205 protein-coding genes and 2 pseudogenes (1 of these 207 running past the window's edge) are annotated in these 224729 nt (G+C 67.3%); 113 read left to right on the top strand and 94 right to left on the bottom strand.

Annotated features, from left to right (window positions below):
- A protein-coding gene (locus ACF8ME_RS15810; protein WP_392417320.1) for a TIGR03118 family protein crosses the window boundary here: on the top strand, positions 1-208 show its 3' end. Its footprint begins 1064 nt before the window's first position; 208 of the gene's 1272 nt are visible here — the last part of the coding sequence; its start codon lies beyond the left edge, outside the window; the stop codon is at positions 206-208.
- Between the two features lie 39 nt (positions 209-247).
- Here the strand turns inward: ACF8ME_RS15810 and ACF8ME_RS15805 are convergent, their stop codons facing one another.
- The 4 genes from ACF8ME_RS15805 to ACF8ME_RS15790 form a co-directional block, all read right to left on the bottom strand.
- On the bottom strand, positions 248-1066 hold the full coding sequence (locus ACF8ME_RS15805; protein WP_016449842.1) for a hypothetical protein: 819 nt from the start codon (positions 1064-1066) through the stop codon (positions 248-250).
- Complete coding sequence (locus tag ACF8ME_RS15800) at positions 1059-2441, bottom strand: aminopeptidase P N-terminal domain-containing protein (RefSeq protein WP_392408129.1); 1383 nt, start codon at positions 2439-2441, stop codon at positions 1059-1061. Before ACF8ME_RS15800 ends, ACF8ME_RS15805 begins: the two co-directional genes overlap by 8 nt.
- Before the next feature lie 101 nt (positions 2442-2542).
- Complete coding sequence (locus ACF8ME_RS15795; RefSeq protein WP_017404647.1) at positions 2543-3073, bottom strand: rhodanese family protein; 531 nt, start codon at positions 3071-3073, stop codon at positions 2543-2545.
- 25 nt (positions 3074-3098) lie between these two features.
- The gene (locus tag ACF8ME_RS15790; RefSeq protein WP_017404646.1) at positions 3099-3416 is read right to left on the bottom strand and encodes a helix-turn-helix transcriptional regulator; all 318 of its coding nucleotides are present in this window, start codon (positions 3414-3416) and stop codon (positions 3099-3101) included.
- Positions 3417-3497: 81 nt separating this feature from the next.
- Here ACF8ME_RS15790 and ACF8ME_RS15785 point away from each other — a divergent pair, with 81 nt between their 5' ends.
- Both ACF8ME_RS15785 and ACF8ME_RS15780 read left to right on the top strand, forming a co-directional pair.
- Entirely contained in the window at positions 3498-4394 is an 897-nt protein-coding gene (locus tag ACF8ME_RS15785) for an MBL fold metallo-hydrolase (RefSeq protein WP_016449846.1), read from the top strand.
- A gap of 57 nt (positions 4395-4451) precedes the next feature.
- Positions 4452-4862, top strand: coding sequence for an OsmC family protein (locus tag ACF8ME_RS15780; protein ID WP_047473446.1), 411 nt, complete (start codon positions 4452-4454; stop codon positions 4860-4862).
- Between the two features lie 81 nt (positions 4863-4943).
- Here the strand turns inward: ACF8ME_RS15780 and ACF8ME_RS15775 are convergent, their stop codons facing one another.
- On the bottom strand, positions 4944-5240 hold the full coding sequence (locus ACF8ME_RS15775; protein WP_016449848.1) for a hypothetical protein: 297 nt from the start codon (positions 5238-5240) through the stop codon (positions 4944-4946).
- A 191-nt stretch (positions 5241-5431) separates the two neighbouring features.
- Here ACF8ME_RS15775 and ACF8ME_RS15770 point away from each other — a divergent pair, with 191 nt between their 5' ends.
- Positions 5432-6370 carry a pirin family protein gene (locus tag ACF8ME_RS15770; protein ID WP_392417319.1) on the top strand — a complete coding sequence of 313 codons (939 nt, stop codon included), beginning with the start codon at positions 5432-5434 and terminating at the stop codon, positions 6368-6370.
- 97 nt (positions 6371-6467) lie between these two features.
- On the opposite strand, the gene ACF8ME_RS15765 is transcribed toward ACF8ME_RS15770, so the two are convergent.
- Positions 6468-6848, bottom strand: a complete 381-nt coding sequence (locus ACF8ME_RS15765) for an HPF/RaiA family ribosome-associated protein (RefSeq protein WP_016449850.1) — start codon at positions 6846-6848, stop codon at positions 6468-6470.
- Between the two features lie 371 nt (positions 6849-7219).
- Between ACF8ME_RS15765 and ACF8ME_RS15760 the strand changes: the two genes are divergently transcribed.
- Positions 7220-8101, top strand: coding sequence for a gamma-glutamyl-gamma-aminobutyrate hydrolase family protein (locus tag ACF8ME_RS15760; RefSeq protein ID WP_012202849.1), 882 nt, complete (start codon positions 7220-7222; stop codon positions 8099-8101).
- On the opposite strand, the gene ACF8ME_RS15755 is transcribed toward ACF8ME_RS15760, so the two are convergent.
- Positions 8003-9022: a LysR family transcriptional regulator gene (locus tag ACF8ME_RS15755; RefSeq protein ID WP_392417316.1), complete on the bottom strand. Its 1020-nt coding sequence runs from the start codon at positions 9020-9022 to the stop codon at positions 8003-8005. The two genes, ACF8ME_RS15760 and ACF8ME_RS15755, sit on opposite strands and share 99 nt — an antisense overlap.
- Positions 9023-9098: 76 nt before the next feature.
- On the opposite strand from ACF8ME_RS15755, the gene ACF8ME_RS15750 reads away from it, so the two are divergent.
- Positions 9099-9440, top strand: a complete 342-nt coding sequence (locus ACF8ME_RS15750; protein ID WP_392417314.1) for a protocatechuate 4,5-dioxygenase subunit alpha — start codon at positions 9099-9101, stop codon at positions 9438-9440.
- Between the two features lie 47 nt (positions 9441-9487).
- Complete coding sequence (locus ACF8ME_RS15745) at positions 9488-10333, top strand: class III extradiol dioxygenase family protein (RefSeq protein ID WP_392417313.1); 846 nt, start codon at positions 9488-9490, stop codon at positions 10331-10333.
- Positions 10334-10418: 85 nt separating this feature from the next.
- On the opposite strand, the gene ACF8ME_RS15740 is transcribed toward ACF8ME_RS15745, so the two are convergent.
- Together ACF8ME_RS15740 and ACF8ME_RS15735 are read right to left on the bottom strand one after the other, a co-directional pair.
- Entirely contained in the window at positions 10419-10889 is a 471-nt protein-coding gene (locus ACF8ME_RS15740) for a peptidylprolyl isomerase (protein ID WP_026062580.1), read from the bottom strand.
- A gap of 111 nt (positions 10890-11000) precedes the next feature.
- Positions 11001-11894: a LysR family transcriptional regulator gene (locus ACF8ME_RS15735; RefSeq protein WP_212645185.1), complete on the bottom strand. Its 894-nt coding sequence runs from the start codon at positions 11892-11894 to the stop codon at positions 11001-11003.
- A 100-nt stretch (positions 11895-11994) separates the two neighbouring features.
- Between ACF8ME_RS15735 and ACF8ME_RS15730 the strand changes: the two genes are divergently transcribed.
- Genes ACF8ME_RS15730 through ACF8ME_RS15720 form a run of 3 tightly spaced genes read left to right on the top strand, consistent with a single transcriptional unit; the run spans position 11995 to position 14873 of the window.
- Positions 11995-13011 (top strand): Bug family tripartite tricarboxylate transporter substrate binding protein, encoded by a 1017-nt coding sequence (locus ACF8ME_RS15730; RefSeq protein ID WP_392417312.1) that lies wholly within the window; start codon positions 11995-11997, stop codon positions 13009-13011.
- Between the two features lie 16 nt (positions 13012-13027).
- Positions 13028-14404, top strand: a complete 1377-nt coding sequence (locus tag ACF8ME_RS15725; RefSeq protein ID WP_392417310.1) for a lyase family protein — start codon at positions 13028-13030, stop codon at positions 14402-14404.
- A gap of 16 nt (positions 14405-14420) precedes the next feature.
- The gene (locus tag ACF8ME_RS15720; RefSeq protein WP_016452075.1) at positions 14421-14873 is read left to right on the top strand and encodes a carboxymuconolactone decarboxylase family protein; all 453 of its coding nucleotides are present in this window, start codon (positions 14421-14423) and stop codon (positions 14871-14873) included.
- 6 nt (positions 14874-14879) lie between these two features.
- Here the strand turns inward: ACF8ME_RS15720 and ACF8ME_RS15715 are convergent, their stop codons facing one another.
- From ACF8ME_RS15715 to ACF8ME_RS15705, 3 genes are all read right to left on the bottom strand, one after another.
- Entirely contained in the window at positions 14880-15926 is a 1047-nt protein-coding gene (locus tag ACF8ME_RS15715; RefSeq protein ID WP_392417308.1) for a pirin family protein, read from the bottom strand.
- Between the two features lie 132 nt (positions 15927-16058).
- Positions 16059-16781, bottom strand: a complete 723-nt coding sequence (locus tag ACF8ME_RS15710) for a glutathione S-transferase C-terminal domain-containing protein (RefSeq protein WP_016449860.1) — start codon at positions 16779-16781, stop codon at positions 16059-16061.
- Between the two features lie 237 nt (positions 16782-17018).
- A complete protein-coding gene (locus ACF8ME_RS15705) occupies positions 17019-17468 on the bottom strand; it encodes a DUF1439 domain-containing protein (protein WP_223275342.1) in 450 nt (149 codons plus the stop codon).
- A gap of 495 nt (positions 17469-17963) precedes the next feature.
- Here ACF8ME_RS15705 and yjjJ point away from each other — a divergent pair, with 495 nt between their 5' ends.
- Together yjjJ and ACF8ME_RS15695 are read left to right on the top strand one after the other, a co-directional pair.
- Positions 17964-19316: a type II toxin-antitoxin system HipA family toxin YjjJ gene (gene yjjJ, locus ACF8ME_RS15700; RefSeq protein WP_126311126.1), complete on the top strand. Its 1353-nt coding sequence runs from the start codon at positions 17964-17966 to the stop codon at positions 19314-19316.
- 200 nt (positions 19317-19516) lie between these two features.
- Complete coding sequence (locus ACF8ME_RS15695; RefSeq protein ID WP_392417306.1) at positions 19517-20164, top strand: DUF924 family protein; 648 nt, start codon at positions 19517-19519, stop codon at positions 20162-20164.
- Between the two features lie 80 nt (positions 20165-20244).
- Here ACF8ME_RS15695 and ACF8ME_RS15690 read toward each other — a convergent pair whose 3' ends face one another.
- The 3 genes from ACF8ME_RS15690 to ACF8ME_RS15680 form a co-directional block, all read right to left on the bottom strand.
- Positions 20245-21393 (bottom strand): acyltransferase, encoded by a 1149-nt coding sequence (locus tag ACF8ME_RS15690; protein ID WP_016449864.1) that lies wholly within the window; start codon positions 21391-21393, stop codon positions 20245-20247.
- Positions 21394-21878: 485 nt separating this feature from the next.
- Entirely contained in the window at positions 21879-22736 is an 858-nt protein-coding gene (locus ACF8ME_RS15685; RefSeq protein ID WP_267178277.1) for a tRNA-uridine aminocarboxypropyltransferase, read from the bottom strand.
- The gene (locus tag ACF8ME_RS15680) at positions 22733-23344 is read right to left on the bottom strand and encodes a class I SAM-dependent methyltransferase (protein WP_016449866.1); all 612 of its coding nucleotides are present in this window, start codon (positions 23342-23344) and stop codon (positions 22733-22735) included. Before ACF8ME_RS15680 ends, ACF8ME_RS15685 begins: the two co-directional genes overlap by 4 nt.
- A 368-nt stretch (positions 23345-23712) precedes the next feature.
- On the opposite strand from ACF8ME_RS15680, the gene ACF8ME_RS15675 reads away from it, so the two are divergent.
- Together ACF8ME_RS15675 and ACF8ME_RS15670 are read left to right on the top strand one after the other, a co-directional pair.
- Positions 23713-24354: an N-acetylmuramoyl-L-alanine amidase gene (locus ACF8ME_RS15675; RefSeq protein WP_392417305.1), complete on the top strand. Its 642-nt coding sequence runs from the start codon at positions 23713-23715 to the stop codon at positions 24352-24354.
- Between the two features lie 32 nt (positions 24355-24386).
- A complete protein-coding gene (locus ACF8ME_RS15670; protein WP_016449868.1) occupies positions 24387-24788 on the top strand; it encodes a hypothetical protein in 402 nt (133 codons plus the stop codon).
- A 139-nt stretch (positions 24789-24927) separates the two neighbouring features.
- Here ACF8ME_RS15670 and ACF8ME_RS15665 read toward each other — a convergent pair whose 3' ends face one another.
- The gene (locus ACF8ME_RS15665; RefSeq protein ID WP_012202828.1) at positions 24928-25314 is read right to left on the bottom strand and encodes a VOC family protein; all 387 of its coding nucleotides are present in this window, start codon (positions 25312-25314) and stop codon (positions 24928-24930) included.
- A 139-nt stretch (positions 25315-25453) separates the two neighbouring features.
- Between ACF8ME_RS15665 and sbcD the strand changes: the two genes are divergently transcribed.
- From sbcD to ACF8ME_RS15645, 4 genes are all read left to right on the top strand, one after another.
- Positions 25454-26731: an exonuclease subunit SbcD gene (gene sbcD, locus ACF8ME_RS15660; protein ID WP_392417304.1), complete on the top strand. Its 1278-nt coding sequence runs from the start codon at positions 25454-25456 to the stop codon at positions 26729-26731.
- Positions 26728-30213, top strand: coding sequence for an AAA family ATPase (locus tag ACF8ME_RS15655; protein WP_392417302.1), 3486 nt, complete (start codon positions 26728-26730; stop codon positions 30211-30213). The genes sbcD and ACF8ME_RS15655 overlap by 4 nt, the downstream gene beginning before the upstream one ends.
- Positions 30214-30295: 82 nt before the next feature.
- The gene (locus ACF8ME_RS15650; protein WP_034366888.1) at positions 30296-31234 is read left to right on the top strand and encodes a GSU2403 family nucleotidyltransferase fold protein; all 939 of its coding nucleotides are present in this window, start codon (positions 30296-30298) and stop codon (positions 31232-31234) included.
- Between the two features lie 207 nt (positions 31235-31441).
- Positions 31442-32050 carry a hypothetical protein gene (locus ACF8ME_RS15645; RefSeq protein WP_392417300.1) on the top strand — a complete coding sequence of 203 codons (609 nt, stop codon included), beginning with the start codon at positions 31442-31444 and terminating at the stop codon, positions 32048-32050.
- A 102-nt stretch (positions 32051-32152) separates the two neighbouring features.
- Here ACF8ME_RS15645 and ACF8ME_RS15640 read toward each other — a convergent pair whose 3' ends face one another.
- The 3 genes from ACF8ME_RS15640 to ACF8ME_RS15630 form a co-directional block, all read right to left on the bottom strand.
- Positions 32153-32611, bottom strand: coding sequence for an RDD family protein (locus ACF8ME_RS15640; protein ID WP_392417298.1), 459 nt, complete (start codon positions 32609-32611; stop codon positions 32153-32155).
- A 113-nt stretch (positions 32612-32724) separates the two neighbouring features.
- Entirely contained in the window at positions 32725-33789 is a 1065-nt protein-coding gene (locus ACF8ME_RS15635; RefSeq protein ID WP_016452086.1) for an asparaginase, read from the bottom strand.
- 129 nt (positions 33790-33918) lie between these two features.
- A complete protein-coding gene (locus ACF8ME_RS15630) occupies positions 33919-34425 on the bottom strand; it encodes a glutathione peroxidase (RefSeq protein WP_013804566.1) in 507 nt (168 codons plus the stop codon).
- A gap of 232 nt (positions 34426-34657) precedes the next feature.
- Here ACF8ME_RS15630 and ACF8ME_RS15625 point away from each other — a divergent pair, with 232 nt between their 5' ends.
- Both ACF8ME_RS15625 and ACF8ME_RS15620 read left to right on the top strand, forming a co-directional pair.
- On the top strand, positions 34658-35227 hold the full coding sequence (locus ACF8ME_RS15625; RefSeq protein WP_016449875.1) for a bacterioferritin: 570 nt from the start codon (positions 34658-34660) through the stop codon (positions 35225-35227).
- Between the two features lie 163 nt (positions 35228-35390).
- Positions 35391-37916, top strand: coding sequence for a penicillin-binding protein 1A (locus ACF8ME_RS15620; RefSeq protein ID WP_392417296.1), 2526 nt, complete (start codon positions 35391-35393; stop codon positions 37914-37916).
- Positions 37917-38527: 611 nt separating this feature from the next.
- On the opposite strand, the gene ACF8ME_RS15615 is transcribed toward ACF8ME_RS15620, so the two are convergent.
- Together ACF8ME_RS15615 and ACF8ME_RS15610 are read right to left on the bottom strand one after the other, a co-directional pair.
- Positions 38528-39307, bottom strand: coding sequence for a tyrosine-protein phosphatase (locus tag ACF8ME_RS15615; RefSeq protein ID WP_392417294.1), 780 nt, complete (start codon positions 39305-39307; stop codon positions 38528-38530).
- Positions 39308-39525: 218 nt separating this feature from the next.
- A complete protein-coding gene (locus tag ACF8ME_RS15610; protein WP_016449409.1) occupies positions 39526-42441 on the bottom strand; it encodes a DNA topoisomerase III in 2916 nt (971 codons plus the stop codon).
- 128 nt (positions 42442-42569) lie between these two features.
- On the opposite strand from ACF8ME_RS15610, the gene ACF8ME_RS15605 reads away from it, so the two are divergent.
- From ACF8ME_RS15605 to ACF8ME_RS15595, 3 genes are read left to right on the top strand one after another with little or no spacing between them, the layout of a single operon-like run.
- Positions 42570-43220: an SET domain-containing protein-lysine N-methyltransferase gene (locus tag ACF8ME_RS15605; protein WP_313283186.1), complete on the top strand. Its 651-nt coding sequence runs from the start codon at positions 42570-42572 to the stop codon at positions 43218-43220.
- Positions 43217-44047, top strand: coding sequence for a biotin--[acetyl-CoA-carboxylase] ligase (locus ACF8ME_RS15600; RefSeq protein WP_016449407.1), 831 nt, complete (start codon positions 43217-43219; stop codon positions 44045-44047). The genes ACF8ME_RS15605 and ACF8ME_RS15600 overlap by 4 nt, the downstream gene beginning before the upstream one ends.
- A 34-nt stretch (positions 44048-44081) precedes the next feature.
- Complete coding sequence (locus tag ACF8ME_RS15595; protein ID WP_047218929.1) at positions 44082-44813, top strand: hypothetical protein; 732 nt, start codon at positions 44082-44084, stop codon at positions 44811-44813.
- Between the two features lie 74 nt (positions 44814-44887).
- Here the strand turns inward: ACF8ME_RS15595 and ACF8ME_RS15590 are convergent, their stop codons facing one another.
- Together ACF8ME_RS15590 and ACF8ME_RS15585 are read right to left on the bottom strand one after the other, a co-directional pair.
- Complete coding sequence (locus ACF8ME_RS15590; protein WP_016454231.1) at positions 44888-45820, bottom strand: N-formylglutamate amidohydrolase; 933 nt, start codon at positions 45818-45820, stop codon at positions 44888-44890.
- Between the two features lie 175 nt (positions 45821-45995).
- A complete protein-coding gene (locus ACF8ME_RS15585) occupies positions 45996-46964 on the bottom strand; it encodes a tripartite tricarboxylate transporter substrate binding protein (protein ID WP_026062916.1) in 969 nt (322 codons plus the stop codon).
- A 109-nt stretch (positions 46965-47073) separates the two neighbouring features.
- On the opposite strand from ACF8ME_RS15585, the gene ACF8ME_RS15580 reads away from it, so the two are divergent.
- Positions 47074-48054, top strand: coding sequence for a LysR substrate-binding domain-containing protein (locus tag ACF8ME_RS15580; RefSeq protein ID WP_016454232.1), 981 nt, complete (start codon positions 47074-47076; stop codon positions 48052-48054).
- On the opposite strand, the gene ACF8ME_RS15575 is transcribed toward ACF8ME_RS15580, so the two are convergent.
- From ACF8ME_RS15575 to ACF8ME_RS15565, 3 genes are all read right to left on the bottom strand, one after another.
- Positions 48038-49537, bottom strand: a complete 1500-nt coding sequence (locus ACF8ME_RS15575; RefSeq protein ID WP_016449402.1) for a sensor histidine kinase — start codon at positions 49535-49537, stop codon at positions 48038-48040. The two genes, ACF8ME_RS15580 and ACF8ME_RS15575, sit on opposite strands and share 17 nt — an antisense overlap.
- A 95-nt stretch (positions 49538-49632) precedes the next feature.
- Positions 49633-50307, bottom strand: coding sequence for a response regulator transcription factor (locus tag ACF8ME_RS15570; protein ID WP_012202808.1), 675 nt, complete (start codon positions 50305-50307; stop codon positions 49633-49635).
- A gap of 100 nt (positions 50308-50407) precedes the next feature.
- Complete coding sequence (locus ACF8ME_RS15565; protein WP_017407164.1) at positions 50408-50908, bottom strand: MarR family winged helix-turn-helix transcriptional regulator; 501 nt, start codon at positions 50906-50908, stop codon at positions 50408-50410.
- 147 nt (positions 50909-51055) lie between these two features.
- Here ACF8ME_RS15565 and recA point away from each other — a divergent pair, with 147 nt between their 5' ends.
- A complete protein-coding gene (recA, locus tag ACF8ME_RS15560; RefSeq protein ID WP_151019362.1) occupies positions 51056-52159 on the top strand; it encodes a recombinase RecA in 1104 nt (367 codons plus the stop codon).
- 202 nt (positions 52160-52361) lie between these two features.
- Positions 52362-52841 carry a recombination regulator RecX gene (recX, locus tag ACF8ME_RS15555; protein WP_074920881.1) on the top strand — a complete coding sequence of 160 codons (480 nt, stop codon included), beginning with the start codon at positions 52362-52364 and terminating at the stop codon, positions 52839-52841.
- Here the strand turns inward: recX and yddG are convergent.
- The 3 genes from yddG to argC are packed head-to-tail and all read right to left on the bottom strand — an operon-like array spanning position 52838 to position 56593.
- On the bottom strand, positions 52838-53758 hold the full coding sequence (yddG, locus tag ACF8ME_RS15550; RefSeq protein ID WP_392417291.1) for an aromatic amino acid DMT transporter YddG: 921 nt from the start codon (positions 53756-53758) through the stop codon (positions 52838-52840). The two genes, recX and yddG, sit on opposite strands and share 4 nt — an antisense overlap.
- A gap of 22 nt (positions 53759-53780) precedes the next feature.
- On the bottom strand, positions 53781-55664 hold the full coding sequence (locus ACF8ME_RS15545) for a hypothetical protein (protein WP_392417289.1): 1884 nt from the start codon (positions 55662-55664) through the stop codon (positions 53781-53783).
- Positions 55661-56593, bottom strand: a complete 933-nt coding sequence (gene argC, locus ACF8ME_RS15540; RefSeq protein WP_017405114.1) for an N-acetyl-gamma-glutamyl-phosphate reductase — start codon at positions 56591-56593, stop codon at positions 55661-55663. The genes ACF8ME_RS15545 and argC overlap by 4 nt, the downstream gene beginning before the upstream one ends.
- A gap of 436 nt (positions 56594-57029) precedes the next feature.
- Here argC and sucC point away from each other — a divergent pair, with 436 nt between their 5' ends.
- The 7 genes from sucC (at position 57030) to ACF8ME_RS15505 (ending at position 64696) form a co-directional block, all read left to right on the top strand.
- Positions 57030-58190 (top strand): ADP-forming succinate--CoA ligase subunit beta, encoded by a 1161-nt coding sequence (gene sucC / locus ACF8ME_RS15535; RefSeq protein ID WP_016449395.1) that lies wholly within the window; start codon positions 57030-57032, stop codon positions 58188-58190.
- A 20-nt stretch (positions 58191-58210) separates the two neighbouring features.
- Positions 58211-59104 (top strand): succinate--CoA ligase subunit alpha, encoded by an 894-nt coding sequence (gene sucD, locus ACF8ME_RS15530; protein ID WP_016449394.1) that lies wholly within the window; start codon positions 58211-58213, stop codon positions 59102-59104.
- Positions 59105-59269: 165 nt separating this feature from the next.
- A complete protein-coding gene (locus tag ACF8ME_RS15525; protein WP_016449393.1) occupies positions 59270-59962 on the top strand; it encodes a TerC family protein in 693 nt (230 codons plus the stop codon).
- Between the two features lie 294 nt (positions 59963-60256).
- Complete coding sequence (locus tag ACF8ME_RS15520; protein ID WP_017405117.1) at positions 60257-61039, top strand: PP2C family serine/threonine-protein phosphatase; 783 nt, start codon at positions 60257-60259, stop codon at positions 61037-61039.
- Positions 61040-61287: 248 nt separating this feature from the next.
- Positions 61288-61998, top strand: a complete 711-nt coding sequence (locus ACF8ME_RS15515; protein WP_017405118.1) for an FHA domain-containing protein — start codon at positions 61288-61290, stop codon at positions 61996-61998.
- Positions 61999-62220: 222 nt separating this feature from the next.
- Positions 62221-62748, top strand: coding sequence for a pilin (locus ACF8ME_RS15510; protein WP_392417288.1), 528 nt, complete (start codon positions 62221-62223; stop codon positions 62746-62748).
- 55 nt (positions 62749-62803) lie between these two features.
- A complete protein-coding gene (locus ACF8ME_RS15505) occupies positions 62804-64696 on the top strand; it encodes a hypothetical protein (protein WP_392408102.1) in 1893 nt (630 codons plus the stop codon).
- A gap of 679 nt (positions 64697-65375) precedes the next feature.
- Here the strand turns inward: ACF8ME_RS15505 and ACF8ME_RS15500 are convergent.
- The 3 genes from ACF8ME_RS15500 to ACF8ME_RS15490 are packed head-to-tail and all read right to left on the bottom strand — an operon-like array spanning position 65376 to position 67847.
- The gene (locus ACF8ME_RS15500; RefSeq protein ID WP_043790887.1) at positions 65376-66128 is read right to left on the bottom strand and encodes an SDR family NAD(P)-dependent oxidoreductase; all 753 of its coding nucleotides are present in this window, start codon (positions 66126-66128) and stop codon (positions 65376-65378) included.
- Position 66129: 1 nt separating this feature from the next.
- The gene (locus ACF8ME_RS15495) at positions 66130-67437 is read right to left on the bottom strand and encodes an FAD-dependent oxidoreductase (protein WP_392417286.1); all 1308 of its coding nucleotides are present in this window, start codon (positions 67435-67437) and stop codon (positions 66130-66132) included.
- A complete protein-coding gene (locus tag ACF8ME_RS15490) occupies positions 67434-67847 on the bottom strand; it encodes a GtrA family protein (protein ID WP_043790892.1) in 414 nt (137 codons plus the stop codon). The genes ACF8ME_RS15495 and ACF8ME_RS15490 overlap by 4 nt, the downstream gene beginning before the upstream one ends.
- A gap of 23 nt (positions 67848-67870) precedes the next feature.
- Between ACF8ME_RS15490 and ACF8ME_RS15485 the strand changes: the two genes are divergently transcribed.
- Both ACF8ME_RS15485 and ACF8ME_RS15480 read left to right on the top strand, forming a co-directional pair.
- Complete coding sequence (locus ACF8ME_RS15485; RefSeq protein ID WP_392417284.1) at positions 67871-68764, top strand: decaprenyl-phosphate phosphoribosyltransferase; 894 nt, start codon at positions 67871-67873, stop codon at positions 68762-68764.
- Complete coding sequence (locus ACF8ME_RS15480) at positions 68761-69177, top strand: divergent PAP2 family protein (RefSeq protein ID WP_392417282.1); 417 nt, start codon at positions 68761-68763, stop codon at positions 69175-69177. The genes ACF8ME_RS15485 and ACF8ME_RS15480 overlap by 4 nt, the downstream gene beginning before the upstream one ends.
- A 14-nt stretch (positions 69178-69191) precedes the next feature.
- Here the strand turns inward: ACF8ME_RS15480 and moaC are convergent, their stop codons facing one another.
- On the bottom strand, positions 69192-69680 hold the full coding sequence (gene moaC, locus ACF8ME_RS15475; RefSeq protein WP_374006318.1) for a cyclic pyranopterin monophosphate synthase MoaC: 489 nt from the start codon (positions 69678-69680) through the stop codon (positions 69192-69194).
- 152 nt (positions 69681-69832) lie between these two features.
- Between moaC and ACF8ME_RS15470 the strand changes: the two genes are divergently transcribed.
- Entirely contained in the window at positions 69833-71458 is a 1626-nt protein-coding gene (locus tag ACF8ME_RS15470; RefSeq protein ID WP_392417281.1) for a M48 family metalloprotease, read from the top strand.
- On the opposite strand, the gene ACF8ME_RS15465 is transcribed toward ACF8ME_RS15470, so the two are convergent.
- The 3 genes from ACF8ME_RS15465 to ACF8ME_RS15455 all read right to left on the bottom strand — a co-directional run bounded on the left by ACF8ME_RS15465 (position 71432) and on the right by ACF8ME_RS15455 (position 73265).
- Complete coding sequence (locus ACF8ME_RS15465; RefSeq protein ID WP_012202791.1) at positions 71432-71779, bottom strand: phage holin family protein; 348 nt, start codon at positions 71777-71779, stop codon at positions 71432-71434. The two genes, ACF8ME_RS15470 and ACF8ME_RS15465, sit on opposite strands and share 27 nt — an antisense overlap.
- 152 nt (positions 71780-71931) lie before the next feature.
- A complete protein-coding gene (locus ACF8ME_RS15460; protein WP_016449386.1) occupies positions 71932-72390 on the bottom strand; it encodes a hypothetical protein in 459 nt (152 codons plus the stop codon).
- A gap of 134 nt (positions 72391-72524) precedes the next feature.
- Positions 72525-73265 carry a TerC family protein gene (locus ACF8ME_RS15455; RefSeq protein ID WP_016449385.1) on the bottom strand — a complete coding sequence of 247 codons (741 nt, stop codon included), beginning with the start codon at positions 73263-73265 and terminating at the stop codon, positions 72525-72527.
- 508 nt (positions 73266-73773) lie between these two features.
- On the opposite strand from ACF8ME_RS15455, the gene ACF8ME_RS15450 reads away from it, so the two are divergent.
- The 3 genes from ACF8ME_RS15450 (at position 73774) to ACF8ME_RS15440 (ending at position 75272) form a co-directional block, all read left to right on the top strand.
- Positions 73774-74205: a DUF3717 domain-containing protein gene (locus ACF8ME_RS15450; RefSeq protein ID WP_017404072.1), complete on the top strand. Its 432-nt coding sequence runs from the start codon at positions 73774-73776 to the stop codon at positions 74203-74205.
- Positions 74206-74262: 57 nt separating this feature from the next.
- Complete coding sequence (locus ACF8ME_RS15445) at positions 74263-74442, top strand: hypothetical protein (protein ID WP_392417280.1); 180 nt, start codon at positions 74263-74265, stop codon at positions 74440-74442.
- Between the two features lie 140 nt (positions 74443-74582).
- Positions 74583-75272: an N-acetyltransferase gene (locus tag ACF8ME_RS15440; protein ID WP_312840841.1), complete on the top strand. Its 690-nt coding sequence runs from the start codon at positions 74583-74585 to the stop codon at positions 75270-75272.
- A 29-nt stretch (positions 75273-75301) separates the two neighbouring features.
- On the opposite strand, the gene ACF8ME_RS15435 is transcribed toward ACF8ME_RS15440, so the two are convergent.
- Positions 75302-75862 (bottom strand): YaeQ family protein, encoded by a 561-nt coding sequence (locus ACF8ME_RS15435; protein ID WP_017404069.1) that lies wholly within the window; start codon positions 75860-75862, stop codon positions 75302-75304.
- Positions 75863-75966: 104 nt separating this feature from the next.
- Positions 75967-77346: an adenylosuccinate lyase gene (gene purB / locus ACF8ME_RS15430; protein WP_017404067.1), complete on the bottom strand. Its 1380-nt coding sequence runs from the start codon at positions 77344-77346 to the stop codon at positions 75967-75969.
- Positions 77347-77460: 114 nt separating this feature from the next.
- Here purB and ACF8ME_RS15425 point away from each other — a divergent pair, with 114 nt between their 5' ends.
- Positions 77461-78081, top strand: coding sequence for a glutathione S-transferase family protein (locus tag ACF8ME_RS15425; RefSeq protein ID WP_016449378.1), 621 nt, complete (start codon positions 77461-77463; stop codon positions 78079-78081).
- A gap of 352 nt (positions 78082-78433) precedes the next feature.
- Here ACF8ME_RS15425 and glnE read toward each other — a convergent pair whose 3' ends face one another.
- A complete protein-coding gene (gene glnE, locus ACF8ME_RS15420) occupies positions 78434-81175 on the bottom strand; it encodes a bifunctional [glutamate--ammonia ligase]-adenylyl-L-tyrosine phosphorylase/[glutamate--ammonia-ligase] adenylyltransferase (protein ID WP_338500897.1) in 2742 nt (913 codons plus the stop codon).
- A 133-nt stretch (positions 81176-81308) separates the two neighbouring features.
- On the opposite strand from glnE, the gene ACF8ME_RS15415 reads away from it, so the two are divergent.
- From ACF8ME_RS15415 to ACF8ME_RS15400, 4 genes are read left to right on the top strand one after another with little or no spacing between them, the layout of a single operon-like run.
- Positions 81309-85445: a YhdP family protein gene (locus tag ACF8ME_RS15415; protein WP_392417277.1), complete on the top strand. Its 4137-nt coding sequence runs from the start codon at positions 81309-81311 to the stop codon at positions 85443-85445.
- The gene (locus ACF8ME_RS15410) at positions 85442-86257 is read left to right on the top strand and encodes a carbon-nitrogen hydrolase family protein (RefSeq protein WP_392417274.1); all 816 of its coding nucleotides are present in this window, start codon (positions 85442-85444) and stop codon (positions 86255-86257) included. Before ACF8ME_RS15415 ends, ACF8ME_RS15410 begins: the two co-directional genes overlap by 4 nt.
- Positions 86254-88395 (top strand): nitrogen regulation protein NR(II), encoded by a 2142-nt coding sequence (locus ACF8ME_RS15405; RefSeq protein ID WP_392417271.1) that lies wholly within the window; start codon positions 86254-86256, stop codon positions 88393-88395. Before ACF8ME_RS15410 ends, ACF8ME_RS15405 begins: the two co-directional genes overlap by 4 nt.
- Before the next feature lie 34 nt (positions 88396-88429).
- Positions 88430-89059: a response regulator transcription factor gene (locus ACF8ME_RS15400; RefSeq protein ID WP_012202778.1), complete on the top strand. Its 630-nt coding sequence runs from the start codon at positions 88430-88432 to the stop codon at positions 89057-89059.
- A gap of 5 nt (positions 89060-89064) precedes the next feature.
- On the opposite strand, the gene ACF8ME_RS15395 is transcribed toward ACF8ME_RS15400, so the two are convergent.
- The 3 genes from ACF8ME_RS15395 to ACF8ME_RS15385 all read right to left on the bottom strand — a co-directional run bounded on the left by ACF8ME_RS15395 (position 89065) and on the right by ACF8ME_RS15385 (position 91459).
- Positions 89065-90339, bottom strand: a complete 1275-nt coding sequence (locus ACF8ME_RS15395; RefSeq protein ID WP_047474560.1) for an amino acid deaminase — start codon at positions 90337-90339, stop codon at positions 89065-89067.
- Between the two features lie 105 nt (positions 90340-90444).
- The gene (locus ACF8ME_RS15390) at positions 90445-91143 is read right to left on the bottom strand and encodes an OmpA family protein (protein WP_016454249.1); all 699 of its coding nucleotides are present in this window, start codon (positions 91141-91143) and stop codon (positions 90445-90447) included.
- A gap of 145 nt (positions 91144-91288) precedes the next feature.
- A complete protein-coding gene (locus ACF8ME_RS15385; RefSeq protein ID WP_016449371.1) occupies positions 91289-91459 on the bottom strand; it encodes a hypothetical protein in 171 nt (56 codons plus the stop codon).
- On the opposite strand from ACF8ME_RS15385, the gene ACF8ME_RS15380 reads away from it, so the two are divergent.
- The gene (locus ACF8ME_RS15380) at positions 91458-92642 is read left to right on the top strand and encodes a murein transglycosylase A (RefSeq protein ID WP_017404060.1); all 1185 of its coding nucleotides are present in this window, start codon (positions 91458-91460) and stop codon (positions 92640-92642) included. The genes ACF8ME_RS15385 and ACF8ME_RS15380 overlap by 2 nt on opposite strands.
- 209 nt (positions 92643-92851) lie before the next feature.
- On the opposite strand, the gene ACF8ME_RS15375 is transcribed toward ACF8ME_RS15380, so the two are convergent.
- The gene (locus tag ACF8ME_RS15375) at positions 92852-94612 is read right to left on the bottom strand and encodes an MFS transporter (protein ID WP_374006324.1); all 1761 of its coding nucleotides are present in this window, start codon (positions 94610-94612) and stop codon (positions 92852-92854) included.
- Positions 94613-94771: 159 nt separating this feature from the next.
- On the bottom strand, positions 94772-95275 hold the full coding sequence (locus tag ACF8ME_RS15370) for an Lrp/AsnC family transcriptional regulator (protein WP_016449368.1): 504 nt from the start codon (positions 95273-95275) through the stop codon (positions 94772-94774).
- A 188-nt stretch (positions 95276-95463) separates the two neighbouring features.
- Between ACF8ME_RS15370 and ACF8ME_RS15365 the strand changes: the two genes are divergently transcribed.
- The 5 genes from ACF8ME_RS15365 (at position 95464) to ACF8ME_RS15345 (ending at position 105154) form a co-directional block, all read left to right on the top strand.
- Positions 95464-99045, top strand: a complete 3582-nt coding sequence (locus tag ACF8ME_RS15365; RefSeq protein WP_392417268.1) for an indolepyruvate ferredoxin oxidoreductase family protein — start codon at positions 95464-95466, stop codon at positions 99043-99045.
- Between the two features lie 332 nt (positions 99046-99377).
- Entirely contained in the window at positions 99378-99713 is a 336-nt protein-coding gene (yajC, locus tag ACF8ME_RS15360; RefSeq protein ID WP_016449366.1) for a preprotein translocase subunit YajC, read from the top strand.
- A gap of 91 nt (positions 99714-99804) precedes the next feature.
- Complete coding sequence (gene secD, locus ACF8ME_RS15355) at positions 99805-101727, top strand: protein translocase subunit SecD (RefSeq protein ID WP_392417267.1); 1923 nt, start codon at positions 99805-99807, stop codon at positions 101725-101727.
- A gap of 13 nt (positions 101728-101740) precedes the next feature.
- Complete coding sequence (secF, locus tag ACF8ME_RS15350) at positions 101741-102691, top strand: protein translocase subunit SecF (protein WP_016449364.1); 951 nt, start codon at positions 101741-101743, stop codon at positions 102689-102691.
- 39 nt (positions 102692-102730) lie between these two features.
- On the top strand, positions 102731-105154 hold the full coding sequence (locus ACF8ME_RS15345) for a DUF1631 family protein (protein ID WP_392417265.1): 2424 nt from the start codon (positions 102731-102733) through the stop codon (positions 105152-105154).
- A 142-nt stretch (positions 105155-105296) separates the two neighbouring features.
- On the opposite strand, the gene dprA is transcribed toward ACF8ME_RS15345, so the two are convergent.
- Both dprA and ACF8ME_RS15335 read right to left on the bottom strand, forming a co-directional pair.
- On the bottom strand, positions 105297-106502 hold the full coding sequence (gene dprA, locus ACF8ME_RS15340; RefSeq protein WP_392417264.1) for a DNA-processing protein DprA: 1206 nt from the start codon (positions 106500-106502) through the stop codon (positions 105297-105299).
- Positions 106503-106527: 25 nt separating this feature from the next.
- Complete coding sequence (locus tag ACF8ME_RS15335; protein ID WP_047218912.1) at positions 106528-107733, bottom strand: LysM peptidoglycan-binding domain-containing protein; 1206 nt, start codon at positions 107731-107733, stop codon at positions 106528-106530.
- Positions 107734-107932: 199 nt separating this feature from the next.
- Between ACF8ME_RS15335 and def the strand changes: the two genes are divergently transcribed.
- The 8 genes from def (at position 107933) to ACF8ME_RS15295 (ending at position 113832) form a co-directional block, all read left to right on the top strand.
- Entirely contained in the window at positions 107933-108445 is a 513-nt protein-coding gene (gene def, locus ACF8ME_RS15330; RefSeq protein WP_016449360.1) for a peptide deformylase, read from the top strand.
- On the top strand, positions 108442-108975 hold the full coding sequence (locus ACF8ME_RS15325) for a hypothetical protein (RefSeq protein WP_016449359.1): 534 nt from the start codon (positions 108442-108444) through the stop codon (positions 108973-108975). Before def ends, ACF8ME_RS15325 begins: the two co-directional genes overlap by 4 nt.
- A gap of 36 nt (positions 108976-109011) precedes the next feature.
- Positions 109012-109995, top strand: coding sequence for a methionyl-tRNA formyltransferase (gene fmt / locus ACF8ME_RS15320; RefSeq protein ID WP_392417262.1), 984 nt, complete (start codon positions 109012-109014; stop codon positions 109993-109995).
- Positions 109992-110855 (top strand): AzlC family ABC transporter permease, encoded by an 864-nt coding sequence (locus ACF8ME_RS15315; RefSeq protein ID WP_017407703.1) that lies wholly within the window; start codon positions 109992-109994, stop codon positions 110853-110855. The genes fmt and ACF8ME_RS15315 overlap by 4 nt, the downstream gene beginning before the upstream one ends.
- Complete coding sequence (locus tag ACF8ME_RS15310; RefSeq protein ID WP_012202761.1) at positions 110855-111190, top strand: AzlD domain-containing protein; 336 nt, start codon at positions 110855-110857, stop codon at positions 111188-111190. Before ACF8ME_RS15315 ends, ACF8ME_RS15310 begins: the two co-directional genes overlap by 1 nt.
- 192 nt (positions 111191-111382) lie before the next feature.
- Positions 111383-112576, top strand: a complete 1194-nt coding sequence (locus tag ACF8ME_RS15305) for a phosphoglycerate kinase (protein ID WP_034348266.1) — start codon at positions 111383-111385, stop codon at positions 112574-112576.
- A gap of 120 nt (positions 112577-112696) precedes the next feature.
- Positions 112697-113236, top strand: a complete 540-nt coding sequence (locus ACF8ME_RS15300) for a hypothetical protein (protein WP_016449355.1) — start codon at positions 112697-112699, stop codon at positions 113234-113236.
- Positions 113233-113832, top strand: coding sequence for a FlgO family outer membrane protein (locus ACF8ME_RS15295; RefSeq protein WP_017407706.1), 600 nt, complete (start codon positions 113233-113235; stop codon positions 113830-113832). Before ACF8ME_RS15300 ends, ACF8ME_RS15295 begins: the two co-directional genes overlap by 4 nt.
- A gap of 74 nt (positions 113833-113906) precedes the next feature.
- Here the strand turns inward: ACF8ME_RS15295 and ACF8ME_RS15290 are convergent, their stop codons facing one another.
- Complete coding sequence (locus tag ACF8ME_RS15290) at positions 113907-114788, bottom strand: DMT family transporter (RefSeq protein WP_034389732.1); 882 nt, start codon at positions 114786-114788, stop codon at positions 113907-113909.
- Positions 114789-114877: 89 nt separating this feature from the next.
- Here ACF8ME_RS15290 and pyrF point away from each other — a divergent pair, with 89 nt between their 5' ends.
- From pyrF to ACF8ME_RS15270, 4 genes are all read left to right on the top strand, one after another.
- Positions 114878-115705 (top strand): orotidine-5'-phosphate decarboxylase, encoded by an 828-nt coding sequence (gene pyrF / locus ACF8ME_RS15285; RefSeq protein WP_016449352.1) that lies wholly within the window; start codon positions 114878-114880, stop codon positions 115703-115705.
- A 20-nt stretch (positions 115706-115725) separates the two neighbouring features.
- Positions 115726-116631, top strand: coding sequence for a LysR family transcriptional regulator (locus ACF8ME_RS15280; protein ID WP_017407708.1), 906 nt, complete (start codon positions 115726-115728; stop codon positions 116629-116631).
- Positions 116632-116786: 155 nt separating this feature from the next.
- The gene (locus ACF8ME_RS15275) at positions 116787-117770 is read left to right on the top strand and encodes a tripartite tricarboxylate transporter substrate binding protein (RefSeq protein WP_034389728.1); all 984 of its coding nucleotides are present in this window, start codon (positions 116787-116789) and stop codon (positions 117768-117770) included.
- 150 nt (positions 117771-117920) lie between these two features.
- Positions 117921-118898 (top strand): succinylglutamate desuccinylase/aspartoacylase family protein, encoded by a 978-nt coding sequence (locus tag ACF8ME_RS15270; protein ID WP_392417258.1) that lies wholly within the window; start codon positions 117921-117923, stop codon positions 118896-118898.
- A 21-nt stretch (positions 118899-118919) separates the two neighbouring features.
- On the opposite strand, the gene ACF8ME_RS15265 is transcribed toward ACF8ME_RS15270, so the two are convergent.
- Both ACF8ME_RS15265 and uvrA read right to left on the bottom strand, forming a co-directional pair.
- Positions 118920-120074 carry an NAD(P)/FAD-dependent oxidoreductase gene (locus tag ACF8ME_RS15265; protein ID WP_392417256.1) on the bottom strand — a complete coding sequence of 385 codons (1155 nt, stop codon included), beginning with the start codon at positions 120072-120074 and terminating at the stop codon, positions 118920-118922.
- A gap of 8 nt (positions 120075-120082) precedes the next feature.
- Positions 120083-123184: an excinuclease ABC subunit UvrA gene (gene uvrA / locus ACF8ME_RS15260; RefSeq protein WP_392417254.1), complete on the bottom strand. Its 3102-nt coding sequence runs from the start codon at positions 123182-123184 to the stop codon at positions 120083-120085.
- 273 nt (positions 123185-123457) lie between these two features.
- Between uvrA and ACF8ME_RS15255 the strand changes: the two genes are divergently transcribed.
- From ACF8ME_RS15255 to ACF8ME_RS15230, 6 genes are all read left to right on the top strand, one after another.
- Positions 123458-124633, top strand: coding sequence for an MFS transporter (locus tag ACF8ME_RS15255; RefSeq protein ID WP_070080733.1), 1176 nt, complete (start codon positions 123458-123460; stop codon positions 124631-124633).
- Between the two features lie 159 nt (positions 124634-124792).
- Positions 124793-125359 (top strand): single-stranded DNA-binding protein, encoded by a 567-nt coding sequence (gene ssb / locus ACF8ME_RS15250; protein ID WP_209672419.1) that lies wholly within the window; start codon positions 124793-124795, stop codon positions 125357-125359.
- An 86-nt stretch (positions 125360-125445) separates the two neighbouring features.
- Positions 125446-125943, top strand: a complete 498-nt coding sequence (locus tag ACF8ME_RS15245) for a hypothetical protein (RefSeq protein ID WP_392417252.1) — start codon at positions 125446-125448, stop codon at positions 125941-125943.
- Between the two features lie 326 nt (positions 125944-126269).
- A complete protein-coding gene (locus ACF8ME_RS15240; RefSeq protein ID WP_227472475.1) occupies positions 126270-127724 on the top strand; it encodes a SulP family inorganic anion transporter in 1455 nt (484 codons plus the stop codon).
- A gap of 395 nt (positions 127725-128119) precedes the next feature.
- Positions 128120-128428 (top strand): hypothetical protein, encoded by a 309-nt coding sequence (locus tag ACF8ME_RS15235; protein WP_392417249.1) that lies wholly within the window; start codon positions 128120-128122, stop codon positions 128426-128428.
- A 2-nt stretch (positions 128429-128430) separates the two neighbouring features.
- On the top strand, positions 128431-129123 hold the full coding sequence (locus tag ACF8ME_RS15230; RefSeq protein ID WP_016449342.1) for a hypothetical protein: 693 nt from the start codon (positions 128431-128433) through the stop codon (positions 129121-129123).
- A gap of 33 nt (positions 129124-129156) precedes the next feature.
- On the opposite strand, the gene paaE is transcribed toward ACF8ME_RS15230, so the two are convergent.
- From paaE to paaK, 6 genes are read right to left on the bottom strand one after another with little or no spacing between them, the layout of a single operon-like run.
- Positions 129157-130254: a 1,2-phenylacetyl-CoA epoxidase subunit PaaE gene (paaE, locus tag ACF8ME_RS15225; RefSeq protein ID WP_047218904.1), complete on the bottom strand. Its 1098-nt coding sequence runs from the start codon at positions 130252-130254 to the stop codon at positions 129157-129159.
- Positions 130251-130820, bottom strand: a complete 570-nt coding sequence (paaD, locus tag ACF8ME_RS15220) for a 1,2-phenylacetyl-CoA epoxidase subunit PaaD (protein WP_133074235.1) — start codon at positions 130818-130820, stop codon at positions 130251-130253. Before paaD ends, paaE begins: the two co-directional genes overlap by 4 nt.
- The gene (gene paaC / locus ACF8ME_RS15215) at positions 130820-131602 is read right to left on the bottom strand and encodes a 1,2-phenylacetyl-CoA epoxidase subunit PaaC (protein WP_043825951.1); all 783 of its coding nucleotides are present in this window, start codon (positions 131600-131602) and stop codon (positions 130820-130822) included. The genes paaD and paaC overlap by 1 nt, the downstream gene beginning before the upstream one ends.
- 13 nt (positions 131603-131615) lie before the next feature.
- Positions 131616-131921 carry a 1,2-phenylacetyl-CoA epoxidase subunit PaaB gene (gene paaB / locus ACF8ME_RS15210; RefSeq protein WP_013804631.1) on the bottom strand — a complete coding sequence of 102 codons (306 nt, stop codon included), beginning with the start codon at positions 131919-131921 and terminating at the stop codon, positions 131616-131618.
- Positions 131918-132940 carry a 1,2-phenylacetyl-CoA epoxidase subunit PaaA gene (gene paaA, locus ACF8ME_RS15205; protein ID WP_012202742.1) on the bottom strand — a complete coding sequence of 341 codons (1023 nt, stop codon included), beginning with the start codon at positions 132938-132940 and terminating at the stop codon, positions 131918-131920. The genes paaB and paaA overlap by 4 nt, the downstream gene beginning before the upstream one ends.
- Positions 132941-132985: 45 nt before the next feature.
- Positions 132986-134305, bottom strand: coding sequence for a phenylacetate--CoA ligase PaaK (gene paaK / locus ACF8ME_RS15200; protein ID WP_392417246.1), 1320 nt, complete (start codon positions 134303-134305; stop codon positions 132986-132988).
- A 148-nt stretch (positions 134306-134453) separates the two neighbouring features.
- Between paaK and paaN the strand changes: the two genes are divergently transcribed.
- Positions 134454-136112 (top strand): phenylacetic acid degradation protein PaaN, encoded by a 1659-nt coding sequence (gene paaN / locus ACF8ME_RS15195; protein WP_392417244.1) that lies wholly within the window; start codon positions 134454-134456, stop codon positions 136110-136112.
- 15 nt (positions 136113-136127) lie between these two features.
- On the opposite strand, the gene ACF8ME_RS15190 is transcribed toward paaN, so the two are convergent.
- The gene (locus ACF8ME_RS15190) at positions 136128-136763 is read right to left on the bottom strand and encodes a TetR/AcrR family transcriptional regulator (RefSeq protein ID WP_392417242.1); all 636 of its coding nucleotides are present in this window, start codon (positions 136761-136763) and stop codon (positions 136128-136130) included.
- A 191-nt stretch (positions 136764-136954) separates the two neighbouring features.
- Here ACF8ME_RS15190 and ACF8ME_RS15185 point away from each other — a divergent pair, with 191 nt between their 5' ends.
- Entirely contained in the window at positions 136955-137638 is a 684-nt protein-coding gene (locus ACF8ME_RS15185) for a response regulator transcription factor (RefSeq protein ID WP_013804635.1), read from the top strand.
- 5 nt (positions 137639-137643) lie between these two features.
- Positions 137644-139626: an ATP-binding protein gene (locus ACF8ME_RS15180; RefSeq protein ID WP_392417240.1), complete on the top strand. Its 1983-nt coding sequence runs from the start codon at positions 137644-137646 to the stop codon at positions 139624-139626.
- Here ACF8ME_RS15180 and ACF8ME_RS15175 read toward each other — a convergent pair.
- A complete protein-coding gene (locus ACF8ME_RS15175) occupies positions 139595-141154 on the bottom strand; it encodes a serine hydrolase (protein ID WP_016449576.1) in 1560 nt (519 codons plus the stop codon). The two genes, ACF8ME_RS15180 and ACF8ME_RS15175, sit on opposite strands and share 32 nt — an antisense overlap.
- Positions 141155-141296: 142 nt before the next feature.
- The gene (gene mnmA / locus ACF8ME_RS15170) at positions 141297-142415 is read right to left on the bottom strand and encodes a tRNA 2-thiouridine(34) synthase MnmA (RefSeq protein ID WP_392417238.1); all 1119 of its coding nucleotides are present in this window, start codon (positions 142413-142415) and stop codon (positions 141297-141299) included.
- A gap of 102 nt (positions 142416-142517) precedes the next feature.
- On the opposite strand from mnmA, the gene ACF8ME_RS15165 reads away from it, so the two are divergent.
- Entirely contained in the window at positions 142518-143444 is a 927-nt protein-coding gene (locus tag ACF8ME_RS15165) for a LysR substrate-binding domain-containing protein (protein ID WP_392417237.1), read from the top strand.
- 17 nt (positions 143445-143461) lie between these two features.
- Here the strand turns inward: ACF8ME_RS15165 and ACF8ME_RS15160 are convergent, their stop codons facing one another.
- The 6 genes from ACF8ME_RS15160 to ACF8ME_RS15135 are packed head-to-tail and all read right to left on the bottom strand — an operon-like array spanning position 143462 to position 149916.
- Entirely contained in the window at positions 143462-144238 is a 777-nt protein-coding gene (locus tag ACF8ME_RS15160; RefSeq protein WP_034366441.1) for an enoyl-CoA hydratase, read from the bottom strand.
- Positions 144239-144249: 11 nt separating this feature from the next.
- A complete protein-coding gene (locus tag ACF8ME_RS15155) occupies positions 144250-145263 on the bottom strand; it encodes a Bug family tripartite tricarboxylate transporter substrate binding protein (protein ID WP_392417235.1) in 1014 nt (337 codons plus the stop codon).
- Between the two features lie 36 nt (positions 145264-145299).
- Complete coding sequence (locus ACF8ME_RS15150) at positions 145300-146466, bottom strand: CaiB/BaiF CoA transferase family protein (RefSeq protein WP_392417233.1); 1167 nt, start codon at positions 146464-146466, stop codon at positions 145300-145302.
- A gap of 48 nt (positions 146467-146514) precedes the next feature.
- The gene (locus ACF8ME_RS15145; RefSeq protein ID WP_392417232.1) at positions 146515-147300 is read right to left on the bottom strand and encodes a citryl-CoA lyase; all 786 of its coding nucleotides are present in this window, start codon (positions 147298-147300) and stop codon (positions 146515-146517) included.
- A 31-nt stretch (positions 147301-147331) separates the two neighbouring features.
- On the bottom strand, positions 147332-148831 hold the full coding sequence (locus ACF8ME_RS15140; RefSeq protein ID WP_392417230.1) for a class I adenylate-forming enzyme family protein: 1500 nt from the start codon (positions 148829-148831) through the stop codon (positions 147332-147334).
- Between the two features lie 56 nt (positions 148832-148887).
- Entirely contained in the window at positions 148888-149916 is a 1029-nt protein-coding gene (locus tag ACF8ME_RS15135) for a tripartite tricarboxylate transporter substrate binding protein (protein WP_313284227.1), read from the bottom strand.
- Positions 149917-150069: 153 nt separating this feature from the next.
- On the opposite strand from ACF8ME_RS15135, the gene ACF8ME_RS15130 reads away from it, so the two are divergent.
- The 5 genes from ACF8ME_RS15130 (at position 150070) to ACF8ME_RS15110 (ending at position 155638) form a co-directional block, all read left to right on the top strand.
- Entirely contained in the window at positions 150070-150876 is an 807-nt protein-coding gene (locus ACF8ME_RS15130; protein ID WP_013804645.1) for an IclR family transcriptional regulator, read from the top strand.
- A gap of 56 nt (positions 150877-150932) precedes the next feature.
- Positions 150933-151895: a LysR substrate-binding domain-containing protein gene (locus tag ACF8ME_RS15125; RefSeq protein ID WP_012202727.1), complete on the top strand. Its 963-nt coding sequence runs from the start codon at positions 150933-150935 to the stop codon at positions 151893-151895.
- An 87-nt stretch (positions 151896-151982) separates the two neighbouring features.
- Positions 151983-153407, top strand: coding sequence for an FAD-dependent tricarballylate dehydrogenase TcuA (gene tcuA, locus ACF8ME_RS15120; RefSeq protein ID WP_392417227.1), 1425 nt, complete (start codon positions 151983-151985; stop codon positions 153405-153407).
- Between the two features lie 5 nt (positions 153408-153412).
- Positions 153413-154615 (top strand): tricarballylate utilization 4Fe-4S protein TcuB, encoded by a 1203-nt coding sequence (gene tcuB, locus ACF8ME_RS15115; protein WP_392417225.1) that lies wholly within the window; start codon positions 153413-153415, stop codon positions 154613-154615.
- 42 nt (positions 154616-154657) lie between these two features.
- A complete protein-coding gene (locus ACF8ME_RS15110; protein ID WP_174538924.1) occupies positions 154658-155638 on the top strand; it encodes a tripartite tricarboxylate transporter substrate binding protein in 981 nt (326 codons plus the stop codon).
- Positions 155639-155653: 15 nt separating this feature from the next.
- Here the strand turns inward: ACF8ME_RS15110 and ACF8ME_RS15105 are convergent, their stop codons facing one another.
- The 3 genes from ACF8ME_RS15105 to ACF8ME_RS15095 form a co-directional block, all read right to left on the bottom strand.
- Entirely contained in the window at positions 155654-156157 is a 504-nt protein-coding gene (locus ACF8ME_RS15105) for a carboxymuconolactone decarboxylase family protein (protein WP_338499030.1), read from the bottom strand.
- Positions 156158-156303: 146 nt separating this feature from the next.
- On the bottom strand, positions 156304-157290 hold the full coding sequence (locus ACF8ME_RS15100) for a tripartite tricarboxylate transporter substrate binding protein BugE (RefSeq protein WP_392417223.1): 987 nt from the start codon (positions 157288-157290) through the stop codon (positions 156304-156306).
- A 52-nt stretch (positions 157291-157342) separates the two neighbouring features.
- Entirely contained in the window at positions 157343-158578 is a 1236-nt protein-coding gene (locus ACF8ME_RS15095) for an alpha-hydroxy acid oxidase (RefSeq protein WP_016454005.1), read from the bottom strand.
- Positions 158579-158689: 111 nt separating this feature from the next.
- On the opposite strand from ACF8ME_RS15095, the gene ACF8ME_RS15090 reads away from it, so the two are divergent.
- From ACF8ME_RS15090 to ACF8ME_RS15080, 3 genes are read left to right on the top strand one after another with little or no spacing between them, the layout of a single operon-like run.
- Entirely contained in the window at positions 158690-159727 is a 1038-nt protein-coding gene (locus tag ACF8ME_RS15090; RefSeq protein ID WP_392417221.1) for a LysR family transcriptional regulator, read from the top strand.
- Positions 159708-160436, top strand: a complete 729-nt coding sequence (locus ACF8ME_RS15085) for a HipA family kinase (protein ID WP_392417219.1) — start codon at positions 159708-159710, stop codon at positions 160434-160436. The genes ACF8ME_RS15090 and ACF8ME_RS15085 overlap by 20 nt, the downstream gene beginning before the upstream one ends.
- On the top strand, positions 160433-161266 hold the full coding sequence (locus ACF8ME_RS15080; protein WP_016449560.1) for a DUF3037 domain-containing protein: 834 nt from the start codon (positions 160433-160435) through the stop codon (positions 161264-161266). Before ACF8ME_RS15085 ends, ACF8ME_RS15080 begins: the two co-directional genes overlap by 4 nt.
- A gap of 33 nt (positions 161267-161299) precedes the next feature.
- On the opposite strand, the gene ACF8ME_RS15075 is transcribed toward ACF8ME_RS15080, so the two are convergent.
- Positions 161300-162319, bottom strand: a complete 1020-nt coding sequence (locus ACF8ME_RS15075) for a LacI family DNA-binding transcriptional regulator (protein ID WP_392417217.1) — start codon at positions 162317-162319, stop codon at positions 161300-161302.
- 177 nt (positions 162320-162496) lie between these two features.
- On the opposite strand from ACF8ME_RS15075, the gene ACF8ME_RS15070 reads away from it, so the two are divergent.
- From ACF8ME_RS15070 to ACF8ME_RS15045, 6 genes are read left to right on the top strand one after another with little or no spacing between them, the layout of a single operon-like run.
- Positions 162497-163486 carry a substrate-binding domain-containing protein gene (locus ACF8ME_RS15070; RefSeq protein ID WP_392417215.1) on the top strand — a complete coding sequence of 330 codons (990 nt, stop codon included), beginning with the start codon at positions 162497-162499 and terminating at the stop codon, positions 163484-163486.
- A 13-nt stretch (positions 163487-163499) separates the two neighbouring features.
- On the top strand, positions 163500-164999 hold the full coding sequence (locus ACF8ME_RS15065) for a sugar ABC transporter ATP-binding protein (protein ID WP_392417213.1): 1500 nt from the start codon (positions 163500-163502) through the stop codon (positions 164997-164999).
- On the top strand, positions 164992-166026 hold the full coding sequence (locus ACF8ME_RS15060; RefSeq protein WP_392417210.1) for an ABC transporter permease: 1035 nt from the start codon (positions 164992-164994) through the stop codon (positions 166024-166026). The genes ACF8ME_RS15065 and ACF8ME_RS15060 overlap by 8 nt, the downstream gene beginning before the upstream one ends.
- Positions 166023-167060 carry an ABC transporter permease gene (locus ACF8ME_RS15055; RefSeq protein WP_392417208.1) on the top strand — a complete coding sequence of 346 codons (1038 nt, stop codon included), beginning with the start codon at positions 166023-166025 and terminating at the stop codon, positions 167058-167060. Before ACF8ME_RS15060 ends, ACF8ME_RS15055 begins: the two co-directional genes overlap by 4 nt.
- Positions 167057-167926 carry a sugar phosphate isomerase/epimerase family protein gene (locus tag ACF8ME_RS15050; RefSeq protein ID WP_392417206.1) on the top strand — a complete coding sequence of 290 codons (870 nt, stop codon included), beginning with the start codon at positions 167057-167059 and terminating at the stop codon, positions 167924-167926. The genes ACF8ME_RS15055 and ACF8ME_RS15050 overlap by 4 nt, the downstream gene beginning before the upstream one ends.
- Positions 167923-168564: a nucleoside/nucleotide kinase family protein gene (locus tag ACF8ME_RS15045; protein ID WP_392417204.1), complete on the top strand. Its 642-nt coding sequence runs from the start codon at positions 167923-167925 to the stop codon at positions 168562-168564. The genes ACF8ME_RS15050 and ACF8ME_RS15045 overlap by 4 nt, the downstream gene beginning before the upstream one ends.
- A gap of 36 nt (positions 168565-168600) precedes the next feature.
- Here the strand turns inward: ACF8ME_RS15045 and ACF8ME_RS15040 are convergent, their stop codons facing one another.
- The 4 genes from ACF8ME_RS15040 to ACF8ME_RS15025 all read right to left on the bottom strand — a co-directional run bounded on the left by ACF8ME_RS15040 (position 168601) and on the right by ACF8ME_RS15025 (position 172362).
- Positions 168601-169182 (bottom strand): DUF6036 family nucleotidyltransferase, encoded by a 582-nt coding sequence (locus ACF8ME_RS15040; RefSeq protein WP_233174748.1) that lies wholly within the window; start codon positions 169180-169182, stop codon positions 168601-168603.
- 10 nt (positions 169183-169192) lie between these two features.
- Entirely contained in the window at positions 169193-169483 is a 291-nt protein-coding gene (locus ACF8ME_RS15035) for a hypothetical protein (RefSeq protein WP_034366457.1), read from the bottom strand.
- Positions 169484-169580: 97 nt separating this feature from the next.
- Positions 169581-171182: a gamma-glutamyltransferase family protein gene (locus ACF8ME_RS15030; protein ID WP_061289004.1), complete on the bottom strand. Its 1602-nt coding sequence runs from the start codon at positions 171180-171182 to the stop codon at positions 169581-169583.
- Positions 171183-171354: 172 nt separating this feature from the next.
- Positions 171355-172362, bottom strand: a complete 1008-nt coding sequence (locus ACF8ME_RS15025; RefSeq protein ID WP_244387647.1) for a tripartite tricarboxylate transporter substrate binding protein — start codon at positions 172360-172362, stop codon at positions 171355-171357.
- Positions 172363-172515: 153 nt separating this feature from the next.
- Between ACF8ME_RS15025 and ACF8ME_RS15020 the strand changes: the two genes are divergently transcribed.
- The 5 genes from ACF8ME_RS15020 to ACF8ME_RS15000 all read left to right on the top strand — a co-directional run bounded on the left by ACF8ME_RS15020 (position 172516) and on the right by ACF8ME_RS15000 (position 175923).
- Positions 172516-173436 (top strand): LysR family transcriptional regulator, encoded by a 921-nt coding sequence (locus ACF8ME_RS15020; protein WP_016449550.1) that lies wholly within the window; start codon positions 172516-172518, stop codon positions 173434-173436.
- A 445-nt stretch (positions 173437-173881) separates the two neighbouring features.
- Positions 173882-174550 carry a hypothetical protein gene (locus ACF8ME_RS15015; RefSeq protein WP_016449549.1) on the top strand — a complete coding sequence of 223 codons (669 nt, stop codon included), beginning with the start codon at positions 173882-173884 and terminating at the stop codon, positions 174548-174550.
- Positions 174547-175095: an ATP/GTP-binding protein gene (locus tag ACF8ME_RS15010; protein WP_392407626.1), complete on the top strand. Its 549-nt coding sequence runs from the start codon at positions 174547-174549 to the stop codon at positions 175093-175095. Before ACF8ME_RS15015 ends, ACF8ME_RS15010 begins: the two co-directional genes overlap by 4 nt.
- On the top strand, positions 175085-175468 hold the full coding sequence (locus ACF8ME_RS15005; protein WP_016449547.1) for a roadblock/LC7 domain-containing protein: 384 nt from the start codon (positions 175085-175087) through the stop codon (positions 175466-175468). Before ACF8ME_RS15010 ends, ACF8ME_RS15005 begins: the two co-directional genes overlap by 11 nt.
- A gap of 95 nt (positions 175469-175563) precedes the next feature.
- Complete coding sequence (locus ACF8ME_RS15000; RefSeq protein WP_047328008.1) at positions 175564-175923, top strand: hypothetical protein; 360 nt, start codon at positions 175564-175566, stop codon at positions 175921-175923.
- A gap of 27 nt (positions 175924-175950) precedes the next feature.
- Here ACF8ME_RS15000 and ACF8ME_RS14995 read toward each other — a convergent pair whose 3' ends face one another.
- Positions 175951-176664: a Crp/Fnr family transcriptional regulator gene (locus ACF8ME_RS14995; protein ID WP_209672824.1), complete on the bottom strand. Its 714-nt coding sequence runs from the start codon at positions 176662-176664 to the stop codon at positions 175951-175953.
- 89 nt (positions 176665-176753) lie between these two features.
- Here ACF8ME_RS14995 and ACF8ME_RS14990 point away from each other — a divergent pair, with 89 nt between their 5' ends.
- Positions 176754-178787, top strand: coding sequence for an alkyl/aryl-sulfatase (locus ACF8ME_RS14990; protein ID WP_392417200.1), 2034 nt, complete (start codon positions 176754-176756; stop codon positions 178785-178787).
- Here the strand turns inward: ACF8ME_RS14990 and ACF8ME_RS14985 are convergent.
- Positions 178781-179512, bottom strand: a complete 732-nt coding sequence (locus ACF8ME_RS14985; protein WP_017405881.1) for a uracil-DNA glycosylase — start codon at positions 179510-179512, stop codon at positions 178781-178783. The two genes, ACF8ME_RS14990 and ACF8ME_RS14985, sit on opposite strands and share 7 nt — an antisense overlap.
- A gap of 233 nt (positions 179513-179745) precedes the next feature.
- On the opposite strand from ACF8ME_RS14985, the gene ACF8ME_RS14980 reads away from it, so the two are divergent.
- Both ACF8ME_RS14980 and ACF8ME_RS14975 read left to right on the top strand, forming a co-directional pair.
- On the top strand, positions 179746-181074 hold the full coding sequence (locus tag ACF8ME_RS14980) for a type II toxin-antitoxin system HipA family toxin (protein WP_392417198.1): 1329 nt from the start codon (positions 179746-179748) through the stop codon (positions 181072-181074).
- Positions 181075-181079: 5 nt separating this feature from the next.
- Positions 181080-181403: a helix-turn-helix transcriptional regulator gene (locus tag ACF8ME_RS14975; protein ID WP_016449541.1), complete on the top strand. Its 324-nt coding sequence runs from the start codon at positions 181080-181082 to the stop codon at positions 181401-181403.
- On the opposite strand, the gene trpC is transcribed toward ACF8ME_RS14975, so the two are convergent.
- From trpC to ACF8ME_RS14935, 8 genes are all read right to left on the bottom strand, one after another.
- Positions 181400-182203 carry an indole-3-glycerol phosphate synthase TrpC gene (gene trpC / locus ACF8ME_RS14970; protein WP_016449540.1) on the bottom strand — a complete coding sequence of 268 codons (804 nt, stop codon included), beginning with the start codon at positions 182201-182203 and terminating at the stop codon, positions 181400-181402. The two genes, ACF8ME_RS14975 and trpC, sit on opposite strands and share 4 nt — an antisense overlap.
- Positions 182204-182253: 50 nt before the next feature.
- Entirely contained in the window at positions 182254-183288 is a 1035-nt protein-coding gene (trpD, locus tag ACF8ME_RS14965; protein ID WP_013804671.1) for an anthranilate phosphoribosyltransferase, read from the bottom strand.
- 29 nt (positions 183289-183317) lie between these two features.
- Positions 183318-183905, bottom strand: a complete 588-nt coding sequence (locus ACF8ME_RS14960; protein ID WP_012202700.1) for an aminodeoxychorismate/anthranilate synthase component II — start codon at positions 183903-183905, stop codon at positions 183318-183320.
- 398 nt (positions 183906-184303) lie between these two features.
- Positions 184304-184927: a hypothetical protein gene (locus ACF8ME_RS14955; protein WP_343740628.1), complete on the bottom strand. Its 624-nt coding sequence runs from the start codon at positions 184925-184927 to the stop codon at positions 184304-184306.
- A 28-nt stretch (positions 184928-184955) separates the two neighbouring features.
- Positions 184956-186566, bottom strand: a complete 1611-nt coding sequence (locus ACF8ME_RS14950; protein WP_392417196.1) for a substrate-binding domain-containing protein — start codon at positions 186564-186566, stop codon at positions 184956-184958.
- Between the two features lie 2 nt (positions 186567-186568).
- On the bottom strand, positions 186569-187813 hold the full coding sequence (locus ACF8ME_RS14945; protein WP_392417194.1) for a toxic anion resistance protein: 1245 nt from the start codon (positions 187811-187813) through the stop codon (positions 186569-186571).
- 22 nt (positions 187814-187835) lie between these two features.
- Positions 187836-188948 (bottom strand): hypothetical protein, encoded by a 1113-nt coding sequence (locus ACF8ME_RS14940; protein WP_392417192.1) that lies wholly within the window; start codon positions 188946-188948, stop codon positions 187836-187838.
- Between the two features lie 167 nt (positions 188949-189115).
- Positions 189116-190612 (bottom strand): hypothetical protein, encoded by a 1497-nt coding sequence (locus ACF8ME_RS14935; RefSeq protein WP_392417190.1) that lies wholly within the window; start codon positions 190610-190612, stop codon positions 189116-189118.
- 561 nt (positions 190613-191173) lie between these two features.
- Here ACF8ME_RS14935 and fabI point away from each other — a divergent pair.
- The 9 genes from fabI to ACF8ME_RS14890 all read left to right on the top strand — a co-directional run bounded on the left by fabI (position 191174) and on the right by ACF8ME_RS14890 (position 204257).
- On the top strand, positions 191174-191941 hold the full coding sequence (gene fabI / locus ACF8ME_RS14930) for an enoyl-ACP reductase FabI (protein WP_392417188.1): 768 nt from the start codon (positions 191174-191176) through the stop codon (positions 191939-191941).
- A gap of 33 nt (positions 191942-191974) precedes the next feature.
- On the top strand, positions 191975-193450 hold the full coding sequence (locus ACF8ME_RS14925) for an efflux transporter outer membrane subunit (RefSeq protein ID WP_392417185.1): 1476 nt from the start codon (positions 191975-191977) through the stop codon (positions 193448-193450).
- A 17-nt stretch (positions 193451-193467) separates the two neighbouring features.
- Positions 193468-194559 carry an HlyD family secretion protein gene (locus tag ACF8ME_RS14920; RefSeq protein ID WP_012202692.1) on the top strand — a complete coding sequence of 364 codons (1092 nt, stop codon included), beginning with the start codon at positions 193468-193470 and terminating at the stop codon, positions 194557-194559.
- Positions 194556-197312: a ribosome-associated ATPase/putative transporter RbbA gene (rbbA, locus tag ACF8ME_RS14915; protein WP_392417182.1), complete on the top strand. Its 2757-nt coding sequence runs from the start codon at positions 194556-194558 to the stop codon at positions 197310-197312. The genes ACF8ME_RS14920 and rbbA overlap by 4 nt, the downstream gene beginning before the upstream one ends.
- A 1-nt stretch (position 197313) precedes the next feature.
- Complete coding sequence (locus ACF8ME_RS14910) at positions 197314-198444, top strand: ABC transporter permease (protein ID WP_017405871.1); 1131 nt, start codon at positions 197314-197316, stop codon at positions 198442-198444.
- A gap of 53 nt (positions 198445-198497) precedes the next feature.
- Positions 198498-199007 carry a hypothetical protein gene (locus ACF8ME_RS14905; protein WP_392417180.1) on the top strand — a complete coding sequence of 170 codons (510 nt, stop codon included), beginning with the start codon at positions 198498-198500 and terminating at the stop codon, positions 199005-199007.
- Between the two features lie 137 nt (positions 199008-199144).
- The gene (locus tag ACF8ME_RS14900; protein WP_392417179.1) at positions 199145-201562 is read left to right on the top strand and encodes a DUF3141 domain-containing protein; all 2418 of its coding nucleotides are present in this window, start codon (positions 199145-199147) and stop codon (positions 201560-201562) included.
- Positions 201559-203013 (top strand): bifunctional enoyl-CoA hydratase/phosphate acetyltransferase, encoded by a 1455-nt coding sequence (locus tag ACF8ME_RS14895; protein WP_392417176.1) that lies wholly within the window; start codon positions 201559-201561, stop codon positions 203011-203013. The genes ACF8ME_RS14900 and ACF8ME_RS14895 overlap by 4 nt, the downstream gene beginning before the upstream one ends.
- Entirely contained in the window at positions 203010-204257 is a 1248-nt protein-coding gene (locus tag ACF8ME_RS14890) for an acetate/propionate family kinase (RefSeq protein WP_209799454.1), read from the top strand. Before ACF8ME_RS14895 ends, ACF8ME_RS14890 begins: the two co-directional genes overlap by 4 nt.
- A 13-nt stretch (positions 204258-204270) precedes the next feature.
- Here ACF8ME_RS14890 and ACF8ME_RS14885 read toward each other — a convergent pair whose 3' ends face one another.
- On the bottom strand, positions 204271-204621 hold the full coding sequence (locus tag ACF8ME_RS14885; protein ID WP_016449526.1) for a chorismate mutase: 351 nt from the start codon (positions 204619-204621) through the stop codon (positions 204271-204273).
- Positions 204618-206117 carry an anthranilate synthase component I gene (gene trpE / locus ACF8ME_RS14880; protein WP_016449525.1) on the bottom strand — a complete coding sequence of 500 codons (1500 nt, stop codon included), beginning with the start codon at positions 206115-206117 and terminating at the stop codon, positions 204618-204620. The genes ACF8ME_RS14885 and trpE overlap by 4 nt, the downstream gene beginning before the upstream one ends.
- A gap of 357 nt (positions 206118-206474) precedes the next feature.
- Between trpE and ACF8ME_RS14875 the strand changes: the two genes are divergently transcribed.
- From ACF8ME_RS14875 to ACF8ME_RS14865, 3 genes are read left to right on the top strand one after another with little or no spacing between them, the layout of a single operon-like run.
- Positions 206475-206870, top strand: coding sequence for a hypothetical protein (locus ACF8ME_RS14875; protein ID WP_013804688.1), 396 nt, complete (start codon positions 206475-206477; stop codon positions 206868-206870).
- Complete coding sequence (locus tag ACF8ME_RS14870) at positions 206867-207316, top strand: hypothetical protein (protein ID WP_313284260.1); 450 nt, start codon at positions 206867-206869, stop codon at positions 207314-207316. Before ACF8ME_RS14875 ends, ACF8ME_RS14870 begins: the two co-directional genes overlap by 4 nt.
- Entirely contained in the window at positions 207316-208296 is a 981-nt protein-coding gene (locus tag ACF8ME_RS14865) for a CBASS cGAMP-activated phospholipase (RefSeq protein ID WP_392417173.1), read from the top strand. The genes ACF8ME_RS14870 and ACF8ME_RS14865 overlap by 1 nt, the downstream gene beginning before the upstream one ends.
- Before the next feature lie 48 nt (positions 208297-208344).
- Here ACF8ME_RS14865 and ACF8ME_RS14860 read toward each other — a convergent pair whose 3' ends face one another.
- The gene (locus ACF8ME_RS14860) at positions 208345-208659 is read right to left on the bottom strand and encodes a hypothetical protein (RefSeq protein ID WP_016449522.1); all 315 of its coding nucleotides are present in this window, start codon (positions 208657-208659) and stop codon (positions 208345-208347) included.
- 982 nt (positions 208660-209641) lie between these two features.
- On the opposite strand from ACF8ME_RS14860, the gene ACF8ME_RS14855 reads away from it, so the two are divergent.
- Positions 209642-210238, top strand: coding sequence for a chalcone isomerase family protein (locus ACF8ME_RS14855; RefSeq protein WP_013804690.1), 597 nt, complete (start codon positions 209642-209644; stop codon positions 210236-210238).
- Here the strand turns inward: ACF8ME_RS14855 and ACF8ME_RS14850 are convergent.
- From ACF8ME_RS14850 to ACF8ME_RS14810, 9 genes and pseudogenes are all read right to left on the bottom strand, one after another.
- On the bottom strand, positions 210213-211628 hold the full coding sequence (locus ACF8ME_RS14850) for a HAMP domain-containing sensor histidine kinase (protein WP_043820127.1): 1416 nt from the start codon (positions 211626-211628) through the stop codon (positions 210213-210215). The two genes, ACF8ME_RS14855 and ACF8ME_RS14850, sit on opposite strands and share 26 nt — an antisense overlap.
- Positions 211597-212283 carry a response regulator transcription factor gene (locus ACF8ME_RS14845; RefSeq protein ID WP_017407765.1) on the bottom strand — a complete coding sequence of 229 codons (687 nt, stop codon included), beginning with the start codon at positions 212281-212283 and terminating at the stop codon, positions 211597-211599. Before ACF8ME_RS14845 ends, ACF8ME_RS14850 begins: the two co-directional genes overlap by 32 nt.
- Complete coding sequence (locus tag ACF8ME_RS14840; RefSeq protein WP_199138370.1) at positions 212261-212761, bottom strand: hypothetical protein; 501 nt, start codon at positions 212759-212761, stop codon at positions 212261-212263. Before ACF8ME_RS14840 ends, ACF8ME_RS14845 begins: the two co-directional genes overlap by 23 nt.
- Positions 212762-212931: 170 nt before the next feature.
- Complete coding sequence (locus tag ACF8ME_RS14835; RefSeq protein ID WP_016450790.1) at positions 212932-213624, bottom strand: hypothetical protein; 693 nt, start codon at positions 213622-213624, stop codon at positions 212932-212934.
- A 217-nt stretch (positions 213625-213841) separates the two neighbouring features.
- Positions 213842-214780, bottom strand: a complete 939-nt coding sequence (gene speE, locus ACF8ME_RS14830) for a polyamine aminopropyltransferase (protein WP_392417912.1) — start codon at positions 214778-214780, stop codon at positions 213842-213844.
- Between the two features lie 6 nt (positions 214781-214786).
- A pseudogene (gene speD / locus ACF8ME_RS14825) lies at positions 214787-215137 on the bottom strand (adenosylmethionine decarboxylase); the annotation flags it as partial.
- Positions 215138-215284: 147 nt separating this feature from the next.
- A complete protein-coding gene (locus ACF8ME_RS14820) occupies positions 215285-215962 on the bottom strand; it encodes a phosphoglycolate phosphatase (protein WP_026062241.1) in 678 nt (225 codons plus the stop codon).
- Between the two features lie 152 nt (positions 215963-216114).
- The gene (locus ACF8ME_RS14815; RefSeq protein WP_392417168.1) at positions 216115-217869 is read right to left on the bottom strand and encodes a methyl-accepting chemotaxis protein; all 1755 of its coding nucleotides are present in this window, start codon (positions 217867-217869) and stop codon (positions 216115-216117) included.
- Between the two features lie 70 nt (positions 217870-217939).
- Complete coding sequence (locus ACF8ME_RS14810) at positions 217940-218416, bottom strand: chemotaxis protein CheW (protein WP_016450786.1); 477 nt, start codon at positions 218414-218416, stop codon at positions 217940-217942.
- Positions 218417-218932: 516 nt separating this feature from the next.
- Here ACF8ME_RS14810 and ACF8ME_RS14805 point away from each other — a divergent pair.
- From ACF8ME_RS14805 to ACF8ME_RS14780, 6 genes and pseudogenes are all read left to right on the top strand, one after another.
- A pseudogene (locus ACF8ME_RS14805) lies at positions 218933-219286 on the top strand (methyl-accepting chemotaxis protein); the annotation flags it as partial.
- Between the two features lie 74 nt (positions 219287-219360).
- Complete coding sequence (locus ACF8ME_RS14800; protein WP_016450585.1) at positions 219361-220611, top strand: HD-GYP domain-containing protein; 1251 nt, start codon at positions 219361-219363, stop codon at positions 220609-220611.
- Positions 220612-220762: 151 nt separating this feature from the next.
- The gene (locus ACF8ME_RS14795) at positions 220763-221134 is read left to right on the top strand and encodes a response regulator transcription factor (protein WP_034348076.1); all 372 of its coding nucleotides are present in this window, start codon (positions 220763-220765) and stop codon (positions 221132-221134) included.
- Positions 221134-221898 carry an HD-GYP domain-containing protein gene (locus ACF8ME_RS14790; RefSeq protein WP_392417164.1) on the top strand — a complete coding sequence of 255 codons (765 nt, stop codon included), beginning with the start codon at positions 221134-221136 and terminating at the stop codon, positions 221896-221898. The genes ACF8ME_RS14795 and ACF8ME_RS14790 overlap by 1 nt, the downstream gene beginning before the upstream one ends.
- A 9-nt stretch (positions 221899-221907) precedes the next feature.
- Complete coding sequence (locus ACF8ME_RS14785) at positions 221908-222747, top strand: ABC transporter substrate-binding protein (protein WP_016453965.1); 840 nt, start codon at positions 221908-221910, stop codon at positions 222745-222747.
- Between the two features lie 24 nt (positions 222748-222771).
- On the top strand, positions 222772-224729 hold a 1958-nt coding region (locus tag ACF8ME_RS14780; RefSeq protein WP_392417162.1), incomplete at its 3' end, for a PAS domain S-box protein.

Genomic DNA, 224729 nt, shown 5'->3' with positions numbered 1-224729 from the left:
AGCAGGCCGCATCTGTGCATTCGACCTGACCACGGGCCGCTATGTGGACGATCTGCGCGACGCGCAGCACCGCCCCGTGGCCATCCCCGGCCTGTGGGCCCTGCAGTTCGGCAACGGCGTGGCCCTGGGCGACAGCGACGCGCTCTACTTCGCCGCCGGCCCCGAGGACGAGACCGAGGGCCTGTTCGGCTCGCTGAGGCTTCTGTGACGCTTCATCCTGGCGGTGTCATTGCGCAGACGCCAGGCCTCACACCAGCCCGTGCGAGAGCAGGTAGGTGATGGCATGGGCCACCATGGCCGCCTCCAGGCCATAGCGCCAGAACAGGAAGCCGCCCACGGCGCCGTGGACGACCTCGAACAGCAGCAACTGCAGCACCAGCGCGTCCGACAGGCCGCCCCAGGTGCTCCAGGCCAGGGCCAGCTGCAGCATGCCCCACAGCAGGGCCGACAGCATGACGGACCACCAGCCCAGCGTCCATCCCGGGCGGCGGTCTGTGCGCCCGCTCAGCCGCCACAGCAGCCACATCACCAGCGTCATGCCGCCCAGCCGCATCACCAGCTCGGCCGTGATGCCCGCGTACAGCATCTTGGCGCCCAGCGGCATGGCGTAGACGGGGTCGATCAGGGTCAGGTCGTCGGGCCAGGCCAGGGCCAGGGTCACCAGCCAGGCCGCGCCGACCACGCCCCCGGCCAGCCCCGGCAGCGTGAGGTAGCGCACGGCGCGCTGGGGCGAACGCCCGGCCACCCAGGTGGTCAGCAGCGGTGCGGACAGGCCCAGCCGCGGCCCCAGCCACACGCCCACGCCCACGGGCAGGGCCAGCAGCGCGGCCATCACGCCGATGCCGGTGAGCGGCGTGACCAGCGGCTCCACGGGCAGGCCCAGCATGCGCATCCAGTCGGGCAGCACGAACCAGGCCATGGCCGCCACGCCGGGCAGCCCCAGCAGCCAGAGCACCGTGAAGATGCGCCAGCTCAGCCGGGGCAGTGCGGGTGCGGCATAGGCCGATGGGGCGGGCATGAGAGTGGACACGGGGCCGGTGGTGGGCAGGCTGGCGTTGTCAGTCACGCATCAAGGCTTCTATCTCGTCGGGCTCCACGGGCACGCCGCGCGTGATCAGCTCGCAGCCGGTCTCGGTGACGATGGCATCGTCCTCGATGCGGATGCCGATGTTGTGGAACTGCTCGGGCACGCCGGCCGCAGGGCGCACGTAGATGCCCGGCTCGATGGTGGTGCACATTCCCGGACGCAGGATGCGGCTGGGGCGGTTGGTGATGGACTCGCCCGACAGCGGGTCCTTGCGCTCGTGCGACTGGCCCAGCTCCGAAGGCTCCACATAGCTGCCGCAGTCATGCACGTCCATGCCCAGCCAGTGGCCGGTGCGGTGCATGTAGAACTGGAAGAAGGCGCGCTGCTCGATCACGTCCTGGGCATTGCCATAGACCTTTTTGTCCAGCAGGCCCAGATCCAGCATGCCCTGCGCCAGCACGGCCACGGTGGCGTCGTGCGGATCGTTGAAGCGCGCGCCGGCCCGCGTGGCCGCCACGGCAGCCTTCTGGCTTTCCAGCACCAGCTCGTAGAGCGCGCGCTGCGGGCCGGTGAAGCGGCCATCGGCGGGGAAGGTGCGCGTGATGTCGCTGGCGTAGCCGTCGAGCTCGCAGCCGGCGTCGATCAGCACCAGTTCGCCCGCGCGCACGGGGGCCTTGTCGGCCTGGTAGTGCAGCACGCAGGCATTGGCGCCGGCGGCCACGATGGAGCCGTAGGCCACGTACTGCGAGCCCTGCTGGCGGAATTCATGCAGCAGCTCGGCATCCAGGTGGTATTCACGCACTTCCTGGCCTGCGCGCAGCATGCGCGCCGAGCGCTGCATGGCGCGGATATGGGCCTGGGCGCTGATGGCGGCGGCGCGGCGCATGATGTCCTGCTCGTGGGCGTCCTTGACCAGGCGCATCTCGTCCAGCAGCGTGCACAGGTCGCCCTGCTCGGACGGGCACAGCGCGCCAAAGCGCACCCGTGCGCGCACCTGGCCCAGCCAGCCTTCCACGCGCACGGCCAGCCCTTCATGCGTGGCGAACGGATACCAGAGGCGGCCCCGGTTCTCCAGCAGGCGGGGCAGGCGCGTATCGATCTCGGCGCTGGAGAACGCCTGGCTCACGCCCAGCGTGGCCACGGCAGCCTCGGGGCCCAGGCGGATGCCGTCCCAGATTTCGCGCTCCAGGTCCTTGGGCTGGCAAAACAGCACGCTGGTGCCATCGGCGGCCAGTACCAGGCAGGCATTGGGCTCGGCAAAGCCGGTCAGGTAATAGAAATAGCTGTCGTGGCGGTACAGATAGCCGGTGTCCCGGTTGCGCTGGCGCTCGGGAGCGGTAGGAATGATGGCGATGCCGCCGGCGCCCAACTGGGCGGCCAAGCGTGCGCGGCGTTGGGCATAAACAGATGTCATGCAGCTATCGTACTGCCGTCCGGGGTTCTCCACAGTCCCCGGAACAGGGGAAGGAGGGGGGGCAGCCGGCCGGCGTCAGGTGGACTTCAGCGCAGACACCGTCACTGCCCCAGGGCGCGCCGATTCCAGGGCGCCTTCATCAGCATGCGCGCCAGCCCGCAAAAGCCGGTGGCACCCGCCACGATCAGACCGCAGCCCACGAAGGCCGAAAGCAGGTGCCACCACGGTGAAACCGTGGCACCGAGCACGGCGCCCAGCAGAGCCAGCCCGCCCGCACCCAGTTGCACCTGGCGCTGCAGCTCCAGCGGCTGGCGGCTGTCGTGCAGCACGGGCAGGCCTTCGGCCTTCCAGGCGTCCAGGCCGCCGTCGAGCACATGGCCGGCACAGCCGGGCGGCAAGGCAGCCGCCAGGGCCTGGGCGTTGAGCCGCGTGCGGTTGCCGGAGCGGCAGTGAAAGACCACGGCGGCAGGCGCATCGCCCCAGGCCTGGGCGCCCAGGCGCTCCATGGGCATGCTGCGGGCGCCTGCCATGCGTTCGCGCGCATGTTCATCGGGCGCGCGGATGTCGATGAGCCAGGCGCCTTGCGCCTGCAACTGGCGGGCGGCCTGGGCCGAGATGAGGGGAAGGGACATGGGACGACTCCTGGGGTGGGGGTTTTCAGGGACAGAAGATGCTCTTGAGTGCCGCCACCAGCTTTTGCGCATCGGGATCGGCGATGCGGTAGTACAGGGTCTGCGACTCGCGGCGGTAGGCGACCAGGCCCTCCTCGCGCATGCGCGCCAGATGCTGGGACAGGGCCGACTGGCTCAGCGGGATACGCTCCAGCAGCCCGCCCACCGACAGCTCGCCATGCTCGATCAGCAGGCACAGCACCAGCAGGCGCCTCTCGTTGCCCACGGCGCGCAGCAGGGCGGCGGCGCGCGCCGCACCCTGCTGCAGGAAAGCCTGTTCGGAGGAGAGGATGGGTTGGTTCATGATTAAGAAAAATCTAATTTAGCAAATTCTAATATACTTGCCGGCAGGCTGCACTGGAGCCATCGACAAAGGAGTGCTTTCATGACCTCGCCGCTGCGCATCGCGCCATTCTTCGACGAAGCCACCCATACCGTGACCTACCTGGTCTGGGATGCGAACACGGGCGAGGCCGCCGCCATCGACCCCGTGCTCGACTACGACCATGCCAGCGGCCAGGCCCACACCGGCTCGGCCGATGCCGTGCTGGCCGCCGCGCAGGCCCAGGGCCTGCGCCTGCGCTGGATCCTGGAAACCCATGCGCATGCCGACCACCTCAGCGCGGCCCCGTACCTGCGCGAGCGCACGGGCGCCCCGATCGCCGTGGGCGAGCACATCCGCGAGGTGCAGCGCATCTTCCGCCCCGTCTTCAACCTGCCCGCGTCCGGCGGCGATCAGCCCTTCGACCGGCTGCTGACCGACGGCGACAGCCTGCCGCTGGGCGGGCTGCGCATCGAGGTGATGCACACGCCCGGCCATACGCCCGCCTGCGTGTCCTACCGCATCGAGGATGCGGTCTTCGTGGGCGATACGCTGTTCATGCCCGACTACGGCACGGCGCGCGCCGACTTTCCGGGCGGCGATGCGCGCACGCTGTTCCGCTCCATCCAGCGCCTGCTGGCCCTGCCGCCCGCAACACGCCTGTTCATGTGCCATGACTACAAGGCGCCGGGCCGCGACCGCCACGCCTGGGAAACCACCGTGGCCGACCAACGTGCCGGCAACGTGCATGTGCACGCGGGCGTGGACGAGGCCAGCTTCGTGGCCATGCGCAACCGGCGCGACGCCACGCTGTCGGCGCCCGCCCTGCTGCTGCCCGCCATCCAGGTCAACATGCACGCAGGCCATTGGCCCGAGGCCGAGGCCAACGGCGTGCACTACCTCAAAATTCCGCTGCGCATGAAGCATCGGCCCCAGGCAGCGGACGCGAAGCAGGCGTAGAGTCGTCCGTTGGCTCCCCCACCCCTCTTGCGACACCCCCAGGACAAAGGACCTTCCATGATCCACAGCGCCCATGCCACCAGCACGGACACCCCCTATCGCGTCACGCTTGGCGACCCCCAAGGCCACAGCTGGCATGTGGACGAGCCCGCGGACAAGGGCGGCGGCGACACGGCGCCCAACCCGCTGCAGCTGCTGCTGTCGGCCCTGGGCGCCTGCACCACGGTCACGCTGCAGATGTATGCGGCGCGCAAGCAGTGGAAGCTGGAGCAGGTGGATGTGCAATTGCGCCTGAACCCCGAAGGCACGCCGGCCAGCGGCAACCTGATCGAACGCCAGATCACCCTGCAAGGCGACCTGGACGACGAACAGCGCCAGCGCCTGCTGCAGGTGGCCGAGGCCTGCCCCGTGCACAAGCTGCTGGCCGGCGAAGTGCGCATCCAGACCGCGCTGCAGCTGCCCGCCTGAGCGAAGGACTGGCCACCATGCAAAAGGCCCTGCGGCAGGTATGCCGCAGGGCCTTCGGAGTGGACGGGGACATGGCCGGCGTCAGGCTTCGCTGACCTCGATCTCCCCCGTATCGACATAGAGTTCGAACTCCCGCTTGGCCAGCGACACGGTGATCGGCTGATCCTCCTGGGTCCAGGACAGCACATAGCTTCCGATGGCCGTGGCCACCTGCACACGGGTGCCACGCGGAATGTCTTCCAATTGGCCATCGCCTACCCGGTGCTGCACATTGCCGGTGACCGTGGCTTCGAATTTCTCGGGGAATCGCTGGACTTCCACGGCGCTCTGGACCGCCTCTTCAGCGGCTTCGGCGTGCGTCTGTACGGATGTATTCATGGCGTTTTCTCCTGTAAGAGTGAGGCCGGCGCCCGCCAAAAGGACGGGCGCCGGGCCGTTCCTCGAATGTAAACAATGTTCCTGAGAATGCGCTGTCAGCGAACAGGCCCAATATCTGCGATCCTGGTTTGCCTGCTGCGCCGAGCTGCACGACACTGGTGGCCTCCCCCACGAACCAGGCCGATCCGCCCATGTCCGACACGTCCCCACCCAACTCCCAGCCCCAGCACCTTCCCACCCGCACCGCCGACGTGGGCGGCATTCCCATCCAGCGCGCCATTCCGCAGCGCGCCCTGCGCAAGGTCGGTGCCTGGTGCTTTCTCGACCACGCCGGCCCCGCCGATCCCGCGCCGCCCGGCATGCAGGTCGGCCCGCATCCCCATATCGGCCTGCAGACCTTCACCTGGATGATCCGCGGCGAAGTGCTGCACCGCGACAGCCTGGGCAACACCCAGATCATCCGGCCCGGACAGGTCAATCTGATGACGGCAGGCCACGGCATCGCCCATTCCGAGGAAAGCCAGACGCCCTCGCACATCCACGCCGCCCAGCTGTGGATTGCGCTGCCCGAATCGCACCGCAACGGTCCGCCCCGCTTCCAGCACTACCCCGAGCTGCCCAGGACCACGGTGGGCGACTTCACGGCCACGGTGCTGGCCGGCGAGGCGCTGGGCCTGACGTCGCCGGCCGAGGTGCACACGCCCCTGATGAGCGTGGACCTGCATGCGGACAGCGCACGCAGCGCCAATGCCGTCGCCACGCTGCCGCTGCGTGCCGATTTCGAGCATGCCGTGCTCAGCCTGGAAGGCAGCGTGAGCGTGAACGGCCAGCCCCTGCCGGTGGAGGAACTGCTCTACCTGCCCCTGGGCACGCCCTCGGTCGCCATCGAAGCGGCGCCCGGCAGCCGCCTGCTGGTCATTGGCGGCGAGCCCATGGATGAAGCCATCTTGCTGTGGTGGAACTTCGTGGCGCGCACGGGAGAGGAAATCGCCGAGGCCCGCGCGCAGTGGGAGGCCGAGACCCGGCAGCCCGCCACTGCGGCGCGCCGCTTCGGACCGCCGCTGGCTTCGCCCCTGGCGCCGCTGCATGCGCCTTCGCTGGACGGCGTGGTGCTGCGCGCCTCGCGCTGAAACGCGCCGTACCGCAGTCTTCGCGGCGATCGCTGCCCCAGCAAAAAGGCGCCCCGAAAGGGGCGCCTTGCCGTTGATGTTGCGGGAGTTTCGAGGGTCAGGCCGGGCTGGCCGCATCCACCTCGGTGCCATCTTCCACGCCGCGCACGCTCTCGCGGCCATGCTTGTCCTTGAGCTTGCCCAGATCGGTTTCCACCGCCCGCTTCAGCTTATCGATGGCGGCGTTGAAGGCGTCCTTGACCTTCTCGGCCTCGGCGTTCACGGCGATCGGCGGGCGTCCATTGGCCCGGGTCTCCAGAACGCAGCGCTTGCCGGGAGCCCCCGAGGTCTTGAGCGCATCGACACCCGTGAGGAACACCTCCACGCGCACCACATAGTCCTTCAATCTCGCCAGCTTGGCGTTGATTTCTTCCTGCGCCCATTGCGCCAAGGACTCGCCACCCTGGATCGAATCGTCGGCATGAACCTGAACTTGCATGCATATCCTCCTAGTCGCCAAAAGCCGCACCACCGGCGCGGCGGGGTTGTCGGGGCCATTGATGAACTGGCGAAACCATCGTAACGCCATGCGGGCTGCCTGCACAGCAAGTCGCACCCTGCGTCGTCAGGTTTTTCGCACTGCAGCATCCGCAGTCCCCACCCTGCCTACAGGCTACACCCAGAGGGGCGACGCCGGGTTCAGCGCGCTGAAGAAGCTTGAGATGCCTCAAGACAACTCTTGCATTCACCTACACCTATTTGCGGTGATGGCCCTGCGCCGGTCGCGGGCGTTCAACCCCTTCCTACAGGTCGCAGGCACGATTGGGCTTACAACGTGACCATCAGGACTTTCCCCTTGCCCACCACCCCATGAGCCCACTTGCCTCACGCCGCCTCAAGATCGGCCTTTCGGCCTGTTTCTCCCATGCGGACCCGCAGCGTCCGCTTTTCACGGGCAAGACGCTGCAGTACGTGGAGCAATCGATAGCGCACTGGATCATGTCGGCCGGCGCCATGGTGGTGATGGTGCCCTGCCCCACAGGCGAGACCGCGCGCGGCGATGTGACGCTGGAGCACTATGCCGAGTGGCTGGATGGCGTGGTCATGCATGGCGGCGCCGACGTCTGGCCCGGCAGCTATGGCGAGGAACCCATGCGCCCCGAATGGCTGGGCGACCGCGTGCGCGATCTCTACGACCTGGCCGTGGTCGAGGCGTTTTCCCAGGCCGGCAAGCCCATCTTCGGCGTCTGCCGCGGTCTGCAGCTGATCAACGTGGCCTTCGGCGGAACGCTGTACCAGGACATCGAGACCCAGGTGCCCGGCTCGCAGCTGCACCGCAATCCCACCGAGTACGACCGCCACTACCACGACATCGCCATCGTGCCCGGCAGCCGGCTGGAGGCGCTGTATCCCACGCTGGACCGCGCACGCGTCAACAGCATCCACCACCAGGGCATCAAGGACGTGGCGCCCGAGTTCGATGTGGAGGCCTGGAGCCTGCCCGACCGCATTCCCGAGGCCATCTTCCGCAAGCCCGGCACGCTCAAGAGCTATATCGCGGCCACGCAGTGGCACCCCGAATTCCAGTTCCGCAACCCGGACACCAGCACGCTGGATGACAGCGTGCTGCTGCGCGACTTCCTGGCCGCCTGCTCACGCGCCCGCGTGAGCCCGGCCGTGAGCCACAGCCCCTTCCAGATCCGCAACCGCGCCGCGCGCCTGCTGCGGCGCGCCTTGCTTCGCAGGCATTGACGGCTCGGCGCCGCCAAGCGCCTGCGCCACCACCTGCTGCAACTGCCCGCGCAGCCACGCATGGGCGGGATCGGCTTGGTGGCGCGCGTGCCAGATCATGAACATGGGCAGCGGCGGGCAGTCCACGGGCACCGCAACGCTGGCCAGCGATGACAGGGCCGTGCGGCCCAGCAGCGACGGCGCCGTCGCCAGCAGCGGCGTGCCGCGCACGAAGGCGGCCAGCGCCGCAAAGCCCGGCACGCGCACGGCAAAGCGGCGCTCCAGCCCGCGCGCCTGCAGTTGCAGGTCCAGGTCCAGCGCCTGGCGGTCGGCATAGGCCACGGTGGCGTGGTCGGCATGCAGATAGTCGGCCAGGCTGGCCGGCGGCTGTCGCACGGCGCTGTCATAGAAGACGGCGTACTCATCGCTGAACAGGCGCTTTTGCACGATGTCCGTGGCATCGGGCGGGCGCGGGCTGATGGCCAGCAGGCAGGCGTCCGAGCGCAGCAGTTCGGCATCCGGCGCGCCGCTGTCGATCACGCGCAGCACCGTCCCGGGCGCGGCTGAGCGCAGGCGCCGGGCCAGCGCGGGCAGCAGCAGTTCGCGCTGCAGGTCGTTGGCGGCAATGATGATCTCGGCACGCCAGTGCGCGGGGTCAAAGCTGGGCCCCTGGCCGAACTGCTGCATCTGCCGCAGCAGCTCGCGCGCCGGGTCCTGCAGCGCCAGCGCATGGGCCGTGGGCGCAATGCCCCGCCCCTGCCGCACGAACAATCGGTCGCCCGTGATGGCGCGCAGCTTGTCCAGCAGATGGCTGACGGCCGATTGCGTCACGCCCAGGCGCTGCGCCGCCGCCGTGACGCTGCCGGTCTCCAGCACGGCCAGCAGCAGTTGCAGCAGCCTGCCATCGAGCTGCGATCCATCGATTTGTCTCATGCATTCCATGATTGGCCGCCGCTTTATCTTTGGCAACGCGGGCCGGACACTGCCGCTGATCCAACGCAAATACCGGAGACAAAACATGGCCGATCAGCCGCAGATTCCCGGCACCACCCTGTTCGACGGCAGGCAGGCCCGCAAGGGCTATGCGCTCAACAGCATGTGCTTTTCCTTCAACGAGCTGGCCAACCGCCAGGCCTTCCTGGCCGACGAAGAGGCCTATATGCGCAGCTACGGGCTGAACCAGGAGCAGGCCGAGGCCGTGCGCGCGCGCAACGTGCTGCAGATGATCGCGGCCGGCGGCAACGCCTACTACCTGGCCAAGCTGGCCGGCAGCTTCCACCTGGACATGCAGGACATAGGCGCCCAGCAGACCGGCATGACCAAGGCCGAGTTCCAGGCCCTGCTGCGCTCGCACGCCTGAGCCCCGCCGCAGACCACACGCAAGACACAGTACAGGAGACACCCACCATGGCACATCTCATCGGCGGCCTCGGCACCTCGCACATTCCCGCCATCGGCAACGCCATCCACAAGGGCCTGCAGAACGAGCCGTACTGGAAGCCCTTCTTCGACGGCTTTCCGCCCATCCGCGAATGGCTGGCCGCCCAGCGCCCCGACGTGGTGGTGGTGTTCTACAACGACCACGGCCTGAACTTCTTCCTCGACAAGATGCCCACCTTCGCCGTGGGCGCGGCCGAGCGCTACTGCAACGCCGACGAAGGCTGGGGCATTCCCACGCTGGCACCGCTGCGCGGCCACACGGAGCTGTCATGGCACCTGATCGAGTCCCTGGTGGGCGAGGACTTCGATGTGGTCAGCTGCCAGGAGATGCTGGTGGACCACGCCTGCACGCTGCCGCTCAAGCTGTTCTGGCCCGAGGGCGACTGCCCGGTGGCCGTCGTGCCGGTGTGCATCAATACCGTGCAGTTCCCGCTGCCCTCGGCGCGCCGCTGCTATGCGCTGGGCCAGGCCGTGGGCCGGGCGATTGCGCGCTGGAACAGCGACCAGCACGTGGCCGTCATTGCCTCAGGGGGCCTGTCGCACCAGCTCGATGGCGAGCGCGCGGGCTTCATCAACAAGGCCTTCGACCTGCAGTTCCTTGAAAGCATGGCCACCAATCCCGAATGGGCCACGCAGTTCAGCGTGCATGAACTCGTGGAAAAGACCGGCACCCAGGGCGTGGAACTGCTGATGTGGCTGGCCATGCGCGGCGCCCTGTCCGCGGCTGCGCCCGGCGTGCGCCGCGTGCACGGCAACTACCACATACCGATCTCCAACACCGCCACGGCGCTGCTGGCGCTGGAGGCGGTCTAGTCGGAAACACAAAGGCCGCCGGGCATGCCAGGCGGCCTTTGTGCTCTGCGTAGCCGTGCGGACCGGGTGTACCCGGCCCTGCCTCTCAATGGTGGTGGCCGTGGCCGCCGTGCACGTGGCGGTGCTCGATTTCCTCGGGCTTGGCCGCGCGCACTTCGGTGACCTTGCAGGCAAAGTGCAGCGCCATGCCGGCCAGCGGGTGGTTGCCGTCCAGCAGCACCACGGGGCCCTTGATCTTGACCACGTGGTAGATCTGGGGCTGGCCCTGGTCATCCGTGCCGCGCAGCTGGCCGCCCACCTTCACGCCGGGCGGGAACTCGCCCTTGGGGATGGTGCGGGTCAGGCTCTCGTCGCGCGCGCCGAAGGCGTCTTCCACGGCCAGGTCCACGGTCAGCGTGTCGCCCACGGTCTTGCCGTCCAGGGCGGCTTCCACCTTGGCGAAGATGTTGTCGTAGCCGCCATGCAGATAGGCCACATCGCCCTTGTCGAGCAGCTTGCCCAGCTTGTCGGTGATCTTGTAGTTGATGGTGACGGCGGTGTCTTTGGTGATGTTCATGGCAAAGGCCTTGGAAAACCGCAGCGCAAAAGGCGCGCCGCGCAAAGCCGCCATTGTCGGCGACCTGGGGCATTCCAGCGTCGGGACCGGGGGTTCACCGGCTGCCCAGCCTCAGCCCAGGCACTCGCGCGCGCATTCGAGCAGGCTGCGCGCCCAGCGCGCGCGGGCCGAGGTGTTCAGCCACAGCAGGCCGACCTTGCGCGCATCGGCAGGCCGGGGGCCCTCGCCGCCGGCCTGATCGGGCAGCGCCAGCACGCGCACGTCGCGGCCCTGGGAGAGCACGGGGCCGATGTCGGGCACCAGGCCCACGCCCAGCCCCTGGTCCACCATCATGGCCACCGCCAGCACCGAGTTCAGCTCCATGCGCTCCAGCGGCGCAATGCCCTGGGAGCGCAGATAGCGGTCGGCCAGCCGGCCACCGGCCAGGGAGCGGTCGTAGCGCACCAGGGGCCGGGTGCGCAGCAGGGCCAGCGGGTCCTGCTGCGCATCCCGGGCGCGGCACAGCACGACCAATGGCTCCTGGCGCAGCTCGGCCCAGCACACGGTCTTGGGCAGGTCGAACGAGGGTTGCAGGCAGATCAGCACGTCCAGCTCGGACTGGACCAGGGCCGTGTACAGCTCGGGCGTAAGGCCGGCGCGCACGCTGATGCGCACCTCGGCGTGGCGCGCCACGAAGGCCCGCATCACGGCGGGCACAAAGCCGTGCAGCGCCGTGTTCACGGTGCCCAGCCGCAGCTCGCCGCCGTCCGCGTCCGAGGCCACCCATTCGCGCAGGCCCTCGAAGTCCTGCAGCAGTTGGCGGCCGCGCTCGAACAGCCGCTCGCCCGCCTCGGTGGCGCGCACGCTGCGGCCATGGCGCACCAGCAGCGGCGCACCCAGCTCGCCTTCCAGCACGCGCATCTGCTGGGCAATGGCCGAGGGGCTCAGGTCCAGCTGGCGAGCAGCTTCGGACATGGAGCCGGTGTCCACCACTCTCAAGAAATTGTGTATGTATCTCACGTCCATTTCACACATTTTCTTGAATCACAACGCAGATGCAACTGCTGTTTTCCCAGGCTGCGCTGCACCACACTGCGTGACAACGACTATTTCAGGAGACAGACGCATGGATTCCCGGCCCACCGCTCAAACCGCTCAAGCCTCTCAGACCTCTTTGCCGCGCCGGATGTGGCTGTCCACCGCCGCCGCCGCGCTGGCCGCCTATGCGCTGCCGGCCTGGGCCCAAAAGCGCGGCAGCCGCCTGGTGGTGCCGTTTGCGCCGGGCGGCGGCAACGATGTGTTCGCGCGGCAGATGGCGCATGGCCTCAACGAGTCCTTCGGCTACGGGATGATCGTGGAGAACAAGGCCGGCGCGGGCGGCAATCTGGGCACGGAAGCCGTGGTGCGTGCGGCCGGCGACGGCAGCACCTGGCTGCTGGGCCATACGGGCACGGTGTCCATCAATCCCTCGCTGTATCCGGGCCTCAAGTTCAATGCGGCCACCGATCTGCAGCCGGTGGCCATGTTCGCCTCGTCGGCCCTGCTGCTGGTCGTGCCGGCTTCCTCGCCCGTGCGCAGCGTGGCCGATCTGGCCGAGCAGATGCGCAAGCGCAGCGGCGAGATGAACTACGCCTCCAGCGGCTCGGGCACGGGCGGCCACCTGACGGGCGAGATGTTCGCCCACGCGCTGGGCGCCAAGGCCATCCATGTGCCGTACAAAGGCACGGCCCCGTCGCTGACCGACCTGGTGGGCGGCAATGTGGACTTCAGCTTTGGCGTGATTCCCGCGGCCATGGCCCTGGTGAAGGCCGGCAAGCTGCGCGCCCTGGCCGTGACTGGCGCCAAACGCCAGCCCCAGCTGCCCGACGTGCCCACGGTGGCCGAGTCCGGCGTGCGTGCGCTGGCCGACTTCGAGAGCTCGCTGACCTACGGCATCCTCGCGCCCAAGGGCACGCCTGCCGAGACGGTGCGCGCGCTGGGGCGCGACGTCCTCAAGGTGGCGTCTGCCGAATCCTTCCAGTCGCGCCTGGGCATCGAGGGCGCCGTGCCGCTGCTGGGCGATGGCGCGCAGTACGCGGCCCGCATCCAGGTGGAGAGCGCCAAGTGGGCCGCCGTGATCAAGGCCTCGGGCGCCACGGCCTGAGACCGGCAAGGACAGCATGTCATTGGTGAAGGACTATCTGGGCCCGGCCGACAGCGGCCACTGGTTTGCAGACGCGCGCTGGCTGGACGCGCTGCTGCGCTTCGAGAGCGCGCTGGCCCAGGCCCAGGCCGACTGCGGCCTGGTTCCGCGCCCGGCCGCCGAGGCCATTGCGCGCGCCTGCGTGCAGGCGCCGCTCACGTGCGAAGACGTGGTGGAGCAGGCGCGTGCCAGCGGCGCGCTGGGCCTGGCCGTGGTGCGGCCGCTGCAGCAGTGGCTGCAGGCCCACGCCCCGGAAGGCCTGCCCTGGCTGCACTGGGGCGCGACCACGCAGGACGCCGTGGACACGGCGCAGGCCCTGCTCACGCAGCAGGCCCTGCAGGCGCTGCTGGCCGAGCTGGGCGCGCTGCAGTCCGCACTGCAGGCCCTGGCCCGCACGCACGCGGCCACGCCCATGCTGGCGCGCAGCCTGCTGCAGCCCGCGCAGATCACCAGCTTCGGATTCAAGTGCGCGCAGTCGGCTGCCGCCGTGGGGCGCAGCATCGAACAGTTTGAAAGGCTTGCCGCCGCTGCGCTGTGCGTGCAATTGGGCGGTGCCGTGGGCAATGGCGCCGTGCTGGGAAGCCACCGTGCCGAGGTGGAGCAGGCACTGGCCAGGCGCCTGGGCCTGTCGGCCTGCGGCCGCAGCTGGCATACGCAGCGCGACGACTGGATGCGCCTGGCCATGGAAGCGGCTGTGTGCGGCGGCAGCCTGGCCAAGCTGGCCCGGGACTGGTCGCTGATGGCGCAGTACGAGGTGGGCGAGATCGCCGAGGCGCCGCGGGGCAGCACCTCCAGCGCCATGCCGCACAAGCGCAATCCCGTGCACCTGATGCAGGCGGTGGCACAGGCCCAGGCCATCCCCCAACTCGCGGCCCTGCTGCTGGGCTGCATGGCCCAGGCCCATGAACGCGCGCTGGGCGAGTGGCAGGCCGAGGTCGCCCACTGGCCCGATCTGTGGCGCCATGTGCATGGCGCCGCCGCCGCATTGCGCCAGGCCGCCCAGTCGCTGCAGGTGCATCCGCAGCGCATGCTGGGCCATGTGCGGGGCCTGCACGGACTGGTGTTTTCAGAGGCCTGCGTGCACGCCATGGCGCCCTGGACAGGCAAGCCCGAGGCCCTGGCCGCCGTGGAGCTGCTGGCCCCGCAGGCGCTGGAGCAGGGGCGCGAGCTGCGCCTGCTGCTGGCCGAATGGGCCGCGCCCCGGCTGGACGCAGCAGCCCTGCAAGCGCTGCAAGATGCGCTGGCCCGGGCCTGCGACCCGGCACGCGCCGTGCAGGCATCGCATGATGCGTGCCTGGCGCTGCTGGCAGCGCCGCAGACCCACGCCCACGCCAATGCCCATTCCCATGCCTGACACAGGAACCCCCGCCATGACCGAACCTTCCGCCGACGCCCTGCAGCGCGGCCTTGCCAACCGCCGCCGCGTGCTGGGTGATGAATGGGTGGACCAATCCGTGGCGCGCGCCAACGAACTGAATGTGGAGTTCCAGCGCATGATCACGGCCTATGCCTGGGACGGCATCTGGAGCCGCCCCGGCCTGGAGCGCCGCACGCGCCGCATCATGGTGCTGGCCATCACGGCCTCCATGGGCCGCTGGGAAGAGTTCGAGCTGCACATCCGCACAGGGCTGCTGGCCGACCCGGCCGATGCCGAGGCCGCGCCGCTGGACCTGGACACCATCCGCGAAGTGCTGCTGCAGACCGCCGTCTATGCCGGCGTGCCCGCAGGCAACACCGGCATGGCCATCACGCTGAAGATCCTCAAGGAGCTGGGGCGCACGCCCGCGCCGGCCAGCTTTCATCCACCCTCAGACACGGCCTGACCGGACTCAGGCGGCCGGCGGCTGTTCCTCGGCCGCAGCGCCCGGGTAGCGCGCAAAGCGCCGGTTCTCTGCGCCATGCACCGGGTCCTGCTCGGCCCAGGGCCATCCGCCGAACTGGGTGCGCCGGTAGTCCTGCATGGCCTGCATGATTTCCTGCTGCGTGTTCATCACGAAGGGGCCGTACTGCGCCACGCTCTCGCCAATGGGGCGGCCCTGCAGCACCAGGCATTCCACGGGGTCGGCGCCGCTGTTGTGCAGCTCCCAGTCCTGCGTGGCATCCACATGCAGGGCCGCATGCTGGGCCAGGGCCGTGGGCCCGACCTGCAGTGCCTGGCCTGCAAAGAAATACAGCATGCGTTGCGTGTCCACGCCGGCTGCGCGCGGCAGCGTCCAGCGTGCGCCGGGCTCCAGGCGCAGCGTCCAGATGGCCACGTCGCCCTCGGGTTGCGAGGCCCAGGATTCGGGCGGCGGAGGCAGGGCGGCCGCCGTGCCGGGCAGGCTGCCTGCGACCACGGTGACCACGGTCCTGCGGCCTGCGGCGTCTGCGTGCTCCAGGCGCGGGATGCGCTCATTCCAGAACATGGTGAAGTGCGGCTCCACCATCTTGGAGCGCGCAGGCAGGTTCAGCCAGATCTGGAACAGCTCCAGCGGATTGGGCGCGTCGCTGTTGAGCAGCGGGAACATCTCCGAATGCTGGATTCCCTTGCCGGCCGTCAGCCACTGCACGTCGCCGCCGCCAAAGCGCGCGGCCGCGCCCAGCGAATCGGAATGGTCGATCAGGCCCTTGCGCACCAGGGTCACGGTCTCGAAGCCGCGGTGCGGATGGCCGGGAAAGCCCGGCACGCCATCGCCGTGGTACATGGAAAAGCCGTCCTTACGGCTGAAGTCGCTGCCCATCTGGCGGCCTTCCAGGTCCACGGCCTGCACGCCCAGTCGGCCATCGCTGGGCGGATAGGCATCGTCATGGTGGGCACAGAACAGGAAGGGGTCCATGGTGGGCCACAGCGGGCCCAGCGGCTGGCTCTGGAGGACGGGGGTGGTGGCTGCGGTCATCGTGGCTCCTGTGAGGCTGCGCCCGCAAGAAAAAAGGGGGCGCTGCATTCTCGGACAGATGCGGCCCCCGCGCCCGTTTTGAAAGCCACCATGGCTGGGACAGTGCGGCCCAGGAATGCAACGCCCGCCGGCTCAGTTGCGCGGCGGCGTCACCAGGCCCTTTTGCACGGCCGGGCGCGCCACGAAGGCGGCCAGCACGCGCTGCAGCTCGGGAAAGCGCTCCCAGCCCAGCAGTTCGGCCGCGTTGTAGCCCTGCTCCACCACCATGTTGCGCACCCAGGGCCACAGGGCGATGTCGGCAATGGTGAACTGCTCGCCCATCACCCAGGCGCGGCCTGCGAGGCGGCGCTCCAGCACACCCAGCAGGCGCACGGACTCGTTCACGTAGCGGTCGCGCGGGCGCTTGTCCTCGAAGTCCTTGCCCGCGAATTTGTGGAAGAACCCCAGCTGGCCGAACATGGGGCCGACGCCACCCATCTGGAACATCAGCCACTGCAGCGTTTCATAGCGCGCGGCCGGGTCGGCGGGCAGCAGCGGGCTGCCGGACTTCTCGGCCAGGTAGACCAGGATGGCGCCCGACTCGAACAGCGCCAGCGGCTTTCCGCCCGGACCCTGCGGGTCCAGGATGGCCGGGATCTTGTTGTTGGGAAAGGTGTCCACGAACTCGGGCGAGAGCTGGTCATTGCTCTCGAAGCCCACGCGGTGCGCCTCATACGGCAGGCCCATCTCCTCCAGAGCGATCGACACCTTGACGCCGTTGGGCGTGGGCAGGGAATACAGCTGGATGCGGTCCGGCTGCATGGCCGGCCACTTGCGCGTGACGGAAAAGGCGGAAAGCGGATTCTGTGGAGTCATGGGGCACCTTGAAGGCTGGACGGGTTCGCCAAGAAATCGATGGCCGCTGCATCGTAGCGTTCGGCGCCCAGCCATGCTTGGCACGCCAAATAACGGCGGACCCGGCCCTGCCGCCGGGTCATGACAACCCACGCAGATTGCATGGCCAGTCTCCCCGCTCGCCGCCATGCACCGGCTACCGAGGCGCTCGGATGGAGGCGCACGGCTGAACCGTGCATCGCCCGCCCGGCACAGCTCTCAGCGCGGCGCGACGGGCTTCTGGACCAGGGCCACGCTCAGGCCGTCCGGCGTCACCGTGATGGCGCCGGGCTCCATGTTCAGAGAGTCCATCAGGGCCAGGTCCTTGTCCTGCAGCTGGTAGAGCACGAGCTGGCCCAGCGCCTGCTCGGCCAGGGCGCTGGCGTAGGTGGTGATCATGTCGCTCATGGCGGGGGCCAGGTCGTTGATGACCAGGCTGTTGACCTTGATCTGGTGGGCGCGCAGCGTGCGGTCCGTGGGCTCGTAGCGCAGCGCGAAGTCCAGGTTCAGATGGCCGCCATAGGCTTGCTTGAGCACGGGTCCCGACAGATCGGCCTGCAACACCGCATTGAGCGCGTTGCGCTCGGGCAGCAATCCCAGCACCGGCGAATGCAGCTTGAGCTGCAGCATGCCGGCCACGGGGAATTGCCGTGGAAAGCGCTGGGCCACCACCTCCTGCAGCCTTTGCCGCGAAATCGAGACATTTCCAGGCCCGGACTTTCCCGAACATCCGGTCGCAGCCAGGCTGCAGCCCGTGGCCAGGACCATCAACAAAAAGCGGCGATTCATCACGACAGCACAAGCCCCAGAAAGCCCGACACGAAACCCTGAAGCGCCATGCATGCCATACGCATGGCGCTATGTTTTTTGAGATCGGCATTGTCCCGCCAGGGGCTATTCCCTGTCCCTGCAGTGGGTGTTGCCCGGCACGCGCGAAGGCGCTTCACAGCGAGTGCCCATCGGACATAGGCAGTACCGCCCTCCGTACGGAAACATCACCCAATCCTTCTGGCCGGCCCTCCCGCCCGCCCAGCTTTGCCGCGGCCTTGGGCACGGCCCTCCACCGGCGCATGAATCTATTCATATATTCATTCATTGATTTGCATAAATCATTGATTTTTAATAAATTACCCCTTATTTTTATTCATTCATCAATTGATTCCCATGGCCTTGGAAGACCTCTCCACCCAGGTACTGGCGGCACTGCGCCGCCAGGGCGGTGCGCTGGCGGCGCGCGAGCTGCAGCAGATGCTGGGCGTGAGCCAGCCCACCGTGTCGCGCGCGCTGGCGCCGCTGATCCGGTCGGGCCAGGTGCGCAAGGTGGGTGCGGCGCGCACGCAGCGCTATGTGCTGCCGCGCCAGGTGACGGGCGTGGGCGCCGAGGTGGCCATCATGCGCGTGGATACCGAAGGCCACGCATCGCCCTTCGGCCGCATGATCGCGCTGCACGGCGGCGGCTTCTGGGTGGACGAGGCCGATGGCCTCAGCGAGCAGCACGACGGCCTGCCCTGGTTCCTGGACGACATGCGGCCCCAGGGCTTCATCGGCCGCACCTTTGCGCACAGCCATCCCGAACTGCAGTTGGGCGGCGACCCGCGCCAATGGGGCGAGGACGACGTGCTGCGCGCCCTGGCCCGCTTCGGCGAGGACCTGCCGGGCAACCTCATCGTGGGCGAAGCCGCGTTCGAGCGCTTCCACACCCTGCCCGCCCGCGCGCTGCGCGCCGAGTCGCCGGCCGAGTATCCGCGCCTAGCCATGCAGGCCATGCAGGGCACGCATCCGGGCTCGTCGGCGGGCGGCGAGCAGCCCAAGTTCTGCTGCACCACGGCCGGGCGCAGCGTCATCGTCAAGTTCTCCCCGGCAGGCGACGCGCCGGCCGAGCAGCGCATACGCGACCTGCTGGTCTGCGAGCATCTGGCGCTGCAGACCCTGGCCGAAGACGGCCTGCCCGCCGCGCGCACGCGGCTGTTCATTGATGGCGGCCGGGCCTTTCTCGAATCGGAGCGCTTCGATCGCAGCCAGCCCGAGCCGGGCTGCGCACCGCCGCCGGACCGCAACCCCGGACGCATAGGCATGGTCTCCCTGCAGGTGCTCAATGCCCAGTACGTGGGCGAGGTGGACAACTGGGCCGCCACGGCCAGCCGCCTGGCGGCGCGTGGCCTCATCACCGAGACCGATGCGCGCAGCCTGCGCCTGCTCGAGGCCTACGGCCAACTCATCGCCAACACCGACCGGCACTACGGCAACATCTCCTTCGTGCTGCCGCAGCCGCAGGGCGACTGGGCGCTGTCGCCCACCTACGACATGCTGCCCATGCTCTACATGCCCATCAATGGCGAGATCGTGGAGCGCGACTTCAGCGCCCAGCCCCCGCGCCCCACGGCCGCCACGCTGGCCGAATGGCCGCGCGCCCAGGCACTGGCGCGGCGCTTCTGGCGGGCCGTGGCGCAGGATGCGCGCATCTCCGGGGAATTCCGCAGTATTGCCGAAAGCAATCTTGATGCCCTTGCCGCTTGATTTTCAAGCACCTCCAATGGAATCAATGGCGCAACCTGTTGATAACCAATAGAAATTCTCTTGAAAAATCTGTGCATATTGGTTGGAAAAACCTCTGCGCAACCTGTTATCCATCTGCGGAGAACCGGCCATCCACAGCCTCGGCCCGCCACCGCCTGCACAATCGAAGCTTTCCTCATCCGACCAGACACGGGCCCCCGATGACCAGCATTGCACCCTCCTCCGCCGCAGACCCCCGCATTGCCGACGTGCTCGGCTACTGGCTGGGCTCCACCCGCCCCGACAATGCAAGCGCCCTGGCCTGCAAGAACCTGTGGTTCATCAAGTCCGATGCCACCGACAACCAGATCCGCGAGCGCTTCGGTGCCCTGGTCGAAGACGCGCTGGCCGGCCGACTCGACGCCTGGGCCGGCACGGCGCTGGGCAGGCTGGCGCTGATCGTGCTGCTGGACCAGTTCACGCGCAACCTGTTCCGGGGCACGGCGCGCAGCTTTGCAGGCGACCCGCAGGCGCTGCAACTGGCGCTGGACGGCATCGCCCTGGGCCATGACCGCCATGCCGACCTGCCTGCCGTGGCGCGCATCTTCTGCTACCTGCCGCTGGAGCATGCCGAGGACCTGGCCCTGCAGGACCGCAGCGTGGCCGCCTTCCAGGCACTGGCCGACCAGGCCGGTGACACTGGCGGCGAGGGCGTACGCGAGTTCCTGGCCGGCACGCTGGACTACGCCCACCGGCACCGCGACGTCATCGTGCGCTACGGCCGCTTTCCGCACCGCAATGCCGTCCTGGGCCGCACCAGCACGCCCGAGGAACTGCAGTACCTGTCCCAGCCCGGCGCAGGGTTCTGAGAGCGCAGCAGATCTCCTTCACCCACAAAAAAGGGAACGTGCCAACGTTCCCTTTTTTGCTTTCGGCGCCCTGCCGGCATTCAGGCCGGCTGCGCCTGCGGCTGGCGCTCGCCGCCCTTGCGCTCGCCATCACGCATGCGCAGCGCCCAGCGCTCGATGGTGTAGAAGGACAGCGCCGACAGCACCACCGAGATCGCCAGGCCCAGCACCACGACCACGGGCCACGAGAAGTCGGCGCGCAGATAGCGCACCACCGGGTAGTGCCAGAGATAGACGCCATAGGACAGGCGTCCCAGCTTCACCAGCATGGGCGACGACAGCATGTCGTAGACCAGGCCCGAGCCCTGGCTCACCGCCACCAGCAGCACAACGGCCGCGCACTCCACCACGGTGATGCCCCAGACCATGGCGTCCTGGTTGTCCCATTGCAGCGCCATCAACAGCGGCACGGCCAGCGGCACCCACATGGCGTGGTGCATGCGCGCCTTCAGCGCAGCGATGAAGTCCGGGCGCTCGATCATCAGCGCCGCCAGCAGCGCACCGGCGAACAGGCCCGAGGCGCGGGTATCGAAGCGGAAGAAGATCTCATAGAAGTGCTGACCCTGGTCCACCCAGTACACGCGCCACAGCCAGCTCAGCGCCCACAGCAGGGCAATCGGGCGCCACAGGCGGCCCGGCTTGGAAAAGCGCAGCAGAAGCACCAGCAGCGGCGGCCAGATCAGGTAGAAGTGCTCCTCCACCGACAGCGACCACATGTGCAGCAGCGTGTCCGGGCTGTCGAAGAAGGCGATGCCGTAGTCGGCCAGATAGAGGATGGAGACCAGCGCATCGGAGTAGATGTCGTTCAGGTCCGGCCACAGCATGGGCGCGAAGATGCAGTACGCGGCCAGAAACAGGGCCAGCGCCGGCATCAGGCGGAAGAAGCGGCGGCGGTAAAAGCGCCAGAAGCCGATGCGGCCCTCGGAATCGTTTTCCATCAGCAGCAGCGAAGTGATCAGATAGCCGCTGAGCACGAAAAACAGGTCGACCCCGAAGAACGCGCCATCAAACAGAGGCGCATGGGAGTGCGACAAGATCACCAACAGGATCGCCACGCCCCGCAGCCCGTCAAGGGCGGGGTTGTAGCGCAGTTTGAAATCCTTGACCACCAAAACCGGACACCTTTCCAACGCCGGAGCAATGGGCCCCGAGCCATGAACAAACCCCAAGAAAATGGAGCACGCGGCCATGGCGCAGCCGGCCCCGAAGGGTGCAACGCATGGTCCAGCGCGATAAGAGAGACGGCACGTCCCAAGGTTCCCGGCGGATGCGGTGAACAGCAATCCGCGTGCCGCGGTGCGGCGCGCCCTGAGGATGCGGGCCACCTCGACGGACAGCCCTGCGTGCACGAACAAGCCCCGCTTGAGCGGGGCCAGGCCGATGAATTTCAGCGAAATCCAATTCTAGCCATCACCGCCCGGGGACGAGGTTCGATGGACATTCAGCCCGGGATCCTATGCCCCCGCCCTGCCGTCCACCCGCCTTTCTTCGCACGCCGCGAGTATGGGAGGCGCCCTGCAGCCAGAACGTAACAGGAGGTTTGTGCTGGCGCCGCTGCACCCTGGCCCATTCCACCCCGTGAAGCCACCGGCGCACACCGGGCCGGTGCGATGGATGTGCCGTCAACAATTTGGAACAAAACGACGCCAATCCCAATGAACACAAGCGTTTACCGCTATCGTTTTTTTTCTTCAGGCGTACAGCGGGATGAGACGGCGTCCTGCAGACCCCGGTGCGCGGCACTGTCTGCCTGCACCGGCTGCTGGTTCTTGGCGCGCAGATAGTGCTCGGTGAACAGCGCCAGGTAGCTCTCCAGCGCGCGGCCCGCGCGCCGGTCGCCCGCATCGCCCGTCAGCTCCAGACACAGGGCGGCCACCTCGCTGGTGCAGAAGTGGTCTTCGCGCTGGGAGCGGCGCAGGCGGTACTGCGAGACCTGATCCGGGTGCAGGCTCAGCACCGGAAAGCGGTCCAGGTAAGGGCTCTTGCGGAACATCTTGCGCGCCTCGGGCCAGGTCGCGTCCAGCAGGATGAACAGCGGGCGCCGCTCCTGGCCCGGCATGACCGCGGCCTGGGGCACCGGCAGCGTGTGCACCACGCGATGCGGCGGCTGTACAAACTCGCCCGGAAACACCACATAGGGCTGCCACTGCGGATCGGCCAGCAGCGCCAGCAGGCCCGCATCGGCCTCGGTGCGCGCCCAGCCGAAGGCGTGCGTCTGCTCCACCACATCGGCGATCAGCCAGCCCGTGTTGCTGGGCTTGAGCGGCTCTGCATCGTGCATCAGCAGGCAAAAGCCTGCCCGCGTCGGCAGCATGGGCCGCAGCGCGCAGATGCAGTGCGAAGGCCGCAGCCGGCAACCCTCGCAGCGCTCACCGCGCGGCCCGCCGCGCGACAGGAACGGCCGCGTGCTGCGCGCCAGCCGCTGCGTGCGCAGGCGCGACACCGCATGCGGCGCCACGCCCGAATCCACGCCACGCAAATAGGACAGGGGCACCGGAGACACCGGCGCCTGGGCAGGCAGCTCCATGCTCATCCCACGCTTTCCAGCTCGAACAGCGGCAGCTCGGCGCGGCGGCTCAGCCACACGCCGCCGCCCAGTTCCTTGAAATGCTCGGCCAGCCCGCGCCGGTACAGATCGGCCCGGTGGCGGAACAGGCGCGGATCGGTCAGATCCTCATCGATCACGCCGCGTTCGTAATCCTCGCGCGCCACTGCCTCCACATACAGGCCGCCTCGGCTCAACCGCCCCAGATTGGCCAGCGCGCGCTTGAGATCCGGCGGGCTCAGATAGGGCAGCACGCCCTGGCAGATCACCAGATCGAAGGGCTCTGCAGGATCATGCGCCGCATAGTCCACCACCGAGCCGCGCTCCCAGCCGAAGCGTCCGCACAGGTACTCGCTGAACTCCACGCCGTGGTAGCTGGCACCGGGGAAGTGGCGCTGCACCGCCTCGCGCCACAGACCGATGCCGCAGCCCACATCCAGCACGCGGCGCACCGGCACCCGCACATAGTTCAGATAGGAACACACGAAAGCGCCCAGCCGGTTCACATGCTCGGTGTCGACCACGCTGGTCTTCTTGTCGAAGTAGTAGCGCTGGTAGTACGCCTCGTCGAACCACTGGTCACTTGCTGATTGCACGCATTCTCCTTGGGGGTGAGCGCCCGGTGGGCGCGTTCGGGCGGGAGTATGGCGCAGAGGGCAGTGGGTATGGGAACGCGTGTTTTTTGCCCCTGCCGGGTGATGCTTTTTTCCGAGGCCGGGCCTGTCCGGTTGTCGACCAATTTCTTGATCGCCCGCATAAGCCAAGACAGTTGCTACTCCGCAAGACAGACTGATTTGCATATCAGATCACAACAACAGCCGCCCAAACATCTAAAAAACTGCGAGATATGACAAAAAGATCAGGATTGCATAATTTTACAAATTCAATCCAACCACTCAATAACCATCATGGCTAACATATCAACGGCAATTACGATATCCAGCAAAATACCAAATTAACACCCATGGGCCATCGGAAGGCCTACATCATTGGTACTAAAATGCTAATAATTGATAGAAATGGAATAGCAATCCACTCCCTTATAAAGCGAGCCATCGCACCCACCATTGAACGTGGTGAAATGAAGGAAATTCATGGCATCATTGTTCATCAAACTGGAGGATCGACAGCACAGTCTTCAATTGATAGTTACAAAAACCCATCAGCAAATGGAGCACATTTCCTGATAGAGAAAGATGGAACAATATATCAAACCGCTTCCCTTTACAAACAAACATGGCACATTGGCAAAATAAAAGCGCGTTGTTTACTGGAAAAGCGATGCACGCCAGTTGAATTAAAATCGTTACAACGCTTCAATCCAACCCAAGAGAACAAGCGCGAGATGCTGAAAAAGGTTCCAGCACGATTTCCGGCCAACCAAGACAGCATTGGCATTGAATTGGTAGGTGAAGCACTTCCTCGTGGCGGGAACATACCAGACGAAAAGAAAACTTATCAGGCCGTTACAAGCGAGCAGAACAATGCACTACAGTGGCTTATCGCGGAATTAACGCTGACACTAAGAATATCTATGAGCGAAGTTTTCAGGCACCCAGAAGTCTCTAGAAAAAATCCTACGGAAGCGATTTCAGCAAAATGGTGAGATCACTATTAACCTTACCCCTGCTAGTTGTTATGGCTAGCACCGCCTCCGCCGCCAATCAATGCACAAAAGGCTCAGAGTTCGAGCCGCCACTGTGCCCACTGATACTTCCCAAGATCAGCCAGATCACCATCCAGGAAAACGCGGCCAAATCGCCCGTCGAAAAAGACCCAGCGGTGAGTTGCGCCAACTTTGTCCTGACCATCTCCCAGGTGCGCCGTTATTTTCAACAGGCAAAAACCACCAACGAAAACGACGCACACTACACGCTAGACTGGTCGCCCTGCTATGCAAGCGGCGAAATCGCATTCAGCGATGGCAGCCGTGGAAGTTGGAGCATCAACCAGTTCCGGGGCGGTGCGCTGTTCCTGGAGGGCAGGGACAAGACGGTATTGCACTGCCCAAAATGCAAGTTCAAGCCATTTCAATGGTGATTGTTCTGGCGCGGCACCACGTTGGCCAATCGCAATAAAAACAGCCGAGTGCAGCTATGGCACATCGGCTATTTGCATTTTGGCGTTTCGACGTCAGGGCTCCAGCCCCGAAAAAACACCGTCCGGCACGGTCAGAAACTTAGGCCTTCGGCGGCCGATGCAACAGACACAGCTTGTTGCCATCCAGATCCCGCACATAGGCCAAGTACAGCCGGCCACCGGGCGAAGCCTCGCGCCAGCCGGGCGGATCCTCGCAGGTCACGCCCCCGGCTGCCACGGCGGCGGCATGGGCCGCGTCGGCCTGCTCGGGCGACTGCGTCGCAAAGCCGATGGTCGCGCCATTGCCGTGGCAGGCAGCCTCGCCGTTGATCGGTGTGGAAATGGCAAACGTGCCGCCCGCGCTGCGGTAGAAATAGCGGTTCTTGTTGGCCATGCCCGGCGCAATGCCGAGCGCGCCCAGGAATGCGTCGTAGAACTGCTTGGATTTTTCGAGGTCGTTGACCCCGACCATGACGTGGCTGAACATGCCTGTGTCTCCTTGGTTGATGCGAACCGGGATGTTAGCTGCGGCAAGCCGTCCTGCTGTCACCCATGCGCGCCAGCGACCATACTGTCGCCCCCGCCAGAGCCGGCGGACATTGGACCGATACCGCGATACCGAAACCATGCGCCTTCTTCACACTTCCGACTGGCATCTGGGCCAGCACTTCATGGGCAAGAGCCGCCAGGCAGAGCACGCTGCGCTCATCGACTGGCTGCTGGAGCAGGTCGATGCCCAGGCGGTGGATGCCGTGCTCATCGCGGGCGATATCTTCGACACCGGCGCGCCGCCCAGCTATGCGCGCGAGCTGTACAGCCAGCTCGTGGTGCGCCTGCACGCGGCGGGCGTGGCCCTGCTGCTGCTGGGCGGCAACCATGACTCCGTGGCCACGCTGGCCGAAAGCCGCGAGCTGCTGGCCTGCCTGGACACCACCGTGGTGGCCGCCGTGGGCGAGACGGCCAGCCACGTGGTGGAGTTGCCGCTGCGGCGCCGGCCGGGCCAGCCTGCCATGCCTGGCTGCATCGTCTGCGCCCTGCCCTTCATGCGCCCGCGCGACGTGATGCTGAGCCAGGCGGGCCAAAGCGCCGAGCAAAAACAGCAGGCGCTGCAGGCCGCCATCGAGGCCTGCTACCGCAACGTGCACGACGCCGCCATCGCTCGCCGTGATGCGCTGGCTGCCACACGCGGCGAGCGCCTGCCCATCGTCGCCACGGGCCACCTCACCACCGTGGGCGCCAGCAGCAGCGAGTCCGTGCGCGAAATCTATGTGGGCTCGCTGGACGCCTTCCCCACCTCGGCCTTTCCGCCCGCCGACTACGTGGCCCTGGGCCACATCCACCAGCCGCAGAAAGTGGGCGGCCTGGAGCACATCCGCTACAGCGGCTCGCCCATTGCGCTGAGCTTTGACGAGGCCCGCCAGTCCAAGCAGATGCTGCTGGTGGACCTGGGCCCCGAAGGGCTGCAGGCCGTCACGCCGCTGCCCGTGCCCTGCTTTCAGCCCATGGCCTCGGTCGCGGGCCGCCTGAGCGCCTTGCCGGATCTGATGCGCGCCGCCGCCCAGGCCGGCAGCCCTGCACGGCCCGTGTGGTTGGAGGTGGTGGTGGAGCAGGACGACTACCTGCCCCAGCTCACCGACCGCGTGCAGGCCCTGGCCGACGAGCTGCCGGTGGAGCTGCTGCGCGTTCGGCGCCAGCGCGGCCGGGCGGTGGCCGGCATGGCCGCCGCCGCTGGCGAGTCGCTGCACGAGATCAGCCCCGCCGACGTCTTCGAGCGCCGCCTGGCGCTGGAAACACTGGAGCCTGGCTTGGCCCAGGCCCTCACCCGGCGCTACCAGGAGGTGGTGGCCGGGCTTGATGCGCCCCACCCAGGCGCCGGCGAACACGGCGAGGAGGCCCGCGCATGAAGATCCTCACGCTGCGGCTCAAGAATCTCAACTCGCTCAAGGGCGAATGGCGCATCGACTTCACGCAGGCACCGTTCGCGGGCAACGGCCTGTTCGCCATCACCGGGGCCACGGGCGCGGGCAAGTCCACCCTGCTCGATGCCATCTGCCTGGCGCTGTACCACGAGACACCGCGCCTGAAGACCATCTCGGCATCCGCCAACGACCTCATGACGCGCCACACGGCCGACTGCCTGGCCGAGGTCGAATTCGAGGTCAAGGGACAGGTCTACCGCGCCTTCTGGAGCCAGCGCCGCGCACGCGACAGGGTGGATGGCGCACTGCAGGCGCCCAAGGTGGAACTGGCCCGGGGCGACGGCAGCATCCTCAGCAGCCAGACGCGCGACAAGCTCGAGCAGACCGCCGCCATCACCGGGCTGGACTTTCAGCGTTTCACCAAATCCATGCTGCTGGCCCAGGGCGGCTTTGCGGCCTTTCTCGAAGCCAATGCCAACGACCGCGCAGCCCTGCTCGAGGAGCTGACCGGCACGGAAATCTACGGCCTGATCTCGCAGAAAGTCTTCGAACGCGCCCGCGACGCCCGCCAGCGCCTGGACCAGCTCAAGGCCCAGGCCGATGGCGTGGAGTTGCTGACGCCCGAGGCGCGCGATGCCCTGCAGGCCCAGGCCGACAGCCTGGTGACGGAGCAGGCCACGCTGCAGGCCGACTACCTGCGCGCCCAGGCCCAGCACCAATGGCAGCAGCAACTGGCCCAGGCCACCCAGACACTGCAGTCCGCCCGCACCGGCTGCGCAGACGCCGCCCAGGCACTGGAGCAGGCCACGCCCGAACTGGAAAGACTGGCCAACGACGAGCCTGCTCAAGCGCTGCAGCCGCTGCACCAGGCTTGGCAGCGCAGCACCGCCGCCTGCGATGACAGCCGCCAGCAACTGCAGCAACTGCGCGAGCACGAACAGCAGACCCAGACCCGCCTGCTGCTGCAGCACCGCCATGCCCAGGCCCTGTCCGCCCGCCTGGCCCAGGCTGCGCAAGACACCCTGGCTCGCCAGCAGGCCGAGCACCAAACGCTGGAACAGTTCTGCACCCACCATGCAGCCCATGCCCTGCTGGGCGAGCGCCTGGGCAGCTGGCGCCAGCAGTTCAAGCTGCGCGCCAGCCAGCAACAGCAGGCGGCCCACCAGCAGCAGGCCCTGCGCAAGCTGGATGCCGAACAGGCCCGCATGGCGCAAAGCGTCGAAGCCGGCGCGGCCCAGGTCCAAGCCGCCACCGATGCCCAGGCCCGCGCCAGCGCCGCACTCCAGCACGCGCAGGACGAACAGGCGCAGCGCCTTCAAGGCAGCGGCGGCATGGCCGAGCTGCGCGCGCGCGAGCAGGCAGAGCAGGACCGCCTGCACCTGTGGCGCCAGGCAGAAACCCAGGCCGCGCAGCGCCGCGAACTTGCGCGCCAGCAACAGACACTGGCCCGGGAATTGCGCGAAGGAACAGCACTGGCGCAGCAGCAGACGGACACCTGGCAAGCCCTGCGCACGCGCTACATAGACGTGCGAGAACAGGTCCGTGACAAGCAAAAACTGCTGGCCCAGGAGCAGCGCATCCAAAGCCTGTCCGAGCACCGCCACGCCCTGCAGCCCGGCCAGCCCTGCCCGCTGTGCGGCGCGCAAGAGCACCCGGCCGTGGCCGCCTACGAAGCGCTGGACGCCTCGGCCACCGAAGCCGCGCTGCGCCGCAAGCAGGAGGAACTCGACGCCCTGCAAACCCAGGGCGAAACCGCCCGCGCCACGCTGGCCGCCACCACGGCCGCGCAGGCGGCGCGCCAGCGCCAGGCCGACGAACTGGAACAGGACATCGCACGCTGGCACGACACATGGCAGGGCCTCACGCAACCCCTGCAACTCGCGCCAGACAGTTGGCAACAGGCCGACACCCTCGCCGCATCGGCCCAGGCCTGCGCCCGGCAGCTGGACACGCTCAAGCGCGCCGTGCAGGCCGCCGAGCAAGGCGAGCAGGCCGTGCAACAGGCCAAGGACGCCGCCCAGCACAGCCGCCAGACACTGCAGACCGCGCAAGGCCAGCTTGCGCTGCAGCAGCAGGCCCTGGCCGACCACAGCGCACGCCGCGAAGAACTGCAGCAATCCATCGCCGGCCTGCAGGCCGAAGCCCAGGCGCTGAACGCGCAGTTGCAGGCTTCGCTCGGCGAGGCCGGCCACACCCTGCCCGACGACGCCCAGCCCTGGCTTGAAGCGCGCGAAGCCGAATGGCAGCACTGGCAGCAGGCCCGGCACGACCTGCAGCAACTGGCCCAATCGATGGCCTTGCAGCGCAAGGAATGCGAGGCGGCCGAGGCCGATGCGCAGCGCTGGAAAAAGCAGTCGGAAACACAGTGGGAGGCACAGTGCGAGGTGCAGAGAACGGCGCAGCACCATCCCGTCGATACGGCTGTGGCAGAGCCGCCTTCACTCCCCATACCGCCCCTGGAACAGCTGCCGCAGGCCCTGGCCGAATGCGCCAGCGACATCGCCGCTCTCACGCGGCAGCAGGATGCCCTGCAAGGCCAGCAGCAACAGGCCCAGGCCACGCTGGCCCGCCAGCGCGAGGAAGCGGCCCAGGCCGAATCCGCATGGCAGGCCGCCCTGAGCACCAGTCCCTTTGCTGACGAGCCCGCCTACCTGCAGGCCCTGCTCCCCGCACCCGAACGCCAGCGCCTGGTCGCGCTGCGCCAGCAACTGCAGGCGGCACAACAGCGCGCTGCCACCCTGCTCGAAGCCGCACAGCGCGAGCACGCGCAACTGCAGGCCCAGGCCCTGACCGAGGCGGCGCCCGAAGAAATCCAGGCCCGCCTGCAAACGCTGGAGGAACGCCGCAACGCACTCAGCGAACAACTGGGCGGCGCCCGCACCCAGCTGGCCGACGACCAGCGCCGCCGCCAGGGCCAGCAGGCCCTGTTCGAGCGCATTGCGGCCCAGGCCAGCGACAGCGAGCTGTGGCAGCACCTGGACGGCCTCATCGGCTCGGCCAAGGGGGACAAATACCGGCGCTTTGCCCAAGGCCTCACGCTGGACCACCTGCTGCACCTGGCCAACCTCCACCTGTCGCGCCTGCACGGCCGCTACCTGCTGCGCCGCAAGCCCGAGGGCGAGCTGGAACTGGACATCGTCGACAGCTGGCAGGGCGACACCCCGCGCGACACGCGCACGCTATCGGGCGGCGAGGCCTTCCTCGTCAGCCTGGCCCTGGCCCTGGCGCTGTCCGACCTGGTCAGCCACAAGACCTCCATCGACTCCCTGTTCCTCGACGAAGGCTTCGGCACGCTCGATGCCGACACGCTGGAGATCGCACTCACCGCGCTGGACCGGCTCAACGACAGCGGCAAGATGATCGGCATCATCAGCCACGTGGAGGCGCTCAAGGAACGCATCGCCGTGCAGGTGCGGGTGGAGAAAGGCGGTGGCGTGGGGCATTCGAGGCTGGTGGTTTCGTCGTGATCCGAAGCGTTTCAAAATCTCTTAGGCTGTTGTTTTTAAAAGAATTTCGGTATAAAAGAGAAATTCTCAAAAAAATACCGAAATGCAAGACCTCCAGCCATCAGCGGCCCGCCAGTACATAGACGCCGTATCCACCTTCGAAGCCCTGGAAGAAGCCCGGGATGAAGGGGCTCAAGTACGCGGTGGCATGTATTGGCATGCGGGTCCGGCGTCGTCTCCTCAATCCAGCTACCTGATCCGCACCACGCCTGCGGGCGCCGAAACCAGCCTCGGTCTTCGCACGCCGGAAACCGAAGCCATCTATGAACGCTTCATGCAGCGCAAGCAGGAAAGCGCCGAGCGTTTGGCCGGGCTCAAGGCCGCATTGGCCCAGCACCAGCGACTGAATCGCGCGCTGCGCGTAGGCAGGGTGGACCCGCTGGTGGTGGAGCTGCTCAACCGTCTGTCGATCACCGGGCTGAGTCCGCACTTTCGCGTGGTAGGAACGCATGCGCTTTACGCCTACGAGGCGGCAGCCGGCTTGCGGCTACAGGCAGATGCCCTGGCCACGCGCGACATGGACCTGTTGTGGGATACCCGCAAGCGGCTGCAATTTGCCACGCAACTCGCCCGCGTAGACAGCTCCATGCTCGGCGTACTGAAGAAGGTGGACAGCACGTTCCGCCTGCGCAAAAGCCAGCTCTACACGGCCGTCAACAAAGACGGTTTTGAAGTGGACATCATCCGTCGCGAACGTGTGGCAGACGATCCCCACCCCATCAAACTCAGCGACGCCGAGGAAGACTTCTGGGTGGCCCAGGCCAGGCGTGCCAACGTGCTGCTGGATGCGCCACCGTTTTCAGCCGTCATCGTCGCCAGCAATGGAGCCATGGCGCGCATGCATACCGTCCACCCGGCAACCTTCGTCGCGTTCAAGCGATGGATGGCCGGCCTGCGCGAGCGAGAGGCCATCAAGCGCAGGCGGGATGTACTGCAAGCGGACGTGGTGCAGGCGCTGGTGGACGGGTACTTGCCTCCATGAGTGCTTTCGGATACGTCTGAGACCTGTGCAATCTGTGAGCAGGCAGGTCTGGGCTCAACGCGCATACGGGAAGTCATTGCGCGCCACTGCTCTGCTTGCAGGCTGCAGCTCAATACGGAACTGTCACCAAACTGCCTCCCAACGCCTGCACCATCCTGCGGGCACGGCCTGCGTGGCCGCCGTTCACTCCTTTTCAAGGACCGTCCCATGCAAGTGCGCTTTCCCAATCCCTTCGGCCTGGCCCTGCCCGACGCCCAGGCGGTGCGCGACTACCAGGCCGCGCAAGGCTTCTCCGACGCCTACGCGCAGTTCCTGATCACGCAGAACGGCCTGGACTTCGACCGGCTCGAAGCGGCGCCCGACCGCGAGGACTACCTGCAGGCCGACGACGAGACCGGCGACAACCACGCCTGGCTGCGCACCCTGCACCACTTCCGCGCAGGCTCGGAGCACTGCGACGTGGAAGACCACCAGCGCGAGAACCTGTTTGCCGCGCACTTCATGGTCATTGGCCATGACCCCGGCGGCAACCCCTTCGTGGAAGTGCTGCACGGCGCCTTCAAGGGCCGCATCGGCAGCCTGGACCATGAGCTGTTTGCGGGCTGCGAGGACCTGGAGCAGTTCCTCGAAGAAATGGAACTGAACGGCTTTGCCGCCGCCAGCGTGGACGAGCAGACCGACATGCTTTGCGACGAAGACCAGGGCCTGATCTGGTTCCATGCCAGCAGCATGGACAGCTTCGTGCAGCAATGCGTGTTCTGCGACGAGGACGGCTCGGGCTTCGTGGTGGACGAGCCGGGGTTGGAAGAGGATTGAGCCACGGGGCGGGCCTTGCCCGCAGCCTGGCAGACAGCCAGAAGGCGTTGAAGCAGGCCGAGGCACAAACGGCCAGCGCGCTGGAGCCGTGCGATATGGATATCAGCGGAACTTCACCGGCTGCACGCCCCGGTGCTTGGGCCTGACCACCACGGTGCCCGCAATCTTGTCGTGCCAGCCTTGCTTGCGCGGGTCAAAGGCCACCCAGATCAGCCCCAGGCACAGCGGAATGATGGACACGAAATAGGCCAGGTAGCGAATGACGGCCTGCCGTGTGCTCATGTCCGCGCCGGTCTGCGCGTCCACGATCCTGGCGGCGATGAGCATCTTGCCCGGCGTCGCCTGTTTCTTGATCCAGAAGATGACGACGGCAATGGCAGGCAGCACCCAGGAGATGACGAAATCGGCCGGGCCGTGCAACAGTTTTTCGGACTCCAGGTATTCCCATCCGTAGATGGAGATCAGGGCCGGCAGCATGAGCACGAGCAGGATCACGGTGTCGATCAGCGCGGCGCCGGTGCGGGCCCAGAAGCCTACGTATTCGAGATCGTCATCCTGCATGGTGCGCCCTGGTTGGCATATGGGGCTGCCAGTGTGCCACCTCGGTGCCCCGCCAGAAATGCCGCGCAAGGCCAGGGCCTGCGCGGCAGGGTTGCGGCGGCCTGTCGGTCGAACTAGCGATCGAATACTGCCTGCAGGTCCTTCTGCCCCGTCACGCCGGACTGCAGCGCCAGCATCAGCAGGATCCGCGCCTTGGGCGCGCGCAGATCGTCGGCCATGACGGCGCCGGCCTCGAACGAGGTCTTGCCGCCGCCCTCGAAGCCGTAGCTGGGCATGACGCGGCCGTTGTGCACGCGCGTGCTGACGACCACGGGCACGTTCTTGCCGATGGCGTACTTGGCGGCATCGAGCATGGCGACGTTCATGTTGCCCATGCCCAGGGCGTCGATGACGATGCCCTTGACGCCACGGTCCACCGCCTGGCGCACGGCCTGGCCGTTGGCGCCGCCGTACATGGGGAAGATCTCCACCTCGGGCATGGTCTGCGCCTGGATGGGCAGGTGCTGGCGGCGCGCGGGGGCGGAGGCGAAGCTGACGCGGTCCGGGTAGACCTCGCCCAGAAAGCCGAATTCACCCGAGCGGAAGGTCTCCACGTTGGCCGTGTGTGTCTTGGTAACGTAGCGCGCGGCGTTGATCTGATTGTTCATGGCCAGCATGGCGCCCTTGTCGCGCGCCTTGGGGTCCACGGCGATGCGCACGGCGTTGAGCAGGTTGCGCGGGCCGTCGAAGTCGGACACCGAGGCATTGCGCTGCGCGCCGATGAGCACGACGGGCTTGGACGACTGCACGGTCAGGTCCAGCCAGAAGGCGGTTTCCTCCAGCGTGTCCGTGCCGTGCGAGACGATGGCGCCGGCCACCTCAGGGCGGGCCAGGGCGGCCTGTACGGCCTGGGTGAGCTGCACCCAGCGGGCCGGGTCCATGTAGTCGGAGGGCACGTTGGACAGGTTGTTGACCTGGATACGCGCGTACTTGCCCACGTCGGGCACGGTGGCCAGCAGGTCGTCGCCCGAGATCGCGGGCACGGGCGCGTTCTTGACCGGGTCGATCTTCATGGCGATGGTGCCGCCCGTGGCGATGAACTGGACCACGGGCTTGTCCTGGGCGGCGGCGCTGGTAGCAATCATGGGCAGGGTGCAGGCAGTGAGCAGGGCGAGGGCGGTGCGGCGGAAGGCTTTCACGGGTGTTGTCTCCTTGTTGTGATGTCAAGGAGCATGCTAACCATGGCGTGCGGCCGGCCCGCGCTGCCGGCCCTGCGTGAAACCCCGATGGACAGGCGCGATCAGCGCGCATCAACGCGCATCAACGCATCAAAGCGCCAGCGCGGCCTCGATGTCCGTGGACAGCTTGGCCGGCGCATCCTGCGGCGCATAGCGGCGGATGACCTGGCCGTCGCGGCCGACGAGGAATTTGGTGAAGTTCCACTTGATGGCCTTGGTGCCGAGCACGCCCGGCGCCTCGGCCGTGAGCCAGCGGTACAGCGGGTGGGCATTGGCGCCGTTGACGTCGATCTTGCCCATGAGCGGGAAGCGCACGCCAAAGTTCAGGTCGCAGAAACTGGCGATTTCCGATTCGCTGCCCTTTTCCTGGGAACCGAACTGGTTGCACGGAAAGCCCAGCACCACCAGGCCGCGCTCGCCGTACTGCTCATGCAGCGCCTGCAGTCCCGCGTACTGCGGCGTGAAGCCGCAGGCGCTGGCGGTGTTGACGATGAGCAGCACCTTGCCACGGTAGTCCGACAGGGGAACGGCCTGGCCCGTGATGGAGGTGGCCTCGAAGTCGTAGGCCGAGCGGGGCGCGGCGGCGGTGTCATTCATGCGGTGCTCCTGAAGTGGAGCATCCATGGTAGCGCCGGGACACCCGGGGGCGCGCTGGCCGGGCATGGGGATGCGGACTTGTCTCACAGACAGCAGGCGGCCAAAAACTTACCTTGGAAGGCAACAGGCGGGCACAGCGGCCCGCCTGGTCCCGTTTCGCTGGCAGGTGTTTACAAGCCGCATAGGCGCATGCCTGCCGTAGTTTCCGTCCCACGATGAAGAGACCACCTGTATGAACACCAACAGCACCCCCACGAAGCAAGCCAAATCCAACCCCGGCAACGGCCACCTGGCGCTGGACCCCAAGGCCCTGGAGGCTGCCAAGCGCAGCCTGGACGATGGCGCCGTGACCCCGCATTTCGGGCCCTGGCGCGAGGACATCATCAAGCTGCTCAATGACTCGCTGGCCACCGAGCTGGTGTGCGTGATGCGCTACAAGCGCCATCACTTCACCGCCGTGGGTCTGGCCTCGCCGGCCATCGCCGACGAGTTCCTGGTCCATGCCAACGAGGAAATGGCCCACGCCGACAAGCTGGCCCAGCGCATCGTGCAGCTGGGCGGCGAGCCCGACTTCAACCCCCAGACGCTGACCCAGCGCAGCCATGCCGACTACAACGGCGAGACGGACCTGAAGGCCATGATCCGCACCAACCTGATCGCCGAGCGCGTGGCCATCGAGGCCTACAGCCAGATGATCGACCTGATCGGCGACAAGGACCCGACCACGCGCCGGCTGATCGAGTCCATCCTGGAGCAGGAGCAGGAACACGCGGACGAGCTGTCCGACTGGCTGGAGAAATAAGCACTTCCCGCCAGTACACGCCAGCCCGACAATACCGGGGCTTGGCCCATAGGCAAGGCACCCCGCGCGAGCGGGGTGCCGCTTTTTTGGGCATTCTCTAGCCTTCGCGGAATGGTCCCGCCCTATCGGCCCTGATGTCCTGTCATCAGGGCCGTCTTGCAATATGCGCTTTTCTTTCAATGACTTGAAGCTGCCCGACGCTGTACTCGCAGCCTGGCAAAGGCTGCTGGCCAGCCGCATCGGCCAGCGCGTGGCGGCCCTGCCCTGGTGGCACCGCTGGCCCACCCGGCGCGAATGGCTGCTGTTCGCCGCTGCGCTGCCGCTGCTGTTCGCGCTGTATGTGCTGGCCCTGATCCCGTTCACGCCCGGCATCCGCGACATACGCAAGGCCAAGCTGGAGCAGCCAGCCCAGATCATGAGCGCGGATGGCAAGCAGCTCGCGCAGTTCAAGCGCAGCAACCGGCAGTGGGTGAAGCTCGACGAGATGTCGCCCTCGGTGATCAAGGCGCTGATCGCCACGGAGGACCACCGCTTCTACGAGCACCACGGCATGGACTGGCGGCGCACGCTGGGCTCGGTGGTGCACACGCTGCGCGGCGATCCGCAGGGCGGCTCCACCCTCACCCAGCAGCTCGCACGCAACCTGTACCCGACCGAAATCGGCCGCGCGCCCACGCTCAACCGCAAGCTCAAGGAGGCGATCACGGCCTTCAAGATCGAGGCGCTCTACACCAAGGACGAGATCCTCGAGACATATCTGAACACCGTGCCCTTCCTCTACAACGCCTTCGGCATAGAGATGGCGGCGCGCACCTATTTCGACAAGCCGGCCGCGCGGCTGACGGTGCTGGAAAGCGCCACGCTGGTGGGCATGCTCAAGGGCACGAGCTACTACAACCCCGTGCTCAACCCCGACCGCGCGCTGTACCGCCGCAACACGGTGCTGTCGCAAATGGTCAAGCGCGGCGTGTTGCAGGAGGCCGAGTTTGCCCAGCTCAAGAAGCGCCCCATGCGCATCAACTTCGAGCGCCAGGAAGAGCCCCTGGGCATGGCGCCCCACTTCGCGCAGCAGCTGCGCAAGTGGCTGATCGACTGGGCCGACCGCAACGACTACAACATCTACACCGATGGCCTGGTGGTGCACACCACCATCGACTCGCGCCTGCAGAACTGGGCCAACCAGGCCGTGGCGCGCCAGACGCGCACGCTGCAGGGCGTGGCCAATGGCGCCTGGAGCCAGCGCGACGGCTGGAATGCCGCCAATCCGCTGGTGCAACAGCTGGTGCGAGAGACCCCCGCCTGGCGCGCGGCGCGCAAACGCGCGGACGGCCAAGGCAAGGACAAGGCAACGGACAAGGACAGCGAGGAAGACACCCTCAAGGCCCTGCTGGCCGACAAGGCCTTCATGAAGCAGCTGCGCGAGGACAAGACGCGCGTGCAGGCAGGCTTTGTGGCGCTGAACCCGGCCACCTCCGAAGTGCTGGCATGGGTAGGCAGCCGCGACTTCACGCAGGACGCCTACGACCACGTGCAGCAGGCACGGCGCCAGCCCGGCTCCACCTTCAAGCCCTTTGTCTATGGCGCCGCGCTGCAGCAGGGCGCCACCCCCGACGACAAGCGCGTGGACAGCCCCGTGGAAATCCAGCTGGCCGGCGGCGAAGTCTGGCGCCCCACCGACGCCACGCCCCCCACGGGCCGCGAGATGACGCTGCGCGACGCCCTGGCCTACTCCAAGAACACCATCACCGCCGAAGTCATGCAGTCCGTGGGCCCCGCCCGCGTGGCACGCCTGGCGCGCGCCCTGGGCGTGCGCCAGAGCCCGCTGGACGAGGTTCCCGCCCTGGCCCTGGGCAGCAGCCCGGTGTCACTGCTGGAGATGGTCAACGCCTATGCCAGCCTGGCCCACGGTGGCCGCTGGCTGCCGCCCATGATGGTCACGCGCATCGAGGACGCCGACGGCAAGGTCATCGCCGAATTCAGCCCGCCCAAGCCCGAGCGCGCGCTGGACGAAGACCACGCCTACGCCCTGGTGGACATGCTGCGCGCCGTGGTGGACAAAGGCACGGCCGTGGCCGTGCGCCAGCGCTACGGCATCCACGCCGACGTGGCCGGCAAGACCGGCACCACCCAGGGCAATGCCGATGGCTGGTTCATCCTTATGCACCCGGAAATCGTCACCGGCGCCTGGGCCGGCTTCAACGACGCGCGCATCACCCTGCGCAGCGACCGCTGGGGCCAGGGCTCGCGCAGCGCCCTGCCCATGGTGGGAGACTTCATGTCCCGCGCCCTGCGCAGCCCCGTCATCGACGCCAAGGCCCGCTTCGAGCCACCCGAACAAAGCCACTGGTGGTCCGACATGGTCGGCCGCCTGCGCGAACGCATGCAGGGCTGGTGGCCCGACCAGCAGCCGCCCGCACAGCCCGGCCAACCCGCCACCCCGGAGCCGGCGCCGACCCCTGAACCCGCACCCGAGCCCACGGAGCCACCCGGCCCGGGCCTGTCGCCCGGCGAGGAAATCATAGAAAGCACCCCCGCCCTGCCCGCCCCCAGCATCCCCCTCACCCAGGGCACGCTGGGCCCCACGGACCAGCGCGCAGTGCAGGAAGCCACCCCCGCCACACCCGCCCTGCCCGGCGGCGAAGACGCCCCCGCAGGCACCGGCGTGGTGATCACGCCGATCCAGCCCTGACCCGGCTGGCTGTTGGCTGTTCCCCAGCCTCCCCCTTCTGCCCACGCCTGCGTTGGGCGGGATGCGGGGTGGCAAGCCTGCCGAAGGACAGGCTTGCTTCGTTGTCTAGCTCGCCGTGATGTTTGAGTGAAGCGCGCAGCGCGCAACGAGTTTCACGGCGCACCCCGCATCCCGCACAACGCAGGTCGCCCGCAGCGAAGCGAAGGGTCGTGGGCAGTGGGGCGCGCTTCTTTGCCTACTTTCTTATCGCGCGATAAGAAAGTAGGTCGGCCGCCGGGCCGAAACCCGGCCTCGAAAAACAACCACCCGGCAGGGACAAATCCAGCGAAAGAACCAAAGCACAAAGAGTCACCGCGAAGTCCGCGTATGACTCACATTGGCATCCACAGTCCCAAACACCGTCACCCCACTGGCACTGGACGCCTGGCTCCCCGCAACATCCCCAGGCACCCCACCCGCACAGCCAGCCAGCCCCACACTCAGGGCCACCAGCACCATCGCGGCCAGCTCACGCATGCCGTATTTCATCGCAATCTCCTTGAACTCCGGCGCAACCGACCGGCACAGCCCATGTTAGCCGCGCCACCCTGCCGCCCCGTGAGCGAAGGTAATCACCCTTCGAGGTAAAGCGCGGCCAGCCGCTCGCGTGCCGCACTGTCGATGCCCAGCGCATCCCGCAGATACCCTGCCATCCCCCCGAAGTCGGCCCGCACCATGTCGGTGGCGGCCGCAAGGTAGGAGGCCTGCACGCGCCACAGCACATCCATCACTTCGGCTGGCATGGGGGCGAAGGTGGTGGCGGGCCGCTGGTAGAGCTGGTTGGTCAGCAGGTAGTCCTGCATCACGGTGTCCTCGTCCACGCCCAGCGCGGTGAGCAGCAAGGCGGCAGCCCAGCCCGTGCGGTCCTTGCCGGCCGTGCAGTGGAAGACCAGCGGATCCTGGCTTTCCAGCAGCAGCTGGAACAACTGTGCAAAGCGCGGTGCGTAGGCGTGCACGAAGCTGCGGTAGGTGTCCTGCATCAGCTCCTCGGCATGGGCGGCCGTGAGGTCGTTGCCTGCGGCAATTAGGGCGCTGGCGCGCTGCACCACGGTGGGCTCGACGATGAGCGCATGGCGGGCAATGCCCGGCCATTCGTAGGCCAGGTGGGCGCTTTCCATCTTGCCCCGGAAGTCCGCGCTGCGCGCGAGCTTCAGGCCCTGCAGCACGTCCAGGTCCGCTGCGCTGAGGCCGGCCAGGTGGTCGGCACGGAACAGCGTGCGCCAGCGCACGCGCCGGCCATCCAGGCCCGCGTAGCCACCGAGGTCTCGGAAGTTAGAGGCGCCGTCCAGGCGGATGGAGCGCGAGGGCGCCGGGGAGGAAGCAGCGGCGGCAGCCGCTGCCGGGGTGAGCATTTCGGTATCCATGCCCGCTAGATTAGCCCAAGCATGTGTTGCCCCCATGTCAGGCCGGCGACCCGCTGGTGTAGAGCTCAAACACTGCCCTCAAAACTGGCGCGCCCCAAAGCCAGGGACACCGAAGAAGGGCCTAAGCCGGCCGCGCCGCCCCGCACCGAGGGTGTCGTCCCCCTCCCTCGCGGAGCGAGTAGAGAGGGGGAAGGCGCGTAAGCGCCTCAGGGGGTGAGATGTTTCCCCACGATGCCGGCCAGCTCGAACATGTTCACGCTGTCCTTGCCGAAGACGGGCCGCAGCTTGTCATCGGCGCGGATGACGCGCTTGTCCTTGGGGTCCTGCAGGTTCTGGGCCTTGACGTATTCCCACAGCTTCTTGACCACTTCGGTACGCGCCACCGTGCCTTCGCCGATGACGGCGGCCAGGGCCGCGCTGGGCTGCAGCGTGCCGGCCGCCGGCTTGCGCGCGGTCTTGGTGGCCGTCTTTGCCGTGGTCTTGGCCGCGGCTTTCTTGGCAGGCGCCTTCTTGGCCGGCGCGCTCTTGGCGGCCGCCGTCTTGCGCGGCGGGTATTTGCTGTCGCGCTGCTCGAACTCGAAGTTGACCTTGCCGGCCGCGCCATCCCAGACCAGGAAGGCCTTGAAGCTGCGGCGCGTGCGGTTGGAGACGAACTTGTCCAGCAGGTCGGTCTTGCCGGTCTGCAGCAGCTTTTGCATCTGCTCGCGCTCTATGGGCTGCTGCAGGATGATCTGCCCGCTCTTGAAGTCGCAGCTGGGCGTGGCCTGGGCCAGCGTGGGCACGGCCTTGGCGCAGACGTAGTTGCTGCCGTGCTCGAAGACGGGCGCGCCGCACTTGGGGCAGGGGCCCAGCGATTGCTGGCTGGCAAAGTCCACCAGCTCGCCCGTGTCTTCGGAGGCGGCGTCGTCGCCAAAGTCGAACTCGAGCTTGTAGTTGCCGCCTTCCTCATCGCGCACGATGGTGACTTCGGCCACGAAGGGCCAGCCTGCCTTGGAGCGAAAGCCGTCCAGAGGGCCCAGGCGGCGGTCGCGCAGCAGTTGCTCGGCCTCGGCCGTCTCGAAGGTGCGGCCTGCAGGCGACTTGGTGAACGAGAAGCCGCAGCCCGCGCCCTGGCCGTCGCTGCCCGTGCAGCCGTAGCGGCGGTAGTTCTCCTTGACCACGCCGCCGCAGTTGGGGCAAGGCGTGGACAGGGTGGCGTAGTCGCCGGGCACGGTGTCTCGGTCGTATTCCTTGGCCTTCTTGACCAGCTTTTCCGTCATGGACTGGATCTGCTGCATGAAGGCATCGCGCGAGAGCTGGCCCTTTTCCATCTGGGCCAGCTTGTATTCCCATTCACCGGTGAGGTCGGCGCGCGAGAGCTCTTCCACGCCCAGGCCGCGCAGCAGCGTCATGAGCTGGAAGGCCTTGGCCGTGGGAATCAGCTCGCGGCCTTCGCGCAGCATGTACTTTTCGGTCAGCAGGCCTTCGATGATGGCCGCGCGCGTGGCAGGCGTGCCCAGGCCCTTTTCCTGCATGGCCTCGCGCAGCTCGTCGTCCTCCACCTGCTTGCCCGCGCTTTCCATGGCGCCCAGCAGCGTGGCTTCGGAGTAGCGCGCGGGCGGCTTGGTCTTGAGGCCCTTGGGATCGACCTGGCCGGCGCGCGGCTGCTCGCCGGGCTGCACCGCGACCAGGGGCTGGCCCTTGTCGCCGTCCTTGCCGCCTTCGACCTCGTTGGCGGCCTCCTTGCCGTAGATGGCCAGCCAACCGGGCTTGACCAGGATCTTGCCTTCGGTCTTGAAGCTGTGCTGCTCGACCTTGCTGATGCGCGTGGTCACCTGGTGCTCGGCACTCGGGAAGAACACGGCCATGAAGCGGCGCACGACGAGGTCATAGAGCTTTTGCTCGGCCTCGGACAGGCCGCTGGGCGCCTGCGTGGTCGGGATGATGGCAAAGTGATCCGACACCTTGCTGTTGTCGAAGATGCGCTTGGTCGGGCGCACATAGTTCTCGTCCAGCGCCTGCTGGGCAAAGGGTGCCAGGTGGCGCATGCCGCTGCCGGCCAGCATGGCGAAGGTCTGGTGCGCCACGGGCACGTAGTCCTCGGGCAGGGCGCGCGAGTCGGTACGCGGGTAGGTCAGGGCCTTGTGGCGCTCGTACAGGCTTTGCGCCAGCGCCAGCGTGGTCTTGGCCGAGAAGCCGAACTTGCCGTTGGCCTCGCGCTGCAGGCTGGTCAGGTCGAACAGCAGCGGGCTGGCCTGGGACGTGGGCTTGGACTCCTCGGTGACCTGGGCTGGCTTGCCGCGCACGGCGTCGGCGATGGCCTGGGCGTCGCGCTGGTTCCAGATGCGGTCGGCGCGGGCTTCCGCATCCTCGCTCTTTTTCCATTGGGGATCGAACCACTTGCCCAGGTACTGGCCGGCCTGCGCGTCGAAGGCGGCATGCACTTCCCAGTAGTCGCGGCTGACGAACTTGCGGATCTTTTCCTCGCGCTCCACCACCAGGGACAGCGTGGGCGTCTGCACGCGGCCCACGGTGGTCAGGAAGAAGCCGCCGTCGCGCGAATTGAAGGCCGTCATGGCGCGCGTGCCGTTGATGCCCACCAGCCAGTCGGCCTCGGAGCGGCTGCGCGCCGCGCTGGCAAGGCCCTGCATCTGGCTGTCGCTGCGCAGGTTCTGGAAGCCGTCGCGGATGGCCTGCGGCGTCATGGACTGCAGCCACAGGCGCTTGACCGGCTTGCCCAGGCCCTTGCCGTCCGGCTTGGCACCTGCAGCGTACTGCTCGATCAGGCGGAAGATCAGCTCACCCTCGCGGCCCGCGTCGCAGGCGTTGATGAGTTCGGTGACGTCCTTGCGCTTGGCCAGCTTGACCACGGCATTGAGCCGGCTCTTGGTCTTGTCCACGGGCTTGAGGTCGAAATACGGCGGAATCACCGGCAGGTTGGCAAAACTCCATTTGCCGCGCTTGACGTCGAATTCCTCGGGCGCCTGGATTTCCACCAGGTGGCCCACGGCGCTGGTCACGACGTAGTGCTCGCTCTCGAAGTATTCATCGTGCTTGTCGAATTTGCCCGCCACCGGAGTCAACGCGCGGACGATGTCCTGCGCGACCGAAGGCTTCTCAGCAATCACCAGGGTCTTTGTCATTGTGTGTACTCGTCATTCCCCGCAGGAGCTGCATGTCGCATGCCTGCGCTTCTACAATCCATGGCTCACGCGTGTACGTACGTGTACGCGCACGCGCATGTGTGCCTATTCAAGTTATCAGAGAAAACATGCCCCGCACAGCTTTGGCCCCTTCCGGCGGCCGCCGTATCCAGACCCGCCGCTCGGGTGTCCATGGCAAGGGCGTCTTCGCCGTGCAGGATCTTGCCGAAGGCGAGGTCCTTGTCGAGTACGTAGGGGAAATCGTCAGCTGGCAGGAAGCCCAGGACAGGCACCCGCACGACCCCAGCCAGCCCAACCATACCTTCTACTTCCACATCGACGAAGACCGCGTGATCGATGCCAACTACGGCGGCAATTCCTCGCGCTGGATCAACCACAGCTGCGCGCCCAACTGCTACACCGACGAGCGCGATGGCCGCATCTTCATCGTCGCACTGCGCAACATCGCCGCCGGCGAGGAGCTGAGCTACGACTACGGCCTGATCATCGACGAACCCTACACCAGGAAGCTGAAGGCCGAGTATCCCTGCTGGTGCGGTGCGGCCACCTGCCGCGGCACGCTGCTGGCGCCCAAGCGCGGCTGGCGCCCGCCCATGCCCGGCGATGCGTTGCCGGCCGGCGCAAAGCCGAAATCGGAAAAGTCTGAAAAGGCAAAGCGGCCCCAAAAACAGCAGGCCGAAGCGCCAAAGCCTTTGGGCAAACCCACCCAAAAGCCGAAGAAGAAATCCGGCACATCCTCGACAAAGGCGGGCGCATGATGGCTTCGTCCCCCATCCACTGGCCTGCGGAGTCGCTGTGGCAGGCCATCGAGCCGCAACTGCCGGGCTTTTCCGTGGAGATCGTGCCCAGCATCGGCTCGACCAACACCGAGCTGATGGCACGCGCCCGCGATGGCCGCAACGAACCCGTGCTGCTGGTGACCGAAGTGCAGACCGCCGGCCGGGGCCGGCTGGGCCGCCAGTGGACCAGCGGCGTGGGCGATTCGCTGACCTTCTCGCTGGGCATGCCGCTGGCGCCTGCCGACTGGTCCGGCCTGTCGCTGGCCGTGGGCCTGAGCGTGGCGCAAAGCCTGCAGCCGCAATTGCCCGCCCCGGGCTCGCAGCGCCCGCGCATCGGCCTCAAATGGCCCAACGACCTGTGGATCGACGGCGACCGCAAGCTCGGCGGCATCCTGATCGAGACCGCCAGCTTTGTCGGCAGCGCCGCGCATGAGCCCGGCACGCCGCGCTACGTGGTCGTGGGCATCGGCCTGAATGTGCGCCCCCGCCCCGGCGACGGCATGCGCACGCCGCCGGCCAGCCTGCTGGAGCTGGACGAGCGCCTGGACGCGCCCACCGCCCTGGCCTGCGTGCTGCCGGGACTGGTGTCCGACATCCAGGCCTTTGCCGCCCAGGGCTTTGCGCCGCTGGTGGACCGCTTTGCCCAGCGCGACCTGCTGCGCGGGCGCGCCGTCAATCTCAGCGACGGCGAAAGCGGCATGGCCGAAGGCGTGGGCCGCGATGGCGCGCTGCTGGTGCGCACGGCGCGCGGCCTGCAGGCCATCACCAGCTCGGAAATCAGCGTGCGGCCGGCTGCTGTAGGCTAGAGCGATTGATGCACTAGGCCCGCCGAGAAACGACATGCTGCGAATTGCCTTTCTGCTGCTGGTGCTGGCCAATGCCGGCTACTACCTCTGGAGCCACGGCCAGCTCCAGGCCCTGGGCCTGGCCCCCCCGTCCACGACCGAGCCCGAGCGCCTGGCCCAGCAGGTGCGCCCCGAGGCGCTGAGCCTGCTGAGCGTGGACAACGCATCCACCACGCCCTCGCCGGCCGCCGCCCCGTCCACGCCAGCGCCGGCCCCCACCCCGGCAGGCGGCGAGGAGCCCGCCCCTGCACCCAGGCCCGCCCAGGCTGCAGGCCAGCCCACCAGTTGCCTGGTGGCCACGGGCATCGAAGACCGCCATGCCGAGGCGCTGCGCCGCGGCCTCATCGCCCAGGTCGCCAGCGACCAATGGGACCTGAGCAGCACGCACCAGCCGGGCCGCTGGATGGTCTACATGGGCAAGTTCCCCGACGCCGAATTCCTGGAACGCAAGCGCGCCGAACTGCGCGCCCGCAAGATCGATTTCGACCGTGCGGGCGGTGCGCTGGAGCCGGGCCTGTCGCTGGGCCGCTTTTCCACCGAGGAAGCGGCCACGCGCGAGCTGACCAACTTCGCGCGCCAGGGCGTGCGCACGGCCCGCGTGGTGCAGGAGCGCCCCGACATCACGCTCTACACCCTGCGCCTGCCCCAGGCCACGGCCGCACTGCGCAGCCAGGTCGAGGCCATGGGCGGCAAGGCCTTCGAGGGCAAGCCGTTCAAACCCTGCTGAACCCGTTGGGCACGCCATGCGAAAAGGCCCGCGATCACAGGATCGCGGGCCTTTTTCATTTCAGCCGCCGCGGGTCAGAGCACGCGCGGGTCGGTGGCCATGAGCTGCTCGACCAATACCTTCAGATCGGTGGTCAGGCGCAGGTAGCCGGCCTGGTCCAGTTCCAGGGTCTGCTCGTTCATGTAGAGCTTGCGGTTGATCTCGATCTGGATGCTGTGGCGGTGCTCGGCAGGCTTGCCGTAGCGGCGCACCAGCTCCACGCCCTTGTAGGGATGGTTGTAGTCCACGCTGTAGCCGCGCTCGCGCAGGAAGGCGCAGATGCGCTCGGACAGCGCGGGGCTGGCCGTGCTGCCGTCGCGGTCGCCGATGACGAAGTCGGCATGCACCAGGCCCGGGTGCAGCGTGGCATGGCTGGCGGCGACGGAAGGCATGGAATGGCAGTTGATGTGGATGCTGTAGCCATGGCGCGCATGGGCGGCGTCAATGGCGCGCTCCACGGCGGCGTGGTAGGGCTTCCAGCAGCGCTCGATGCGCTGCAGCAGCTCGGAGGCCGGCAACTGGCGGTCGTAGATGGGCACGCCCTCGTCGGTGAACTTCCAGATCAGGCCCTTACCCAGGCGAACCTTCTGCAGCACGACCTGGTCGGTGGTGACGGGCAGCGGCCAGTCGCCTTCGATCATGGTGGTGTCGATCTCGGTGGTGTCGCGGTTGGCATCCAGGTAGATGCGCGGGAAATGCGCCTCCACCCAGCCCACGCCCATGCCTGGCGCAAAGGCATAGATCTTCTCCACATGCGTGTCCTCGGCCTGGCGCAGCGTGGCCAGCGGCAGGCAGGAGCCGAAGTCCTGCGGGTAGACCGTGCCGCTGTGCGGCGAGTCCAGCACCACGGCGCTGGTGCCGGCCACGCTGGTCACCATGGGCTGCGCGGCATCGGCCGCGCCGGAGCCTGCCGCGCCGGGCAGGGATTGCAGGAAGTTCTGACTGATCAGTCGCAGGACGGGATGCATGAGGAAGTGGTCTATCTCGGTTACGCATTGCACCGCTGCGCTGCGGCCAGCCCGCCATGAAACTGGCGCGTCCCAGGCCAGGGACGCCGAGCAAGGGCCGCCCCGCAGCGAGGGCGTCGTCCCCCTCCCGCGAAGCGAGAGAGGGGGAAGGCGCGAAGCGCCTCAGGGGGAGCCTTTAATCCAGCTGGATCTGGGCCGTGGCGGCAATCTTCTTCATCTTGGCCACTTCGCTGGCGATCTGCTTGGTGAAAGCATCGCTGCTGGTGCCGGAGATGTACAGGCCCTGGGCAGCCATGCGCTTTTGCACGGCCGGGTCCTTGAGCGCGGCCGCGATGGCCTTTTGCACGCGGGCGATCTGCTCGGGCGGCGTGCTCTTGGGGGCCACGAGGCCGAACCAGGAAGGATCGTTCAGGTCGGCGTGGCCGGCTTCGGCGTAGGTCTGCACATCGGGCAGCACGTCCAGGCGCTCATGCCAGGACACGGCCAGGGCCTTGACCTTGCCGCCCTTGATGTGGGGCAGCGAGGACGCGACCTGGTCGAAGTACACGGGCACCTGGCCGCCGAGCACGTCGTTGATGGCCGGGCCTGCACCACGGTAGGGAATGTGCTGCATCTCTGTGCCCGTGCTCTTCATGAACTGGGCGCCCCACATGTGGCCGATGGTGCCGTTGCCGGGCGTGGCGAAGCTGACCTTGCCGGGGTTGGCCTTCAGGTACTTCACGAACTCGGCAAAGTTGTTGGCAGGCACCAGCTTGGGGTTGATCACGATCACGCCGGGCGCCTTGACGATCTCGGTCACGCCGACGAAGTCGTTGATGGCGTCGTAGGGCAGCTTCTTGAACACGGCAGGGTTCACGCCGTGCGTGGACAGCGTGGCGATGCCGAAGGTCACGCCGTCGGTGGCACGTGCCACTTCGGCCATGCCGATGGAGCCGCCGGCGCCGGCCTTGTTCTCGATCACCACCGCCTGGCCGCCCAGCAACTTGGGCAGCACGTCCTGCATGTTGCGCGGGACCATGTCGGTGGAGCCACCAGCAGGGAACGGAACGACGATGCGCAGGGGACGGGTGGTTTCCTGGGCGAAGGACATTCCAGGAACGACAGAAGAAGCGGCGATGGAAGCAAGGAAATGGCGTCGTTGCATAGGATCTTTCTTACAAACAAGGTCAGATTAAAAGAAATCTGCTCACAAAAAAAGCAAATACTGTGCCTGTTAATATTCCGAACAGGAATAGTTTCATCATATCCCTGTCATGAGTTTGCGCCGCCTCAACCCGCCCATACATCTGCTGCGCGCCTTCTCCACCGTGGTGCGCTTCGGAGGTGTATCGCGCGCGGCCGAAGCCTTGCACTTGACGCAAAGCGCAGTCAGCAAGCAGATCCAGGAGCTGGAGAAGTGGGTGGGCGTGCCGCTGTTCGAACGCGAGCGCAAGCGCTTGAGCCTGACGCCTGCGGGCGAACGCTACGAGCGCGCCGTGCGCGCCCTGCTGGGCCAGCTGGAGGCGGCCACCCTCGAACTCATCACCAGCGATGACAGCCGAGGCGCGCTGCACCTGTCATCGCTGCCGACTTTCGCGGCCAAGTGGCTGATCCCCAGGCTGCCCCAGTTTCAGCAGCGCTATCCACAGATCACGCTGCACTTTGTACCCTACGTACACAGCTACCAATTTGACAGTCCGGGTCTGGACTGCGCGATTTTGTTCGGGGACGGGCATTGGAGCGGCGCGCACGCCCACTATCTGGTGGGCCGCCAGGTGGCGCTGATCGCACCGCCACATGGCACGGGCCCCGAGGCGCGCATCACCACGCCCCAGGACGTGGCGCGCTGCACGCGGCTGCGCCACGTGACCATTGCCGACGCCTGGGCACGCTGGAGCGAGGCCCACGGCATCCACGGCATCAGCCCGCTGGCGGGCCCGCAGTTCGACCAGTTCCAGACCATCATTCGCGCCGTGATGGCGGGCATGGGCATTGCACTGGTGCCACGCTGCCTGGTGCTCGACGAGCTTGCCGCCGGCCTGGTGAACGAGCCCCTGCCCCAGCACGGCTACCAGAGCGCCCTGGGCTACTGGCTGTGCTATCCGGCCGACCGTGCCAACCATGGCACGCTGGGCATCTTCCGCAACTGGTTGGTGGACCATGCGGCGCAGACACCGGGACGGGTGGCGATGGCCCCTGTAGCCCCCGATGCCCCTGCGGCAGCCGGTCAGGCGCCACCTATGCCGCAGGCTTAGGCGGCGGCGGCGAGCGCAGTGCCGTGAAGCGCACGCTGAAGCGTGCGCCCGGTGGCTGCTGGCCCGGATGCGCATCCTCCAGCACCACCTGCCCGCCATGCTGGCGCGCAATCTCCAGCACGATGGGCAGGCCCAGGCCCGAGCCATCGGCCTCCGAGCCCAGCACGCGGTAGAACGGCTGGAACACCAGCTCGCGCTCGGCCTCGGGCACGCCCGGCCCCGAATCCTCCACCTGCAGCAGCAGGACCTGACCAAAAGGATCGGCCAGCACACGCACGGTGACCATGCCCGGCCGGCTGCTGGTGGAAGGCGTGTAGTTGATGGCGTTGTCCACGAGGTTGCGCACCAGCTCGGTCAGCAGCGTGGCATTGCCCTGCAGCCAGACGCCGGCGGCCGAGGACTCGGCGCCGTCGTATCCCAGGTCCACATGCTTGTCCATGGCGCGCGGCAGGCAGTCGCGCACCACGTCGGTGACGATGCGCACCAGGTTGCACGGCTGCATGGCCAGGCCCCGCCCCAGGCCCGCGCTCTCGGCACGCGCCAGCGCCAGCAACTGGTTGACGGTGTGCGTGGCACGGATGCTGGAGCGCGCGATCTGGGCCAGGGACTGCCGCAGCTCGCCCGTACTCACGCCTTCGCGCTGGGCCAGTTCGGCCTGCATGCGCAGCCCGGCCAGCGGCGTCTTGAGCTGGTGGGCCGCGTCGGCCAGGAAGCGCTTTTGCGTGGCCAGCGAGTCGCCCAGCCGGCCCAGCAGGTCATTGACCGAATCCACCAGCGGCACGACTTCCAGCGGCACGTCCTTGTGGTTGATGGGCGAAAGGTCCTCGGGCCGGCGCGCGCGGATGCGCTCCTCCAGCCGGTGCAGCGGCTTGATGCCGCGCGCCAGCGCCAGCCACACCAGCAGCGCGGCCAGCGGCAGGATGACGAACTGCGGCAGCATCACGCCCTTGATGATTTCCGTGGCCAGCACGCTGCGCTTTTCGCGCGTCTCGGCCACCTGGACCAGGGCCTGCGGTTCGCCCGGCAGGGGCATGCGCACCCAGACATGGGCCACGCGCAGATCGATGCCGCGAAATTCCGCATCGCGCAGCTGCACGGTGCCGCCGGACGGCAAGCCTGGAGGCGCCGCGCCAGTCAGAGCCTCGTCGGGCTCGGGCGGCGGCGGCAGGTCGCGCTCGCCGGCCAGGTATTCGCCCTTCACGCCCAGCACCTGGAAATACACGGTGTCCGATTCGTCGGCACGCAGGATCTCGCTGGCCGACTGCGGCAGGTTGAACAGCACCTTGCCGTGCTGCACCATCACCAGTTGGGCCAGCGCCTGGGCGTTGTATTCCAGCGCACGGTCGAAGGGTTTGTTGGCCAGGCCCTGGGCCACCAGCCAGGTCAGCGCCAGGCTCACGGGCCACAGCAGCAGCAGCGGCGTGAGCATCCAGTCAAGGATCTCGCCGAACAGGGAGCGCTGTTCACGCTGGAAGATTTTCATCGGCGGGCAGCCCCTTACGACGGGTTCACGGCCCCGCGGCAACCACCACTATGCGCAGGCAAGCCAACCCGGGCCTGACAGCCACGGCAGCGGCCTCAGGACGCGATCTTCTCAAGGCAGTAGCCCAGGCCGCGCACGGTGGCGATGCGGATGGGGCCGCGCTCTATCTTCTTGCGCAGCCGGTGGATGTAGACCTCGATGGCGTTGTTGCTGACTTCGTCGCCCCACTCGCACAGGCGCTCGACCAACTGGTCCTTGCTGACCAGCCGGCCGGCCCGCTGCAGCAGCACTTCCAGCAGGCCCAGCTCGCGCGCCGACAGCTCGACCATCTTGCCGTCGATGGTGGCCACGCGGCCGGCCTGGTCGTAGACCAGCGGGCCGTGCTTGATGGTGCTGCTGGCGCCGCCCATGCCGCGCCGCGTGAGGGCGCGCACGCGCGCCTCCAGCTCGGACAGCGCAAACGGCTTGGCCATGTAGTCGTCGGCACCGTAGTCCAGCCCCTGCACGCGCTCTTCCACGCTGTCGGCCGCCGTGAGGATGAGCACCGGCAGCGCATCGCCGCGGCCGCGCAGCTTCTTGAGCACTTCGAGACCGTGCATCTTGGGCAGGCCCAGGTCCAGGATCAGCAAATCGAATTCGCTGCTGGTCATCAGCGCGGTGTCGGCCTCGCTGCCATTGGCCACATGGCTGACCACGGCGCCCGAGCCGCGCAGGCTGCGCAGCAGGCCATCGGCCAGGACCTGGTCGTCTTCGGCAATCAGAATGCGCATGGGGGATGTCTCCTGTAATGCAGGCGCGCTCTGGGAGTTGGAAATGCGCGCCTTTAATTCCCAGGATTCTAGGATGCGCCCCGCAGCGCGGGCAGGGACCTTACCCGAGTGAGCCGCCGCCCGCGTAGGCCTCCAGCCCCAGCGCCACCACGGTGGCGATGTCGTCGCCGACTTCCTCGCGGAATTCGGCCTCGGCCTGGGAGACGGCGTCATGGAAAGCCTGCAGCCAGGCCAGGCCCGCTGGCGTGAAGCGGATGCGGCGCGCGCGCGCATCGCGCTCGTCGCTCTCGCGCGTGACCAGGCCCCAGGCCTCGCACTGGGTCACCAGGTCGCCCATGGACTGCTTGGTCATGCCTGCGCGCTCTGCCAGGTCCGTCAGCCGGTCGCCAGCCAGCGACAGATGCCGCGTGATGTGGATATGGGCCGCCCCCACCTTGTCGCGCGCAGCGAGGTTGGACAGTGCCAGCGGCACCTCCACATCGCGCGCCATGAGCTGCAGTACACGCGCGTCGAACCGCCGCATGGCATGGCCGAGCAGGCGGCCCAGGTGGGTCTGGCGCCAGGCGTCGGCGGGCGGCGTGACAGGGGAAAGCTCACTCATGGATGCATTGTGGAGGCAAATCCAACAAGTCAGGAAAACTGACCAAAAACACCAACAAATCAAGGCAGCAAGCCCATAAACTACTGTTCAAGCATCCAGCCTGAATGCAAATACAGAGCTGAATCCATACCCAACCCAGGAGTCCGCATGAACACCGCCGTCACCACCGCCAACAGTGAAAAAGCCAAGGCCCTGCAGGCCGCACTCGCCCAGATCGAAAAGCAGTTCGGCAAGGGCACGATCATGCGCCTGGGTGAAGGCGAAGCCATCCAGGACATCCAGGTCGTCTCCACCGGCTCGCTGGGCCTGGACATCGCCCTGGGTGTGGGCGGCCTGCCCCGTGGCCGCGTGATCGAGATCTACGGCCCTGAATCCTCGGGCAAGACCACGCTGACGCTGCAGGTCATCGCCGAAATGCAAAAGCAGGGCGGCACCTGCGCCTTCATCGACGCAGAACACGCGCTGGACACCAGCTATGCCCAGAAGCTGGGCGTGAACCTCAACGAAGTGCTGATCAGCCAGCCCGACACCGGCGAGCAGGCCCTGGAAATCGTGGACAGCCTGGTGCGCTCGGGCGCCGTGGACATGATCGTCGTGGACTCGGTGGCCGCACTGACACCGCGCGCCGAAATCGAAGGCGAGATGGGCGACCAGCTGCCCGGCCTGCAGGCCCGCCTGATGAGCCAGGCGCTGCGCAAGCTGACCTCCACCATCAAGAAGACCAATTGCATGGTCATCTTCATCAACCAGATCCGCATGAAGATCGGCGTGATGTTCGGCAGCCCCGAAACCACCACGGGCGGCAATGCGCTGAAGTTCTACGCCTCGGTCCGCCTGGACATCCGCCGCACCGGCACCATCAAGAAGGGCGACGAAGCTATCGGCAACGAAACCAAGGTCAAGGTCGTCAAGAACAAGGTCTCGCCCCCGTTCAAGACCGCCGAGTTCGACATCCTCTTCGGCGAAGGCATCTCGCGCGAAGGTGAAATCCTGGACATGGGCGTCAACGCCAAGATCCTCGACAAGTCGGGGGCCTGGTACGCCTACAACGGCGAAAAGATCGGCCAGGGTCGCGACAACGCCCGCGAATTCCTGCGCGAGAACAGCGGCCTGGCCGTGGAGATCGAGAACAAGGTGCGCGACAGCCTGGGCATCGCCCTGCTGCCCACGGCCGGTGGCGATGCCTCCGAAGCCAAGGCCGCCAAGGCGGGCAAGGCCAAGGCCGACAAGGACGGCGTGATCGAGGCCTGAGCGCCCAGACCCCTCACTGCAGGCGCCGCCGCGCCTGCACACACTGTGTTTGCCATCTTGGCGCAGGCTCACGTCTGCGCCTTTTTTATCGCCGGGACGCCCCAAGGCAAAAAAGCGGCCCCCTTGGGGGGCAGCGGACCTTGCGCAGCAAGGGGAGCGTGGGGGCCCTTTTTATTCGGGACGATTCAGGAGACATTGCCGCATGGGATTCGCCAAGCTGTCGCTCAAGGGCCGGGCGCTCAAGCTGCTGGGCCAGCGCGAACATTCACGGCTGGAGCTGGAACGCAAGCTCGCCCCCCATGTGGAGGAAGGCGAGGACCTGGGCGCCATGCTCGACGCGCTGGAGAAGCGCGGCTTCATCAGCGCCGAGCGCGTGGCCGAGTCCGTGCTGCATCGCAAGGCCGCGCGCTTTGGCACATCACGCGTGGTGCAGGAGCTGCGCAGCAAGGGGCTGGACGATGGCCTGGTGCGCGCCGCCGCAGAACAATTGCGCGCCACCGAACTGCAGCGCGCCCATGCCGTATGGCGCCAGCGCTTCGGCACACCGCCGGCCACCCCGCAGGAACGCCTCAAGCAGATGCGCTTTCTGGCCGCGCGCGGCTTTGGCGGAGAAATAGCGAGCAAGGTGCTGCGCGGGCGCAGCGAAGACTGGGATGACGGAGCTGCAGACGAAGGCAACTAATCCACGCGCCGGGTTGCGCCCCAGCACACCAGCGACCCCACGGTCACCAGCGCCACGCCCTGCCAGAAGCCCCAGCCCGGCTGCACCTGCAGCCAGGCACTGGCCAGCAAGGCAGAGAACACGGGCGTGAAGTACGAGGCCGCCGCCATCACGGCCAGATGCCCGTGCTGTATGCCGTGCTCCCAGCAGCTGTAGCCCATGGCCGTGAGCCCGCCCACGGCCAGCAGCTGCAGCACCACGGTGCCTGACCAGTGCATGCCGCCTTCGCCACCCAGCCACAACCACTTGATCCACAGCGCCAGCGCAGTCCAGATCAGGAACAACCCCACGGCATTGTGCCCCCCACCCCAGCGCCGAGCAGCCAGCGAATAGCAGGGCCACAGCAGGGCCGCGCCAAAGGCGAGTCCATAGGCCAGCGGATTGGCCAGCATGTGGTCCGCTATGCCCCGCAGTTGCAGCGAGTCGCCACCCAGCACGCGCGTCAGCCCCCACAGGCACAGCAGCACGCCGGGCCACAGCCACCAGCGCGCATGCTGCTGGCGCAGCAGCACGGCCAAGACGATGGTCAGGCTGGGCCACAGGTAATTGATCAGCCCCAGCTCCAGCGCCTGGGCGCGGTCCTGCGCCAGACCGATCGCCAGCGACAGACAGATTTCATAGACCGCAAACAGCAGGCCGCAGCCCCAGAAGTAGGCCGGATGCATGGCCCGCCACTGCGACGGCCTGGGCAGGCCACGCACGGCGGCCACGCACAGGGCGCTGACCGTATAGAGCATGGCAGCGCCGCCCACGGCGCCCAGCGGCTCGGCCACCGAGCGCATCAGGCCCACGGTGCAGCTCCAGCACACCACGGCCAGCAGGCCGATGGCGGTGGCCCGGCCTGCGGCTGCAGGGGAACTGCTGTGCGCTGAAGACATGGAAAAGGCTGCGCGCGGCAGGTCAGTGCGGCTGCAGCACCTGGCGCAGCGAGCGGTAAAGCGCGTCCGAGCCGTGCGCGCGGTTGTCCGCATCGAAGGAGAACTCGTTGCTGGACTGCGTGCCGGTCGCATCCTCGAGCCGGGCTTCCATGAAGAAGGACAGGAAGCGCGCGCCCTGGCGGCGGTGCATGGTCAGCACTTTCTCCAGCCGCTGCGGCGACAGGGCCACCAGCGGATGGAACTCCGTCACGCCATAGGCCGTGTGGCCATAGCGGCGCAGCATCTGGCCGACCAGCGGGCCGTAGGTGTCTTCGCCATACAGGCTCACACCCAGGGACAGCCCCGGCATGCGCTGCAGGCTGCGCTCCACGGCGTAGCGGCTGGCGTCCCAGCTCGGATTCGCATGGGGGTTGAGCTGGTGGGCAAAGCGAGGCACCCGGCCCAGGCAGCCGTGCCCGATGTGCTCGGAAAAGCCCTGGATGTAATCGGCCACCTGCTGCTCGCGAAAATCGTTCCAGTCCGTCGCCAGCGGGTTGTAGAACAGCGCCAGCCGGTCCTGCGGGCTGTCCACCCAGAATTCCACGCCGTCCGGCAGCTTGCCGAAGTCAGGCAAGGCCTCGGCGGCATGGGGCCTGGGCTCGCCCTGGTGGCGGTCCATCACGGCGATCTGGCGCGTGGCCAGCAGGCCCAGGCTGCGCCCGCCGGCCTGCAGCACCACGTCGATGCGGTGCAGGCCCTCGCCCAGCGCCGGATAGCGGATGTCGGCACGCCAGCCCACATCGGGCGTGAGGAAATCAGGCTTGGCCTGGGCCACATCCTGGCGGTGCATGTGCACGGGGGCGTGCGAGTAAGGGCGCCCGTCCACGAAGACGGCCACGGCCAGTTGCTTTTGCAGCTTCGCGTCGGGCGAGTGGACCCAGCCGGACACCGGGACCGTGCCAGCCGCATAGCTGTCGATGTGCTGGAAGAAGTTCTGCAGCGGCTCGCTGCGGATGTTGCGCGACGGAGGCTCCACCGCATCGAAGCTGGCGAACTCCGACTTCAGATGGGCATTGAGCCGCGCAATGTCGCCATAGCGCTGGCGCAGGAATGCATGGAAGCCCGCCACGGATGCAGGGCTGTAGTCGGTGACCGCATAGCCTTCGGCCGCGAACCCCATGCCGGCCTCGAAACCCGGGAACAGCTGGTGCGTCTCGCCCAGCACGGTGAGCGCACGCAGCGGATGCATGGCGGCATCGCCCGCAGCGCACATGCGCTCGGCCAGGGCATCGACCACCAGCTTGCGCACGCGCGTGATTTCATTGTCCTGCCGCGCAACCGACCACGGGAAGATGCGCGCGCCCAGATAGGTGTCCAGCGGCAGCGGCCCCTTGGGCGTCCAGGCCAGATTGGCGGGATCGGCAGCCAGGCGCTCCTCGGCCTGGGAGTGGACCTCGAAATGCGTGGCGAACAGGTAGAGCACCACGGGCCGCTGCGCCTGCGCCACCGTGCGCACCACGCGGTCCAGCGCCTCGCCCCGGACTTCCCAGGCCCGGCCGTTCCACTGCACATAGCGCAGCAGAGGCACGCTGAGCGTATAGCCCAGCTCCAGCCCCTCGCCCTGCGGACGGCCCAAGCGCTGCAGCGTGGCTTTCACCATTTCCGCGGCCGAGCCCTGAGGGCCCAGGCAACTGGCAGGCACCTGCTGGAATTCCTTGGGAAAATCCTCGCGCAGCCCGTCCTGCACCAGGCAGGCTTCCATATTGCCCAGCAGCGGACTCAGCAGCAGGCGCGATGAGGAAGGCAATGCCGGCCGCAGCTTCCAGGCGAACACAACGATCAGCAGACACAGCACGGCCAGGGCCAGTACATGGCCCCAGACCGGACCGCGCCGGCCCGGCAAGGACGGGGGCGCGGGGGGCCTCACAGGCCCAGCATGATCTGCAGGTTCTGCACGGCGGCGCCGCTGGCGCCCTTGCCCAGGTTGTCCAGACGGGCGATCAGCACGGCCTGGCGGTACTGCTCATTGGCGAACACACGCAGCTCCAGCTTGTTCGTGTCGGTCAGCGTATCGGCAGCCAGCTTCATGTCTTCGGTGGGCGGCAGCACCGACACCCATTGCTCGGGCGTGTTGGTCGCCGCGTAGTGGGCGGCCAGCGCATCGTGCAGATCGGCGGCCTTGGGCGCGCCCGGCAGCAGGTCCAGATGCAGGGGCAGTTGCACCAGCATGCCCTGGCGGAAATTGCCCACGGCAGGAATGAAGACCGGGCGGCGCGTCATGCCCGTGTAGTGCAGGATTTCGGGAATGTGCTTGTGCGACAGGCCCAGCGCATAGGCCTCGTAAGGCGCGGCCGTGCCGGCCTCGTAGGCTTCGATCATGCTGCGGCCGCCGCCCGAGTAGCCGGACACCGAGGGCAGGCTCAGCGCGTAGTCGGCTGGAATGAGGCCTGCCGCCACCAGCGGGTGCAGCAGTGCGATGGCGCCCGTGGCATAGCAGCCGGGGTTGGCCACGCGCGTGGCAGCCTTGACGGCGTCCAACTGGCCCTTGCGCAGCTCGGGAAAGCCGTAGACCCAGCCCGGCGCCACGCGGTGGGCGGTGGAGGCATCGATGATCTTGATGGCGCGGCCGGTCTCGGCCTCGATGGCGTCGACCATGGCCACGGTTTCGCGCGCAGCGTCGTCATGCAGGCACAGGATGACCAGGTCCACGCCGGCGATCAGCGCACGCTTGGCAGCAGGATCCTTTCGCAGCTCGGGCGCAATGCTGACCAGCTCCACGCCGGACAGATCGACCAGACGCTCACGGATCTGCAGCCCTGTCGTGCCTGCTTCGCCATCGATAAAGACTTTTGCCATCGCTGTATTTCTCCTGCTGCGCGGCCCTCCTGGAGCCGCTGCGGCACCATTGCCGCGTTCCAGCTGCGGATTCTCACCGAAACCGGGTCCCCCTGCGCCCGTTGTCGCAAAACGGTTGGCAGTGGCGATCAAGGGCGTGCTGACATGCGCCTGTTACAAACGGCGGGCAGGGCCGCCTGCAGATCCTCTATAAGACAAAAGAGCTGTGGCGCCTGAAAGAAATGTCGGGAAACCGGCTTTTCCCTGACATATCAATGCATTGCACAGTTCCTGGCATGCTGCTTGGCCCGCAGGAAATTGTGGATTCTGCGCATGGGGGCGTGTCGGATGGCGCAGTGCAGCATGGTACATTCGGCGATTGCCAGGTCACTCCGCCTTGAGGCAGCACCCCAGGGCTACCGGGTCAATCCCCCCCTATTTGTTTGAGAGAGACATCATGAAGATTCATGAATACCAAGGCAAGGACATCTTGCGTCAGTTTGGTGTGCCTGTACCTCGCGGTATCCCTGCGTTCACAGTGCAAGAGGCCGTCGAGGCCGCCCAGAAGCTCGGCGGCCCCGTGTGGGTCGTGAAGGCCCAGATCCACGCTGGTGGTCGCGGCAAGGGCGGCGGCGTGAAGGTTGCCAAGAGCATCGACGACGTCAAGGCACTGGCTGGCCAGATTCTGGGCATGCAGCTGGTCACGCACCAGACCGGCCCCGAAGGCCAGAAGGTCCGCCGCCTGTACATCGAAGACGGCGCCGACATCCAGAAGGAATACTACCTGTCGTGCGTGACCGACCGCGCCACGCAGAAGGTGGCCTTCATCGCTTCCAGCGAAGGCGGCATGGACATCGAGGAAGTGGCCCACTCCACGCCCGAGAAGATCATCACCATCTTCGTCGATCCCCTGGTCGGTCTGACCCAGGCCCAGGGCGAAGAGCTGGCCAAGGGCATCGGCATGCCTGCCGACTCCACTGCCCAGTTCATCGACATCTGCCAGAAGCTCTACAAGTGCTACATGGACACGGATGCCTCGCTGGTCGAAATCAACCCCCTGAACCGTGACAGCAAGGGCAATGTCATTGCCCTGGACGCCAAGTTCAACTTCGACGCCAACGCCCTGTTCCGCCTGCCCGAAATCGTGGCACTGCGCGACCTGGACGAAGAAGATCCCGCCGAAGTCGAAGCCTCCAAGTTCGATCTGGCCTACATCTCGCTGGACGGCAACATCGGCTGCCTGGTCAACGGTGCCGGCCTGGCCATGGCCACCATGGACACCATCAAGCTGTTCGGCGGCGAGCCGGCCAACTTCCTGGACGTGGGCGGCGGCGCCACCCCCGAGAAGGTCACCGAAGCCTTCAAGATCATGCTGAAGAACCCCAAGGTCGAAGGCATTCTGGTCAACATCTTCGGCGGCATCATGAAGTGCGACACCATCGCCACCGGCGTGATCACTGCCTGCAAGGCCGTGAACCTGCAAGTGCCCTTGGTCGTGCGCATGAAGGGCACGAACGAAGAACTGGGCAAGAAGATGCTGGCCGAGTCCGGCCTGCCCATCATCAGCGCCGACACCATGGCCGAAGCGGCCACGAAGATCGTCGAAGCCGTCAAGTAAGCAGGCCCGGAGAACACACCATGTCTATCTACATCAATAAAGACACCAAGGTCATCACCCAAGGCATCACGGGCAAGACGGGCCAGTTCCACACGGAAAAATGCATCGAGTACGCGAACGGCAAGAACTGCTTCGTGGCCGGTGTGAACCCCAAGAAGGCCGGCGAAAAGATCTTCGACGTGCCAATCTACGCCTCCGTCAAGGAAGCCGCACAAGGCACGGGCGCCACGGTCTCGGTGATCTACGTTCCCCCCGCAGGCGCTGCCGCCGCGATCTGGGAAGCCGTGGAAGCCGACCTGGACCTGGCCATCTGCATCACCGAAGGCATTCCCGTCCGTGACATGCTGGAAGTGCGCAACAAGATGCGCGCCAAGGAAGCTGCAGGCGGCAAGCGCACCCTGCTGCTGGGCCCCAACTGCCCCGGCCTGATCACGCCCGACGAGATCAAGATCGGCATCATGCCCGGCCACATCCACAAGAAGGGCCGCGTCGGCGTGGTCAGCCGCTCCGGCACGCTGACCTACGAAGCCGTGGCTCAGCTGACCGAACTGGGCATTGGCCAGTCGTCGGCCGTGGGCATCGGCGGTGACCCGATCAACGGCCTCAAGCACATCGACGTGATGAAGGCCTTCAACGACGATCCCGACACCGACGCCGTCATCATGATCGGCGAAATCGGCGGTCCCGACGAAGCCGAAGCTGCCCGCTGGTGCAAGGACAACATGAAAAAGCCCATCGTCGGCTTCATCGCTGGTGTCACCGCCCCTCCCGGCAAGCGCATGGGCCACGCCGGCGCGCTGATCTCCGGCGGCGCCGACACGGCCGACGCCAAGCTGGCCATCATGGAAGAGTGCGGTTTCGTCATCACCCGCAATCCCTCCGAAATGGGCCGCCTGCTCAAGGGCCTGATCTAAGCGGCACCGGTTCTGCGTGACATCCAGGGTTCGCCCCAGGAAGAAATTACGCAGAATTACGAATCGGTAAGGCGGCAAGTCCGCCCTACACTGACGACTCCAAAAAAGAAAAAGCGCCAGAGGCTACCGCCCTGGCGCTTTTCAACTCATAACAGCGGAGAAACCATGGAATACCTGCAAAGCGCCGATTTCTGGATCGGCCTGTTGAAGATCGTCTGGATCAACATCATCCTGTCTGGCGACAACGCCGTCGTCATCGCCCTCGCAGCACGCTCGCTGCCCCCCGCACAGCAAAAGAAAGCCGTCATGTTCGGCTCCGGCGCCGCCGTGGTGCTGCGGATCATCCTGACCGTGGTCGCGGCAAAGCTGCTGGAGCTGTCCTTCCTGCAGATCGTGGGCGGCTGCCTGCTGCTGTGGATCGGCCTGCAGCTGCTGACCGGCGAAGAAGATGATGAAGGCGAATCCAAGGGCCATGGCAGCATGATGGTTGCCATCCGCACCATCCTGATCGCCGATCTGGTGATGAGCCTGGACAACGTGATCGCCGTGGCCGCCACTGCGCAGGGCAACATGGTCCTGCTGATCCTGGGCCTGGCCATCAGCATCCCGCTGGTGATCTTCGGCTCCACGCTGATGATCAAGCTCATGGAGCGCTTCCCCGTCATCATCACGCTGGGCGCCGCCCTGATCGGCTGGGTCGGCGGAGAAACCATCGTCAACGACCGCCTGCTGCACGGCTACGCCATCAGCCACCCCTGGCTGCACTATGTGGCGGCCGCAGCCGGCGCCGTGCTGGTCGTGGGCATTGGCAAGTTCCTGCAGGCGCGCTCAGGCGCAAAGCACGCAGCCCAGGCCTGACGCTGCCGCAGGCAGCACCTTCGCCGCATCACGAACGCACTGCCCCGGCAGTGCGTTTTTGCTTTGCGAGGACCCATCTTGATGTGGCGTCAAGCTGACGAGCCGTTGCGCCCGCGCATTCCGGGCACTTGCGCGCACTGTTTTCATTTACGCTGTGCACCGGTCTTCACCATTGCATCTGCACACCAGGGACTGATGGCACCACCGCCGAATCCGTCCTTTGCCACCATGCCCAGCGCCCCCAAAATCCCGGACCAACCCACCCGGCAGGAAGCTCCTGCCCAGTACTGCGCCATGGTTGCACGCACCGATGTGGGCCGGCGCCGTGACAACAACGAGGACGCCGTCACCATCCACCCCAGCGCCCAGCCCTGGCCCATTGCCGTGCTGGCCGATGGCATGGGCGGCTACAACGCCGGCGAAGTCGCCAGCGCCATGGCCATTAGTCTGGTATCCGTGGCGCTGCAAAGCACCACCACCGAGGCGCCCGTGGCCAACACGCCGCAGGCCCGCCAGGAATTGCAGCAGTCACTTGCCAATGCCCTGAACCTGGCCAACGCCGCCATCCTCACCGCCGCCCAGGAAACACCCGGCTGCCGCGGCATGGGCACCACCGTCATCGCAGCCGCTTTGCTGCCCGGCCTGCTGATGCTGGCCCACCTCGGCGACTCGCGGGCCTATGGATGGCGCGATGGCCAACTGCTGCGCCTGACCCGGGACCACACTTGGCTCCAGGAAGAAATCGATGCAGGCCGCATCCAGGACCACGAAGCCCGGCAGTCCGGCCTGGGCCACCTGCTCACCCAGGCCCTGGGCGTGACCCAGGACGTCACACCCGACTTCAATGAATGGCCGCTGCAGCCTGGCGACCGCATCCTGCTGTGCTCCGACGGCCTAACCGACATGCTCGATGACGACGCCATTGCCGCACTGTTCAAGCAGTCCAGCCCGCTGCCCGTGCTGCTGACCTCGCTGCTCACGGCCGCCAATGAAGCAGGCGGAAACGACAACATCAGCGCAGCGCTCATCGAACTCCAGGCCAATCCGCCCTCTACCGCCTGCGCTGCCATCGATTGAGCCCAGACAGAGCGCAGGGATCGACGGCAGAACCCATCCGATGGACGCGCTTGCGTGCGCAGAAACCCCAGGTTCCAATTGTCAAAAATGATTGCGCACCCAACAATCGGTCAAAGACAAGCCATAGCCTGTATCAAATACGATGACGGACTCCGGCGTGCCCGGGCCGCAGACATAATAGTTGGATAGACCCCAGCTCCGGATCACCCAGTGCAGTGCAAGCCGGGCATAACAAAGGAATTTTGAGCATGCCGACCCTGGTCATCTCCATCGACGGCGCCGTCATCAAGGAAGTGCAGCTGACCAAGGAGCGCACCACGCTGGGACGCCGCCCCTACAACGACATCGTCATCGACAACCTCGCGGTCAGCGGGGAGCATGCCGTGCTCAGCATCGTCGACGGTGCCGTCATCATCGAAGACCTGCGCAGCACCAATGGCACCTATGTCAACGGCCAGCCCATACTGCGCCAGACCCTGAACCACGGCGACCTGCTGGACATCGGCAAGTACAAGATCCGCTTCGTGCAGCAGCAGGTCAGCGCCTCCTCGCGCTCGGCACTGGCGGCCATTGCCGCAGCAGTGGAGGCAACCCGCCCAGCCCCCTTGGCGGAAGACCTGCCATCGCAGTTCAGCACCCAGACCCCCTCAGGCTTCGACCACACCCTGCCGCCTTCGATGGCCGGCCTGGCCACACGCCAGGCTGCCATCCGCATGCTCAACGGCAACGCCGCCGGCCGCGAAGTCCCGCTGGTCAAAGTCGTCACTACCCTGGGCAAGCCCGGCGTGGCCGTCGCCTCCATCACCCAGAAGCACCACGGCTTCGTGCTCGCCCAGCTGGAAGGTGACGCCCTCAGCCTCAAGCTCAACGGCCAGGAAATCGGCCGCCGCCCCATGCCACTGCAGCACGGAGACACGGTGGAGCTGGCAGGCACGCAGATGCAGTTCCTGGTGGCGTAAGGAACCAGCTCGACCCCGCCGACAAGCTTGGCGTGACGTCTGTAGCAAGCGCACGATCTCTGACAAAAACGTCACAACAAGTGGATCAATTTGTCAGAGAATGGCGTCCAACCGTGTCAGTTGCAACCAAACCATACATAGACGTGGACCTTGGCCCCCTGGAGCGACTGGCACGGCTCTTGCTCAGTAGAGCATGCAATCAACCCCTATGAGGAGAAGTTCATGAAGCGTTCCATCCAGCAAGGTTTTACCTTGATCGAATTGATGATCGTTGTGGCGATCATCGGCATTTTGGCAGCCGTGGCGCTGCCGGCTTATCAGGATTACACAGTCCGCGCCAAGATTTCTGAAGCGGTAATTGCCGGCTCTTCGGTGAAATCCATGATGAGCGAAGCCTTTCAGACCGATAGTACTGGCGGCCTGACAGCCGCCGCTGTGGCATTCAATAACAAGCCGCAGAATGAAAAAACTTCCAAGTATGTCAAAAATATCACCGTAACAACCACCGAGCCTTGGGACATCAAGGTGTACGTAGCAGCTAACGCCGGCAACGGCATTCCAACTGGAGTGGATGGAAAGTTCATCACCTTTACTCCCAATGTCCAAAGCTCTGCCCCGACGGCATCCTCCATGGGCGCAATTGACTGGGCGTGTGCTTCTGCTACCAAGGTGAGCGCAGGAAATCGCGGTCTGAAGTCTGCAGTTGCTGGCGATTTGCCGGAGAAGTATGCTCCGTCTGAGTGCCGCTAATAATCTCTAGAAAAATACCCGCCTTTACGGCGGGTATTTTTATTATTGGATCCATATGCAGACAAATCTCAGAAAAAAAATCCTTGTCTCTTATCCCATTATTTTGTGCACTCTATTAATATATGCATATTATCCCAGCATTACCAAACTTGATTACGTTTGGGATGATTTGCAGTTATTCATATTTAATCCGTATTTAAGAGATCCCGAGCTCATTTGGCAAGGAATATTTCGCCCAATACTCGAAGGAACAACCTATTTCAGACCTCTCCCTCTTCTTACTTTCTGCATAGAATTCTTGACTCAGAATAATGCAAATCCAACAGTATCACATATAGTAAATCTATTAATCCATTTGACTAACACAGCTTTGCTGTGTGCAATTTTGTTCGTTTATTCAAGAAAATCGAATAATAAGTCAATAATTATCATTACAGGAAGCATTGTATATAGCTTGCACCCTGCATTAGTAGAGCCAGTAGCATGGGCCGCAGGCCGCTTTGATCTTCTTGTCACAACATTTAGCTTGGCAGCAGTATACAGCTTCCTCAGGTATACAGGTTGGACTCAGGCTTTTCTTACTTCTTTATTCTTCTTCTTTGCTCTACTTTGCAAGGAAATGGCCATTACATTACCCATAGCCATTTTCCTGCTAAAATTTTCCCAGGATAGAGATTCTTTTTATTACTCAGTTAAAAAGGCTTTCAAGTCTGATGGCCTACCATTATGGGGCAGCCTGACTCTATCTTTGGCCGCATATATAGCGATTCGTATGCACTACATGCCCGAGATATTGCATACCGATGAAAATCTGGCCAGAAAATTTTACGATATACCACACCACATTTCTTATGTGGGGTGGGCTTTTATTTTCTATTTCAAAATGGTGTTCTGGCCATTTTCCAGCTTAAACCCTCAACATCCACTGGATCCATTGGATATGACAAAGCTGGACGTCATCCTAGGATGTTTGGCGTGCGTAGGGTTAATATTGCTGACAATCATCAGCCTTCGATTCAAAGCAAGAAGCCTGATACTTCTCTCATGCTTTGCCATCTCTTTACTCCCAGTCTCTCACATTTTACCATTAACTATTGGCGGCAATATTGGCCATGAAAGGTTTTTAGCATACCCACTGGTTTGGTTTTCCATATTTCTTGCTCAATTAATCTATTCAATATTCCTTTGGGGAGATAAAAAATCAAAAAAAGTGACAACGTTTACTTTTGCTACATTTATTTTCTCTTGGACAATATACTCATCTGCCGTCATTAAAATAACCACACCACTATGGCAGAGCGACCTAAGCTTGTGGTCATGGGTTCTGAAAGTTAACCCGGGATTGCCATATGCAGCGCTAAACTACAGCATTGCTGCAATCCGAGAGGGCGACTATGAATCGGCGGAAAAAATGCTGGAAAAGAACGAGAGCATTCAATACAGCCCCAAAGATGCCATATTTGTACTCTTAACCAAGGCAGATCTCCAAATAAGGAAAGGCAATGCAAAAATCGGAACCAAATTACTGGAGGAGTATCTACTGCAGCAAGGAATAAAATCCGCATCAGATTACTCAATAGATGAAAAAAGCAAGGATTCTTCAAAAATGAAGGGGCTCTATGCAATATTGGCAAGAGGATACATTTATCAAGAAGAATTCTCTAAAGCAGAAATGGTGAGTGACATGTTGATCCTATCTGATCCGCACAATGCCTCTGCACTACTATTTTCCTCATATGCCAAGTATGGGATGGACAAATGGTCGGAAGGCGAGCACCTTTACAAAGAATCAACAAGATACTTTGTACCAGCGGGAGTAGAGGAGGCGGCACAATCTAGATCTATATTTTTATCCAACCTCTGCAAGAATCCTGAAAATTCTACGCCACAGGTCTGTAGTCAATTTAGAGTCGACAACTCCGTCGATCTGAAAAGCGCGTACAGGTGATGACTGTCACATGCGGAATGATTGGATAGCCTCCAAGCGCTATCCATATTTGGCTCGAGCCATTCTGCAAAAGTTGATGAGTCCCTGCGACAAAACCCGGTGCCAAGCCATGTTGGTTGCCCTGCAGAAGAACGCCTGCCGGGCGGCCGTGCGCGCTAAGACGCCGGACAGTCAGCGCACAGGTACCGCGACGGTCACAAATGGGAGAATGCGTGAGAGGTCTTCAAGGATACCCGCTCCCATAGGCTGTAGAGAGTACTCTAGCCAGCACAAGAGGCCATCGTGGGCCCCCTGCTTCTTCCTGTGGATGGCCTGCACCACCAGCTGCTGCAAGTGTTTACTTTTGGAACCTGGTCATCACGAAGGAAGTACGCCTGAACACCTCAAGCCCCACGAACCTGCTAAAAAGGCTGTCAGAGTTGCAAGCCTAGCTTTGTACTTGGATGTGATTTACAAGCACATGCTGATCGACTCATTTAGTCACGGAAGACACAACTTGGTCATTTTCGATTGGCAGCGCTTCGACCCAATTGAACTACTCCAAGAAATTAGCAAGAAAGGAAGTCCTAGCAAAATCATATATTGCAAATGCTCCCCCTGAAGGAACGCGAAATATATCAATAGATTGCAAGTTGTTGACGGCAGACCAAACAGGAAATCAACCATCAAAAGCGGAGCATCATATACTCATCTTATTAAAAATAAAATCAGGCATCCTTTCAATCACCCACATGATCAGCCTCCACTTGCGAGGCGTATAGATCACAGCGCGCCCATGGTGTATGCCATCTACAATATCCTTGGCCACATCCCCGACAGGTGCCAGCCGAGGGCCCTTACCTTTCATGCTTTCCGTCATGGGGGTATCTGTAGGGCCTGGCTTGACAAGTACGATTTTCAGCGCCTTCCCGGCAAATCGGTGACGTAGCCCTTGGGCATATCGATCAACCAGACCCTTTGCTGCGCCATACACATAGTTTGATCTGCGCCCTCTATCTCCTGCAACAGAGCCGATCAGGGCAATGGTGCCATGAGCTTGCCTCTCCATGTACTTTGCAAAAGCCTCCGCAAAAAGCACAGGAGATATTGCATTGATTTCCAGCATCCTCTCGCAAAGCATCAGATCCTCTTGACAATCACGCTGCAATGGCAATGCACCATGCGCAATCAACAAGATATCGACGTCACCATGATCCATTACTTTTCTTGCAACCTCAGCAATGCTCGCAACATCGGTGAAACTCGCCTGCTCAATCACAATGTGGACGCCGGTGTTCCTTACTTTGAAATCGGCCGCAATACTCTCAAGACGCTGCTGCTCCCGACCAATCAGTACGAGATCAACTTCAGAACCCTGAAGCCATAATCTGGCACAGTGCTGTGCAATAGCTGAGGTAGCACCGACAATTACAATTCTCTTTTTATTAGACAATTCAACCTCCCATCAGTCTGCGCGAGAGAACGGAACTTATGCCTGGATCTCGATATTTCAAAAATTCCTGGAGACGCGGGTATCCAACCTCGAAAAGTTCACGTGGCATACGCGCATCCTTTGCCATATAGATACGGCCACCAGCCTCTCTAACAATGTGATCAAGCCGTGTGAAAAGATCGGCAGTACGCTTTCCTTGATCTGGGAAATCCAATGCCAGAGTCGCTCCCTCACGCGGAAAACTCATCATACCCACAGCCTCTCTTTTGGTGAATGTTTTCAGCACCGCCAGAAATGATCCTCCACCAAAGGCCGTGATCTCCCTGAGCATGGCCTTGACCGAATCAAGCGCGACACTTCTGGGCACCACGCTTTGGTACTGAAAAAACCCACTCCGTCCATATATTCTGTTCCATTCCAGCAGGTTATCCAGCGGATAGAGGAATGGCTCATAGTGAACTACGTTACGACCAGCACGGATTTTCTTCAAATGGTAGTAAAGGTTGTTGAATAGCCTTAAAGAGCATTGATTGACCAGGGAAATTGGCGGCGTAACAGGCATTTTTATGCTGCGGGCCGCGTACTGTGCCTGATGAGATAACTGGGAATTCTGGAAGTTACCTCTCATGAACAAGCCCCTTCCTTGTACGCCAGACAAGCAATCAATCCATGAAACCGTATGCTCCCAATGGTCCTCAGAATCATCTGCAATACAGAAAAATTCATCCAGATGAGAATATGGAATTGTTTCAGCATCCACCCAGGGACCAGGTATGCGATGCAGCTGCATTTCCACTTGAGTGATCAATCCTGTAAGACCCATGCCACCAACCGTTGCAGCAAACCATTCCTTTCGTTCGAATGGTCCACAGTGGATGATTTCGCCATCGGTGCGCAGCAGCGTCATGGATAGTACATGATCACCAAAACTCCCATGTACATGATGATTCTTGCCATGGACATCATTGGCTACCGCACCGCCTACGGTCACCATCTGCGTTCCCGGTGTGACTGCCAGCATCCATCCGCGTGGAACCATCAGCCTTTGAATATCACGCAAGAGAACACCGGACTCACAGATCAAACGACCGCTCTCCTGATCAAAAGCGATAAAATGGTCCATTTTTCCCGTATTCCAAAGTGTTCCCCCAGAATTCAGACAAACATCGCCATAACTGCGCCCCATACCATAAGCCAGGCCGGGAAGCGGGCTATTCAGCACTGCGCCCCTCGCATGTTCCGCATTGTGTAGCTCCACTACATGGTGTGGAGATGCACTCAAACGCCCCCAGGAAGATACGGATTTCATAAAGCGTCCGAACGAAAAACAAATCTCTTGTCCAAATGGTATTTTACGAGATAGCCGATTGCTAATCCAACACACCCACCTAGATAGCGCATTTCCTTTGTCTCGAAAACTGCGTGAAATCCCAGTTCGGATGCCCAAAACAGAATGGTGGTAATCAATCCCATCCCGATGTAGAGCAGAAATACCTGGGCATCATGGACCACATCCTTCGGTCGAAATCGGAAAATGTAGTGCTTGTCAAGAAAATATTTGACCAAAAGCCCAACGCCTGTTCCGCCGATAATGGAAACCCACACATGGAATACACCATCATAGATTTGAACAATAATATCTTGGGCGCCAATGTTCGCCACAGTGGCTACTAGTGCGAAAATGCCGTAGCTAAGCGCCAGCTTGGTTGAGGAACGCATTGAACATATTACCGGCATTTGAAATGATCCATGATACCGTAGCATCCCGCTCGCCTCAGGCCCAACTGCTCGGACTGTTGAGACTGATGAGGCCCAAGCAGTGGATCAAGAACAGTTTTGTACTGGCCCCGCTGGTTTTCGTCGGAAAATTTCTGGAACCATACGCCATCCTCAGCGCGCTGCTTGCGGCAGCACTGTTCTGTCTGGCGTCTTCTGCCACCTACATCATCAACGACATCCATGACATCGAGCGTGATCGCCTTCACCCCTCGAAGTCGAAAACGCGCCCCTTGGCGGCTGGCATCGTGTCCGTACGCATGGCCCTGATGTTGCTTGCCACCCTTTATGCAGCGCTGCTCTATGGCCTGATCGTTGTACCGAAAGTTGGCTTGGTCATCGCTTCGTACTTGATTCTCAATCTGGCCTACACCTTCGCTCTCAAGCATCAGCCGGTAGTAGACATCTTCACCATTGCCATTGGTTTCGTGCTAAGGGTGTATGCAGGAGCCATGGCACTCGAAGTACCTGTATCTTCCTGGATGTTCATCACGACCCTGTGCTTGGCCCTCTACCTGGCTGCCGTCAAACGGCGGCAGGAATTGAGCCACAGCGGCAGCAAGGGCCGGCAGGTTCTGGAGAAATACTCTGTTGCCCTGGTCGACCGCTACGCAGAGATGTCAGCCACTGGGGCACTACTGTTTTACAGTATGTTTGTCATGTCAGAGAGACCTGAGCTCGTGATCACCATCCCGCTCGTGCTGTTTGGACTGTTCCGTTACTGGTTTGTGGTGGAGGCGCTGAACGGGGGCGAGTCTCCCACCGATGCACTGCTGGTTGACTGGCAACTGCTGCTGACTGTCTTGGTGTGGGTCTTTACGTGTGGATGGGCCCTTTGGCCTACGGCCGGCCTGTCATGAACTACGCCTACGTGCTAACCCCATTTCTCGCCTGGCTGGTGGCCGGTTCCATGAAGTTCATGATCAACAGCATCAAGGCTCGGCGACTCGCGTTCAGTCTCATCGGTTACGGCGGGCTTCCTAGCAACCATAGCGCCATCGTGAGCAGCATGGCGACCCTGATCGCCCTGAAGGAAGGCCTTGACCACCCAGCTTTCGGCGTAGCATTCACGCTTGCTTGCATTGTCGTTCTGGATGCCAACAGTTTGCGCCGCCAGGTTGGCAATCATGCGCAGACTATCAACAGACTTGCTGCAAAAGATGCCTCCCACAGGCCCCTGCGGGAGCGTATGGGTCACACGCGGCTAGAGATTTCAGCGGGCATCCTGGTCGGGATAGTCATTGCAATTGCCGTAAAGAAAATGCTGGGTTGAGGTTTCAAAGCTGTTCACTGATCAGGGGCGTATGCAATAAAGCTCCCCGTCTTGCCTCCGTGCTTCTCCAGCACCCTGGTTCCCTCCATCACCATGCCCTTGTCCACCGCCTTGCACATGTCATAGACCGTGAGCAGGGCCACCTGCACGGCCGTGAGCGCCTCCATCTCCACCCCGGTCGGACCAACGGTCTCCACGGTGGCAAGACAGCGGACGGACGACGTTTCGGGCAGCAACTCAAACTCCACAGCCACCCGCGTCAGCGCAAGCGGATGGCACAGAGGAATCAGGTCACTGGTCTTCTTGGCAGCCATGATGCCGGCGATGCGCGCGATGCCCAGCACGTCGCCCTTCTTGGCCGTGCCGCTCTGGATGATGGCCAGGGTTTCGGGCTGCATGGTGATGCGGCCCTCGGCGACCGCGATGCGGTGGGTTGCGGGCTTGGCGCCGACATCCACCATGTGGGCCTGGCCCTGGGCATCGAAATGGGTGAGGGAAGACATGGAAACTCCTGAAAATGCACGGGCCGGTCTACGCCAGTCCTGACACGCTGGTCAGTCCTGCCATGAACGTTCGGCGAACCGAGGCATCATAGTGGGGTGTTCCACCGCCCCGTGACTATGCACGGGCCCGGCCCCTTGGTTCTTACCTGCCCATGCGCCCATCACGCCTGAAGACACGTATCGCCGTCGGCCTGCAGCTGCTGGCGGCCTCTCTCACCATCGCAACGCATGCACCCGCACAGGCCCAGTTGCGCCTGCCCACGCTGGGCGATGGCGCAGCCACGACTACCAGTGACGAGCGGCGCCTGGGTGACCGCATCATCCGCTCGCTGTACCGCGATCCGGACTACATAGACGACGCCGTTCTGCAGGAATATGTGGAAGGCATCTGGCAGCACCTGGTCGATGCGGCGCGCACGCGTGGCGAGCTGTCGGACGAGCTGGAAGAGCGCTTTGCCTGGGAGATCCTGCTGGGGCGGGACCGCTCGGTCAACGCCTTTGCGCTGCCCGGCGGCTATCTGGGAGTGCACCTGGGACTGATCGGAGTGGTCAGCACGCGCGACGAGCTGGCGTCGGTGCTGGCGCATGAGCTGAGCCACGTCACGCAGCGCCACATTGCGCGGCTCATTGCCCAGCAGGGCAAGCAGACGCCGCTGATGATCGGATCGATGATCCTGGGCGCCCTGGCCGCCAGCCGCAGCCCGGATGCCGCCATGGCGATGATGATGGGCGGCCAGGCGCTGGCCGTGCAGAACCAGCTGAACTTCTCTCGCGACATGGAGCGCGAGGCCGACCGCATGGGTTATGGCTTGATGGCGCCTGCGGGCTTTGCGCCGCAGGGCTTTGTCACCATGTTCGACAAGCTGCAGCAGGCCAATCGGCTCAATGACAACGGCAGCTGGCCCTATCTGCGCAGCCATCCGCTGACCACGGAGCGCATGGCCGACATGCATTCACGCCTGCCGCGCGGCGTTGCGCCCGCGCCCGCCCCTTCCCTGGAACACGTGATGATGGCCGCACGGGCCCGCGTGCTGTCGCGCCCGGGCGTGGACGTGCTGCGCCAGTGGGCCGAGCTGCCGCGCTCCACCAGCTTTGGGAGCCAAACACCGACCCAGCAGGTGGCACAGTTGTATGCCGCCACGCTGAGCGCCGTGCAATTGCGCGATTGGGCCGAGGCGCGGGAAATGTCCGGGCGCCTTCAAGCGGCCACGGCCGCCGATCCCGGTGCCCTGCGGCAGGCCAAGCTGCTGCAGGCAGAACTGGAGCTGACAGCCGGCAAGCCCGGCGCCGCGTTGCAGGCGTTGCCACCGCTCTACCTGCCTGCAGCCGCACCTGCCCAGGCCAGTCCCACGGAATCCGTCCCCGCCAAGACAACGGAAAGCGGCCCCAGTCTCGCCACCGTCAATGTGGTCGAAAACCGCGCCGTGCGCAGGCCGGAATTGCTGATGCGCACGCAGATCCTGCTGCGCGAGCAGGGCGCCGCCAGCATGGCAGGCCCGCTGCAGACCTGGGTGACGGACCACCCGCGCGATGCCAGCGCCTGGCAACTGCTGGCCCAGGTTCAGCGCTCTCAGGGCCAGGAGCTGCGCGCCCTGCGCGCCGAGGCCGAGGCCCAGGTCGCGCACTACGACTATGCGGCCGCGGTGGATCGCTTCAAGGCAGCGCAGGAACTGGCCCGCAAGGGCGGGTCCAAGGTGGATTTCATTGAAGCCTCCATCGTGGACACGCGTCTGCGCGCCGTGGAGGAGCTGCTAAGGGAACAGGCGCGCGAGAAGTGACTCGATGGCCAGGCCCAGCAGCGAGTAGATGAGCGCGCCCAGCATGGCCGCCCAAAAGCCCGCGACATGAAAGCCGCTGAGCAGGCCCGAGGCTGCCCAGAACATCAGTCCGTTGACCACGAAGAGAAACAGCCCGACCGTCACGATGGTCACGGGCAGCGTCAGCACCACGAGGATGGGCCGCAGCACCGCGTTGAGCAGGCCGATGACCAGCGCCGCGATCATGGCCGAGCTGAAGCTGTTGACCTGCACGCCACCATAGAGATAGGCCACGACCAGCAGGGCACCGGCGCTGAGCAGCCATTTGATCAGGATTTTCATGCGGGCAGCATAGCAGCAGCCGGCAGATCCGGGTTGAGGCGGCGCACTGGGAACCGTGGACCGGAGAACTCCATGAAAAACGGCATCCCGTTTTCCGGGATGCCGTCCTGACAGTGATCGCCTGACCAGAGCAGCCAGGCAGATGCCAGCCTTTAGACCATCGCTTCCTCGAACACCAGGCCCATCAGCGCGCCGATGGCCGCCAGCGTTCCCGGAAGATTCCAGCGCCGGCCCAGCGGGGCTGCAGGCGCCACGGCTGGGGCCGTGGCTTCCTGCTTGGGGCGGCGCGCATCGACGATCTGGGCCGCGCCATGCTCCTGCTGGAGCTGGGCCACCAGTTCGGCCAGCGGCCCCTTGGCCAGCACCGGCGTGATTCGGCCTGCACTGTCACCGAACACCGGCAGCAACTGGGCAAACAGCTTGTCGGCCCACTTGCCGCGCCAGCTTTCGCGTGCGCTGTGGCTCACCCATTTGCTGACACGGTGGGTTATGCGCGGTGCGCAGGCCACCAGCAACCAGTGCGAGGACTGGGCCTGCGGCGAGGCGGCCAGGGCCTGGACCAGAGGCAGGGCGTAGGAAGCGTCATCCACGTAGACGATGATGGGGTTCAAAGCAAGTCCTTGTCGAACTGGGTTTGCGGGGTGGGACAGGCGGGCGGTCAAAGCCGCCCTTGCACTGGATTGTCGCGAATCGGCGCGGGAGGCCAGACAGGCCAACCCGGCGCCAACCTCAACTTTTCAGGAAATCAAGCTCCGTGGGCATCCGCCTTGGGAGCAGGACGGCGCGAAGCGATGTACTTGCCCAGTGCCAGCACCAGCAGGGCTCCGAACACGCTGGCACCGTACTTGAGCATGTCGGTCTGGGGCAGCTTGACCATCCAGTCCCACTTCTCCGTATTGGCGAAGACGGGGTCGGTGACCAGCATGCCGCCGGCAATCCAGCCCAGCAGCATGCCGCCGGCCACGATGATGATGGGGAAGCGCTCCATCAGCTTGATCACGAGCTGCGAGCCCCAGACGATGATGGGGATGGAGATCAACAGACCCAGCACGACCAGCAGCAGCTGGTGTTCGCCCGAGCTCTGTGCGGCGCCGGCGATGGCGATCACGTTGTCCACGCTCATCACCAGGTCGGCGACGATGATGGTCTTGATGGCCGCCAGCAGCTTGTCGCTGCCCTGGATGTTGTCATGGCCATCTTCATCAGGCGCAATCAGCTTGATACCGATCCACACCAGCAGCAGTGCGCCGACAAACTTCAGGAAGGGCAGCGCCAGCAGCGTCATCGCGAAGGCGATCAGGATGACGCGCAGGATGATGGCGCCAGCCGTGCCCCAGATGATGCCCTTCTTGCGCTGCGCGGGCGGCAGCTTGCGGCAGGCCAGCGCGATCACGACCGCGTTGTCCCCGCCCAGCAGGATGTCGATGATGATGATTTGGCCCAGGGCCACCCAGAACGGGGCGTGAGTCAGAAAGTCCAAGTCCATAAGGTCCTCGCTGTTGAGTACGGCCGGCGGGAACTCCTCCCTCCTGGAGAAACACCCACCAGCACAGAAAGACCGATGCGACGACACAGCGCCTACCCGGGCAAGGACATGCCTGGCTCAGGGGAGAACACCTTGATCGACCGTCATCAGGTCCATCAAAGGTCTTGCTCGGCTGCGGTATGCACCGCAGCCCGGAAGGCCGGAAGCTTGCGCTTCGTATTGACGACCATTCCGATGCCGGTGCAGTGGCTTTGCAACCACCCCTGCCGGCAGAGAGCTACTCCCCTTCGAACCTGCGGATTGCAACACAAAGCCGCTGCGGCACGCAAGTGAAAAAACCCTTCAATTCCACGGAAAGCACAAGCAACACATCCCGCACTCCTTTTATACATCTGCCCCCAACGCTTCACTATTCATAGCAACCCTGAAGCTGATGGAGTGTTGCAGCAGTGCCCGGCCGAGGACTGGCATGCGCCTTATCATCGCTGTCCCGTCCCCTTGCCCGTCCATGACCGCACTGCACATCACCGATATCGAAGCCGCCATCAACTACTGGCGAGAGCGCCACCCGTCCCCGGATGGTGTGCTGCTGCAGCCCGAAGTACGGGCCCTGGCCGAGGTGTACGCGCTGATGATCTTCTGGCATGAGACCGAAGTGCAGGTTGAGGGCTTTCCCTCGCACGCCATGGCAGCCTGGCTGGCCTGGTACGACACCACCCCCGATACGCCCTGCATCGCCATCTGCTCCACCAGCCAGGGCGACGAGAAATGCAAGGGTTGTGGCCGCAGCTTCGACGAAGTGCAGATGTGGACCGCCATGGAGCCACCACAGAAGCGTGCCGTATGGCGCAGGATCACGACAGAAGGCGACTCCTGGCGCTTTACCCGCTATGCAGAGCGTGCGGCCGAGCGCGCGGACATATCGCGCAAACCCGGCTGATTGCCGTATATCGCACCGAACCAGTGCGATGTTGCAGGCGGCCTAACATCAGTCCCCATGCTGCAGACCGCCGCTTCCAGCCACCGCCGCCCCCGCCCCTGCATGTGCCTCACGGCAAGTGATGCGGGGAGCACGCGCGTGCCGGCCGGCAAGGCCTGGCCTGCCACGGCTGCTCGCCTGCGCGAGCGCGATGCAGCGCGGCTGAACATCGGCCCCAGACAGGCCGCACGGTCTTGATGCGCTGCCCTGCGCGGAACCGGGCAGCGTCGCTTCACTGAATCCGCTCTTCTTGCGCCGCCTTCACCTTGAAACTGAAGGCGGTTGGGTTTTCACGCGTCTGCCGGGCCACAAGGCCTGCCGACAAAGCGAGCTTTGCCGTGACCTGTCTAGCCTTTGCCCCAGCCGGGCCCTCGTTTTCCTCCCTCTGGCGCCATCTGCGTGATGCCGTGGCGCATCGCGCCTCGGCCCGCTTGCGGCCGCACCACGTCACCGAACTGCGCATCGACGTGATGCAGCCGCTGGTGGAGGGCGAGCTCGAAGCCATTCATGAGCGCCTGTACCAGCCCGGCAACAAGCTGCACGGCCTGGAGCGACGTCCGCTTCACGATCCGCAGTTCCAGCTGCACTGGCGGGAGGCCGACGGCGAATGGTTTGCCTACGTGGAGGATATGGAGCGGCGCTGCCTGGCCGGCTACACGGTGTTCAATCGCCTGGTCGAAGTGGACAAGCGCACCGACCGCCGCGTGCGCTCGCCCCATTCGCGCTTTGCGCCGGACTACCAGCGGCGCGGCATCGCCAGCGCCGTCTACCGCAGCGTGCTCGATACGGGCACCTGCCTCGTCAGCGGCGCACGCCAGTCGCCGGGTGCCCACGGCCTGTGGAACCATCTGGCGCGCAGCTATGACGGCCGCTATGTGGGCATCACGGAGAGCAAGTCGCTGATCCATCTGGGCTGCAATGTGCCCGACGATGTCATGGACCGGCTGTCCACTCGCCGCATGCTGCTGGGCGCGGGCTGGACGGTGGAGTCCTTCGCCCAGGCCGTCCGGATGCAGTTGCCTGCCTGAGACAGTGGCTTGCTTGGGCCAGTGCCCGGCTACTTCCAGCGCAGCGGCTCGATGAAGACCGTGCCCAGATTGCTGCTGAGCGTCAATGCGCCTTCCTGGATGGTGGCCTGCAGTTGCATGCTGCGCTCGGCCAGCTCCGCCAGCGACTGGGAGGTTTCGGAGGGAATCCGCCAGACCTGCAGCTTGTTCAGTCGTGCCAGCTTGCCTTCCAGGCCTTTCCACCAGACTTCCGCCGCATGGTGGAAGGCGTAGAGCACTACGGCATCGGACTTGTTGCATGCCTTGGCGATGGGCTTTTCCTCGGGCTGGCCGACCTCGATCCACAGGCGCTTGGCTCCCGTGAAGTCGGTCAGCGAGACATCGGGATCCTCGGGATCGGACAGGCCCGCGCCAAAGGCCAGCGTGCCGTCGCCGTTGCACATGTCGCTGAGCTGGTGGGCATTGAGGGCCAGGGCCACAAGGCGCACCATCATGCGCTCGTCCGTTTCGCTGGGATGACGAGCCAGGGTCAGCGCATGGTCGGCGTAGTAGCCGTGGTCAATGTCGGCGATGGACAGGTTCGCCTTGAAGATGGTGGATTTGAGGGCCATGAGACAGAACCTATCAAAAACAAGAGCTGCCGCAGCAAGCCTGTGCTTGCATCGGCAGCCCTGAATGGTTGAAGCGCGCCCTTCATGGCGCGGCAAAGGATGGATTAAACGCGGCGCGCCAGCTCAGCCGCCTTGCCCACATAGGAGGCAGGCGTCATGGCCAGCAGGCGGTCCTTGTCGGCCTGGGGGATTTCCAGGCCGTTGATCAGGCGGTGCAGGTCTTCGGCCTGCACGGTCTTGCCGCGCGTGACTTCCTTGAGCTTTTCGTAGGCGCCCTGCACGCCGTAGCGGCGCATGACGGTCTGGATGGGCTCGGCCAGGACTTCCCAGGCGTTGTCCAGGTCTTCCTGCAGGCGCTCTTCGTTGAGTTCGAGCTTGTTCAGGCCGGTCATCAGCGAGCTGTAGGCCAACGTGGCATAGCCCATGGCCACGCCGATGTTGCGCAGCACGGTCGAATCGGTCAGGTCACGCTGCCAGCGCGAGATGGGCAGCTTTTCGGCCAGGTGCTTGAGCAGGGCGTTGGCCAGGCCCAGGTTGCCTTCGGCATTCTCGAAGTCGATGGGGTTGACCTTGTGCGGCATGGTCGAGGAGCCGATCTCGCCGGCCTTCAGGCGCTGCTTGAAGTAACCCAGGGACACATAGCCCCAGACATCGCGCGAGAAGTCGATGAGGATGGTGTTGGCGCGCGCGATGGCGTCGAACAGCTCGGCCATGTAGTCATGCGGCTCGATCTGGATCGAGTAGGGCTGGAAGCTCAGGCCCAGACCCTGGGGCTCGGGCGACTCGATCACGTTCTTGCTGAAGGCTTCCCAGTCGAACTCGGGCCAGGCGGAAAGGTGGGCGTTGTAGTTGCCGACGGCGCCGTTCATCTTGGCCAGGAGCTTGACCTCGGCAATGCGCGCTGCTGCCTTTTCCAGGCGCACCAGCACGTTGGCGATTTCCTTGCCCACGGTGGTGGGGCTGGCGGTCTGGCCGTGCGTGCGGCTGAGCATGGGCACGGCAGCGTAGGCATGGGCCATCTCGCGCAGCTTGGCCGTGATGCCGGAGATTGCGGGCAGCAGCACGCTGTCGCGGCCGGCGCGCAGTTGCAGCGCGTGGCTGGTGTTGTTGATGTCTTCGCTGGTGCATGCAAAGTGCACGAATTCGGCGGCCTTGAGCAGCTCGGGACGGCCGTCGAACTTGCCCTTGATCCAGTACTCCACGGCCTTGACGTCGTGGTTGGTGGTCTTTTCGATGTCCTTGATGGCCACGGCATCGGCCTCGGAGAAGTTCTTCACCAGGTCCTGCAGATAGACGCGCGCGCCTTCGGACAGGGGCTTGAACTCGGCAAAGCCGGCATCCGACAGGGCGATGAACCAGGTCACCTCCACCTGCACGCGGCGGTGCATGTATCCCATCTCGCTCATGATCGGGCGCAGAGGAGACAGTTTGGCGGCGTAGCGGCCGTCGAGCGGGGACAGGGCGGAGATGTGCGGCAGATTCATGGGCCGTGATTGTAGGTGCGCGCGGCAAAAACGGGGGCCGAGGGGGAGATCGCCGGGCAGCGCATAGAATCTGCTGCCCGCCCATGGGCCGCCTCTTCGCCACGGAAAATTGCCATGAAACTGATAGGTTCCTCCACCAGCGCCTACGTACGCAAGGTACGCGTCGTACTGGCAGAGAAAAGGCTCGACTATCAGTTCGTCGAGGAAAACCCCTGGAGCCGCGAGCTGTCGCCCGGCACCGGCAACCCGCTGGGCAAGGTGCCGCGCCTGGTCATGGACGGCAGCGATGCCATGTTCGACTCGCGCGTGATCGTCGAATATCTGGACACACTTTCCCCGGTAGGCAAGCTGATCCCCGGCACGGGGCGCGAGCGCGCCGAGATCAAGACCTGGGAAGCACTGGCCGATGGCCTGCTGGATGCCGGGGCGCTGGCCCGCCTCGAAGCCACCTGGGATGGCCGCAGCGAAGAACAGCGCTGCCAGGCATGGATAGACCGCCAGCTTGCCAAGGTGCGGGCTGCACTGAACGTGATGTCCCAGGGCCTGGGCGACAAGCCGTATTGCTGCGGCATCCACTTCACCCTGGCCGACGTGTGCGTGGGCTGCGCCCTGGGCTGGCTGGACTTTCGCTTTCCCGAGCTGGACTGGCGCGCCGACCACCCCAATCTGGCCGCACTGCAGGCCAAGCTGGCCGAGCGTGCCAGTTTTGCAGCCACGCGCCCTCCCCAGCCCTGACGCCGCACCAGCCCGGGAATGCAAAAAGGCCACCCGATGGGTGGCCTTTTTGCTGGCATAAAAAAGTTGCGAAGCATCCCGAAACGAATAAAGAGAGGGAGGGAGGAGAAGCGCTTCGGGCGGAACAGTTCAGGACTGTGGCCCCAGAGGCTTCGCAACGTGAAATTCTGTCTGGATACTCTCTCTCAACAAGCTGTTCAATAGATGAGCTACTTTTGCAGAAGTTCCAGGGGTCGTGGGCAGGAAAAATGTAACATTTTGAGGATGCCCGCGATCCTGCTGTAGGCCAATTTCCACGGATGCTGAAGTGAAGGCGTTCGCAGCCGCAAGCCGCCTTCTTTGCTTCACATCGTCAAGCCGCAACGGCGTTGGCGAAAACCGCATCCCACAAGGCCTTGACGGGCGCACTCAGCGGCTCGGCCTGCCCTGGCACCAGCTGTGCCGAGCGCTCATCCAGCCGTGCCACGTGCTGCAGGCGGCGCAGCTCGCGGTAGGCCCGGGCCGCCTGCTGGCCTACGCCGGCCGGGATCAATCCTGCCTGTTCGGCGCGCTGCAGCAACGCGATATTGCCGAGGTTGGCCATCAGTTCCGGGTGCGAGGCCGATTGCGAGAGCACGAGGTACTGGACCGCGAATTCCACATCGACCATGCCGCCCGGGCTGTGCTTGACATCGAACAGGCCGCCGCGCACCGGATGGGCGCCGCGCACGCGTTCGCGCATGGCGACGATTTCGTCGCGCAGCGCCGAGGCGTCGCGAGGCGCGGTGATCACAGCCTCGCGCACGGCATCGAAGCGGGCCTGCAGATCGTCGCTGCCCAGCACGAAGCGCGCCCGCGTCATGGCCTGGTGCTCCCAGGTCCACGCCGTGTTGCTGCCGCGCTGCTGCTGGTAGTTGGCATAGGAGGCGAAGCTGGTCACCAGCAGGCCCGAGTTGCCGTTGGGGCGCAGCGCGGTGTCGATCTCGAACAGGTCGCCCTCGCCCGTCTTGACGGCCAGCCAGTTGATGAGCTTGCGCACAAAGGCGGCATAGATCTCGGAGGCGTGTTCGTCTTCGTCATCGAAGACGAAGACGATGTCCAGGTCGCTGCCGTAGCCCAGCTCCTTTCCGCCCAGCTTGCCGTAGCCGATGATGGCGAACTGCGGCGACTCGCGGTGGCGGTTCTTGAGCCGGCTCCAGCACCAGCTGGCCGTCACCCGCAGCACGCAGTCGGCCAGCGCGCTGAGATCGTCCGCCACCTGCTCGACCGTGATGCGGCCTTCGATATCGCGCGCCAGCGTGCGAAAGACCTCGGCATGGTGGGCGCGGCGCAGCAGGTTCAGCAGGGTTTCGTCATCGTCCTCGCCCGTGGCCTGCAGCGCGGCCAGGCGCAGGGCCAGCTCATGCTCGAAGTCCATGGGCGAGAAACGCTCGCCCAGCATGGCTTCGTTGGCCAGCTCGTCGATCACGCCCGGGTGCTGCTGCAGGTAGCGCGCGGGCCAGCGTGCCGCGCCCAGCAGGTCCAGCAGCCGCTCGTGCACGGCGGGGCGCTCCAGCAGCAGGGCCAGATAGCTTTCACGGCGCAGCAGCGGCTCCAGCCAGTTCAGAAAGCGCAGCGCGGCGTCTTCGGGCACGCTGCGCTCGGCCACCCATTGCGCCGTGCGCTGCACGAGTCGAAACAGCCGGCCGCGCGCCTCGTCGCGCAGGTTGGCGATGCGGGCATTGCCGCGCCAGTCGGCCACATGGGCGGCCAGGGCTGGCGGCAACTGCTCCATGAGGCCGTCTATCTCGCGCGGCGTGCCCTGGGCGGGGCTGCGCGCGCCGTTGCAACGGCCCGAGCCGCACTGGGGCTGGGCCGAGCCGCCCAGCAGGGTGTCGAATTCCTCGGCCACCTTTTCACGATGGGCATCGAGCTGGTGCAAAAAGGCGCAGGCATCGGCAAAGCCCATGGTGCGCGCAATCCATTCCAGGTCATCGTCGCGGGTGGGCAGCACATGGGTCTGCTGGTCGTCCAGGTACTGGATACGGTGCTCGACACGGCGCAAAAAGGTGTAGGCCGAGCCCAGGGCGTCGGCCACTTCCTGGCTCATGAGGCCGGCGCGCGCCAGGCGGCCCAGCGCCTCCAGCGTGGGGCGGCAGCGCAGTTCGGGGAACTGGCCGCCACGCACCACCTGCAGCAGCTGCACGGTGAATTCGATCTCGCGGATGCCGCCGCGCGAGAGCTTGACGTCATTGGAGCGGCCCGGATGGCCCGCGCTGCGCCGCGCCGCATGCTCGCGGATCTGGCGGTGCAGCGAGCGCAGCGCGTCAAAGACCGCGTAGTCCAGGTAGCGGCGAAAGACAAAGGGCAGGACCACGGCACGCAGCGCCTGCACCTGCTGGGAGCGCACGCAGTCCATGGGCGCCACGACGCGGCTCTTGAGCCAGGCAAAGCGCTCCCACTCGCGTCCATGGGTCTGCAGATACTCCTCCAGCGAGGCCAGCGAGACGGCCGAAGGCCCCGAGTTCCCGTTGGGACGCAGCGCCAGGTCCACGCGGAAGACAAAGCCGTGCTCGGTGGTGTCGCCGATCAGGCCGTAGATGCCCTTGACCACGCGCGCGAAGTACTCGTGGTTGGAGATCACCCCGCGCCCATCGGGCAGGCCGGCGGTGTCGCCGTCCTGCTCGTAGACGTAGATCAGGTCGATGTCGCTGGAGACGTTGAGCTCGCGTGCGCCCAGCTTGCCCATGCCGATGATCCACAGCTGCACGGGCCGGCCGTCGGAGCCTTGAGGCGCGCCATGGCGCGCGTCGAGCTCGGCGCGCGCCTGGATGCAGGCGCGCTCCAGCGCCAGCTCGGCCAGCTCGGTCACGGCGCGCGTGACCACGGCCAGCGGCGCCTGCTGCTCGCAGTCGAGCACCATGGTGCGCTCCATGACCAGCTGGCGCAGCACACGCAGCGCAGCCGACAGGTCCAGGCCACGCTCCAGCAGTGCCGCCAGGGCCTGCTCCATGGACGCGCGCTCGGGCGGACCCGGCGGCAAAAGGCTCAGCTCGTCGCCATAGCGACGGTGCAGCCGTTGGTGAAAACGGGAATAGGCGGCCTGTGCGGGGACATTCAAGGCCGTACCTGCCATTGCGTGAACTGAGGATTGCATACGGAACGCGAAAGAAGCGGCCACTCACGCGCAGAGGGATTGCAGCAACCCTTGGTTACCGCCCAGGCCCTGAGGGCGCCGGTCATAATTCCCGTCATAGCTGATGCCGCCGATGATCGAACCGAAACCGCACCCCACACGCCTGACCCGTTGGATGGCCGGCCTTGCGCGGTGGTCACTGGGGCTGGTCCTGGCCTTCTGGCTGGTCCTCGCCTCCGTGTGGGGGGTGCTCCATGGCTGGATTGTGCCGCGAATCGGCGAATGGCGTCCTCAGCTGGAATCCCTGGCCTCACGCACGCTGGGCCTACCGGTTCGCATAGGCAGCATCACGGCCCGCAGCGAGGGATTGGTCCCCCGCTTCGAGCTGGGCGACGTGGTGGTGCAAGACCCCGAACATTCGGCAGACGCCCTGCGCCTGCCCAGCGTGGTGGTCGCCGTTTCGGCACGCTCGCTGATGCGCCTGGGCGTGGAACAGATCTACATAGACCGTCCTGAACTCGTGGTGCGCCGCGCGGCCGATGGCCGAGTCTTCGTGGCCGGCATCGAGATCAGCCCTTCGGCCGGCGGGGACAATGCCGCCGCCGACTGGCTGTTTTCGCAGACCGAACTGGCGCTGCGCGGCGGCAGCCTGCTGTGGTTGGACGAACTGCGCCAGGCTCCGCCGCTGGCCTTGCGCGATGTGGACCTGGTGCTGCGCAACAAGGGCTGGGGCCACGGACTGCGCCTGGATGCCACGCCGCCCGAGGGCTGGGGCGAGCGCTTCATGCTGACCGGCCTGTTCCGCGAGCCGCTGCTGTCCACGCACGAGGGCAACTGGCGCCGCTGGAGCGGCCAGGCCCATGCGATGTTCACGCGGATCGACCTGTCCCAGCTTGGCCAGTACATAGACATCTCTGGCTTGCGCCTGCAGCAGGGCCGGGGCGCGCTGCGCGCCTGGATAGACCTGCGCCAGGGCCAGCCCGTGGGCGCCATGGCCGACGTGGCCGTGAACGCGCTGCAGCTGCAGTGGCGCGAAGACCTGCAGCCGCTGAAGCTGCAGGCCCTGACGGGCAGGCTGAGCGTGCAACACCAGGACGGCTGGCGCTTCGCTGCGCAGAACCTGGAATTTTCCACGGGCGACGGCCTGCACTGGCCGGCTGGCAATCTGCGCGCGCGCTACAACCCCGCCGGCGCCAGCACGCAGGGGGCGCTGGGTGAGCACGGCGAGTTCCAGGCCGATGGCATTGACCTGGCCATCCTCGCCCAGCTGGGCCAGCGCCTGCCGCTTCCAGCGCAGGTGCAGCAGCACCTGGCCGATCTGGCACCGGCCGGCCGCCTGCACCAGTTCCAGGGAAGCTGGCGCGGCCCGCTGGAGTCCTTGCAGCAGTACAAGGCCAGTGGCGAACTGCAGCAACTGTCGATCAACGGCGTGGCATCGTCCGAAGGCCCCGCGGCGCCGGGCATGCCCGGCCTCAAGGGCCTGAACGCGCGCTTCTCGCTGGACCAGGACGGCGGCCAGGCCCAGCTGGAGATGGAGGGCACAGAGCAGCGGCCGGCGTCGCTGTCGTTCCCCGGCGTGTTCGAGGAGCCCGAGATCCCGCTGCACCGCCTGCAGGCCAGCCTGCGCTGGCAACTGCGCGGCCAGGCCATCAGCGTGCAGGTGCCCAGCCTGCGCTTTGCCAATGACGACACCGAAGGCGAGGCCCGCGCGCAATGGCATACCGGCGACGGCAGCGACAGGCAGCCGCGCTTTCCCGGCGTGCTGGACCTGCAGGGCCAGCTGCGCAACGCCGACGGCACGCGCGTGCACCGCTACCTGCCGCTGGAGATTCCCGCCGACGCGCGCCACTATGTGCGCGAGGCCATACACGCCGGGCGCGCGAGCACGGTGAACTTCAAGGTGCGCGGCAACCTGGACCACGTACCGGCCGACAAGCCCAGCCAGGGCGAGTTCCACATCGCGGCCAAGCTGCATGACGTGCACTATGAATATGTGCCGCCCCATCTGCTCACGCATGGCGAGGCGCCCTGGCCGGCCCTGGTCGATCTGTCCGGCGAGCTGGTGTTTGACCGCTCCTCCATGGCCGTGCGCAATGCGCGCGGCCAGTTCGCCGGCTATCCGCAGCTGCAGATGCGCGACATCCAGGCCAGCATTCCCAACCTGGCCCACACCGAGGTGGCCGTCACCGCCAAGGGCCAGGGCCCGCTGGCCGACATGCTGGGGGTGGTCAAGACCTCGGCCCTGTCGGCGCTGACCGGGCACGTGCTGGACGGCAGCGAGGCCACGGGCGCCGCGCAACTGGCCCTGCAACTGCAATTGCCCATCGACCATCTGGACCGCAGCAAGGTGTCCGGGCAGGTCACGCTGGCGGGCAACTCGCTGCAGCTCGATGACGAGACACCGCACCTGAGCCAGCTGCGTGGCGCCGTCAAATTCTCCGACACCGGCTTCTCGCTGGTCGGCTTGCAGGCGCGGGCCCTGGGCGGTGAGCTGCGTGCCGATGGCGGCATGCAGGCGCTGGCGCGCAATGCGCCAGCCACCGAATCGTCCGTCAAGGTGCGGGTGCAGGGCACGGCCACGGCACAGGGGCTGCGCGATGCCAGGGAACTGGGCTGGGTGGCCGACCTGGCCCGCCATGCCGAGGGCCAGTCGCCCTATTCCCTGCTGCTGAAGGTGCGCCGTGGCACGCCCGAAATCCAGGTCCAGTCCAGCCTGCAGGGCATGCGCATCAACCTGCCGGCTCCGCTGGGCAAGGCCGCCGAATCCATCCAGCCGTTGGCCGTGAGCCACCAGCTCGCGCCCGCCAGCTTCGCCGCGCCCGATGCCCCGCTGCGCGACCAGATCAGCGTGCAACTGGGCGACACGGGCTCGGTCTTCTATGAGCGCGACATCAGTGGCAAGCACAGCCGCGTGCTGCACGGCAGCATCCTCATCGGCCAGGAAGCGGGCACCGCCCCCACTTCGGGCCAGGGCGTGCAGGCCCATGTGCAGTTGCCGCTCTTCAATATCGACGACTGGCTGGCGCTGGCGCCGCAGTCCAACGGCGCCATGCCAGAGCCCGCCGACGCCGCCACGGACCCTGCGCGCGAATACCTTCCCGATCGGCTGAGCCTGCGCGTCAAGCAACTGCAGGCCAAGGGGCGGCAGCTGCACGATGTGGTGGCGGGCATTTCGCGCGATGGTGGCTCGTGGCACAGCAACCTCACCTCCCAGGAGCTGGATGGCTATGTGGGCTTTCGCGAAGGCACGGACGCCCAGCCCGAAGGGCAACTGGTCGCCCGGCTGTCCCGCCTGACGGTGCCGGAGGCCAAGTCCGAACGCGTGGACGCCCTGTTCAACGAAGGGCCGCGCCAGCTGCCGGCGCTGCAGATCGTGGTGGACGACATGCACCTGTCGGGCCATGCGCTGGGCCGCCTGGAGGTCGAGGCCCGCAACCGCCCCGTGCCCGGCAACGCGGCGGCACGCGAATGGCAGCTGTCGCGCTTCAACATTTCCACGCCCGAGGCCACGCTGACGGCCAACGGCCAGTGGCGCCTGCCCCAGGGGCAGTCCGAGCATCCGGGGCGCAGCCAGCTGCAGTTCCAGCTGGACCTGCGCGACGTGGGCAAGCTGCTCACGCGCTTTGACATGCCCGGCGTGGTGGGCAATGGCAAGGGGAGCCTGCAGGGCTCGGCGGGATGGACGGGCTCGCCCATCACGCCCGATTTCCGCAGCCTCTCGGGCTCCATGCACCTGGATGTGCAGACCGGCCAGTTCCTCAAGGCCGAACCGGGCCTGGCCAAGCTGCTGAGCGTGCTCAGCCTGCAGGCGCTGCCACGCCGGCTGACGCTGGATTTCCGCGATGTCTTCAGCAACGGCTTTGCCTTCGACTTCATGCGCGGTGATGTGCAGATCACCGATGGCGTGGCGCGCACCAACAACATGCAGATGAAGGGCGTCAACGCCGCCGTGCTGATGGAAGGCACGGCAGACCTGGTCCAGGAGACGCAGAATCTGCACGTGGTGGTGGTGCCAGAGATCAACGCGATGACCGCCTCCCTGGTGGCCACGGCCATCAACCCCGTGATCGGCCTGGGCAGCTTTCTGGCGCAGGTGCTGCTGCGGGGCCCGCTGATTGCGGCAGCCACCAAGGAATTCCGCATCGACGGCAGCTGGGATGATCCCCAGGTCACTGCCTTGCCGCGCCGCCGGGCCGCAACGCCCTCTGACACACCGTCGCGCACGCCCTCCACCGCCACCGAGTCAGCCCCTTCAGGAGAGAACCCATGAAAATCGCAGCCCTGCAAATGGTGTCGGAACCCGATGTGCGCGCCAACCTCGACCAGGCCATGGCCCTGCTGCGCCAGGCGCGCGAGCAGGGCGCCGAACTCGCGGCCCTGCCCGAATACTTCTGTGCCATGGGCCTGCGCGATACCGACAAGCTGGCCTACCGCGAGAGTTTCGGCCAAGGCCCCATCCAGGACTTCCTGGGCCGCGCCGCGCGCGAGCTGCAGCTGTGGATCGTCGGCGGCACCCTGCCTCTGGTGGCCGATGACGATGCCCACGTGCTCAACAGCTCGCTGGTGTTCTCGCCCCAGGGCGAATGCGTGGCGCGCTACGACAAGATCCACCTGTTCCACTACGACAACGGCCGCGAGCGCTACACGGAGGCCGCCGTGGTCCAGGCCGGCCACACGCCCGTGACCTGCGACATCACCTCGCGCGAGGGCGAGTCCTGGCGCCTGGGCCTGAGCGTGTGCTACGACCTGCGCTTTCCCGAGCTGTACCGCCGACTGGCCGAGCAGGGTGCCGACCTGCTGCTGGTGCCCGCCGCCTTCACCCACATCACGGGCCTGGCCCACTGGGAGGTGCTGCTGCGCGCCCGCGCCATCGAAAACCAGGCCTACCTGCTGGCGCCCGCCCAGGGCGGCCACCATGAGAACGGCCGCCGCACCTGGGGCCACAGCCTGCTGGCCGACCCCTGGGGCATGGTGCTGGCGCAGCAGGCCGAGGGTGCCGGCGTGGTGCTGGGCGAGATCAAGCGCGAGCGCCTGGCGCATGTGCGCCGCCAGTTGCCGGCCCTGGGGCACCGCGTCCTGTGAATCCGCTGCACCTGTCCACGCCCGCCCCCGCCGAAGGCCGCTGGCCCTGGCGCCGCTGGCGCACTGCCTGGCGGCGCTGGTCGCTGTGGAGCCTGCTGGTCGCTTTGGTGGCCAGCATGCTCATCACCATGGTCTGGCTGGCCGGACGCTATGAGGCCTCCCAGGTCCAGGACAAGCTGGAGCGCGACACCGCCAATGCCGTGGCCGACATACGCGCCGCCCTCAACCGCAACCTGCAGGACCTGCAGGCGCTGAACGCGCCCGACAACGACCCTGCCGAGTGGAAGACCCGCGCCGCCGAGCTGCTGCAGGTGCGCCGCGAGCTGATGCGCATCGAATGGCGCGATGCGGGCCTGCAGATCCGCTCCCATGCCGAGACGCCCTACCGCAACGTGCAGTGGGAAGACCAGCTGCGCACGCAAAACACCCATCCGGAGGCCGTGCTGACCTGCACCCACGCGCGCCGCCTCAACGGCCCGGCCTACTCGCCCAGCTACTTCCAGCTGCTGGCCGAAGGCCTGGGCACGGAGATGATGGAGGTCTGCCTGCCATTGACGCAAAGCGGCCACATCATCGGCTTTGTCATCGGCACCTACAGCCTGCAAAGCCTGCTGATCACCCAGGTCAGCAAGAACCTGCCGCGCACCCAGGAAGTGTCCTTCACCGAGCCGGACGGCACGCGCCTGGCCCTGCTGGGCGCCTCCTGGCGCGGCACGCGCATGTTCACGGCGCAGCAGCTGCTGGACCTGCCGGGCAGCACCCTGGTGCTGCGCATGGACAGCTGGCACCGCGCGCCCAGCGTATTCCCCAACGTGCTCACGGCCCTGGTGACGCTGATGTCCATCGCCCTGGTGTCCGTGGTCGCCGTGCTGGTACGCGACAACCGCCGACGCCTGCGCGCCGAGCGCGATCTGGGCGATGCGCTGGCCTTTCGCAAGGCCATGGAGGACTCGCTGGTCACGGGCCTGCGCGCGCGCGATCTGCAGGGCCGCATCAGCTATGTGAACCCGGCCTTCTGCAGCATGGTGGGCTTCACGGCCGAGGAACTGCTGGGACTGAGCATTGCGCCCTACTGGCCGCCCGAGCGCGCCGAGATCTACGCGCGCCGGCGCGACAGCCGCCTGTCCGGCAACGCCCCGCCGCCGCGCGAGGGCCATGAAAGCATCTTCATGCGCAAGGACGGAACGCGCTTTCCGGTGTTGATCTTCGAGGCGCCGCTGATCAATGCCCAGGGCCAGCACACCGGCTGGATGAGTGCCTTCATCGACATCAGCGAGCAAAAGCGCATGGAAGAGATCTCACGCGCCTCGCAGGAGCGCCTGCAGGCCACGGCCCGCCTGGCCACGGTGGGCGAGATGGCCTCGCTGCTGAGCCATGAACTCACCCAGCCGCTGGTGGCCATCTCCAGCTACGCCACGGGATCGCTGAACATGCTGGGGAGCGACGATGGCACGGGCACGGGCACGGGCACGGGCACAGGTGCAGGTGCAGGTGCAGGTGCGGGCAGCGCCATCTCGGACCATGAAGCCCGGCTGCGCCAGCAACTGCAGGACCTGCGCATGGCCATGGAGCGCATCAGCTTCCAGGCCGACCGCGCAGGCCGCGTGATCAAGAGCGTGCGCGATTTCGTGCGGCGGCGCGACCAGTCCCGCGAAGTCATAGGCGCCGCCGAACTCATAGACGCCGTGCTGCCGCTGATCAGCCTGCAGGCACGCAACCTGGGCGTGCGCGTGACCACCGACATCGAGCCCGGCCTCCCGCCCGTGCTGTGCGATCCGACCATGATCGAGCAGGTGCTGCTCAACCTGGCGCGCAACGGCATGCAGGCCATGGACTCGCCCGAGACCATGGAGCGCGAGCTGCAGCTGCGCGTGCGCCGTGCGGCCGCCAGCACGCGCCGCAGCTGGGTGGAGTTCGCCGTCATCGACTGCGGCACCGGCATTCCCCAGCATGTGGCGGAGCAACTGTTCACGCCCTTTTTCACCACGCGCAACGAGGGCATGGGCCTGGGCCTGAGCCTGTGCCGTACCGTGGTCGAGCAGCATGGCGGCCACCTGCAGCACAGCCCCCACAGCCCGCGCGGGACCGTCTTCGCCTTCACGCTGCCGGCGCACAGCCCTGCGCAGGTGCAGGCATAGATGGCACCAATGGAACAAATGGAACAATAGGCCCATGGAACCTGTACCCGACGCCACCGTCTACATCGTCGACGACGACACCGATGTCCGCGAAGCGCTGGCCTGGCTGCTGCGCTCGCGCCGCCTGCTCAGCGAATGCTATGACAGCGCAGAGGCCTTCGACGCCATGCTGCAGTCGCGCCCACCGCCACGCAATCCCTGCTGCCTGCTGCTGGACATGCGCATGGGCGGCATGAGCGGGCTGGCGCTGTTCAACCTCATGCTGGAACGCAACCAGATCGCAGGCATGCCCGTGATCTTCCTGACCGGCCATGCCGACGTGCCCACGGCCGTGGACACCGTCAAGCGCGGCGCCTTCGACTTCTGCGAGAAGCCTTTCTCGGACAATGCCCTCGTGGACCGCATCGAACAGGCGCTGGAACTGTCGGCCCAGCACCAGGCCGAAACCCGTGCGCGCGAAGCCGTGCGTGCACGCTTCAACGAGCTGACGGAGCGCGAGCGCGACGTGATGCGCCTGGTGGTCGAGGGCATTCCCAACAAGCTCATCGCCGACCAGCTGGACATCAGCGTGCGCACCGTCGAGGTCCACCGCGCGCGCGTCTTCGACAAGATGCAGGTCAAGTCGGCCGTTGAACTGGCCAACCTGCTGCGCACGCACGGCTGACCCCTTCAGAAATACGTGGCAATCACGTCCACCACGTCATAGCGGTCATTGACGACGGCCAACTGCCGCCATTTGTCAAAGGTCAGGCAGGGGTGGGAGATGTCGAAGGCCAGCATGTCGCCTATGCGCAGGCCATCGTCCTCGGCCACCTTCAGGAAAGCATGCTGGTCCATCATGGCCGTGACCTCCCAATGGGGCGGTGTGGCCACCGGCGCGGCATCACCGGGGCGGTAGCGCAGCGCGGGCCGGGGCGGCACGGCCTCGAAGGCGGTATCGCGCTTGCCCAGCGCCACGATGGCGCGGCCGGGCTCGGGCAGCGACTGCACATAGGCCCAGACCTGCAGCGCAGGCTGCAGGCTGGCACGCATCTGCTGCGCCACGGGATTGGTCTGGTCGATGCGCCGCTGCGCTGCCTGGTAGATGCCCGCGTCATGCGTGAGATAGCAGCCCGGGCGCAGCACCAGATCCAGCGGACCGCCAATGTCGGCCTTGCCGAACTCCTGGGCCACCACGTCATACCAGGCCGAGCCGGCGCCAGTGAGCACGGCCGGGCTGCGCTGCAGCCGGCCCTCACCCGCCAGCCGCTGGAGCCAGTCCACGGCCCGTCGCAGCAGGGTGCGGATGGGTTCTTCCTCCTTGAGCACGCCCTCGTAGACCTCGATCCCGGCCAGTCGCACGCCGGCACCGGCCCGGGCCAGCGCGTCCAGCAGCGGCTGCATCTGCGCATCGGAGCGAACGCCCGTGCGCCCGCCGGGCGGGCCCAGTTCGATCAGCACCTGCACGGACCGGCCCGCTGCGCCAAAAAAGGCGGCCAGCTGCTCGACCTGCTCGGCACAATCGACCAGGCAGAAGAACTCGAAGCCAGGATCGGCCAGCAGCTCGGCCACGGCCGCCATGTTGCGCCGGCCGATCAACTGGTTGGCCATGAGCACGCGGCGCACGCCATGGGCATGGGCCACGCACGTCTGCTGAGCGGTGGCCAGCGTGATGCCCCAGGCGCCCGCGTCGATCTGCTGGCGGAACAGGCGGGGCGCCATGGTCGTCTTTCCGTGGGGCGCGAGCTGGGCGCCGTAGGCATCCACAAAGCGCTGCATCCAGGCCAGGTTGTGCGACAGGCGCGACTGCGACAGCACGGCCACCGGCAAACTCAAGTCTTCCCGCAGCAGATTCCACCCCTGCGCGGCAGCGTCCTGCGGCGCGCAGGGGGCGGACAGCGCGCCCAGGCCCTTGTCGAGCGGGCTGACCACGTCGGCCGCGCCCGCTGTGCTTGCTTCACTCATACGACTCCCCATTGATGGATGGGAGCCAGCATAGGGCAATGCCGGTGCCCGCCCACGCAAAAACGCCCCGCGTTGCGGGGCGTTGCATCTGACACAGAGCCCGGGTCAGCGGGGCTGCTGGTACTGCGGCTGCTGTTGATACTGAGGCTGCTGGTGCTGCTGCGGGATCTCGCCCACGAAGATCTCCACGCGGCGGTTCATGGCACGGCCGCTGGCCGAGTCGTTGGAAGCCACGGGCTGGTGCGAGCCACGGCCTTCGGTGGCGATGCGGGCGCCCGAGACGCCGCGCATGGTCAGGTAGTTGCGCGTGCTGTTGGCGCGGTCCAGCGACAGCGGATTGTTGATGGCGTCAGAGCCGGTGCTGTCCGTGTGGCCGATGATGCGCACCTCGGCATTGGGGTTGTTGCGCAGGCCCTCGGCGAAGCGGTCCAGGATGGGAGCGAAGTTGCCCTTGATGTCGGAACGGTTGGTATCGAACGAGATGTCGCTGGGAATGTCGAGCTTGAGCTGGTTGTCAGCCGTCTGGCTCACGTTCACGCCCGTACCCTGGGTGGCCTGCTCCATCTCGCGCTTTTGCTTTTCCATGTTCTGCGACCAGATGTAGGTACCCAGTGCACCCACGCCAGCGCCGATCACGGCACCCGTGCCGGCCCTGCCGCCGGTGACGGCGCCCAGCACGGCGCCGGCTGCAGCGCCCACGCCAGCGCCCGTGGCCGTGCGGCGCTGGGTGTCGCTCATGTTCGCGCAGCCGGAGATGAACAGTGCGGCCGCCGTTGCGGCGGCCAGAACGATGTGCTTGCGCATTGGAAACTCCTTTTGAATCTTGGGAACGCACCGTGCGGTAGCGCCAGGGTCCCCATTGTGGAAAGCAGGCTGCGCACAGCCTATCAGTGCGGGCAGGGCATACCCGTAGGACGGCGCCCGCTCCGCGAGGCTGCCTCCACGGCCGTCACGGGCCGCTGCGATCCTGCCCGGGAGAGGGTTTGTCTGGAGACGGATGCGAATCCCGTGGCGTGTCCACGGGCAACTCGCCCTTGCGGCGTCCGGAGAACATGGTCCACCACACAATAGCGACCAGAATCACCAAGGCCAGCAGTGCTTCGAGCAAAATCAACCCCATGAATTTCCACCTCCTGCGCCATGCCGCGATGGCGCTGATTGTAGGGACGCTGGTCGCCTGCACGACCACCACCAAGCCGGTCTACGACCCCTCGCCCGTACCCGATCTGCAGCCGGGCGGCTCTCCCGCCGTCACGCCCAGGCCCCCGCTGGTCACCAACACGCCCACCAAGAGCCGCTGGATCGCGGCCGACTGGAGCGAATTGCCCGGCCTGCAGGAGGACGCGCTGCACGAAGCCTGGAATGCTTGGCTCAAGAACTGCGAACGACCCAGTTCGGTCTTCGCAGGCCTGTGCCGCGATGTGCGCCAGCTGAGCATCGCCACGGGCGACGAGCAGCGCGCCTGGCTCATGGCCAATCTGCAACCCTACCGCATCGAGGCGCTGGGCGGCGGCCCGGACGGCATGCTGACCGCCTACTACGAGCCGCTGTTCGAGGCGCGGCGCCTGCCCGGCGACGGATTCAACGTGCCGCTGTACAAGACGCCGGCCGGCGCCGGCTTCGGCAGCCGCAAGCCCTGGTTCTCGCGCCAGCAGATCGAGACCCTGCCAGAGGCCCAGGCGGCCCTGGCAGGCCGCGCCATCGCCTGGCTGCGCGACCCCGTCGATGCGATGGTGCTGCACATCCAGGGATCGGGGCGCCTGAACATCACCGAGCCTACAGGCGCGCAACGCACGATCCGCGTCGCCTTTGCGGGCACCAATGACCAGCCCTACAAGAGCGTGGGCCGCTGGCTGCTGGACCAGGGACTGGTGCGCGACGCCACCTGGCCCGGCATCAGCGCCTGGGTGGCCGCCAACCCCGGCCGCGTCAATGAAATGCTGTGGAGCAACCCGCGCTACGTCTTCTTCCGTGAGGAGCCGCTGGAAGGCCTGGACCTGCAGTTCGGCCCCAAGGGCGCCCAGGGCGTGGCCCTGACGCCAGGCCGCTCCATCGCCGTGGACAAGCAGAGCATCCCCTACGGCACACCGGTCTGGCTGTCCACATCCGGGCCCACCGTGGCGCTGAACCGCCTGGTCTTCGCCCAGGACACGGGCAGCGCCATCGTCGGCGCCGTGCGCGCCGACTACTTCATGGGCTGGGGCCCCGAAGCCGGCGACCTGGCAGGCCGCATCAAGCAGAACCTGCGCCTGTGGGCCTTCTGGCCTCGCGCCCTGGCGAGCCAGGCCCCGCACTTGAGGTGACCCCCTGAGCGGCTACGCCGCTTCCTCCCGCTTTGGGGTGCGCCGGTTTTATCCTTTGCGCCAAGGCTCGCCCCGCATGGCACAAGACCAGCGCAGACACACCTCTATCCACTGTCCCTCGCTCTGGCGCGGCCCAACGCCAGGGGCGCCGAGCAAGAGCCGCCTCGCTGCGAGGGCGCCGTCCCCCTCTGGGGAAGGCGCGCAGCGCCTCAGGGGGTATCGAAGTACCTCGTGACGCGCGGCGGTTCCTTGCCCTTGTGATACGCCAGCTTGCGGTCGCGCAGCGCCACGTCGGCGGCGGTGACGCGGTCGAAGCGGCGAAGGTGCTCGGTCCATGACTCATCGATGATCTGCTCCACGTAGCGCTCCGGGTGGCTCATGCTGTGCAGCAGGCTCCAGCCCAGCGCGCCCTGGCGCATGCGGCTGCGGCGGCTTTCCTGCATGAGGGCGCGGAAGGCCTCGGCCTGGGTGGGGTCGATCTGGTACTCGATGGTGACGACCACGCGGCCGGCTTCGGGGATGTTGACCTCGGGGCGCTGGAAGGCCTTGGAGGGGCTCAGGTCCTCCTCGATCTGGCGGTCGCGCACCAGGCGCTGCACCAGCAGCATGCAGGCCACGCCGCTGGCGGCCGCCACCATGAGGCTGCCGCGCACGCCCACCATGCTGGCCACCTGTCCCCAGAGCGCGGCGCCTGCCGCCGTGCCGCCCATGATGGACATCTGGTAGATGGACATGCCGCGCGCCCGCACCCAGTTGGGCAGGGCCATCTGGGCCGAAACGCCCAGCACGTTGGCCGTGGAGATCAGCGCCATGCCGGCCAGCATCATGGCCGGCACCGCCATGTAGACATTGGGCGACAGGGCCACGGCCAGCGTGGCCAGCGCATGCACGGCAGAGCCCGACCGGATCAGCCTTTCCTTGGACATGGCCTGGCGCAGGCGCGGCAGGAACATGGCGCCCACGATGGCGCCCGCCCCCATGGAGGCCAGCAGCAGCGTGAAGGTCTCAGCGCCGCCCCCGCCCTCGGTCGGGCCGTGCAGGCGCTGGGCCACCAGGGGCAGCAGGGCCATCACCGCCGTGCACTGCAGGAAGAAACACACCGTGCGCGCCAGCACCGCATGCATGCGCGGCGACTCGCGCACGAACTGCAGGCCCACGCGCATGGCCGAGGGCAGGCGCTCGCGGCCCAGCGGGTTGGCCACGTGGCGGCGCTTCCAGCGGATCAGCACGATGCCCGAGATGACGGACAGCACGGCGTTCAGCACGAACACCCAGGCACTGCCCAGGCTGGCGATGATGGCGCCCGCCACCAGGGGTCCGATGATGCGCGAGGCGTTCATGGCCACCGCGTTCAGCGCCATGGCCGAGGGCAGGTGGTGCTTGGGCACGAGTTCGGGAATCAATGCCGAGAACACGGGCCAGCGCATGGCCAGGCCGATGCCGTTGGCAAAGGTCAGCACCAGCAGCCAGTGCGCCGTCATCCGGCCCGAGAGCACGAACAGGCACAGCACCAGAGCCACGGCCGCCACCCAGAACTGGGTGACGATGAAGTAGCGGCGCCGGTCCAGGATGTCGGCCAGCGCACCGCTGGGCAGGCCCAGCAGGAAGACGGGCAGCGTGGAGGCCGATTGCACCAGGGCCACGAGCACGGGCGAGGTGGTCAGCGAGGTCATGAGCCATGCCGCCGCCACATCGTTCATCCACATGCAGGTATTGGCCGCCATCCAGATCAGCCAGAGCATGCGGAAGGTGGGGCCGGACAGCGGCGCCCAGACGCCCTGCTGGGCCTGGGCCGTCTTCTGGCCTTCGGCCTCGGCGGCCGCCCTGTCGGCAGCGGCCATGCCGGACGGGTCCTCGAGCAGGGTGCCCGGCGCCCCCGCGCCCGAGGGCTCGGCCGGGGGCTGGGTGGAAGGCTCGGTTTCTGAGGCGGGTGGCTGGGCGGGGTCTGGTGTTGATTGTTCTGCGGCCATGTGTCCCGATTCTCGGGCCAAACGCAGGGTGGCGCCAGAAATGGTTGCCTTACTAATAACCACGATCACCACCTTGTACGACAACCGTTTTTCGCTCCTGTTACAGGAGCACACTGTCGCTTCGGCGCGACCTTCATAGGCCAGTCCGCCGGCCTGCGGCTACTGGCCAGGCAGTCCCTGGCCCGCCATGGGTCCCAGCTGGGACAGCGGCAGCGCATGGCTGGACTTGATCTCGCCCAGCGAGAAACTGGTCTGCATGTCCTTCACGTTGGGCAGGTTCAGCAGCGTGTTGCGCGCGAACTGCGCAAAGCTGTCCAGGTCGCGCGCCACCACCTGCAGCTCGAAGGTGCCGGTGCCGCTGATGTAGTGGCAGGTGACCACCTCGGGCAGCTTGCGGATGGCGTCCTCCATCTCCAGCGTCAGCGTGCCGGCCGTGCGCACGGCATCGAGCCGCACGAAGGCCAGCACGCCCAGGCCGATCTTGTGGCGGTCGATGTCGGCGTGGTAGCCGCGGATGAAGCCCGCTTCTTCCAGCGCCCGCACGCGGCGCCAGCACGGCGCGGCCGACAGGCCCACGCGCTGGGCCAGCTCGGCATTGGTCAAGCGTGCGTCGGCCTGCAGGTGGCCGAGGATGGCAATGTCGAATTTGTCCAAAGTTTGCACAAAACACCGTTTTCAAGAAAGATCCTTGCTCAGGATACTTGAAACAGCGCAAAGAAAGCAAAGACCTATCAGACGAGCACGAATACACTGAAAAAAGGCGATTTGGTTCAGACAACGAGTGCCGTGCATGCCTCTTTCCCGTTCCGGGCAGGACATGACAGGGCACCGACCATCGATGGAGACAAGCCATGAATGCCCCACTGCCCGAAGACGTGCGCCGCGCCCTGGAGACGGTCACCCTCGACGACAAATACGCTCTGCAGCACGGCCGTGCATTCATGAGCGGAGTCCAGGCCCTTGTGCGCCTGCCCATGCTGCAGCGCCAGCGCGACGCTGCAGCGGGCCTGAACACCGCAGGCTTCATCAGCGGCTACCGGGGCTCCCCGCTGGGCGGCTATGACCAGGCGCTATGGGCCGCGAAAAAGCACCTTGAATCCAACCACATCGTCTTCCAGCCCGGCGTCAATGAAGAGCTGGGCGCCACGGCCGTCTGGGGCACGCAGCAGCTGGATCTCTATCCCGAGACCAAGAAGTTCGACGGCGTCTTCGGCCTGTGGTACGGCAAGGGCCCGGGCGTGGACCGCTGCTCCGACGTGTTCAAGCACGCCAACATGGCGGGCACGGCCCGGCACGGCGGCGTGATCGCGCTGGCCGGCGACGACCACATCAGCAAGAGCAGCACGGCCGCCCACCAGAGCGACCACATCTTCAAGGCCTGCGGCACGCCGGTGTTCTTTCCCAGCAATGTGCAGGACATCCTGGACATGGGCCTGCATGCCTTTGCCATGAGCCGCTTCTCGGGCCTGTGGTCGGGCATGAAGACCATCCAGGAGGTGGTCGAGTCCTCGGCGAGCGTCTCGGTGGAGCCGGACCGCGTGAACATCATCCTGCCCGAGGACTTCCAGATGCCGCCCGGCGGCCTGCACATCCGCTGGCCCGATGCGCCGCTGGAGCAGGAGCAGCGGCTGATGAACTACAAGTGGTATGCGGCCCTGGCCTATGTGCGCGCCAACCGGCTCAACCACAACGTGATCGAGGGCCCCAACGACCGCTTCGGCCTGATCGCCAGCGGAAAGGCCTACAACGACATGCGCCAGGCCCTGGCCGACCTGGGCCTGGACGACGACACCTGCCGCCAGCTGGGCATACGCGTGCACAAGGTCAACGTGGTCTGGCCGCTGGAGGCCACCATCACGCGCGACTTCGCGCGCGGCCTGCAGGAAATCCTGGTGGTGGAGGAAAAGCGCCAGGTCATCGAATACCAGATCAAGGAAGAGCTGTACAACTGGCGCTCCGACGTGCGGCCCAACGTGGTCGGCAAGTTCAGCGACGAGCACGGCGGCGAATGGTCGGTGCCCAATCCCAGCCAGGACTGGCTGCTGCGCCCCAATGCGGACCTGACGCCGGCCCTCATCGCGCGCGCCATCGTCCAGCGCCTGACCAAGATCGGCGTGCCCGAACACATCGCCCAGCGCATGCACGAGCGCATTGCCGTGCTGGACGCCCGCGAGGCCGCGCTCAAGGTGGCCCAGAGCCAGCCCACGGGCGACCGCGTGCCATGGTTTTGCAGCGGCTGCCCGCACAACACCAGCACCCGCGTGCCCGAGGGCAGCCGCGCCGTGGCCGGCATCGGCTGCCACTACATGACGGTGTGGATGGACCGCTCCACCAGCACCTTCACGCAGATGGGCGGCGAGGGCGTGACCTGGGTGGGCCAGGCGCCCTTCACCAAGGACGCCCATGTCTTCGCCAACCTGGGCGACGGCACCTACTTCCACAGCGGCCTGCTGGCGATACGCCAGAGCATCGCGGCCGGCGTGAACATCACCTACAAGCTGCTGTACAACGACGCCGTGGCCATGACGGGCGGCCAGCGCGTGGGCGAGCGGCCCGAGGGCCATTCGGTGCTGCAGATCATGAACAGCCTCAAGTCCGAGGGCGTGGCCAAACTGGTCATCGTCACCGACGAGCCCGCCAAGTACGACGGCGTGGCGCTGGCCGAGGGCGTGACCGTGCACCACCGCGACGAGCTGGACCGCATCCAGCGCGAGTTCCGCGCCCTCAAGGGCTGCACGGCCATCATCTACGACCAGACCTGCGCCACCGAAAAGCGCCGCCGCCGCAAACGCGGCACGCTGGCCACGCCCGACAAGACCGTGGTCATCAACGAGCTGGTCTGCGAGGGCTGCGGCGACTGCTCGGTGCAGTCCAACTGCCTGTCGGTCGAGCCGGTGGAGACCGAGTTCGGCCGCAAGCGCCGCATCAACCAGAACACCTGCAACAAGGACTACTCCTGCGTGAAGGGCTTTTGCCCCAGCTTCGTCACCATCGAAGGTGGCCAGCTCAAGAAGCCCAAGAAGGAGAAAAAGGGCGACCTGTCCATGCTGCCCGCCATCCCGGAGCCCGTGCTGCCGGTGGCCGAGCAGGCCTGGGGCATCGTCGTGGCCGGCGTCGGCGGCACGGGCGTGATCACCATCGGCTCGCTGCTGGGCATGGCGGCCCACCTGGAGGGCAAGGGCGTGATCACCCAGGATGCGGCCGGCCTGGCGCAAAAGGGCGGCTCCACCTGGAGCCACATCCAGATCGCAAACCGCCCCGAAGCCATCTACACCACCAAGGTGGACATGGCCAAGGCCGACCTGGTGATCGGCTGCGACCCCATCGTCACGGCCACGCCGACCACCATGTCCGTGATGCAGCCGGGCCGCACCTTCGTGGCGCTCAACAGCCATGGTTCGCCCACGGCAGCCTTCGTCACCAACCCTGACTGGCAGGCGCCGGACGACCGCTGCGCCAGCGCACTGGCCCAGGCCGTGGGCCCCGAGCTGCTGGGCAGCTTCGACGCCGAGCAGGTGGCCGTGCAGCTGCTGGGCGACAGCATCTACACCAACCCGCTGATCCTGGGCTACGCCTGGCAAAAGGGCCGCGTGCCGCTGTCGCATGCGGCGCTGATGCGTGCCATCGAACTCAACGGCGTGCAGGCCGACAACAACAAGGCCGCCTTCGAGTGGGGCCGCCGCTGCGCCCATGACCTGGCTGCCGTGCGCGCCCTGTTCCAGACGGCCCAGGTGATCCAGTTCGTCAAGAAGCCTTCGCTGACCGAGATGGTGGCCAAGCGCGTGGACTTCCTCACGGCCTACCAGAACGCCGCCTATGCGGCCGAGTACCAGGCCTTCGTGGACAAGGTCCATGCCGCCGAGCGCGCCGTGGCGGGCTCGGGCACGCGCCTGTCGCAAGCCGTGGCCCGCTATCTGTTCAAACTCATGGCCTACAAGGATGAGTACGAGGTCGCGCGCCTGCACACCGATGCGGCCTTCAGCCAGCGCATCGCCAGCATGTTCGAGGGCGACTACCGCGTGGTCCACCACCTGGCGCCGCCGTCGTCGGCCGCCAAGGACGAGCAGGGCCATCTGGTCAAGAAGTCCTACGGTCCCTGGATGCGCAAGGCCATGCAGGTGCTGGCGAAGATGAAGGGCCTGCGCGGCACGGCGCTGGACCCCTTCGGCCGCACGCAGGAACGCCGCACCGAGCGCGCCCTGATCCAGGAATACCGCCAGTGCATAGAAGGACTGCTGTCCGAGCTCACGCCCGAGCGCCTGGCGCTGGCCGTGGAGATCGCCAGCATTCCCGAGGACATCCGCGGCTACGGCCACGTCAAGGAGCGCAACCTGGCTGCGGCCCGCACCAAGTGGAAGGCGCTGATGGCACGCTGGAACGCCCCGTCACGGGGCGCGGGCAGCACGGGACAGCCCGCAGTCGGCGTGGCCTGAAACCACACGGACAGCCCCGCCACAGGGGCGTCCTGTAAGATCGCGGCCGCCGCCCGTACCGTGAGGTGCGGGCGGCGCGGCTGCCTCCGGGGCCGCTTCAACTGCCGTCACGCCGGGCGCAAAAACCACGAAAACCCGCGCTCCGCCCCTTTAAAAACGGCAGATGGCCGCCAGTTGCAGCCATCGTCGCCGAAAAACCCGCAGCAGCCAGATCCTGGCAGCCCATGTGGGTCAGGGCTGACGCATACAATGCTCCGTTCTCCTGCGCGGGCCCGTGCATATCGGCGTGCGCAGCGACCCTTTTTCGACCTTCCAATCCTGGAGTCTTGCCCGTGTTTATTTCTTCCGCTTTTGCCCAGACCGCACCCGCAGCAGCAGCCTCCGGTGGCGACTTCATGTCGCAGTTGATGGGCATGGCGCCTCTGGCGCTGATGTTCGTGGTGCTGTACTTCGTGATGATCCGTCCGCAGATGAAGCGCCAGAAGGAGCATCGCTCCATGATCGAGGCACTGGCCAAGGGTGACGAAGTGGCAACGGCCGGCGGCATCATCGGCCGCGTGACGCGCATGTCCGAGCAATTCCTGCACATCGAGATCGCCTCGGGTGTGGAAGTCCAGATCCAGCGCAGCGCCGTCGTCCAGGTGCTGCCCAAGGACACGCTGAAGTAAGCGCTGTCCCTGTCTTGCGGGTGTGCGGACCGCGCAGGCGGCAGCACACCCTTTTGTGCGTTGCTGTCTACAAAGAGCGAAGAGCGCGATCATGAACCGATATCCGGTCTGGAAGTACGCGATCATCGTGATCGCGCTGCTGGTAGGGGTGCTCTACACCCTGCCCAATTTTTTCGGTGAGGCGCCTGCGGTGCAGGTCTCCTCGGCCAAGGCCACCATCAAGGTGGACAACGCCGCGCTGCAGAAAGTCGAAGAGGCCTTGAAGGCTGCCGATGTCAAGCCCGACGTCCTGTCCATCGAAGGCACCTCGGTGCGCGCGCGCTTCAACACGCCCGACGAGCAGCTCAAGGCCAAGGACGTGATCCAGAAGGCCCTGATCCCCGATGCCAACGACCCGGCCTACATCGTGGCCCTGAACCTGGTGTCGCGCTCGCCGCAATGGCTCACGGCCGTCGGCGCCAAGCCCATGTACCTGGGGCTGGATCTGCGCGGTGGCGTGCACTTCATGCTGCAGGTGGACATGGCCGCCGCCCTGACCAAGAAGGCCGACTCCTTTGCCGGCGACCTGCGCAGCTCGCTGCGCGACAAGAACATCCGCCACGGCGGCGTCTCGCGCAACGGCAACACCGTCGAGATCCGCGTGCGCGACGAAGCCATGCTCACGGCCGCGCGCAACCTGGTCTCCGACCAGTTCCCCGATCTGGCAGCCACCTCCGAGCCGGATGGCGCAGGCTTCAAGCTGCTGGCCTCCATCAAGCCCGAAGCCCTGCGCAAGGTGCAGGAGCAGGCGCTCAAGCAGAACATCGTCACCCTGCACAACCGTATCAACGAGCTGGGCGTGGCCGAGCCCGTGATCCAGCAGCAGGGCCTGGACCGCATCATCGTGCAACTGCCCGGCGTGCAGGACACGGCCAAGGCCAAGGACATCCTGGGCCGCACGGCCACGCTGGAAGTGCGCCTGGTCGACGAATCCTCCGAGGCGCGCGGCGCTGAACTGGGTTCGGGCCCCGTGCCCTTCGGCTCCGAGCGCTACCTGGACCGCAACGCCCAGGCCGTGATCGTGCAAAAGCAGGTCGTGCTGACCGGCGAGAACCTCACCGACGCACAGCCCGGCTTCGACAGCCAGACCCAGGAGCCCACGGTCAACCTGGTGCTGGATGCCAAGGGCGCACGCATCTTCAAGGACATCACGCGCGAGAACGTGGGCAAGCGCATGGCCATCATCCTGTTCGAAAAGGGCAAGGGCGAGGTCGTGACGGCTCCCGTGATCCGCACCGAGATCGGCGGCGGACGCGTGCAGATCTCGGGCCGCATGACCACGGCGGAAGCCAACGACACGGCCCTGCTGCTGCGCGCCGGCTCGCTGGCCGCGCCCATGGAGATCATCGAGGAATACACCATCGGCCCCAGCCTGGGCGCCGACAACATCAACCGCGGCATCCACTCCGTGGTCTGGGGCCTGGTGGCCATCGCGGCCTTCATGTGCGTGTACTACCTGCTGTTCGGCGTGATCTCCACGGTGGCCCTGTCGGTCAACGTGCTGCTGCTGCTGGCCATCCTGTCCATGCTGCAGGCCACGCTGACCCTGCCCGGCATCGCCGCCATGGCGCTGGCGCTGGGCGTGGCCATCGACTCCAACGTGCTGATCAACGAGCGCATCCGCGAGGAACTGCGCGGCGGCGCGTCGCCGCAGGCGGCCATCCATGCGGGCTACGAGAACGCCTGGCACACCATCCTGGACTCGAACGTGACCACGCTGATCGCGGGCCTGGCGCTGCTGGCCTTCGGCTCCGGCCCGGTGCGCGGCTTCGCCGTGGTGCACTGCATCGGCATCCTGACCAGCATGTTCTCGGCCGTGTTCTTCTCGCGCGGCCTGGTCAACCTCTGGTACGGCCGCCGCAAGAAGCTCAAGAGCATTTCCATCGGCCAGGTCTGGAAGCCTGAAGACACCAGCCAGCTGCGCTCGGTGACGGCCAAGGGATCCAGCGTCGCCGATTCCGGCGCCAACAACTGAAAGGGGGAAGACCATGGAGTTCTTCCGCATCCGCAAAGACATCCCCTTCATGAAGTACGCGTTGATCCTCAACGCGGTGTCCTTCATCACCTTCGCGCTGGCCGTGTTCTTCCTGCTCACCCGCGGCCTGCACCTGTCCGTGGAATTCACGGGCGGCACCGTGATGGAGGTGGCCTATACCCAGCCCGCCAACATCGCCAAGGTGCGCGACACGGTCGCCGGCCTCGGCTACGCCGATGTCACGGTGCAGAACTTCGGCACATCGCGCGACGTGATGATCCGCCTGCCCGTGCAAAAGGACGTGACCTCGGCCCAGCAAAGCGAGCAAGTACTCACGGCACTCAAGAAGGAAGACGCCGAAGTCACGCTGCGCCGCACCGAGTTCGTGGGCCCGCAGGTGGGTGACGAGCTCATGCACAACGGCCTGATGGCCCTGGGCTTCGTGGTGCTGGGCATCGTGATCTACCTGGCCATGCGCTTCGAGTGGAAGTTCGGCGTGGCCGCCGTGATCGCCAACCTGCACGACGTGATCATCATCCTGGGCTTCTTCGCGTTCTTCCAATGGGAGTTCTCGCTGTCGGTGCTGGCCGGCGTGCTGGCCGTGCTGGGCTACTCGGTCAACGAGTCGGTCGTGATCTTCGACCGTATCCGCGAAGCCTTCCGCAAGTTCCGCAAGCTCAGCACCACCGAGGTGATCGACCACGCCATCACCAGCACCATGAGCCGCACCATCATCACCCACGCCTCCACCGAGGCCATGGTGCTGTCCATGTTCTTCTTCGGCGGTCCCAGCCTGCACTACTTCGCGCTGGCGCTGACCATCGGCATCCTGTTCGGCATCTATTCCTCGGTCTTCGTGGCCGCCGCCATCGCCATGTGGCTGGGCGTCAAGCGCGAGGATCTGATCAAGGCGCCCAAGGCTTCCACGGACCCCAACGACCCCAACGCCGGCGCCACCGTGTAAGCGGATGTTTTAGCCCTGGACCGGCTTACACTCCCGGGCATGCCCTCCCTGCCCCACCCTTCCAACGCGCCTGCTGGCCCCCAGTCCTCCCTGGGCCAGCAGGCGCGTTTGCATTGGGTGCGAGGACTGTGCAAGGGCCTGCCCGGCGTGGCCCAGCAGCTGCTGGCGCAGATGGAGCAACAGGCCCAGGCCGTGGGCACGCAGCGCGAAATGCAGGAGCGGCGTGAAGCCTGGGGCAACTACCGCCAGCACCAGAGCGCCTGGCTGAACGCCAGCATGCAGGCCCTGCAAGGCGCGCTGCAGCCGGCCAAAGCCGCGCCTGCCGCCGTGCCGCAGCGCGGCGCGCTGCAGTTCGAGTTGCTCAGCGACGATGTGGTGGAGAACAAGATCCTGGCCTCCCGCATGGCCCTGGCCATGGGAGAGACCGCAGCGCCGGCCTTCGACACGCTGCGTCTGCGCATGCAGTTCATCGAGGGCCGCGAGCTGCCCTCGGACGATATCCTGCGCACCGAAACCGTGTGCCGGCACCTGGTCGAGCAATGGCTGGCCACGGGCCTGCAGCGCGGTGATCTGCAGCGCGTGCTGGACCTGCTGCAGACGGCCCTGGCACCCGTGCTGGTGACCGAGTACCAGGCCGCCCATGTGCTGCTGGACGGCCAGGGCGTCACCCGCTCGCAGGACGTGGCCATGCGCGTGCGGCGCACCGAGGCAGGCAACTCCACGCGCGCCATGGGCCTGGGCCAGACCGCCGCGCCACCTGCTGCGGCCTCGCAGCATGCCACTGCATCACAGCATTCCTCGGCCTATGCGCCCACGCAGATGGGCGGCGTGCCCGGCGCTGCCGCCTACCCGCCCGACACTGCGGTGCCCCCCCATGGCCAGATGCCGGCGATGCCCGCCATGCCCGTAGGCCTGACAACCCTTTCGCGCGCACGCCACCGCGCCCAGGAAGTCGTGGGCCAGTTGCGCCGCCTGCTCATGCAGCCGGGCGTGGGCGTGCAGGGCCTGGTGCCCGGTGTGGGCGCAGGCATGCCCCAGGCGCCCGCATCGGCCGCGCTGACCCAGGCCTTGCTGGAGCAGCGCGTGGTGGCCCAGACGCAGTACCAGCAGATGCTGGCCCAGGGCCTGACCACGCTGCACATCGATGTCAGTCCGGCTGCCATCGGCCAGCTGGTCGGGCAGGTGCGCGAACGTTCGGCCGACCTCAAGCGCAAGGCCACCACCTCGGGCGAAAAGGCCACCATCGAGATCGTGGCCCTGATGTTCCAGGCCATCCTGACCGAGGACCGCATTCCGCCCTCGGTGCGGGTCTGGTTTGCCCGGCTGCAGGTGCCGGTGCTGCGCGTGGCACTGGCCGAGCCGGAATTCTTCAGCAACCTGCGCCATCCGGCCCGGCTGCTGATCGACCGCCTGGGCTCCTGCGTGATGGGATTCGACGCTTCCAGCATCAGCGGCAGCGCGCTGGAGTCCGAGATCCGGCGCATCGTCCAGGTCATCGAGCAATACCCCGAAACGGGCCAGAAAGTGTTCGTGCTGGTGCTGCGCGAGTTCGAGGATTTCCTGGCGCGCTACCTGACCCAGTCGCAGGACAAGGCCAAGATCGTCACCGTGGCCCAGCAGGTGGAGCAAAAGGAAACCCTGGCCATCCAATACACGATCGAGCTGCGCCACCTGCTCACCGACATGCCGGTGCGCAAGGAGATCCGCGAGTTCCTGTTCAAGACCTGGACCGAGGTGCTGGCCCTGGCCGCCGTGCGCCACGGTGCCAAGGACGCGCGCACCATGCGCTTCAAGCAGGCCGCCAGCGAACTGGTCTGGGCCGCCAGCGCCAAGCCCACGCGCCAGGAACGCTCGCGCGTGATCCAGACGCTGCCGACGCTTTTGCAGACCCTGCGCGAAGGACTGGCCCTGATCGGTGTCACGGGCGACGCCCAGTCCACGCGCATCAAGCTGGTCACCGACACGCTGGCCGAGGCCTTTGTCTCCAAGACCGCGACCATCGCCCCGGCCCGCATCGAGGCCATGGCGCAGCGGCTGGCCCATCTGGAGCAGTACATCAATGAAGACGGCATGCTCGACGAGGACATGCCGCTGTCGCCCGAGAACATCGAGATGATCCTGGGCGTGGACACGGCCGGCCTCAACGTCATCCCGAGCACGAACACGGCCGTGGAGCCGGTGATGCTGGAATGGGCGGCCTCTCTGGAGACGGGCCGCTGGTTCACCCTGGACCACAACGGCGCGCGCATCCAGGTGCAATACACCTGGCGCAGCCGCCGCAAGCAACTGCACCTGTTCGCCGCGCTCGATGGCACCTGCCACCTGCTGCAGCTGCGGCGCATGGCCTCCTACCTGCAGTCCGGCCTGCTGGCCGTGCATGACGAGGAGGCGCTCACCGTGCGCGCGACGCGGGATGCGCTGCAGAAGATTCAGGCGAACCCTGAAAGGCTAAGCTCCCACTGAGGCGCTACGCGCCTTCCCCCGGGGCACGGCGCCTCTCTACCCGCTTCGCGGGGGAGGGGGACGATGCCATCGGCTAGGCGCCCCCACCGCGAGGCGGCTCTTGCTCGGCATCTCCCGCTTGGGGACGCGCCAGTTTTTGAGATCAGGCCTGGGCCAGGCGCTGGAACAGGCCGCCGGGCAGGCGTTCCACGCGGCCTTCCAGTTCCAGCTCCAGCAGGTGGGCCTGCAGGGCTGCGGCGTCCATGCCTGTGCGGTCCATGAGCTCGTCCAGCGACAGCGGGTCGTGGGCCAGGGCGCGCAGGGTGGCGTCGCTCTCAGGGTCCTGGGCGGACTGGACAGCTGCCGCTGCCGATACAGGCTTGGGAAGCGGCAGGCGCGCGGCCGTGCCCTGCAGCTCATCGAGCACGTCCTGCGCCGTTTCCACGAGCTTGGCGCCCTGGCGCAACAGCGCATGGCAGCCACGCGACTGGGGCGCGTGGATGGAGCCAGGAATGGCAAAGACTTCGCGGCCCTGTTCGCTGGCCAGCCTGGCCGTGATCAGCGAGCCCGACTGCAGGGCCGCCTCGACCACCAGCGTGCCCTGGGACAGGCCCGCGATGATGCGATTGCGCTGTGGAAAGTGCGCGGCCATGGGGCCGGTGCCCAGCGGATATTCGCTGACGATCAGCCCGTGGCTGGCCACTTCGCGAGCCAGGGCGGCATGGCGCCGCGGGTAGACCTGGTCCAGGCCCGTGCCGACGACAGCAATGGTGACGGGAGCACCCAGTCCGCCCAGGCGTGGCGCCGCGCGCAGCGCGCCTTCATGGGCCGCGCCATCCACGCCTTGCGCCAGTCCGGAGACGATGCACAGGCCGGCCTCGGCCAGCGCCTGCGCCATGGCACGCGCGTTGGCCGCGCCCTGGACCGTCGGCCCGCGGCTACCGACCATGGCCAGGGACTGTGGATAGGGGAACCAGGGGCCAGAACCTGTCATGCAGCGCTCGCTGCCCTGCACATGCAGCAGCAGCGGCGGATCTTCGGTCTGCAGCAGCGCCTGCGGATACTGGGGATGGCCCAGCGCAAGCACGGCATGCAACTGCCCGGAAGCGGGCTGGTCCAGCCATTGCGCCGTGGCCGCCACAAGCTGGTCCAGGCGCTGGGGCACGGTCTGCAGGGCATGGGCCTGAGCGGCGGTCACCAGTCCGTGCCAGGCGGACGGCGGGCCGCTCCAGATGTCCTGCGCACCACCGCAGGCCGCCAACAGACGCCGGGCCGTGGTGCGGCCCACTCCGGGCGTCAGCAGCAGCCGGAGCCAGGCAGAGAGTTCGTCAGGAGCCAACCGGTCCGTGGACTGCAGGGCGGCCGCCATGGCGCTGCCGGCAGGCCGTGGTGGCTCAAGGAGCCGGCGAGGTCAGGCTGTCGCCGACCTCGACACCGCGCCGCGCCTCCAGGATCAGCGCGTAGGAGACGCGATCGAAGGTCCGGAACACCATGGCATGGCCGTTGTGTTCGTCGGGCAGTTGCACCTCTTCCTTTTTCTCGCCCGTCTTGTCCACGATGCGTGCGCCGCGGCGTATCAGCTCCAGCACCGTGCCCACGTCCATGCCGTCCTGCGTGCCCTTGTTGATGGCAATGACCTGGTTGTTGGCCGCCCAGCGCACGGCCTGATCACCGTACAGGGAAACCACATGGGCCTTCACTGCCTGTTGCGGCGCGTGGGGCGCGTAGTTCATGTAGGTGCGCTCGGGCGCGGGCAGCAGGCGGTCGCCGGCGCGCATTTCGGTCTTGGAACGCGACAGGTCCACCGTGGCGGGAGAGTTCTGCTGGTGCTTTTCGCCCTTGCTGTCGACGATCTCCAGCGTGGTCTCGCCCTCGATGAGATCGGCCAGGCCCAGGTACTTGGCCTCATAGCCCAGCACCTCGCCGGAGATGGGGTCCTTGAGCGCCACGGCATCGCGGAAGACGCGGTACTGGCGCGGCAGGCCGTCCCCCTTGCGCAGCGGCGCCTCGGCCGTGCCGCGTGCATAGGCGCGGTCGCCGCTGGCCATGAGCACGCGCTCGTCCGTGGTGGCGATCAGGCGTGGCGCACGCAGCAGCGTTTCGGCATCGACGACCAGGGGCTCGGCCAGGAAGGGCTCGATCAGATGGGGCTGCAGCGTGGGCAGGGCCGCCTGGGCCAGGGATTCGCTGCGCGTGCTCGGAGTGATGCGGACCACGCCGGGCTCTCCGCCATCGCCCATGGGGCGGGCCGTGCTCAGGCGGGCGTAGCCGTCACGCTTGTCCAGGTACAGCACCTGGCCCGGATAGATGAGATGGGGGTTGGCGATGGCCTGCATGTTCATGCCCCACAGCTCGGGCCAGCGCCAGGGACGGCGCAGGAACATGCCGGAGATGCCCCACAGCGTGTCGCCGCGCTTGACGGTGTAGCTGTCGGGCGCATCGGGCGCCAGCTCACCCACGGGAACGCCCTGCTGCGCCACCTGCTGGGCTGCCGAGCGCTGCGATGGCGTCACCGGATACTGCTGCGCGTGGGCCGCCGCACACGCGGCGATCAGGGCCGAGGCAACAGTCCAGGTACGAGCTGTGGCGAATGCAGTCATGGAATTCCTCTTCTTGTGTCTGACACAGCGTCCCTCCTAGGCACTGCGGCACGGCCGATCTTGTCATGAACGGCCATACAGGTCTTACAAATCAGCAAAGATTCTGCGTGCAAGGCCATGAGAGGGCAACGCTTATTGCGTCGTCCCGCTGCGCCCAGGCAGAAAAGTGGCGAAAATAACGACATTCACCGACCACGCCATGTCCATTCTGCCCATTCTTTGCTATCCCGACCCCCGCCTGCACACCGTCGCCAAGCCGGTCGCCAAGGTCGATGACCGCATTCGCCAACTGGTCCAGGACATGTACGCCACCATGTATGACGCCCAGGGCGTGGGACTGGCCGCCACCCAGGTGAATGTGCATGAACGCGTGGTCGTGGTCGATGTCTCCGAAGGCCGCGACGAGCCCTTTGCGCTGATCAACCCCGAGCTGCTCTGGGCCAGCGACGAGAAGCAATTGGGCGAGGAAGGCTGTCTGTCCGTGCCCGGCATCTACGACGGTGTCGAGCGCTCCACGGCCATCAAGGTCAAGGCGCTGGACGAGAACGGCAACGAACGCATCATCGAGGCCGAAGGCTTCAAGGCCATCTGCATCCAGCACGAGATGGACCACCTGATGGGCAAGGTCTTCGTCGAATACCTGTCGCCGCTCAAGCGCAACCGCATCAAGACCAAGCTGCTCAAGCAGCAGAAACAGGCAGAACGCGCATGACCCGCCTGCCAGCGCCTCGCTTCATGCCGCGCTGGAAGATGGACGGCGCGGGCCTCGTTGCCTGGGCGCTGCTGGCCCTGTCCCTGTTGCTGGCCGGCTGCACCGTACCCGAGTGGCAAAAGCCCGGCACGCCACGGGCCGACATCGAGCGATCCATGGGCCGCCCGACCCTGAGCCTGCCGCTGGACGGCGGCGGCACGCGCCTGGTCTACAGCTGGCAGCCTGCAGGCCAGCAGGTCTATCACATGGATTTCGACGCCAGCCAGCGCCTGGTGCGCGTGGAGCAGGCACTCACCATCGAACGCTTCCACGCCCTGCGCAATGGCGAGGACACCCGCGAAAGCGTGCGCCAGCTCTTCGGCCCGCCTGCGCTGATCGAGAGGGTCTACAGTTTCAACGGCGACATCTGGACCTACCGTATCCTGGAAAATGGCATTCGCCGCCAGGCCCATGTGCATATCGACCCCGCCGGCGTGGTGCGCCGCGTGATGTTCACCGACGAAGTGTTCAATGACGACGATCGGCGTTGAGCCTGCACACCGTCCCCACCGTCCCTACTGGATTGCATGAGAGTCATTTTTGCCGGCACGCCCGAGTTCGCGCGCGTTGCCCTTGAACGCCTGCTCGCCGCGGGCTTCACCGTCCCCCTGGTGCTGACCCAGCCCGACCGTCCCGCCGGGCGCGGCATGAAGCTGCAGGCCTCTCCCGTCAAGCAGTGCGCTCTGGAGCATGGCATTGCCGTGGCCCAGCCGCGCAGCCTGCGCCTGGACGGCAAATACCCCGAAGAGGCCGCCGCCGCCCGCGCCGCCATCGAAGCGGCCCAGGCCGATGTCATGGTCGTGGCCGCCTACGGGCTGATCCTGCCGCAGTGGGTGCTCGATACGCCCCCGCGCGGCTGCCTGAACATCCACGCCAGCCTGCTGCCGCGCTGGCGCGGCGCCGCCCCCATCCACCGCGCCATCGAGGCCGGCGATGCCGAGACCGGCGTCACCATCATGCAGATGGACGCGGGCCTGGACACGGGCGACATGTGCCTGGTCGAGCGCCTGCCCATCACCGCCGACGACACCACGGCCAGCCTGCACGACAAGCTGGCCGACCTGGGCGGGCGCCTCATCGTCGAGGCGCTGGAGATGAGCGCCTGCGGCGGCCTGCCGCGCACGCCCCAGCCTGCCGAGGGCGTGAACTACGCGCACAAGATCGAAAAGGCCGAAAGCCAGATCGACTGGCGCCAGGATGCCGAGGCCATTGCCCGGCGCCTGCGCGCCTTCAATCCCTTCCCGGGCGGCGCCACGCAGTACGGCGATGAATCCATCAAGGTCTGGGAGGCTCACGCCGACCCCGCCGCCGCCTTGGCGGCGGCAGTGCCCGGCACCGTGCTGTCCGCAGGCGCCGACGGCGTGCGCGTGGCCTGCGGCCAGGGCGTGCTGTGCATGACGCTGCTGCAGCGCGCGGGCGGCAAGCGGCTGGCGGCAGGCGATTTCCTGCGCGGCTTCGATCTGCCTGAAGGAGCCATCCTGGACGGTGCTGCCAGCGGCGGCACGCCATGAACCTGCAGCCCCTGGTGGAGCGCGCACGCGGCATTGCGCGCGATCCCGCCTTCATGACCGGCGTGCGCGACATGTCGGGCACGGCGCTGGGCATCGGCGCCTGGGGCCTGGTCACGGGCGTGGCCATGATCAAGAGCGGCATGTCCTTGCCCCTGGCGCTGTTCATGGGCCTGCTGGTCTATGCCGGCAGTGCCCAGCTGGCCGTGCTGCCGCTGATGGCCGTGGGCGCGCCCATGTGGGTGGTCTGGTTCACGGCCATCTGCGTGAACCTGCGCTTCGTCATCCTCAGCAGCATGTGGCGCAGCTACTTTGCCCACCTGCGCCTGCGCCACCGCCTGGCCATCGCCTATTTCAGCGGCGACGTGATCTTCGTGGGCTTCATGAAACGCTACCCCGATGCCCGGCCCCAGCCCGAGCAGCTGCCCTATTTCTGGGGTGCCGCCTCGACCAACTGGCTGGCCTGGCAGATCCCGTCCACGCTAGGCATCCTGCTGGCCGACCAGGTGCCCCTGTCCTGGGGACTGGGCTTTGCGGGCGTGCTGGCCCTGATGGGCGTGCTGCTGTCCATGCTCAACGACCGTGCCACCTGGGTGGCAGGCGTGGTTGCGGCCAGCGCGGCCGTGGCGGCCTTTGCGCTGCCGCTCAAGCTCAATATCCTCGTGGCCATCGCGGCAGCCGTGGCCGCAGGCCTGCTGGCGGAAACGCTGCAGCAGCGCCTGCGCGCACTGCAGGCGCCTGAAAAAGGGGAGTCAGGCCCGGTGATTCTCCCGCCCGATACAGCCCATGGCGAGCGCCATGCCCGGCTGCCGCTGGACGAAGACGCCCGGCCCGTGCAAACCAAGGAAAAGGAAACGCTCTGATGGATCTGTCCTGGCTGTGGCCCTGGCTGGCCTGCGTGGGCCTGGCGGCCATCACGCTGTTCACACGCGCCTTCTTCCTGATTCCCGAGCGCGAGGTGCCCTTGCCGCAATGGCTCAAGCGCGGCCTCAAGTACGCGCCGCTGGCGGCCCTGGCGGCCGTGATTGCGCCCGAGATCGTGATGACCAACGGCCGGCTGATCTCCACCGTGGTCGATGCGCGCCTGCCGGCCCTGGCTTGCGCGGTCATGTATTTTTTTTACAAGCGCAGCATCATGGGAACGATCGCGCTTGGCATGGCGGTCTATCTGCCACTGCATATCGGCCTGGGCTGGTAGGCGCAGCGCGGCCCAGAGCGACCGAGAGCGCCCGGCTCCCCGGCTGAAACCGGATTACAGGCGTTCCCGATGCCCCGGATCGCCGGTGCGCACGCCCGCTGCCGGAGCGGGCACGCCGCCTACAATGGCCGCGCTTTACCTCTTTTTCGTTTCAATTCCATGGCGATCGCCACCGATCGCAACGCCGCCGTCATGAACATTCTCCGTTTCTCCGATCTGTGCGCCCAGGGCAAGGCCCAGGGCCAGCGCGTCTTCATCCGCGCCGACCTCAACGTGCCCCTGAACGATGCCGGCGAGATCACCGAGGACACGCGCGTGCGCGCCTCCGTGCCCGCCATCGAGATGGCACTGAAGGCCGGCGCCGCCGTGATGGTGACCAGCCACCTGGGCCGTCCCACCGAAGGCGAGTTCAAGCCCGCCGATTCGCTGGCGCCCGTCGCCCGCCGCCTGGGCGAGCTGCTGGGCCGCGAAGTGCCCCTGGTCGCCGACTGGGTGGACGGCGTGCAGGTGGCGCCCGGCCAGGTCGTGCTGCTGGAGAACTGCCGCGTGAACGTGGGCGAGAAGAAGAACAAGGAAGAACTGGCCCGCAAGCTGGCCGCGCTGTGCGACATCTTCGTGCACGACGCCTTCGGCACTGCCCACCGTGCCGAGGGAACCACCTACGGCATCGCCCAGTTCGCGCCCATTGCCTGCGCGGGACCGCTGCTGTCGGCCGAGATCGACGCCATCACCAAGGCCCTGGCCAACCCGCGCCGCCCGCTGGCCGCCATCGTGGCAGGCTCCAAGGTCTCGACCAAGCTGACCATCCTGCAGTCGCTGGCCAAGAACGTGGACCAGCTCATCGTGGGCGGCGGCATTGCCAACACCTTCATGCTGGCGGCGGGCCTGAAGATCGGCAAGAGCCTGGCCGAGGCCGACCTGGTCGGCGAGGCCCGCGCCGTGATCGACGCCATGGCCGCACGCGGCGCCGAGGTGCCGATTCCCACCGACGTGGTGGTCTCCAAGACCTTCGCGGCCGACGCGCCCGCCACCGTCAAGAAGGCCACCGAAGTGGCTGACGACGACATGATCCTGGACATCGGCCCCGAGACCGCCGCCCGCCTGGCCGAGCAACTGCGCAAGGCCGGCACCATCGTCTGGAACGGCCCCATGGGCGTGTTCGAGTTCGACCAGTTCGCCAACGGCACCAAGGTCGTGGCCCAGGCGATTGCCGAGTCCGACGCCTTCAGCATCGCCGGTGGCGGCGATACCCTGGCCGCCATCGCCAAGTACGGCATCGAGGACCAGGTCGGCTACATCTCCACGGGCGGCGGCGCCTTCCTGGAAGTGCTGGAAGGCAAGACCCTGCCTGCCTTCGAGATCCTGCAAAAGCGCGCCAACGGCTGAGCACGGCAACATCCGGATACGGGGCACTTTCTTGTCAGTGCCTCGCGGCGAAGCCACAATCGACACTTTGCGCAGCTGCAGCAATCCGCCGCAGCGCGCCCCCGCACCGAGGAGAAATCCATGCGATCGTTCAAATCCGCCGGCGGCCTGGCCCTGGCGGGCCTCTGCCTGGCCCTGGCGGGCTGCGTCAATGCACCGATGACCAGCTACTTCGAAGCCACGGCCCAGCCCAAGATCGGCGCTGCCGGCCACTGGGACTCCGTGGCCAACGATGTCGTCGCCAAGACGCTGGAGACACTGCAAAAGACCGGCATCGAGCGCACCACGCCGGTCCACGTGGCCCTGCCGGCCGAGCCCAGCCCGTTCGACAAGGGCTTTCGTGAGCTGATCATCACCAAGCTCGTGCAAAGCGGCGTGACCGTCATGCTGCAGCCGGCCCAGGCCCAGCTGCAGGTGAGCTACGGCGCCCAGGTCGTGCGCCACGGCAAGCGCCTGCCCAACCCCGAACTCGTGCTGACGACGACGGTGGTGCGCAACAACCAGTACCTGGCGCGCAAGACCGACGTCTACTACCTCGAAAAGAGCGACGCCGTGCTGTTCACGGCCGAGGACGAGCGCCCCGAATTCCCCACCAAGAACCTGAAGGTGGTGGGCCAATGACGCTGCGCACGCCCCTCCTGCCGGCCGCGCTGGCTGCGGCGGCCCTGCTGTCCGCCTGCGCCGTGCCCGCCCCCGCGCCTTCGCCCGAGTTCTCGGCCGCACGCCGTGGCGAGCCCACCTACCAGTCGGCCGCAGCCAACCCCTTCATCGCCAGCAGCCGCGCTGCCGTGGACGAGCTGGTCAAGGGCCTGAACACCGAGGAACTGGGCGAGGCGCCCGTGCTCGTGGCCACCGTGGTCAACGTCAACGACCTGACGCGCTCGGCCCCGCTGGGCCGCACGCTCAGCGAGCTGTACGCCTCCCAGCTGTCCGCCAAGGGCTACAACGTCAAGGAGCTGAAGCTGCGCGGCGATGTGTACGTCAAGGAAGGCACGGGCGAGCTGCTGCTGTCGCGCGAGATCAAGGACATCGCCCGCAACCACAATGCGGCCCTGGTCCTGGTGGGCACGTACTCGGCGGCTGCCAAGTACACCTATGTGAGCCTGAAGCTGGTTCGCACCGACGACAGCCGCATCGTGCGCAGCCACGACTACGCGCTGCCCAACAACATCGACATCCAGCGCCTGCTGGGCGCCCCGGCCACGGCGCAACGCTGAGGCCCTGCAGCCTGACTGCGCCCGTGTGGGCAGTCAGGCTGCGTCTTCTTCTCCCGACCTTCCCCTGCTTGCCCTCAGCGGCCGCGCGCCGGCCACAGCACCGAGGCGATGGCCACCACCATCAGCGCCACGGCCGTCCAGTCCTGCCAGTGCAGCACCTCGCCCAGCCACCAGGCGCCGCTGAACACGCCCAGCACGGGGATCATCATCACGCTCAGCGTGGACGCCACGGGCGGCAGGCTGCGCGCCAGGAAGAACCAGACCGTCTGGCCAAAGCCCAGCACCAGCACGCCGTTGAAGACGATGGCGCCCGTGGCCTGGGCATCGGGCCAGTGCCACAGGTGGCGCTCGAAGACGAAGGCCAGCACCGTGAGCGTCAGCGCGGTCAGCGCCACCATCCACAGCGTCATCGTCAGCAGGGGCACGGGCACCTCGGCGCGGCGCAGCTTCTGCGTGCCGAAGGCCCAGCTCAGCGCGGCGGCCAGCATCAGGCCCACGCCGATGGGGCGGCTGCCCAGGGCGCCGACCTCGTGCCACAGCAGCAGGAGCACGCCCGCCAAGGCCGCCGCCACACCCGCCCAGGCACGCGGCGCCAGCCGGTCATGGAAGAACAGGCTGCCCAGCACGGCCGAGAAGATGGGCATGGTGTAGCCCAGGATGGCCGCCCGCCCGCTGGACAGCATGGGGATGGCAATGATGATCAGGCTGTTCCACAGCACCATGTTGAACAGCGTCAGCTGCGCCAGCCGGGGCCAATAGGCGCGCGGCACGGCCAGCGGCAAGCGGCGCCAGACCACGAAGGCTGCCAGGATGGGCAGCCCCACCCACATCGAGGCCATGCGGAAACTCAGCGGCGGGAAATGCTGCACGCCCAGCTTCATCACCGGCCAGTTGATGCCCCAGATCAGGGTCAGCGCGATCAGCAAAAGGATTTGTCGGGCGGTGAAGGCAGGCATAGGCCTGCCGATTGTGCCCATGGGCCGCCAAACCCGCTGGATGCCCGGCGACAGGCCCCGGGAAGGGCCGATCGCTAAAATCGCGCCCCATGACCTTTCTCGACATGCTGCGCAATGCCACCGCCCAGAACCAATCCATGCTGTGCGTGGGCCTGGACCCCGAACCCAGCCGCTTTCCTGCGGCCATGCGCGGCGATGCAAGCAAAATCTACGAATTCTGCGCCGCCATCGTCGAGGCCACGGCCGATCTGGTGAACTCCTTCAAGCCCCAGATCGCCTACTTCGCGGCCCACCGCGCCGAAGACCAGCTGGAAAAGCTCATGGCCCACATGCGCGCCGTCGCTCCCCATGTGCCCATCATCCTGGACGCCAAGCGCGGCGACATCGGCTCCACCGCCGAGCAGTACGCCAAGGAAGCCTTCGAGCGCTATGGCGCCGACGCCGTGACCCTGTCGCCCTTCATGGGCTTCGACTCCATCACACCCTACCTGCAGTACGAGGGCAAGGGCGCCTTCCTGCTGTGCCGCACCTCCAACCCCGGCGGCGACGACCTGCAGGCGCAGCGCCTGGCCGACCTGCCGGGCCAGCCGCACCTGTTCGAGCATGTGGCGCGCCTGGCGCAAGGCCCCTGGAACACCAACGGCCAGCTCGGCCTGGTGGTGGGCGCCACGCGCCCGCAGGAGATCGAGCGCGTGCGTGAATTCGCGCCCTCGCTGCCGCTGCTGATTCCCGGCGTGGGTGCCCAGGGGGGCGATGCCGTGGCCACCGTCAAGGCGGCGCGCATCGGCGGCGGCCCCATCATCATCAATTCCTCGCGTGCGGTGCTCTATGCATCGCAGGGCGACGACTTCGCTGCCGCCGCGCGCACCGCCGCCCAGGCCACGCGCCAGACGCTGCAAGACGCAGCCGCTGCCTGAGACGGCAGGGAAGCCCGGCCATGCAAGGCAAATGGCTGGAAGACTTCCTGCTGCTGGCCCAGGAGCGCAGCTTCACGCGCGCGGCCGAGCTGCGCCATGTCACCCATCCGGCCTTCGGGCGGCGCATCCGCGCGCTGGAGGCCTGGGCCGGCACGCCCCTGGTCGAGCCCGGCGGCGGCCCCGTGCGGCTGACGCCGGCCGGCGAAGCCTTCCGCGATACGGCCGAGCAACTGGTGCGCACGCTGGCCCAGTCGCACGATGAACTGCAGGCCGTGGCCGGGCGCCAGGCCCGCGTGATCACCCTGGCCACGGGACGCACGCTGGCGCGCACCATCGTGGCCGACTGGCTGACGCGCCACGGCAGCGTGCTGCAGACGGCCGAGCTGCGCGTGGTCACGCGCACGCTGGACGAGACCGTGGCCATGCTGCAGCGCGGCGAAGTCAGCTTCACGCTGGTCTACCACCACGCCGCCATTGGCGTGCGCCTGGACGGCCGCCAGTTCAGCTACCTGACGGTGATGCAGGACAGGCTGGTGCCCGTGGCCCGCGCCGATGCCCGGGGCCGCCCGCTGTACGAGCTGTCGGCCAGCCACCAGCCCGTCGCTCCCGTGCCCTACCTCGCCTTCTCCCACAGCATGGCCCTGGGCCGGCTGGTGGAAGATCACCTGGCCCGGCATCCGCTGGCGCCGCGCCTGCGCCGCTGCGTGGACTGCGACTCGGCCGACGCCCACTACGAATACGTGCTGCGCGGCCTGGGCCTGGCCTGGATGCCGTGGTCCATGGTGCGCGGCGACTGCCAAGCCGGCCGCCTGGCCGTGGCCGGCGACCCGGGCCTGGAAGTGCACTTCGACGTGCGCCTATACCGTCCCAAGCGCCACCTGGGACCCGCAGCCGAGCAGTTCTGGAGCGACATCACGGGCGCCTGACGGGTGCATGCATGCGCCCTCCTGGTGCAAACCCGCACCGCGCTGTGGAACAAGCGGGTTTTGGTGCTGCAATGGCTCCGCCTCGTGCCGAATCAGCACCAAATGCCTGGGTAGTCCTTCGCACAATCAATCTCATACATTTCAGGAATAACCCCATGCCCAGCAACTCCCTCCTGCGCCGCACCGCCCTGGCCTGCGGCCTGCTGATCGCCGCCACCGGCAGCGCCTTCGCCGACGACGCCGCCAGCTACCCCAACCGCGCCATCACCATGATCGTGGGCTACCCCGCTGGCGGCAGCACCGACCTGGTGGGCCGCTTCGTGGCCGATGGCCTGGCCTCGCGCCTGGGCCAGCCCGTGGTGGTGGAAAACCTGGGCGGCGCAGGCGGCGCCATCGGCGCACAAAAGGCCGTCAAGGCCACGCCCGACGGCTACACGCTGTTCGTGGGCGCCAACAACGAGTTGGCCATCGCGCGGCTGATCAACAAGAGCATCAAGTACTCCATCGGCGACTTCACGCCCATCGGCATGATCGGCTCCCAGCCCATGGTGCTAGTGGCCTCGCAGAAGGCCGGCGTCAAGACCGCCGCCGAGTTCAGCGCCCTGGTGGCCAAGAACCCGGGCAAGTTCAGCTACGGCAGCTCGGGCGTGGGCACGGCACTGCACCTGGCCGGTGAAATGATCAAGGAGCAGGGCAAGCTGCACATGACCCACATCCCCTACCGCGGCGTGGCGCCCCTGACCACGGACCTGGTGGGCAACAACATCGAGTTCGGCATGTTCGTGCTGTCCTCGGGCCTGCCCCAGATCCGCGCGGGCAAGGTCATCGCCCTGGGCACGACGGAGGCCAAGCGCTCGGCCATCACGCCCGACATCCCGGCCCTGTCCGAGCTGCCCCAGTACAAGAACGTGGACATCAACGTCTGGTTCGCGCTGATGGCGCCCAAGGGCCTGCCCGCACCCGTGGCCGCCAAGGTCAAGAAGGCGCTGGACGAGACCATGGCCTCGCCCGAGTTCCGCAAGAAGATGGAAGAGTCGGGCTCGGTCGTGGCCGATCCCAAGACCGATGCCGGCAAGTACATCAACGCCGAGATCGCCAAGTACACAAAAATCGTCCAATTTGCCCATATTGAGAACTAAATAACCCCCTGAGTCGCTTCGCGCCTTCCCCCTTGAAGGGGGACGACAGCCTCGCTGCGGGGCGGCCCTTGCTCACTGTCCCTCGCCTGGGTCACGCCAGTTCCAAAGGCAGTGCGCATTGCATCAGGGTTGTAGACCACGGAGTGAGTGATGGAACCTTTGCGATTTGACCTTCCCCTGCCCGACCTGAGCGTCTGGCGCGCGGGCAATACCGGTACCGAGGGCGTGTGGCAATTCGACTCGGGACGCCCGGGCCGCCACGTGATGATTTCCGCGCTGGTGCACGGCAACGAGATCTGCGGCGCCTGGGCCGTGTCCGGGCTGCTTCAGGCCCTGCACAACGGCCTGGCTCTGGACAACGGCCGCCTGACCCTGGTGCTGGCCAACCTCGATGCCTTCGACCGCTTCGACGCGGCCAGCCACGATGCCTCGCGCTTCGTGGACGAGGACATGAACCGCCAGTGGATAGACGCACGCATCGACGAGGGCAACACCCGCGAACGCCGCCGCGCTGCCGCGCTGCGCCCCTTCGTGCAGCAGGCCGACTGGCTGCTGGACCTGCATTCCATGCACGAGCCCTCGGCCCCGCTGCTGCTGACCGGCATGCAGCCGCGCAACCGCGATCTGGCACGCCAGATGGGCGCGCCGGCGAACATCGTCGTGGATGCCGGTCACAAGGACGGCACGCGGCTGCGCGACTACGGGCGCTTCGGCCTGCCCGACGCCGAGGCCGGCGACTCGCGCTCGCTGCTGATCGAATGCGGCTTCCATGGCGATCTGGCCAGCCGCGACGTGGCGCACGACCAATGCCTGCGTTTCCTCGAAGTGGCCGCCATCTTCGACAACGGCGCGCTGCACGCCGCCCTGCCCGGCTGGAAGCAGGCCGACGCACCGACCCAGTGGGCGCTGGAAGTCACGGCGCCCGTGGTGGCCAAGAGCAGCGGATTTCGCTTCACGGCGCCGTTCACGGGACTGGAGCGCTTCGAGAAGGCCGGCACGGTGATCGGCGACAACGATGGCGAGCCGGTGATCACGCCCTATGGCGACTGCGTGCTGGTCATGCCCTCGGTGCGCCAGGCGCGCGCGGGCGTGACCGTGGTGCGCTTTGCGCGGCGCTCGCCGCTCTGAGCGGCACGCTTCAACCGAACCTCAGCCGCGCTGGCAGCGCGCAGGCGACAGCCGTTCAGGCTGCACGCCCTGCGCGGCCAGGCGCGCATCCAGCGGCTCGCCGCACAGCAGGTTGCGCGCCAGCAGGCTGTAGCCGAAGGCGCTCTGTATGCCGTAGCCGCCCTGGGCGGCCACCCAGAAAAAGCCCGGCAGCGGCACGGGGGAGGCATCCCAGCCAATGGCCATCTCGCCGTCGGCCACGAAGCTGCGCAGACCGGCCCAGGTGTGGGAGGGCCGGCGGATCTGCAGCGAGGTCACTTCCTCGATGCGCCAGATGCCCGTGGCCACGTCCAGTTCCTCGGGCGCCACGTCCTGCGGCGCCACGGGGTCGGCGTTGGCGGGCGAGCCCAGCAGCTGGCCTGCATCGGGCTTGAAGTAAAAGCCCTCGTCGGCGCTGATCACGGCGGGCCAGTGCGCGGCGTCCATGCCGTCGGGCACGGCAAAGGTGAAGGCACTGCGCCGCTTGGGCACCAGGCCGATGGGCGCTGCGCCCGCCAGTGCGCCCAGCGCATCGGCCCAGGCGCCGGCCGCGTTGACCACGCAGCGCGCGCGCACCTGGCTGCCGTCGGCCAGGTCCACGGTCCAGACACCGCCGTCCTGCGCCAGCGCGCGGACCTCGGCGCTGCAGCGCAGCTCGCCGCCGCACTGGCGCAGGCCGCGCAGGAATCCCTGGTGCAGGCCATGCACGTCGATGTCGCGCGCGCCGTCGTCCGCAAAGCCATCGACCAGCAGCGTGGTGCTCAGGCAGGGCACCAGGGCCTTGAGTTCATCGGGGCCCAGGCGCCGCGCCTGGGGCGAGTGCAGGAGCGCCTCGGCATGGGCGGCATCGAGCAGGTCCTTCTGCGCGGCCGTGCCCACATAGAGCACGCCGCGCGGCGCCAGAATGGGCGCCTGCACAAAGCCCTGCGGCGGCTGCTCGTAGAAGGCGCGGCTGGCGCGCGTCAGCGCCTGGACCTGCAGCGGGCCATAGTGCTCCTCATACAGCGCGGCCGAGCGGCCCGTGCTGTGGAAGCCGGGCTGGGATTCGCGCTCCAGCACCAGCACCGAGGCGCCGCCATCGCGCGCCAGCTGCCAGGCCACCGAGGCACCGGCCATGCCCGCGCCCACCACCACGAAATCAAGGATGCTGCTGTCCATGGCCGGCCTCACTTTGCGTTCTTGCGGCCTGGCTTGGCCTGCGCGGGAGCCGACGCTGCCTCCAGATAGGGCCGCAGATAGCGCCCCGTGTGGCTGGCCGGGTTGGCGGCCACGTCCTCGGGCGTGCCCGTGGCCACCACCTGGCCGCCGCCCGAGCCGCCTTCGGGGCCCATGTCGATGATCCAGTCGGCCGTCTTGATCACGTCCAGGTTGTGTTCGATGACCACGATGGTGTTGCCCGCATCGCGCAGCTGCTGCAGCACCTTGAGCAGCAGGGCGATGTCGGCGAAGTGCAGGCCCGTCGTGGGCTCGTCCAGGATGTAGAGCGTACGACCCGTGTCGCGCTTGGACAGCTCCTGGGCCAGCTTGACGCGCTGCGCCTCGCCGCCCGACAGCGTGGTAGCGCTCTGGCCCAGCCGGATATAGGACAGGCCCACGTCCAGCAGGGTCTGCAGCTTGCGGGCGATGGTGGGCACGTCCTTGAAGAAGGCATGGGCGTCCTCCACCGTCATCTCCAGGATCTGGGAGATGTTGCGGCCCTTCCACTGCACCTCCAGCGTCTCGCGGTTGTAGCGCTGGCCGTTGCAGATGTCGCAGGGCACATAGACATCGGGCAGGAAGTGCATCTCCACCTTGACCACGCCGTCGCCCTGGCAGGCCTCGCAGCGGCCGCCGGCCACGTTGAAGGAGAAGCGCCCGGGGCCGTAGCCGCGCTCCTTGGCAGTGTTGGTCTCGGCCATCAGGTCGCGGATGGGCGTGAACAGGCCCGTGTAGGTGGCCGGGTTGCTGCGCGGCGTGCGGCCTATGGGCGACTGGTCCACATTGATGACCTTGTCGAAATGGCCCATGCCGATGATGTCGTCGTGCGGCGCGGCCTCGCCGCCGGCGCGGTGGATCTGGCGCGCGGCCTCGGTATAGAGCGTGTCGTTGACCAGGGTGCTCTTGCCCGAGCCCGAGACGCCGGTCACGCAGGTCAGCAGGCCCACGGGAAAGTCCGCCGTCACGCCCTTGAGATTGTGGCCGCGTGCGCCCACCACGCGCAGGGCCTGCAGTTGCGGCGCAGCCGCACCGGCCTCGGCCGGATGCTGGCCCGTGCGTGCGGGGAAGCCCTTGGCAGGAGACCGGACCTCGCCCTCGGCCGGCGCCTCGACCACGGGCTGCCAGGGCGTGCGCCGCGCAGGCACTTCGATGCGCTGGGTGCCCGCCAGGTAGCGGCCCGTGGGCGAATCGGGGTTGGCGCGCACCTCTTCGTAGCTGCCCTGGGCCATGACGCGGCCGCCATGCACGCCTGCGCCCGGCCCCAGGTCGATGATCTGGTCGGCCGCGCGCATCATGTCCTCGTCGTGCTCGACCACGATGACGCTGTTGCCGATGTCGCGCAGGTGCTGCAGCGTGCCGATGAGCTTGTCGTTGTCGCGCTGGTGCAGTCCGATGCTGGGCTCGTCCAGCACATACATCACGCCCGTCAGGCCGCTGCCGATCTGGCTGGCCAGGCGGATGCGCTGGGCCTCGCCGCCGGACAGGGTGTCCGCGCCGCGCTCCAGGCTCAGGTAGCTCAGGCCCACGTCGTTGAGGAACAGCAGGCGCGAGGCGATCTCGCGCACCACCTTGCCCGCGATCTCCGCCTTGGCGCCCGACAGCTGCAGGGACGCGCACCAGGCATGGGCCTCGGCCAGCGTGGCGTGGCCCACCTCGTAGATGGCGCGGGCCTGCTCGCCCTCGCCGATGCGCACGAAGCGCGCCTCGCGGCGCAGCCGCGTGCCGCCGCAGTCGGGGCAGACGGCGACGCTGCGCAGCCGCGCCAGGTCGTCGCGCACCACACTGGACTCGGTCTCGCGCCAGCGCCGCGTGATGTTGGGGATGATGCCCTCGAAGGGATGGCTCTTGACCAGGGTCTCGCCCTTGCGCGCGCCGCTGTCGAAGACGTAGCTGAAGGGCATTTCCTCCTCGCCCGAGCCCCACAGCATCACGTTGCGCACCTTCTCGGGCAGCTCCTCGAAGGGCAGCTCCACATCGGCGCCATAGTGGCGCGCCACGCTCTCCAGCATGGAGAAGTAGTAGCCGTTGCGCCGGTCCCAGCCCTTGACGGCGCCGCTGGCCAGGCTCAGCGTGGGGAAGGCGACCACGCGCTCGGGGTCGAAGGACTCAGTGCAGCCCAGGCCGTCGCAGCCCGGGCAGGCGCCCATGGGCGAATTGAACGAGAACAGGCGCGGCTCCAGCTCGGGCAGCGAATAGCTGCACAGCGGGCAGGCGAACTTGGCGCTGAAGAGGTGTTCCTTGCCGCTGTCCATCTCCAGGGCGATCACGCGGCCGCCGGCGTCGGCGCCGCCCGCGCGCAGGGCGGCCTCGAAGCTCTCGGCCAGGCGCTGCTGGGCGTCGGCGCGCACCTTGAGGCGGTCGATCACCACGTCGATGTCGTGGCGCTCGTTCTTCTCCAGCGTGGGCAGGGAATGGGACTCGTGGATCTTGCCGTCGATGCGAAAGCGCACATAGCCCTGGGCCTGCATCTGCGCGAACAGCTCGGCGAACTCGCCCTTCTTGTTGCGCGCCAGCGGCCCCAGCACCATGAGGCGCGTGTCCTCGGGCAGGGCCAGGGCCGCATCCACCATCTGGCTGATGGTCTGGGACTGCAGCGGCAGGTTGTGGTCGGGGCAGTAGGGCGTGCCGGCGCGTGCGAACAGCAGGCGCAGGTAGTCGTTGATCTCGGTCACCGTGCCCACGGTGGAGCGCGGGTTGTGGCTGGTGGCCTTCTGCTCGATGCTGATGGCGGGCGACAGGCCCTCGATCAGGTCCACATCGGGCTTGTCCAGCCGCCCCAGGAACTGGCGCGCATAGGCCGACAGGCTCTCCACATAGCGGCGCTGGCCCTCGGCATACAGCGTGTCGAAGGCCAGGCTGGACTTGCCCGAGCCCGACAGCCCGGTGATCACCACCAGGCGGTTGCGCGGAATGTCCAGGTCGATGTTCTTGAGGTTGTGCGTGCGCGCACCGCGGATGGCGATGCGTGACTGCGCCAGCGCCAGGCCAAGGTAGCGGCCGTCGGGCTGGGAGCGGGAGTCGGTGGCCCGGTCCAGGCCGCCGTCTTCGGAAATCGTGTGGGAACCAGGCATCGGGAAAACCCCTGCGAAGGCGAACCCGCCATGATAGGTCAGAACCCGTGCCACCGCATGGCGGCTCGGTCTGCGGGGCGGCAGGGCCTTCTGCGGCGCCCCTTCACAAAACTGTCTTGCACTGCCTTGCATAACCCAGCCACCCCGCAGCGCCGGCCTATGGGCGAGAATGGCGGATTGCTTGCCCCCACAACAGTGCACCCCGTGCTCGATTCCCCCACACCCGTCCACGGCGCCCAGGCGCCAGCCCCCTCCTCGGCCGCATCGGGCCGCATGACCTCGCAGGAACGCCGATCCAGCGCCAGCCTGGCGCTGATCTTTGCGCTGCGCATGCTGGGCCTGTTCCTGGTGCTGCCGGTGTTCGCGCTGGAGGCGCGCAAATACCCGGGCGGGGATGATCCGGCCATGATCGGCCTGGCCATGGGCCTGTACGGGCTCACCCAGGCCGTGTTCCAGCTGCCCCTGGGCCTGGCTTCGGACCGGTTCGGGCGCAAGCGCGTCATCGTCGCCGGGCTGCTGGTCTTTGCGGCGGGCAGCCTGCTGGCGGCCACGGCCGACTCGCTGCTGGGCCTGATGTGGGGCCGGGGCCTGCAGGGCGCGGGCGCCGTCTCGGCCGCCGTGACCGCGCTGCTGGCCGACCTCACGCGCGACAGCGTGCGCACCAAGGCCATGGCCATGGTGGGCGGCAGCATCGGCCTCATGTTCGCGCTGGCCCTGGTGCTCAGCCCCTTGCTGGCGGCCTGGGGCGGGCTGCCCGGCATCTTCGGCCTGACCTGCGCCCTGGCGCTGGCGGGCATTGCCGTCGTGCTCTGGGTCGTCCCGCCCGAGCCCGCGCGCCACGCCGACCAGCCGCGCGGCCGCATGGCCGAGCTGTGGCGCCATGGCGACCTGGTGCGCCTGAACCTGGGCGTGTTCGTGCTGCACACCGTGCAGATGTCCATGTGGGTGGCCGTGCCCGCCATGCTGGTGCAGGCAGGCCTGGACAAGCAGGCGCACTGGCATGTCTACCTGCCGGCCGTGGTGCTGTCCTTCGCCGCCATGGGCGGCCTGTTCGCCATGGAGCGGCGCGGGCGCCTGCGCGCGGCCCTGCTGGGCGCCATCGCCCTGATCACCCTCGTGCAGATCGGCCTGGGCCTGCTGGCGGCCGGCGGCGCGCAGCCGCCGCTGTGGGCCATGGCCGTGCTGATGTTTGTGTTCTTCTGCGGCTTCAACGCGCTGGAGGCCACCCAGCCCAGCCTGGTCTCGCGCATGGCGCCGGCTCCGCTGCGCGGCGCGGCGCTGGGCGCCTACAACACGCTGCAATCGCTGGGCCTGTTCGCCGGCGGCGCGCTGGGCGGCGCCGTCGCCAAATGGGCCGGCATGCCGGGCCTGTTCACCCTGACGAGCGTCCTGGCCGTGCTGTGGCTGGTCGTCACCTGGCCGCTGCGCCCCGTGGGCCGCCACGGCTGAACGGCAGTTTTCCGACGGTTACAAACTGCTGCAGCCAGCCGCTGCACCGGCATATCCGCCCCCTGCCAACGGCGGACGGCTTGCGGCACAATGGCGCGTCTGGCCCGGGATCCATCCTTCTATGCCCGGGCCACTTCTCTCTGTAAAGGTATTTCACTCATGGCATCCGTCAACAAGGTCATCATCGTCGGCAACCTCGGGCGCGACCCCGAAATGCGCACCTTCCCGAGTGGCGACCAGGTGGCCAACGTGACCATCGCCACCACCGACCGCTGGCGCGACAAGAACACGGGCGAGAACAAGGAAGCCACCGAGTGGCACCGCGTGGTCTTCAACGGCCGCCTGGCCGAAATCGTGGGCCAGTACCTGCGCAAGGGCAGCCAGGTCTATGTCGAAGGCAGCCTGCGCACGCGCAAGTGGACCGACCAGGCCTCCGGCCAGGAACGCTACGCCACCGAAATCCGCGCCGACACCATGCAGATGCTGGGCAGCCGCCAAGGCGGCGGCGGTGGCCAGCAAGGCGGCGGCTATGGCGATGAAGGCTATGGCGACAGCGGCTACGACGCCCCTCCCCAGCAGCAACAGCGCCGCCCGGCCCCTGCCCCCATGGCAGCGCCCGCACCGCGCCAGGCCCCTCCCCAGCGCCCCGCCCCCGCACCCATGGCACCCCCGCCGCAGCGCGCAGCCTCGGGCTTTGACGACATGGATGACGACATTCCGTTTTGATTCGGACCATCAAGGTTCTTGAGCATCCAGACCCGCTTTCCCCGGAAAGCGGGTTTTGTTTTTCCAGGCGCCCGACGACAAATCCCATGCTCCTGCCGCGTGCCAGAACCCTGTTGTGGAGTCTTGTCCTGTGCCTGCCGCTGGCCGTGTTCGGCTGGCTGGCTGCAGCCCTCTGCCTGATCTCGCAAGAGGACTACACGCCCGAGCCCGGCAGCTTCACCTACTACATCGGCATCTCGTCCCTGGTGCGCCATGCGCCGCTGGTGGGCGCGCTGGGCAAGGCGGAGTACTTCGGCACCGTGGGCGACGGCAACAAGCCGCCACACGACCTGATGTCCTATGACATGGAGTTCGCAAGCATTGGCCCCGCCACGCACGCCTTCGATGCCTACCTGCTCGGCAAAGGCTATTCCCGGACTGCGGACGACGAAACGCCCGGCCCCTCCTACGGCATGGGGCGGCGCGTTCGCCATGCCAGGTACACGGCGTCTTCGGGCCAAGTCGTCTACGTGGAAGTGGTGCAGGCCTCGTCGGCCGAGCAAGGCCCTGTGCGCTACCGCGCCACCATGGCGCACTACGACTGATTGCGGCCAGGGGCCCATCCCGCGGCAGGCAGCACCCCCTCGTACAATCGCGCCCGTGATTTCAGTCCACCGGCACCGTCAACCCGGGGCTCGCCATGCGCGCAGCCGCGATGCCGCACGCCTTCACAGCTTCACGCTGGCCCGCATCGCGCGCGGCTCGCAGAGCCGGCGCTCGGGCTGCACCCGCCTGGCGCCGCCGTAGCACGGCCGAACCGTACAAGCCGCCAGGTTGTTTCGGGCATCGCCCGACGCCCGGCATGTTCATTCCCGTCTACAAAATCCTGCCCCGCCTTGTCACACCCAGCGCGGCGGGGTCGGCCATTTCCATGTCGAAACACCCCCATCCCTTTCGCGCCGAGTGGGCGCCCAGCATTCCGCGCGAGCTCATGGCCGGCGCCGTGGCCACCTTTGCGCTGATCCCCGAGGTCATCGCCTTCTCCTTCGTGGCCGGGGTCGATCCCGCCGTCGGCCTGTTCGCCTCCTTCATCATCAGCATCGTCATCGCCTTCACGGGCGCGCGCCCGGCCATGGTGTCGGCGGCTGCGGGCTCGGTCGCCCTGGTGGCCGCTCCGCTGGTGCATGCGCATGGCGTGCAGTACCTTTTTGCGGCCGGCATTCTTGCGGGAGCCGTGCAGATCCTGTTCGGCCTGCTGCGCCTGGGCGTGCTGATGCGCTATGTGTCCGGCTCGGTGCGCACGGGCTTCGTCAATGCGCTGGCCATCCTGATCTTCTCGGCCCAGATGCCGCACCTGATCGGCGCCAATGCCGCCACCTGGGCCATGGTGGGCGCCGGCCTGCTGATCATCTACGGCCTGCCCCGGCTGACCACGGCGGTGCCTTCGCCCCTGGTCTGCATCGTGGTGCTGACGGTGGCGGCGAATTGGCTGGACCTGCCCCTGAAGACGGTGGCCGACCTGGGCCTGCTGCCGGACGGCCTGCCCAGCTTCGGGCTGCCGCAGGTGCCGTGGTCGCTGGAGACGCTGCGCCTGATCGCCCTGCCCGCGCTGGCGATCGCCATGGTGGGATTGCTGGAGTCCATGATGACGGCCAGCGTGGTCGATGAACTCACGGACACGCCCAGCTCCAAGAACCGCGAGTGCAGCGGCATCGGCGTGGCCAACATCGCAGCCAGCCTGTTCGGCGGCATCGCGGGCTGCGCCATGATCGGCCAGACCGTGGGCAATGTGCGCTACGGCGGCCGCGGCCGGCTGTCCACGCTGTTCGCGGGCGCCTTCCTGCTCATCCTGATGGTGCTGCTCAAGCCCTGGGTGTCCCAGGTGCCGGTGGCGGCGCTGGTGGCCATCATGGTGATGGTGTCGGCCTCCACGCTGGACTGGGGATCGGCCCGCGCCCTGCTCAGGCATCCCAAGCTGTCCAGCGCCGTGATGCTGGCCACCGTGGTGGTCACCGTGGCCACGGACAACCTGGCCGCCGGCGTGGGCGTCGGCGTGCTGCTCAGCGGGGTGTTCTTCACCTTCAAGGTCTCAAGGCTGCTGTCCGTCGAGAAGACGCAGGACGGCGCAGGCCTGACCTACCGCGTCTCGGGCCAGGTCTTCTTTGCCTCGGCCGACCAGTTGGTCGATGCCTTCGACGTGCGGGACATCGAAGGCCGGCCCGTGCGCATCGAACTGACCAACGCCCATTTCTGGGACATCACGGCCGTCAATGCGCTGGACAAGGTCTGCCAGCGCCTGCGCAAGCACGGCAGCACGGTCGAGGTGACGGGCCTGAACGAACACGGCCGGGCACTGGTGTCACGGCTGGATATCGGCATCGAGTAGGAACCTGCCCCGGGCATGGTTTTCCAGCGCTGGCAGACCGCTGGCTTTCCTGGGGCAGACGCGGTCTGCTCTTTCGCAAAGAGAAATCCGTCAAATATCGAATGGGTCATTCAGAAAATTCTCTATTTCAAAGAGTTACTCTTTTGAAATAAAGATTTCAGCCCGCTCATTTAGGATCTGGACCGCCGTCACCTCCCCGAACCCGTTCCATCTCTTCCATGCGACTCAGATCCGTTATCTTGGGCCTTGTCCTCCTGGTCTTTGCCGCATCCGCATCCTGGTTGGCCGTGTATGGGTTTCTCATCTCCCAGGAGGACTACTCGCCTGAGCGGGGATCGCTCAGATATTACGTAGGCATCTCTTCCCTGATACGCAATGCGCCAGCGACAGGGACGATGGCGCAGCCCACCTACTTCGGCTCCGTCGGTGATGGCAACAAGCCCCCGCAGTCCGAGATGACCTTCGAGACCAGCGCCAAGGACATCACCGAGGCCACTGCGGCCCTCACCAGCTACCTGCGCCAGAAGGATTTCCACCAGAGATCCATCGATGCCGGAAATGCCGCCGCATCGTTTGTCCCCGAGGGAGAGCGCCTTGTCCAATACGCGCAATACGCGTCATCGGCCGGCGAAGTTGCCGTACTGGCGGTCACCCAGGCAATGGCAACAGGCCTGTGCAAGGTCACGCTCACCCATTACGACTGAACATGTCCAGCAGATCCCACATACCCCGAAGACTCATCTATACCTGCAACTGCGGATGGATTGACCTGGGCCACCTCCAATCGGTCGAGAGCCATCGCAATCGCTACGCCAGTGCGGCCTATCTCTGGAAAGACATACTGCATGAGCGCGGCATCGGGATTCCCGGTCACTCCGACAGCCATCTGATTCAATACAAGCAATCCATGGGGCGCTTTGGCCTGACCCAGGAATTTGCCAAGTTCTATCTCGTCAAGAAAGGCCTGTCTCTTTCAGCGAAGCGCTCCGTGGCCCTGGCCATATTCATGGAGGTTTCCATGGGCTTCGAGAGCCTGCAGGCATCCATGTCGCTCCTCACAGACAGTGGATTCAGCCAGGAAGACCTGGTTTCCAACCTGATTGGCTTTTACATGGTCGTGCACGGGGCACTGGACTGGAAGAACCTGTGCAAGCCGGTTTCCACCGAGGCATCGCTGGCCGTCTGGGATGCCAACGGTCCCGTGGGAAGCCATAAAAACAAAGTCTTCCAGCCGCAGTTCCACGCCTGCGAGGAATGCAAGAGCAAGCACCATGTGCAGCTGCCGCGCTTTCCTTCCGCGTTTCAGTCCATACAGCCCGCATCCAAGGGTCTGCATTTCATCGAAGCATCTGATGGGCTGCCAGTGCCAAAGCACATGCTTTCGACACTGTTTCCCTGAGTCTTCCTGCCCTGCGCCAGAACGCAGGCGCCCTCACCGCTCATCGAACGACAGCACCACGCGCTCGGTCAGCGGATGCGCCTGGCAGGTCAGGACAAAGCCGCAGGCGACCTCGTTCTTGTCGAGTGCGAAGTTGCGCTCCATGCGCACTTCGCCCTCGACCACCTTGGCGCGGCAGGTGCCGCAGACGCCCGAGGTGCAGGAATAGGGCACTTCCAGCCCGGCCGAGGAGGCCGCGTCCAGGATGCTGGCCTGGCCGCGCGTGAAGGGGATCTCGCGCGAGAGGCCGTCGCGTACCAGGGTGATGCGGGCGGTGGCGGCGTCGCCGGGCTGGGCCTCGTGCACCACGGCGCCCACCGTGCCCTGGCCTGCGGCCGGCAGGGCCACGCCGAAGCGCTCGATGTGGATGCGCTCCTCGGGCACGCCGGCGGCCAGCAGGGCGGCCTCGGCCTCGTCGTTCATCTGGAAGGGTCCGCAGATGTAGACATGGTCGATGTGCGCGGCCGGCACCACGCCCTGCAGGAATTCGGCGATCTTGCTGCGGTCCATCACGCCCATGTTCAGCGGCAGGTCGGTGTGCTCGTCCGAGAACACATGCTGCAGCGACAGCCGCGACATGTAGCGGTTCTTGAGGTCCTCGATCTCCTCCTTGAACATGGTGGACTGCAGCTGGCGGTTGCCGTAGATCAGCGTGAAGCGGCTGGCGGGCTCGCGCGCCAGCACGGTCTTCATGATGGACAGGATGGGCGTGATGCCGCTGCCGCCGGCGATGCCCACATGGTGGCGCGCGGCCCCGGGCTCGATGGGCACGAAGAAGCGGCCCTGGGGCGCCATGACCTGCAGCGTGTCGCCGGGGCGCAGATGCTCGTTGATCCAGTTGGAGAACTGGCCGCCGCGCACCTTGCGCACGCCCACGCGCAGCTCGCCGTCATCCACGCCTGCGCAGATGGAGTAGCTGCGGCGCAGGTCTTGGCCGTCGATCTGGTGGCGCAGCGTCAGGTACTGGCCCTGGGTGAACCCGAAGACCTCGCGCAGCGCGGGCGGCACGTCGAAGGAGACGACCACGGCCTCGGCCGTGTCGGGCGCAATGCTGCGCACGCGCAGCGGGTGGAACATCGTGGTCGTGGTCATATCGGCTTGAAGTGTTCGAAGGGTTCGCGGCAGTCCAGGCAGCGGTGCAGGGCCTTGCAGGCCGTGGCGCCGAAGGCCGACAGCCGCTCGGTGTGCACGCTGCCGCAGTGCGGGCAGGCAACGGGCTCGGGCGCGGCAATGCCCTGGCGGCGGCGCACCAGGCGGATGGGCGAGGTGCCTTCCGGCAGGCCGGAGTCGCCGCAGCGCCCTGGGGGCGCGATGCCGTACTCGCGCAGCTTGCGCCGGCCGTCGTCGCTGATCCAGTCCGTGGTCCAGGCCGGGGCGCGGCGCAGCACGGCACGCGCAGGGCCCAGGCCGGCGGCCTCGATGGCCTCGAGCACGCTGCGCTCTATGACCTCGGTGGCCGGGCAGCCCGAGTAGGTGGGCGTGAGCACGATCTCCATGCCCTGGCCTTCGGGCAGGGCATGGACCTCGCGCACGATGCCCAGCTCGCAGACCGAGATCACGGGCACCTCGGGATCGGGCACGTCCTGCAGCGCGGCCCAGGCCAGGCGCTCGCGCTCGGCCGAGGCGGATGTGACGGCCACCAGCCGTGCGGCAGCCATCACCACACCCCGCCCGGATAGGCGCGCTGCAGGTGCTGCATCTCGGCCAGGATGAAGCCCATGTGCTCGCTGTGAACGCCGTTGCGGCCCGTGCTGCGGAAGGCGGATTCGGCCGGCATGTCCAGCGTGGCCTCCTGCAGCAGGGCAGCCATTTCGGCCTGCCAGGGCTCGCGCAGCTCGGACCAGGCCGGGCCCAGGCCGCTGGCGCGTGCGGCGGCGTCCGTGGCGTCGTCGGTGAACAGCTCAGCCGCATAGCGCCACAGCTGGGCCAGCGCCGCCTCCATGCGCTGGCGCGATTCCTCGGTGCCGTCGCCCAGGCGCACCACCCAGTCGCCCGCGTGCTGCTCGTGGTAGCGCGCTTCCTTGAGCGCCTTGGCGGCGATGGCGGCCAGCTCGGCGTCGCTGGAGTGCACCAGACGCTCCCACATCAGGCGCAGCCAGGTGGCAGCCATGGCGTTGCGCAGCACGGTGAAGGCGAAGTCGCCGCGCGGCAGCTCGGCCAGCGTGGCGTTGAAGTAGTCGCGCTCGTCGCGCAGAAAGGCGAGCTGGTCCTCGTCGTGCGCGCGGCCTTCGAGCTGGCCGGCGCGCGTGAGCAGCGCACGCGCCTGGCCGACCAGGTCCAGCGCCATGTTGGTCATGGCGATGTCCTCTTCGAGGATGGGCGCGTGGCCGCACCACTGGCCCAGGCGCTGGGCCAGGATCAGGCAGGTATCGCCCAGGCGCAGCAGGTACTGCACCTCGGGGCGGGCGTCGATGGCGATGGAGGAGGCGGAGGCATTCATGGCAGCTCCCCGCTCACATGTGGTCCACCGAGGGCGGCAGCTGGTAGAAGGTCGGATGGCGGTAGACCTTGTCCTGAGCCGGGTCGAAGAACATGTCCTTGTCGCCGGGGTCGCTGGCCACGATCTGGTCCGAGCGCACCACCCAGACGCTCACGCCCTCCTGGCGCCGCGTGTAGACATCGCGCGCCATCTGCAGCGCCATCTGCGGGTCGGCCGCATGCAGGCTGCCGCAGTGCTTGTGGTCCAGGCCGGCCTTGCTGCGGACGAAGACTTCCCACAGCGGCCATTCGTTGGTGATGTTCTGTTCGGCGGTGGTCATGCGGCCTCCTTGCGGGTCTGGTTTCTCTGTGTCTGCTTGCGGGCATGGGCCAGGGCGGCCTCGCGCACCCAGGCGCCTTCGTCCCAGGCCTTGACGCGGGCGCCCAGGCGCTCGCGGTTGCAGGGGCCGTCTCCGGCGATCACGCGCCAGAACTCGTCCCAGTCGATGGGGCCATGGTCATGGGCCTGGCGGGCCTCGTTCCATTTCAGGTCGGGATCGGGCAGGGTGACGCCCAGCACCTTGGCCTGGTCCACCGTGGCGTCGATGAACTTCTGGCGCAGCGCGTCGTTGGAGATGCGCTTGATGCCCCAGCGCATGGACTGCGCGCTGTTGGGAGACTGGTCGTCGGGAGGACCGAACATCATGATGGACGGCCACCACCAGCGGTTGACGGCGTCCTGCACCATGGCCTTCTGCGCCTCGGTGCCCTGCTGCATCATGGTCAGCAGCGCCTCGTAGCCCTGGCGCTGGTGAAAGCTCTCCTCGCGGCAGATACGCACCATGGCACGCGCATAGGGCGCATAGGAGCAGCGGCAGATGGGCACCTGGTTCATGATGGCCGCGCCGTCCACCAGCCAGCCGATGGTGCCCATGTCGGCCCAGGTCAGCGTGGGGTAGTTGAAGATGGAGCTGTACTTGGCCTTGCCCGTGTGCAGCGCGTGCAGCATCTGGTCGCGGCTGCTGCCCAGCGTCTCGGCGGCCGCGTAGAGGTACAGGCCATGGCCGCCCTCGTCCTGCACCTTGGCCAGCAGGATGGCCTTGCGCTTGAGGGTGGGCGCGCGGCTGATCCAGTTGCCCTCGGGCAGCATGCCGACGATCTCGCTGTGCGCATGCTGGCTGATCTGGCGCAGCAGCGTCTTGCGGTAGTTGTCGGGCATCCAGTCCTTGGCCTCGATGAATTCGCCGGCATCGATGCGCTCGTCAAAGCGCTGCTGCAGGCGCATTTCGTCGGCCGAGCGCACGGCCTTGCCGCCATCGCCCGCTTCCTTGCCCATGGTGTCCATGGCCTGGGTGTACATGTGCGATCTCCTTCAGTGAAATGGTTGACGACGGCCGGCGGTGCCTCAACGCGGCCGCCTGTCGTACACGCGCCGGGCCTTGCCGGTCTGCGTGCGCTCGATGGTGTCGGGATCGAAGACGCGCACCGCCGTGGAAATGCCCACCAGGGTCTTGATGCGCTGCTGCACCCACTGCGCGATCTCGCCGCGCTCGGCATCGCCCAGGCCGCGCCGCTGCGGCTGCAGCTCGCAGTGCACCTCGACGGTGTCCAGCAGGCCTTCACGGCTGATGTGCATCTGGTACAGGCCCGTGAGGCTGGCATTGGCCAGCACGATTTCCTCGATCTGGGTCGGAAAGACGTTGACGCCGCGGATGATCATCATGTCGTCGCTGCGCCCCACGATCTTGCCCATGCGCCGGAAGCTGCGCGAAGTCGGCGCCAGCAGCCGCGTCAGGTCCCGCGTGCGGTAACGAATGATGGGCATGGCCTCCTTGGACAGCGACGTGAAGACCAGCTCCCCCTCGCTGCCGTCGGGCAGCACCTCGCCCGTGTCCGGGTCGATGATCTCGGGATAGAAATGGTCTTCCCAGATCACCGGCCCGTCCTTGCTTTCCACGCATTCGCTGGCCACGCCCGGGCCCATGACTTCGGACAGGCCGTAGATGTCCACGGCGTCCAGCCCCGCCTTGCCCTCGATCTCGCGGCGCATGGCCTCGGTCCAGGGCTCGGCGCCGAAGATGCCGATCTTGAGCGAGCTCTCGCGCGGGTCCATCCCCTGGCGCTGCATCTCCTCCACGATCACCTGCATGTAGCTGGGCGTGACCATGATGATGTCGGGCCGAAAGTCCTGGATCAGCTGCACCTGCTTTTCGGTCTGCCCGCCCGACATGGGCACCACGGTGCAGCCCGCGCGCTCGGCACCGTAGTGCGCGCCCAGGCCGCCCGTGAACAGGCCGTAGCCGTAGGCCACATGCACCATGTCGCCGGGCCGCCCGCCCGCCGCGCGGATGGAGCGCGCCACCAGGTTGGCCCAGTTGTCGATGTCATTCAGCGTGTAGCCCACGACCGTGGGCTTGCCCGTGGTGCCCGAGGAGGCATGCACGCGCGCCACCTTCTGGCGCGGCACGGCGAACATGCCGAACGGGTAGTTCTCGCGCAGGTCCTTCTTGGTGGTGAAGGGAAAGCGGGCCAGGTCGGACAGCGTGCGCAGATCGGAGGGGTGCACGCCCTTCTCATCGAAGGCGCGGCGGTAGTGCGGCACGTTGTCGTAGGCATGCTGCAGCGACCAGCGCAGGCGCTGCAGCTGCAGCGAGGCGATCTCGTCGCGGCTGGCGGTTTCGATGGGGTCGAGTTCGCCGGGGGCGGGGCGCAGGTCTTTGTTCATCGGGGTTCTGGCGTCGTGAGGCAAGGGGTTCAGAATAATTGACCGACCGGACGGTAGGATTATAAGATGCAGCTTTCTTGAGCAACAAGGCTTGTTGTCCGGTACTAACCCTGATAGCGACGCCACATTCCAACCCAGGAGACATCCCATGCCCGCCCACGCCCTCTACGAACACCACCGCCCCCTGCTCGACGACGCGCTGCAGGCCCTGTCCCGCCGGGGCCACTGGTCGCCCTTCCCCGAAGCGCCTTCGCCCAAGGTGTATGGCGAGACCGCCCAGGCCCAGGGCCACGCCGCCGTGCAGGCGCTGTTCGGCAAGGACTATCCGCTGCGCCAGCCCGGTGAACGCGCCCGCGTGGCCACCGAGCAATCGCCCTATGGCGTGGCCCTGGACATCCGCTACCCCGAGTGCGATGCCCAGGCGCTGGTGGATGCAGCCCAGGCGGCCGAGCCCGCATGGCAGGCGCTGGGCCCCCAGGGCCGCACCGGCGTGCTGCTGGAGGCGCTGACGCGCATCCACCAGCGCAGCTTCGAGATCGCGCATGCCGTGATGCTGACCACGGGCCAGGGCGCGATGATGGCCTTCCAGGCCGGCGGCCCCCATGCCCAGGACCGCGCCCTGGAAGCCATTGCCGTGGCCTGGAAGGCCATGGCCGACGTGCCTGCCGAGGCCGTCTGGGAAAAGCCCCAGGGCAAGCATGCGCCCGCCGTGCTGCACAAGCGCTTCGAGATCGTGGGGCGTGGCGTGGCCCTGGTCATCGGCTGCGCCACCTTCCCGACCTGGAACACCTACCCGGGCCTGTTCGCCGCGCTGGCCACGGGCAACCCCGTGATCGTCAAGCCCCACCCCAACGCCGTGCTGCCGGCCGCGCTCACCGTGAGCGTGCTGCGCGATGTGCTGACCGAGCAGGGCCTGGACCCCAACCTCGTGACCCTGGCCGTGAGCGACAAGCCCGAATTGACCCAGGCCCTGGCCACGCACGCCGCCGTGGCCTCCATCGACTTCACCGGCGGCAATGCCTTCGGCCAGTGGCTGCAGTCCAACGCGCCGCAGGCACGCCTGTATGCCGAGATGGCCGGCGTGAACCTGGTGGTGATCGAGTCCACCGATGCCTACGCAGGCATGCTGCGCAATCTGGCCCTGTCACTGTCGCTGTACAGCGGCCAGATGTGCACCACCACGCAGAACCTGCTGGTTCCGGCCGGTGGCATAGAGACTGACCAGGGCCACAAGAGCTTCGAGCAGGTCGGCGCCGATCTGGCCGCCGCCATCGACCAGTTGCTGGCCGATCCCAAGGTGGCCTTCACCGTGCTGGGCGCCATAGGCTCTGCGCAGACCGTGGAGCGCGTGGAACAGGCTGCCACCGTGGGCCGCGCCGTGCGCGCCTCGCAAAAGCTCACCCATCCCGAATACCCGCAGGCCGAGGTGCGCACGCCCGCGCTGCGCGCGCTGGACGTGGCGGACGCCGCCATCTACGAGCGCGAATGCTTCGGCCCGGTCTCCTACCTGGTGGCCGTGCCCTCGGCCCAGGCAGCGCGCGAGCTGGCCGAGCGCAGCGTGCGCGCGCATGGCGCGATGACGCTGGGCCTGTACTCCACGGATGCGGCCTTCGTCGATGCCGTGGCGGCCTCGGCGCTGCGCTCGCGCGTGGCCCTGTCCATCAACCTCACGCAGGGCGTGATGGTCAACCAGTCGGCAGGCTTCTCGGACTTCCATGCCACGGGCGGCAATCCCGCGGCCAATGCCAGCTACACCACGCTGGCCTTCGTGGCCGACCGCTTCGTGGTCGTGCAGCGCCGGTGGTAAGGGACCGGGCCGAGCCTAGGCCTGGCGGGCCTTGCGCGGCTTCTTGCCATCCGGCACGCTGACCGCGCGCACGCCGCCGAAGAACAGCTGGGACACCATGGTGCCAATGGCGTCATGGTCCAGCGTGCCGCCCGGCTTGAGCCAGGTGAAGGTCCAGTTGATCATGCCGAACAGCAGCATGGCCAGGGGCTTGCCCAGGGCGCTGTCGGCAGGTTCTCCGCGCACCTGGGCAATGGTCTGCGCAAAGGCGGCGACCACGCGGCGCTCCACGTCCAGGATGCGCTGCTGGTCTTCCTCGCGCAGGAAACGCACGTCCTCGGTCAGCACGCGGTGGGCATTCTGGGCCTGGGCGTACTCCTGGCCGAAGCCGCGGATCAGCGCATGCAGGCGCTGCTCGGGATCGGCATGGGCCTGCAGGGTGTCGTTGACCAGGGCTTCGAGGCGCAGCACATGCTCTTCGGCAATGCGCACGGCCAGGTCGTGCTTGTCGAGCACATAGTGGTAGAGCGTGGCCTTGGAGACGCTGCAGGCCGCAGCCACCTCGTTCATGGAGGTGCCCGCATAGCCGCGCTGCGCGAACAGCTGGGCGGCGTGGGAGAGGATCATTTCACGCTGGCCATCGTAGCCAGCAGGGTCACGTACGCGTGCCATGCGGCGGCGTCCTTTCGGTAGATGTCGTTGCCAGGGTCCGCCCGTGCGGCCCGGGCCGGAATTATGGACGGCGCAGCGGCGCGCGCCCCCGCGATTACCAGTTTTCAGGGATATGCAAAGATGCGGGCTTCGCCCACAGTCGGGCGGCCATCCTGCCCCTTTTTACGCCCGCCGCTGCGCACGCCTTTTCCATGCCCGCCCACCTGCTTGTCCCAGAGTCCACGCTTCCGGCCCCGGTGCTGGTGGTGGAGGACGAGCCGCTGATCCGCCAGCGGCTGCAGTCCGTGCTGGGCCAGCTGGGCTACACGCCCGATGCCCTGCTGTTCGCCGGCTCCCTGGCCCAGGCCCGCGCCTGCCTGGCCGAGCCCGTGGCGCTGGCCCTGGTGGACCTGGGCCTGCCCGACGGCAGCGGCATCGACCTGATCGCCGAGATGCGCAGCGCAGACCCGGCCGTGGGCATCCTGGTGATCTCGGCCTGGAGCACGGAGGACGCCATCCTCGCGGCGCTGCGCGCAGGCGCCACCGGCTATGTGCTCAAGGAGCGCGACGACCTGGAAGTGTCGCTGTCCATCCGCAGCGTGCTGCGCGGCGGCGCGCCCATCGACCCCTTCATCGCGCGCCGCGTGATCGCCGAGCTGCAGGGCGCGGCACCGGCCACGCCGGAGAGCAGCGGCACCGAGTCCACGCTGAGCGCGCGCGAAAGCCAGATCCTGCGCCTGGTGGCCGATGGCCTGACCAACCGCGAGATCGCCGAGCAGCTGCACCTGTCGCGCTACACGGTGGAATGCCACATCAAGCACATCTACCGCAAGCTGGCCGTGTCCTCGCGCACGCGCGCCGTCAACACGGCACGCGTGCGCGGATTGCTGGGCTGACGGCCATGGGCGGGTGGCGCCGGTGGTTCGGCCCGGTGCGGCACTTCGCCCTGGGCCAGGCCCTGGGCCTGGCGGTCCTCCTGTGCAGTCCCTGCGCCTTGGCCCAGGCCTGCCTGCCGCAGATCCTGTCCATCCAGTCCGCCAAGGCCGCAGGCCAGGGACCGCCGCCCATCGCCAGCGCGGTACGCGACTGGCACAACGTGACCCTGCCCGACCACTGGCTGGACCGCTGGCCCGGCTACAGCGGCGCCGTCTGGTACCGCATCGACTGGCAGCGCGGCTGCGCTCACCCCGCTGCCGCCGCTGCCACCGCTCCCGCCGCCGCCGATCCCGTGGCGCTGGCCCTGCACTCCATGGTCATGGCCGGCGAGGTCTTCGTGAACGGCGACCTGCTGTGGCGCGACCGGCACCTGGTCGAGCCCCTGTCGCGCAGCTGGAACATGCCGCGCTTTTGGCTGCTGCCCGAATCCGCCCTGCATGCGGGCACCAACAGCGTGTGGATACGCGTGCACGGCCTGGCCGAACAGACGCCGGGCCTGGGCGAGGTGCGCCTGGGCGAGCCCGAGGCGCTGCGCCAGTGGCACGAGCAGACCTGGTGGAACCAGCGCACGCTGTTTGCGATGAACATCGTGGTCTCGCTGGTGCTGGGCGTGCTGTTCGCCTTTGCCTGGCTGCAGCGGCGCGCCAGCAAGGCCTTTGGCTGGTACGCGCTCAATGCCTTCTGCTGGGCGCTGTTCCTGGCCAATATCCTGGCCACCGAGGCCTGGCCCTTCCCCGACACCCTGGCCGTGGCACGCGGCAACCTGCTGGTCTTTTTGCTGTTCGGCCAGAGCTTTTGCCTGTTCACCTGGCGCTTCGGAAAACTGCACCTGCCCCGGCTGGAAAAGCTGCTGTGGGCGCTGACGCTGGCCGGCATGGCCGCCGCCATCTTCGCGCCCTGGCCGCTGGTGGACGGTGTGCTGCACATCGGCCTGGTGTACTTCGGCATCTGCGTGGCCGTGTCGCTGCACTTTCCGCTGCACGCCTGGCGCACGCGCGAGCCGGGCCACCTGGTCTACGCGGCCTGTCTGCTGGTCTTCCTGTGCGCGGGCCTGCACGACATGCTGGCGCTCAAGAAGGTGATCGGCCCCGCCACGCCCTGGATGCCCTATACCGCGCCGCTGACCATGCTGGCCCTGTCCATGGTGCTGGGCCGGCAGTTCGTGCTCAGCATGCGCCGCATCGAACAGTTCAACCAGGAGCTGAGCGACAGTGTGGCGCGTGCCTGCGACGAGCTTGGCGGCACGCTGGCGCGCGAGCATGCGCTGGCGCTCAGCCACTCGCGGCTGCAGGAACGGATGCAGCTGGCGCACGACCTGCACGACAGCCTGGGCGGCTCCCTGGTGCGCTCCATCGCCATGGTGGAGCAGGCGAGCACCCCCATGCACAACCGCCAGTTCCTGTCCGTGCTCAAGCTGCTGCGCGACGACCTGCGCCAGATGATCGACAGCGGCACCAGCGTCTCCGTCACCGTGCCGGACACGCCCCAGGCGTGGATCGCGCCGCTGCGCCACCGCTTTGCCAGCCTGTTCGACGCGCTGGACATGCAGTCCGACTGGCAGGTGCCGGCCGCCTGGCCGCAGCCGCCCGGTGCGCTGCAGTGCCTGGCGCTGACGCGCGTGCTGGAGGAAGCGCTGGCCAATGTGATCAAGCACAGCCGCGCCCAGTGCGTGCAGGTGCAGCTGCAGTGGCCCGAGCCGCATTGGCTGATGCTGCGCATCACCGACGACGGAGCAGGCTTTGACGTGGCCGCCGTGCAGCAGGCCGGCATGGGCGTGGGCCTGCGCAGCATGCAGGCGCGCCTGCAGCGCCTGGGCGGCCATCTGGACATGGATTCAGAGCCCGGCGCCACCGTGCTGGCCGCCTGGCTGCCCGTGCCCGGCGATCCCCTGCCCGACGGCACGGAGCAGGCCACCCTCAGCGCGAAAAGCGCCCTATCCCCGCACTGACGCCGGCCGGGGTCAGCACATCGTCGAAATACTCCAGCGTGAGCTGGTTGCCGTCGAACGTGGCCTTGGACAGGCTGCCCGGCGAATCGCCCTCGGGCACGAAGCTGAAGACTTCGCCATCCCAGTGGCTGAGCAGCATGCGCTGCGAACCCAGGCTGACCTGCAGCCCCCCGCCACCCGTCTGCAGGCTGACCTGGGCCGGCCCGTAGAAGCGGTTGGCGTAGCTGCCCACATAGGCGCCCAGCGGCCGGGGCGGGCGCGGGAAAGGGGGCCGGGTCTTGCCTGCCAGCTCGCCATGCGGCTGCATGATGGGCGCCAGCCGCTTGGTCCAGATGCTCTCCCAGTCCTGGCGCTGGCGGCCCCATTCGACCTGGTCCAGGAACTGCGAGACCACGATCTCGGGCACGCCGATGGGCATGCCGTTGGTCAGCACCACGATGCCCAGCTTGAGCTCGGGCATGACGGTGAAGCTGGTCGCGCTGCCCGTGCCGAAGGCGCCCGAGTGGCTGTAGGTGGTGCGCCCCGCCTCGGACACGCCCACGTTGAAGCCGAAGCCGTAGTAGCGGGCGGGCTCGCCGTTGCCGGCCGGCGACTGCAGCATCTGCGGCGACAGCGCCGTGCGCAGGGCCTGCGCATCGACCACCTGGCGGCCCTCGAAGCGGCCCTCGTCCAGCAGCATGGTCATCCAGCGCGCCATGTCGCGCACCGTGGAGCTGACGCCGCCCGCAGCCGACTGCGCATCGGGCCGGCGCACCGGCCCCGTCTGCCACACGCCATTGACGCGCAAATGGCCGGCCGCGCGGTTGGCGCGCGCCTCGAAATCGGCAAACAGCGAGCTGGTCTGCGTCATGCCCAGCGGGCCGTAGACGGCCTGCTGCGACAGCGCGGCCCAGGACTGGCCCGCGATGGCGGCCACCGCCTCGGCGCCCGTGGTCAGGCCGAAGTTGCTGTAGGCGTACTGGGTGCCCACGGGCCGCAGCGGCAGGTAACGCAGGCGCTCCAGGATCTGGCGCTGGCTGTAGCCCAGCTCCTCCAGCGCATCGCCGGCCTGGCCGGGCAGGCCCGAGCGGTGGGCATACATGTCGCCCACGGTGATGCGCTGGGCCGCGTCGGCGTCCTCCAGCGTCCACCAGGGCAGGCCCTGCTGCACGCGCGTGTCCCAGGACACGCGGCGCTGGCCCACCTGCTGCGCCACCACGGTGGCGCCCACGGACTTGGAGACGGAGGCGAGCTGGAACACCGTGTCCGCATCCACGGCCAGCGACGAGCCCAGACGGCGCACGCCCATGCCCTGGGCATAGACCAGGCGCCCTTCATGCACGACCGCCACGGCCACGCCGGGCACGCCCGTGCGCCGCATCTGCGCGCGCACCTGGCCGTCGAGTTGATCGAGCGCACGCTTGACGCGGTCCGTCACGGGCGGATCGATGGGATCGCCCCAGGACACCTCGCCGTTGCATCCGGCCGTGGCCACGGCGCCAAGGGCCGCTCCCAGAAAATGCCGGCGCGCAAGAATCGATGAAGCCATGGGGTCTCCTGTGGTGCTGTCGTGAAGAACAAAAGGAAAAAGAAAAAGGGGCGGTTGTGCCGCCCCCCGTGACGATAGCAAAACGCGACGGGCCGCATCCTGCCCGGCATCAATGCCGCATCAGTGCCGCGTCAGTGCTGCATCAGTGCGGATCCACCGCCGCGATGATGCCGCCGCCCAGGCACACGTCGCCGTCGTAGAGCACGGCCGACTGGCCGGGCGTGACGGCCCATTGCTGCTCGGGGAAATCCAGCCGGAAGCCCTCGGGCGTGGCGCCCGAGATCAGGGCCGGCGAGTCGGGCTGGCGGTAGCGCGTCTTGGAGCCGTAGGCCTTGCCCTCGGCGGGCGCGTGGCCGGCCACCCAGCTGACCTGGTCGGCCAGCAGCGACTGCGACAGCAGCCAGGGATGGTCATGGCCCTGCACCACGCGCAGCGTGTTGGTGTCCAGTTCCTTGCGCGCCACGAACCAGGGCTCATGGTCGCCGCCGCCGCGCGGCGCGCCCTTTTCCTTGACGCCGCCGATGCCCAGGCCCGAGCGCTGGCCCAGCGTGTAGAACGACAGGCCCACATGCTTGCCCAGCTTGCGGTTGCGGTCGTCGAGGATGTTGCCGGGCTCCTTGCTGATGTAGCGGTTCAGGAAGTCGCGGAACGGCCGCTCGCCGATGAAGCAGATGCCCGTGGAGTCCTTCTTCTTCGCGTTGGGCAGGCCGATCTCCTCGGCAATGCGGCGCACCTCGGTCTTCTTCAGCTCGCCCACGGGGAACATCGACCTGGACAGCTGGGCCTGGTTGAGGCGGTGCAGGAAGTAGCTCTGGTCCTTGGCCGGGTCCAGCCCCTTGAGCAGCTCGAACAGCTGCGTGCCGGGGTTCTGGCGCACGCGGGCGTAGTGGCCCGTGGCGATCTTCTCGGCGCCCAGGCGCATGGCGTGGTCCAGGAAGGCCTTGAACTTGATCTCGGCATTGCACAGCACATCGGGGTTGGGCGTGCGGCCGGCCTGGTACTCGCGCAGGAACTCGGCGAAGACGCGGTCCTTGTACTCGGAGGCGAAGTTCACATGCTCGATCTCGATGCCGACCACGTCGGCCACGGCGGCGGCATCGACGAAATCGACATTGGACGAGCAGTATTCGCTGTCGTCGTCATCTTCCCAGTTCTTCATGAAGATGCCGACCACTTCATGGCCCTGTTGCTTGAGGAGATAGGCCGTGACAGCGGAGTCCACACCGCCCGACAGGCCCACCACGACGCGGTGTTTAGTCATGGCAGCGATTATCCCAGCGCCCTTCAAAGGCTGCGCGCCACGGGCTTTGCAGCCCTGCGCCAGCAGGAATAATGGCCCTCCTGCTCCCTAGGAAACGCCCGCATGCGCTACGACCTGACCGATCTGAAGCTGTTCCTGGCCATCGCCCAGGCCGGCAATCTCTCGCGTGCCAGCCAGGCGCGGCACCTGACGCCCTCGGCCGCCAGCCAGCGGCTGCGCAATCTGGAGCAGGCCCTGGGCTGCCAGCTGTTCACGCGCGAGCACAAGGGCATGCGGCTGACCGAGGAAGGCCACGCCATGCTCGAGCATGCGCGCGGCGTGTTCGCCGCCATCGACGGCATGGAGGCCGAGGCCGCCCTGCTGGGCAGCAGCCTGCAGGGCAAGGCGACGCTGGCGGCCAACAGCTCCTCGCTGCACGGCTTCATCGGCCCGCACATCGGCGAGTTCCTGACCGCCTTTCCCGAGGTGAACCTGACCCTGGTGGAGCAGACCAGCGAGACGATTGCCGCCAGCGTGGCCGAGGGCGAGGCCGACCTGGGCGTCTACGCGGGCGAGCCCATGGCGGGCGCCGTGGCCTGCGAGACCTTTGCGCTGGACCGCCTGGTGGTGATCGCCCCGCCCGGCCATCCGCTGGTGCCCCAGCCGGGCGAGAGGCCAGAGGACGGCGAAGGCCCTTCCTGCCGGTTCTTCGACACCCTGTCCCATGCCTTCGTGGGCATGGCGCTGACCAGCAGCAACTACGCCTTTCTGCGCGAGCTGGCCAAGCGCCATGGCCGGCCGCTGCGCTGCCGCATCCACGTGGACGATTTCACCTCCATCGTGCGGCTGGTCTCGCAGGGCGTGGGCCTGGCCATCATTCCGCACAGCATCTACCGCAGGCTCGGCACCGCGCATGCGGTGGCCTGCCTGTCGCTGGAGGAAACCTGGGCACGGCGCCCGCTGCAGCTGGTGCGCTCCAGCGAACGGCCGCTGACGCCCACCGCGCAGCGGCTGCGCAGCTTTCTGAAAGGGCTGGCCGACAAGGCCTAGCCCGGCCCGGCCTGGGTTCAGTGCTGGGCCTGGGCCTTGGCCTGCTTGCGCTCCAGGAAGGCATTCATGTGGTGCTGCGGCTCGCCCGTGTTGAAGGCCGCGCCGAACTCGGCCACGCTGTCGGTGATGGCCGAGTCCACGCCCATGCCTTCCCAGCGGCGCAGCAGGCGCTTTTGCTGGCGCAGCGCCTCGATGCCGATCCCGCCCAGCCCCTCGGCAATCTGCGCGATGCGCGCATCGAGCTGGTCGCCGGGCACGCATTCGTTGAGCAGGCCCCAGCGCTCGGCCTGAAGGGCGCCGATGTTCTCGCCCGTGAGCAGCAGCCAGCTGGCACGCGTGCCGCCGATCTGCGCGGGCATCATGGCCGCGTGGATCACCGAGGGAATGCCGACCTTGACCTCGGGCATGCCCACCACGGCATCATCGGCCGCGATGCGCAGGTCGGCCGCCATGGCCAGCTCCAGCCCGCCGCCCAGCGTATGGCCCTGCAGCCTGGCGATCACGGGCACGGGGAAATGCCGCACCGCGTTGCACAGGTCGCGCAGCCCGCTGATGAAGGCGCGTGCCGAGGCGGCGTTGAGCGACGCCATCTCGCGGATGTCGGCCCCCGCCACGAAGGCGCGCGTGCCCGATCCGCGCAGCACCAGGCAGTGCAGATCGGGGCGCTCGGCCAGCTCGGCCAATTGCGCGGTCAGCGCGCGGATCACGGGCGTGCCCAGGATGTTCAGCGGCCCGCCGCCGGTGATGGTGAGCACGGCGGTCTGCGGGGTGGGAAAGGTCACTTGTGCATGCACGGCAGATCTCCTCAAAGTTTCTCGAAACCGATGTCGCGGATCAGCTGGGACCAGGCCCGGTTGGAGCGCTCCACCGTCTGCCTGAACTGCGCAGGCTCCTGGAAGTCCACGACGGCGCCCTGCTGCTCGATGGTCTTGATCAGCTCGGGCTTTTGCAAGGTCTTGCGCAGGGCTTCGCTGAGCCTGGCAAGAATGGCGGGATCGAGCCTGGCAGGCGCGCCCAGGCCGTACCAGGACATGTCGTTCATGGGCTTGAGACCGGCCTCGGCATAGGTGGGCACGCCCGGCAAGGCCGAAAGGCGCACGGGGCTGGACACGGCCAGCGCACGCAGCTGGCCGCCCGCGATCAGCGCGCCAGAGGACGGCATGTTGTCGAACACCACATCGAGCTGCCCCGCCATCAGGTCGTTGAGCGCCGGCCCCAGCCCCTTGTAGGGCACATGGGTGAGGGTGGTGCCCGTGGTGCTGCCGAACAGCGCACCGCTCAGGTGGCTGAGCCCGCCATTGCCCGAGGAGCCGTAGTTGAGTTTGCCCGGCGCGGCGCGCGCCGCGTCGCTCACATCCTTGGCGTTCTTGTAGGCCGAGCCTGCGCTGACCACCATCACGCCCGGCACATTGGCGATGTTGGTGATGGGCGTGAAGTCCTTCACCGGGTCATACGCGGGCTTGGCGTAGACGTTGGGGTTCACGGCATGCGAGCTCTCCACCATCATCACTAGGGTGTAGCCGTCGGCCGGCTGCTTGGCCGCATAGGCCGAGCCCGTGCTGCCGCCCGCGCCGGGGCGGTTTTCCACCACCACGGGCTGGCCCAGCGTCTCGCCCAGGTAGCGGGCCGCCACGCGCGCGATCACATCGGTGGCGCCGCCCACCGCATAGGGCACGACCAGGCGTATGGGCCGGTCGGGATAGCTTCCTGCCCCTGCCGCCCCCGCTGCCCCGGCTGCCCCTGCCGCATATGCCAGCGGCATCCCCGCCAGCGCGGCGGCTGCCACGGCGGCCTTCAGTACTTTCATGCGTTTCGTCATCCTTGTCTCCTTCTTGGCTTGTCGATGTCTAGGGATTCAGAGGTCCTGCGGCGCCGCACCGAGCACGGGCGGCGGCGGCACCTGGGCGCCGCTGCCGGCCGGCACCATGGGGTTGCGCACCAGCTTCAGCGTGCCCAGCTGCGGGTGCTCCACCGTCTGCAGCATCTGGCGGTGCCGGACCTGCGGATGGGCGAAGACCTGTTCCATGGTGTTGATGCAGCCCCAGGGCACCTGGGCGGTGTCCAGCGCATCGGTCAGGGCCTGCAGCGGCCAGCGGCCCAGCGCCGCGCGCAACAGCGGGCGCAGCTGCGCCATGCCGGTCAGGCGCGCGGCATTGGTGGCAAAGCGCGCGTCCAGGTGCCAGTCCGTGCCCAGCACGGAGCACAGGGCGGCGAACTGCCCGTCATTGCCGATGGCCAGGATGAAATGCCCGTCTGCGCAGGCAAACACCTCGTAGGGCGCGCAATTGGGATGGGCGTTGCCCGTGCGGCGCGGGTTCTCGCCGCTGACCAGGTAGTTGGCCGCCTGGTTGGCATTCATGGCCACGGCCACGTCCAGCAGGGCCAGGTCGATGTGCTGGCCGCGCCCCGTGCGCTGGCGCTGCACCACGGCCGCCAGCACGGCGCTGGTGGCATACATGCCCGTCATCAGGTCCACCACGGCCACGCCCGTGCGCAGCGGGCCAGCGCCCTCCTCGCCATCGGCCACGCCCGTGTAGCCCATGAGGCCGCCCAGCCCCTGGAACACATAGTCGTAGCCGGGCTTGTGCGCAAACGGGCCGCTCTGGCCGAAGCCCGTGATCGACAGGTAGATCAGCCCGGGGTTGATGGCGGCCAGCGCCGCGTAGTCCAGCCCGTGGCGCGCCAGCGCGCCGGCCTTGTAGTTTTCCACCAGCACGTCGGCATCGCGGATCTGGCGCAGCAGCCAGGCATGCGAGGCCGGCTCGGTGAAGTCCAGCGCCACCGACTGCTTGCCACGGTTGCAGGACAGGAAGTAGGCCGACACGGCCTCGCCACCGGGGGCCTGCACGAAGGGCGGGCCCCAGGCGCGCGTGTCGTCGCCCGTGCCGGGACGCTCGATCTTGAGCACCGATGCGCCCAGGTCGGCAAGGTTCTGGGTGCACCAGGGTCCCGCCAGGATGCGGGACAGGTCCACCACGCGCAGGCCGTCGAGGGCGCTGGACAATCCATGGGTTTGTTGCATGGACTCCATGCTCGCGGCATGGGGCGCGGTGGTCCATCGGTCATTGCTTCACGCAGCGTTCGCGGAAACTGCATGCCCCGCGTAAGGGATGGCTTCCTCCACCGTTTCCCAGATGAACCGGCCCGACGGGCTTTGCTGCTCCTCCACCACATGCGCCACCAGCCCGGCCGCCCGCGAAATCACGGCAAAGCCGCGCATCACGGCCGTGGGCACGCCGATCTCGCCCAGCAGGGCGGCCACGGCCCCCGTGGCATTGATGGTGATGGGCCGGCCCGCTGCGGCGTCCACGGCGGCAGAGAGGATTTCGAGCGCGCGGATTCTGCTGCCCGCCAGTTCGGGTTCGGCGCGGCCCATGTCCAGCAGCTTGTAGGCGCGCGGGTCCACGGGCTTGTGCAGGTGGTGGCCAAAGCCGGGGACGGGGCTTTTCAACGCCTTGTGGTGCCGGGCGATGGCGCGGGCCTCGGCCTCGGGGTCGGCGGCGGCGGCGATGCGGTCGAGCAGCGCGGCGCAGTTCTCCATGGTGCCCACGAAGGAGCTGCCCACGGCCAGCAGGCCGGCCGAGACGGCGCCCTGCAGGTTCTCGGGCGCGCTCATGTAGATGAGGCGCGTGGCGATGGCGCTGGGCGTGAGGCCATGCTCCATGAGCACGATGAGCACCACATCGGCGATGCGCAGGTCCACGGGGCGCGGCGTGCGGCCCAGGATCTGCATCAGCATCACCTCGGTGAAGGTCTTCTTGCCCATCAGGTCCTCGACCAGGTCGGCATCGCGGTAATGCAGGCTGGTGAGGGTGTGGGTGCACAGGCGGGTGACGGGGGGTTGGTGCGTGGCCATGGCCAGGGTCTCCTTGTGATGGTGTGCGGGATCAGCGCGGTGCCAGCGCAAGCTCGCGCACGGCCGTCTTGAGCAGCTTGCCCACGGGCGAGCGCGGCAGGCTGGCGTGAAAGTGGATGCGCTTGGGTGTCTGCACGGGGCCCAGGCGCTGGCGCACGAAGGCGATCAGTTCGGCCTCGTCCGGCCGCTGGTCGGGGCGCAGTTCGGCGCGCAATTGCACGGCGGCCTGCACGGCCTCGCCCCAGTGGTCGTCGGGGATGCCGAAGACCACGCACTCATGCACGGCCGGATGCTGGCCCAGGGCGTTTTCCACATCAACGGGATAGACGTTGAAGCCGCCCGTGATGACCAGGTCCTTCAGGCGGTCCTTGAGGTGCAGGTAGCCCTGCGCATCGATCAGGCCCCGGTCCCCCGTGTGCAGCCAGCCGTTCACCAGGGTCTCGGCCGTCTTGCCGGGCAGGCGCCAGTAGCCGCTCATCAGCAGATCGCCGCGCGCCACGACCTCGCCCACCTCGCCCCGGGGCAGCAGGCGGCCGTCGGGCGCCATGACGGCCAGGTCGCTGAACCAGGTGGCCCGACCCACGGAGGTCCACAGGCCTTCGTCCTCGAAGTCCTCGGGCCGCATGGCCGTGAGGATCTGCGGCGCCTCGGTCTGGCCATAGGTGGTGGCCAGCACGGGGCCGAAGAAGGCGCGCACCTGGCGGATTTTCTCGGGCGGCATGGCGGCGCCGCCGTAGATGAGGCGGCGCAGGCCGGGGAAGTCCGCACGGCTGGCGCCCGGCAGCGCCATCAGCATGTAGATCAGGGTGGGCGGCATGAAGCACACGGTGCCGCCGCGCACGGCAAAGGCGCTGCGCACGGCCTCGGCACCCGCACCGTCGAGCAGCACATGGCAGCCGCCCTGCGCCAGGATGGGCAGCAGATAGGTGGACGTGCCATGCGTGATGGGCGCGGCCATGACGTAGCGGTCATGTTCATCGAACCCCCAGGCCTGGATCTGGTTGGCAATGCCGGCCATCCAGGCGCGGCAGGGCTGCATCACGCCCTTGGGCAGGCCCGTGGTGCCGCCCGTGAACTTGATGGCCTGGATGGCATCGGCGGGCAGGTCGGGTGTCACAGGCAAAGCGCCGGTCTGCGCCTGCTCCAGGGCCGCCGTGCCCTCGCCCAGCACCAGGTGGATGCCCGGCGCCCCTTGCACCAGTGCAGCGCCGCCCGCATCGCACAGCACGATGGAGGGCTCGGTGGCATCGATGATGCGGCGCACCTCGGACTGCGTGCTCTTGGGATTGAGCGGCACCCAGACCTTGCCGCTGGCCATCACCGCCAGCAGGGCGGCGATATGGTCTGCGCTGTTGCCCGCGCAGATGCCCACGCGGCTTTGCACGGCAGGCTCCAGCGCCTGCAGGCCGGCCGCCAGCGCGGCCACCTTGCGGGCCAGCGCGTCATAGCGGATGCAGCCGCCCGGTGCGTCGATGGCGATGCGCTGCGGCCAGCGCTCGGCCGCGCGCCAGAAAAAATCAATGGGTTGCATGGGGGTCGTCTCCTTGTGGGGCGGTTGTGTCGAGCTTTTGCCGAACGTGTGCCGAACTACTGGGCGGTGGCGCCCGAGGCCTTGACCACCTCGCGCCAGCGCTTGATCTCCGACGCCGCAAAGCTGCGCATCTGCGCCGGGGTGCCGGGCTCGGGCGTGGCGGCCATCTCGCCCAGGCGCTGGCGCAGCTCGGGTGCGGCCAGGGCGGTGTTCAGGGCATGGTTCAGGCGCTCGATCACGGCGGGCGGCGTGCCCGCAGGGGCGGCCAGGCCGAACCACGACTGCACGTCAAAGCCCGCATAGCCCGACTCCGCCAGCGTGGGCACATCGGGCAGCAGCGCCGAGCGCCGGGCGCTGGTGATGGCGATCGCGCGCAGCTTGCCGGCCTGCACATGGGGCAGGGCCGAGGGCGCGTTGTCGAACATGGAATCCACCTGCCCGCCCAGCAGGTCGGTGATGGCCGGTGCGCTGCCGCGGTAGGGCACGTGCAGCATGCGCAGGCCCGACAGCTGCCGGAACATCTCGCCCGACAGGTGGATCGACGAGCCGCTGCCCGACGAGGCGAAGCTGATGCCCTGCGCACTCTGCCTGGCATGGCGCACATAGTCGGCCACGTTCTGTATGGGCAGGCGCGGGTTGACCACGAGGATGTTGGGAATCTTGGCGATCAGGCCGATGGGTTCGAAGTCCTTGACCGGGTCATAGCCGAGCCGGGGGTAGAGCGAGGCATTGATGGTGTTGGCAATGGTGTAGACATACAGCGTGTAGCCGTCCGCAGGCGCCCGCGCCACGGCCTCGGCGCCCACATTGCTGTTGGCGCCCGTGCGGTTGTCCACCACCACGCTCTGGCCCAGCTGCTCGCCCATCCGGGCGGCCACCAGGCGTGCGATCACATCGGTGGCGCCGCCGGCCGCATAGCCCACCACGAGCCGCACGGGCCGGGCAGGCCAGGCCGCCGGCTGCGCCAGCACGGGTGCGGGCGCCAACGCCACGGTCGCGGCGGCCATGCCGGCCAGTGCGCAGGTGAAGGAACAGGCCAGCAGGCGCCGGCGCGCCCACGGATTGAAACGGGCAGGGGTTGTCATGTCTTGTCTCCAGGTGATCGTTCTGATGTCCGCTGATGTCTGCTGATGTCCGCTCATGTCTGCCTGTGTGGGCTTTCGACGGCCTGCGGCACACTGCGCGCTGCACGCAGGCCCTTTTCTGCCCTGCCTGCAATCACCGGGAAATTCTTTTCCATGCCTTCGCGCAGCACCAATCCAAACGTCCGGCCAGCGGACATTCCAGTCTCCGCCGACGATGCCGGCAGCCGCACCCTGCGCCGTGGCCTGCAGGTGCTGGACGCCGTGCTGGCCGCAGGCCGCGAGGGCCTGCGCGTCGCTGACCTGTGCCGCGCCACGGGGCTGGAGCGCGCCACGGTGTACCGCCTGCTGTCCACCCTGGTGGACAGCGGCTATGTGGCGCACAGGGGGCGCTTCGGCTATGCGGCCGGCCACCGGCTGGCGGCCACGGCCGCCAGCGCAGGCCAGCCCAACATGGCGGTGCGGCTGCAGCCCGTGCTGGAGCGCGTGAGCGCGGGCTGCGCGGACGCGGCCTTTGCCATCGTGCGCGAAGGCGCGGCATCGCACTGCATCGCCCGCCATGTGGGCACGCATCCGGTGCAGATCCTGGTGATCCAGGTGGGCACGCGCCAGCCGCTGGGCGTGGGAGCGGCGGGCCTGGCCCTGCTGGCCGCCCTGCCCGATGCCGAGGTGCAGGCCGCGATGGCGGCCAACGCGCCCGTGCTGGAGCAGTACGGCGGCATGACGCCCGAGCGCATGGCCCTGCTGGTGAAGGCCACGCGCCAGCGCGGCTGGTCCGTCATCGGCAACCACGCCACGCGCGGCGTGCTGGCCGTGGGCATGGCGGTGCGCAATGCCGAAGGCGAGCCCGTGGCCGCCGTCAGCGTGGCCTCCACGCTGGAGCGCATGCCCGGCGAGCGCCAGAAGCTGATTGCGCGCTCGATAGGCGAGGCCCTGGCGGCCCTGCTGCCGCGCGGCATCTGAGGCCAAGCCCCGGTCTGCACCGACAATCGGCGCTGCACACCACAAGCGCCGCCCCCATGGAACTGAGACAACTCCGCTACTTCGTCCGCATCGTCGAACTGGGCTCCATGAGCCGCGCCGCCCTGGACCTGGACATGGTCCAGTCCGCGCTGAGCCAGCAGGTCAGCCGCCTGGAAAGCGAGCTGTCCACCCGGCTGCTGCAGCGCACGCCGCGCGGCGTGGTGCCCACCGAGGCGGGCGTGGCCTTCTTCCGCGAGGCCCAGCTCACGCTGCGCCATGCCGAGCAAGCCGTGCGCAGCGCGCAGCAGGCGCGGCTGTCGGGCTCGGTCAGCGTGGGCCTGGCGCCCACCACCTCGGCCATGCTGGGCCTGCCCATGATGCAGGCCATGCGCGCGCGCTACCCCGATGTGCGCCTGCACATGGTGGAGGGCATGTCCGGCCACCTGACCGACATGCTCAATGCGCGCGCGCTGGACATGGCCGTGCTGTTCGACGCCCGCCTGCACGGCGGTCAGGCCCGCGCAGGCGGGCGGCGCTGGCAGGTGCACCCGCTGATCGAGGAGGAGCTGTTCCTGATCCGCGCGCGCGGCCACCACCCCGAGCCGCTGCCGCCGCAGATGGCGCTGGCCGACCTGGCCGGCGAATCGCTGATCCTGCCCACGGGCCTGCACGGCCTGCGCAGCACGCTGGACACGGCCTTCTCGCAGGCGCGCTTCACGCCGCATCTGGTGCTGGAGGTGGATTCGCTGTCCATGGTCATGGCGGCCGTGGATGCGGGCCTGGGCAGCACGGTGCAGCCCTGGGCCTCCATGGGCCGCTATGCCGATGCCGCGCAGCGCTTCGAGTGGTCGCGTATCACGGACAAAGATGCCCTGCGCACCAACTTGCTGTGCAGCCTGTCCGAGGATGAGCTGTCGCCCGCCGCCCTGGCCGCGCGCGTGGTGCTGATCGACTGCGTGCGCCAGCTGCTGCGCGGCGGCGCCTGGGCTGGCACGGCCCTCATCCATCACGAAGACTGATACCCCCATGCCGGCGGGCCCCTGCCCGCCGCGCTGCGTTCTCCCTACATTCGCAATCCCCACGATGGCGAATGCAAGGAGAACTCCATGGACCCCGATGTCCTGGTCATAGGCGGCGGCAATGCCGCCCTGTGCGCGGCCCTGATGGCGCGCGAGGCAGGCCGCAGCGTGCTGCTGCTGGAGGCGGCGCCGCGCGACTGGCGCGGCGGCAATTCCGGCCACACGCGCAACCTGCGCTGCATGCACGACGCTCCCCAGGACGTGCTGGTCGAGGCCTACCCCGAAGAGGAGTTCTGGCAGGACCTGCTCAAGGTCACGGGCGGCATCACCAACGAGCACCTGGCGCGCATGGTGATCCGCGCCTCCTCCACCTGCCGCGACTGGATGCGCCGCCACGGCGTGCATTTCCAGCCGCCGCTGTCGGGCGCCCTGCACGTGGCGCGCACCAATGCCTTCTTCATGGGCGGCGGCAAGGCCCTGGTCAACGCCTACTACCGCAGCGCCGAACGGCTGGGCGTGCAGGTGCGCTACGCGTCGCCCGTGGACCGGCTGGAGATCGAGGACGGCGAGTTCAAGGCCGCCTGGGTGGGCGAGCAGCGCATCACCGCAAAGACCTGCGTGCTGGCGGCGGGCGGCTTCGAGTCCAACCGCGAGTGGCTGCGCGAGGCCTGGGGGCAGAACGCACGCGGCGAATGGCCGTCCGACAACTTCCTGATCCGCGGCACGGCCTTCAACCGCGGCGTGCTGCTGCGCCACCTGCTCGAAGACCATGGCGCCGACCGCATCGGCGACCCCACCCAGGCCCACATGGTGGCCATCGACGCGCGCGCGCCGCTGTACGACGGCGGCATCTGCACGCGCATCGACTGCGTCTCGCTGGGCGTGGTGGTCAACCGCGAGGCCGAGCGCTTCTATGACGAGGGCGAGGACTTCTGGCCCAAGCGCTATGCCATCTGGGGCCGCCTGGTGGCCCAGCAGCCGAGCCAGACCGCCTGGTCCGTCATCGACGCCAAGGCCATAGGCCGCTTCATGCCGCCGGTCTTCCCGGGCGTGCGCGCCGACTCACTGCCCGAGCTGGCACGCAAGCTGGGCCTGGACGAGGAACGCTTCATGCAGACCCTGGATGCCTACAACGGCGCCTGCCGCGTCGGCCACTTCGACCACACGGCGCTGGACGACTGCCATACCGAGGGCCTGGCCCCCGCCAAGACCCACTGGGCCCGCCCCATCGACACGGCGCCCTTCTACGGCTACCAGCTGCGCCCCGGCGTGACCTTCACCTACCTGGGCCTGGAGACCGACGACACGGCGGCCGTGCGCTTTGCCGGCCAGCCCAGCACCAGCCTGTTCGTGGCCGGCGAAATGATGGCCGGCAACGTGCTGGGCAAGGGCTATACGGCCGGCGTGGGCATGTCCATCGGCACGGCCTTCGGCCGCATCGCGGGCCGCAACGCGGCCCTTGCCGCCGCCGGACAACCCGCCGTGCGCGGCGCAGTGACAGAGAAGGCTTGACCGAGATGCAGACCCTGAACGCCCTGGCCCAAGAAGCCCAGGACCTGGCCGCAGGCCGGGTCATCCCCATCCTGCCGGTCTCCACCGAAACGGCCGCCGAAGGCGAGGTGGCGCGTGCCCTGCAGATCTGCAACGCCTGCCGCTACTGCGAAGGCTTTTGCGCGGTCTTCCCGGCCATGACGCGGCGCCTGGAGTTCGGCAAGGCCGATGTGCACTACCTGGCCAACCTGTGCCACAACTGCGGCGCCTGCCTGCATGCCTGCCAGTACGCGCCGCCGCACGAGTTCGCCATCAACATCCCCAAGGCCATGGCCGAGGTGCGCGGCCAGACCTATGCCGACTACGCCTGGCCGCCCGCCCTGGGGCGCCTGTACCAGAGGAACGGGCTCACGCTGTCGCTGGCCCTGGCCGCAGGCCTGTCGCTGTTCCTGGTGCTGGCCGTGGCCCTGCAGGGCGGCCCGAGCCGGCTGTGGGGCGCCGACCTGGGCGCCAACTTCTACAACCTGTTCCCGCACAACCTGCTGGTGGGCATCTTCGCGCCCGTGTTCCTGTTCGTGGTGCTGGCGCTGGCCATGGGCGTGCGCCGCTTCTGGAAGGACGTCAAGCCCGCCACCGGCGGCGTGGACGTGGGCACGCCGGCGGCGGCCGAGGCTGCGCACGACGTGCTGCGCCTCAAATACCTGGACGGCGGCCACGGCGAGGGCTGCCACAACGACGACGAAGCCTACACCCTGAGCCGCAGGCGCTTTCACCACCTGACCTTCTACGGATTCATGCTGTGCTTTGCGGCCACGGCGCTGGCCACGATCTACCACTACGTGTTCGGCTGGGCCGCGCCCTACGAATTCCCCAGCCTGCCCAAGCTGCTGGGCGCGGTGGGCGGCACCAGCCTCATGCTGGGCACCGCAGGCCTGTGGCGCCTGAACCGCAGGCGCCACCCGCTGCATGGCGACGCGCGCCAGAAACCCATGGACCTGGGCTTCATCGCCCTGCTGTTCCTGGTCGCGGCCAGCGGCATGGCGCTGTGGCTGGGCCGCGGCACGCCGGCCCTGGCCCTGCTGCTGTGCCTGCACCTGGGCGCGGTGATCGCCCTGTTCGCCACCCTGCCCTACGGCAAGTTCGCGCACGGCGTGTTCCGCACGGCTTCCCTGCTGCGCCACAACACCGAAAAGCGCCAGCCCAGCCCCATCGGGCTGGGCGCCGACTAGCCGCATGTGCCCCGATTCCCAGCCAATGACGGAGACAACCCCATGATGAACAAGCGCAACTTCCTGCACGCCACCGCCCTGGCCGCCTCCCTGCTCGCACTGGCCGCCAGTGCGCAGGCCCAGGACTTTCCTCCCAAGAAGCCCGTGTCCCTGGTCGTGGGCTTCGCCGCCGGCGGCGCCGCAGATGCGGCCGCGCGCCTGATCGCCAAGAAGCTGGGCGAGAACATCGGCCAGAGCGTGGTGGTGGAGAACAAGGGCGGCGCGGGCGGCAACATCGCCCACCAGCAGGTGGCCAATGCGGCGGCCGACGGCTCGGTGCTGCTGTTCGGCTCGGTGGGGCCGCTGACCATTGCGCCGCACCTGATGAAGCTGCCCTACGACCCCTTCAAGGACCTGGCACCCATCTCGGGCGGCGTGAACTTTCCCAACGTGCTGGTGGTGCACAAGGGCGCGGGCGTGAAGACCCTGGCCGAGTTCGTGGCCAAGGCCAGGAAGAACCCGGGCACGGTGGACTACGCCTCGACGGGCGCGGGCTCGGCCTCCCACCTGGCAGGCGAGCTGTTCAACCAGCGCGCGGGCATCGACATGGTGCACGTGCCCTACAAGGGCGGCGCGCCCGCGCTGCAGGACCTGCTGGGCGAGCGCGTGACCAGCTACTTCGCAGCGCCGCCCACGGCCCTGCCCCACATCGAGGCCGGCAAGCTGATCCCGCTGGCCACCACGGGCCTCACGCGCCCGGCGTACATGCCCGACATCCCCACGGTGGCCGAAGCCGGCTATCCCGGCTTCGAGGCGCTGAACTGGTATGCCTTCGTGGCACCGGGCAAGACGCCCAAGCCGATGCTGGACCGCTGGAACACCGAGATCGTCAAGGTACTCAATGACCCCGGCGTCAAGGACGCGCTGAACAAGCACGGCCTCACCCCCCAGCCCACCACGCGCGCCGAGTTCGCGGCCTTCATGAAGAAGGAGTACGAGCAGTGGGGCAGGCTGGTGAAGGAGCGAAAGCTCTCGGCGGAGTGAGCGGCTTGCAGGCGTTCAGAGTTTGATCGGCTTGCGTGCCACGGGCGCTGCAAAGCCCGCGCACAGGCGGTTCCAGACATTGATGCTGCCGATGGCATAGGTCAGCTCCACCATCTCGCGCTCGCTGAAATGCGGGCGCAGCGCCTCGAAGTCCTGCTGCTCGGGATGGGCCTGGCTCAGGCGCGTGCAGCGCTCGGCCCAGTTCAGGGCGGCGCGCTCGCGCCCGTCGTAGAAATCCACCTCGGGCCAGGTGACGATGCTGTTGATGCGCTGCAGGTCCTCGCCCCGGGACAGCAGTTCGCGCGTGTGCATGTCCACGCAGAAGGCGCAGCCGTTGATCTGCGAGACGCGCAGGAACACCAGCTCCAGCAGCTGGATGCCCAGGCTGGACTCGTGCAGCAGCGCGTTGATGCCGGCCTGGGCCTTGTACAGCTCGGGGGCCACGGCCTGGAAGTTCAGGCGCGGCGTGGGGGCGGCAAGAGGACGGGCGCCGGTGGCAGCGGAAGACGAAGCGGACATGGAAAACACTCCTTGAGGGATGTAGCAGCCTGCCGGAATGGCTGGCCCATACCTTCAAGACGCGCGGGGCGTGCGCGTTGTGACAGCGTTGGCGAAAATTTTTTCGCAGCCCCGGCCCCCTCCCCCATTCCCGCCCTGGCTGGCGCTCAGTCCGCCACGATGCGCCGCTCCGTGGCGATCTTGCGGTACAGGGCGTTCTCGGCCGCGATCTCGCGCGCGAACTCCTCGGGACGGTTGCCGATCACGCGCGAGCCCGTGTCCTCGATCTGGCGGCGCACCTCGGGGCTGGCCAGCGCGCGCTGGGCGGCCGCATGCAGGCGCGCCACGATCTCGGGCGACAGCCCCTTGGGGCCGTAGATGCCATAGAAGGCGCTGCGGTTGACCGGCTCCAGCCCCAGCTCCTTGAAGGTGGGCACCTGGGGCAGCTGGGCCAGGCGCTCGGGCGCGGCCACCGCCAGCGCGGTGAGCCGGCCCGCCTTGATGAATGGCAGGGCCGAGGGCAGGTTGTCGAAGACGATGGGCACCTGGCCCGCCACCGCATCGTTGAGCGCCGGGCCCGAGCCCCGGTAGGGCACATGCGTGAGCGACAGCCCCGAGCGGCTGGACATCAGCTCCATCAGCATGTGGCCTATGGAGCCCGTGCCCGCCGTGCCGTAGGCATGCTTGCCGGGGTTCTTCTTCACCTCCTCCACGAAGGCCGCAAAGCTCTGCGCCTTGAAGCCCGGATGCACGGCCAGCACATTGGGCGTGGCCGCAATGTTGGTGATGGGCGTGAAATCGGTGAGCGGGTTGTAGGGCAGGCGCGGGTTGATGGCCGCATTGGTGGCCGTGGTGGACACGGTGGCCACGCCCAGCGTGTAGCCGTCGGGCTGGGCGCGCGCGGCCTCGTGCGCGCCGATGGCGCCTCCGCCGCCGCCCTTGTTGTCCACCACCAGCGGCTGGCCCAGGGCCTCGGCCATGCGCGGCGCAATCGCGCGCGCCACGATGTCGGTGGTGCCGCCGGCTGAAAACGGCACGATCAGGCGCACCGGGCGCGTGGGATAGGCACCGGCATCGGCCGCCATGGCGCCCGGTGCGGCGCCTGCGGCCAGCAGCAGGGCGCACAGGCTGCGGCGTGAAGTGAAGTGGTTCATGGGATGTCTCCTGGGAATGGCTGTGTTTTTGAACGGACGGTGGAGGTTTCTGTCAGGCCGATGCGCGGCGCACGATGTGCGAGCGGTCCAGCGCGCCGCAGGAGGAGGCGCCCAGCATGGCCAGGTTGCGGTCCACCTCGTCGCGCAGCAGGCCGATGGCGTGCAGCACGCCGGCCTCGCCGCCCACGGCGGCGGCATAGTTGAAGGGCCGGCCCACCAGCACCATGCGCGCGCCCAGCGCCACGGCCTTGAGCACATCGGAGCCGCGCCTGAAGCCCCCGTCGATCAGCACGGGATAGTCCGGCCCCAGGGCCGCCACCACGTCCTCAAGAATGCGCATGGCCGACACCGCGCCGTCGAGCTGGCGCCCGCCATGGTTGGACAGCACGATGCCGTCGGCCCCCACGCGCCGCGCCTGCAGCGCGTCCTCCACGCTGAGCACGCCCTTGATGACCAGCGGCCCCTTCCAGCGGCGGCGGATGGCCTCGATGTGGTGCCAGCTCAGGTGGTCGCGTGCCGAAAAATCGCGCATCACGCTGGACGACATGATGGGCGCACCGCGCGTGGCAAACGAGTTCTCGAAATGCGGCATGCCGTGGCGCAGCAGCGTGCGCAGGAAGGTGCCCGCCACCCAGCCCGGGCGCACCATGCCGTCCCAGGCCAGGCGCAGGCTGGGCTTGAGCGGCGTGGAAAAGCCTGTGCGGATGTTGTTCTCGCGGTTGGCGGAGATCGGTATGTCCACCGTCACCACCAGGGTGCGAAAGCCTGCGCGCTCCACGCGGTCGATCAGCGCGTCGATGCGGGCCTGGTCACCGGGGATATAGGCCTGGAACCAGGTGGCCGGGCTCTCGCGCGCCACCTCCTCCATGGGGATCAGCGAAGTGCCGCTCATCACCGACACAATGCCCGCGCGCTGGGCCGCGCGGGCCAGCACCAGGTCGCCCCGGTAGGTGGACAGCGCATTGATGCCCATGGGCGCAATGCCGAAGGGGCTGGCATAGCGCTCGCCGAACAGCTCCACGGCCTGCGAGCGCTGCGACACATCGGCCAGCACGCGCGTGGTCAGGCCCCATTCGCCGAACACCTCGCGGTTGTCGCGCAGCGAGGCGTTGTCCTCTGCCGCCCCGGCGATATAGCCGAAGATGGGCCGGGGCAGCCTGCGGCGCGCGGCCTCCTCGAAATCATGCAGCGACAGCATGCGGCGCAGCACGGCCGGGGCACGCGGCGCTGGCAGGGCGGGTGCCGAAGGCGTGGAGGCAGAGGCAGAGGAGGAAGCGATGGCGGCCATGGTGCGGACCTCGGAATGTTCAGGAACCGGCGCCACTGTAGGCCGCGCATCCATTGAATGAAAGTGGATTATTTAGAATGCACTTGTTCGCTTTTTGCCAATGACAAACCCATGTCCACACCCTCGGTCAAGCAGCTCGAAGCCTTCTGGTGGGCCGCCACCTGCAGCAACTTCGCCACGGCCGCGCAGCGCGTGCACCTGTCCGTGTCCTCGCTGTCCAAGCGCATCACGGAACTGGAGTCCGCGCTGGGCCAGCCGCTGTTCGACCGCAGCGGCCACCGCGCCGTGCTCACCGACGCCGGCCAGCGCCTGCTGCCCGCCGCGCTGGAGGTGCTCAACGCCATGGCCGCGCTGGGCCAGGCCCTGGACACGCGCGAGGCGCTGGCCGGGCATTGCCGCTTCGGCGTGGGCGACCTGTCGGCGCTGACCTGGCTGCCGGCCTTCGTGGCCGCCGCGCGCCAGGCCCATCCGCAGCTGGTGCTGGAGCCCCATGTGGACGTGGGCGGCGTGCTGGAGCAGCGCCTGGACGACGGCGAGCTGGACTTTGCCGTCATCGCGGGCCGCTCCTCGCGCAGCAGCCTGCTGTCCCGCCCCGTGGGCGCCGCACGCTTTGCCTGGGCCGCGGCCCCCGGCCTGGCAGGCGCGGGCCGCCTGGGCGCCACGGCCCTGCTGCAGCGCCATGCGCTGGTCACCCTGCCCCCGCAGGCCGGCACCACGCGCCTGCTGGACGACTGGCTGCTCGCCCAGGGCGCCAGCGTGCGCGAGCGCATCCTGTGCAACAGCTGGGGCGCCGTGGCCGGCATGCTGCGCGCCGGCCTGGGCGTGGGCTTCCTGCCCACCGGCTGGATCGCCGCCCTGGGCCTGCGCGCCGTCGGGGGCGCCCGTCCCAAGGCTGCCCTCGCTCCCCTCCACTACGCCTTCCAATGGCGGCGCGGCGACGCCCGCGCCCTGATCCCGGCCATGCAGCAACTGGCGCAGGCGCAGGTGGATTTCACGGTGATGCCGGGGTTGGTGGGTGCAGGGCCGCACGCCTCGCCGCATCACACTCGCAGCAAAGGCCATCCAGCCGAAATCGGGCAAGATGGCACTTGGAAGCAGACCTCCCGCAACCTGTACGACACAGACGAAGATGCCGCCTGCCATCGCTGAAGTCATTGAAATCCAGGGCCGCTCCGAGCAAGGCGCGCAAAAGCCGTTTCTGTGCCGGGCCGACGATGGCCAGACCTACTACGTCAAAGGACGGCAGACGGATCGGTCCAGCCTGTGCAACGAGTGGATCTGTGCGCATCTGGCCATGCAGTTGGGCCTGCCGCTGCCGCCCTTCAAGCTGCTGCATGTCAGCCAGGAACTTCTGGACGAGGCGCCCAGGCCATGGCGTGAATTGGGCTGCGGCATAGCGTTCGGCTCGCAGCGTCATCCCGGATGCACCTGGTTCGACAAAGCCCAGATCCTGCATGTACCGCAGGACCTGCAGGCCAACATCCTCGCCTTCGACTGGTGGGTACAGAACGTGGACCGCATGGACGGCAACTCCAACCTGCTGTGGGATGCGCATCGCAGCGCATTGGTGGTCATCGACCACAACCTGGCCTTCGACCCGCATCTGGACGCCGCAACCTTTATCGAGAATCACATTTTCAGAGGCTGTTGGCAGAAGACAGATCTTGTGTCGCGCGACCGGCTACAGGATCAACTTTCCGAGGCGATGGATGCCGTTTTCCGCTTTGCCTGCGACAATATTCCACCGGAATGGCATTGGAACAACCCGGAATGCGACATCCCCGCCAGGGTGGACATCAATGCCATTGCCGCGACGCTTGCGAAGTGCAAATCGCCCGACTTTTGGAGGTTCACATGAAGCCTCTTGCCTGCCGCTATTCGATAGTCCAATTTGTCCCGTATGCCGAGACCGGCGAGTTCGCCAACGTCGGCATTGTGCTGACCTGCCCGCAAAGCGGGTACTTCGGTTTTCTGCTGCAAAGCCGCAAGTCCAAGCGCGTCACCGATTTCTTCGATGCGCTTGACAGGGATTTTTACAAGAGCGCAGTCAAGGCCGTGGAGGAAGAGTTGTCGCGGCTCGAGACCCTCGCCCACAGCCTGGCGCCGCAGGCGAAGACAGATGCTTTGAGGGGGATGATGGCCGCGCTCGAGCAGCCACGCGAAGCCATTGTGCGCTTCAGCCCCGCCAGAGTGGTGCTCACCCAGGATCCGGCCCGGGAGTTGCGGCAGCAGTTCGACCACTATGTCGACCATGCTTTTGCCACGCCCGAGTACGTGGAACGCACGATGAACGAACGCCTGAGGGCTTTGCTGGGCGGCCTCGAATTGGATGCGCCGTTCAGGCCGGCGCGCATAGGCAACGAGTACGTCAGTGCCCGGTTCGACTTCGTGCAGACGGTGGGCGACAAGCCCCGCAAGATCATCAAGGCCCTGCATCTGGGCCAAAGCGATGCCAACGACATTGCTGCGCATGGCGACGTCTGGACCGGCAAGATCGCGCGACTGATCCGGCAGCGTGAATTGCCCGGAGACATCCTCGTCAATGTGAACCTGCCTCCACAGGACAAGCAGGCTCACAGGGAAGTCAGCCAGGACATCATGCGGGAGCTCGAGCACCACAAGGTGATCGTGGTGGCTGGCGAAGGCCAGTCCGCCATGCAGAGCATCAAGGAATTCGCGCAGCATTAGGCGCAGCCCTGCGGGCACAGCGCCGTCCAGCGGTCAGCCCTCCCCCCACTCCACCAACTGCGGCCGCACCTGCACCACCTGCCCCGCGCGCAGGCCTTCGCCGTCGATGGCGCGGAAGGCCTCGGCCATCAGGCCTTCGACGTTCTGGCGCACCATGTGCACCGGAAAGCGCAGGCATTCGGCATAGGGGTCCCAGTCGTAGCTGCCAAAGCTGCATTGCGCCAGTTCCGCATCGGGCAGTCCACGCAGGAAGCGGATGGCGCCTTGCAGCGTGATGCCCGATGAGAACAGCAGGGCGCGCGGCAGGCCGCCCAGGCGCTGGTAGAGCGCGGCCATGGCAAGGCGGGCCGCTTCGGGGTCGTAGCCGCAGCAGAGGATGTGCTCGTCCGCCACCGGCGTGTGGGGCGCCAGGGCTTCGCGAAAGCCGGCCAGGCGCTGCTCGGTGGCGTACTCCTTGCGGACTCCGCCCAGAAAGCAGATGGCGTCCTGCGGCGCACCTGCCGGGGGCCTGGAGCGCGCCAGCAGCAGGCGCGTGAGTTCGGCCACACCCCAGCGGTTGTCGCTGGTGACGGAGGGCGCCTTTTTCCCGGGCAGATCCACGTTGACATGGCGCACGCCGGCCTGGCGGCATTCGGCGCTGATGGCGTCGGGCCGGGTGGCGCCCGTGACGATGAGGTGCTCCACACGAAAGGCGATCAGCGAGCGCACGGTCTCCACCTCCAGCGCGCCGTCGCGCAGCGTGCTGACCACCAGCGGGCACAGGCCGCGCGCGTGGGCCATGCGCTCGAAGGCCTGGGACAGCGCGCCGAAGAAGCGGTCCTCGTGCGTGGGAATCACCATGCCGATCAGCCCCGAGCGCTGGCGGCGCAGGCCGCTGGCCTGGCGGTTCACGGCAAAGCTGTGTTCCTGGGCGAGCTGCTGCACGCGGCGCGCGGTCTCCTCGCTGATGCGCCGCGACTGCCAGCTGCCGTTGAGGATGGCGCTGACCGTCGAGGCCGAGGTGCCGGCCAGTTCGGCCAGGTCGTAGATGGTGGAGGTTCGGGGGCGGTTCACGGTGCTCTGCAGGGGTTGGGACGGGAGCGCTCGGCGGCCATCGTAGCCGCTGCGGCAGCGATTCGGGCGGACCGGAGCCGGCACGCAGCAGCGGCCCGGGAAATCCCGCATCGGCAATGGAAGTCCATCTGTCTATAGTTTGCACAATCGATTGTGCAAAACAGAGGGAGGAGCGCCATGTTCCATGGATTCAGCCGGTTCTCGAGGGCACTGTTGGCCTGCACCCTGACGGTGCTGGCAGGCGCGGCCAGCGCCGAGGATGTGTCGGTGGTGGCCAAGGTCGGGGGCATTCCGTGGTTCAACGCCATGGAGACCGGCATCCGCAAGGCAGGCCGCGAGCTGGGCATCTCCAGCGGCATGGTCGGCCCCACCGAGGCCGATGCGGCCCAGCAGGTGCGCGCGGTCGAGGACCTGATCGCACGCCGCAGCAAGGTCATCGCCGTGGTGCCCAACGATGCCAGGGCGCTGGAGCCCGTGTTCCGGCGTGCGCGCAGCGCGGGCATCAAGGTGCTCACGCACGAGTCGCCCGACCAGAAGGGCGCTGACTGGAACATCGAGCTGAGCAGCGTCGCGGGATTTGGCGAGCGCCACATGGACAGCCTGGGCAAGGCCATGGGTGGCGAAGGCAAGTACGTGGTCTTCGTGGGCTCGCTGACCGTGCCGCTGCACAACGCCTGGGCCGATGCGGCCATCGCCCACCAGAAAAAACAGTGGCCGAAGATGCAGCTGGTGTCCGAGCGCTTCGGCGTGGCCGAGAGCCTGGACGACTCCTACCGCAGCGCCCAGGACCTGATGCGCGCCCACCCCGACCTCAAGGGCTTTCTGGCCTTCGGCAGCCAGGGCCCCATTGGCGCGGGCCGCGCGGTGGCCGATGCGCGCAAAGCCGAGCGCATTGCCGTGGTGGGCTCGTTCTCGCCGGGCCAGGGCGCCAAGCTGGTGCGCGACGGCGTGATCCGCGAAGGCTTCATCTGGAACCCCGCGCTGGCCGGCGAGGTGATCGTGCATGTGGGCAAGATGCTGATCGACGGCCGCGAGCCCACGGACGGCATGGAGATACCGGGCCTGGGCAAGGTCCAGGTAGACCGCGAGCGCCGCAACATTCAGGGCCAGAAGCTGGAGCCGATCAACCGGCAGACCATAGACCGGCTGGTCGGCCTGGGCCTGTGAGCCGGGCTCTGCCATGGATGCCACCACAACGGCGCTGGTCCGCATGCAGGCGGTCACCGTGCGCTTTGGCGAGGCCACCGCGCTGCATGCGCTGGACTGGGACGTGATGCCCGGCGAGGTGCACTGCCTGATGGGCAGCAACGGCAGCGGCAAGAGCACGGCGATCAAGGTGCTCAGCGGCGTGCACGCGCCGCAGCCGGGCGCGAGCATCGACATCGGTGGACAGACGGTGCAGCGGCTGGACCCGGCGCTGGCCAAGTCCCTGGGCATCCAGGTGATCTACCAGGACCTGTCGCTGTTTCCCAACCTGAGCGTGGCCGAGAACATCGCCTTCGACCAGGCCATGGGCCGCTGGTGGGCGCCTGTACGCCGCAGGCGCCAGCGCGAGGCGGCCCAGGCCGTGTTGCGGCGCCTGGGCATTGCGCTGCCGCTGGATGCGCGGGTGGGCGACCTGCCCATTGCGGGCCGCCAGCTCGTGGCCATCTGCCGGGGCATGGCGGCCCGGGCCAGGCTGCTGTTCATGGACGAGCCCACGGCCTCGCTCACGCGTGCCGAGGTCGATGCGCTGCTGGCCGTGGTGCGCCGGCTCCAGGCCGGTGGCATGGCCATCGTCTTCGTGAGCCACAAGCTGGACGAGGTCATGGAGATCGCCGACCGCGTCACCGTGCTGCGCGACGGGCGCAAGCTGGGCACCTGGCCCGCCGCGCAACTGTCGGGCAGGCAACTGGCCACGCTGATGACCGGGCAGGAAGTGGATGAGCGACTGCATGCGCGCGACATGTCCGCCGCGCCCGCGCTGCTGGAAGTGCGCGGCCTGGGCCGCGACGGCGACTACGAGGACGTGAGCTTCGATGTGCGCGAGGGCGAGATCCTGGGCCTGACCGGGCTGCTGGGCGCGGGCCGCACCGAGCTGGCCCTGGGCCTGTTCGGCATGCGCCGGCCCGACCGCGGCAGCATCCGCCTGGGCGGCCGCACGCTGGTGCTGCGCAGCAACCGCGATGCCATGGCGGCGGGCATTGCCTATGTGCCGGAGGACCGCCAGTCCATCGGCCTGAACCTGCGCCAGTCCGTGCAGGACAACCTGGTGCTGGCCATGCTGCCGCGCCTGTCCGGCCCGCTGGGCTGGCTGCCTGCCAGCCGCCGTGCCGCCACCGCAGCCCAGTGGCGCGACCGCCTGCACATGCGCCTGCCCGCGCTGGACGCACCCGTGCACCAGCTGTCCGGCGGCAACGCCCAGCGCGTGGTGCTGGCCCGCTGGCTGGCGACCGCGCCACGCCTGCTGATCCTCGACTCGCCCACCGTGGGCGTGGACATCGGCAACCGCCAGGGCATCTTCGAGATCGTGCACGGGCTCGCCGCACAGGGCATGGCGGTGATCGTCATCTCGGACGAGGTGGCCGAGGTCCATGCCCACTGCGACCGCGTGCTGCACATGCGCGGCGGGCACATGGCCGGCGAGTTCGTGCCGGGGGTGCATTCCGAAAGCCAGATCGAGGAGGCCGTCCATGCCTGAACACGCACACGCGCTGCTGCACCACCCCGTGGTCCGGCTGGGCCTGGCCATTGGCGCCATGGCCCTGCTGTTCGGCGCCCTGGCGCCGGGCTTCTGGACGCTGGGCAACTGGATGGACGTGGCCGAGGGCGCATCGGTCACCGCCATCATGGCCGTGGGCCTGCTGGTGGTGCTGGTCGCGGGCGGCATCGACATCTCGTTTGCCGCCACGGCCACGGTGGCGCAGTATCTTGCGGCCCTCGCGGCCACACGCCTGGGCTGGCCACCGGCGGCCAGCATCGCGCTGGGCCTGGCCACGGGACTGGCGCTGGGCGCATTCAACGCCCTGCTCATTCACCGCCTGCGCGCCACCTCCATCATCATCACCATCTCCACGCTGAACCTGTACTTCGCGCTGCTGATGCATGGCACGGGCGGCCGGTCCATCTACGACCTGCCGTCGTGGTGGAGCGATTCCGTGGTGCTGGCCCGCTTCGCAAGCGCCGACGGCGCAGACCCCGTGCGCCTGACGCTGCCCATCGCCGTGGCCGGCGCAGCCGCCGTGCTGACCGCGCTGCTGCTGGGCCGCAGCGCGCTGGGGCGGCGCCTGTACGCCTTCGGCGGCAACCCCGAGGCCGCGCACCGCATGGGCATCGGGCTGGGCGCCATCCAGGGCGTGGCCTATGGCTGGCTCGGCATGATGGCGGCCATCGCAGGCCTGGTGCAGGCGCACCGCGTGGGCGAGTCGGTGCCCAACGCCCTGGTCGGCACGGAGCTGTTCGTGCTCGCGGCCGCCGTGTTGGGCGGCGCCAGCCTGTTCGGCGGCACGGGCAGCGTGGGCGGCGTGCTGATGGGCGTGATGCTGCTGGCCGTGCTGCGCAACGGGCTGAATCTGATGGGCGTGTCGCCGTATTTCTTCCAGGTGCTGCTGGGCGCCGTGGTGCTGGCCTGCGCCGCCGCAACGGGACTGCGGCGCACGCAGCGACGCAACCAGCAGCGCAGCGCTGACGCCACTCCTGCAGCGCCTTTGGCGGGGGCTGCGCCATGAACCGCAGCCCTGGCGCGCCGCTGGGCCTGATCGCGCTGCTGGCGCTGCTGTGCGCCGTGTTCACGCTGCTGCTGCCCGGCAGCTTCGCCACCCTGGGCACGCTGCAATCGGTGCTGCTGCAAATCCCGGAACTGGGCCTGCTGGCACTGGCGCAGATGCTGCCGCTGGTCAGTGGCGGCATCAACCTGGCCGTGGTCGCCAGCGCCAACATGGCGGGCCTGGCCATGGCCTGGGTGCTGGTGGGAGGCCTGTCGGCGCTGGGCCTGGACCTGTCGGGCCATGAGGGCCTGCTCATCGCCGCGGCACTGACCGTGGGCGCCCTCGCCAGCCTGCTGGTGGGCCTGGCCAGCGGCTGGCTGGTGGCGCGCGTCAACGCCCATCCCATCCTCGTCACGCTGGGCACCATGTCGCTGATCAACGGCCTGTGCGTCTGGCTCACGCGCGGCAAGCCCATTGCAGGCTTTCCCGAGACCTTCCAGGCCCTGGGCTCCGCCCAGTGGCTGGGCCTGCCGCTGCCGTTCTGGATCTTCGCGGCCGTGTGCCTGCTGGTGGGCCTGTACCTGGGCAGCACGCGCCACGGGCTGGCCATCCGCATGGTCGGCTCCAATGCCGAGGCCACGCGCCATGCGGGCATCGACACGCGCCGCGTGCTGATCGGCGTCTACACCCTGTCCACGCTGCTGTGCTGGATCGCGGCCGTGCTGATGATGTCGCGCTTCAACTCGGCCAGCGCGGGCTACGCCCAGTCCTACCTGCTGGTCACGGTGCTTGCGGCCATCCTGGGCGGCACCGATCCCATGGGCGGCTTCGGCCGGGTGTCGGGGCTGTTCGTCGCCCTGCTCATCCTGCAGGTGCTGTCCAGCGGAGTGAACCTGCTGGGCGCCAATGCCCAGCTCACGCAGGCCCTGTGGGGCGCCACCATGATCGCCGCCGTGGCCGCGCGCCACCTGCTCGCGCGCTGGCGGGGCCGTGCCCGGGCACCCGCCGAACCCTCCCCTTCACTCTCTCGCAGAGTCCACCCGGAGCCCCTATGAACCCCCTCGGCATCCACGCCCTTGTCTGGGCCGGCGACCTGTCGCCGGCCTCCACCCGCCATGTGATCGAGCAGACGCGCCAGGCCGGTTACGACCTGATCGAGCTGTCCCTGCACGGCCCCCGGCTCATGGACCTGGCGCTCACGCGTGATCTGCTGCAGGAGCATGGCCTGGGCGTGGGCTGCTCGCGGGGCCTGACCTTCGAGGCCGATGTCTCCAGCGAAGACCCCGCCGTGGTCGCGCGCGGCCTGGCGCTGCTGCAAGAGGGCGTGGACATCACGGCGCGCCTGGGCGGACGCTATTTCGGCGGCATCCTCTACGGCGCCATGGCGAAATACGGCCACCCCTGCACGCCACGGGGCCGGCGCAACGCGATCGAGGCCGTGCGGCGCATTGCCGACTTCGCGGGCGAGCGCGGCGTCACGCTGGGCCTGGAGGTGGTCAACCGCTACGAAAGCAATCTGCTGAACACGGCCGCGCAGGCGCTGGAGTTCATCGACGAAGTCGGCCAGCCCCATGTCTGCGTGCACCTGGACACCTACCACATGAACATCGAGGAAGCCGACCTCGCCGCGCCCGTGCTGGCCTGCGGACAGCGGCTGGGCTATGTGCACATCGGCGAGAACCACCGCGGCTACCTGGGCGCGGGCCACATCGACTTCGCGCAGTTCTTCGGTGCCCTCGCGCAGATCGGCTACCAGGGCACCGTCACCTTCGAGAGCTTCTCGTCGGCCATCGTCAACGAGCAGCTGTCGAACGCGCTGGCCATCTGGCGCCCGATGTGGGAAGACGGCATGGACCTGGCCCTGCACGCACGCGGCTTCATGGCAGACGGGCTGGCCCGCGCGCAGCAGGCACGCGCATGACGGCCATCCTGCCGCCCGAAGCCCTGGCGCGTGCATTTGCGCTGGCACGCTCCGGCCCCCGACGCCTGCTGGGCCTGGCAGGCCCGCCCGGCGCAGGCAAGAGCACGGCCTGCGCGGCCCTGCTGCAGGCGCTGGGCCCGCTGGCGGCGGCCGTGCCCATGGACGGCTTCCACCTGGCGCAGTCCGCGCTGGAGCGCCTGGGCCGCGCGCAGCGCAAGGGCGCGCCCGACACCTTCGACTCGGCCGGCTACGTGGCCCTGCTGCGCCGCCTGCGCGCGCCCGTGGCCGGTGAAACGGTCTACGCCCCCGAATTCCGGCGCGCCATCGAGGAGCCCATTGCAGGCGCCATCGCCATCGCGCCCGGCGTGCCCCTGGTCATCACCGAAGGCAACTACCTGCTGATGGAGGAACAGGATGCGCCAGGCACACACTGGCATGCCGTGCGCGCGCTGCTGGACGAGGTCTGGTACGTGGACATGGACGACCGCCTTCGCATCGAACGCCTGACCCGCCGCCACGAACTCCACGGCCGCAGCCCCCAGGCCGCACGCGACTGGGTGGCGCAGGTGGACGAGCCCAATGCGCACCGCATTGCGGCAACGCGGGGGCGAGCGGATTGGGTGTTGCGCTGGGGGTGAGCGGGGGAGCGAACACGGTTGCGGCAGCCAGGCCTTTCAGGGGGTGCCGGAGCGACCGCCCTCCTCTCGACGCGCCAATGCCACAGCGTCCCGCAAATTCAGCTTCAGCATGGCTTGTCCGCCGATGTAGCCGGCCAGGGCGCTTGTTGCGCGCTGCTCTATGGCATCGGCACTGGTCAGCCCGAGCCGAACCAGGGCCGCGATGTCCTCTTTGTCGTTGTCGGCGAACCGGGCAATCTTGCTTACGGCAAGATCCACGGGAGAGAGGACATGCACGCGAATCTGGTCCACACCGAGGTCGATAGGGATGGCGTCATCCAGATAGTCCTCATGCATCAGCGCAAAGCTGGAGTTGTAGTTGGTGTCAAGGTAGACCACCTGCGGGGTGCCGTCCTCCAGCATCACCTCGACCATCAGGTCGTTCGGCAGATGGACGCGCCCGCCGAATTCCGCATCCACATCGGTAGTGACGCGGTCTGCTGTGTAGAGGTGAACGGCCATGCCGCCAGCCAGATAGACATTCAAGGGGCGGCCCAGCGCAAGCCGCTGCTCCAACTGCTTGAACAGCTCCCGCAGGCCTTCTGCCAGCGCCGTATGGGTATGAAAAATCGGGAGCATGGACATGGCCTCAGTGCCCACGCAGCCGAAGGCTGAGCATGTCGCGCAGACGGGGCAGGCTCAGAACCCAACCCCGCCTGACCACATCTTCCGATGGCAGTCTTTCTTCTGGATGCAAGGCGAAATATCGCTCGCTGGCCTGCATCAGGCTCGCAGATTCCTGGGGGAATCGTGAACGGACGATCATGGCGGCCAGGCGAAACACGTTGGCTTCGCGCTGGTCCTGGGCGGGCTGCGCACGCTCCCGGGCGACGAAGGAGCAGCGCGATAGCAGCGCCGATTCATCATCTCTGGCCGTCATTGCATCCACCTCCGTTCGCACCATGGCATCAAGATTTCGATGCCATGACTCTAAAGCGAACTCGATCTGCGCGGCAGGCCTTGGGGCTTTCGCGGGCTCAGAACGCCACCACGCCCCCATCCTTGCGCGGGTCCGATCCGCCGATGTAGTGGTCGCCGTCGCGCAGCACCAGCTGCGCGCCGCCGAAGGCGAAGACGCCATGGCCTTCCTCCACCGTGACTTCGTGGCCGCGTGCGCGCAGGGCGGCGACGACCTCGGCGTCGAAGGCGGGTTCCACGGCCACGCCCTTGCCGCCCGTCACGCGCCAGCGCGGTGCGTCGGCGGCGGCCTGGGGGTTCTGGCCGTAGCGCAGCACACGCAGGGCCATCTGCAAGTGGCCCTGGCTCTGCATGGGGCCGCCCATCACGCCGAAGGCCATCTGGGGCGTGCCGTCGGCGTTCATCGCAAAGGCCGGGATGATGGTGTGCGAGGGGCGCTTGCGTGGCGCGACTTCGTTGGCATGGCCGGCTTGCGTGGTGAAGCCGTGGCCGCGGTTTTGCAGGCTGATGCCGGTGCCCGGCACGACCACGCCCGAGCCGAAGCCCATGTAGTTGGACTGGATGAACGAGACCATCATGCCGCTGGCATCGGCCGCCGCCAGGTAGACCGTGCCGCCCGGGCGCGGTGCGCCGTAGGTGGGCGCGCTGGCGCGCTCGCGGTCAATGAGCGCCGCGCGTTCGCGCAGGTAGCCGGCGTCCAGCAGATGGGCGGATTCGACGCGCATGTGGTCGCCGTCGGCGTTGTATTCGTGCAGGTCGGCCAGGGCCAGCTTCATGGCCTCGACCTGCAGGTGCACGGACTCCACGCCGTCCAGCGGCTCGGCGCCCACGCCCAGTGCATCCAGCATGCCCAGCGCCATCAGCGCGGCAATGCCCTGGCCGTTGGGCGGGATCTCGTGGATCACCGAATCGCCAAAGGTCTGCGACACCGTGCCGACCCAGTCGGCCTGGTGGGCGGCCAGGTCGGCCTCGGTCATGGCGCCGCCGCAGGCCTTGGCGTGCTCGGCCATCGAGCGCGCCAGTGCGCCACGGTAGAAGGACTCGCCCTTGGTGGCGGCGATCTCCTCCAGCGTGCGCGCATGGGCTTCGCTGCGGAACACCTCGCCCGCCTTGGGGGCCTTGCCATCGGGCAGGAAGCACTCGGCAAAACCGGGCTGGTCGCCGAGCTTGGCGCCGCCCAGCGCCCACAGCGTGGCGATGGTGGGCGAGACCGCAAAGCCGTCACGCGCATAGCGGATGGCGGGCTGGGCCAGTTGCTCGAACGGCAGCTTGCCGAAGCGGCGCGACAGCTCCACCCAGGCCGAGACGGCACCGGGCACGGTGACGGCGTTCCAGCCCTTCTCGGGAATGCCGCCCAGCGCGGCGAAGTACTCGGGCGTCCAGGCTTCGGGCGAGCGGCCCGAGGCATTGAGGCCGTGCAATTCCTTGCCGTCCCACAGGATGCAGAAGGCATCGCTGCCCAGGCCACAGCCCGTGGGCTCGACCACGGTCAGCGCCATGGCCGTGGCAATGGCCGCATCCACCGCATTGCCGCCAGCCAGCAGCATGGACAGGCCGGCCTGCGCGGCCAGCGGCTGCGAGGTGGAGACCATGTTGCGGCCCAGCACCGAAGAGCGGTGCGAGGCGTAGGGAAGTGTCCAGTCCGTAACAGTGCTTGTCATATCAATTTCCATAGCGCCAACGCGCCACCGATAGCTTGAGGAACCGCAGGCACGGCCCAGCTCAGGGACGCCAAGCAAGGGCCTACGCCGGCCGCGCCACCCCGCAGCAAGGGCGTCGTCCCCCTCCCGCAGGAGAGGGGGAAGCGGCAAAGCCGCTCAGGGGGTGCTTCACTCAATCCAATGTGATTTTGTTGTCTTTGATGACCTGCGCCCAGCGCGCGCTGTCGGCCTGCACCATGGCGGCGAACTGCTCGGGCGTGCGCGGCGATGCGGCTTCCACGCCCTGCCTGGCCAGGCTGGCCACCACCTCGGGATTCTGGATGGCCTTGTTGAAGGCCTGATTGATCCGCGCGACAAGTTCGGGCTTCATGCCGGCCGGGCCATAGACGCCGAACCAGGTGACCGAAGAATAGCCAGGCAGGCCGGACTCGGCCACCGTGGGCAGGTCGGGCGCCAGCGCGCTGCGCTTGTCGCCGGTCACGGCCAGGGCGCGCAGGCGGCCGCTGGCCACATGGGGCATGCCGGTGGGAATGGAGTCGAACAGCAGGTGCACCTGGCCTGCGGACAGGTCGGTGATGGACTGCGCCGTGCCCTTGTAGGGCACATGGGTCAGCTGCAGGCCTGCGCGCGCCGCGAAGGCCGCCGCGTTCAGGTGGACGATGGTGCCGTTGCCGCTGCTGGCGTAGTTGAGGGCGCCCGGATGGGCCTTGGCATAGGCGATCAGCTCCTGCACGTTGCGCACGGGCAGCGAGGGCGTGACCAGCAGGATGCTGGCCGCACCGCCGATCTCGGCAATGGGCGTGAAATCCTTGTCGGCCTTGTAGGCCAGACGGGTCATCAGGTGTGGCGAGATGGCATGCGTGCTGCTGGTGGTGAACAGCAGCGTGTAGCCGTCCGGCGAGGCCTTGGCCGCCTCGCCCGTGCCGATGGTGCCGCCCGCGCCGGGGCGGTTGTCGATGACCAGCTGCTGGCCCAGGTCCTGGGACATGCGCTGCGCCACCACGCGCGCCACGAGGTCGGTGGCGCCGCTGGCCGGAAAGGGCACGACCAGGCGCACCGGGTGCGAGGGCCAGGACGCCTGGCCCTGTGCCACGGCGGGCAGGGCCATGGCGCCAGCCAGGGCACAGGCCGCAGCCACGAGGGTGCGGCGTGGAAGTAAAACGCTGGGCAATGCCTTCATGGGCACACTCCTGGTCAGAGGGTTGGACAGCTGCAGCCGCTGCTCCCTGCAACGCCGCAACAGGCCATCGTAGAACCCTCGCCCCTTTGCCGCCATCAGCAAATTTGCAAACCTGCGTTGCCTCTGCGGCAAATTGATGACAATCGGGGCGACATGCCCGACGCCCGCCACCTTCTCCTGCAGGACACCGCGCTGCGCTACTTCCATGAAGTGGCGCAATGCGGATCGCTGACCGAGGCATCGGCGAGGCTGCATGTGGCGGCCTCGGCCATCAGCCGCCAGATCGCGGCGCTGGAGGGGCTGCTGGGCACGCCGCTGTTCGAACGCCACCCGCGCGGCATGGTGCTCAATGCGGCCGGGGAGATCCTGGCCGACCATGTGCGCCGCGCCGGCCTGGATGCCGAGCGCGCGCTGGGCGAGATCGAGGCCCTGCAGGGACTGCGCAGCGGCCGCGTGCGCATCGCCAGTTCAGACGCCTTTGCCAACGAGTTCCTGCCGCGCCTGTGCGCGGCCTTCCAGCGCGAGCACGCCGGTATCGTCTTCGAGGTCATGGTACTGCCCACGCCCGCCGTGCCCGAGGCCGTGCGCAGCGGCACGGCCGACATCGGCCTGTGCTTCAGCCGCGCGCCCGAAAAAGGCATTGCCGTGGCCTGCCGCGTGGCCGCGCCGCTGGTGGCCCTGGTCGCCCCCGGCCATGCGCTGGCGCAGGCGCGGCGCCTGTCGCTGGCCCAATTGGTGCGCCATCCGCTGGCGCTCACGCCGGCCGACACGGCCGTGCGCCAGCTGCTGGACGCCGCCTGCAGCCGCCAGGGCCTGATGCTGATGCCGGTGATGGAGAGCAACCACGGCAAGACCCTGCTGAACTTTGCAGCCCAGGGCGCCGCCGTGGCCGTGGCCAGCGAGATCGCCGCGCGCCACATGGTGGCCACGGGCGCGCTGGTGGCCGTGGCGCTCAGCGACCGGGGCATGGACCTGCGCGACATCGAGGTGCAGACCCTGGCCGGCCGCACGCTGCCGCATGCGGCGCAGTCCTTCCTGGAGATGCTGCAGCTGCGGTTGCCCGGTCCCTGGTAACCGGAGGACACGGCGGGCAGCGGGCAGCGCCCGCCAGGCACCACCCACACAAGGCCGGCCAGAAAAGAGACCACAGTCCGACCAGGGATGCAGGGACAAAACTCGGAAAGCTCCGATTTTTACGGCCCTGCAGACCCGTGATTCATCCATCGCCCTTGCTCGATCCGCTCAGGCTGGGAGCGGATTGGGCACGAATCGGATAGGACAACTCTGATTCTGACCCAGCCGATTCTGATTCTCCAGCGCGACCGGACAGCCAGCCGCCGGCGCCATTCCTATCATCCGCAGCTCTGTCGTCGGGCTTCCCCTTGCGGGATTCCTGGACTCCCGTTCCTGAATGAATTCATGGACAACCCGGCCATCGCCGGACCTACAAAGAAGAGGCAAGGCATGTACACGAACCAGACCGGAGGGCGCAGGCGGCAATTGCAGCGGGAGGCACAGCATGGATGAACGAACCGAACTGACCTTCATGCTGCATGGCCTGCCGGACCGCGACGCCAAGCTGTTCCGCTCCTATGTGCTGATGGTGAATCACCGCACACGGCACCGCTGGACGTGGCGCGAATCCCAGGCGGACATGACGGTGGTGCATGGCGAACTGGCCCAAGCGCCTGCCGCCCCGCCCGCGCTGACGCTGCGCGTGGGAGGGCCACCCAGGGGAGCCTTCCCTGCGGGTGGCCACCTGGGCATGCCCCTGCGCGCCGAGGCGCTGGAGGAATGCCTCAACACCATGGGCGCACGCATCCTGTCGGTGCACGGCAAACCGGCCAGCGCCAAGGCACACGCCAGCGGCCTGCACACGCAGCATCAGCTGATGCTGCTGCAGCTGCGGCGCTGGCCGTCGCCGCAACTGCTGACGAGATCCCACCATATCCGCCTGGCCACCTTGCTGACAGGCCAGCCCACGACGATGCAGACCCTGTGCCAGCGCTCGGGCCTGCCGCCCGAGATCTGCGCCGGTTTTCTGAACGAGCTGGACGCCGCCGGCCTGCTGCGCTGGGCCTCGGCCCGCCCGCCCGCCGCACCGCACCCCGGCAACCCAGCGCCGGACAGGGGTGTGCTCGAACGCATACGCCTTCGCCTGGCCCGGTTTGCAGGAGCGCGCCCATGAACGAACTCAAGATCCTGATTTCCGGCCCTCCAGGCGCAGGCAAGACCACGGCCATCCGCTGCGTCAGCGAGATCGCCCCCGTGAGCACCGACGTGCGCAACACCGATGACACCCTGGACAAGGCGCTGACGACGGCCGGCATGGACTATGGCGAGCTGACCCTGGACAACGGCGAGAAGCTGTACCTCTACGGCACGCCCGGGCAGGAGCGCTTTGACTTCATGTGGCGCATCCTCTCGCGCGGCGCGCTGGGCGTGATCTTGCTGATCGACAACAGCCGCTCCGATCCGCTGGCCGACCTGGATACCTATGTCCAGGGCCTGTCCGATGTCTTGCGCAGCACGGCATGCGTGGTGGCGGTATGCCGCATGCAGGAGTACACAGCGCCTGATCTGGACAGCTTTGCCGTGCACCTGCAATCGCGCGGCCTGCTGTGCCCCGTGGTGCCGGCCGATGTGCGCAACCCCCAGCAGGTGGTGGCCCTGATCGAGCTGTTGCTGCTGCAGATCGAAGCCCTTGCCCAGGAGAAGTCCCATGAAGAATGACGCTGCCTTGAAGGCTGCAGCCCAGGCGGCGGTGCAGTCGCTGATGAGCAGGTTGCACGGCGTGCGTGGCTGCGTGGTCAGCACCGAGGACGGCTTCGAGGTGGCCGCCCGTGCGCAAGGCCAGGGCAGCACGGCGCGGCTGTCGGCCATGGCCAGCTCGATGGCGGCGCTGGGCATGATCGCCGGCGAGGAGAACCAGCTCGGGCATTGCGCCAACGTGGTGGTCGAGGCGGCCGAGGGCTTCATCGTCATGCTGCAGGCACAGCGCCCGGGCCTGACGCTGGTCATCAGCGTGGTGGCCTCGCGCGAGGCCGTTCTGGGCCAGGTTCTCTATGTCTCGCGCGAGGCCGTGCGGACGCTGGAACAAGCGTGATGGCAAAGGCGGGCAAGGGCTGCTCCTATGCATCCGGCAAGAAGGCACCGCGAAGGTGCAGAACATTTTCGCAACACAAGGGAGTTAGGAAAACAATGGCCAATATCAAGCAAACCATGGATGAACTGATGCGCTGCGACGGCGCCATGTGCGCTGCACTGGTGGACTACAACAGCGGCATGATCCTGGGGCAGGACGGCTCGGGCGTGGACCTGGAGCTGGCTGCCGCCGGCAACACCGAACTGGTGCGCGCCAAACTCAAAACCATGCGCTCGCTGGGCCTGGAAGACACCATCGAGGACATCCTCATCACGCTGAGCAAGCAGTACCACATCCTGCGCCCCTCCACCCACCACGAGGGCCTGTTCCTGTACCTGGTGCTCGACAAGGCCAAGGCCAATCTCGCGCTGGCGCGCCGCAAGGTGCAGGACGTGGAGAATGCGCTGGTGGTCTGAACAACAGCCCTTGACTGGCTGCGCCGCTCAGAACCGCTCGGCGCACAGCGCCTGCCATTGCAGGATCTCGATCTCGCCGCGCTGCACCCGGATGAGGCCCCGCGCCTGCAGGCCCTGCAGCAGCACGTTGGTGGTCTGGCGCGAGATCGACAGCATGCGCGCCAGCTGCTCCTGCGTGACATCCAGGCGCGGCCGGGCCGGCACATCGTCCAGCCGCTCGCCGTAGCCACGCGCCATGGCCACCAGGCGGCGCGCCAGCCGCTGGGGTGCGGGCATCAGGGCCAGGTCCTCCAGCGCCGCAAAGGCCGCCCGCATGCGCCCCGACATCAGCACGCCCAGGTCATGCCAGTGCGCGGGGTGCTGCTGCAGCCAGTCCAGCAGCGGCTGGCGTGGCACCTGCAGCACCACGCTGGGCTCCATGGCGTGGGCATCGTGGGTGCGCGGCGAACCGTCGAACAGCGCGATCTCGCCAAACCAGGTGGCTGGTCCCATGCGCGTGAGCAGCGCCTCGCGCGCCTGCTCGCTCTGGCCGCCCACACCGGAGAAACCGATGCTGCCCCGGACCACGGCGAACAAACCGCCCTCCAGCGCATCGCCGCGCAGGAACAGGGCTTCGCCCGCCTCCAGGCGGCGGGGCTGGGCCAGGGCCAGCAGCAAATCGGCAAACTGCGGCGCCAATGCGCTGAACCAGCGGCCGGCGCGCAGCGTGGGCAGGTAGGAAGAGGCGAGGGAAGCTTGCATGGAAAGGGATGTCGGGTGGCTGACAGACACAGCCGGCGGGCCTGCGTATTTTCGCCGCTGACATCGAACACATGCCAGGAGACCTTCCCATGCAAGCCTCACACCCCCTGCCCCGCGCGCTGGCGCGCCCTTGCCGCCTGCTGGCCTGCCTGGCCGCCGCCGCCCTGCTGAGCGCCTGCGCAGGCAGCAGCCTGCCGGTCTCCGACATGGCCCGGCCACAGGCAGCCAGCGCGGCCACGCGCGCGGCCCAGCAGGCTGCGCTGGCGCAGCAGCCTCAGGACGACGCCCAGGCCATGGAGGACGCGCAACGCGGCCTGATCGCCTCGGCGGATGCGCTGGTGGTGCGCAATGCCCAGGGCCGGCCCATCTGGGGCATGCAGGCCTATGCATTCCTGCAGCAGGACCAGGCGCCCGACACCGTGCACCCCGCGCTGTGGCGCCAGGCACAGCGCAACCGCGTCAGCGGCCTGTTCCAGGTGACCGACAGGCTCTACCAGGTGCGCGGCCTGGACCTGTCGAACATGAGCATCATCGAGGGCGAGACGGGCCTGATCGTGGTCGATCCGCTGATGTACACCGAGACCGCCCAGGCCGCCATGGACCTGTACTACCAGCACCGACCGCGCAAGCCCGTGGTGGCCGTCATCTACTCGCACAGCCATGTGGACCATTTCGGCGGCGTGCGCGGCGTGGTGCGCCAGGAAGAGGTGGATGCAGGCCGCGTCCAGGTCATCGCCCCGGCGGGCTTCATGGCCGAGGCCGTGGGCGAGAACGTGATCGCCGGCCACGCCATGGGCCGGCGCGCGCTCTACCAGTTCGGCATGCTGCTGCCGCGCGATGCCAGGGGACAGGTGGACGCAGGGCTGGGCAAGGCGGGTGCGCCCGGCACCATGGGGCTGATCGCGCCCACGCGCGTGATCGACAAGCCGCGCGAGACCCTGCGCATCGACGGCGTGGACATCGAGTTCGCGCTCACGCCCGGGGCCGAGGCGCCGGCCGAGATGATCATGTACTACCCCCAGCTCAAGGTGCTGAACATGGCCGAGATCGCCGTCCACACCCAGCACAACCTGCTGCCGCTGCGCGGCGCCCAGGTGCGTGACGCGCTGGGCTGGTCACGCCACCTGAACGACGCCCTGCACGCCTATGGCGGCCAGGCACAGATCCTGATCGCCCAGCACCACTGGCCGGTCTGGGGCCAGCCCCGGCTGCAGCGCATGCTGGCCGGCCAGCGCGACACCTACAAATACCTGCACGACCAGACCGTGCGCCTCATGAACCACGGCTACGTGGGCTCGGAGATCGCCGAGATGCTGAAGATGCCCGAATCCCTGGCCCGCGACGGCGCCACACATGCCTTCTACGGCCACCTGCGCCACAACATCCGCGCCATCTACCAGCACTACCTGGGCTACTACGAAGGCAACCCGGCCCAGCTGGAGGCGCTGCCGCCCGTGCCCGCGGCGCGCAAGACCGTGGAGTACATGGGTGGCGCCGACGCCGTGCTGCGCCGTGCGCATGCCGACTACGAGCGCGGCGAATACCGCTGGGTGGCGCAGATCGCCTCGCAGCTGGTCTTTGCCGACCCGGCCAACCAGGCCGCGCGCCGCCTGGCCGCCAATGCCTATGAACAGCTGGGCTACCAGATGGAATCGGCCACGGCCCGCAACGCCTTCCTGCAGGGCGCGGCGGAGCTGCGCCAGGGCGTGCCCCAACTGCCCAGGCCCGGCAGCGCCGCGCGCGACCTGGTGCGCAGCCTGCCGCTGGAGATGTTCTTCGACTACCTGGGCGTGCGGCTGGACGCCGGCAAGGCCGCAGGCCAGCGCATCGTGCTCAACTGGACCTTCACCGACACCGGCGAGCAGCGCAGCCTGAACCTGGAGAACAGCGCCCTCACCCAGAGCCCGGGCCTTGCGCCCGCCGCCCACGCGAGCCTGCGCCTGACGCGCGCCACGCTGGACGCCATTGCAGGCCAGGAGACCACGATGGCCGAGGCCATCAAGAGCGGCCAGCTGCGCATCGCGGGCGACGCCTCCAAGGTAGCGGCGCTCATGTCCATGCTGGACCGCTTCGACAGCGTGTTCCCCATCGTGGAGCCACGCCCCGAGCGGGCCGCTCAGTAACCGTGCTGGGCGCGGAAGTCGCGCGCCTTGCCGAAGTGCCCGTTGCCGATGAAGGGCACGGGCGGGCGCAGCGCCGACAGCGGCGAGGGATGGTTGCTGGTCAGCACCAGATGCCCCCGGTCGGCCGGAATGAAGGCGCGCTTGGACTGCGCATGGCTGCCCCAGAGCATGAAGACCACGGGGCGCGTGCCCTGGGCGATGTGTCGGATCACCGCATCGGTCAGCAGCTCCCATCCCTTGCCCGAGTGGCTGGCCGCCTGGCCTTCCTCCACCGTGAGACAGGTGTTGAGCAGCAGCACGCCGTTCCTGGCCCACTTGACCAGGCTGCCGCCCGGGTTGGGGAACGGCGGGAAGGGCACGCCCAGGTCACGCTGCATCTCCTTGAAGATGTTCTGCAGCGAGGGCGGCATGCGCACGCCCGGCGCCACCGAGAACGACAGGCCTTCGGCCTGCCCCCGGCCGTGGTAGGGGTCCTGCCCCAGGATGACCACGCGCACCTCATCGGGCGGTGTCAGCTCCAGCGCGCGCAGCGGCTGGGGCGGAAAGATCACCGCGCCAGCTTCCAGGCGCTGGTGCAGAAAGGTCAGCAGCTGCTGGCCCGTGGCACCCGCGAAGAAGTCCTCGACCAGGGGCTGCCAGTCGGGCGCAACGGGCCAGTCGGCGGGATCGGCGGATTGGAGTTGGTCGGCTTGCGCCGGGGCGATTGCGTCGTCTTGAAGGGCCATGGCGGATGGGGGCACCGCCGCCACATGCCGAGGCAGCAGCCTCCCTCAAAAAAGTACAGCTGAAATGCATGGGCGCAAGCGCCATGCCTGTTGGATCACGGCAAGCATACCTTTGCCTGCGGCGGGGAGGTACGTCCGCCTCCAATGGCGCCCTAAAGACAGACAATGGTTACACGGAAAAACATACGAAAAACCTTGAGCCAGCCCAATGCTTTACCTAGAATTTCGTGTAAATGACCGCAAACTGCACTCTACAACTGCACCACTGCAGCGCCTGGCACGACGTCGCGAGCGTGGACCTGCGCGGGCAGCAAGGAGAAGGCTGGAAGGCCAGCACCTACTCGGGCTATACCGTGGACTGGGCGGTCCAGCATGCGGGCGCCACCGATGCCCGCGCCCTTTGTGCCCGTTGGCCTGTGGGGCTGGAGCCCCTGCAGCAGGTGCATTGGCCAGTCTTTCTGATCGACATGCTGCCTCAAGGCTTTGGTCGGCGCGAGCTGCTGCAACGCCTGGGCCAATCTCCCCTGGCAGGTGCGGTTGCCGACTGGCAGTTGCTGCTGGCCGGGGCAGGTAACCCCATAGGAAACCTGCGCGTCAAGGAAGCGGCGCAATGGCTGGGCAACCATGGGGGAGGCATGCGCGGGTTCACCGACGAGGAGGTTGCGCAACGCGGCGACGAGTTCTCCGAGTACCTTGCCTCGCATGGCCTGTTTGTTGCCGGGTCCTCCGGGATACAAGGCGAGTGGCCCAAGGTGCTGCTGACACGCGCCCAGGATGGTCTGCTGTACCTGGACCACACCCTTGCGGACGAGCAGGCGGTGCAGCACTACATCGTCAAGTTCGGACGCGGCACCGACCCGCAGCTGGCCTGCATCCTCAGGCATGAGGCCATCTATATGCGTCTGGCCGCCGATCTGGGACTGCGGGTGCATGCACCGCTGGAGTTGCACCAGCGTGCGCTGTTCATACGACGGTTTGACCGGCAGGCGCGCCGGGGCGCGGTCACGCGACTGGCGCAGGAAAGCATTGCCACGCTGACCGGCATGCCAGGCTTCGAAGCCGTGCCCGACCATGACACGGTCTGCCTGGAGCTGATGCGGCACTGCAGCCACCCGCAGCAGGAAGTGCTCGAATACATCAAACGCGACATTGCCAACCTGGCCCTGGGCAACAAGGACAACCACGCGCGCAACACCGCCGTGCAGCGCGGTTTCGACGGCCGCATCGCGCTCACGCCCCTGTACGACTTTGCGCCCATGTATCTCCACCCGGACGGCATTGCCCGACGCATCCGCTGGCGGGATGAACAGGGCGGCCGGCCCGATTGGCGCCGTGTGCTGGATAGCGTCTGTGCGCTGGCCGCGCAGCTCCCTCGAAAACGCCGGGGCACGCAGTCGGATCCGTTGCAGCGCGATCCACTGGTGAAAGGCCTCAAGGCCATGATTCCCGCGCTGGAGCGCATCGCCGCAGACGGTCTGGCGCTAGGGCTGGAGCCCGAGGTTCTCGGCCACCTGCGTCCCGCCCTCCTGGCACGTGCGCAGGAGCTCGCTGCGCTGCGCTGAAGACCATGGACAAGCGTTTCACCCCCATTCCCATTGCCCAGCAGCTGGAGCTGCGCAGGCAGGCTATTGACGATGTGCTGGCCCACCCCGAATGGTCTTTGCCGCAGGCCGTGCGGCATCTGAAGAAGACCATGCGGCTGACCACGGCCGAGATGGCCAAGCTTTGCGGCGTTTCCTATAGAACGCTGCAGGACATCGAGCAGGAGCGCAGCGAAGGCAGCGTGCAGACCATGAACCGCATCTTGGCCATGCTGGGGCTCAAGCTCGGGGTGGTGCGCATCGTGCGGACCCCGGATTCACCGGCCGGCCCGCACAACGACGCGTCTTAGGCAAACAGCTTGGCCAGCGCCTCCCCCGGCTCCTTGGCGCGCATGAAGGCCTCGCCCACCAGGAAGCCGTGGATACCGGCATCGCGCATGGCCTTGACGTCCTCGCGGCTGCCGATGCCCGACTCGGTGACCAGCAGGCGGTCGGCGGGCACGTTCTTTTGCAGGTCCAGCGTGGTCTGGATGCTGACCTCGAAGCTGCGCAGGTTGCGGTTGTTGATGCCCACCAGCGGGGTCTTGAGGCGCAGGGCGCGGTCCAGCTCGGCGCCGTCGTGCACCTCGACCAGCACGGCCATATCCAGGCTGTGGGCGATCTGTTCCATCTCGGCCATCTGCGCGTCGTCCAGGCAGGCGGCGATCAGCAGCACGCAGTCGGCGCCCATGGCCCGCGATTCGTAGATCTGGTAGGGATCGACCATGAAGTCCTTGCGCAGCACGGGCAGGTGGCAGCTGGCGCGCGCCTGCTTGAGATAGTCCACGCTGCCCTGGAAGAACTGCTTGTCGGTCAGCACCGAGAGGCAGGCGGCGCTGACGCCCTTGCCGTCGCCATCGGCATAGCTTTGCGCGATGTCGGCGGGGATGAAGTCCTCGCGGATCACGCCCTTGCTGGGGCTGGCCTTCTTGATCTCGGCGATCACGCCGGCCTGGCCGGCGGCGATCTTGGCGCGCAGCGCGCCCACGAAGTCGCGCGTGAGCACGCGGCTTTCGGCGTCGCGGCGCATGTCCGCGAAGGGCATGCGCTTCTGGGCGGCGGCCACTTCCTGCACTTTCACGTCGCAGATTTGCTTGAGGATGTCGGACACGTTGCTTTCCTTGGTTTCTTGTATTCGGTGGTCGATGGGGGCTGCGCGGCTCAGGCCGTCAGCCGGGCCGTGTAGGCCACGAGTTCGTTGAGCTTGGCCAGGGCAGCGCCGCTGTCCAGCGCCGCCTGGGCGCGGGCCATGCCGTCCTCGATGCTGGAGGCCACGTTGGCCGCATACAGGGCGGCACCCGCGTTCAGGCAGACGATGTCGCGCGCGGCACTCTTTTCGCCATGGAGCACGCCCAGCAGCATGGCCTTGGATTCCTCAGGATTGTCCACCTTGAAGGCGCGCGTGCCCACCATGCGCAGGCCGAAGTCCTCGGGATGGATCTCGTACTCGCGCACCACGCCGTCCTTGAGCTCGCCCACCAGGGTGCCCGCGCCCAGGCTGATCTCGTCCAGGCCGTCGCGGCCATAGACCACGATGGCGTGCTCGGCGCCCAGGCGCTGCAGCGCGCGCACCTGGATGCCGACCAGGTCCTCGTGGAACACGCCCATGAGGATGTTGGGCGCGCTGGCCGGATTGGTCAGCGGGCCCAGGATGTTGAAGATGGTGCGCACGCCCAGCTCCTTGCGCACGGGCGCCACGTTCTTCATGGCCGGGTGGTGGTTGGGCGCGAACATGAAGCCGATGCCCACGTCGGCGATGCTGCGCGCGATCTGCTCGGGGCTGAGCTGGATGTTGACGCCCAGCGCCTCCATGGCGTCGGCGCTGCCGCTCTTGCTGCTGACGCTGCGCCCGCCGTGCTTGCTGACCTTGCCGCCCGCCGCCGCGATCACGAAGATGGAGCAGGTGGAGATGTTGAAGGTGTTGGCGCCATCGCCGCCCGTGCCCACGATGTCCACCAGGTGGCGCTTGTCCTCCACATGGACCTTGTTGGAGAACTCGCGCATGACCTCGGCCGCGGCCGTGATCTCGCCGATGGTCTCCTTCTTCACGCGCAGGCCGGTGACGATGGCCGCCGTCATCACGGGCGACAGCTCGCCGCGCATGATCAGGCGCATCAGGTGCAGCATCTCGTCGTGGAAGATTTCGCGGTGCTCGATGGTGCGCTGCAGCGCTTCCTGGGGGGTGATCTGGGTCATTGCGGTGTCTCGGTTGGGTGCCGGCCTGCTCAGGCCTTCTGTTCCAGGAAATTCTTGAGCATGGCATGGCCATGCTCGGTGAGGATGCTCTCGGGGTGGAATTGCACGCCCTCGATGGCCAGGCTGGTGTGGCGCACGCCCTGGATCTCGCCGTCCTCGCTGGTGGCCGTGATCTCCAGGCATTCGGGCAGGCTGGAGCGCGCGATGGCCAGCGAGTGGTAGCGGTTGACCGTGAACTGCTCGGGCAGGTCGGCGAACACGCCCTTGCGGTCGGTGGTGATGACGCTGGTCTTGCCATGCATCTGCTGGCCCGCGCGCACGATGTCGCCGCCGAAGGCCGCGCCAATGCTCTGGTGGCCCAGACACACGCCCAGGATGGGCAGGCGGCCTGCAAAGTGCTGTATGGCCGCCACGGAAATGCCGGCCTCGGCCGGCGAGCAGGGGCCGGGCGAGATCACCAGGCGGTCGATCTTCTCGCGCTCGACCAGGGCGATCACCTCGTCCAGCGTGGCCTCGTCATTGCGCACCACGGTGACATCGGCACCCAGCTCGCCGAAGTACTGGACGATGTTGTAAGTGAAGCTGTCGTAGTTGTCGATCATCAGCAGTCTGGTCATACCGGCTCCTGGGTCTCAAAGGGAAAAACGGGTGGCACGGGCATGCCGCAGCGAAGGCTGGCGCGGGAATGCGCGCAATGCTGCCTGGGTCTGGAAGGGGGAATCTGAGGGCATCTGGGCAATCTCCTGGGTTCTGGGAGCCGCCGTGCCGGGGAGCCATCTGCTGGGTGAGCCTTGCTGCCGTCACGGCGGCAAGGTGCGGTACGCAACCGCGACGACGTGCCGCTTCCTTATTGGAAGCGCCACCACTGTGCAACGATGATCGAAACGGGCGTACCGTTCATGGCTGTCTTGGATCGAGAGTTCAGGTGTCTGGAAGACGGGAATGCAGCAGGCTGCATGGCGGAGCATGCTAACACAGGGTCCGCGCAGCGTGGCGGGACGACCCTGCGGGCGCCTCACTTCAGGAAATCCGGCTGGTCGAACTTCTGCTTCAAAAAGCGCCCGTTGGCCAGCAGCGCCTGCGCATCGCTGGCCGCCACATGGGCCACCACCTGCTGCATCTGCCCGGCCAGCAGCGCCAGCTGTTCGGTCAGCAGTTGCCTGGGCGTCTTGCCGTCCTGCACGGGCTGGGTGACACGGAACAGCGGCGGCAGCGCCGCATAGTGCGACAGCGTGGCGGGCAGGTACTGCAGCACCGTCTCGCGCACGGTGAACAGGCCGTCGTTGAAGACCGGGCCGGCCTCGGCCAGCGAGGGCAGTACCTCATGCACCGAGCCGCGCACGCTGTCCAGGTGCTTTTGCATCTCGGGCGTGAGCATCGGGCGGGCCTTTTGCACCAGCTCGTCGATGCGTTCGCGGATGTCCTCGGCGCTCCAGTGCTGCTGCAGCGCCCGCTCGAAGCTGGCGCCCGCGGGCTGCAGGGCCCAGCCCAGCAGCAGGCCCGCGACGTACAGCCCCAGCGTGATCCAGCCCCAACCGCCGCCGATCACGCCGGCAAACAGCAGCACCGGCCCCAGCAGGGCCAGCGCCAGGCCGGCGAGGTTGCCGTTGCCGTAGAAGAAAAGCTGCAGGCGGCGCATCAGGCGGGTCCCATCGCTGGCGGCGCTGTCACTGGTAGCCCCGGATTTCCTTGAACACCAGCGGCAGTCCGCTCTTGCCGGTGTTGCGCGCATCGAAGGCGCGCCCGCCCGTCAGCGCGGCCAGGGCCTGCATTTCGCCGGACTGCGCCTCGCCAAAGATGATGGGAAAGACGCGCACCAGCGGCGCGCCGCCGTCGCGCGCCATGCGCTGCTCGCGCTCGAACGCGGCCCAGTCGCGGCCGGCCGTGTTGGCGCCATCGGTCAGCAGCACGATGCTGACGAAGCGCTCGGGATCGGCCCGCAGTTCCTGGCGTGCCTGCTGCTGGGCCAGCGTGAGCGCGTCGTAGATGGCCGTGCCGCCGTCGGCCACCAGGCTGTCGGCATAGGCCAGCACCTGGGCGCTTGCGGCCTGCAGGTCGCCCGCCGCGAACTGCACGCGCGCGGGCTGGCCGACCAGGCCCGAGAACGGAATCAGCAGCACGCGCTCGCGCGCCTGGAAGGCGGCGTAGCGCTGGCTGGCGGCCGATGCCTCGGCGCCGGACAGCAGCTTGAGCGCCTCCTTCATCTGCGCCAGCCGCGCACCCTTCATGGAGCCGCTCACGTCCAGCACGAAGATGCTGGTGGCCGGACGGCGCAGATCGCTCTGGTAGGCCGAGAGCACGGCATCGATCACCTCCAGCCGGTTCGGAAAGCTCAGCTCCACCACGGGCGCCGTGGGCAGGGCCGGGCTGGCCTGCGCCTCGGGGCTGGCGGGGCGCAGCTGGGCCTGGCGCAGCGGCTGGCCCTGGAAGGCGGGGGCCTTGAACTGGGCGACCAGCTTGTCATAGTCGGCGCGGCGGCCGGCGTTGAGCAGCATCAGCGGATAGTCGGCCGAGATCACGCCGTCGCGCGGGTAGACCAGGGTCAGGCGGTCGGCGGCGGGCAGCTTCTCGTTCAGGCGCAGGATCACGGCCTCGTAGTTGACCAGCGCATCGACGGCGCCAGGCTCGCGCTCGAAGGCCTCGGCCAGCCAGCCGGAGCTGCCGGCGGTGAGCTTGTGGCCCGACAGGAAGTCCTTGAGCACCTTGGCATTGACCTCCCTGGCGTCCAGGTCCTCGGTCTTGCCGGCCACGGCCGAGGCCACGGCGAACAGCGCGCTCATGCCGGTGTTGGAACTGGCCGGATTGGTCATGCCGTAGCGCAGCCGGCCCTGGACGGCAGCGCGTGCGATGTCGGCCCAGGTGGGCGGGGCCTTGTCCCAGCCCAGCTTTTGCAGCACGGGGGCCTTCACGCCCAGGGCCACGCGCGAGTAGAAAAGCTTTTCGCGCGCCAGCGGCTTGTTCGCCAGCGCCAGCGCGGGATAGGCGCCATTGGGCGGCAGGATGGCGTCGTACTGCTCGCCCGCATTGATGCGCTCGACCATCTCCAGCGTGCCCGCATAGCTGAGCTTGAGCGGCACGCCCGCCGCCGTGGCGGCCTGCTCCAGCGCGGGCGCCACGTCCTTGAGCTCGGAGCCGGCCAGCACGGTGAATGCACCCTGGGGACCGGCGGGCGCATCGGCCTTTGCGGCGGCCTGCGGCGCGGGTTCGGGCGACTTGCCGCAGCCGGCCAGGACCAGCGCAAGGCCCAGCAGCCACCAGGCCGCCAGGCGCCGGAACATGCTCACAGCACCACCTCGCCGGCGGGCGCCTGCAGCGCCTCGCGCACGTCCTCGCGGCGGCTCTTTTCAAGATAGGCGCGTGACTTGTCCACCTCCTGCGACAGCGTGTCCACCGTGGTCTGCATGGAGGCCAGGGCCTTGACCTTGAAGTCGGCCATGGCGTCCATGGTCTGGTAGATGTTGCCGAAGGCCTGCTGCAGCCTGGCGATGTCGATGGTGCTGCCGGCCGCCTGCTCGTGGATCTTCCCGCTTTGCTCGCGCAGCAGCTCGCTGGTGCCGGCGATCAGGTTGCCCGTGGTGGTGTTCAGCGCCGTGATCTGGTCCAGCACCAGCTTCTGGTTGGCCAGCGCCTGCGCCACGATGACGGCCGTGCGCAGGGCAGAGACCGTGGTGGTGGTCGCGCGGTCCACGCCCTTGGCCAGTTCGAGGTTGTTCTTGCGCACCAGGTCCAGCGCCAGGTAGCCCTGCACGTTCACCGCCATCTGGGTGAGCAGGTCGGTGACCTTCTGGCGTGCGTAGAACAGCATGTCCTCGCGCACCACGCGCGCCTTTTCCGGGTCGCTGGCGTCCAGCTGCGCCGCCTTGGCCTCCAGCGCCGCGTCCAGCTTCTTGCCGATGTGGATGTATTTCTCCAGCCGCTCCATCAGGCCCCACAGGTTGGCCTTTTCCTGCTCGATGGCGGCGTTGTCGCGCAGCAGCTCGTCCTTGCCGCGCTTGAGGCTGTCGATGATGGCGTTCAGGTGGCTCTGGCTGGACTGGAACTTGTCGAAGTAGTCCACCAGCCTGTTGCCCATGGGGATCAGGCCCAGCAGCTTGCGCGGCTTGAACAGGCCATCCTGGCGCGAGGGGTCCAGCGCCTCCACCTGGCGGCGCAGGTCGATCAGGCCCTGGCCGATCTGGCTGCCCTGGTCGAACAGGCCGTTGTTCAGCGTCTTGACGGGACGCTCCAGCATGCGATTGGAGACGGCGGCAGCGGCCTGCACCTCCTTGTTGCCCATGCCGTGGATGCGCTCGACCGCGCCCTTGAAGGCGGGCGACTGGCTGTCGTTGGCGGTGATGTCATCGATGAACTGCGCCACCTGCGCGTCCAGCTGCTGCACTTCCTCGGCCTTGAGGCGGACCTTGCCGCTGGCCGACTCGATGGGCACGGGCAGGGCGGGCGCGGGCGGCTCCAGCACGAAATCCTGCTCCTGTGCAGGCACGGCCACGGCGGCGCTGGCAGCGGTGGTCTGGGGGGTGTTGCTCATCGGTTGCTCCTGGAACGTTCGGTCATTTGAAGCGCTGCTCCATGTCCACGATCATTCGCTCCAGCCACTCCTGGCTGGGCGGATCGATCACCTCCACCAGCTGCGCGGGCGCCTGCACGCCCTGCCCGGCCCAGCGCTCGGGCCCGTGCGTGTCGCCGCCGGTGCGAAAGCCGTATTCCTGCGCCAATGCGCGCAGTTGCGGGTCGGATTCGAGCAACTGGCCCACGCGATCGCCTGCCGGCGTGTAGGGCACGAGCACATGCTTGGAATACAGCGTGGGCTGCGGGTAGAGCATCACCATCTCGCCGCTCCTGCGCTGCGGGTGGCGCAGCAGGAACTCCACCAGCTGCGACTCATAGGCCACCAGCAGCGGCGCCTTGCCCATGCCCAGGGCCAGGTAGTCCTCGAACGGCCCGGCCGACGAGCTTTCCTGGAAGCCCTGGCGCAGGAACAGCGGCGCCACCTGCGGCATCACGCGCTCCAGGTCGACCGGGCTCTGCACCACCTGCTGGCCGTTGAGCACATAGCTGGCCAGCGCCAGGTACATGGCCGCGCTGTTGGAGCTGCGCACATCGGTGCTGGCGGGCAGCACGGCCTTGCCGGTGGCAAAGGCGCCGGAGGCCTTCAGGTCACGCCAGCGCGTGCCCTTGCCGGCCATGGCCAGCAGGGCGGGAAGATCGGTCACGTAAAAGAAGTCGCCCTGCTTTTGCGCAACGCCGTTGGCGATCAGGATCTCGGCAATGGGCCGCCAGCTGGCGAACACGATGGGCGTGTAGAACGGCGTGTAGACCGTGGCAGCCCTGGCCGCCGCCTTGAGCTGGGCCGCAGCCGGCGCCCCCGAGGGAAAGCCGAAGTCGTACTGCTTGGGGTCGTAGCTGTTGGCAATGCTGCGCGAGCCGGCCTTTTGCACCGTCACCGTCACGCCGTGGCGCGCCAGCACGTCGCGCACGCGCTCGTCCTGGAAGAAGGCTTCCTTCTCGGAGCCGATCAGGCCGCGCGCCGTCACGGCCTGCTGCTGCGCCCGCTGCGCCTGGCGGTCCTGCACCAGGGCCGTGCGCGAGTACCAGACGCCGCCGCCCACGGCCGCCAGCAGCAGCGCCGCCAGCCCCGCCGCCAAAGCACGGCGGGCGTTCATTGAGTGGCTCCGCCCTGGATGACGGCAAGATGAAATTCGGTCATGAACGCGCGGGCCGTTGTCATGTTCTGTTCAAAAAAACTTCTTATACGGAAGTTTTGTGACACAACGACGACACACGGCCCGGCCCGCGCCGCGACTACCTCAACGCGACTATCTCAGCGCGACTACCTCAACGCGAGTTGCTCAGTGAAGCTGCGCCCACCGGGCGTTTCGCGGTGCTGCTGGGTGCGGTGCTCCACCAGCTGGTCCCACGTCTGCATCTGGCGCTCCTGCGTCTTGCGCAGCGCGCCGGTGACCTGCTTGCCGGCTGTCTCGATCAGCGTGGTGATGGTGCGGCTGTCCTGCACCTTGGTCAGGTCATAGTTGCCCGACTGCAAATCCAGCATGCTGCGGTTGCGCGCCTTTTTGGACTCGGCGTTCAGGGACTCGGTCACCACCTGGGCGATCGACTCGCCCTCCCTGCCGCGGGACTGCCGGGTGGTCTTCTGGCCCACCTGGTACTCGGCGCGGCCGATTTCGGTCACGGCGCCGAATTCATTGGTGTTCTCGAAATCACCGCTGAAGCTGGCCTGGAAATCGGCCAGACCGCTTTGCAGGGACTGCACGGAACGCTCCAGCCCGGAGAGCGCGACGATGGCGCCCGGCGCGGCCGGCGCCTGCGCGTTGTGCAGCTGACTGAAGGCACTCTTGAACATGTCCACCAGCGCCGCATCCGCACGGCCGCGCTGCGCGGCGGCATCAAAGCGCTTCAGATGCTGGTCCAGCGCGGACTGGCGCTGCGACGCGCTGGCGCCTGCGGGCGCGTCGGACTCCAGGTTGACGGCCAGCTCGCCCGCCGCGCCCTTCATCGCCACCGATCGGCCATCGGCGCCCACATGCAGGCTGAACGAGGACAGGGGCTGCGAAGGCTTGGGGTTCTTGATGTCCAGGTCCAGGCCGGACAGCACGCTGCGGTCGAAGTCCATCAGCTTGCCCAGTTCCAGCTGGGGCTTGCCCGGCTTTCCCAGGCCTTCCAGCGCTTCGTCCAGCCCGTCGGCCAGCTGGGCAATGGCCGCGCTCTCGGCCTGGCTCAAGGCGCCGGAACTCTTGACCTCGACCCGCAGCCCGCTGCTGCTGCCCGCTTCGCTGCCGTCGTTCGTGGCAATCCGCAGCTCCACGGTCTGGCCCGATTGCGCGCGGATCTTCAGGCTCACGGTGGCAGCGCCCACGGACACATCGCTCAGTGCGGACTTGTCCAGGGCCTGCGCATCCGCGCTGCCTGCGACGGAGTTGGCCGCCGTGGGCGCCTGGTACTCAGCAACCGTCTGTTGGTAGTCCGACGGCGTGGCCGCAAAGCGCGACAGCAGGGCGCCGCCCAGGCCGCGCCAGCGGTCGGCCAGGCTGGCCGACGGGCCCAGGCCCAGGTTGCGCGCCATCAGGGTGCTGATGTCGTCCCTGTCTTGCGAGGCCCAGGCCCGGGTCAGCCTGAACTGGCCCAGTTCCACGGGCTGCGGTTTGGCATAGATGACGCTGGACCCTGTGGACTGGCCCAGCGTGACCTGCGTGCCCGGGTCGGCGGGTGCAGCAGCTGCCGTGGTCGCTGACGACCTCACGGACACCGTGGGCCGCATGCCCGCTGCGCTGGCGGCAAAGCTGGCGCCGGTGGATGAAATGCTGGTCATGGATTGATCGTCTTCCTTCGGTCTTGTCTTGACTGAATGGCGGCCCCAGGCCTTTGCAGGCAGGGGATTTTCTCTGTCCACGGACCATCGGCAGATTTCCGGTTTTCTTTACCTCTCATGCACCAATATGGTGTGAATACCTTGTGTTCATTGAAATCCGGCCAATACAGGGAATGCTCGGCTGTTGGCGCAAAAAGACACCATTGCTCTACTGGGCACAGCAACCGGCGGCAAGCGGCATTCTCCCCGTGAGGCAGCCCTCTTTGACCTGAGTCAAGACTATGGAGTGAACTGCATCGATATAACGAAACGGCATCGCCAAAATCGGTCGCTGCAGTGCAACATAGATAGAATGAAAAAGACCAGGAGACGATATTGGTATGCAAACCTTTGATTTGCATGCATCAAAACAAGCTATCAAAAGCTTCGTAGTCACAGGAAATACAAACATTCGCCGTGGCGCATATGTCGGCAATGCCGCGCCATGGCCCCGTGATTCCTGACGAAGCCGCCCCAAGGCGGCCTGTTTCCCGGCAGACCTTCTGATCTGGAGCATTCGAGATGACGCTATTGGCTGGCAAAAAAGGCCTGATCGTCGGCATCGCCAACCGCGACAGCATTGCCTGGGCCTGTGCCCGGGCCATGCATGCGGCGGGCGCCGAGGTCGGCGCGACCTGGCAGAACGACAAGGCCCGTGTGCATGTGGAGCCCCTGCTCGACGAGATCGGTGCCGAGCTGCGCATGCCGCTGGACGTGGGCGACGACGAGCAGATGCGCGCACTGTTCGATGCCGCCGCCGTGCGCTGGGGCCGGCTGGACTTCGTGCTGCACGCCGTGGCCTACGCCCCGCGCAAGGACCTGCAGGGCCGCGTGGCAGACAGCTCCCGCGAGGGCTTTGCGCTGGCCATGGACATCTCCTGCCACTCCTTCATCCGCATGGCCCACCTGGCCGAGCCGCTGATGGCCGCCAGCGGCGGCAGCCTCATGACGCTGAGCTACCTGGGCGCCAGCGAGGTCATGCCGCACTACGGAATCATGGGCCCGGTCAAGGCCGCGCTGGAGTCCACCACGCGCTACCTGGCGGCCGAGCTCGGCCCCTCGCGCATCCGCGTCAATGCCGTCTCGCCCGGGCCCATCGCCACGCGCGCGGCCTCGGGCATTGCCGCGTTCGATGAACTCGTGGCCGACAGCGTGCGCCGCTCGCCCATTGCCGGCGAATTGCAGCCCGACGACGTGGGGCCGCTGTGCGCCTTCCTGGCCTCGGACGGGGCGCGCGCCATCACGGGCTGCACGCTGTATGTCGATGGCGGCCACCACATCCTCAACTAGCGGCTGCCGCACCGGCACCCCGCAGCACTGCAGATGACCCTCCCATTCCCCCGAACCGCCGCCGCCGCGCTGGCAGCCGCACTGGCCACCGCCCTGGCGGGATGTGCCTCCCTGGCGCCGCCGCACGAGCCGCCGCCCCTGCCCACGCCCGAGGCATGGCCTGCCCATCTGCAGGCGGGCGCCCAGGGTGTCGCCGCCGCCGGCCTGCCCTGGCGCGAGTACTTCACCGACCCCGTGCTGCGCCAGCTGATCGCCACCGCGCTGGAGCACAACCGCGACCTGCGCGCGGCCGCGCTGCGCGCCGAAGAGGCGCGCGCGGCCTTCCAGATCCAGCGCTCCGAGCTGTTCCCGGCCATTGGCGTGGGCGGCCAGGCTGCACGGGCGCGCGTGCCTGGCGATCTCAACCTCTCGGGCCGCTCCGTGGTCAGCGGCGAGTACCGCGCCGAGGTCGGCTTCAGCAGCTGGGAGCTGGACCTGTGGGGCCGCGTGCGCAGCCTCAAGGACGCGGCCCTGCAGACCTGGCTGGCCAGCGATGCGGGCCGCCACGCCGTGCAGACCGCGCTGATCGCCCAGGTGGCCGACGGCTACCTGGGCCTGCGCGAGCTGGACGAGCGCGTGGCCATTGCGCGCGAGACGCTGGCCACGCGCCAGGAATCCTTTCGCATCTTCACGCGCCGCGAGGCCGTGGGCGCCAGCTCGCGCCTTCAGCTGGCCCAGGTCCAGACCCTGCTGACCCAGGCGCAGGCCCTGCTGGCCCAGCTGGAGCTGGCACGCGCGCAGCAGCTGCATGCCCTGGCCCAGCTGGTCGGCGCCCACCCGGGCCCGCTGCCCGCCGCCGCACCCTTTGACGACGCCCTGGTGCTGGCCGAGCTGCGGCCGGGCCTGCCCTCGGAACTGCTCACGGCGCGGCCCGACATTGCCGCGGCCGAGCACCAGCTGCGCGCGGCCCGGGCCCAGATCGGCGCGGCGCGCGCCGCCTTCTTCCCGCGCATTGCGCTCACCGCCCGCTGGGGCACGGCCAGCGCCGAACTCGACGGCCTGTTCGACGGCGGCAGCCGCGCCTGGGCCTTCGTGCCCACGGTGTCCCTGCCCATCTTCGACGGCGGCCGGCGCCGCGCCAACCTGGAGCTGGGCGAGATCCGCAGCGACATCGCCGTGGCCCAGTACGAGAAAGCCATACAGACCGCCTTCCGCGAGGTGGCCGACGGCCTGGCCGCGCGCCGCTGGCTGTCCGAACAGATCACCGTGCAGCGCACCGCCGTGCAGGCCCAGGCCGAGCGCGCGCGGCTGGCGCAATTGCGCTACGACAACGGCTCGGCCGCCTACCTGGAGGTGCTGGACGCCCAGCGCGACCTGCTGGCCGCACGCCAGCAACTGGTGCAGGCGCGGCGCGCCCTGCTGTCCAGCCAGGTGGGCCTGTATGCCGCCCTGGGCGGCGGCAGCGGCGCGGAACCTGCCGCGCTGCCCGCCACCGTGCCGGCCACGCCTGCCGATCCCCCGAATTCCTGAAGCATCCGGACCCGCCCATGGACAAGAACACCTCTCTGAAGAACAAGATCGTGCCGATCGCCGCCGTGGCGGTCCTGGCCCTCGTGGCCTGGTGGGCCTGGAAGACCTTCACGCCCAAGGGCCCGGGCGAGGGCTTCGTCGGCAGCAATGGCCGGGTCGAGGCCACCGAGATCGACATCTCCACCAAGCTGCCCGGCCGCGTGGAGGAAATCCTGGTGCGCGAGGGCGACTTCGTGCAGGCCGGCCAGCCCGTGGCGCGCATGCAGATCGACACCCTGCGCGCCCAGCGCCAGGAAGCCGACGCCATGCGCCAGCAGGCCGAGCACAGCGTGGCCGCGGCCGAGGCCCAGGTCACCCTGCGCCGCAGCGACCTGGCCGCCGCCCAGGCCCTGATCGTGCAGCGCGAGACCGAGGTGGACGCCGCGCAGCGCCGCTTCAAGCGCTCGGAAACGCTGGCGCGCGAGGGTGCCTCCTCGGTGCAGGAGCTCGATGACGACCGCGCCCGCGTGCGCGGCAGCGAGGCGGCGCTGGCCGCCACGCGCGCCCAGGCCGCCGCCGCCCAGGCCGCCGTGAAGGCAGCCGAGGCCCAGGTGGTCGGCGTGCGCTCCCAGGTGCAGGCGGCCACGGCCACGGTGGCGCGCGTGCAGGCCGACATCGACGACGGCGTGCTCAAGGCCCCGCGCGATGGCCGCGTGCAGCTGCGCGTGGCCCAGCCCGGCGAGGTGCTGGGCGCAGGCGGGCGCGTGCTCAACCTGCTGGACCTGTCCGATGTCTACATGACCTTCTTCGTGCCGGAAACTGCAGCCGGCCGCATCGCCCTGGGCAGCGAGGTGCGCCTGGTGCTGGACGCCGCGCCCGAGTACGTGATTCCGGCCCGCGTCTCCTTCGTCGCCAGCCAGGCCCAGTTCACGCCCAAGACCGTGGAGACCGCCAGCGAGCGCCAGAAGCTGATGTTCCGCGTGCGCGCCCAGATCCCGCCGGAGCTGCTGCGCCGCCATCTGGAACAGGTCAAGACCGGCGTGCCCGGCATGGCCTGGCTGCGCACCGATGCCAGCCATGAGTGGCCCGCCAACCTGGCCATCAAGCTGCCAGCCCAGCCCGCGCAATGAGCCAGAGCACGACGCCCCACGCCAGCGGCTGGGTCGTGCGCCTGAAGGGCGTGCACCAGCGCTATGGCCAGGTCGAGGCGCTGGCGGGCATCGACCTGGACATTCCCGAAGGCCGCATGGTCGGCCTGATCGGGCCGGACGGCGTGGGCAAGTCCAGCCTCATGGCGCTGATCTCCGGGGCGCGCCAGATCCAGGAAGGCAGCGTCGAGGTGCTGGGCGGCGACATGGCCCAGCGCCGGCACCGCGAGGCCGTCTGCCCGCGCGTGGCCTACATGCCGCAGGGCCTGGGGCGCAACCTCTATCCCACGCTATCGGTGGAGGAGAACCTGCAGTTCTTCGCGCGCCTGTTCGGCCATGACGCGGCCGAGCGGCGCCGGCGCATCGACGACCTCACCCAGGCCACGGGCCTGCGCAAATTCCTGGAGCGGCCGGCCGGCAAGCTGTCGGGCGGCATGAAGCAGAAGCTGGGCCTGTGCTGCGCGCTGATCCACGACCCCGACCTGCTCATTCTTGACGAGCCCACCACGGGCGTGGACCCGCTGGCGCGCGCCCAGTTCTGGGACCTGATCGCGCGCATCCGCCGCCAGCGCCCCGGCATGAGCGTGCTGGTGGCCACGGCCTACATGGACGAGGCCCAGCGCTTCGACTGGCTGGTGGCCATGGACGAGGGCCGCGTGCTGGCCACGGGCACGCCGGCCGAGCTGCTGCAGCGCACGGACAGCCGCTCGCTGGAAGAGGCCTTCATCGCCCTGCTGCCCGAAGAGAAAAAGCGCGGCCATGCGCCCGTCACCATTGCACCCCTGCCCGAGGGCGGCGAGGACGACATCGCCATCGAGGCCAGGGACCTGACCATGCGATTTGGCGACTTCGTCGCCGTGGACCATGTGTCCTTCCGCATCCGCCGCGGCGAGATCTTCGGCTTCCTGGGCTCCAACGGCTGCGGCAAAAGCACCACCATGAAGATGCTGACCGGCCTGCTGCCGGCCAGCGAGGGCCAGGCCTGGCTGTTCGGCCAGCCCGTGGACCCGCGCGACATCGACACGCGCCGCCGCGTGGGCTACATGACCCAGGCGTTCTCGCTGTATGGCGAGCTGACCGTGCACCAGAACCTGGTGCTGCACGCGCGCCTGTTCGGCGTGCCCGAGGCGGACATTCCCGCGCGCGTGGCCGAGATGCTGCAGCGCTTCGACCTGCAGGCCGCGCAGCACAGCCTGCCGGCCGCCCTGCCGCTGGGCATGCGCCAGCGCCTGTCGCTGGCCGTGGCCATGGTGCACAAGCCCGAGCTGCTCATCCTGGACGAGCCCACCTCGGGCGTGGACCCCGTGGCGCGCGACGGCTTCTGGCGCCTGCTGGTGGAGCTGTCGCGGCGCGACCGCGTGACCATCTTCATCTCCACCCACTTCATGAACGAGGCCGAGCGCTGCGACCGCATGTCCATGATGCATGCGGGCAAGGTGCTGGACAGCGACACGCCCGCGCGCCTGGTGGCCAAGCGCGGCGCGGCCACGCTGGAGGAAGCCTTCATCGGCTACCTGGTCGAGGCCGGTGGCGGCGAGGCCCCGGCCGCCGAGGAACCGGCCGCGCCTGCCGCCCCCGCTGCCGTGGAAACGCACGCTGCGCGCCGCCGCCATTTCAGCGCCCAGCGCATGCTCAGCTATGTCTGGCGCGAAGCGCTGGAGCTGCAGCGCGACCCGGTGCGCGCCACGCTGGCCCTGGTGGGCTCGCTGATCCTGATGTTCGTGATGGGCTACGGCATCAGCCTGGACGTGGAGGACCTGCGCTTTGCCGTGCTGGACCGCGACCAGACCACCATCAGCCGCAGCTATGCGATGAGCCTGTCGGGCTCGCGCTACTTCATCGAGCAGCCGCCGCTGACCGACTACGACGCACTGGACCGCCGCATGCGCAGCGGCGAGCTGACCCTGGCCATCGAGATCCCCCCGGGCTTTGCGCGCGATGTGCTGCGCGGCGGCTCCGTGCAGGTGGGCGCCTGGTTCGACGGCGCCATGCCCACGCGCGCCGAGACCGTGCGCGGCTACCTGCAGGGCATCCACCAGCACTGGCTGACCGAGCAGGCGCGCGAGCGCCTGGGTATGGCGCCGGCCGGCCTCATCGACATCCAGACGCGCTTTCGCTACAACCCCGACGTGCGCAGCCTGCCGGCCATGGTGCCGGCCGTCATGCCCCTGCTGCTGCTGCTTTTGCCCGCCATGCTGACGGCGCTGGCCGTGGTGCGCGAGAAGGAAAGCGGCTCCATCACCAACCTCTACGTCACGCCGGTCACGCGCACCGAATTCCTGCTGGGCAAGCAACTGCCCTATGTGGTGCTGGCCATGCTGAACTTCCTGCTGATGTGCCTGATGGCCGTCACCCTGTTCGGCGTGCCCGTGACGGGCAGCTTTGCCACGCTGGCCCTGGCGGCGCTGATCTTCAGCGGCGCCTCCACGGGCTTCGGCCTGCTGGCCTCCACGCTGACGCGCAGCCAGATCGCCTCGATGTTCCTGGTGCTGATCGGCACGCTGATCCCCACCACGCAGTTCGCAGGCCTGGTCGACCCCGTGTCCTCGCTGGAGGGTGTGGGCCGCGCCATCGGCGAGGTCTATCCGGCCAGCCACATGATCGCCATCAGCCGCGGCGTGTTCAGCAAGGCGCTGGGATTTCGGGAGCTGGCCGGCTCGTTCGGGCCGCTGCTGCTGTCCGTGCCGGCGATCCTGGGCCTGGCCATTGCGCTGACCAGAAAGCAGGAGAGCTGACATGCGCACCCGCCTTTTCTCCAACATCTACCGGCTGGGCGTCAAGGAGCTGTGGAGCCTGTGGCGCGACCCCGTGCTGCTGGTGCTCATCGCCTATGTGTTCACGGTCTCCATCTACACGGCGGCCACGGCCATGCCCGAGAGCCTGCACAACGCGCCCATCGCCATCGTGGACGAGGACGGCTCGCCGCTGTCGCAGCGCATCGCGGGCGCCTTCTATCCGCCGCAGTTCGCGCCGCCGGCCATGATCGACCGCACGCAGATGGACCCGGGCATGGACTCGGGCACCTACACCTTCGTGCTCAACATCCCGCCCAACTTCCAGCGCGACGTGCTGGCGGGCCGCGCGCCCGAGCTGCAGCTGAACGTGGACGCCACGCGCATGAGCCAGGCCTTCACGGGCAACAGCTATGTGCAGCAGATCGTCTCGGCCGAGGTCAGCGAGTTCGTGCGGCGCTTTCGGGGCGCCACCGCCCTGCCCGTGGACCTGGTGGTGCGCGCGCGCTTCAATCCCGCGCTGGACAAGGTCTGGTTCGGCGGGCTGATGCAGATCATCAACAACGTGACCATGCTGTCCATCATCCTCACGGGCGCGGCGCTGATCCGCGAGCGCGAGCACGGCACGGTGGAGCACCTGCTGGTCATGCCGGTGACACCGACCGAGATCATGCTGGCCAAGATATGGTCCATGGGACTGGTCGTGCTGGTCACCGCCTTTGCCTCGCTCAACCTCGTGGTGCGCGGCGCCCTGGGCGTTCCCATCGAAGGCTCTCAGCCGCTGTTCCTGGCAGGGGCCGCGCTGTGCCTGTTCGCCACAACGTCGCTGGGGATCTTCCTTGCCACGCTGGCGCGCAACATGCCACAGTTCGGCATGCTGCTGGTGCTCGTGCTGCTGCCGCTGCAGCTGCTGTCGGGCGCCATGACGCCGCGCGAAAGCATGCCGCAGCTGGTGCAGACCATCATGCTGGCCGCGCCGACCACCCACTTTGTCGAGCTGTCGCAGGCCATCCTCTACCGCGGAGCGGGGCTGGACGTGGTCTGGAAGCCCTTTCTCGCACTGGCCGCCATCGGCTCCGTGCTGTTCGCCCTCACGCTCGCCCGCTTTCGCAAGACCATCGGCCAGATGGCCTGAGTTTCGTTCCGCCGCCAAGGCATCTTTCCACGTCAACCAGCAAGGAGTTCCATATGAGCGCACAGACCATTCCCCTCCATCTGCTCAAGGCCCAGCTTGAACTGCAACTGCACCTGAGCCGGCTGCTGCAGGAAAGTGGCCAACAGTGGCTGGAGCATGCCGCACGCAACGGCCCCGAGCGCATCGCCGAGACCGGCAGCGAGATCGAGGGCGTGCAGCAGACCAGCAGCTGGCAGGAGCTGGCCACCCTGCCCGCCCAGGCCTTCTGGCGCCACGCCCACCTGCGCATGGGCCATGCCCAGGCCCTGGCCCAGACCGCCATGGCCAGCCAGATGACCCTGGCCCAGGGCGTGCAGCAGGCCGTGCACGACTGGCAGCAACAGGTGGCAGCCACGCTGGGCAACAGCACCCAGGGCGCAGCCGACACCGCCGTGCCGTGGAGCGACCTGCTCGCCCGCTGGACCTCGGCCGTGCAGTCCGTGGCCCAGCCCGCCCATGCGGCGCAGCAGCCCATTGCGACAGCCGCCGCCGAAACGGCCCGCGACACCACAGCCCAGGGCTGACGGGCCCCAAGGAAGCCGCCACGCGGTCCCGCAGGTTCGGGGCCGCATGGGCGCGGGGCGGCCATCCGCACCCAGCCACAAGCAATCACACGCAATCTAAGAGCAGGGCATGACATGCCGGTAAAGGAGTGGGCCAGATGAACGAGAACCTGCAGAGCCACGGCACCGTGGACGTGGGAGGGATGTGGGGCGATCCGATGAAGCTGTCGCAGGCAGCCGCGCAATACGCCACCGATGCCTGGCAGCGCTCGCTGCTGTATGCCGACATCCGGCGCCAGCGTGGCAACCAGTACCGCGAGCATCTGGCCGAGGAAGTGCCCAATGTGCTGAGCTTCCGGGCCGAGATCGTGATGTCGGGCCTGGACCTGCCGCGCCCCGTCAACTACGGGCTGGCACGCATCGCGCCCATGGAGGGCACGGTCATCGACCCGGCCAAGCGCCCCTTCATCGTCGTCGATCCGCGCGCGGGCCACGGCCCCGGCATCGGCGGCTTCAAGCCCGACAGCGAGATCGGCGCCGCGCTCAAGGCCGGCCATCCCTGCTACTTCGTGGGCTTCCTGCCCGACCCCGTGCCCGGCCAGACCGTCGAGGACGTGATGCGCGCCGAGGCCCAATTCGTGCGCAAGGTCGCCGAGCTGCACCCCGAGAGCCGGGGCAAGCCCGCCGTCATCGGCAACTGCCAGGCCGGCTGGCAGATCCTCATGACGGCTGCCGTCTGGCCCGAGCTGTTCGGCCCCATCATCGTGGCCGGTGCGCCGCTGTCGTACTGGGCCGGCGACAACCCCATGCGCTATGGCGGCGGCCTCATGGGCGGCAGCTGGATGACGGCACTGACCAGCGACCTGGGCGCGGGCCGCTTCGACGGCGCATGGCTGGTGCAGAACTTCGAGAACCTCAACCCCGCCAACACGCTGTGGGAAAAGCAGTACCAGGTCTATGCCGACGTGGACACCGAGGGGCCGCGCTACCTGGGCTTCGAGAAGTACTGGGGCGGCTATGTCTTCCTGGAAGGCCGCGAGATGCAGTACATCGTGGACAACCTGTTCATCGGCAACCGGCTGGCCACGGCCGAGCTGACGACCTCGGACGGCGTGCGCATCGACCTGCGCAACATCCGCTCGCCCATCGTGGTGTTCTGCTCGCATGGCGACAACATCACGCCGCCGGGCCAGGCCCTGGGCTGGATCACCGACCTGTACCGCGACGACGAGGACATCGCCGCCCACGACCAGACCATCGTCTTCGCCACGCACGACAGCATCGGCCACCTGGGCATCTTTGTCTCGGGCGCCGTGGGCCGCAAGGAGCACCGCGAGTTCGCGGCGCACATCGACATCATCGACCTGCTGCCCGCCGGCATCTACCGCGCCGAGATCGCCGACCGCCCGGCCGGTGTGCCGGCACAGGACCTGACCGACGACGCCTACCTGATGAAGATCCGCCGCAGCGACCTGGCCGAGGTGCGCGACATCGTCCGGCCCGACCCCGAAAGCGAGCGCCACTTTGCCGCCGCCGCGCGCGTCTCCGAAATCAACCTCGCCCTGTACCGCAACACCGTGCAGCCCTGGGTGCAGGCCCTGTCCACGCCGTTGTCGGCGCGCTGGCTGCAGGCCATGCATCCGCTGCGCGTGGGCTATGAATACTGGTCGGACTCCCACCCGCTGGCCCCTGCCGTGGCCCAGGCCGCCGAGCAGGCGCGCGAGGACCGCCACCCCGTCGAGCCCGACAACCCCTTCCTGAAGGCGCAGCAGGCCATGTCGCAGGCCGTGGTGCATATGCTGGACACCTACCGCGACCAGCGCGACGCCATGCAGGCGCGGCTGTTCCACGCCATCTATGGCTCGCCCCTGGTGCAGGCCCTGGCCGGCCAAAGCCGCCAGGACGACGGCCCGCCGCGCCCGCACCCGGGCGAATCGCCCGAGCACTGCCAGTACATGTGCCAGGAACTGGCACGGCTGCACGAAAGCGTGGCCCAGGGCGGGCTGTACGAGGCCGTCATCCGCGCCCTGTTCCATGTGCTGCGTGCCCGTGGCGAGGCCGATGAGCGCCACTTCCGCCACGCCTGGCGGCTGCTGCAGGATCACCTGGGCGGCGTGCCGCCCGACATGGCGCAGTTCCGCCGCATCGTGCGCCGCCAGGCCCTGCTGATGCAGCGCGAGCCCGACGCCGCCATGGCCGCCATCACCCAGTTGCTGGCCGCCTCGCCGGCGGCCGACATCCGCTGGGGCATGACCACGGTGGACGAACTGGCCAACCAGGGCGGCAACCTCAGCGATGCCGAGCACCAGCGCCTGCTGCAGGCCATGGCGCATTTCGTGCAGGCGCTGGAGGCCGCCGAGTCCAGGCAGGCGAAAGAGCAGGCCGAGCGGCTCCCGGCCATCGCGCCAGCCTCGGTGGCCGAGCCTGAACCTGTGACGGTGCCTCTGACCGCTCCTGCGGCAGCTCCTGAACAGGCACCCGAGCCCGCACCTGTTCCCGACTCCGCGCCTGCCGCCAAGCGCTCCGCACGCGCCCAGGCCAGCCGCGCACACCCCAGCCCCCGGAAAAAGCGATGAACCTCTCCCCCGATTCCGATGCGGCCCTGCCGCCCGAAGACCTGGCACTGCTGCGCAACCACAGCTTCGACGAGCTGGACGTGGGCGACAGCGCCAGCCTGGAACGCACGCTGAGCACCCAGGACCTGCGCCTGTTCGCCGCCCTGTCGGGCGCGGCCGTGGCCGACGGCGCTGGTGCCGGTGCTGGCACGGTTGCCGGCGCCGACGATGACGACACGGCCCTGATTGCCCACGGCATGTGGGGCGGCATGCTGCTGGCCTCGGTGCTGGGCACGCGCCTGCCCGGCCCCGGCACCACCCTGGTCGGCCAGACGCTGCGCTTTCTGGCGCCGCTGGCCGCAGGCGACCGGTTGACCGTGCGCGTGGAGGTGCTGTCCAAGCAGGCCGAGCAGCGCCAGGTCACGCTGGCCGTGGCCTGCACCAACCAGCATGGCGCCGCCGTGATCGAGGGCCAGGCCACCGTGCATGCGCCGGCCCGCCACATCGAGCGCCAGCGCACCAGCCTGCCCGAGATCCGGCTGGAGGCCGGTGGACGCGACGGCCTGCAGCGCCTGCTGGCCCATGTGGCCGGCCTGCCGCCCATCCGCGTGGCCGTGGTCCATCCCTGCGACGAGACCAGCCTCTCGGCCGCGATGGACGCGCGCCGCGAAGGCCTGATCGACCCCGTGCTGGTGGCCCCGCGTGCGCGGCTGGAGGCCGTGGCGGCCGAGCACGGGCTGGACCTGGGCGGCCTGCGCATCGAGGACGTGCCGCACAGCCACGCCGCCGCCACGCGCGGCGCCGAGCTGGCCGCCTGCGGCGAGGTCGAGGCCATCATGAAAGGCAGCCTGCACACGGACGAACTCATGGCCGAGGTCGTGGCCGCCGCCGCCGGCCTGCGCACCAAGCGCCGCGTCAGCCACTGCTTCGTGCTGCAGACGCCGCACTACCCGCGCCCCTTCATCGTCACCGACGCGGCCATCAACCTCGCACCCGACCTGCAGCAAAAGGCCGACATCGTGCGCAACGCCATCGCCCTGGCCCATGCCATCGGCGTGCCCGAGCCCAAGGTCGCCATCCTGGCCGCCGTGGAGACCGTGAGCCCGCACATGCCGGCCACGCTGGACGCCGCCGCGCTGTGCAAGATGGCCGACCGGGGCCAGATCGCGGGCGGCGTGCTCGACGGGCCGCTGGCCTTCGACAACGCCGTGTCCATGGCCGCCGCGCGCACCAAGGGCATCGATTCGCCCGTGGCGGGCCAGGCCGACATCCTGGTCGTGCCCGACCTGGAAAGCGGCAACATGCTGGCCAAGCAGCTCATGTACATGGGCGAGGCGGCCAGCGCCGGCATCGTCATGGGCGCCAAGGTGCCCGTGATCCTGACCAGCCGCGCCGACAGCCGCGCATCGCGCATCGCCTCCTGCGCCATCGCCCTGCTGCTGGCCCACCGCTACCGGAACTCGCCGCCATGATCCCTGCCCACACCGCATCCTCCCCCGCCCGCGAACTGGTCGTGGTGCTCAACTGCGGCTCGTCCAGCATCAAGTTCGCCGTCTTCGATGGTGCACAGCGCCCGCTGCCGCGCAAGCCGCTGTGGAACGGCAAGGTCCAGGGCATAGGCGGGCCCGCGCCCGACTTCGGCGAGAGCGGCGTGCCGCCCTTTGCCATCACCCTGGACACAGCCCACCCCTACCGCGCCGCGCTGCAGCTGATCCGCGAGCGCATCACCGCGCGCCTGGCGCAGCTGAACGGCGCCCGCGTGGCCGCCATCGCCCACCGCGTGGTGCACGGCGGCAGCCGCTACTTCGAGCCCGTGCGCGTCGATGCCGGCGTGCTGGCCGACCTCAAGGCCTTCATCCCGCTGGCGCCACTGCACCAGCCCTTTGCGCTGGAGGCCATGGACATCCTGCTGCGCGAGCGGCCCGAACTGGTGCAGGTGGCCTGCTTCGACACCGCCTTCCACCACACGCTGCCCAAGGTCGAGCAACTGCTGCCCCTGCCGCATGCGGCCTGGGAACGCGGGCTGCGCCGCTACGGCTTCCACGGCCTGTCCTACGAATACATGGCCACCGCCCTGCCCGAGCGCCATGGCGACCTGGCGCGCGGGCGCACCCTGGTGGCCCACCTGGGCAGCGGCGCCAGCCTGTGCGCCATGCAGGGCCTGCAAAGCGTGGCCACGACCATGGGCTTCTCTGCGCTGGACGGCCTGATGATGGGCACGCGCACCGGCGCGCTGGACCCCGGCGCCGTGATCTACCTGATGGAAATCGAAAAGCTCAGCCTGCAGGAAGTGGGCCGCATCCTGTACCACGAGTCCGGCCTGCTGGGCGTCTCGGGCACCTCGTCCGAGCCGCGCGTGCTGCTGCCGCTGGAATCAGGCGCCGATGCCCGGGCCGAGCGTGCCCGCGACGCGCTGGCGCTTTACGTGCGGCGCATCGTGCGCGAGATCGGCGCCCTGGTCGCCGTGCTGGGCGGCCTGGACCTGCTGGTGTTCACCGCAGGCGTGGGCGAGCACAGCGCCGAGATACGGCGGCGCGTGTGCGAGGGCCTGGGCTTTCTGGGCCTGCGGCTGGACGCCGAGGCCAATGCGCGCGATGCGGCCGTGATCTCGGCCACCGGCAGCGCCGTCACCGTGGGCGTGGAGCCCACGAACGAGGAATGGGTGGCGGCGCGCCATGCGCTGCGCTGGCTGCCGGGCAACGCGATCCCCGCATGAGTGTGAACAGGCCCTAGGAACGATCGTCCTGCGCACCGCCTTCGCGCAGCCGCGCGAACTCGCGGTGCTCGTAGGCAATGCATTCCTCCATGAGGTGGCGGTACACCGCCTCCATCATGTCGGGCTGGCCGCCCTCGGCGGCCGTGCGCTCGCGCACGCGGCGCACGATGGCCTCGATGCGGCCCTCGTCGCGCACCTGGGCCGCATCGGCCTTGATGCGCGCGGCCTGCTGCATGTAGCCCATGCGCGTGACCAGCAGCGGCACCAGCACATCGTCCAGCGCATCCACATTGCGGCGCACATCCAGCATGTCGGTGCAGTGCTGCACCAGGTCGATGGCCTGCTTGGCGCGGTCCGTGCTCATTCCAGTCCTTCCTCCACCAGCTCGGCCGCGCGCATCAGTGCGCGCGCCTTGTGCTCGGTCTCTTTCCATTCCATCTCGGGCACGGAATCGGCCACCACGCCGGCGGCGGCCTGCACGTAGAGCGTGCCGTCCTTGATCACGCCCGTGCGGATGGCAATGGCCAGGTCCATGTCGCCCGCAAAGCTCAGGTAGCCGCAGGCGCCGCCGTAGATGCCGCGCTTGGTCGGCTCCAGCTGATCGATGATCTCCATGGCATGCACCTTGGGCGCGCCCGTCAGCGTGCCGGCCGGGAAGGTGGCCTTGAACACATCCATGTTGTCCATGCCGTCGCGCAGAATGCCCTCCACGTTGCTGACGATGTGCATCACGTGGCTGTAGCGCTCCACGGCAAAGGCCTCGGTCACCTTCACGCTGCCCGTCTTGGCGATGCGGCCGATGTCGTTGCGCGCCAGGTCGATCAGCATCACATGCTCGGCGCGTTCCTTGGGGTCGGCCACCAGTTCCTTTTCGGTGGCCTTGTCGGCCTCGGGCGTGGCGCCGCGCGGGCGCGTGCCGGCCAGCGGGCGGATGGTGACCTTCTGGCCCTCGTCCGTGTTCTCCTGGCGCACCAGGATCTCGGGGCTGGCGCCCACCACATGGAAATCGCCCAGGTGGTAGTAGTACATGTAGGGGCTGGGATTGAGCGAACGCAGCGCGCGGTACAGGCTCAAGGGGCTGGCAGTGAAGCGCTTGTGGATGCGCTGGCCCACCTGCACCTGCATGAAGTCGCCCGCGGCGATCAGCTCCTTGGCCTTCTCCACGGCCGCCAGGTAGTCTTCCTTGGCAAAGCTGCGCTGGGCCGGATGGCTCTCGCCGGCCTTGATCTGCGGCGCGCTGACCGAGTAGCGCAGCAGATCCTTCAGCTGGCGCAGCCGCTTCTTGGCGCGCGTATAGGCCTCGCTCTCGCCGGGGTTGGCATAGACGATCAGGTACAGCTTGCCCGACAGGTTGTCGATCACCGCCACTTCCTCGCACTGCAGCAGCAGGATGTCGGGGCAGTTGAGCGTATCGGGCGGGCAGGAATCTTCCAGCTTCTTCTCGATGTAGCGCACGGCGTCGTAGCCGAAGTAGCCGGCCAGCCCGCCGCAAAAACGCGGCAGCCCCGGGCGCAGCGCCACCTTGAAGCGCTTTTGGTAGGCAGCGATGAAGTCCAGCGGATTGCCCTTGGCCGTCTCCACCACCTGGCCATCGGTCACCACCTCGGTGCATGCCGCATCGCCGAAGCCGCTGGCGCGCAGCAGCGTGCGTGCAGGCAGGCCGATGAAGCTGTAGCGCCCGAAGCGCTCGCCGCCCACCACGGACTCCAGCAAAAAGCTGTGCTTGCCGTCACCGCCCGCATGGGCCAGCTTGAGGTAGAGGGACAGGGGGGTTTCGAGGTCCGCAAACGCCTCGACCATCAGAGGGATGCGGTTGTAGCCCTGCGCAGCAAGGCTCTTGAATTCAAGTTCGGTGATCACGGGGAAAGACTCCGGATTGCGTGGCGCTGGCAGACCTGGTGTGGGTGCGGGCTGCGTATGGATTGCGCCGATTCATTCGATTGGCCCGTAGGGCCTCGGGTGCACGCCGGGTCGCGCCCCGGGTGCTTCAGCTGTTCAGTTGGACAGGCTTGCGCCAGGGCCAGGCTCCCCGGTCTCCACAACCTGCAATGAACATGCGATGAATGAACATAGCGGGCAAGTGTAGCGCAGACGCGGCTGGGTACAAGTGCGGGCCGGCGCCTTGCGGGGGCGCCGCAGGGGCCTGCCATGGCCACAATTGACACCCTGGTCAGCCTGACCAACAATGGCAGCACAACCTGACCAGAAAGGTCGACCATGCCGTCCCATTTCTCCGCCCGCACCGACGCTGCCTTGCCCGAGGGCGAACGCGACCCGCTGAACCGCGCCCTGCGGGACCTGAGCCATCAGGTCGGATCGGCCATGCCGCGCAACACCACGCCCATGCCGATCTCGGTCTTCAAGGCGCAGTACGGCGCGGTGCTCAAACAGGCCGATCACGACGGGGTGGCCCTCATCTCCCAGGGCCGCAAGCGCTACGTGATCGTCAGCGAGGAGCACATGGTGGCCCTGTCCGCCAACGAACGCGCCCCCCGCACGGTGGCCGACATCTGCCGGTCCCTGCCGCTGCCGCGCCAGGCCGTGGATCTGTCCGCTGCGCAGATGTCCGGGGCGCGCGGCGATATCGACGTACCCGCCCGACGCGCGCCATGAGCCGCTACCTGCTGGGTCCCCGCTGCCTGCTGTGGATGGCGAACCAGGAGCCCGCGACCCTGCAGTGGTTCTCCACCATCCGGCCGCTGGACTGCATCGTCAGCGACCTGTCCATGGCCATCGCCAAGGCGGCCGTGGCCGAGGCATTCCACGACCTGCGTGACCGCAACGAGTGGTTCTCCCTGCTCGATGCGCTGTATGCCAACCTGCGGGCCGAAGGCGCCTCCATGCTGACCAGCGTGGACAACAAGGTGCTGGAGCGCTTCATCGAATGGCGCAACTTCGCGCCGCTGGACAGCCAGGGCCCGCAGGGCACGGCGCCCCTGGCGCAGGACCTGCGGCTGCTCATCGCCACGGCCGACCTGCTCAAGGTCTGCTACACCGAGCCCGCCAACCTCTACCTGGCGCAGGCCGCCGCCCGGGGCGTTGCCGTGCACGCGCTGTGATGGACTTCGACGTACCGCCCCTGTCCAGCGCGGTGCGCCAGGGCCTGCGCCGGCGCCGGGTCGTCCTGAGCCTGTCGGGCGGCGGCTATCGCGGCCTGTTCAGCGCCCATGTGCTGGAGCGCATCCACCGCGAATTCGGCAACGGCGACCTGCTGGAGAAAGTGGACCTGTTCGCCGGCACCTCCATCGGCGCAATCATCGCCACCGCCCTGGCCAGCGGCTGCCAGCCCGCGCGCATCAAGCAGTTGCTGCTGGACCATGGCCCCGCCATCTTTCCCTCCAAATGGCTGCCCGGCCTGCGCCAGGCCATGGGCAAGGCGCTCTATGACAGCGCCCCGCTGCGCGCAGCGATCAAGGAGGCCATGCCGCAAGCGGAGCAGTCCGCCCTGGGGCAACTGCAGGTGCCGCTGCTGCTGCCCGCCGTGAACTGGAATTCATCGCAGCTGCACCTGCTGGCCAGCGGCGCCCTGCCCGACAGGGACCGGCTGGGCCTGACGCTGATGGACGCCATGCTGGCCTCATCGGCCGCCCCCACCTACTTTCCCGCGCACGCCGCAGCAGGCCATGTCTTCGTGGACGGCGGACTCGCCGCCAACGCGCCCGACCTGCTGGCCCTGCAAGCCGCCCGCCAGCTCTGGGGGCCGGCCGCCGACATCGTGATGATCAGCGTAGGCACCGCCAACCCCCAGCAGGGCCAGGACCCCGTGGCCATGCCCCGGCGCGGGCTGACCCTGGTCAAGCCCCTGCTGGACCTGGTCATGGCCGCCCAGGAAGTCCAGGCCGTCAAGGCGGCCCGCCAGGAACTGGGCACCAGCAGCTACCTGCGCCTGAACTTCACGCAGCCCGCAGCCCAGCAAAAGCGCCTGGGCCTGGACATCGCCAACGCCGACAGCACCCGGCTGCTGCAGGCCCTGGGCGACGAATGCATCGCCGCCCTCACGGACCAGGAAAAGACGCTGCTGAAGAACGTCCTGGGCTGAAACGCCAGGCCAAGCGAAGCGAAGGCCCGACAGGGCTTGCAAAGAGAATCAGCGCTCAAACGCCGCCGAAGCCGCAGCCATCCGCCGCAGATACGCCGGATCCTCCTGCAGGCAATGCACGTAGCTCACCTCGTCCTCCACCAGCTCCTCCATCCGCTGCGCAGCCCCGCAAATGGCCTGCAGCGCATTGGCCACCACCTCCAGATTGCGATGGCCCTCGGGCCGCTCCAGCCAGGCCAGCGCCAGCTGGCCCAGCGAGTACACCTCGCTGCTGCCTTGCAGCGTCAGCCGGCCGATCTCGGTCACGGCATGGCTCAACTGCTGCGGCGTGGGCTGGGTCAGGGTTGGGGAAGCGGTACTCATGGCGCAACCCCTCCCACGGCAGACGCGCCAGCGTGGGGCGCTTGATGGGTGGAGGGGAAGGCAGAAAAAGAAGTGCCGTACATGACGTACATGATTTACTCCTCAGCGAGACGGGAACCACCCGTCTGTGTTCTTACGCACAAACAGGTGGACGGGATGTTAAGAACACGTGCTGAGCCGTGCGGACGCCCTTGCGGGTAGCCCCATCCCGCCCGTAACCGCAGGGACGTGGGCATGCACCCACGATCCGACAATTCAGACGTGACAAGGCCTCCTTAACGGCGAGGCCGCACCGCTCAACAGTCAAGTGTTCTTACGCACCAGCCCCTGAACAGGGGGCCGCCGCAATGATAGAGGCTTTCAAGACGGCAAGCGCCCCGAAGCCCCAGGCCGAGCGCAGCGAAGGCCCGGGCAAACTCCCCGTATGTCAGCGCCTGCGCCGTGGTGGTTGCGGGGTTGCAGTCCTGCCGAAGGACAGGACTGCTTCGTCATCTGACTCGCCGTGATTGTTTGAACGTAGCGCGCAGCGCGAAGTGAGTTTCACGGCGAACCCCGCAACCGCCACGGCGCAGGTTGCCCCGCAGCGAAGCGAAGGGGTCGCGGACATCCGGGCGCTTTTCTTTGCTCACTTTCTTGTAGCGAGACAAGAAAGTGAGTCGGCCGCCGGGCCGAAACCCGGCCTCGAAAAGAAACGCCCCGACAGGGGCTTGCAAACAGAATCAGCGGTGCAACGCACAGACAGGTGGACGGGATGTTAAGAACACGCATTGCGACGTGCGGACGCCCTTGCGGGTAGCCCCATCCCGTCCATAACCGCAGGAACGTGGGCATACACCCACGACAAGAAAGCGGACCGAGCAGGATGATAGCCACCCTCCATCGGCCCGCGAAAACCCTGTTGCCACCCCCACCCGATCCCCACAACATGTCGCCCGGACGTAACAAACCGCAACCGGGCCACAGCCCCCGCGCAGGAGACACCATGACCGCCTTGCCCCGCTGGATGAAGACAGCCGCCCTGGCCATGGCGCTGGCGATGCCGCTGGCCGCCACTGCCCAGGAGCCGCCGCGCACCGTCGCGGGCGTGGCCTATCCCGCCCAGGCCGGGGTGGGCGGCCAGACGCTGCAGCTCAATGGCGCGGGCATTCGCTACAAGGCCATCTTCAAGGTCTACACGGCGGGCCTGTACCTGGAAAAACCGGCTGCCAGCCTGCAGGAGATCGCGGCCCTGCCCGGCCCCAAGCGCGTGAGCGTGACCATGCTGCGCGAGATCGATTCGGCCGAGCTGGGCAAGCTGTTCGCGCGCGGCATCGAGGACAACATGGAGCGCGCCCGCTTCTCGCGCCTGGTGCCCGGCGTGCTGCGCATGAGCGACATCTTCACGCAGCACAAGAAGCTGCTGCCGGGCGAGAACTTCTCGGTGGACTGGGTGCCGGGCCAGGGTGCCCAGGTCTTCGTCAAGGGCCAGGCCCAGGGCGCGCCCTTCCAGGAGCCCGAGTTCTTCCAGGCGCTGCTGGGCATCTGGCTGGGCCCGCACCCGGCCGACGATCAGCTCAAGAAGGCATTGCTGGGCGGTTGAACGGCTGCGCGGGCTCCTGCACGGGCCCGGCAAAGCGCGCCTGGATCTCCAGCCCCGTGGCACCGGGCAGGGCCGTGAGCGTCCAGCCGTGGGCGCGCGCAATCTCCAGGCAGATGGGCAGGCCCAGGCCCGCGCCCAGGTCGCGCCGCTCGCTGCTGCGCCAAAAGCGCTCGAAGATGCGCGGCAGGTCCTCGGGCGGCACGCCACGGCCCTGGTCCAGCACCGAAAAGCCCAGGCCGCAGGCCTTCACGGTGACGGTGGCGCCCTGCGGGCTGTGCTGCACGGCGTTCTCGATCAGGTTCTTGAGCAGCACGAACAGCGCGCCCCGGTCGGCACGCCAGGCAGGCGAGCCGTCCTTGACCTCGCAGTGGATGTGCACGCCGCATTTTTCGGAGGCGCGGGCCATGAAGTCGCAGACCTCGCCAATGATGTCGGCCGGCGCAATGTCTTCCATGCGGTAGCGCTGGTGTTCGCAGACCTCGGCCAGGTGCAGCAGCTGCTGGACCTGGCGCGCCATGTGGTCCACGTCCTTGAGCAGCTCGGGGCTGCGCCGGTCCTCGGGCTCCAGTTCGATCTGCACGCGCATCAGGGCCAGAGGCGTCTTGAGCTCATGCGCGGCCATGGACAGGAATTCCTGCTGGTTCCTGAAGCCGGCCTGCAGCCGGTCCAGCACGTGGTTGAAGGCCTCGACCAGGGGCGCGAACTCGCGCGGCAGATCCTTGGGCTGCAGGCGCGTGCCCAGCGTCTGCGGGGTGATGCGCTGCGCATCCTGCGCGGCCACGCCCAGCGGCCTGAGCATGCGCTGCAGCGTGCGGTGCGTGGAGAACAGGAACACGACCAGGAAAACCACGCCGATGGCCACCATGCCGCGCCACAGCGCGGGCAGGCCCACCGATTCGCGCAGCCAGTCCACCATGCGGTCGCTGACGGCTATCTGCACGTGCCACGTCGTGCCATCGTGGACCAGCGTGGCCGTGCCTGCGCGCATGACCACGCCGCCGCGCTCGTAGGCAAAGGCCTTGAGCTCGGGGTCGAAGCCCTGGCCGGTCTGCGTCAGCGGCTGCATTTCGCCGTTGGGGGCGAAGACCACGCGGCCACGGGCGTCGGTGATGCGCAGCTGCATTTCCTCGCCCAGGCTGGTCAGCATCCAGGCCTTGAGTTCACGCTCGCTGAACCCCTGGGGCACGCCCCGGGCATCGAAGCTCACCCACTCGGCCAGCTTCTCGGCCGCATGCCCCATGCCGCGCTGCAGCGCGTAGCTGTCGAAGGGCTTGGCGACGAGGATCACCAGCGCGCCGACCAGCAGCGCGCTGAACACCATGCTCAACCCATAGACGGCCAGCAGCCGCGAGCGCAGGCTACCGGGCCAGCAAAGGTTCGCGAAGCGCATAGCCCTGACCCCGGATGTTGACGATTTCCATGCACGAGCCGGCCGCGGCCAGCTTGCGGCGCAGCCGGTGCAGGGCCACATCGAGGGCGTTGGGCGTGACCACGCTGCTCATGCCCCAGGCCGCCGCCTCCAACGTGGAGCGGCGCACCGTGGCGCCGGCCTTGCGCACCAGGCTGAGCATGATCTGAAGCTCCGCCGGCGGCAGCGCGATGGCCGAGCCCGCGCAGTGCATGCAGGCCTGCTGCGGGTTGATGCTGATGTCGCCCAGCTGCGGCGCCAGCTCCTGCACCAGGGCCGGGCGGCGCAGCAGGGCGCGCACGCGGGCAATCAGTTCTTCCATGGGAAAGGGCTTGGTCAGGTAGTCGTCGGCACCGGCCTCCAGGCCGCCCACGCGGTCGCTGAGCGCGTCACGGGCCGTGAGCATCAGGCAGGGCGTGGAGCGGCCCGCGGCGCGCAGGCGCTGCACCAGTTGCAGGCCGTCGCCATCGGGCAGGCCGCGGTCGATGACGATGACGCCGTAGTCGATGTCCTGCAGGGCCAGCCAGGCCGTGGAGATCTGGTGGAAGACATCGGTCTCTATGCCGGAGTTAGCCAGCGAGCGGCTGACCAGCGTGGCCAGCCTGGCATGGTCCTCAATTAATGCGATGCGATTCATGGTTTCCGTCGTTGCCGCACAGGGACAGCAAATGCTCCCTGATCCCGGTGATGCGCTGCGGCGCCATGGGCTCGACCAGCACATGGATGACCCACAGGTCCTCGACCATGGCGCGGCATTGCAGGGCAATGTCCTCGGACACCAGATCGTCGGCGCAGGCCGCATCCACGAAATCAAACCATATGTTCTGGAATCTTGCGCGGGTCAGCAACTGTGCGGCCGTCTTCTGGCCGCGCTGGCGGGACAGGGCATGGTCGCAGACGCAGCGGATATAGGCGCGCAGGTGGCGTGCGGGGCCTGGCGGCTCCTCGGCCAGCGCCTGCAGCAGGTCCTCGCGGAACTTGAGGATGACCAGCTCGAAGATCGTCTCCAGCCGCACGGCACGGTGCTGGCTGCATTCTTGGAAGCGCGAACCCAGGGAATACGCCTGGCCCGCCGCCTGGATACCTATCACGTCCTGGTAGATGGAGGCTTGCATTGCGATGGCACGTTCTGTCGTTTCAGGCTCCGTCGGTCCGCCGCGAGAGCGGCAAACCTGCGGGTAAAACAGCCATGCTCCTCGATTGCGTCTTACTGGCGACTTACCGGCCCCTGAATCTGCCCCATTACACCGGGAATATGCAGGCGGCCGGGTTGATCAATATTGGTTCAAATATCTTCCTGCCAGCCAGCAACATACCTGACCAGCGCCCACTGTGCCAGCCACAGTGCCATATATCCAAATGTCTCCACCAGCTCCTCCAGCACGATCACCTGATAATCAAACCATTGCTGCAGGACAATGAAGCCATGACCTTCCGCATTGGTGGATATCACCATGGCCGCGACAAATGTCGCCAGGCTGAATATCGGCAGCGCCTTCTCGCGCACCAGGCGCTTGATGACCTTGTTCCAGACACCGTGGCGCACAAACCAATAGCAGCACAGCAGCAGCATGGCGCCCACCACCCATTTGACGGCGGGCCGGTACCACAGCACCTGGGAGCTGATCACCGGCCCCCACTTGCCAGCCTCCAGGCTGGGCAGGAAAGCCGCGCCCCAGGCCAGCTCACGCCCCAGAAAGGCCAGCCAGAACAGGGAGGCGATCCACCACAGTGGCGCTGCAAAGGAGCCTTTTTGCCGCCGCGCCGCAACCAGGGCCGCCACCATGCCCAGCAGCAGGGTCACGGCCTGGATATTCTCCAGGAATCCATTTTCCCAGCTCAGGCTTTGCGGCAATACAAAGCTCAGGGGAAAGCTCAATACCAGCCCTGCCAACAAAGCCCAATTCCAAAGCCGCAGCAAGGAATCATCATGGTATTTGGACGCGGATATTCTTGTTTTTGAAAGGGAAGCAGTCATTTTGATACAGGGCGTCTGGCGCTTTATCTGTTGATATGGTTTTTGCAAGCACGCAATATCCCGGAAATACTTACCAGGAAGCCGGAAAAATGGCGGGCGCACGGGCCTTCCCGCCGTTTTTCATTACAGCAGACTTGCCACCAGATTGCAGCACTGTGTCAAATTTGCCCTGCCGGGCGCGCAGTTGGCACCGCAGCCCGGCCAGGGCGGGCCGGGCTCAGGCGACGCGGACCGCGCGCGGGGGCAGCGCCGCCAGGGGCGCGGGCTGCACCAGGTCGCGGTAGTAGTTGGGCAGCGCGAACAGTGCGGGGTGCACTTCGGCGTTGTAGTAGCGCAGGTCGGGCAGGCGGCGCTCGGCCAGGCGCTGGCGCAGCTGGGCGGGGGGCAGCGCCGCCGCATCCAGCGTGTCGGAGGCCACGGCCAGGCCCCAGTAGGCGCCGTACAGGGGGATGTACAGGCCGTAGCAGCGCACGATGGCAAAGCGCTCGCGCAGGCTGGCCACCAGCCGCGCCACCTGCTCGCCATGGAAGACGGGGCTGCCCAGGTGCAGCACCAGGGCGCCGCCCGGCGCCAGCACGCGCTTCATGCGCGCCAGGGCCTGGTCGGAGTACAGCGCGCTGGCAGGCGTGTCGGGGTCGGTGAGGTCCATCAGGGCGAGGTCGAAGCGTTCTTCGGTGCGCTCCACCATGGCCATGCCGTCGCCTATGCGCAGCTGCAGGCGCGGGTCATCGAACACGCCCCGATGCACCTGCTGCAGATGCGCGCGCGCGGCCTGGACCACAGCCTCGTCCAGCTCGGCCACCACCACCTGCTCCATGGACGGGTGCTTGAGCAGTTCCTCGGCTGCGCCGCCATCGCCGCCGCCCAGGATCAGCGCCTTGCGCGGCGCCGGGTGGGCCAGGGCAGCGGGGTGGACCAGGGCCTCGTGGTAGAAGAATTCCTCGCGTTCGGAGGTCATGAAGCGCCCATCCAGTCGCAGCACCTTGCCGAACTGCGGCGTGTGCAGCAGCTCCAGTTCCTGATGGGGCGTCTGCACGGTTTCGCGCCGCGTGGCGCGCCAGCCAAAGCGCGCATGGGGCGTGAGCGCCTCCAGCGCCCAATCGCCCTCATCGGCCGCCGCCTCGTCCTGGGCGCCAGGGCCGATGTCGCCGCGCATGAGCTGCTGGCGCACCACGCGGCCCGGCGCGTAGGCGGCGATCACGCCCTCCATCAGCGCACGGGCCTTGCCCGAGTTGTCGGCGGAGAAGTTGCAGACGTAGACATCGACGGTGACGCAGCCGGTCTCGGGCCAGGTGTGTATGGCCAGGTGCGATTCGGCCAGCAGCACGGTGCCGGTGACGCCGCCGGGCTGCCCCTGGTAGTCAGGGAACTTGACCCAGCGGTCCTCCACCAGGGTCAGGCCGGCCTGCGCGGTCTGTGCGCGGCACAGGGCGGCGATGGCATCGGCGTCGAGCATATGGCGCTCGTCGCCCTGGCATTGGTAGAGATCGGCGGTCAGGTGCAGTCCGTGCATGTCGCGTGCTTCCTCCTTGTCTGTGGCCGGATCGCGGCCAGGATGGCAAAGCAGACGACTCTAGCAAAAACATAAATCGCACCGTCAAAGTGCGTTAACCATCGCCAAATCCCATTCTTTTTCCAAAAAATTTGGAGGCTGCGCGTCTCAGGCCAGTTCGGTCAGCGCATCGACGAAGCCATCGGCATCGACCTGGCGCACGGGCTGGCCGTGGTTGTAGCCGTAGCTGACCAGCACCACGGGGCAGCCCGCGGCGCGCGCGGCCTGGGCGTCGTTGCTGGAGTCGCCCAGCATCAGTGTGCGCGCGGGGGAGGTGCCCAGGGCCTCGCAGGTCTTGAGCAGGGGCAGCGGGTCGGGCTTCTTGCGCTCGAAGGAATCGCCGCCGAAGACCTGCTCGAACAGCGGTGCCAGGCCTTTTTGCTCCAGCAGCGGCCGGGCGAAGGACAGCGGCTTGTTGGTCAGGCAGGCCAGCCGCAGGCCGCGTGCGCGCAATGCCTGCAGGCCTTCGAGCACGCCCGGGTAGACATCGGCGAACTGGCCGTTGAGCTGCAGGTAGTGGTGCTCGTAGCGCTGCCAGGCCTGGCCGTAGATGGCATCCACATCGGCCGCGCCCACATGGGCCAGCACCGAGCGGATCAGGTGCTCCGAGCCCTTGCCCACCATGTTCTCTATGGCCTGCGGGGCGATGGCCGGCAGTTGCAGGTCCGCCAGCATGCGGTTGAGGGCTTCGGCGAAGTCGCCCAGGGTGTTGACCATGGTGCCGTCGAGATCGACGATGGCGGCATCCAGGTGCGTGGGGTTCAACGGAATAAGGTTTGCAATCATGGCCATGGAGTATCGATAACCGGGGGCTGCCTGCGCAGGAACAGCGCTGAAAATATCAGAACTTGCACGGGCCCTGGACTTGGGTCCTGCGGCTCCTGGCAGACCCGGCATGGCGGCGGCCGCGCACCCCGGCGCACGCAAGGGGCCGTTGATCAGAACGACACCCAGTCGTCCTGCTCCTGCGCTTGCGCCTGCTTGTGCGCAGGGCTCACCGGGCTCACGGGGCGCAGCACGGGCCGGGCAGCCTGGCGGGCGGGGAGCGCCGCTTTCGCGGGTGCCGGATTGCGCGCCTGCACCGTCGGCTGCGACAGCGGCGGTGTCGAGGCAGGCTGTGCCGCCTGGCCGCCCAGCTGGAAGATCGACACGGCCTGAACCAGCTGCTGTGCCTGCGTTCTGAGGCTGGCCGCCGCTGCCGCGCTTTCCTCCACCAGCGCCGCATTCTGCTGCGTGACCTGGTCCATCTGGCTGACGGCCTTGCCGACCTGCGCCACCCCCGCGCTTTGCTCATCGCTGGCACTGCTGATCTCCCCCATGAGATCGGTCACGCGCTGGATGGACTGCAGCACCTGCGCCATGGTGGCGCCAGCCTGGTCGGCCAGCTCGGTGCCCTGCTTGACCCGTGTGGTGCTGGTGGCGATGAGCTGCTTGATTTCCCGGGCGGCCTGCGCGCTGCGCTGCGCCAGGTTGCGCACCTCACCGGCCACCACGGCAAAGCCCTTGCCCTGCTCGCCTGCGCGGGCAGCCTCGACTGCGGCATTGAGCGCCAGGATGTTGGTCTGGAACGCGATGCCGTCGATCACGCCCACGATTTCGCCGATCTGGCGCGAACTTTCGCTGATGTCCTGCATCGCATTGACGACCTCCTGCACCGAGCCGCCGCCCTGGGTGGCCACCTGGCTTGCGCCCAGGGCGAGTTGATTGACCTGCCTGGCGTTGTCCGCGTTTTGCCTGACGGTGGTCGACAGCTGCTCCATCGACGCTGCAGTTTCCTGCAAGGCGCTGGCCTGCTGTTCCGTGCGCTGGCTCAAGTCGGCATTGCCGTTGGCGATCTCCGTGCTGCCGCCCGCCACCCCGTCGGCATTGCTGCGCACGTCCTGCACGACCGAGGCCAGGCTCTGGAGCATGGCATTGAGCGATGCCTGGACGCTGCCTTCAGGGGCTTGGTGGCGAAGCAATTCAGGGCTGAGATTGCCCTGGGCAATCTGTTGCGCAACGTCGCCCAGTTGTGCAGGCTCCGCACCCAGGGCGCGCGTCAGGCCGCGTGCTATCAGTTGCCCCATCAGCACAGCCAGGACAAAGGCCATGACGCTGGCGGCGATCAGTATGTTTCTGCGGTGCGCGTAGGCCTGCGCGGCCTCCTCGATCATCTGCTGTGAACGCAGCCGGGTCAGTTCACTGTACTGGCGGGTGGCCTCGATCAGCTGCGCCAACAAGGGCCGGCACTCTTCGTTCATCTTGCGGATCGCTGCCTCCTTCTGGTTTTGCAGAGCCAGGGACACGATGTCGGTAGCGACCGGTCCATAGCGTTGCTCCACGCCCGCAATTTTGGCAACCAGATCACGTGCATCGGCCGCAACATCCTTCGAAGCCACTTTGGCCTGGAGTTCGGCCAGCGAGGTGTTGACGTCGGTGTGCGCGGAGGTCACGGCATCCTTCTCCGCCGCCAGGTCTGCAGGCGAGGTCACCAGCACCAGGTTGCGCGCCGCGATCGCCCTGCGGTCCACGGCTGTGCGAACCCTCTCTGCCAGGTGTGCACGGGCGTTGATGCCTTCGACGAAGTGCACGAGATTCAGGTTCGCCTCGCGCAGCGCCTGCAATGCCAGCAGGGACACCACTACGGTGAGAAGTGCCAGGCAGGTGAAAGCCACGGAAAGTTTGGTCTTGACCGTCCAGAAGCGGGGATTCATGGCGCGTCTCCAGTTGGGTTGGCAAATTGCGGTGTAGAGGCGGAGAAAGAGGTGTGCCGGAGCAAATGGCTCAGCTCACAGCGCAGTCCGGCAGGGCTGCCGTGGCAGTCACCAGGAGCTTGTCGGCATCGATGAGCAGCAGCGAACGCTCCTCGAGCACGCCCATGGCCAGCAGGCAGTCATTGACCAGGCCCCCGCCCATGGCGGGCACGGCGCGCAGGTCCTGCGGCATGAGCGTCACCACGTCGGTGACACCCTCCACCACCATGCCCGTCACTCCGCCAGGCAGGCGCAGCATGATGGTCACGGTGCAGGCGTCGTACGGCTTGGCCGCAAGCCCCAGCCTGAGCCGCAGATCGATGACGGGAATGACCTCGCCGCGCAGTTCCAGCACGCCGTTGAAGTAGGCGGGGCCATTGGCAATGCGCATGGGCGACTCGTAGGACCGGATCTCCTGCACTTGCAGCAGGTCGATGCCGAACTCCTCATCGTCCACAAGGAAGGAAAGCCATTGCCTGGCGGTGTCGGTTGTCAGTGTAGGTGGCATCTTCATCACTCCAATCAAATTTATTTGATGAATTTGATAAAAATTTAACAGAGAGAAAAGAACAGCACAACCGGTTGTTACATTTTTGGAGGTGTTGATGCTTCGACACGTGAGCCAGGCGAAACGCGTCGCCAAGCGCTGCGGGCTGTGGCGACGGCTTGTCCAAGGGGGGTAGAGGACTGCGTGGCGGCTCGGCGCAGCAGATCCCGGAGCAATGGCCTGGCGAGACTTAATTGATAAATTCAATCCCCCGAGATGAACTCAAGCTTGGTAAATTATCAATTGCATCATATTGATCAAAATTCCCAGCCACTTCTCGGGAGCCCCACCACCATGTTCCTTCGCCTTCTGTCCATCCGCACACGGCTCATCGCTGCCTTCACCCTGCTCCTGCTGCTGCTGAGCACGGTCGCGGCCATCGGCGCACTGCAGATCGCCCGGGTCCAGTTCAATGCCAACGACCTGGGCACCAACTGGCTGCCTTCCACCCATGTGCTGGCCATGAAGGACATCTCGGAGGACTCGCGGGCCGGCGAGCAGGGCCGGGGCTTCGCGGTGGTCGCCAGCGAGGTGCGCGCGCTGGCCCAGCGCTCGGGTACGGCGGCCCGCGAAATCAAGGAGCTGATCGGTGCCATGACGCAGCAAAGCTCGGCCGCTGCGGGCAGCCTGGAGCAGCAGGCCGCTTCTCTGGCGCAGATCGTCTCCACATTCAGGATGCATCCCGAGCATGGGGCAAGCCACCCCGCCGCGCCGCGTGCCGCCACCGTCCAGGTCATGGGGCCCAGGCAAGCGCTGCCGGCCGTTCAGGCCCGCGTATCGCCGGCCCGTGCGCAACCGCAGGTCAAGGAGGAGGAATGGGCGGCCTTCTGACCTGGATCCGTACAGAAGCAAGGAAATGGCGGCAAGATGAAGTATCCATGTGAACCGTTGCGGGGCCCTTGTTCATGATCAAGCGCATCAGTGTGCGGCAGCTGCGGCTGGGCATGTTTCTGGAGAGCTTTTGCGGCAGCTGGATGGAGCATCCGTTCTGGCGCAGCCGCTTCAGGCTGGAAGACCCTGCCGACCTGGCGAGGATCCTGCACGCCCCCATCCAGGAAGTGTGGATCGATACCGCCAAGGGCCTGGATGTCGCGCAAGACGAGCCGTCTTGCTCGCGCGAGCAGGTGGACACCGTGATCGACGCCCAACTGTCCGAGATCTCGCAGCTGGCCGAGTTGGAGTGCGAGCTGCGGCCCGTTGCCTTCGATGAGGAGGTGAAGCGGGCCGCCCGGATCTGCCGCCAGTCCAGGCAGGCGATCACCGCCATGTTCCGCGAGGCGCGCATGGGCAGGGAGATCAACCAGGACGAGGCCCGCTCCGTGGTCGCAGAGGTGTCCGAGTCGATCATCCGCAATCCGTGCGCCTTGGTCAGCATCGCCCGGCTCAAGAGCAGCGACGACTACACCTACATGCACTCGGTGGCGGTCTGCGCCTTGATGATCGTGCTGGCACGCCAGCTCGACCTGCCACCGCAGCAGGTGCGCCAGGCGGGCTATGCGGGGCTGCTGCACGATATTGGAAAGATGGCGATCCCCGCCCCCATCCTGAACAAGCCGGGGCGCCTGACCGACAGGGAGTTTGCCGAGGTCCGCGAGCATCCGGCGCGAGGCCTGGAGCTGCTCCTGGCCGGCGGCGTCGATGATCCGGTGGTGCTGGACGTCTGCCTTCACCATCATGAGAAGGTGGATGGCACAGGCTACCCCCACGGGCTGCGCGGCGAGGACATCAGCCTGTTCGCGAAGATGGGCGCGGTCTGCGATGTCTACGACGCCATCACCTCGGACCGCCCCTACAAGCGTGGCTGGGACCCTGCCGAGGCGGTGCACAAGATGGCCGAATGGAGCGCCGGGCACTTCGACAAGACCGTATTCCAGGCCTTCGTCAAAAGCATAGGCATCTACCCGGTGGGCTCTTTGGTGCGGCTGACAACGGGCAGGCTGGGGGTGGTCGTGGACCCTGGCCGCCAGTCCCTGACCTGTCCGCAGGTCAAGGTGTTCTATTCCACGGCCAGCGGCATGCGGATGGCACCGGAGACCGTTGACCTGGCCCGGCCCGGGTGCCAGGAGAAGATAGCCAGTCGGGAAGACCCCGCGAAATGGGGCTTCACCGACCTCGATGCCCTGTGGAAAGACCCGGCCTGGGAACGGGCCACATAAAGGCGGGGCTGCCGGCTCCCGCACAGGGGCAAAAGACCTGTTCCCGGCCTGGCAACAGATTTGATAGATAAATTCAATAAAATTTGATTGAATTGATATTTATGATTCACATGCCAGCCCACACCTTTGTTGCGGCATGAAAGATCTCCCCATGCAAAAGATACTGATCGCCGAGGACCATGCCGACATCCGCAAGCTGCTGCGCATGACACTGGAATTCAGCGACTTTGACGTCATAGAGGCTTGCGATGGCGACGAGGCCTGGGCGATGGCCGAGAGGCTCAGGCCCGACATCGTCCTGCTCGACATCATGATGCCGGGCACGCTCGACGGCCTGGAGGTGTGCAGCCGCATCAAGCGCTCCTACGAGCTGCTGCATACGCAGGTCATCCTGCTGACGGCCCGGGGCAGCGCCGAGGACCGCAAGGCGGGCCTGCAGGCCGGAGCCGACGAATACCTGGTCAAGCCCTTCAGCACCCTGAAGCTGCTGGAGACGATCGAAAAGCTCGAGAGGATCGACTGATGGCCCAGTACCAGACCGCCTCCCCCCGGGAGCCATCGCGACGTTTCGATCCTGCGGCCGTGGAGCAGATGGAGCAGCTCATCCAGGACTTCGGCCGCATGTACCGCGAGCGCAACGATCTGCTCAAGGAAGTGACACGCGCCCACCACGAGACCCTGCTGCGCCTGGCCATGGCCGCCGAGTTCAAGGACGACGACACCGGCTCGCACATCATCCGCATCGGCTACCTGTCGGAGGCCTTGGCCCTGCGCCTGGGCTGCCGCATCGAATTCGCCAGCCTGCTGCGCAAGGCGGCCCCGATGCATGACATCGGCAAGGTCGGCATTCCGGACACCATCCTCAAGAAGCAGGGCCCGCTGGATGCGCAGGAGCGCCTGGTCATGAACCGGCATGCCGAGATCGGCGCGCATCTGCTGGGCCAGTCGCGCATCCCGGTGTTCCAGATGGCGGCCGAAATCGCCGCCAGCCACCACGAACGCTTCGACGGCAAGGGCTACCCGCAGGGATTGGCAGGCGAGGACATCCCGCTGTCGGCGCGCATCACCTCCATCGTCGATATCTTCGACGCGCTCACCATGGACCGGGTGTACCGGCCGGCGTTCGGGCTAGCACGGGCCCTGGAGATGATCGCGGCGGAACGGGGCAAGGCCCTGGATCCCGGCATCGTCGACGCGTTCATGGACAACATCGAAGAGCTGGATGCGCTGCGCCTGGCGCTGACCCGGCAGTCCCCGTCCTTCACCGATCTGATCGACACACCCTGAAAGCCCGCCATGCATCCATCATCGACATGTTTCGGCGCACCGTCCCCAAGGCGCGTGCTGGCCCGCCTGGCAGCCGTTGCCGGATTGCTGCTGTGTCTGGTGCCATGGTCCGGCTCTGCCGCAGCTGGCGAGGTGCTGGAGCGGATTGCATCCACGGGCGCCCTGCGTGTGTGCATATGGCCCGACTACTACGGCATCACCTTCCGCGACCCGCGCACGGGCCGGCTGACGGGCGTGGATGCAGAGCTGTCGGCGGAGCTGGCCAGGGAGCTGGGCGTACGGCTGCAGTATGTGGATTCCTCCTTTCCCAGGCTGATACCTGACCTGCTGGAGTCGCGCTGCGATGTCGCCATGTTCGCCGTGGGCATACTCCCCCAGCGGCAAAAGCAGCTGCGCTTCACGCAGCCCTATCTGAGCAGCGACATCTACGGCGTCACCACCAAGAGCAATCAGGCCGTGCAGTCCTGGGCGGACATCGACCAGCCCGGCGTGCAGGTCGCCGTGCAGCGCGGCACCTTCATGGAGCCCGTGATGCGCGAGACGCTCAAGCATGCGCAGATCGTGTCCATCGAGCCGCCCCAGACCCGCGAGAAGGAGCTCATGGCAGGGCGCGTGGATGTGTTCATGACCGACTACCCCTACAGCCGCCGGCTGCTCGACAGCTCCGACTGGGCCCGGTTGATCGCACCGCCCAAGCCGTTCCACGTGCTTCCCTACGGCTATGCAACCAGTCCTGCCGACGCCCAGTGGCTGGCGCGCCTGGACCAGTTCGTCTCCGACATCCGGCGAGACGGCCGCCTGGCCCGGGCGGCGCGCAACCACGGGCTGAGCGCCATCGTCGCGCCTTGAACCCTCCGATGGAGCGCCTTCATCATGTCTGGCCGAGCCGGCACGCATCATTTTCTGGGAGCCAGGCGCAGCGCCCACCTCAAGGCATTGGTGCTGACCTTTGCCCTGTGCGTGCTTGCCGGGCTGGTGCTGTTCGTCTGGAGCCAGCTGCATGCCGAGGCCGAGCAGAGCAAGGCCCAGGCGGCGCTGCTGGCCCGTGTGCTGCAGGATCAGACGAACAAGACCTTCGAGACCGGCGAGGTCGCCCTGGCAAGCCTGGCCAACAACCCGGTCATCTTGTCCGCCGACAGCCCCGGCGCAGCGCGCGAGGCGGCCTTGGCGCAAGTGGTCGGCCAGTTGCCGGTTCTGCGCAGCATGGCGCTGCTCGATGGCAAAGGACGCATCCTGGCGAGCACGCAAGCGGGCGAGGCCGGCCTGCAGATCGAGCTGCACAAGCTGCTGCCTGACAGGGCATCGGCTCCGGTCCCGGGCAAGGTCCAGCTGGGACGCCTGGTCACCGGCCGCAGCCTCTCCTCCCTGGCAGCGGCCCCGCATGCGACACCGCGGGGCGTCCGCTACCTGCCCCAGATCCTCGCATTCGAGCGCGACAACGGCGCACCGGCCGTGCTGGTGGCCCTGATCAATCCCGATGCCGTGGCCAACTTCTACCAATCCACGCTGGAGTCCCTCAGCTACGAGGCCATGCTGCTGAGCTACGACGGCCAGACGCTGGCCAGCACGAATGCGGGCACCGGCGTGCAGGCGACCGCCGTGCTGCAGACACCGCTGTTCCGGCAATGGCTGCCGCACAGCGAATTCGGCTCCTACGTCGGCGCCGGCATGCTCGGCTCCCATGAGGTCGTGTCCTTTCGCACCGTGCGCAACTGGCCTCTGCTGCTGGTGGTGGAGGAGCCCTACTCGGAGGTGGTCGCGCGCTGGCGCGACAAGGCATTCGCCTTCTTCGTTGCCGGCCTTGCGCTTCTTGCCCTGGTGCTGGGCCTGAGCGGGTCGGTGCTCAAGACCCGCAGGGTCCAGAAGTCGTCCCAGCAGTCCATGGAAAAGGCCCAGGCGCGCCTGGCTCGCAGCGAGCATGAGATGGCCGTGCTCATGCGCAGCGTGCAGGAGCTGATCTTTCGCACCGACAGCGAGGGCCGGCTGACCTTCGTGAACGCACGCTGGGAGCAATGGACCGGGCAGCCCAGCGTCGAGGCGCTGGGGCAGCCGCTGGAAGGCATCGCGCGCGAAGCCTGCAGGCCGCAGATCCATGCCCTGCTCGACCCCCAGGCCAAGCTGGCCCTGCGCAACTGCCAGGCCATGTTCCAGCTGCCGGGCCACCGGGAAATACTCTGCGACATCGCCGTCGTCCCCCTGCTGCGCGACGGCCGGCTCGTGGGCTTCGCGGGCAGCGCCGTGGACGTGACGGCCCGCTGGAAGGCACAGCAGGAGCTGCAGACCCAGCTGGCCTTCCAGCACCTGCTGTTCGAGACCACGCCCCTGCCCATGCTGGTCACCGACGCGGACCACCGCGTGGTACTGGTCAACAAGGCCTGGGAGGACTTCTTCGGCCGCGGCCGCTATGCCGTGCTCGGCCACGAGATCAAGGGACTGCACTCGCGCGACGATGCCCTGCTGCAGATACGCAGCAACCAGGTCGTGATGCGCTCGGGCCAGCGCATGGTGCTGGAGGCCCGGCTGCCCCACGTGGACGGCAGCTACCGCGACGTGCAGATCTCCAAGGCGGCGGTCAAGGATGCCCAGGGACAGACCACCGGCGTGCTCAGCATCTTTGTGGATGTGAGCGAATTCCGCGCGGCCGAGCATGCCACGCGCGAGGCCCGCGACGCGGCCGAGGAGGCCTTCCGCGTGAAGTCGGAGTTCGTCGCCAACATGAGCCATGAGCTGCGCACCCCGCTGCAGTCCATCATGGGCTTTGCCGAGCTGGGCAGCCTGCGCTCGCGCGGCAATCCCGCCATGGCCGACATGTTCAACGACATCCATGCGGC

This window comes from Delftia sp. WSY_7 (assembly GCF_043104845.1).
Taxonomy (GTDB): Bacteria; Pseudomonadota; Gammaproteobacteria; order Burkholderiales; family Burkholderiaceae_C; genus Comamonas; species Comamonas tsuruhatensis.
This window is presented reverse-complemented; position numbering and strand designations above follow the sequence as displayed.

Bases quoted from the DNA above. Each gene is read 5' to 3' on its own strand.
- ACF8ME_RS15750 (WP_392417314.1), top strand. From the start codon at position 9,099: ATGGCCGATCAGCCGCAGATTCCCGGCACCACCCTGTTCGACGGCAGG.
- ACF8ME_RS15695 (WP_392417306.1), top strand. From the start codon at position 19,517: ATGACCAGCATTGCACCCTCCTCCGCCGCAGACCCCCGCATTGCCGAC.
- uvrA (WP_392417254.1), bottom strand. From the start codon at position 123,184: ATGCCTGGTTCCCACACGATTTCCGAAGACGGCGGCCTGGACCGGGCC.
- ACF8ME_RS15610 (WP_016449409.1), bottom strand. From the start codon at position 42,441: ATGACAAAGACCCTGGTGATTGCTGAGAAGCCTTCGGTCGCGCAGGAC.
- ACF8ME_RS14835 (WP_016450790.1), bottom strand. From the start codon at position 213,624: ATGACTGCTTCCCTTTCAAAAACAAGAATATCCGCGTCCAAATACCAT.
- ACF8ME_RS15165 (WP_392417237.1), top strand. From the start codon at position 142,518: ATGCGCTACGACCTGACCGATCTGAAGCTGTTCCTGGCCATCGCCCAG.
- ACF8ME_RS15480 (WP_392417282.1), top strand. From the start codon at position 68,761: ATGAACTACGCCTACGTGCTAACCCCATTTCTCGCCTGGCTGGTGGCC.
- paaN (WP_392417244.1), top strand. From the start codon at position 134,454: ATGCCCGCCCACGCCCTCTACGAACACCACCGCCCCCTGCTCGACGAC.
- ACF8ME_RS15400 (WP_012202778.1), top strand. From the start codon at position 88,430: ATGGAACCTGTACCCGACGCCACCGTCTACATCGTCGACGACGACACC.
- ACF8ME_RS15790 (WP_017404646.1), bottom strand. From the start codon at position 3,416: ATGAACCAACCCATCCTCTCCTCCGAACAGGCTTTCCTGCAGCAGGGT.
- ACF8ME_RS14990 (WP_392417200.1), top strand. From the start codon at position 176,754: ATGCAAGCCTCACACCCCCTGCCCCGCGCGCTGGCGCGCCCTTGCCGC.
- ACF8ME_RS15280 (WP_017407708.1), top strand. From the start codon at position 115,726: ATGCAAGGCAAATGGCTGGAAGACTTCCTGCTGCTGGCCCAGGAGCGC.
- ACF8ME_RS15520 (WP_017405117.1), top strand. From the start codon at position 60,257: ATGGTTGCACGCACCGATGTGGGCCGGCGCCGTGACAACAACGAGGAC.
- ACF8ME_RS15030 (WP_061289004.1), bottom strand. From the start codon at position 171,182: ATGACAAGCACTGTTACGGACTGGACACTTCCCTACGCCTCGCACCGC.
- yjjJ (WP_126311126.1), top strand. From the start codon at position 17,964: ATGGCCTTGGAAGACCTCTCCACCCAGGTACTGGCGGCACTGCGCCGC.
- ACF8ME_RS15435 (WP_017404069.1), bottom strand. From the start codon at position 75,862: ATGGCCCTCAAATCCACCATCTTCAAGGCGAACCTGTCCATCGCCGAC.
- ACF8ME_RS15490 (WP_043790892.1), bottom strand. From the start codon at position 67,847: ATGCGTTCCTCAACCAAGCTGGCGCTTAGCTACGGCATTTTCGCACTA.
- ACF8ME_RS14995 (WP_209672824.1), bottom strand. From the start codon at position 176,664: ATGCAAGCTTCCCTCGCCTCTTCCTACCTGCCCACGCTGCGCGCCGGC.
- ACF8ME_RS15005 (WP_016449547.1), top strand. From the start codon at position 175,085: ATGAAGAATGACGCTGCCTTGAAGGCTGCAGCCCAGGCGGCGGTGCAG.
- ACF8ME_RS15040 (WP_233174748.1), bottom strand. From the start codon at position 169,182: ATGCTCCCGATTTTTCATACCCATACGGCGCTGGCAGAAGGCCTGCGG.
- ACF8ME_RS15270 (WP_392417258.1), top strand. From the start codon at position 117,921: ATGGAACCTTTGCGATTTGACCTTCCCCTGCCCGACCTGAGCGTCTGG.
- ACF8ME_RS15665 (WP_012202828.1), bottom strand. From the start codon at position 25,314: ATGTTCAGCCACGTCATGGTCGGGGTCAACGACCTCGAAAAATCCAAG.
- ACF8ME_RS15495 (WP_392417286.1), bottom strand. From the start codon at position 67,437: ATGAAATCCGTATCTTCCTGGGGGCGTTTGAGTGCATCTCCACACCAT.
- ACF8ME_RS15125 (WP_012202727.1), top strand. From the start codon at position 150,933: ATGGAACTGAGACAACTCCGCTACTTCGTCCGCATCGTCGAACTGGGC.
- ACF8ME_RS15275 (WP_034389728.1), top strand. From the start codon at position 116,787: ATGCCCAGCAACTCCCTCCTGCGCCGCACCGCCCTGGCCTGCGGCCTG.
- ACF8ME_RS14810 (WP_016450786.1), bottom strand. From the start codon at position 218,416: ATGCCACCTACACTGACAACCGACACCGCCAGGCAATGGCTTTCCTTC.
- ACF8ME_RS15145 (WP_392417232.1), bottom strand. From the start codon at position 147,300: ATGGCCACGCACCAACCCCCCGTCACCCGCCTGTGCACCCACACCCTC.
- ACF8ME_RS15055 (WP_392417208.1), top strand. From the start codon at position 166,023: ATGAACCGCAGCCCTGGCGCGCCGCTGGGCCTGATCGCGCTGCTGGCG.
- ACF8ME_RS15240 (WP_227472475.1), top strand. From the start codon at position 126,270: ATGTCGAAACACCCCCATCCCTTTCGCGCCGAGTGGGCGCCCAGCATT.
- fabI (WP_392417188.1), top strand. From the start codon at position 191,174: ATGACGCTATTGGCTGGCAAAAAAGGCCTGATCGTCGGCATCGCCAAC.
- paaA (WP_012202742.1), bottom strand. From the start codon at position 132,940: ATGTACACCCAGGCCATGGACACCATGGGCAAGGAAGCGGGCGATGGC.
- ACF8ME_RS14975 (WP_016449541.1), top strand. From the start codon at position 181,080: ATGGACAAGCGTTTCACCCCCATTCCCATTGCCCAGCAGCTGGAGCTG.
- ACF8ME_RS15580 (WP_016454232.1), top strand. From the start codon at position 47,074: ATGAGTTTGCGCCGCCTCAACCCGCCCATACATCTGCTGCGCGCCTTC.
- ACF8ME_RS14865 (WP_392417173.1), top strand. From the start codon at position 207,316: ATGGACTTCGACGTACCGCCCCTGTCCAGCGCGGTGCGCCAGGGCCTG.
- ACF8ME_RS15045 (WP_392417204.1), top strand. From the start codon at position 167,923: ATGACGGCCATCCTGCCGCCCGAAGCCCTGGCGCGTGCATTTGCGCTG.
- ACF8ME_RS15185 (WP_013804635.1), top strand. From the start codon at position 136,955: ATGCCCGCCCACCTGCTTGTCCCAGAGTCCACGCTTCCGGCCCCGGTG.
- ACF8ME_RS14925 (WP_392417185.1), top strand. From the start codon at position 191,975: ATGACCCTCCCATTCCCCCGAACCGCCGCCGCCGCGCTGGCAGCCGCA.
- ACF8ME_RS15760 (WP_012202849.1), top strand. From the start codon at position 7,220: ATGAGCCCACTTGCCTCACGCCGCCTCAAGATCGGCCTTTCGGCCTGT.
- ACF8ME_RS15765 (WP_016449850.1), bottom strand. From the start codon at position 6,848: ATGCAAGTTCAGGTTCATGCCGACGATTCGATCCAGGGTGGCGAGTCC.
- ACF8ME_RS15310 (WP_012202761.1), top strand. From the start codon at position 110,855: ATGGATCTGTCCTGGCTGTGGCCCTGGCTGGCCTGCGTGGGCCTGGCG.
- ACF8ME_RS14985 (WP_017405881.1), bottom strand. From the start codon at position 179,512: ATGGCCCTTCAAGACGACGCAATCGCCCCGGCGCAAGCCGACCAACTC.
- ACF8ME_RS15595 (WP_047218929.1), top strand. From the start codon at position 44,082: ATGCTGCGAATTGCCTTTCTGCTGCTGGTGCTGGCCAATGCCGGCTAC.
- ACF8ME_RS15050 (WP_392417206.1), top strand. From the start codon at position 167,057: ATGAACCCCCTCGGCATCCACGCCCTTGTCTGGGCCGGCGACCTGTCG.
- ACF8ME_RS14785 (WP_016453965.1), top strand. From the start codon at position 221,908: ATGCATCCATCATCGACATGTTTCGGCGCACCGTCCCCAAGGCGCGTG.
- ACF8ME_RS15755 (WP_392417316.1), bottom strand. From the start codon at position 9,022: ATGGAATGCATGAGACAAATCGATGGATCGCAGCTCGATGGCAGGCTG.
- ACF8ME_RS15190 (WP_392417242.1), bottom strand. From the start codon at position 136,763: ATGGCACGCGTACGTGACCCTGCTGGCTACGATGGCCAGCGTGAAATG.
- ACF8ME_RS15235 (WP_392417249.1), top strand. From the start codon at position 128,120: ATGGCGCAGCCCACCTACTTCGGCTCCGTCGGTGATGGCAACAAGCCC.
- ACF8ME_RS15295 (WP_017407706.1), top strand. From the start codon at position 113,233: ATGACGCTGCGCACGCCCCTCCTGCCGGCCGCGCTGGCTGCGGCGGCC.
- ACF8ME_RS15715 (WP_392417308.1), bottom strand. From the start codon at position 15,926: ATGACCGCAGCCACCACCCCCGTCCTCCAGAGCCAGCCGCTGGGCCCG.
- ACF8ME_RS15140 (WP_392417230.1), bottom strand. From the start codon at position 148,831: ATGCAACCCATTGATTTTTTCTGGCGCGCGGCCGAGCGCTGGCCGCAG.
- ACF8ME_RS15000 (WP_047328008.1), top strand. From the start codon at position 175,564: ATGGCCAATATCAAGCAAACCATGGATGAACTGATGCGCTGCGACGGC.
- ACF8ME_RS15080 (WP_016449560.1), top strand. From the start codon at position 160,433: ATGAAGCCTCTTGCCTGCCGCTATTCGATAGTCCAATTTGTCCCGTAT.
- ACF8ME_RS15800 (WP_392408129.1), bottom strand. From the start codon at position 2,441: ATGACATCTGTTTATGCCCAACGCCGCGCACGCTTGGCCGCCCAGTTG.
- ACF8ME_RS15090 (WP_392417221.1), top strand. From the start codon at position 158,690: ATGTCCACACCCTCGGTCAAGCAGCTCGAAGCCTTCTGGTGGGCCGCC.
- secD (WP_392417267.1), top strand. From the start codon at position 99,805: ATGAACCGATATCCGGTCTGGAAGTACGCGATCATCGTGATCGCGCTG.
- ACF8ME_RS14900 (WP_392417179.1), top strand. From the start codon at position 199,145: ATGAACGAGAACCTGCAGAGCCACGGCACCGTGGACGTGGGAGGGATG.
- tcuB (WP_392417225.1), top strand. From the start codon at position 153,413: ATGCAGACCCTGAACGCCCTGGCCCAAGAAGCCCAGGACCTGGCCGCA.
- ACF8ME_RS15590 (WP_016454231.1), bottom strand. From the start codon at position 45,820: ATGCATCCCGTCCTGCGACTGATCAGTCAGAACTTCCTGCAATCCCTG.
- ACF8ME_RS14935 (WP_392417190.1), bottom strand. From the start codon at position 190,612: ATGACCAGCATTTCATCCACCGGCGCCAGCTTTGCCGCCAGCGCAGCG.
- ACF8ME_RS15795 (WP_017404647.1), bottom strand. From the start codon at position 3,073: ATGTCCCTTCCCCTCATCTCGGCCCAGGCCGCCCGCCAGTTGCAGGCG.
- ACF8ME_RS15300 (WP_016449355.1), top strand. From the start codon at position 112,697: ATGCGATCGTTCAAATCCGCCGGCGGCCTGGCCCTGGCGGGCCTCTGC.
- ACF8ME_RS15510 (WP_392417288.1), top strand. From the start codon at position 62,221: ATGAAGCGTTCCATCCAGCAAGGTTTTACCTTGATCGAATTGATGATC.
- ACF8ME_RS15110 (WP_174538924.1), top strand. From the start codon at position 154,658: ATGATGAACAAGCGCAACTTCCTGCACGCCACCGCCCTGGCCGCCTCC.
- ACF8ME_RS15380 (WP_017404060.1), top strand. From the start codon at position 91,458: ATGAATTTCCACCTCCTGCGCCATGCCGCGATGGCGCTGATTGTAGGG.
- ACF8ME_RS15780 (WP_047473446.1), top strand. From the start codon at position 4,452: ATGATCCACAGCGCCCATGCCACCAGCACGGACACCCCCTATCGCGTC.
- ACF8ME_RS14800 (WP_016450585.1), top strand. From the start codon at position 219,361: ATGATCAAGCGCATCAGTGTGCGGCAGCTGCGGCTGGGCATGTTTCTG.
- ACF8ME_RS15730 (WP_392417312.1), top strand. From the start codon at position 11,995: ATGGATTCCCGGCCCACCGCTCAAACCGCTCAAGCCTCTCAGACCTCT.
- sbcD (WP_392417304.1), top strand. From the start codon at position 25,454: ATGCGCCTTCTTCACACTTCCGACTGGCATCTGGGCCAGCACTTCATG.
- purB (WP_017404067.1), bottom strand. From the start codon at position 77,346: ATGAATCTGCCGCACATCTCCGCCCTGTCCCCGCTCGACGGCCGCTAC.
- ACF8ME_RS14955 (WP_343740628.1), bottom strand. From the start codon at position 184,927: ATGCGCCGCCTGCAGCTTTTCTTCTACGGCAACGGCAACCTCGCCGGC.
- ACF8ME_RS15135 (WP_313284227.1), bottom strand. From the start codon at position 149,916: ATGACAACCCCTGCCCGTTTCAATCCGTGGGCGCGCCGGCGCCTGCTG.
- ACF8ME_RS14790 (WP_392417164.1), top strand. From the start codon at position 221,134: ATGGCCCAGTACCAGACCGCCTCCCCCCGGGAGCCATCGCGACGTTTC.
- ACF8ME_RS15325 (WP_016449359.1), top strand. From the start codon at position 108,442: ATGACCCGCCTGCCAGCGCCTCGCTTCATGCCGCGCTGGAAGATGGAC.
- ACF8ME_RS15640 (WP_392417298.1), bottom strand. From the start codon at position 32,611: ATGCAGGATGACGATCTCGAATACGTAGGCTTCTGGGCCCGCACCGGC.
- ACF8ME_RS15070 (WP_392417215.1), top strand. From the start codon at position 162,497: ATGTTCCATGGATTCAGCCGGTTCTCGAGGGCACTGTTGGCCTGCACC.
- ACF8ME_RS15410 (WP_392417274.1), top strand. From the start codon at position 85,442: ATGAAAATCGCAGCCCTGCAAATGGTGTCGGAACCCGATGTGCGCGCC.
- ACF8ME_RS15785 (WP_016449846.1), top strand. From the start codon at position 3,498: ATGACCTCGCCGCTGCGCATCGCGCCATTCTTCGACGAAGCCACCCAT.
- ACF8ME_RS14960 (WP_012202700.1), bottom strand. From the start codon at position 183,905: ATGACCAGACTGCTGATGATCGACAACTACGACAGCTTCACTTACAAC.
- ACF8ME_RS15010 (WP_392407626.1), top strand. From the start codon at position 174,547: ATGAACGAACTCAAGATCCTGATTTCCGGCCCTCCAGGCGCAGGCAAG.
- ACF8ME_RS14945 (WP_392417194.1), bottom strand. From the start codon at position 187,813: ATGAGCAACACCCCCCAGACCACCGCTGCCAGCGCCGCCGTGGCCGTG.
- ACF8ME_RS15515 (WP_017405118.1), top strand. From the start codon at position 61,288: ATGCCGACCCTGGTCATCTCCATCGACGGCGCCGTCATCAAGGAAGTG.
- ACF8ME_RS14840 (WP_199138370.1), bottom strand. From the start codon at position 212,761: ATGCAAGCCTCCATCTACCAGGACGTGATAGGTATCCAGGCGGCGGGC.
- ACF8ME_RS15735 (WP_212645185.1), bottom strand. From the start codon at position 11,894: ATGGACGTGAGATACATACACAATTTCTTGAGAGTGGTGGACACCGGC.
- ACF8ME_RS14860 (WP_016449522.1), bottom strand. From the start codon at position 208,659: ATGAGTACCGCTTCCCCAACCCTGACCCAGCCCACGCCGCAGCAGTTG.
- ACF8ME_RS15245 (WP_392417252.1), top strand. From the start codon at position 125,446: ATGCTCCTGCCGCGTGCCAGAACCCTGTTGTGGAGTCTTGTCCTGTGC.
- ACF8ME_RS15230 (WP_016449342.1), top strand. From the start codon at position 128,431: ATGTCCAGCAGATCCCACATACCCCGAAGACTCATCTATACCTGCAAC.
- ACF8ME_RS15675 (WP_392417305.1), top strand. From the start codon at position 23,713: ATGGGCCATCGGAAGGCCTACATCATTGGTACTAAAATGCTAATAATT.
- speE (WP_392417912.1), bottom strand. From the start codon at position 214,780: ATGCGCGGCGACATCGGCCCTGGCGCCCAGGACGAGGCGGCGGCCGAT.
- ACF8ME_RS15425 (WP_016449378.1), top strand. From the start codon at position 77,461: ATGAAACTGATAGGTTCCTCCACCAGCGCCTACGTACGCAAGGTACGC.
- ACF8ME_RS15375 (WP_374006324.1), bottom strand. From the start codon at position 94,612: ATGGCCGCAGAACAATCAACACCAGACCCCGCCCAGCCACCCGCCTCA.
- ACF8ME_RS15615 (WP_392417294.1), bottom strand. From the start codon at position 39,307: ATGCTCACCCCGGCAGCGGCTGCCGCCGCTGCTTCCTCCCCGGCGCCC.
- ACF8ME_RS15525 (WP_016449393.1), top strand. From the start codon at position 59,270: ATGGAATACCTGCAAAGCGCCGATTTCTGGATCGGCCTGTTGAAGATC.
- ACF8ME_RS15740 (WP_026062580.1), bottom strand. From the start codon at position 10,889: ATGAACATCACCAAAGACACCGCCGTCACCATCAACTACAAGATCACC.
- tcuA (WP_392417227.1), top strand. From the start codon at position 151,983: ATGGACCCCGATGTCCTGGTCATAGGCGGCGGCAATGCCGCCCTGTGC.
- ACF8ME_RS15485 (WP_392417284.1), top strand. From the start codon at position 67,871: ATGATCCATGATACCGTAGCATCCCGCTCGCCTCAGGCCCAACTGCTC.
- ACF8ME_RS15630 (WP_013804566.1), bottom strand. From the start codon at position 34,425: ATGAATGACACCGCCGCCGCGCCCCGCTCGGCCTACGACTTCGAGGCC.
- ACF8ME_RS15365 (WP_392417268.1), top strand. From the start codon at position 95,464: ATGAATGCCCCACTGCCCGAAGACGTGCGCCGCGCCCTGGAGACGGTC.
- ACF8ME_RS15655 (WP_392417302.1), top strand. From the start codon at position 26,728: ATGAAGATCCTCACGCTGCGGCTCAAGAATCTCAACTCGCTCAAGGGC.
- glnE (WP_338500897.1), bottom strand. From the start codon at position 81,175: ATGGCAGGTACGGCCTTGAATGTCCCCGCACAGGCCGCCTATTCCCGT.
- ACF8ME_RS15025 (WP_244387647.1), bottom strand. From the start codon at position 172,362: ATGAAGGCATTGCCCAGCGTTTTACTTCCACGCCGCACCCTCGTGGCT.
- paaK (WP_392417246.1), bottom strand. From the start codon at position 134,305: ATGAACAAAGACCTGCGCCCCGCCCCCGGCGAACTCGACCCCATCGAA.
- ACF8ME_RS15180 (WP_392417240.1), top strand. From the start codon at position 137,644: ATGGGCGGGTGGCGCCGGTGGTTCGGCCCGGTGCGGCACTTCGCCCTG.
- dprA (WP_392417264.1), bottom strand. From the start codon at position 106,502: ATGGCGGCCGCCCTGCAGTCCACGGACCGGTTGGCTCCTGACGAACTC.
- ACF8ME_RS15100 (WP_392417223.1), bottom strand. From the start codon at position 157,290: ATGAACCACTTCACTTCACGCCGCAGCCTGTGCGCCCTGCTGCTGGCC.
- mnmA (WP_392417238.1), bottom strand. From the start codon at position 142,415: ATGACTAAACACCGCGTCGTGGTGGGCCTGTCGGGCGGTGTGGACTCC.
- pyrF (WP_016449352.1), top strand. From the start codon at position 114,878: ATGACCTTTCTCGACATGCTGCGCAATGCCACCGCCCAGAACCAATCC.
- ACF8ME_RS15470 (WP_392417281.1), top strand. From the start codon at position 69,833: ATGCGCCCATCACGCCTGAAGACACGTATCGCCGTCGGCCTGCAGCTG.
- ACF8ME_RS14890 (WP_209799454.1), top strand. From the start codon at position 203,010: ATGATCCCTGCCCACACCGCATCCTCCCCCGCCCGCGAACTGGTCGTG.
- ACF8ME_RS14870 (WP_313284260.1), top strand. From the start codon at position 206,867: ATGAGCCGCTACCTGCTGGGTCCCCGCTGCCTGCTGTGGATGGCGAAC.
- ACF8ME_RS14910 (WP_017405871.1), top strand. From the start codon at position 197,314: ATGCGCACCCGCCTTTTCTCCAACATCTACCGGCTGGGCGTCAAGGAG.
- ACF8ME_RS15105 (WP_338499030.1), bottom strand. From the start codon at position 156,157: ATGTCCGCTTCGTCTTCCGCTGCCACCGGCGCCCGTCCTCTTGCCGCC.
- ACF8ME_RS15445 (WP_392417280.1), top strand. From the start codon at position 74,263: ATGCTGCAGACCGCCGCTTCCAGCCACCGCCGCCCCCGCCCCTGCATG.
- ACF8ME_RS15315 (WP_017407703.1), top strand. From the start codon at position 109,992: ATGAACCTGCAGCCCCTGGTGGAGCGCGCACGCGGCATTGCGCGCGAT.
- ssb (WP_209672419.1), top strand. From the start codon at position 124,793: ATGGCATCCGTCAACAAGGTCATCATCGTCGGCAACCTCGGGCGCGAC.
- ACF8ME_RS15020 (WP_016449550.1), top strand. From the start codon at position 172,516: ATGCCCGACGCCCGCCACCTTCTCCTGCAGGACACCGCGCTGCGCTAC.
- ACF8ME_RS15745 (WP_392417313.1), top strand. From the start codon at position 9,488: ATGGCACATCTCATCGGCGGCCTCGGCACCTCGCACATTCCCGCCATC.
- sucD (WP_016449394.1), top strand. From the start codon at position 58,211: ATGTCTATCTACATCAATAAAGACACCAAGGTCATCACCCAAGGCATC.
- ACF8ME_RS14980 (WP_392417198.1), top strand. From the start codon at position 179,746: ATGACCGCAAACTGCACTCTACAACTGCACCACTGCAGCGCCTGGCAC.
- ACF8ME_RS14875 (WP_013804688.1), top strand. From the start codon at position 206,475: ATGCCGTCCCATTTCTCCGCCCGCACCGACGCTGCCTTGCCCGAGGGC.
- recA (WP_151019362.1), top strand. From the start codon at position 51,056: ATGAACACCGCCGTCACCACCGCCAACAGTGAAAAAGCCAAGGCCCTG.
- ACF8ME_RS15385 (WP_016449371.1), bottom strand. From the start codon at position 91,459: ATGGGGTTGATTTTGCTCGAAGCACTGCTGGCCTTGGTGATTCTGGTC.
- ACF8ME_RS15175 (WP_016449576.1), bottom strand. From the start codon at position 141,154: ATGGCTTCATCGATTCTTGCGCGCCGGCATTTTCTGGGAGCGGCCCTT.
- ACF8ME_RS15095 (WP_016454005.1), bottom strand. From the start codon at position 158,578: ATGGCCGCCATCGCTTCCTCCTCTGCCTCTGCCTCCACGCCTTCGGCA.
- ACF8ME_RS15670 (WP_016449868.1), top strand. From the start codon at position 24,387: ATGGCTAGCACCGCCTCCGCCGCCAATCAATGCACAAAAGGCTCAGAG.
- ACF8ME_RS15720 (WP_016452075.1), top strand. From the start codon at position 14,421: ATGACCGAACCTTCCGCCGACGCCCTGCAGCGCGGCCTTGCCAACCGC.
- ACF8ME_RS14855 (WP_013804690.1), top strand. From the start codon at position 209,642: ATGACCGCCTTGCCCCGCTGGATGAAGACAGCCGCCCTGGCCATGGCG.
- ACF8ME_RS15575 (WP_016449402.1), bottom strand. From the start codon at position 49,537: ATGAAAATCTTCCAGCGTGAACAGCGCTCCCTGTTCGGCGAGATCCTT.
- ACF8ME_RS14820 (WP_026062241.1), bottom strand. From the start codon at position 215,962: ATGATTGCAAACCTTATTCCGTTGAACCCCACGCACCTGGATGCCGCC.
- ACF8ME_RS15015 (WP_016449549.1), top strand. From the start codon at position 173,882: ATGGATGAACGAACCGAACTGACCTTCATGCTGCATGGCCTGCCGGAC.
- ACF8ME_RS15335 (WP_047218912.1), bottom strand. From the start codon at position 107,733: ATGACTGCATTCGCCACAGCTCGTACCTGGACTGTTGCCTCGGCCCTG.
- ACF8ME_RS15645 (WP_392417300.1), top strand. From the start codon at position 31,442: ATGCAAGTGCGCTTTCCCAATCCCTTCGGCCTGGCCCTGCCCGACGCC.
- ACF8ME_RS15150 (WP_392417233.1), bottom strand. From the start codon at position 146,466: ATGCAACAAACCCATGGATTGTCCAGCGCCCTCGACGGCCTGCGCGTG.
- ACF8ME_RS14950 (WP_392417196.1), bottom strand. From the start codon at position 186,566: ATGTTCCGGCGCCTGGCGGCCTGGTGGCTGCTGGGCCTTGCGCTGGTC.
- paaD (WP_133074235.1), bottom strand. From the start codon at position 130,820: ATGGCTGCCGCACGGCTGGTGGCCGTCACATCCGCCTCGGCCGAGCGC.
- ACF8ME_RS15415 (WP_392417277.1), top strand. From the start codon at position 81,309: ATGATCGAACCGAAACCGCACCCCACACGCCTGACCCGTTGGATGGCC.
- ACF8ME_RS15395 (WP_047474560.1), bottom strand. From the start codon at position 90,339: ATGAGTGAAGCAAGCACAGCGGGCGCGGCCGACGTGGTCAGCCCGCTC.
- ACF8ME_RS15255 (WP_070080733.1), top strand. From the start codon at position 123,458: ATGACCTCGCAGGAACGCCGATCCAGCGCCAGCCTGGCGCTGATCTTT.
- ACF8ME_RS15345 (WP_392417265.1), top strand. From the start codon at position 102,731: ATGCCCTCCCTGCCCCACCCTTCCAACGCGCCTGCTGGCCCCCAGTCC.
- ACF8ME_RS15505 (WP_392408102.1), top strand. From the start codon at position 62,804: ATGCAGACAAATCTCAGAAAAAAAATCCTTGTCTCTTATCCCATTATT.
- ACF8ME_RS15585 (WP_026062916.1), bottom strand. From the start codon at position 46,964: ATGCAACGACGCCATTTCCTTGCTTCCATCGCCGCTTCTTCTGTCGTT.
- ACF8ME_RS15725 (WP_392417310.1), top strand. From the start codon at position 13,028: ATGTCATTGGTGAAGGACTATCTGGGCCCGGCCGACAGCGGCCACTGG.
- ACF8ME_RS14940 (WP_392417192.1), bottom strand. From the start codon at position 188,948: ATGAACGCCCGCCGTGCTTTGGCGGCGGGGCTGGCGGCGCTGCTGCTG.
- ACF8ME_RS15690 (WP_016449864.1), bottom strand. From the start codon at position 21,393: ATGGCCGCGTGCTCCATTTTCTTGGGGTTTGTTCATGGCTCGGGGCCC.
- ACF8ME_RS15465 (WP_012202791.1), bottom strand. From the start codon at position 71,779: ATGAAAATCCTGATCAAATGGCTGCTCAGCGCCGGTGCCCTGCTGGTC.
- ACF8ME_RS15085 (WP_392417219.1), top strand. From the start codon at position 159,708: ATGCCGCCTGCCATCGCTGAAGTCATTGAAATCCAGGGCCGCTCCGAG.
- recX (WP_074920881.1), top strand. From the start codon at position 52,362: ATGGGATTCGCCAAGCTGTCGCTCAAGGGCCGGGCGCTCAAGCTGCTG.
- ACF8ME_RS14920 (WP_012202692.1), top strand. From the start codon at position 193,468: ATGGACAAGAACACCTCTCTGAAGAACAAGATCGTGCCGATCGCCGCC.
- moaC (WP_374006318.1), bottom strand. From the start codon at position 69,680: ATGTCTTCCCTCACCCATTTCGATGCCCAGGGCCAGGCCCACATGGTG.
- sucC (WP_016449395.1), top strand. From the start codon at position 57,030: ATGAAGATTCATGAATACCAAGGCAAGGACATCTTGCGTCAGTTTGGT.
- ACF8ME_RS15770 (WP_392417319.1), top strand. From the start codon at position 5,432: ATGTCCGACACGTCCCCACCCAACTCCCAGCCCCAGCACCTTCCCACC.
- ACF8ME_RS15650 (WP_034366888.1), top strand. From the start codon at position 30,296: ATGCAAGACCTCCAGCCATCAGCGGCCCGCCAGTACATAGACGCCGTA.
- ACF8ME_RS14795 (WP_034348076.1), top strand. From the start codon at position 220,763: ATGCAAAAGATACTGATCGCCGAGGACCATGCCGACATCCGCAAGCTG.
- ACF8ME_RS15155 (WP_392417235.1), bottom strand. From the start codon at position 145,263: ATGACGAAACGCATGAAAGTACTGAAGGCCGCCGTGGCAGCCGCCGCG.
- ACF8ME_RS15130 (WP_013804645.1), top strand. From the start codon at position 150,070: ATGCCTTCGCGCAGCACCAATCCAAACGTCCGGCCAGCGGACATTCCA.
- ACF8ME_RS15035 (WP_034366457.1), bottom strand. From the start codon at position 169,483: ATGACGGCCAGAGATGATGAATCGGCGCTGCTATCGCGCTGCTCCTTC.
- ACF8ME_RS14850 (WP_043820127.1), bottom strand. From the start codon at position 211,628: ATGCGCTTCGCGAACCTTTGCTGGCCCGGTAGCCTGCGCTCGCGGCTG.
- ACF8ME_RS15565 (WP_017407164.1), bottom strand. From the start codon at position 50,908: ATGAGTGAGCTTTCCCCTGTCACGCCGCCCGCCGACGCCTGGCGCCAG.
- ACF8ME_RS15625 (WP_016449875.1), top strand. From the start codon at position 34,658: ATGAACACCAACAGCACCCCCACGAAGCAAGCCAAATCCAACCCCGGC.
- ACF8ME_RS14885 (WP_016449526.1), bottom strand. From the start codon at position 204,621: ATGAGCACGGACCGCGCCAAGCAGGCCATCGACCTGGTGCAGCACTGC.
- ACF8ME_RS15620 (WP_392417296.1), top strand. From the start codon at position 35,391: ATGCGCTTTTCTTTCAATGACTTGAAGCTGCCCGACGCTGTACTCGCA.
- paaE (WP_047218904.1), bottom strand. From the start codon at position 130,254: ATGACCACGACCACGATGTTCCACCCGCTGCGCGTGCGCAGCATTGCG.
- trpD (WP_013804671.1), bottom strand. From the start codon at position 183,288: ATGACCCAGATCACCCCCCAGGAAGCGCTGCAGCGCACCATCGAGCAC.
- argC (WP_017405114.1), bottom strand. From the start codon at position 56,593: ATGGCAAAAGTCTTTATCGATGGCGAAGCAGGCACGACAGGGCTGCAG.
- paaC (WP_043825951.1), bottom strand. From the start codon at position 131,602: ATGAATGCCTCCGCCTCCTCCATCGCCATCGACGCCCGCCCCGAGGTG.
- ACF8ME_RS15685 (WP_267178277.1), bottom strand. From the start codon at position 22,736: ATGAGCATGGAGCTGCCTGCCCAGGCGCCGGTGTCTCCGGTGCCCCTG.
- ACF8ME_RS15570 (WP_012202808.1), bottom strand. From the start codon at position 50,307: ATGCGCATTCTGATTGCCGAAGACGACCAGGTCCTGGCCGATGGCCTG.
- fmt (WP_392417262.1), top strand. From the start codon at position 109,012: ATGAGAGTCATTTTTGCCGGCACGCCCGAGTTCGCGCGCGTTGCCCTT.
- ACF8ME_RS15060 (WP_392417210.1), top strand. From the start codon at position 164,992: ATGCCTGAACACGCACACGCGCTGCTGCACCACCCCGTGGTCCGGCTG.
- ACF8ME_RS14895 (WP_392417176.1), top strand. From the start codon at position 201,559: ATGAACCTCTCCCCCGATTCCGATGCGGCCCTGCCGCCCGAAGACCTG.
- ACF8ME_RS14905 (WP_392417180.1), top strand. From the start codon at position 198,498: ATGAGCGCACAGACCATTCCCCTCCATCTGCTCAAGGCCCAGCTTGAA.
- ACF8ME_RS15065 (WP_392417213.1), top strand. From the start codon at position 163,500: ATGGATGCCACCACAACGGCGCTGGTCCGCATGCAGGCGGTCACCGTG.
- secF (WP_016449364.1), top strand. From the start codon at position 101,741: ATGGAGTTCTTCCGCATCCGCAAAGACATCCCCTTCATGAAGTACGCG.
- rbbA (WP_392417182.1), top strand. From the start codon at position 194,556: ATGAGCCAGAGCACGACGCCCCACGCCAGCGGCTGGGTCGTGCGCCTG.
- ACF8ME_RS15390 (WP_016454249.1), bottom strand. From the start codon at position 91,143: ATGCGCAAGCACATCGTTCTGGCCGCCGCAACGGCGGCCGCACTGTTC.
- ACF8ME_RS15455 (WP_016449385.1), bottom strand. From the start codon at position 73,265: ATGGACTTGGACTTTCTGACTCACGCCCCGTTCTGGGTGGCCCTGGGC.
- ACF8ME_RS15305 (WP_034348266.1), top strand. From the start codon at position 111,383: ATGAACATTCTCCGTTTCTCCGATCTGTGCGCCCAGGGCAAGGCCCAG.
- ACF8ME_RS15605 (WP_313283186.1), top strand. From the start codon at position 42,570: ATGCCCCGCACAGCTTTGGCCCCTTCCGGCGGCCGCCGTATCCAGACC.
- ACF8ME_RS15290 (WP_034389732.1), bottom strand. From the start codon at position 114,788: ATGCCTGCCTTCACCGCCCGACAAATCCTTTTGCTGATCGCGCTGACC.
- paaB (WP_013804631.1), bottom strand. From the start codon at position 131,921: ATGACCACCGCCGAACAGAACATCACCAACGAATGGCCGCTGTGGGAA.
- ACF8ME_RS14845 (WP_017407765.1), bottom strand. From the start codon at position 212,283: ATGAATCGCATCGCATTAATTGAGGACCATGCCAGGCTGGCCACGCTG.
- yddG (WP_392417291.1), bottom strand. From the start codon at position 53,758: ATGTCTTCAGCGCACAGCAGTTCCCCTGCAGCCGCAGGCCGGGCCACC.
- def (WP_016449360.1), top strand. From the start codon at position 107,933: ATGTCCATTCTGCCCATTCTTTGCTATCCCGACCCCCGCCTGCACACC.
- ACF8ME_RS15450 (WP_017404072.1), top strand. From the start codon at position 73,774: ATGACCGCACTGCACATCACCGATATCGAAGCCGCCATCAACTACTGG.
- ACF8ME_RS15710 (WP_016449860.1), bottom strand. From the start codon at position 16,781: ATGACTCCACAGAATCCGCTTTCCGCCTTTTCCGTCACGCGCAAGTGG.
- ACF8ME_RS15265 (WP_392417256.1), bottom strand. From the start codon at position 120,074: ATGGACAGCAGCATCCTTGATTTCGTGGTGGTGGGCGCGGGCATGGCC.
- ACF8ME_RS15600 (WP_016449407.1), top strand. From the start codon at position 43,217: ATGATGGCTTCGTCCCCCATCCACTGGCCTGCGGAGTCGCTGTGGCAG.
- ACF8ME_RS15775 (WP_016449848.1), bottom strand. From the start codon at position 5,240: ATGAATACATCCGTACAGACGCACGCCGAAGCCGCTGAAGAGGCGGTC.
- ACF8ME_RS14815 (WP_392417168.1), bottom strand. From the start codon at position 217,869: ATGAATCCCCGCTTCTGGACGGTCAAGACCAAACTTTCCGTGGCTTTC.